This is a genomic window from Bhargavaea massiliensis (genome assembly GCF_018390575.1).
GTDB lineage: Bacteria > Bacillota > Bacilli > Bacillales_A > Planococcaceae > Bhargavaea > Bhargavaea massiliensis.
In genome coordinates this window covers 1-230,686 of sequence record NZ_JAHBCJ010000005.1, presented here as the reverse complement: position 1 = coordinate 230,686, position 230,686 = coordinate 1, and the positions used below count along the sequence as shown (strand labels likewise).

Below are 230,686 nucleotides of genomic sequence, written 5' to 3'. Positions count from 1 at the left end.
CTGAGGCACTACATGGAGCATGCCGTCGAGGCAAGCCCGGAACACCCGGTTCTGATCGACAGATATCTGACGGGCAAGGAGATCGAAGTCGATGCCATCTGCGACGGCGAAAACGTCCTGATCCCGGGCATCATGGAGCACGTCGAGCGCGCAGGCGTCCACTCCGGGGACTCCATTGCGGTCTATCCGCCGCAAAGCCTCACGGACAAGCAGGTCGCCACACTGGCGGACTACACGGAGCGGCTTGCACGCGGACTTAACATCGTCGGCCTCATGAACATTCAGTATGTGATCGCGGACGGCGAAGTCTACGTCATCGAAGTGAACCCGCGCTCGAGCCGTACGGTTCCGTTCCTCAGCAAGATCACGGGTATCCCGATGGCCAACATCGCGACAAAGGCGATTCTAGGGGAATCGATCACCGCTCAGGGCTACCAGACCGGACTGCTGGAGCAAGTCAGCGGCGTTTACGTAAAAGTTCCGGTGTTCAGCTTCGCCAAGCTGGCACGCGTAGACATCACGCTTGGCCCTGAGATGAAATCGACGGGGGAGGTCATGGGCAAGGACGACACGTTCGAAAAAGCGCTCTACAAAGGATTTATCGCTTCCGGCATGGAAATCCGCGACCACGGCACAGTCCTCTTCACGGTCTCCGACAAGGATAAGGAAGAAGCCGCGGGCATCGCGGCCCGATTCGCGGATATCGGCTATCAGCTGCTCGCAACGGAAGGCACGGCGGAAACATTCCGCGAAGCGGGTCTGCCTGTCAGGACGGTCGGCAAGATCGGCGGGGAAGGCAAGACGCTGATCGACGTCATCCAGACCGGAGAAGCCCAGTTCATCATCAACACACTCACCAAAGGCAAGCAGCCTGAACGCGACGGATTCCGCATCCGCCGTGAATCCGTCGAAAACGGAATTCCGTGCATGACATCGATGGATACGGCGAAGGCCGTGCTCCGTGTGATTGAATCGATGACTTTCTCTGCCGAGGCGATGCTTCCGCGTAATGCGAAGTCTGCACAGGAGGTCCATGCATGATCCGAAATGAACGCATGAAGGTGACGGGACAGAGAGAGATTGCCCGGAACATTTATGAACTTATCCTGGAAGGGGAACTGGCCGATGAGGTCGGGGAACCCGGCAGATTTGTCCATGTGCGGGCTGGGGAGACGATGGACCCGCTTCTCCGGCGGCCGATTAGCATTGCCGACTATGGCGATGGAAGGCTCACGCTTATCTACCGTGCAGATGGCTACGGAACGCGCGTGATTTCGGAAAAGGAGCGTCATGGTCAGGCGGACGTTCTCGGTCCGCTCGGGAACGGGTTCCCCGTTGAGGCCGCTGTTCCCGGGACGAAGGCGCTGCTTGTCGGCGGCGGGGTTGGAGTACCGCCACTTTACGGTCTGTCAAGGCGTCTGAAGGAAGCAGGGGTCGAGCCGGTACATGTGCTCGGCTTCCAGTCGGACGATGTGGTCTTCTATGAGGAAGAATTCAGCCGCCTCGGGGAAACCCATATCGCGACGGTTGACGGCTCGCGGGGGAAAAAAGGGTTTGTGACCGATGTCTTGGAATCACTCATTCATGAGTTCAGCGTGTATTACAGTTGCGGTCCGCTCCCGATGCTGAAAGCCGTTGCGGACGGGATGACAGGGACGGAAGGCTATCTGAGTTTTGAAGAACGGATGGGCTGCGGCATCGGTGCGTGCTTCGCCTGTGTCTGCCACACGGATTCAAACGACCGCGGCTATGTAAAGGTCTGTTCGGACGGCCCGGTATTCAAGGCGGGGGTGGTGACGATATGAACCGGCTACAGGTGGAACTGCCCGGACTCACACTGAAAAATCCGATCATGCCGGCAAGCGGCTGTTTCGGATTCGGCAAGGAATATGCACAACTGTATGACCTGTCAAAGCTTGGAGCCATCATGGTGAAAGCGACCACCCTTGAACCGAGGTTCGGAAACCAGACACCCCGTGTCGCCGAAACGCCCGCAGGAATGCTGAATGCAATCGGCCTCCAGAATCCGGGGCTCGAGAAAGTCGTCACGGAAGAACTGCCGTGGCTGGAGCAATACGATGTCCCGATCATCGCAAATGTCGCCGGCTCCGAGACGGAAGATTATGTCGCGGTCGCCGAGCGCATCTCCGAGGCTCCCAATGTCCATGCGCTTGAACTGAACATCTCATGCCCGAACGTGAAATGCGGCGGCATCACATTCGGCACGGATCCCGAGATTGCCGGGGAACTCACCAGGGCCGTAAAGGCGGTCTCGTCTGTGCCCGTTTATGTCAAGCTTTCTCCGAACGTTACCGACGTCACGGAGATTGCCCGGGCAGTTGAGTCAGGCGGCGCAGATGGGCTGACGCTCATCAACACGCTTGTCGGGATGAGATTCGATCCGCGCACAGGAAGACCGGTCATCGCGAATGGGACGGGAGGCCTTTCCGGCCCGGCGGTGAAACCGGTCGCACTGCGCATGGTCTATGAAGTCTCCCGGAGTGTCTCAATCCCGGTGATCGGGATGGGCGGCATATCCGATGTGGATGATGTGGTCAACTTCATGTCGGCCGGTGCCAGTGCGGTCGCAGTCGGGACCGCGAATTTCGTCGACCATTTTGTCTGCCCGAACCTGATTGATGCCCTTCCGGATCGCCTCGACGAACTTGGCATCGAAAACATTACTGAACTCATCGGAAGGAGCCACAGAATATGAAGCGTACGCCGATTATCGCGCTGGATTTTCCGTCGCCGGATGATGCATTTGGATTCCTGGACAGGATGCCGTCCGGCCTGTGGGTGAAAGTCGGCATGGAACTGTATCTCCAGAACGGTCCGGATATCGTGGGCAGGGTGAAGGACAGGGGGCACGAAGTATTCCTTGACCTGAAGCTGCATGATATACCGAACACTGTCGGGCGGGCGATGGAAGGCCTCGCCCGTGTCGGTGCGGACATGGTGAACGTCCATGCAGCCGGAGGAAGCGACATGATGGAGCGTGCACTTGAAGGGCTGGAAGCCGGAACACCGGCCGGCCGGAATCGTCCGGCACTGATCGCGGTCACCCAGCTCACTTCCACGGGGGAAGAGCAGATGAACCTTGAACAGGGAATTCCCGGTTCGCTGATGGATTCGGTGGTCCGCTATGCGCGGCTTGCCGATGATTCCGGGTTGGACGGTGTGGTCTGTTCGGTTCACGAAGCCTCGGCCATTCGCGATGCATGCGGAGAAGACTTCCTGAAAGTGACGCCCGGTATCCGTCTTCCGGATGGAGACATGCATGACCAGAAGCGGATCGCCACACCGGCGGATGCTGCACGGGCGGGTTCGACGCATATTGTCGTCGGCCGTGCCATCACACAGGCGGCCGACCCGAATGCCGCATATGAAACCGTGAAACGGCAATGGAAGGAAGGTTGACATGTCACTAAAACGAGAAACTGCAGAAGCGCTTCTTTCAATCGGAGCCGTACGCTTCAGCCCGGATGAACCGTTCACATGGGCGTCTGGCATTAAATCGCCGATTTATTGCGACAACCGCCTGACGATGTCATATCCCGCAGTGCGAAAGCGCATTGCAGAGGGCCTGGCACAATTGATCCGAACTGAGTATCCGGAAGCGGAAGTGATCGCAGGTACAGCGACCGCGGGCATCCCTCATGCCGCTTGGGTGAGCGACCTGATGGACAAGCCGATGATCTATATCAGGTCTAAGCCGAAAGGCCACGGACGCGGCAATCAGATCGAAGGGGAACTGAAGGAAGGGGCCCGGACGGTTATTATCGAGGACCTGATTTCAACGGGCGGCAGCAGCCTGACTGCGGCAGCCGCGGCAAAGGAAGCGGGAGCGGAAGTCCTTGGAGTCGTATCGATCTTTACATACGGCCTTGAAAAAGCTGAGAAGAATTTCGATAAGGCCGGGCTATCGCACCACAGCCTTACCGACTTTGATGCCCTGGCAAAGTCGGCAGCCGACTCGGGCGCCATTCTTGCCGGTTCACTGCCCGGGCTTCTTGACTGGCACGGCAAGCTGAAAAAAGGCGAGCTCTGATTTTTGTGCCGCAACGGCAAAAACCGATGAACGGATTTCTTCGTTCACCGGTTTTTTCTGATTGTCAGCTTTTCTCACGAGCCCGGCCAGGCATCGTTCATATTAGCTAAACTTCTTTTTACTTCTGGCGTAACGGCATTTCGCGCAGTTGCATGGCCTGTAACCGCCGACTCGGCCTGCTCCGGCCTCTGCCTGTTCAGGTTCAATCAGGGTGTCTGTGGAATCCTCTTGGACTGCCGGTTCCGAACCTTCATCAACCGTGCCTTCAACTGTGGTTCCGGCGTCAGAATCACCGGTGCCTTCAGTCACCTGGCCCGCTGTGTCCTCGGCTGGCACATCCGTTGTTGGGGGTTCTTCCGGTCCTGCAGTGCCGGTTGGCGGCTCGGCGGGAGCGGGATCTTCCGGATGGGCATCTTCGGCGTGCGGCAATTGAACCGGATGGGCGTCTTCGATGATTGTAATCGGACGCATCATATCATGGTCTTCGTGCTCCAGGAAGTGGCAGTGCCAGATGTAATTGCCCACGTGGTCTTTCCAGTGCATCGCAATCGACGTCACCATGTCTACATCGGCTCTTACAACATCCTTCCAGCCGCGCTCGTATTCCCTTGGGGGCTCCGCAGGACCAGTCCACACGATTTTACCTGTTTCTAAGAAGATATTTCTGTCGAACGGACGCCGTTCAAGGATTTTAAACTGGATCAGGTGGAGATGGATCGGGTGCTGGATCGGTGTCGCATTGATGAAGTTCCAGATTTCGATGCTGTCGAGAGACGGCTTTTCGGATGCCGGGTCATGATACATATGGTCATTTAGCATGAGCATCGGACGGCCGTATTCATCGGTCGTCGCTGTCAGAGGCAGGTTTCGGACGATGTGTGCGTGCTCGGTGTGCAGCCCCATATCCGGATAGAGGGTTTCCGGAATCTGGCTGTCGTCCTCACCTTCCAGCGGCAGACAGACGGAGAACTGCATGACGACGCTTGTATGCTCGTTTAGCGGAAACTCCGAATCATTATTTAGCAGAGTGATGGTCTGGCCCTGCATCGTCGAGAAGTCGATGATGATATCTGTCCTCTCTGCCGGCAGCAGATCAAAAGACGCCAGTTCTACCGGCGCTTCGAGAAGGCCTCCGTCTGTTCCGATCTGATGGAAGGTGCCACCGTTCGATAAACTCAGGGAGTAGCCGCGACGGTTGGAAGCATTCAGAATGCGGAACCTGTATTTTCTTGGCTCCACGTTCAGATAAGGCCAGAGCTTTCCGTTGACGGCAATGGTATCTCCGAGAACACCCGGTGTGATGGAAGGATGGACCGTTACAGGGAACGGCGGTGTGTCCGGATAGAAGAGCGATCCGTCTTCGTTGAACGAACGGTCCTGGATCATCATCGGGATTTCATACTTGCCTGAAGGCAGCCTGAGGCGGTCTTCCAGGGCATCGCGTAGCAGGTAGAAGCCTGCAAGGCCGGAATAGACGTTCAGCCGCGTGAGCGACATTGCATGGTCATGATACCAGAGGGTGGCTCCGGGCTGATGGTTTGTATAGGCGTGCACCTGCCGTTTGAACGTCGGACCGGTCATCTCATAGTTTTTCGTGTACCAGGCTTCGGGATGGCCGTCACTTTCCCAGTCCACTTTCGCGCCGTGGAGGTGGACGACGGTCCGGACGTCGGCTGTATCAATGGATGAATGAAGGGTGCGGTCGAGTGGGAGGAAATGTTCATCCGGAAGATTGTTCAGGTATTTCACATAGGTCGTTTTATCTTTTCTGGCTTCGATTGTCGGTCCCGGGATCAGCCCGTCGTACCCCCAGATTTTTGTTTCGGGGAAGTACTTGTGATAGCGGTGCAACCCTTCTTTCATTTCCAGCTCATAATAGGAGCCGTCGGGGTAGTCATCGTGCTGTACCGGCATCGCGACTTGGGGCTTCGGCAGCGGGTCCATAAACTTTGGAATGCTGGCCGGGTCTGAAGGTTTGACGCATTTGCCCATCATATACCCTTTCCTTTCTTTTTTTTTGCATGGACCGTCAGAATCCGGCATGCTATCTCATCGTATGTAAGCAGATAGTCCCAATCATGGACAATCATCCGGGGAAAAGTGATTTAATTGCTGATCCGGAACAACGCAAAAAAGGGCTGCCGCTTAGCGGACAGAGCCCTTTTTTTACGCTCGACGGGGGTCAGGTGTCCCGCCCCTGATTTAAATCATTTTCGGAGTTTTTTTACCAGATCCTCATCTGGGTCTGCGAAGGTTGTCTTCTGTTCAAAATAGATGACGAAGCCCGGCTTGGAGCCGTTCGGCTTTTTCACATGGCGCACTTCCGTATAGTCGACAGGGACAGAAGCCGACTCACGGGCCTTGCTGAAGTAGGCAGCAAGTGAAGCGGCTTCCCGGATCGTTTCGTCGTCCGGCGAATCTGAATGAATGACGACATGGGACCCCGGGATATCCTTGGTATGGAGCCAGATCTCGCTGCGCTTCGCCAGCTTGAATGTCAGGTAGTCGTTTTGCTTGTTGTTTTTGCCGACGGAGATCGGCACACCGGAACTCGAAACGAATGCATCGGGAACCGGACGTGTGTCCTTTTTCTTTTTCTTGAGACGGCGTGCTTTCATGAAGCCCTGTTCGGCAAGTTCATCCCGTATTTCTTCGATATCCGCCGCGGAGCCTTGGATAACTTGCTGGAGGAGGGATTCAAAGTACCCGATATCCTCTTCCGTCTTTATTAGCTGTTCTGCAATTTTTACGAGCGCATGCTTTGCCTTGTTGTACTTGGAGTAATAGCGCTGTGCGTTTTCTGCGGGCGTCAGTCTCGAGTCCAGCGGAATGGTGACCGTGGCGCCGTCCTCGTCATAGTAGTTGGCTGCTTCGAGGGAGCTGTCGCCTTTTTGGATCCGGTACAGGTTGGCGGTGACGAGTTCGCCGAACAGCTGATGCCGGTCGAGCTTGCCGGCCTGGTCCTGTTCATCCTGTAGCTTGATCATTTTATTTTTCAGCTTCTGAATCTCATTCGTCAGCCATCGCTCGAGGTCGCCGGCCTGCTGCTTGACCCGGTCACGCTCCGCCTTTGCATGGAACACTTTGTCGAGGAGTGCGGAAAGGGAAGGGTAATCCCTCGTTTCGCCGCCGAGATGGTGTAGAGGATTCGCGGAGAAGTAAACCTTGCCGCCCGCCTCGCACAATGTCGGCTGTGCGCCTCCTTTCCGGAAATCTTCTATATAAGAGCGGTATGCTGCGAGTTTATCGGCCGGTGCCATGCCCGAAGTCCGGAACAGCAGTTCTTCTGCGTGGAGCGGCGAGAATCCGCCGATCCGCCGGAAAATCGAACCCGCAGTATCCGCGCCTCCGAGGATTTCCTCGATCTCCCCATCACTGGCTTCAACTGGATCAAGCTTGTCCTGTGGCGGCGCGGGGACATAAGGCTGCCCGGGAAGCACAGTCCGGTAGCTGTTTACAGAAGGCGGAAGGTGCTTCAGGCTGTCGAGAATGAGATTCCGTTCAGGATCGGTCAGGATCAGGTTGGAGTGCCGCCCCATCACCTCGACATGAAGCTCCCGCACGGTGTCATCACCGATTTCGTCCCTTCCCCGAACCGTGAGGGTGATGATCCTATCCGAACCTGTCTGGCGGATGCCCGTGATGATGCCGCCTTCCAGATGCTTGCGGAGAAACATGCAGAACGTCGGGGGCTGCGACGGTGTGTCGACCGGTTCATCCGTGAGGTGGATCCGCGAGTAGGACGGGTGGATCGAGATGAGGAGCCGGTGGTTGGTCCTGCCGGCACGTACCGTGAAAAGCAGCTCCTGTGTGTTCGGCTGCTGGATCTTGGAGATCCGGCCGCCGGTGAGCCGCCGGAGTTCTTGTGTCATTGCCATCATGAATAATCCGTCAAAAGCCATTTGATTGCCTCTTTCATTGCGTTTGTTTCCATTTTAGCATTCATGCGGAGGGATATGGTATAATTGCGACATCATCCAAAAACGGTTCCGCCCCTGACCGAAGTGCCGGGAGGCGGAAAAACTGACTGCAGAGGGATCAACGTTTATGAAAAAAGGACGCGGCCTGCTCATCGTCCTTTCGGGGCCATCCGGCGTCGGAAAAGGCACGGTGCGCAAGGAGCTGTTTTCACAGCCGGACACGAACTACGAATATTCCATTTCCATGACCACTCGCAACCCGCGGGAAGGCGAAGTGGACGGGAAGGATTACTTTTTCAAGAAGCGCGAAGAGTTTGAGCAGCTGATCCGGGAAGGAAGGCTGCTGGAGTACGCGGAGTATGTCGGCAACTATTATGGCACTCCGCTGGATTACGTGAACGAGACGCTGGACGCGGGGCGGGACGTATTCCTCGAGATCGAGGTTGTCGGCGCATCGAAAGTCCGGGAAAAGATGCCGGACGGTGTGTTCATTTTCCTGGCCCCGCCTAACTTGTCGGAGCTTGAGCAGCGTCTGATCGGCCGCGGCACGGAGACAGATGAAGTCATCCGGAACCGTATCGGCAAGGCGAAGGAAGAACTGGAAATGATGCATCTCTACGATTATGTCGTCGAGAATGACGAGGTCGGCAGGGCGTGCGACCGGATCAATGCCATCATTACGGCAGAGCACTGCCGCCGCACACGCGTTGAAGAACGATACAAACTGATGCTGGAAGGGAATGATCCGCAATGATGCTTTATCCATCCATCGACTCGCTTAAAAAGCAAATCGACTCCAAATACACCCTGGTGAGCCTCGCCGCCAAGCGCGCACGTGAAATCCAGGCCAAAGACAACCTCCTTCTTGAGAAATACGACGCAGAGAAGTTCGTCGGCATGGCTCTTGAGGAAGTGGCGGAAGGCGTGCTGGAAAAGCAGGCGTCCGATGCAAACATCCAGTACGAAGACGAAATGTAAGATATGCACAATGAAAACTCCCGGAGAATCCATTCCCTGGGAGTTTTCATTCGAAAGGAAGACAAAAGGATGCTGAAAAATAAACATATCCTTCTTTGTGTCACAGGGGGGATTGCAGTATACAAAGCCGTGGCACTTGTCAGCAAGCTGTCTCAGGCGGGAGCCGAGGTCAAAGTGATCATGACGGAATCGGCCACGGAATTCGTGGCACCCCTCACCTTCCAGGTCATGTCCCGCAATGATGTATATACGGATACGTTCGACGAAAAGGATTCATCGGTGATCGCCCATATCGACCTTGCGGACTGGGCGGACCTCATCATCGTTGCCCCGGCGACGGCGAATGTGATTGGCAAGCTCGCAAACGGCATCGCGGACGACATGGTGACGACGACACTGCTGGCCGCTACGGCTGACGTGTGGATCGCACCTGCGATGAATGTCCATATGTACGCCCATCCCGCAGTGATGCGCAACATCGAACGTCTCCACGAGGACGGCTACCGGTTCATCGAGCCATCAGAAGGATTCCTTGCCTGCGGATATGTCGGAAAGGGACGTCTGGAAGAGCCGGAGAGGATCACGGAGCTTGCAGAGCAGCATTTCATGGAAGCAAGCCATTCCGAAGTGCCTATTCTCGCCGGCAAGAAAGTGATCGTCACGGCCGGCCCGACGAGGGAACGGATCGATCCGGTCCGGTATCTGTCGAACTTCTCAAGCGGGAAAATGGGCTACGCGATGGCTGAAGCCGCTTCCAGGTTAGGGGCGGAGACTGTGCTCGTTTCGGGACCGGTCGAGCTCCAAGTCCCGGAAGGGGTCAGGGCGGTTCAGGTGGAAAGTGCCGCGGAAATGCTGGATGCGGTCCTGGCGGAGTACAGAACAGCCGATGTCGTGATCAAGGCGGCGGCCGTTGCCGACTACCGGCCGAAAGCCGTCCACAGCGGCAAGATGAAGAAACAGGAGGGGGACTCCGTCATCGAACTGGAGCGTACCACGGATATCCTGAAGACGCTCGGCGAACAAAAGGACGGGCAGTGCCTGATCGGATTTGCTGCCGAAACGGACAGGGTCGCAGAATATGCCCGGGGCAAGCTCGAACGAAAAAACTTAGATTACATCATTGCCAACGACGTAACCGCTCCGACCGGTGTGTTCGGCAGCGATACAAATGTGGTCACGCTGTTCGGGCGGGACGGCATGGAAGTGCCGTTCCCTGCCATGGAGAAAAAAGCGCTTGCGACGAAGCTCCTCCGCCGGATCTTCGGGGGTGAGCAGGATGATCGCTGAAATCATCACGGATGTTTCGGCACATCCCGTCGACCGGCCATTTGACTACGCCGTACCGGAGGGGATGGCAAAGGTCATCGAACCGGGGGCGCGTGTGAGGGTCCCTTTCGGCAACCGCAAAGTGCTTGGATTCGTCACCGGATTAAAAGAAGAAAGTGACGTGCCGGATTCCCGGCTGAAGCCGATCGACGAACTGCTGGACCCCGAGCCGGTATTAACCGGTGAAATGCTTCATCTCGCAGATTGGATGAAGCAGACAACCCTCTGCTTCGAAATAGATGCACTTCAGGCGATGCTCCCTTCCGCGCTCCGCGCAAAGTACGAAAAAACCGTCCATGTGCTTGAACCGGAAAAACTGACCGGTGAAGTGGCGGATATTGTCCGGAACCGGCGGGTCGTTGCCGTCAAGGAGTTTAACGAACGGCTTCTCCCGGCTCTTAAACGACTGGCTGCCGAAGGGACGGTCTCGATTGAAACTGCGGTCAGGCAGCGTACGAACATAAAAAAAGAAAAGGTTCTCCATATCGGAGAAGCCGACCGGTTATGGGAAATCAGGGAATCCCTTCCGAAGTCGGCGAACCGGCAGGCAGAACTGCTTGAATGGATGGAAGCGCATATTGGCCAATCCCTACCGTCAAAAGATGTGATGGAATCCACCGGCACGACACGTGCGACCGTCAAGGCGCTAATTGAAAGGGGAGCGGCCCGTGAGACGGAGGAGGAAGTATACCGTAAACCGGAGACCGGCCTCATGCCGGAAAGCGGCGGCATGCCCGGGCCGCTTACGGAAGAGCAGGCGATAGCCGTCGGAAAAATCGGCGAGGCGGTCGATGACGGGCGCGAGGAGACATTCCTGCTCCACGGTGTGACAGGAAGCGGCAAAACAGAGGTGTATATGCAGGTCATCCGCCATGTGCTGGACCTGGGTAAGGAAGCGATCGTGCTTGTGCCGGAAATCTCACTGACGCCGCAGATTACATCACGATTCAAAAGGCGCTTTGGCCCCATGGTCGCTGTCATGCACAGCGGGCTGTCAGCAGGTGAAAAATACGATGAATGGCGAAAGATACAGCGTGGCGAAGTGAAGGTCGTCGTCGGCGCGCGTTCCGCTGTTTTTGCGCCCTTCAGAAATCTGGGCGTCATCATCCTGGACGAAGAGCACGAATCAAGCTACAAACAGGAGGACAGTCCGCGCTACCACGCGAGGGATGTAGCGATCAGGCGCTCGGAAGAACATGGCTGCCCGGTCATTCTGGGAAGTGCCACCCCGTCCCTGGAGTCCTATGCACGTGCCCACAAAGGCGTCTACTCACTGCTCACCTTGAGTGAGCGGGCGAAAAAACAGCCGCTTCCTGAAGTTCAGGTCGTCGATATGCGCGAGGAACTCAAAAACGGCAACCGCTCGATGTTCTCGCTCGCGCTTGCAGAAGCCATCCGGGACAGGCTGGAAAAAGGCGAGCAGACTGTGCTGTTCCTGAACCGCAGGGGGTACTCCTCATTTGTCCTCTGCCGGGACTGCGGGACGTCAGTCCAGTGCCCGAACTGTGATATTTCCCTGACTTACCACAGGGCGACGGAGCGGCTCCAGTGCCATTACTGCGGTCACGAGGAGCTGGTTCCGCACAACTGTCCAGAGTGCACGAGCGAACATATCCGCTTTTTCGGGACAGGCACCCAGAAAGTGCAGGAGGAGCTCCACCGGTTGTTCCCGGAAGCGCGCGTACTTCGGATGGACGTGGATACGACACGCCAGAAAGGCGCTCACGAGCGGCTTCTCCGGCAATTTGGCGATGGCGGCGCGGACATCCTTCTCGGAACCCAGATGATTGCGAAAGGGCTTGATTTTCCTAACATTACGCTCGTCGGCGTTTTATCCGCGGATACGATGCTCCGCCTTTCCGACTTCAGGGCGGCCGAGAAGACGTTCCAGCTCCTGACACAAGTGAGCGGCCGCGCAGGCCGTCATGAGAAAGAGGGGGAGGTCATCGTCCAGACGTATGCTCCGGAACATTATGCGGTTGAGCTGGCGAAAGACCAGGCCTACGAGCCGTTTTACGCGATCGAAATGGGGAATCGCAAGCGGTACTCCTACCCGCCGTTTTACTTTGTGACGCTCATCCAATTCTCCCATGAGGACCTGATGAAGGTGTCGGAAACCGCCGGAAACGCAGTCAGATACCTGTCCGGGAAGCTTGGGCGGGATACTGTCATTATTGGCCCGACATCAGCGGAAGTGGCCCGCGTGAACAATAGATATCGCTATCAATGTCTGATAAAATACAAAAAAGAACCGAAGCTGGCCGGGGTCCTGACTGATCTTGTGAAGATCTACAGGAGCAGCTGGATGAAGGAAGGCATTCTCATGTCGATTGACATGAACCCCTCCACCATCAGCTGAACCCTGCAAAGGAAATGGGGAATCATCTATGGCAATTCTTAAGATTGTGCAACATCCGTCCCCGATACTGACGGAATCCTGCAAGCCGGTCACCGATTTCGGTGACGGGCTGCAGGCACTTTTGGACGATATGTACGAGACGATGATCGATGCGGATGGCATCGGCATCGCGGCACCTCAGGTCGGCGAAGCCATCCGCGCGGCCATCGTCGATCTCGGCGAGGGCCAGGATCCGATCTGGCTCATCAACCCGGAAGTGATTGCAACAGGCGGCAAAGAAACCGAAGTGGAAGGCTGCCTCAGCTTTCCCGGCCTCTATGGCGAAGTGGAGCGGCCCTATCATGTAAAGGTGCACGCCCAGGACCGCGACGGCTCGTGGTATGAGCTGGAAGCGGAAGATTATGAAGCGAGAGCGATCCTCCATGAGATCGACCATCTGGACGGCATCCTCTTCGACACGAAAATCATCCGTGTCGTTCCGGAAGAGGAACTGGAAGCGGCTGGAGAGGAGGAAGAGGAATGACGCGAATCGTATTCATGGGGACTCCGGACTTTTCCGTGCCGATCCTCCGCATGCTTCATGAAGAGGGCTACGACCTCCTGGCAGCCGTCACCCAGCCGGACCGGCCCGTCGGACGCAAGCGTGTGCTCACGCCACCTCCTGTCAAAGAAGAAGCGGTCCGGCTCGGGCTTCCGGTCATCCAGCCGGGCAAGCTGAAAGGATCGGAGGAGCTGCATGAGATCCTTTCTCTTAAACCCGACCTCATCATTACTGCCGCTTTCGGCCAGATCCTGCCGAAAGAGCTGCTTGATGCGCCTCCGCTCGGCTGCCTGAATGTACATGCATCGCTGCTGCCCGAGTACAGGGGCGGTGCGCCGATTCATCAGGCAATCATCGACGGCAGGGCAGAAACAGGCGTGACCATCATGTACATGGCCGAAAAACTGGACGCGGGAGACATCATTTCCCAGGTGCACGTGCCGATCGGAGAAAACGATAACACCGGCGTGTTGTTTGACCGGCTTTCGGAAGCCGGGACGATCCTTCTGAAAGAAACACTCCCTTCGGTTATTGCCGGAACGAACAAACGCATCCCCCAGGACCATGAAAAAGCCACATTCGCGGGAAATATCAGACGGGAGCAGGAGCGCATCGATTGGACGAGGCCGGGGAGCGCGGTACACAACCAGATCCGCGGCCTCAGCCCGTGGCCGGTGGCCTACACCGAACTCGACGGGAAGCCCGTGAAAATCTGGCGTGCCGAAAAGGCTGCCGGAAAATCAGGCGCAGCCCCCGGTGAAATCATTTCAACGGATGAAGGAGCCATTATGGTACAGGCCGGCGACGGAACGGCCGTCCGGATCCTTGAGCTGCAGCCATCCGGCAAAAAGCGGATGGAGACCCGGGGGTACCTGAACGGGGCCGGGTCCCACATCAAAGCGGGAGACCGTTTCGAATGAGCCGCAAAAAAGAGAAAAGATGGAACGGGAATGTCCGGGACGCAGCATTAAGCATTTTGCTGGCAGTCGAGCGCGATCAGGCCTACAGCAACCTGCTGCTGAACCGCACAATCGAAACGTATGGCCTGGATGACAAGGACCGATCCCTACTTACCGAACTGACTTATGGGACCCTGCAGCACCGGATGACGCTCGATTACCATCTTGATCCATTGGTGCGAGGCAAGCTTGAGGACTGGGTGCGTGAACTGTTGAGGCTCTCAGTTTACCAGATCGTCTATCTGACAAAGATTCCTCCTCATGCAGCGGTGAATGAAGCAGTGGAGATTGCCAAGCGGCGCGGCCACAAAGGAATCGCGTCGCTGGTTAACGGCATTCTCCGATCTTTTCTCAGGAAAGGACCCAGGGAAATGGACAGCGGCCTGACGTGGGAACAGAGGACAGCGATTGAAACGAGTCATCCCGAGTGGATGATCCGCCGCTGGGCAGATCAGTACGGCAGAGAAACGGCGCGTGATATGGCGCTTGCGAACAACGAGCCTCCGGTGCAGACGCTCAGGGTGAACCGGACAAAGGGCACGCGAGAGGACGTTCTGGACATGCTCGGCGAGGAAGGCTTCAGAGCCGAGCCAAGTCCGGTCGTGCCGGATGCCATCCGGATCCGCGGAGGAAATGCTGCCAGGAGCCGTGCTTTCAGGGAAGGTTTCGTCACCATTCAGGACGAGAGCTCGATGCTTCCCGTCATGGCACTGAATCCGGAACCGGGCATGTCGGTGCTGGATATGTGCGCAGCACCCGGCGGGAAAACGACCCATATTGCTGAGCGGATGGAGAACACCGGCGAAGTCCGGGCATTTGACCTTCATCCGCATAAGGTGAAACTCATCGACCAGAATGCGGCACGTCTCGGGCTGGAAAATATCCATACAGGTTCTGCGGACAGCCGGGAACTCGCGGGAACCCTGGAGTCCGGATCCTTTGATCGAATCCTCGTGGATGCACCGTGCAGCGGGCTCGGTGTCATCCGGAGAAAGCCGGATATCAAATATTCAAAGACGGAAGATGAGATCGGCAAATTGCCTGACATCCAGAAAAGCCTGCTGGAAGAGGCCTATCATCTCCTCAGGCCAGGCGGCCTGCTTGTCTACAGCACCTGTACGGTCGACAGGGAAGAAAACCGCCTGACGGCCGAGGCGTTCCTTGAAGCCCATCCGGATCTTGAACGAGTGGACCTCCGGGAATCCATGCCGGAAAAACTCCGTTACGAGGATGGCATGCTTCAGGTTTTGCCGCAGGATTTCGGCGGTGATGGATTTTTTGTGGCCGCCTTCAGGAAACCGGAATAAGCCGGCGGACGGTAGCGGAATCTTCCGGTCGTCTGCAAAGGGAAACGGGGGAGTCAAAAGTGGAAGTTGCAGTCCGGACACATGTCGGGATGAAAAGGCGCATCAATGAAGACCGGACCGGCCTCTTCACAAGAGAAGGCGGCCGGTTCATGCTGGCTGTCGTCGCAGACGGGATGGGCGGCCATAAAAGCGGAGATACGGCGAGCCGGATGGCCGTCGAAGGATTCGGTGAAGAATTCATAAAGGCTGATATCACCAAGCTCAACACAGGAGACGGCCGGGCCGGCTGGCTTGCCGATGTGACAGATAGACTGAACCGTGGTCTCTTCGAACATGCGCGTTCCAATGAGGAATGCCGGGGCATGGGGACAACGATCGAAGCGGCGGTGATAGCCGGGAAAGAAGTGACTCTCTGCCATATCGGGGACAGCCGGACCTACAAGCTCGGACCTGAAGGGTTTGAGCAGGTGACGAAAGATCATTCCCTCGTCAGCCTGCTTGTTGATTCCGGGGAAATCACCGAAGAGGAAGCGCGCATCCACCCGAAAAGGAACTTCATCATGAAGGCATTGGGTACGGATGACACGGTGGAACCTGACATCATTCCTCTCGGGCTGCCGGAAGGGAGTGCGCTTTTGATCTGTTCCGACGGCCTGAGCAACAAACTTGGGGAAAATGAGATTGCAGAAACTGTGGCCGGAAAAGGTACTGCAACCGAGCGTGCAGATGCACTGGTCAATCTCGCAAACGAACGGGGCGGCGAAGACAATATTTCTGTCATCCTGATTGACAACGGTGTCCGGGAGGCTGATGCCGGATGATCGGAAAACGAATCAGCGGACGTTATGAAATCCTCGGACTGCTGGGCGGAGGCGGCATGTCAACCGTTTACCTGGCGCAGGATATCATTCTGGACCGCCCTGTCGCAATCAAGGTTCTCAGGCAAGATTTCTCGGATGAGGATGAACTGAGGAAACGATTCCAGCGGGAAGCACTGTCGGCCACTTCGCTCGTCCATCCGAACATCGTCAACATCTACGACGTCGGCGAAGACGGTGATCTTCAGTACCTCGTGATGGAATATGTGGAGGGAAAAACCCTCAAGGAATACATCAAGGACCGTGCCCCGCTTGCTCCGGCGGAGGCTGTGGAAATTATGAAGCAATTGTGCTCGGGCATCACCGCGGCTCACATCCATGGCATCATCCACAGGGACGTCAAGCCGCAAAACATCCTCATGGACCATGACGGCCAAGTGAAACTGACCGATTTCGGGATTGCGATGGCCCTGTCCGCAACTGCGCTCACACGGACCAACTCGGTAATGGGAACGGTCCACTACCTGTCACCCGAGCAGGCGCGCGGCGGGATGGCGACAAAGCGGACAGATATCTATTCGCTAGGAATTGTCCTGTTTGAAATGCTGACGGGAAAGTTGCCGTTCTCGGGAGAATCGGCCGTTTCCATCGCCCTGAAACATCTGCAGGAACAGACACCTTCAGTCCGGGCTGTCAGGCCTGAAATTCCGCAGAGTCTGGAAAATGTCATCCTGAAAGCGACCGCCAAAGATCCGGCGGCCCGTTATCCGTCCGCGGATGCGATGCTCAGGGACCTTCATACCGTCCTGTCACCCGAAAGGGCAGACGAAGCCCCGTACGAGCCGCCGCCGATCGATGAGGACGCGACAAAGGCCATCCCTATCATCAGGGAAGAGCCGGAAAATGAGAACACCATCGCTCCAAAGCAGGTCACCCCGCTTCCTGAGAAGCCAGCCAATGACCCGCAGTCACCGCAAAAGAAAAAACGGAGAAAATGGCCTTTTGTATTGTCGGGTCTCGTCCTTCTTGCCCTGATCACAGGGATCGCGCTTTATTCGACAGGAATAATCGGAACGAGACAGGCTGAAATACCCGATGTATCCGGCATGACCGTTGAGGAAGCATCCGCAGAGCTTGAACAGGCCGGATTCCTCACCGGAGAATTGGACGAAGAACATTCACCGGATATCGAGGAAGGATCCGTGATCCGGACGAGCCCGCAAGCCGGCCGTATTCGTGATGAGGGAGAAACCATCGACCTTGTGGTTAGTTTGGGTCCGGAAAAGGTAGAGCTGACCGACTTCACGGGCCGTGACTATGAGACCATCTCCGATGTCATCGAAGATTATGGTTTCCGTAAGGTAGAAGTTAATGAAGTGTTCTCAGATGAAGCACAGGGTACAATCATCAGCCAAGATCCGGAGGCGGGCGAGGAAGTCGCCCCTTCAGAGACCGATCTGAAACTCACGGTCAGCAAAGGCGTCGAAATGATCGGGACCGAAAATCTGTCCGGATATGACGAGCAGCAGCTGAACGAATATGCCAAGCGCTCCGGTTTCAATATCCGGATTGTGGCGGAAGAAGCATCCGGCAACATCGAGGCCGGCCGCGTGATCTCCCAAGAGCCGGAAGCCGGTACGGAGCTTGAGAAAGGCAGCACGATTGAAGTGGTCCTGTCAAAAGGCCCTGAGGCGAAGCCGGTCAAAACCTATATCCAGGCAGTCACGATTCCATATGAGCCTGCTGAAGACGGCGCGGAACAGGCAGTGGAAATCTATATCAGGGACAACTCCAGGACGATGGACAAGCCGGCTGAATCCTTTGCAATCACTGCCGACGAGACGAGGCGGATCCGCATAGAGATCAGCGAAGGGCAGACCGGGGCCTACAAGATCGTCCGTGACGGAGAGACGATCGATGAAGATACAATTCCATACGAGTAACCGCCGCTGAACGCACGCGGCAACCGGAACATTTCGGAAAGGGAAGGTGAAAGTTTGAAACAAGGCCAGATCCGCAAGGCGCTGAGCGGGTTCTACTATTTATATGACGACGGTGAGATGGTGCGCAGCAAAGGCCGCGGAGTCTTCAGGGTGCGCGGTGTCACCCCGCTCGTCGGCGATTTCGTCGAGTATGAGAAAGACGGCGAGAATGATGCTGTCATCGTCAATGTCCATGAGCGCAAAAACGAACTTGTGCGTCCGCCCATCGCCAATGTCGACCAGGCACTCCTCGTCTTTTCTGTCAAAGAGCCGAACTTCTCCCCGAAGCTGCTTGACCGTTTTCTTGCGGTCATCGAATCCTACGGGGTCGAGCCGGTCATCATCCTGACCAAGACCGACCTGCTGGATGAAAAAGCTGCGGCGGAAATCCGGCGGTATACGGATTATTACCGGGGCATCGGCTACACGGTGCTGAAAACGAGTATCGGAGACGGGGCGATTGCCGAGGAGCTCATTCCGATCATCAGGGGAAAAACGACTGTTCTGACCGGACAGTCAGGTGTCGGAAAGTCGACGCTCCTCAATACGCTCATGCCTGAACTCGAGCTGAAAACAGATGAGATCTCTGACTCGCTCGGCCGCGGCCGGCATACGACCCGTCACGTGGAACTGATCGGATACGCCGGCGGCCTGGTAGCCGATACACCGGGCTTCAGCTCGCTCGACTTTGACCATCTTGATAAAGAGGAACTGTCCGGCTGCTTTGCCGAATTTGCGGAACTGTCCGAAGCCTGCAAATTCAGGGGCTGCCTTCATCTGAAGGAGCCGAAATGTGCCGTAAAGGCCGCTGTCGAGACCGGTGAAGCCGAACAGTTCAGGTATGATCATTATGTACAGTTTTTGCAGGAAATCATAGACCGAAAGCCGAGGTATCCATCATGATTAAAATTGCACCATCCATCCTTTCCGCCGATTTTGCAAAGCTCGGAGAAGAAGTCAGGGAAGTGGAACAGGCGGGAGCCGATTACATTCACATCGATGTGATGGACGGGCACTTTGTGCCGAATATCACCCTGGGACCGAATATTGTGAAGGCGCTGCGTCCCGTGACGGACCTGCCGCTTGACGTCCATCTGATGATTTCGGACCCGGACCGCTATATCGCCGACTTCGCTGAAGCCGGGGCGGACATCATCACCGTACATGCGGAGGCATGCAACCATCTTCACAGGACGGTACAGCTGATCCGTTCACACGGTGTGAAGGCGGGCGTTGTCCTGAATCCCCACACACCGCATGAGATCCTCGAATATGTGATCGATGATCTGGATATGGTGCTGCTCATGACGGTTAACCCCGGGTTCGGCGGCCAGTCGTTTATCAAGGAAGTGGTGCCCAAGATTTCCAAAGTGTGCGCGATGATCCGCGAGCGGGGCCTTTCCACTGAAATCGAAGTGGATGGCGGAATTACTGCGGACACGATCGCTGAATGTGCCAAGGCGGGGGCGAATGTGTTCGTGGCAGGGTCGGCGATTTACAATAGAGACGACCGTGCCGCTGCAATTGCCGCAATTCGCGAAGCAGGAGTTTCGGCTCTCCAATGATCCGTGAAGCTGTGGTCGTGGCGGGCGGGCCGGGTGTTGCCGGAATCCGTCCGGACGCCGGAAAGGGCACTGTATTTATCGGTGCCGACCGAGGCGCTCTCCGTCTTGTGCGCTCCGGTATCCGGCCGGTGCTTTCGGTCGGGGACTTCGACTCTGTCACTGAGGAAGAGTTCCGGGAGATTGCTTCGTCTTCACAGCGGGTCGTCCGCGTAGGAGAGGAAAAGGATGAGACCGATACGGAACTGGCACTTGCCGGTGCGGTTCGTCTGCAGCCGGGCACGGTCACGCTCACCGGTGTGAGCGGCGGCCGGCTCGACCATGCCCATTCGGCCATGCATGCGGTTTACCGGCTGCAGGAACAACACCCGGAAACCAGATTCAGGATCCTTGACCCGAACAATGAGCTTTATTTTCTCCATCCTGGCAGGCATATGCTGTTTGACAGCGGGGCATACCGGTACATTTCTTTCTTTTCTTTCAGCGGGCCTGTGACCGGAATGACGCTGAAGGGCTTCAAGTATGAGGCGGAAAATGCGGAGATCCTGCCGGGGACAACTCTCTTCACGAGCAACGAAGCCGGCGGCGGGGAATGTACTATCTCATTCGAGACAGGCATATGTTTGGTTGTAAGAAGCACCGATGCCTGAAAGGAGCGGACGAAATGAGAGTGTACACATTCCAGCTGCCCAAAATGGTGAGCAGCTTTGCGCGCAAGTGCCTGCAGCTTTTCCAGCGTGAAGAACGGAAGCCGGTTGCAAAGAAGAAAAGGAGAAAAAGCAAAATGCCGAGCTGACTCAGGTCAGCTCGGCATTTCTTTTTGCGATATTTAACAGGTCAGACGCGCTGGACTTTACCGGATTTCAAAGCACGTGCGGAAACCCATACGCGTTTCGGCTTGCCGTCAACCATGATGCGCACTTTTTGAAGGTTGGCACCCCAAGTGCGGCGGTTTGAGTTCATTGCGTGGGAACGGCTGTTGCCGGCGCTTGCTTTGCGGCCTGTAATAACACATTTTTTAGGCATGTTTTTCCCTCCTCTTCGGTGAAGATGAAGACGGAATCCCGTCTGTTCGCCATCTCACATACTAAAATAATTTAGCACAAAAAAGCTGGCGATGCAACAAGTTTAAGGAGGCCATCAAGAAAAAACACTTTACAGAGTTCGCAGTAACAGCCCGCGGTGTGTCTTTTCTAATCCCCGACAGTAGTGTACAATGACGTTAGCCAAAATGGACTTCACGGGAGGCGTTACCATGTCGATCGGACTGAAAAATGAATTCGGCACTATTGAAATTTCGAATGACGTGATCGCACAGGTGGCCGGGGGAGCAGCGGTTGAGTGTTATGGAATCGTCGGGATGGCATCTCGCCACCAGATCCGGGACGGACTGACAGACATCCTCAGGAAAGAAAACTTTACCAGGGGTGTGATTGTCCGTTCCATCGGAGAAGATCTCCATATCGACATGTACGTCATCGTCGGCTATGGTGTGAAGATTTCAGAGGTTGCATACCAGGTCCAATCCAAAGTGAAATATACATTAAGCAAACAATTGGGAATGACGGTCAGCTCCGTCAATATTTTTGTCCAGGGAGTCCGCGTGACGAACCTGTAAAAGGAGGAAGCGAACGTTTATGAAAGAATTAGATGGACATCGATTTGCGGAAATGGTGATGATGGGCTCCCATCACCTATCCAATAATGCGGACTTCGTCGATTCGCTTAACGTTTTTCCCGTACCGGACGGCGATACGGGAACGAACATGAATCTGTCCATGACGTCCGGCGCCAAAGAAACAGAACAGGCGGCAACAGACCATATCGGCAGGACGGCGCAGGCTCTATCCAAGGGCCTGCTCATGGGTGCGCGCGGAAATTCAGGCGTCATCCTGTCCCAGCTTTTCCGCGGTTTCGGCAAGGCGATCGAGGACAAGGCAACGCTGGATGCAAAAAGTTTTGCCGGCGCATTTCAGGCCGGCGTGGACACGGCCTACAAGGCAGTCATGAAGCCGGTGGAAGGCACGATTCTCACCGTCGCAAAAGACGCAGCAAAAAAAGCGGTCGAGGCCGCCGAATCGGAAACGGATATTATCCTGGTGATGGAGGCGCTCACGGACGAGGCGAAGGCCTCCCTGAAGCGGACGCCTGACTTGCTTCCGGTGCTTAAAGAAGTGGGCGTCGTGGACAGCGGCGGCCAAGGGCTGGTTTTCGTCTATGAAGGATTCCTATCCGCTCTCAGAGGCGAAGAATTGCCCGAAATCACGAGGCAGACGTCGATGGATGACCTTGTTAGCGCAGAGCACCACAGAAGTATCCAGAGCTTCATGGATACCTCCGAAATCGAGTTCGGCTACTGCACGGAATTCATGGTGCGTTTTGAAGACGACAAAACCGCTGATAATCCCTTTGACGAGTCGAAGTTCCGGGAAGACCTGAGCGCCTACGGAGATTCGCTTCTCGTTATTTCGGATGATGAAATCGCCAAGGTACATATCCACTCGGAGGACCCGGGGGAAGTGCTTTCCTACGGTAAAAAGTATGGCAGCCTGATCAAGATCAAGATCGAGAACATGCGTGAGCAGCACACGGCCATCCTGGACAAGGACGGACCTGCCCATGCGGCGCCCCACGCAACTGCCAAGCACCCTTACGCCATCATTACGGTTTCGATGGGACCGGGGATTGCCGAACTGTTCCGAAGCATCGGCGCCTCTTACGTCATCGAGGGCGGCCAGACAATGAACCCTTCAACGGAAGACATTGTCAAGGCAATCCGGGAAGTGGGCGCTGAGCGCGCACTGATCCTCCCGAACAACAAAAACATCATTATGGCTGCCGAGCAGGCTGCGGAAGTATCAGGCATCGAGGCGGCAGTCGTACCGACGAAAAACGTTCCTCAAGGACTCGCGGCGATTCTCGCCTTTAATCCTGAGGCATCGGTATCCGATAATGCGGCTTCTATGGCAGAAGCATTTTCGCATGTCCGGACAGGTCAAGTGACGACCGCCGTCCGTGATACGACCATCGATGGAGTCGATATCCGGAAAGGCTCATTTATGGGAATGGCCGACGGAAAGATCGTCAACTCCGATGCGTCTCTCAAAAGTGTCACCGAGTCCCTGATCTCAGAGATTGTCGACGAGGAGTCTGAAATCGTGACGATCCTCTTCGGAGAGGGCGCGACGCGTCAGGGAGCTGACGAACTTGCGGCATACATCGAGGCACAGAATCCCGATGTGGAAGTGGAAATCCATGAAGGAAAGCAGCCGCTCTACCCGTATATCATCTCTGCAGAATAAAACCAGGCGCACCGGGTTGCCGGTGCGCTGTTTTATAGAGTTCCGGAAAGCGCTTGCAACGAACGTGTGTTTTGAGAAAAGTCACGAAATCATGTAAAATAGGGGAAACGTCCCTAAGGAGGACTTCAGCTTATGAAATTCAGATCGGTTTTTGATATTATCGGTCCGGTCATGGTCGGGCCCTCTTCTTCGCATACTGCAGGAGCGGCAAGAATCGGCCGTGTGGCCAGAACGCTGTTCGGGCGCCAGCCTGACTGGGCAGAAATCCGCCTGTATGGTTCTTTTGCAGAAACGTACAAAGGCCACGGCACCGATGTCGCAATCATTGGCGGGCTCTTGGATTACGATACGGATGATGAACGGATCCGAACGGCTTTCGAGGAAGCGGAGCAAGTCGGCCTGAAATTCGACTTCATCACGGAAACCGAAGAACCGGATCATCCGAATACAGCAAAAATCAGGATTGGTGATGCGGACGGTGAAATGGAGCTGACAGGCATCTCGATCGGCGGGGGCAAAATGGAAGTGACAGAGCTGAACGGCTTTACACTGAGGCTAACCGGACATTATCCGGCGCTGCTGATTGTCCACCACGACAGGCCTGGCGTCATCGCCAGTGTGGCCAATGCACTTGCGGCCGACGGCATCAACATCGCACACATGGAGTGCGGGCGGAAAGAAAAAGGAGAGATGGCGCTCATGGTCATCGAAGTCGACCAGATTATCACCGACTCCATGATCCGTCTCATCACCGACCTGGACAACGTGACTCAAGTTTCAATTCTTGCAGACTGATAAGGGGGCATTCCCATTGGATATTTTATTTTCATCGGTTAAGGAACTGGTCGGGCTTGCGGAAGAAACCGGGCAGCCGATTTCCGAAATCATGATCGAGCAGGAGATGCGAATTACCAAGCGTTCGCGCGAAGAAGTGATCGGACAGATGGAGCGCAACCTCGAGGTGATGGAAGAGGCGGTCGAAAAGGGACTGGAAGGCGTGAGTTCGACATCAGGCCTGACCGGCGGTGACGCGGTCCTGCTCCAAAACTACATCAAGAGCGGCAAATCGCTTTCAGGAAATCTTCTTCTCGATGCTGTGAGCAAGGCTGTTGCGACCAATGAGGTCAACGCCGCGATGGGCATGATTTGCGCGACCCCTACGGCAGGCGCCGCGGGCATCGTGCCGGGCACGCTGTTTGCCGTAAAGGACAAGCTGAACCCGACGCGCGAGCAGATGATCAACTTCCTGTTCACGTCAGGGGCGTTCGGATTTGTCGTAGCGAACAACGCATCCATTTCCGGTGCCGCGGGCGGCTGTCAGGCGGAGACCGGGTCTGCCGCTTCAATGGCAGCTGCGGCGATCGTGGAGATGGCCGGCGGCACGCCGCAGCAAAGTGCCGAAGCCTTTTCCATCGTCATGAAGAACATGCTCGGACTCGTTTGCGATCCGGTGGCCGGTCTGGTCGAAGTCCCTTGTGTCAAGCGCAATGCGATGGGTGCCGCCAAGGCACTGGTCGGCGCGGATATGGCGCTGGCAGGCGTGACAAGCGTCATCCCGACAGACGAAGTGATCGAAGCCATGCACCGGATCGGCCGGTCAATGCCTTCCGCATTGCGCGAAACGGCAAAAGGCGGCTTGGCCGCGACGCCGACAGGCAAGCGGCTCGAGGCGGAGATCTTCGGAAAGAAGGCGGAAGAAAGTGTGGTTGACTGAACCGGTCACTGCTCTTAAAGGCATCGGCAAGGAAGCCGCCGCAACACTTGAAAATCTGGGTGTCCGCACGGTAGGGGACCTCGTCATGATGTTCCCTTACCGCCACGAAGACAACCGTCTCAAAGACCTGTCGGAAACACCCCACGAAGAACGGGTCACTATTGAAGGAAGGGTCGAAAGCGAGCCTTCCGTTTTCTTTTCCGGAAAAAACAGGTCCAGGCTGCAGATCCGCCTGCTTGCAGGACGGCACCTCGTCAAGGCGGTGTTTTTCAACCAGCATTATCTCAAGAACCGCCTGATGCCGGGCATGACAATCACCGTTACCGGAAAATGGGACCGCGGACGGCAGACCATCAACGTCAGCTCATTCAAGGAAGGACCGAAGCAGGCCGGAGAAGATTTTGAGCCGGTCTACAGCCTCAAGGGCGGCATGCACCAGAAAACCATCCGCCGGTACATCCGGACTGCCCTCGATGCGGTGGCGGGCGACCTGCCGGATCCGATGCCGGCCGAGCTTCTGGAGAAATATAAACTTCCCGGGATTGCGGAAGCGCTCGAAGGCATGCACTTCCCGCGAGATGCAGAACATGTAAAACATGCCCGCCGCCGTTTTGTCTACGAAGAATTCCTCGGCTACCAGCTGAAGATGCAGGCGATCAAGAAAGTCAGAAAAGAAGCCGGCAAGGGGACAGAACACCATTATGACCTGGAGAAGCTGAAGGCATTCATCGATTCCTTGCCATTCGAACTCACCGGCGCACAAAAAAGAGTCGTGAACGAACTTTGCGCGGAGCTAAAAGAACCGGTGCGAATGAACCGGCTCCTTCAGGGTGACGTTGGATCGGGGAAAACCGCCGTTGCGGCAATCGCCCTTTACGCTACAATCACGTCCGGCGCACAGGGTGCGCTCATGGCACCGACTGAGATCCTTGCCGAACAGCATGCCCAGACGCTGGCGGATTGGCTGGAGCCCTTCGGCGTGCGCATGGCCCTGTTATCAGGCTCCACAAAAGCAAAAGCACGCCGGATCATCCTGGAGAAGCTGGCTGACGGGGAGATTGATCTTGTCATCGGTACCCATGCCCTGATTCAGCCGGATGTAGCTTTCAGGAAGCTCGGACTCGTGATCACGGATGAGCAGCACCGGTTCGGAGTGGAACAGCGGCGCATCCTGAAAGAAAAGGGGGAAGACCCGGATGTGCTGTTCATGACGGCGACACCGATTCCCCGGACGCTTGCCATCACGGCTTTTGGCGAGATGGATGTCTCTATCCTCGACGAAATGCCGGCGGGCCGCCATCCGATTGAGACCTATTGGACAAAGCGGGAGGCGCTCCCGGCAGTCCTCAAACGTATGGGAAAAGAGCTCCAGCAGGGCCGCCAGGCATACGTCATCTGCCCCCTCATCGAAGAGTCCGACAAGCTGGACGTACAGAACGCGGTCGATATGTACGAACAGATCCGGCAGTATTTCGGCGGAAGGTTCAATGTCGGCCTGATGCACGGACGCCTCCATCCCGACGACAAGGAAGAGGTCATGCGGGAATTCTCCGAAGGCGAACTTCATGTGCTTGTCTCGACGACGGTCGTCGAAGTCGGCGTAAACGTTCCGAATGCATCGTTTATGGTCATCTCGGATGCCGAGCGCTTCGGCCTCGCACAGTTGCACCAGCTTCGCGGCCGTGTCGGACGGGGGGCACACAAGTCCTATTGCGTGCTTCTTGCAGACCCGAAAACGGAAATCGGCAAAGAACGGATGCAATCCATGACCGAGACGAACGACGGCTTCCGCCTGGCCGAAAAAGACCTGGAGCTTCGCGGGCCCGGAGACTTTTTCGGGAAACGCCAAAGCGGCATGCCGGACTTCAAGGTGGCAGATCCCGTCCATGACTACCGCGCGCTCAATACAGCCAGGATGGACGCGGAACAACTCATCGCAACCGAGGCATTCTGGAACGATCCGGAATATGAAACACTACGGATCACGATCGAACAATCCGGAGCCCTATCCGACGAACGGATCGACTGACCCGAATCCGTTTGTCGGATTTTTGTGTTTCAGAAATTAAGAGGGAGCGGAAAACGAACGTTGACTAATTGGTGTGAGACGTTGACATAGCTCATTGAGACGTTGACATACCGAAGTGAAACGTTGTGCCATGAAACATTGCCATACCGGCTCGGCCACTGCACACCCCCATAACCGCTCCGCCAAAGCAAAGTTTCAGAGCATGGTTGCAATCTGCCCCGCCTGTTTTATATACTCATATTAGTACCAAGTGCTAATCCGGTGGTGAAAACATGAAACTGCAGAAACGAGAGCGTCAGGCCCGCCTGTCTTCACTGCTGGAGGAGAACCCGCTGCTCACGGACGGCGATCTGGCCGAACATTTCGGAGTCAGCGTCCAAACCATCCGGCTGGATCGGATGGAAAAGGGAATTCCCGAATTGCGGGAACGGCTGAAAGATGTGGCTGTCCGCTCTCTGGATGACGTAAAATCACTGCCGATCGACGAAGTGATCGGCGATATCATCGATATAGAGCTGGACAAGCGCGCGGTGTCCGTGTTCGACGTTACGAAGGACCATGTCTTCCAGCGCAACGGCATAGCGAGAGGACATCATCTGTTCGCGCAGGCGAATTCCCTGGCGGTCGCCGTCATCAACGACGAGCTTGCGCTTACAGCGAAATCTTCGCTGAACTTCATCAGGCCGGTGAGGGCGGGAGAGCGGGTCGTCGCCAAAGCGGCGGTGCGGCCGGGGGAACGCCCGCGACGGACCATTGTGGAAGTGATCTCGACGGTGGGCAATGAGCCTGTTTTCATCGGAACTTTTGAAATGTACCGGACCCACGAGAGCGGAAAAGAGGGACAATCATGATCATAGCAGTAGACGGAATGGGGGGCGACCATGCCCCCGATGCGGCAGTGGAAGGGGTGCGCCAAGCACTTGAGGCGTTCCCGGATATCCGGATCCGGCTGTACGGTGATTCCGGCCGGATCGAGCCGATGATCGGGACGCATGAGCGGCTGGAGCTCATTCATTGCACCGAAAAAATCGAAGGGGATGATGAACCGGTCCGCGCTGTCCGGCGGAAAAAGGATTCATCCCTGGTGCGCATGTCGCAGGCTGTCCGCGACGGAGAGGCCGACGCGGGCGTCAGCGCAGGAAACACGGGTGCGCTCATGGCGGCAGGGCTGTTCGTTGTCGGCCGCCTGGATGGAGTCGACCGACCGGCTCTTGCGCCGACACTTCCGACGCTCGACGGAAACGGGTTTGTCATGCTCGACATGGGAGCCAATGCCGACGCGAAGCCGCAGCATCTTGCGCAGTATGCGGTGATGGGCAGCATCTATGCCGAGCAGGTCCGGGGAATTCAAAATCCCCGGGTCGGACTTCTCAATATCGGAACCGAGGAAAATAAAGGGAACGAGCTGACCAAGGAAGCCCATGCCCTCATTGCTGATGCTCCGGTCAACTTCATCGGAAATGTGGAGGCGAGGGATCTGCTTAACGGCATCGCCGATGTTGTCGTGACTGACGGCTTCACCGGCAATATGGTGCTGAAGACAATCGAAGGGACCGCACAGGGTCTCATGTCCATGATCAAGGACGCCTTCATGTCCAGCGCGAAGGGCAAGATTGCCGGTCTTCTCGTCAAGGACGGACTTAAGGACCTGAAAAAGAAAATGGATTACACAGAGTACGGCGGTGCCGGCCTGTTTGGCCTGAAAGCACCGCTGATCAAGGCGCACGGATCCTCCAATGCCAATGCCATCATGAACGCCATCCGCCAAGCCAGGACCATGGCCGGCCACGGCGTGACGGCACGCATCGGAGAGACGATCGGAAGGATGGGGGAACATGAGTAAAATTGCATTTGTCTTCCCTGGCCAAGGTTCTCAGAAAGTCGGCATGGCCTCGGAATTTATCGGAAATGGCGCAGCTTTCAGCAGCTTTGCCGATGAGGCGGACAGTCGCCTCGGCATCGAGCTGAGTAAGCTGATGCAGGATGGCCCGCAGGAAGAACTGACACTTACCTATCACGCGCAGCCTGCGCTTCTGACCGCTGGTGCAGCGATTGATGCTGCTTTGAAGGAAGCGGGCATCCGTCCCGATTATGCCGCCGGACACAGCCTTGGTGAATATTCAGCGCTTGTCTCGGCAGGTGTGTTGTCGTTCGGTGACGCAGCCGAGACCGTCCACCGCAGAGGGCTATACATGAACGAGGCCGTCCCGGCAGGTGAGGGGTCGATGGCTGCCATTCTTGGCCTCGGTGCCGAAGAACTGCAGCGCGTGACGGAAGACGTGACCGGAGAAGGACACCCGGTGCAGCCGGCCAACTTGAATTGCCCGGGGCAGATTGTGATCTCAGGCAGCAAGCGCGGTGTTGAACTGGCATGCGAGGCGGCGAAGGCTGCAGGTGCCAAGCGTGCGATCCCGCTTGATGTAAGCGGGCCATTCCATTCCACTCTCATGAAGCCGGCTGCACAGAAACTGCAGGCACAGCTCGATTCCGTCGGGTTCGGCCAGGCGATATTCCCGGTCGTCGCAAATGTCACCGCGGAACCTGTCCGGGATCCCGAGCAGACCAAACAGCTTCTTGTAGAGCAGCTGTATTCACCGGTGCGCTGGGAAGAATCCGTCCGGAAAATGCTGGATCTCGGCGTGACTCTCTTTATCGAATGCGGACCCGGCGGCGTGTTGTCCGGACTGATCAGGAAAATCGACCGTTCGGCCACTGTCCTCAGGGTGGAAGATATGGAAACATTGAACAAGGCCGTCGAAACGGCGAAAGGATGGTCGTGAATGGGCAAACTTACGGGCAAATCCGCTATTGTGACGGGGGCTTCCCGCGGCATCGGACGAGCCATCGCAATCGCTCTTGCAAAAGAAGGCGCGAAAGTCGCCGTGAACTTCGCAGGAAGTGAAGACAAGGCCGCTGAGACGGTCAGGATGATCGAAGAAGCGGGCGGGGAGGCATTTGCCGTCCGCGCTTCGGTCAGCAGCCAGGAAGACGTCAAGCAGCTTGTCAGCGAGACGATGGAGCGCTTCGGCTCCGTCGACATCCTCGTCAACAACGCAGGTATTACGAAGGATAACCTCCTTATGCGCATGAAGGAGGAAGAATGGGATGACGTGCTGTCGACCAACCTGAAAGGGGTCTTCCTCTGTACAAAGGCGGTCGCGCGGCCAATGATGAAAAAACGGTCCGGCACAATCGTCAATCTGGCATCAGTGGTAGGCGTCGCGGGAAATGCCGGCCAGGCCAACTACGTTGCTGCAAAGGCGGGTGTGATCGGGCTGACAAAGACGGCGGCCAAGGAATTGGCCGCACGGGGAATCCGGGTCAATGCCGTTGCACCCGGGTTTATCACGACGGATATGACGGACAAGCTTCCTGAAGATGTAAAAGAAGGGATGCTGGCACAGATTCCGCTCGGTAAGCTTGGGGATCCGGAACACGTGGCCCGCGCCGTTGTTTTCCTTGCTTCGGATGATTCTGAATACATCACCGGCCAGACTCTTCATGTTGACGGCGGAATGGTGATGTAACCCCTTGTCGCGGGACGGGCTGCCTGTCATACTGATTGGGTGGCCGGAAAAGCGGAAGGCATGCCGCCGAAGCAGCCGGATAAACAGACTCTCCTGTGAGAGGAGGTGAACGTATTGGCAACTGTTCTGGAACGTGTGACAAAGGTGATCGTCGACCGTCTCGGCGTTGATGAGAGCGAAGTGAAGCCTGAAGCATCCTTCCGTGAGGATCTCGGAGCGGACTCCCTTGACGTCGTGGAGCTCGTCATGGAGCTTGAGGACGAATTCGACCTTGAAATCTCCGATGAAGATGCGGAGAAGATCGGGACTGTCGGAGACGCAGTTTCTTACATTGAAGGTAAGACCGCATGATCGGTTTTGAAGAGGCAGGCGAGCAGTCCGGAGACGGGCCGGCGCCAGCCTCTTTTGCCATTTTGCGTTACCCTGCCGAAAGGGGTAAACTTAGCATATATCCACAACGGAAAGGCAGATCTGATGACTATGAACAAAAAAGAGCGCCACAACAAAAAAGGTTCCTACCCGGAATCTGTCCATAAGCGATTTGCCGATTTTGAGGAGAACATCGGCTTCACATTTGGTGACCCGACCCTCCTATACCGTGCATTCACACACTCTTCGTATGTGAACGAGCACAGAAGGAGGATCCATGACGACAACGAGCGTCTTGAATTTCTCGGTGATGCCGTCCTGGAGCTGGCCGTCTCCCGTTTTCTGTTTGAGACTTATCCATCCATGAGCGAAGGCGAACTGACCAAGCTGCGCGCTGCAATCGTCTGCGAACCGTCCCTTGTCCAATTTGCGGATGAGCTGGGTTTCGGCCGTTACGTTCTGCTCGGCAAAGGCGAAGAGCAGACCGGCGGGCGCACGCGTCCGTCTCTCCTGGCCGATGTGTTTGAAGCGTTTGTCGGGGCGCTTTATCTGGATAACGGATTCGACAAGGTTGTCGGATTCCTTGAAAAGATCGTTTTCCCGAAAGTGGAGGTCGGTGCTTTTTCCCATGTGATGGATTACAAGAGCCAGTTGCAGGAAATGGTCCAGCAGTCGTCAAACGGCCAGCTCCATTACGAGATAGTGGACGAAAAGGGCCCTGCCCATGATCGCGTATTTGTCTCGGCCGTCACAATTGGCGGAGATGAACTGGGCCGGGGCGAGGGCAAGTCAAAAAAAGAGGCGGAGCAGCTGGCTGCCCGCCACGCCATCGGCGAACTGCGCAAAATTGAAGGGCAGGCGGAGTGATTTGTATCTGAAGCGACTCGAAATCATCGGGTTCAAGTCGTTCGGTGAACGAATCGGCCTGGACTTTGTGCCGGGAGTCACCGCCGTCGTCGGTCCGAACGGAAGCGGAAAAAGCAACATCACCGATGCCATCCGCTGGGTCCTTGGCGAACAGTCGGCAAAAACCCTCCGAGGAGGCAAGATGGAAGATGTGATCTTCTCCGGAAGTGATTCCAGAAAAGCGTTGAATTTTGCCGAGGTCACTCTGATTCTCGACAACTCGGATGGCCGTGTGCCGCTTGATTTCAGTGAAATCAGTGTCACGCGCAGGGTGTTCCGTTCCGGTGATAGCGAATACCAGATCAACCGGCAGGACTGCCGGCTCCGGGACATCGTCGATCTGTTCATGGATTCTGGGCTCGGCAAAGAGGCATTCTCCGTCATTTCGCAGGGACGTGTCGATGAGATCCTGAACAGCAAGCCGGAAGACCGCCGGGCAATCTTCGAGGAAGCGGCGGGCGTGCTCAAGTATAAGCAGCGCCGCCGCAAAGCCGAGCATAAGCTTTTCGAGACGGAAGACAACCTCAACCGGGTGCTTGATATTCTGCACGAGCTGGACGGCCGCCTCGAACCGCTGGAGATTCAGGCATCAGCTGCGAAAGACTATCTCGCTATGTCCGGAGAGCTGAATAAGATCGGCGCGGCACTCCTTTCTTATGACATCCGTGAAAACGAAAAGCAGTTGGCGGATGTCCGCAGGCAACTGGAAGAAGCAGCCGGACTTGAGCATGCCGCCGCAGAAGAGGCCGGGCGCCATGAAGCAGAGCTGGGCCGGCTACGCGCTGAGGCGGAAAAGCTTGCTGCAAAACTTGACGGCCTGCACAACGCGCTGGCGGAAGCGGGCGCGAACGTTGAAAAATGGGAAGGGCGCAAGCAGGTGCTTGCCGAGCGGAAGACCCATGCCGAGAGGCAGCTCGAGCGGCTGCGGGAAGATTTGGCGGAGACTGAACAAGCTGCCGGCAGGCTCAGACAAAGGAAAGAGCAGGCGGAACGGGAAGCGGCTATCCGGAAAAAGGCACTCCGGGAAGCACGATCCGAGATCCGCCGGTTGCAGGAAGTCATGGACCGCCCGCTTGATGAGACCGCCCGAAGGATCGACGAGCTGAAATCTGCCTATATCGAACTTCTGAACGAAGAAGCAGCCGTAAAAAACGAACTTAAACATCTTGCTCAGCAACTTGAGTACCAGTCTGAATCTGCCGAGAGGAACCGCACGCGTGCAGGAGAGGCCCGGGCAGAGTGGGAAGAAGCTTCCGCAACGCTTGCGGGGGCAGAGCAGGAGCTTGCGGCCGTGAAAAAGCGGCTTTCATCTGTACGGTCAGCTGAATCGGAACTGGCGGCGTCTAGGGAACAAATCGCGGCTGATCTGAACGGTAAACAAGAGCAGCTGTACAAGGCCTACAGCCTGCTTGAAAAGCTGAAGGGCCGGCGGGAGGCCCTTGTTTCAATGGAGGCGGAATTTGCCGGGTTCCATACCGGTGTCCGTGAAGTGCTCCGTGCCGCCGAAAGCAACCGCCTCGACGGTATCGAAGGTGCGGTCGCCTCACTTGTTACCGTGAAAAAAGAGTTTGCCGGTGCTGCGGAAACTGCTCTCGGCGCGGCGGCTCAGAACATCGTCACCATCACGGAAGCCGATGCCCGCCAGGCGATCGGCTATCTGAAAAATAGCAGGAAGGGCCGGGCCACATTCCTGCCGCTGTCCGTGATGAAGCCGCGCCGGGTGGATGCTTCTTCACTTTCCCGCGCTTCATCACACGGAGACTTTATCGGGACAGGGGACACGGTCGTGACGGCGGAAGAAAAGTACTTGCCGATCGTTCAGAACCTGCTCGGCAACGTTCTCATCTCCCGCACCTTGAAAGGGGCCAATGAAATTGCCAAGCTGACCGGACACCGCTACCGCGTCGTGACGCTGGATGGCGATGTCGTCAATGCCGGGGGGTCGATGACCGGCGGCGGAACGGACCGGGGCAACCCGATCTTCATGAGGAAAGCGGAGCTTGAACAGGTGACCGCTGATGCGGACCGGCTCGAGAAGTCAATCGGCAATGCGGAAAAGGCGGTCGCTTCACTAAAGCAGCAGCTGGCGAAAGAATCGGAGAACCTTGATCGGGTGAGGGAAGAACGAGAAGGGCTGACGGAGAAGGAAGTGGGGATCGTCGGCAGAGTCGCAGAACTGAAGGCGGCGGAACGCCGCCTGTCCGACCGCCTGGCCCTGTTCGGAGACGAGGAATCCGGTACGACGGTCCTGACTTCCGGCATCCGCGATCGTATGCGGGAAGCAGAATCACGGCAGGCAGCCCTCAAGGAAGAGCTCGGCCGGGCATCCGGCGAGATCGAAGAGATGACGGGCCTTTATGAAGAAGGCCGTACTGAGCGCGACCGGATGAACAACCGGCTTGGTGAGCTCAAACAGGAATCCGCCGTTCTTGCCGAACAGCTGACACAGGCGGAAGCGGCTTCTGCAGAAGTGGAGGAAGAGTTGGCCGGGCGCCTTGCCAGAGCAGCGCGGCTCCGCGAAGAGATAAAGTGGACGGCCGGCGGAGATACCGAGTCAAGCCCCGAGGAAGCCGAGAACGAACTGAAAGAATGGAAAGAAAAAAAGTCTTCTCACGAAAAAGAATTGTCAGGAGCGCTTAAGAGGCGGGAATCTCTCCAGCAAGCCATCGCTTCGGCGGAAGCGAGATTCCGGCGTGCGGCTGAAAAGAGGGAAGCCCATTCAGCTTCTGTTCGGGACGCCGAGCTTCGCGCCGGCCGGATCACCTATGAGCTTGAATCACTCCGCAGTTCGCTCGAGGATGACTACGGAATCGATGAACTTCCGGAAGAAGGAATCGGATTCCCGGAAAATCTCCTGCCGGAGGAAGCCAGGAAGAAAGTGAGGCTTCTGAAGCAGTCGATTGAAGAGCTGGGCCCTGTCAACACAGCTTCAATCGAAGAGTTCGAATCCGTCTCGGAACGCCATTCATTCCTTGCTGATCAGCGTAAGGATCTGCTCGAAGCCAAGGAAACGCTTGAAAGCGCAATTGATGAAATGGACTCCGAAGTGACGGAGCGGTTCAGCAGTACATTCCACGCGGTCAGCCGACAGTTTGGCATCGTCTTCAAGGAATTGTTCGGCGGCGGAAGGACTGAGCTTGTTCTCACCGATCCGGACGACATGCTGCGGACCGGTATTGATATTGTCGCATGCCCTCCGGGCAAGAAACTGCAGAACCTCAGCCTTCTTTCGGGCGGGGAGCGGGCGTTGACCGCGATCGCCCTCCTTTTCGCCATCCTGAAAGTGAGGCCCGTGCCATTCTGCGTACTGGATGAAGTCGAAGCAGCGCTCGACGAAGCCAATGTGCTCCGATACAGCGATTACCTGAAGAAATTCAGCAGCGAGACGCAGTTCATCGTCATTACCCACAGAAAGGGGACGATGGAAGGCGCCGATGTGCTTTACGGCATCACCATGCAGGAGTCCGGCATTTCGAAACCGGTCTCCGTCAGGCTGACGGAAGGCAGCGAAGTGGAATATGAGGAGCCTGTCCCGTCAGTCGGGGCTGGCCCGAAAGGAGCGGGAATATGAGTTTTTTCAAGAAACTGAAAGAGAAAATGACCGGCAAGCCGGATGAAACGACTGAAAAATATAAAGACGGATTGGAAAAGACGAGAACATCGTTCACATCCAAAGTCAACGACCTCATCGCCCGTTACCGGAAGGTGGATGAAGACTTTTTCGAGGAGCTTGAGGATCTACTGCTTCAGGCGGATGTCGGATTCGAGACGGTCATGGAGCTGATGGATGACCTGCGATTTGAAGTGCAGCGCCGGAACGTCAAGGATACAGAAGGCATCCAGACCGCAATATCCGAGAAGCTGGTCGACATCTACCACAAGGGCGAAGAGGGTGAAGGCAGCCTCAATATGCAGGATGAGGGACCGACAGTCATCCTTCTGGTGGGCGTCAACGGCGTCGGCAAGACGACGACGATCGGCAAACTGGCGCACCGGTTCATCGGTGAAGGAAAATCCGTCATGCTGGCAGCCGGTGATACATTCCGGGCAGGAGCGATCGATCAGCTCCAGGTATGGGGCGACCGTGTCGGTGCGGAAGTGATCCGCCAGGCGGAAAATTCGGACCCGGCCGCTGTTATGTACGATGCGGTAAGGGCGGCGAAAAACCGGAACGTGGACGTCCTGATCTGCGATACCGCAGGGCGTCTCCAAAACAAAGTCAACCTGATGAATGAACTTGAGAAGGTGCACAGGGTGATCGGCCGGGAGTTGCCGGGCGCGCCGCACGAGACATTGCTTGCTCTTGACGCGACAACCGGTCAGAACGCCCTCATCCAGGCGGAGACATTCAAGGAAGCGACGGATGTCACGGGAATTGTCCTGACAAAGCTGGACGGCACCGCAAAAGGCGGCATTGTCCTCGCCATCCGCAACAAGCTCGGCATTCCGGTCAAATTTGTCGGTCTTGGGGAGGGCATGGAAGATCTCCAGCCATTTGATGCGGAGCGATACGTATACGGTCTTTTTGCGGAAGGACTCGAACAGGAAGCGGCCGAAGCCGGTGACCAGGGGGAAGATTGAAAGACAAGGGAATTTACTTGACAGGAGGATTTTCCCTGTATAGAATTCTCTTGACGGAGACGGGAAGGAGGGACTTTCATGCTGCTTGAAAAAACAACCCGGATGAACTTCCTGTTTGACTTCTATCAGGCATTGCTGACCGAGAAGCAACGAAGCTATATGGACCTGTATTATTTGAACGACCTGTCCCTGGGGGAGATTGCGGAGCAATATGAAATTTCCCGGCAGGCGGTCTATGACAATATCCGCCGCACGGAGGCGATGCTTGAAGAGTACGAGCAGAAGCTCCAGCTTTTCAGCAAGTTCCGTCAGCGGCTGGAAGCCGTCGACGCGCTTGTTGCCGATGTGGAACAAGGCGGGACGGATGCCGGCGATCTCGTCCGGCGCTTGCATGAACTGAAAGAATTCGACTGATAGGAGGCGGGCAATCGATGGCATTTGAAGGATTGGGCGAGCGCCTGCAGCAAACGCTTCAGAAAATCAAGGGCAAGGGGAAAGTGACCGAGACCGACGTCAAAGAGATGATGCGCGAAGTCCGTTTCGCGCTGATTGAGGCCGACGTCAACCTGAAGGTCGTCAAGGAATTCGTCAAGAAAGTGAGCGAGCGTGCTGTCGGATCGGACGTGATGGAGAGCCTGACACCGGGACAGCAGGTCGTCAAGATCGTCCGCGATGAACTGGCTGACCTGATGGGCGGCGAAGCAGAATCGATCACATTCGCCAAAAAGCCGCCGACCGTCATCATGATGGTGGGACTGCAGGGTGCAGGGAAGACTACGACAACCGGCAAGCTCGCAAACCTTATCCGAAAGAAATACAACCGGAAACCGCTCCTGGCCGCTGCAGACGTATACCGTCCGGCGGCGATCCAGCAGCTGGAGACGATCGGCAAGCAGCTCGGCATGCCGGTGTTCCAGCTCGGGACCGAGGCGAACCCGGTCGATATCGCCAAACAGGCCATCGCCAAGGCGAAGGAAGACCACCACGATGTCGTCTTCATCGACACGGCGGGCCGGCTTCAGATCGACGAGGACCTGATGCAGGAACTCCGGGATATCCATAGCGCTGTGAATCCGGATGAGGTCTACCTCGTCGTCGATGCGATGACCGGACAGGTTGCTGCAAACGTGGCGGAAACATTTGACCAGCAGGTTGGCGTGACAGGCGTCGTCCTGACAAAACTGGACGGCGACACCCGCGGCGGTGCCGCGCTCTCGATCCGTTCCGTCACCGGCAAGCCGATCAAGTTTGCCGGGATGGGCGAGAAACTCGACGCGCTCGAACCGTTCCATCCGGAGCGGATGGCGTCCCGGATCCTCGGGATGGGTGACGTCATGTCACTGATCGAAAAGGCTCAGTCCAATGTCGACGAACAGAAGGCAAAGGAACTGGAGCAAAAGTTCCGTGACCAGTCGTTCACGTTCGACGACTTCCTTGAGCAACTGGAGCAGGTGAAGAAGATGGGGCCTCTCGATGAGATCCTCAAAATGCTCCCGGGCGCCGGCAAAATCAAAGGTATCGACAACGTGAAGGTGGACGAAAAACAGATGGGCCGTGTGGAGGCCGTCATCAAATCGATGACGACCGAAGAAAAGTCAAAGCCGGAAATCATCAACTCCAGCCGCAAAAAGCGCATCGCGCGCGGTTCCGGCACAACCATCCAGGAAGTAAACCGCCTGCTCAAACAATTCGACGAGATGAAAAAGATGATGAAACAAATGTCGAACATGCAGCAGGGCAAAGGCAAACGGAAAATGAAAATGCCCGGACTTGATTCACTGTTCAAGTAATAAGTTGTGACAGGCGCACTACAGCTGACACATTCATTGGAAACTCACTTTATAGCTGATTGGAGCGGAGGGCGGCGACTCCTGCGGAAAAGGAAGCGAGGAGAGACCCTGAAAGGGGCTCGATACCTTCCCCGCGGAAAGCGTCCGCCCGGAGCGGAAATCAGCCTTAATTAAGGTGTTAAGAAAAAACACTTTACAAACCAAAAATGACTTGGTAATATACTATCTTGTGTGAAACTATTCGGAGGTGCTAACCATGGCAGTTAAAATTCGACTTAAGCGTATGGGCGCAAAAAAGACGCCTTTCTACCGTATTGTAGTAGCAGATTCCCGTTCCCCTCGTGACGGCCGCCAGATTGAAACGATCGGCACATACAACCCGCTCACGAAGCCGGCTGAGCTCAAGATCGACGAAGAGCTTGCACTCAAATGGCTCCAGAACGGCGCGAAGCCTTCTGATACGGTACGCAACCTGCTCGCTACGCAGGGAATCATGGAGAAATTCCATAACGCCAAGACCGCAAAATAATTTGACGGAGGCGACATGATGAAAAAGCTGATTGAAACGATCGTCAAACCGCTCGTTGACCATCCGGATGATGTTCGGATCGGCGTGGAAGAACGGCAGGGCAGGCTCGTCTGCTCACTGTCCGTCCACCCGGAAGACATGGGGAAAGTGATCGGCAAACAGGGCCGGGTGGCATCCGCGATCCGGACTGTCGTAAATTCAGCTGAAGGCGCAGGCCGGAAACGGGTGCGCGTCGACATCATGGATTAAGGAAGGGACGATTTTGGTTCCTTCCTTTTTCATACCCCGGAAAACCGATGAAGGAGGACGACGCATGAACTGGTATAACGTCGGGAAAATCGTCAACACGCACGGCATCCGAGGAGAAGTCCGCGTGATGTCACGGACGGATTTCCCGGAGGAACGCTATGCGAAAGGGGCGCGCCTCGGGCTCTTCATGCCGGGCGCAAAGGAACCAATTATGCTGACCGTGGCATCCCACCGCACCCATAAGAACTTCAATCTCCTTACATTCGAAGACCACACGTCCATTAATGATGTGGAAAAGTATCGCGATGGCATCCTGAAAGTGCCCGATGAGGACCTCGGGGAACTGGAAGAAGGCGAATTCTACTACCATGAAATCATCGGCTGCACCGTCGTCGACCAGGAAGGCCATGAAATCGGCGAGGTGACCGAGGTTCTGGAGACGGGAGCGAATGACGTCTGGGCTGTGAAGCCGCCTGAAGGCAAAATGCATTACATTCCGTATATCGAAGATGTCGTCCTGGAAGTCGACACTGAAAACAAGCGGATCGTCATCGATCCGATCGAAGGGCTGCTGTCCTGATGAAAATTTCAGTCCTATCCATATTTCCGGAAATGTTCGGCGGCGTTTTCAATGCATCCATCCTGAAACGAGCACAGGACAGCGGAGCCGTCGACCTTTCGGTACAGGATTTCCGCGAATTTGCCACGGACAAGCATCACAAGGTCGATGATTATCCATACGGCGGAGGGGCCGGCATGGTATTGAAACCCGAGCCGCTGTTCCGTGCTGTGGAAAGCCTTTCGGAAAGCCGTTCACCGAGAATCATCCTCATGTGCCCGCAGGGGGAACGGTTCACCCAGAAAAAGGCCGAAGAACTGGCGCAGGAGGAAGACCTCATTTTTCTGTGCGGGCACTATGAGGGCTATGACGAACGGATCCGCGAGCACCTCATCACCGACGAAATCTCCATCGGGGACTTTGTCCTAACCGGAGGGGAACTGGCGGCGATGACGGTCATCGACAGCGTGGTCCGGCTCCTGCCGGGAGTGCTCGGAAACGAGGAATCACCGGCACTGGATTCCTTTTCTACCGGGTTCCTGGAACATCCCCACTACACCCGTCCTGCGGATTTCAGGGGGATGAAGGTGCCCGATGTCCTCCTGTCCGGAAATCATGCGGAAATCGAGCGCTGGCGAGAAGAGCAGTCGCTCCGGCGCACATTGGAGCGGAGGCCCGACCTTCTCGATGACGCCGAACTCACCGGCCGCCAGATAGAAGTGCTCCGCCGCCTCGGCTGGCAGAAAGAAGAGTGAGTTCCGGGCTTGCCCGGAGACCTTGCCTGTGGTATGATAAGTCCCGTGCTTCTGTGTGAAGCACTCGATTACGGTGTTCCGCTGCAAAGGCAATTTGTGCATGAGCATCTGTAGTAAGGAGAGGAAAACATGCAAAACATTATTGCAGAAATCACGAAGGAACAACTTCGTTCAGACCTTCCGGCTTTCCGCCCGGGCGACACAGTACGTGTACACGTAAAAGTCGTCGAGGGTACGCGTGAGCGGATCCAGGTATACGAAGGGGTTGTCATCAAGCGTCGCGGCGGCGGCATCAGCGAGACATTCACAGTCCGCAAGATCTCCTACGGTGTAGGGGTTGAGCGTACTTTCCCTGTGCACACGCCGAAAATTGCGAAACTTGAAGTGATTCGCCGCGGTAAAGTTCGCCGTGCGAAGCTGTACTATCTCCGCAACCTTCGCGGAAAAGCTGCCCGCATCAAAGAAATTCGATAAACGACATTCGAAAGGGGCCGGCCTGTCCGGCTCCTTTTCTTTTTGCCTCAGTCTTTCATACACTCTATAATGGAATCAGATTGAACAGGGAGGCCAACGGGATGACAGAAGAGAAACAGAAAAATGAACTGTGGGAATGGACGAAAGTTCTTCTCATCGCGTTCGGGCTGGCTGCCATCATCCGGTATTTCCTCTTTACGCCGATTGTCGTAGACGGGGAGTCCATGATGCCGACGCTCGAGGATGGAGACAAAATGATTGTCAACAAAATCGGCTATTCGATCGGCGGGCCGGAGCGGTTCGATATCGTCGTCTTCCATGCACCGGAACAGAAAGATTACATCAAGCGGGTCATCGGGCTCCCGGGCGATCACATCGAGTACCGGGATGACCAGCTGTTCATCAATGGGGAAGCATACGATGAACCGTATTTGGATGAGTATAAGGAAGCGGTTACGGACGGAACGCTGACTGAGGACTTCACGCTTGAAGAAAAGATCCAGCGGGAGACCGTTCCGGAAGGCCATGTTTTTGTCATGGGCGATAACCGGAGGTTCAGCAAGGACTCCCGCCACATCGGCGTCATCCCGTTCGATGAGATCATCGGCAGCACGAGCCTGATCTTCTGGCCGATGGAAGATATCGGGCTCGTCAAGTAACGGAGGTGTGATTCATGACAATCCAATGGTTCCCGGGACATATGGCGAAGGCCAGGCGGGAAGTCACCGAACAGCTGAAGATGGTCGACATCGTCTTCGAACTGATTGACGCCAGGCTTCCGCAGTCTTCCAGAAACCCGATGATCGATGACATTATCAGCCGGAAACCCCGGCTGGTCATCCTCAATAAAAAAGATATGGCAGACGATGCCGAGACCGCCCGCTGGCTGGAGAAATTCCGGGAAAGCGGAACCGAAGCGGTGGCGATCAACTCGCTCGACGGAAAAGGCCTTCAGCAGGTGACCAAAGCGGCCCAGCAGATCCTCAAGGAGAAATGGGACCGCATGAAGGCAAAGGGCATCCGTCCGAGAGCCATCCGCGCGATGATCGTCGGTATCCCGAACGTCGGGAAGTCGACACTCATCAACCGGCTCGCCAAAAAGAATATCGCCAAGACGGGGAATACGCCGGGCGTCACAAAAGCCCAGCAATGGATCAAAGTCGGCAAGGAGCTGGAACTCCTCGATACGCCGGGCATTCTTTGGCCGAAGTTTGAAGACCCGGAGGCCGGCTATAAACTTGCGCTGACCGGGGCGATCAAGGATGCCATCACCGATCAGCAGGAGCTGGCGGTCTACGCTTTAAAGTTCCTCGAGTCCCATTATCCCGACCGGCTTAAGGACCGCTACGGCTTCCGCTCGCTGGACGGTGACATACCTGGGGCCTATGAGCGGATCGGCGAGCTCCGCAAGGTATATGAAAAAGGCGGCTCCATCGACTATGACAGCGTGTCCGAACTGATTGTCCGTGACATCCGCGACCAGCAGCTCGGCAGACTTACTTTCGACTTTGCAGACGACCAATGAACAGGCACGCCGCCGAAAGGGGGGGCGTGCCATTTTTATTTCCGGTTCGGGATGGACGGGAAAATACATAAGACGGGAAAGGCCTGATCATCAAGTGTCAAAAATGACAATCAATGAAGTGAGGACCTGGCTGGAAACGGCGGAAGAGGGGGACCCGTACTTTCGCGAACTAAAGAACGACAGCCGGGCAGGCGTCATCAAGCTGCTTGCTTCCTATGAGCGAAAACAAGATAAAAAACGACTCCAGCTGGAGAGACACCTTGAAAAGGAACAATTTGACGATGGGTTCCGCCTAAGCGCGGAATCACCCGTGGCAGGCGTGGATGAGGCGGGAAGAGGACCGCTTGCCGGTCCGGTCGTGACTGCGGCTGTTATCCTTCCGCCGTCATGTCCTGAACTGGCGGGATTGGATGATTCAAAGTCGATTTCCCGGGAGGCCCGGGAACGTCTGGCTGCGGTGATCAGGAAGCATGCGGTCGCCTGGTCAGTCCATGTTCAGCCTGCAACGGAAATCGACCGGCTGAACATCTACAGGGCCACCCGTGAATCGATGGAAAAAGCGGTGGCCGGGCTGTCCGTAAAGCCCGACGCGGTCATCGCCGATGCCATGTCGCTGGGCGGGGAAGTCCCATGCCATCCGGTCGTGAAAGCCGATGCGCTCAGCCTGTGTGTGGCGGCGGCGTCGGTTCTGGCAAAGACGGAGCGGGATGCCTATATGGACAGGCTGCATGAACAATACCCCGCATACGGCTTTGACCGGCACTCCGGATATGGAACTGCCGCTCACCTGGAAGCTCTTGAAACGCATGGACCCTGCCCGGAACACCGGAAAACTTTCGCGCCGGTGGCCGGATTTCTTGTCGGAACCAGCGGAAAGCCGGTTCAGTAAAAGACAATTATGGACAAGCTATGGCGGGTTGATTACAATGGGGGATGGCAAGAAACTATTCAGCAGTTCGATTGGAGGATGTAAGATGAATATCCATGAGTACCAAGGGAAACAGATTCTTCGCGACTACGGCGTCGTGGTACCAAACGGAATCGTTGCGTTTTCCCCTGAAGAGGCTGTCAAGGCGGCCAAGGAACTCGACACCAACGTATATGTCGTAAAAGCGCAGATCCACGCAGGTGGACGCGGAAAGGCCGGCGGCGTCAAAATCGCCAAGACGGTCGAGGAAGTACGCGAATATGCGAAAGAACTTCTCGGCAAGGTCCTGGTGACACATCAGACAGGCCCTGAAGGTAAAGAAGTCAAGCGCCTCTACATTGAAGAAGGCTCCGACATCCTCAAAGAATATTACATCAGCCTCGTCGTTGACCGTGCAACGGACCGTGTCGTCCTCATGGGCTCCGAAGAAGGCGGCATGGACATTGAAGAAGTGGCGGAAGAAACACCAGAAAAGATTTTCAAGGAAGTCATCGACCCGATTGTCGGCCTGACTGGATTCCAGGCACGCCGCATGGCATTCAACATGAACATTCCTTCGAAGCTCGTCAACAAGGCAGCGAAGCTTTTCCTGGGCATTTATGAAGCTTTCGTGGCAAAGGATGCATCCATCCTCGAAATCAACCCGCTCGTCGTGACCGGCGATGACCAGGTCGTAGCACTCGACGCAAAGTTCAACTTCGACTCGAACGCGCTTTACCGCCATGCCGACATCGTTGAACTCCGCGATTTCGACGAGGAAGATCCAAAAGAGATCGAAGCGTCAAAATATGACCTCAGCTATGTATCCCTTGACGGCAACATCGGCTGCATGGTCAACGGTGCGGGTCTTGCGATGTCCACGATGGACACGATCAACTTCTACGGCGGCAAGCCGGCCAACTTCCTTGACGTTGGCGGCGGCGCGACTGCAGAAAAAGTTACCGAAGCATTCAAGATCATCCTTTCCGATGAAAACGTCAAAGGGATCTTTGTCAACATCTTCGGCGGCATCATGAAGTGCGACATCATCGCAGAAGGTGTCATCCAGGCAACAAAGCAGCTCGGCCTTGAAGTGCCACTTGTCGTCCGTCTTGAAGGGACGAACGTGGAAGCGGGCAAGAAGCTTCTGAACGAATCCGGACTGAACATCACTGCTGCCGACTCCATGGCGGACGGCGCACAAAAAATTGTCGAACTCGTAGGCTAAGAAAGGCGGGAAAACGATGGGCATTTATGTCGATAAGGATACAAAAGTACTTGTACAGGGAATTACGGGCTCAACGGCCCTCTTCCACACCAAACAGATGTTGGAATACGGCACGAAGATCGTTGCAGGTGTGACTCCAGGAAAAGGCGGAACGGAAGTTGAAGGCGTGCCGGTTTTCAACACAGTCGAAGACGCAGTAAAGGAAACGGGCGCAACCGTCTCCGTCATCTACGTTCCGGCTCCATTCGCGGCTGACGCAATTCTTGAAGCGGTTGACGCAGAGCTGGATCTTGCAATCTGCATCACGGAACATATTCCGGTTCTTGATATGGTCAAAGTTGTCCGCTACATGGAAGGCAAGAAAACCCGCCTCATCGGTCCGAACTGCCCGGGCGTCATCACGGCGGATGAATGCAAGATCGGCATCATGCCGGGTTATATCCATAAAAAGGGCCACGTAGGTGTTGTATCCCGTTCGGGAACTCTGACGTACGAAGCGGTTCACCAGCTGACTGAAGCAGGTGTCGGCCAGACTACAGCGGTAGGCATCGGCGGAGACCCTGTCAATGGCACAAACTTCATCGATGTTCTCAAGGAATTCAACGAAGACCCTGAAACACTCGCTGTTGTCATGATCGGTGAAATCGGCGGAACGGCCGAGGAAGAAGCGGCAGAGTGGGTCAAGGCAAATATGACAAAGCCGGTCACAGGCTTTATCGGCGGCCAGACCGCACCTCCAGGAAAACGCATGGGCCACGCAGGCGCCATCATTTCGGGGGGCAAGGGAACTGCAGCCGAGAAAATCAAAGCGATGGAAGCGGCAGGCATCAAAGTTGCCGAAACACCATCCGTCATTGGTGAAACAATGATTAGCGTCCTGAAGGAAAAAGGTCTGTACGAAAAGTGCAAAACCCACTAAAATGAAAGTGCGGCACATTCAGTGCCGCACTTTTACTATTTCCGGAAACTTTCCGGGACAGGAGGTCGTGATCATCGATCGGTTTGAAGACCGTCTGCTGGCGCTGCACTATGTTTTTCCGGCCCCGATGAACCGGTTTGGCCGGCTGCTTGCTGCCGATCCCGGGCTGGAGGCGCTCCCCGATATGGGAATCGCCGAGCTGGCGTTTTTGCTGGATCTTGACACGGACCGGGCCACGCTTCTCAAGAAGAAGCTCCGCCTGAATGCGGACCCCCCATACACAGAAATGTATGCCGCGAGCTCCATCACCCCCATCCTGTATAGCCACGCCCTCTACCCCCATTCACTCACCCAGCTGATTGACCCGCCCGCTGTTCTATACGCCGCGGGCGACACATCTCTGTTATCCTTGCAGAACAAAGCGGCCATCATCGGCTCGAGAAAAGCGACTGCCTACTCACGACTTGCCATGGAAAAAATCATCCCGCCGCTCGTCCGGCAGCGCTATGCCATCGTGAGCGGCCTAGCGGTGGGTGCCGATGCGATGGCTCATGAGGCGGCCATCCGCCATGGCGGAAAAACGATCGGCGTTCTCGGAACTGGTCTTTCCCACAGATACCCGAAGCAAAACAACGGCCTCTATGAAATGATGCAGGCGGGTCACCTGCTCATCACGGAATACCCGCCTTATGCCGGCCCCAAAAAGTGGCAGTTCCCGATGCGGAACCGGATCATCAGCGGTCTTTCCGATATCGTCATTGTCACGGAAGCGGCCCGCCCGAGCGGCACGATGAGCACGATCGATCATGCGCTTGAGCACGGGAAGGATGTCCATGCCGTTCCGGGCCCGATAGATTCGCCGCTTTCCGCCGGCCCAAACCGGCTGATCCTTGAAGGGGCCGCTCCAGCATTGGACGGCTACACCATTCTTGGCGGGCTGCCCCGTGATCCGCTCTGAATGTGCAGGTGCTTCTTGCCCCGAGAACGGGCGGAGCCGAAAATGGTTGCAATTATATAGAAGATAGTTTACATTTTCCATCAGGACTTTCTTTAGGTAATGTTCACCTCGAATGGAGGCACACCAATGGCACCAGATTATTTGGTCATCGTCGAGTCGCCTGCGAAGGCAAAGACGATTGAGAAATATTTAGGTAAGAAATACAAAGTAAAAGCATCCGTCGGCCATGTGCGGGATCTCCCGCGGAGCCAGACCGGCATCGATGTCGAAAACAACTATGAACCGAAGTACATCACAATCCGGGGAAAAGGCCCGGTACTCCAGGAACTGAAGAGCGCGGCCAAGAAAGCCAAAAAAATCTTTCTTGCCTCTGACCCCGACCGTGAAGGGGAAGCGATCGCCTGGCACCTCGCACATTCCCTCGGCATCGACGAAGATTCCGAATGCCGTGTCGTGTTCAACGAAATCACGAAGGACGCTGTCAAGGAAGCATTCAAGCATCCCCGAGCGATCAACCGGGACCGCGTTGATGCCCAGCAGGCACGCCGCATCCTCGACCGTCTGGTCGGTTATAACATCAGTCCGATCTTGTGGAAAAAAGTGAAGAAAGGACTTTCTGCAGGACGGGTCCAATCCGTTGCTCTCCGCCTGATCATCGACCGGGAAAATGAGATCCGGAACTTCAAGCCGGAAGAGTACTGGTCGATCACCGGGCTGTTCGGCAAAGGAAAAAAAGAGTTCACGGCCACTTTCCACGGTGATGGCAAAAAGAAAATCAAGCTTCCGGACAAACAGTCCGTCGATACGGTCCTTGCCAAACTGAACGGAACTGACTTTGAAGTCGCCGAGCTGGAGAAAAAAGAGCGGAAGCGCAACCCGGCTCCTCCGTTCACGACATCCTCCCTCCAACAGGAAGCAGCACGCAAGCTGAACTTCCGGGCCCGGAAGACGATGATGCTTGCCCAGCAACTTTATGAAGGCATCAACGTCGGAAAGGAAGGAAGCGTTGGTCTCATCACCTACATGCGTACTGACTCGACCAGGATCTCGGACACCGCAAAAAAAGAAGCCGGCGATTTCATCCTTTCCGAATACGGCCAGGAATACATGGCACCGGGCGAGCGGGCATCCAAACAGAAAAATGCCCAGGATGCGCACGAAGCGATCCGGCCAACCTCCGTTCTCAGGACTCCGGCTTCTCTGAAGGCCGTCCTGTCAAATGACCAATTTAAGCTTTATCGCCTCATCTGGGAGCGGTTCATCGCAAGCCGGATGGCACCTGCAATATTGGATACGGTCACCGCCGACCTTCGCCAGGGGGATGTCATGTTCCGCGCGACTGGTTCCCAGGTCAAGTTCCAGGGCTTCATGAAAGTGTATGTTGAAGGCGAGGACGACAAGGAAGATGTGAAGCAGAAGATGCTTCCTCCTCTTGAAAAAGGCGATATCGTCAAAAGCCTTAAGATCGATCCGAAACAGCACTTCACCCAGCCGCCTCCGCGCTACTCGGAAGCCCGTCTCGTCAAGACCATGGAAGAACTCGGCATCGGCCGGCCCTCAACATACGCACCGACGCTTGATACGATCCAAAAGAGGGGCTATGTTTCTCTTGACGCCAAGCGCTTTATCCCGACCGAGCTCGGTGAGATCGTCCACTCCCTCGTCAGTGAGTTTTTCCCCGAAATCATCGATGTCGAGTTCACGGCAGAGATGGAGAAAGACCTCGACAGCATCGAGGATGGGAAAAACGAGTGGGTCAATGTCATCGATTCCTTCTACAAGGATTTCGAGAAGCGGCTGAAAGTCGCCGAGCAGGAGATGGAGAAGGTGGTCATCAAGGATGAACCGGCCGGCGAGGACTGCGAAAAGTGCGGTTCGCCGATGGTCATCAAGATGGGCCGTTACGGCAAGTTCATGGCCTGCTCGAACTTCCCGGACTGCCGGAACACGAAGCCGATCCTGAAGAAAATCGGCGTGACCTGCCCGAAATGCAAAAAGGGAGAGGTCGTCGAACGTAAAAGCAAGACAAAACGCATTTTCTACAGCTGCGACCAGTATCCGGAATGCGACTTCATCTCATGGGACAAGCCGGTTTCCAGGCCATGCCCGAAATGCAGCAGCATGCTGGTAGAGAAGAAGCTGAAAAAAGGCAAACAGATCCAATGCTCGGAATGCGACTATAAAGAACAACCGCAACAGTAAAAGGAGACACGAATCAACATGACACCAGTCGTCAACGTTATCGGAGCCGGCCTTGCAGGCAGCGAGGCTGCCTGGCAGATTGCCAACCGCGGCGTCCGGGTCCGTCTGCACGAAATGCGCCCGGTCCGGCAGACACCGGCACACCATACCGGCAAGTTTGCGGAGCTTGTATGCACAAACTCGCTCCGTGCCAACAACCTCACGAACGCGGTAGGCGTCCTCAAGGAAGAGATGCGGATCCTCGATTCCGTCATCATGGAGGCTGCGGATTCCAGTGCGGTGCCGGCAGGAGGCGCATTGGCAGTCGACCGCCACGACTTTGCCGGCCGCGTCACCGAAACAGTCAAGAACCATCCCCTTGTGGAAGTCGTGAATGCTGAAGTGACAGAAATTCCGGAGGGCATCACAGTCATCGCGACCGGGCCGCTCACTTCTTCCTCCCTCGCCGAACAGATCAGCAGCCTGACGGGCGAGTACGACCTGTACTTTTACGATGCGGCGGCGCCGATCATCGAAAAGGACTCCATCGACATGGATAAGGTCTACCTGAAGTCCCGCTATGACAAAGGGGAGGCTGCTTATCTGAACTGCCCGATGACCGAAGAGGAGTACAATCGCTTTTACGAAGCGCTCATCTCGGCCGAGACGGTCGCCCTCAGAGACTTTGAAGAAGAAAAGTATTTTGAAGGCTGCATGCCGGTTGAGGAAATGGCGCGCCGCGGCAGGGATACGCTCCGGTTCGGCCCGATGAAGCCGGTCGGCCTCGAGGATCCGAAAACCGGCAAGACCCCTTATGCAGTTGTTCAGCTTCGACAGGACAATGCAGCAGCGACCCTCTACAACATCGTCGGCTTCCAGAACCACATGAAGTGGGGACCGCAGAAAGAAGTGATCCGGCTGATTCCGGGCCTTGAGAACGCGGACATCGTTCGCTACGGCGTCATTCACCGGAACATGTTCATCAACTCGCCGCGTGTCCTCGAGCGCACCTACCAGCTCAAGGCCCGCAACGATCTTTTCTTTGCCGGACAGATGACCGGGGTCGAGGGCTATGTGGAGTCGGCGGGCAGCGGCCTCGTGGCAGGCGTCAATGCCGCGCGCCTGGCGCTTGGCGAGGATCCTGTCGCTTTCCCTGCGGAAACGGCACTCGGTAGCCTGGCGCGCTATATCAGTGAAGCGGACCCCGGCAACTTCCAGCCGATGAACGTCAACTTCGGACTTTTCCCTTCTCTGGGCGAGAAAGTCAGGAAAAAAGCGGAGCGTGCGGAAAAGCAAGCTGGAAGAGCGCTGGATACAATTCGAAATTTCAAGAATACAATTGCACATTGATTGAACAAGAGCCTCTAAATGCCTTATACTTTAGAGGCTTTTGTATATTTCCGGAGGTGACGGAATGAATGCCAGGCTAAAGCAGGCTGCAGAGGAGTTCCAGTCCTATATCCGTCTGGAGCGAAACTTCTCTCCGTTGACCGTGGAAGGGTACCGGAAAGACCTTGAAGAGTTTTTCTCCTTTCTGGAATCCGAAGGGATCGGAGAGGAAGAGGAGATCCGCTATCCGGAAGCACGTCTTTATGTGACCCGGCTGTATGAGCGGGAGCTTGAGAGGGCGACCATCTCCAGAAAGATTTCTTCTCTCCGTTCGTTCTTCAAATTTGCCAACACCCGATTCGGCATCGACGATCAGGCATTCCGATCACTGTTTCATCCGAAGAAAGAGGAAAAGCTGCCCAAGTTCTTCTACGAAGAAGAGATGGAGCAGCTTTTCGAAGCGAATGCAGGCAGCTCACCCAAGGAAATCAGGGACATTGCACTTCTTGAGCTGCTCTATGCCACCGGCATGCGGGTGTCTGAGCTGACCGGACTTACCGTGCAGGATGCTGACCTCGAGGTCGAAATCGTCCGGGTCATGGGGAAGGGCCGCCGCGAGCGCTACATACCCTTCGGCCATTTTGCCGCCGACGCGCTCGGCAGGTATCTGGACGAGGCGCGTCCGGCCATCATGAAGGGGAACAAACATGACCGACTGTTCGTCAATATGAGGGGGACTCCGCTGACCGACCGCGGAGTCCGGCACATCCTGGAGGAAATGGTCAAGAAAGCCGCACTCCATGTATCGATCCATCCGCATATGCTCCGCCATACGTTCGCTACGCACCTGCTCAACAATGGTGCGGACATGCGTTCCGTCCAGGAGCTTCTCGGCCATGCCAGCCTGTCATCGACACAGGTCTATACACATGTGACGAAAGAACATCTGAGAAAAACGTACATGAACGCACATCCTAGAGCTTAAGGGGGAGACGCAGTGGACATTCATGCAACCACGATATTCGCGGTCCGGCATAACGGGAAGGCCGCAATGGCAGGAGACGGCCAGGTGACACTCGGAAACCAGGTCGTCATGAAGCATACCGCAAAAAAGGTCCGCCGGTTGTTCGGCGGCAAAGTCGTAGCGGGCTTTGCAGGCTCTGTCGCGGATGCTTTCACGCTGTTTGAGCTGTTCGAAGGAAAGCTTGCCGAGTATGACGGAAACCTCACACGTGCCGCCGTCGAACTTGCAAAGGAATGGCGCGGGGATAAGATGCTCCAGAAACTGGAGGCCATGCTGATCGTCATGGACAAAGACACGATGTTGCTTGTATCCGGCTCCGGAGAAGTGATCGAGCCGGATGACGGGATCCTCGCGATCGGCTCAGGCGGCAACTATGCACTGGCTGCAGGGCGTGCCCTTAAAATGCATGCAGGCGGAGAAATGGATGCCGAGCAGATTGCCAGGGCAGCACTGGAGACAGCTGCCGACATCTGTGTGTTCACGAACCACCAAATCATCCTGGAGGTGATCGGGGAATGAAGATGGATCAGATGACACCGCGCCTGCTGACCGAACAGCTTGACCGCTACATTGTCGGACAGAAAGAAGCGAAACGGGCCGTTGCAGTGGCAATGAGAAACCGTTACCGGCGCAGCCGCCTCCCGGAGGAGGAGCGCAATGAAATCATTCCAAAAAACATTCTCATGATCGGTCCGACCGGTGTCGGCAAAACGGAGATCGCCCGCAGGATCGCCAAACTCGCCGGCGCTCCGTTCCTTAAGGTAGAGGCAACCAAGTTCACGGAAGTCGGCTATGTCGGTCGGGACGTGGAATCGATGGTGCGCGATCTGGTCGAAGCATCCTTTCGCCTCGTCCGCAGCGAGCGGATGGAGGAAGTGGCCGGCCGGGCCGAGGAAATGGCAGAAGAACGGCTTGTGAAGCTGCTTGTCCCTTCCATGAAAAAGGAGAAATCCGGGCAAAACCCATGGGAGATGCTTCTCGGCCAGATGCAGGACCGCTCCGACGAAGAGGAAGAGGATGCCTCGATCCGCCTGAAACGATCCGAAATCCGGGCTGAGCTGAAGGCAGGCCGCCTCGAGGACAGGAAAGTGATGGTCGAGGTGACGGAGAACATGCCGTCACTGTTTGACAGCATGCAGGGTTCGGGAATGGAACAAATGGGAATGAATATGCAAGACGCGCTTTCGAACCTTCTTCCAAAAAAGAAGAAGAAGCGGGAGATGCGTGTGGCGGACGCCCGTAGGGTGCTTGCGATGGAAGAAGCTGAAAAGCTTGTCGACCGCGAAGAAATTTCGCAGGAAGCGATTGAACGGGCTGAGCAGCAAGGAATTATCTTCATCGATGAGATCGACAAAATCGCCTCAAAGCAGGGGAACGCTTCCTCCGCGGATATCTCGCGGGAAGGTGTCCAGCGGGATATCCTTCCGATTGTGGAAGGAACGACCGTAACCACAAAGTATGGTCCTGTCCGGACAGACTTCATGCTCTTCATCGCAGCAGGTGCGTTCCACGTTTCCAAACCGTCGGATATCATCCCCGAGCTGCAGGGCCGCTTCCCGATACGCGTGGAGCTGGATAAGCTGACGAAGGAAGACTTTATCCGGATTCTTAAAGAGCCTGATCATTCCCTCATTCACCAGTACGGGCTGCTCTTGTCGACGGAGGGCGTAGAAATCGACTTTACCGACGAAGCAATCGGACGCATCGCTGAAATTGCCGCCGAAGTCAATACAGAAACGGAGAATATCGGCGCGCGCAGGCTGCATACTGTTCTTGAAAAGCTGCTTGAGGACCTCAGCTTCGAAGCATCTGACATTTCGCCTGCCTCCATTCGGATCACACCGGAATATGTCAATGAAAAGCTGGAGAAAATTGCAACGAACAAAGATTTGTCACAATTTATCCTGTAAGTACACCTTATTGTTTCCAAAAACGATTACAAACCTTTAGAATATTCTTGAATCCATATATCCAGTAGGAGGAATTGTGTTATGTCACTATTGCAAAATACGCGGGAGATCAACTCCATGCTCCAGGCGTCCGCCGGCAAGCCGGTTAATTTCAAGGAAATGTCCGAAACCCTGTCCAAGGTGATCGGAGCCAACGTCTTCATTGTCAGCCGGAAGGGCAAACTGCTCGGCACGGCTGTTCACCAAGAAATTCAGAACGAGCGGATCCAGAACATGCTGGAGGAGCGCCGCTTCCCAGAAGAATATACAAAGAACCTGTTCAACGTGACAGAAACTTCCCCGAACCTCGGCATCAATGACCCGCACACCGTATTTCCGGTCGAGAACAAGGACCTCTTCGAAGAGGGACTCACGACAATCGTACCGATCATCGGTGGCGGAGAGCGCCTCGGCACACTCATCCTTGGACGCGTGAAAGACCAGTTTACAGATGACGATCTCGTCCTTGCCGAATATGGCGCGACAGTGGTCGGCATGGAAATCCTCCGTGAAAAAGCAGAAGAGATCGAAACAGAGGCCCGCTCCAAAGCGGTCGTCCAAATGGCGATCAATTCCCTCTCATACAGCGAACTTGAAGCGATCGAGCATATCTTCGATGAACTGGACGGCACAGAAGGCCTTCTCGTGGCATCCAAGATTGCAGACCGTGTCGGCATCACCCGTTCGGTCATCGTCAACGCACTCCGCAAACTGGAGAGCGCGGGCGTCATCGAATCCCGTTCCCTCGGCATGAAGGGCACATACATCAAAGTCCTGAACGATAAGTTCCTCGTCCAGCTCAGCGAACTCAAATCCAAATAATCCCGCCTGGCAACTTGCAAGGCGGACATGAAGAGCCGGGAGCATGACTTCCGGCTCTTTATTTATCACTCATGTATGCAGATTTTCTTTGCTGCTTCTTGATCAGGACTTGCATTGTTCCGTTGTGCGGATGACGGATTCAGCGGAGGGTCCGCAACGGAAATCTGCTTCTATGCTTTATTTATGCTGTCCTATTTAATATGAAGCAATTGCCGATTGGGCTTCTTCCCATGAGAAAAACCTGAAGAGTGGTTTGTATTGCAAATCGGGTAAACACGTGGTATAGTGACCAATGGTGCGATTACACACGTATCTTGACGGATGGGCCGGTGCCGAAAAGGCTGCCCGCCGGTTGATGGATGCGGAGGACCAAAAACCCAATCGGAGGTAACAAAAATGGCAGTAATCACAATGAAACAGCTTCTTGAAGCAGGTGTCCACTTCGGTCACCAAACACGCCGCTGGAACCCGAAGATGAAGAAATACATCTTTGTTGAGCGTAACGGCATCTACATCATCGACCTTCAAAAGACGGTCAAGAAACTCGAGGAAGCATACGACTTCATGCGCCAGACTGGTGCCGAAGGCGGAAAAGTGCTCTTCGTTGGAACGAAAAAACAGGCTCAGGACGCAATTCGTGAAGAAGCGGAACGCGCTGGCCAATACTACATCAACCAACGCTGGCTCGGCGGCCTTCTGACGAACTTCGGTACGATCCAGAAGCGCGTTGACCGCATGAAAGCAATCGAGCGTATGGAAGAAGAAGGAACATTTGACGTCCTTCCTAAGAAAGAAGTCATCCAGCTCAAGAAAGAACACGAACGCCTCGTCAAGTTCCTCGGCGGTATCCGTGACATGAACGGCCTTCCGGATGTCATGTATGTAGTCGACCCGCGCAAAGAGCGCATTGCCGTTGCAGAAGCACGCAAGCTGAACATCCCAATCGTCGGCATCGTCGACACCAACTGCGATCCGGACGAAATCGACTACGTCATCCCGGCAAACGATGACGCAATCCGCGCAGTACGCCTTCTGACAAGCAAGATGGCAGATGCTCTCGTCGAATCGAAACAAGGCGAAGAAGAAACGGAAGTCGAAGCTCAGGGCGAAGAAGTCGCAGCAGAGTAAGACAGTATGTTCAGGCGATAAGCGGCTCCCCAGTCCTTATCGCCTTTTCTAAACAATTTGAATCGACCGGGAGGAATGACAAATGGCAGCAGTAACAGCACAAATGGTAAAAGAACTTCGCGAAAAAACAGGCGCGGGCATGATGGACTGCAAAAAGGCACTCACGCAAACTGACGGCGACATGGATGCGGCAGTAGACTTCCTTCGCGAGAAAGGCCTCGCGAGCGCAGCGAAGAAAGCAGACCGCATCGCGGCTGAAGGTACGGTATCCGTTGAAACTGACGGCAACAAAGCAGTCATCTTCGAAATTAACGCTGAAACAGACTTCGTTGCAAAAAACGATGCGTTCCAGCAGCTGGTTTCGGAAATCGGCACGCATCTTCTTAAAACAGAGCCGGCATCCCTCGAAGAAGCACTTGCTTCCGAAATGGAAAACGGCCTGACTGTACAGGATCACATCTCCAATGCCGTGGCAAAAATCGGTGAAAAAATCACACTCCGCCGCTTCGAAATCTTCGAAAAAACGGATAACGATACATTCGGCGCTTACCTCCACATGGGCGGCCGCATCGGCGTTCTCCTGCTCATCGAAGGCACTACGAATGAAGAAGCTGCAAAAGATGTTGCAATGCACATTGCGGCAATCAATCCGAAATACGTTTCCCGCGACGAAGTTCCTGAAGAAGAAGTCGAGCGCGAACGCAAAGTCCTCACTGAGCAGGCACTTAACGAAGGCAAGCCGGAAAACATCGTTGCGAAGATGGTTGAAGGCCGCCTCGGCAAGTTCTTTGAAGACGTTGTCGTCCTCGACCAGGCGTTCGTCAAGGATTCCGACCAGAAAGTCCGCGACTTCGTGAAATCGACCGGCGGCACACTTAAGTCGTTCGTCCGCTATGCAGTAGGCGAAGGTATTGAGAAGCGCGAAGACAACTTTGCCGACGAAGTCATGAACCAGGTTAAAGGCAACTGATCCAATACCATATTTGGGAGGGGAACACGAACCAGGTGTTCCCTCTTTTTCGATAAAAAACAGAGATGATGGAGGAGACCTCATGAGCGTACCGAAATATAAAAGAGTCGTCCTGAAGTTAAGCGGGGAGGCACTGGCCGGAGAGCAGGGCTTCGGGCTCTCGCCGGCAATCATCAAATCTGTCGCCGAACAGGTGAAGGATGTTGTCGATCTTGGCGTTGAAGTCGCCGTTGTCGTCGGCGGGGGAAACATCTGGCGAGGCAAAGTCGGAAGCGAAATGGGTATGGACCGCGCTACAGCGGACTACATGGGGATGCTGGCTACAGTCATGAACTCTCTTGCAATGCAGGATGCCCTGGAAAAGCTCGGCATCGAAACACGGGTAGCGACGTCCATCGAAATGCGGCAGGTTGCTGAACCGTACATAAGAAGACGGGCGATCCGCCATCTCGAGAAAAAACGTGTAGTCATTTTTGCAGCCGGTACGGGCAACCCGTACTTCTCGACCGACACGACCGCCGCTCTCCGCGCGGCCGAAATCGAGGCGGATGTCATCCTCATGGCGAAAAACAATGTGGATGGTGTCTATAATGATGATCCGAAGACCAATGCCGATGCAGTAAAGTATGAGACGCTCACTTATCTGGATGTCATCAAGGAAGGACTACAGGTAATGGATTCAACAGCTTCCTCGCTTTGCATGGACAACGACATTCCGCTCATTGTATTCTCGATCATGGAACAGGGGAACATCAAAAAAGCTGTCCTCGGTGAAGAAATCGGAACGATTGTCAGGAGGAATGCATAATGGTGAACAAATTGATTGAAGAAACAAAAGACCGCATGGCCAAGTCCATTCAGTCACTCCGCCGCGAAATGGCTTCGATTCGGGCCGGCCGGGCGAACGCATCACTTCTCGACCGAATCACTGTCGACTATTACGGTGCACCGACACCGGTGAACCAATTGGCCGGGATCTCCGTTCCGGAAGCGCGTCTTCTCGTCATCCAGCCGTATGACAAGTCGATCATCGGCGATATTGAAAAGGCGATTCTTAAGTCGGACCTTGGAATCACACCGGCAAACGATGGCAACGTGATCCGGATTGCCGTCCCGGCACTGACCGAGGAGCGGCGCAAAGAGCTGGTCAAAGTCGTCAAAAAAGAAGCGGAAGAGGGCAAAATCTCAATCCGCAACATTCGGCGTGATGCAAACGACTCCCTCAAAAAGCTGGAAAAGGGCGGCGAGATCACCGAAGACGATCAACGCGGCTACAGCGACGACATTCAGAAGATGACGGATGACCATATTCGCCAGATCGATGAAATCGCTAAAGAAAAAGAAGAAGAAATCATGGAAGTCTAACGAAAGAACCAAAACCCTGCAAGGGCGTCCTAAACTAAAAGGACGCCTTTTTTACTTGCTGAAAAACTGCTATGATAGTAAAAGCATCGATTCCGAATTGCTGTTGAGTGGAGGAAATCTGATTATGTTGGATAAATTGATCCGCAAAAAGGGCGGCGAATCAAAGGCGGGAAATGCGGAGCATCCGGAACTGGACGAGACCATGATACCGCGGCACGTCGCCATCATCATGGACGGAAACGGCCGGTGGGCAAAAAAGAGGTCGCTTCCAAGAATTGCGGGACACCACGAAGGGATGAAGACAGTCCGCAAAATTACCAGGGAAGCGGACCGTCTCGGCATAAAAGTGCTCACCCTTTATGCCTTCTCCACGGAGAATTGGAAACGGCCGAAGCCCGAAGTGGAATTTCTGATGAGGCTGCCGGAAGAGTTTCTCGGGACCTATCTGCCTGAACTTGTGGAGCGCAATGTACGCGTGCGGATGATTGGCGATCACGCCCATCTGCCGATGCACACCCGGCGTGCCATCACGAAGGCGATGGAAGCAACCGCAGAAAACGACGGCCTGATCCTGAACTTCGCGATGAATTACGGAAGCCGTGCCGAAATTACTGAAGCTGTCCGTTCCATTGCAAAAGCGGTGGCTGAAAACCGTATGAGCGCAGAGGACATCGATGAGTCGCTGATCACCGGCGCTTTGATGACTGCCGAACTGCCGGAGCCGGACCTCCTGATCCGTACCAGCGGAGAAGTCCGGCTCAGCAACTTTATGCTCTGGCAGCTTGCTTATACAGAGTTCTGGTTTACGGAAACGCTCTGGCCGGATTTCGATGAAAGCCGGCTGCAGGAAGCAATCGCTGTATACCAGGCGAGGAACCGCCGCTATGGCGGAGTTGACAAGGAGGACACGGATTGAAGACCCGAATAATTACGGGCGTGGTGGCTGCCCTTCTCTTTATCCCTCTCGTCATCATAGGAGGGCTGCCGTTCACGCTGGCGGTCTTCCTGCTTGCGGCGATTGGGATGTATGAATTACTCCGGATGAAGAAAATTTCCATTTTCTCCATACCCGGCCTGCTTGCTGTGCTTGCTTTGTTCAGCTTTTTGCTAAAGCCTGAATGGGCGGCTGCAATCACGGAGTATACCGGTTATACAAAAATTGAAGTGGTTTATATGACCGTCCTTCTCCTTCTGGTGTATACCGTTGTCGTGAAAAACCGATTCACATTCGAGCATGCGGCTTTTACCGTGCTCGCCATGCTTTATCTTGGAATCGGCTTTTACTACCTCATCGTTACCCGTGACGCGGGAATCGAATACATCATCTATGCGCTAATTGTCGTCTGGCTGACAGACACGGGTGCTTATTTCACAGGACGCAGTTTCGGAAAAAGGAAGCTTTGGCCCGAAATCTCACCGAACAAAACGGTTGAAGGCTTTATCGGCGGCATTGCGGTTGCAGTTATTGCAGCTTGCCTGTTCCAACTGTTCATGCCGGTGGCCGGCTCTTATCTGATTCTCATTGCAGTGACGGTTGTCGCTTCGGTGACAGGCCAGATCGGCGATCTCGTAGAATCGGCGCTTAAGCGGCATTATGGGGTGAAGGACTCGGGGAACATCCTGCCCGGCCACGGCGGAATCCTCGACCGGTTCGACAGCCTGTTATTTGTACTGCCAGTGCTGAACCTCCTTCACTTTGTCGGATGAACGGAAAGGAAGTAGCATATCATGGTTAAGAAAATCAGTTTATTGGGCGCCACAGGCTCTATCGGAACACAGACGGTCGACATCGTCCTGTCAGATCCCGGGCGCTTTGAAATAACGGCGCTTGCAGCCGGAAGAAATCTTCCTAAGCTCCGGGAAATCTTGAGCCAACTTAAACCGCAGTTCGTCTCGGTTTCGGACGAGTCGGACGCCAAAACGCTTAGGGCAGAATATCCCGGTATCCGATTCGGCTCCGGAAGGGACGGCTTGCTTGAAGCAGCTGCGGGAACCGACGCGGACATTGTGGTCGGTGCGGTAATCGGCAGTGTCGGGCTCGAGCCGACGCTCGAAGCAATCCGGAGCGGACGGGACATCGCCATTGCAAACAAGGAAACTTTGGTGGCTGCCGGTTCAATCGTGACAGCTGAGGCGGACAAGCATGGCGTCCGCCTGCTTCCTGTCGACAGTGAACATTCAGCTTTGTTCCAGGCGCTTAATGGCGAGGATCCGAAACGGGTGGACCGACTGATTTTGACAGCCTCCGGCGGCAGCTTCCGCGACAAGTCACGGGATGAGCTGGAAGGCGTAACCGTTGAACAAGCGCTCGCCCACCCCAACTGGTCGATGGGAAGCAAGCTGACGATCGATTCTGCCACGATGATGAACAAAGGGCTCGAGGTGATCGAAGCGCATCATCTTTTCGGCATGCCTTATGAACGGATCGATGTCCTACTCCACAGGGAGAGCATCATCCACTCCATGGTCGAGTTCGAGGATACGAGTGTGATGGCGCAGCTCGGGTCGCCGGATATGCGTGTGCCGATCCAGTACGCGCTTACTTATCCGGACAGGCTCCCGAGAAGGGGGACAGAAAGGCTGGATCTGGCCAAAATCGGTCTGCTCCATTTTGAGCAAGTCGACCTGGACCGATTCCCTGCGCTCCGTATCGCCTACCAATCCGGCAGGGCCGGAGGAACGGCGACGACTGTCATGAATGCGGCAAACGAAGTGGCGGTCGCCCTTTTCATGGAAGGGCGCATCACCTTTACCGAGATCGAGCCGCTTGTGGGACAGGCGCTTGGACGGCATGACATCATTCAGGAACCTGACCTTGAGACTGTGATGGCTGTAGATGCAGAGACGAGAAAAGCCGTCCTCGATGTGGTAAAATAGGACGATATGAATTCCGGCAATAAGCCGGATGAAGGTGGGTGCACATGCAGACAATCCTTGCATTTATTGTCGTTTTCGGTTCGCTCGTCTTCTTCCATGAGCTGGGCCACTTCCTGCTTGCCAAGCGGTCCGGCATCATGGTCAGGGAGTTTGCCATTGGCTTCGGGCCAAAACTGCTCGGCATTAACAAAGGCGAGACTCTCTACACGATCCGTTTGCTGCCGCTTGGAGGCTATGTCCGGATGGCTGGTGAAGACTTTGACAAGATTGAGCTGCAGCCGGGCCACCGGATCGGACTCCTTTTGGACAGGGAAGGCCGTGCCGAGCGCATCGTCCTGAACCAGAATGACAGGACACCGGACATGCTCTATATGGAAGTTGAACAGGCCGATCTCGAAAAAGAACTCTATATAGAAGGATACGATGAAGAAGAGCGGAAAGTACGCTATCCGGTATCCCGCAAGGCGATCATTTCCGAAAAGGGATCCGAAACCCTGATCGCGCCGCATGACCGGCAATTCGAGTCGAAATCACTCGGGGCCCGCTCGGCAACCATCATTGCGGGTCCGTTATTCAACTTTATTCTTGCATTTTTCATCTTTGTTGTACTCGGGCTGATTCAGGGTGTTCCGAAAGATGACCCGGTCATAGCGGATGTGACGGATGATGGCCCGGCCATCTCGGCCGGCATCGAGAAAGGGGACAGGATCGTTTCCGTCAATGGGCGGGAGGTTGGTACCTGGAACGCCTTCTCGGCCATTATCCAAGACAGCCCGGGTCAACCGCTTACAATCGGAGTGGAACGGGGCGGCACTGTAGAACAGTTTAATGTCACTCCTGCTTCCATCGATGTGGAAGGGCAGACAATCGGGCAGATCGGTGTCCTGTATGAACCGCAGTACGAGAAAGATGTACTTGGTACTGTGGCCTACGGGGCTGAACAGACATGGTTCTGGTTTAAGCGGATCTTCCAGCTGCTTGGCATGCTTGTGACCGGCCAATTCACAATCGAGGCGCTTTCAGGCCCTGTCGGCATTTACCAGGCGACGGGTGCGGTTGCACAGGCAGGAATCTTTAATCTGATGAACTGGGCGGCCGTGCTTTCGATCAACCTTGGTATCATGAACCTGCTTCCGCTTCCTGCATTGGACGGAGGCAGACTGATGTTCTTCGGCTTTGAGGCTCTCAGGGGCCGGCCGATCGACAAGCAGAAAGAGGGCATGGTCCATTTTGTCGGCATCATGCTGCTCATGGTCCTCATGATCATCGTCACCTGGAACGATATCCAGAGATTTTTCTTCTGATCCATATTATTGAAAATCCGGGGTGCTAAACCGATGAGACAAAGCAAAACGTTCATACCTACATTGCGCGAAACTCCTTCTGACGCGGATCTCAGGTCCCATCAGCTCCTGTTGCGCGCGGGATATATCAGGCAGAATACGAGCGGAGTCTACTCCTACCTGCCACTTGCCAAGAAGATGCTCACGAAGATTGAAACGATCGTCCGTGAGGAGATGGATGCCATCGGCGGTTCCGAAGTGCTGATGCCATCCCTCCAGCAGGCGGAACTCTGGCAGGAAACGGGCCGCTGGTACACTTATGGCCCTGAACTGATGAGACTCCATGACCGCCATGGCCGGGAGTTCGCGCTTGGGCCGACCCACGAAGAAGTGATCACTTCGCTCCTTCGCGATGAGGTCAAATCCTACAAAAAGCTGCCGCTTACCCTATATCAGATCCAGACGAAGTTCCGTGACGAAAAGCGTCCCCGCTTCGGTCTGCTCCGCGGGAGGGAGTTCATCATGAAGGACGCCTATTCCTTCCATGACTCCAAGGAAAGCCTGGATGAAACCTACGAGGACATGAAACAGGCGTACACGAACATCTTCACAAGGCTTGGCCTGAACTTCCGCGCGGTCATCGCCGATTCCGGTGCAATCGGCGGAAAGGATACGCATGAATTCATGGTGCTGTCCGAGGTCGGCGAAGATACAATCGCCTACAGCGACTCTTCCGACTTTGCGGCCAACATCGAAATGGCGGAAGTCAATGTGGCTTATCCGGAACCTGAAGGCGAAGAACTCGCAATCGAGATAGTTGACACACCTGATGTAAAGACGATCGATGACGTTGCGAATTTCATGGGTGTCCGACCGGATGAATGCATGAAGACACTTGTCTTTATCGTCGATGACGAACCGGTCGTTGTCCTTTCCCGAGGAGACCACGAGATCAACGATATCAAGGTGAAGCATGCCCTTGATGCAACGATTGTCGAAATGGCCACGCCGGAACAAGTCAAGGAAGCGACCGGAACGGAAATCGGCTCCCTTGGCCCGGTCAAATTGCCGACTGGCCTGAAGGTGGTCGCGGACCATGCCGTACGCTATATGCGCAATGCGGTGGCCGGCGCCAATGAAGACGGCCGCCACTACCGGAATGTAAATCCGGAGCGGGATTTCTCGGTAGATTCCTATGAAGACCTGCGGTTCATCATGGAAGGCGACCCGTCTCCGGACGGTAAGGGTTCCATCCAATTTGCAAGAGGGATTGAAGTCGGTCATATCTTCAAGCTGGGAACGACCTATTCCGAGCCGATGGAAGGGACGTTCCTGGACAACAATGGCCGCCAGCAGCCGTACATCATGGGATGCTACGGAATCGGGGTATCGCGCATACTGTCCGCTATGGCGGAGCAGTTCAACGATGATGATGGGCTGAAGTGGCCGAAAGACCTTGCACCGGCAGATATCCATCTGATCCCGGTGAACTTGAAGGACGACGCCCAGCGTGAATTGGCAGAAGAAATGTACGGGCTTTTGTCCTCGTACCGCTACCATGTGCTGTTCGATGACCGAGCGGAACGCCCGGGCGTCAAATTCGCGGATGCGGATCTGATCGGGCTCCCGATCCGGCTGACAGTCGGCAAAAAGGCAGCAGAAGGCATAGTGGAAGTGAAGTTCCGGGCAACCGGGGAAACAGCGGAATGGAAAAAAGAAGAGCTCACGGACAAGCTCCGTTCGTTCTTTGGATAATGTACAAAACGGAACCGGAAGAACGGGAAAGCCCTCGGGCTTTTCCCTTCTTTTTTCGGTTCAGGCGGGAAGGAGGAATATTCTGTGGAACAAGACCCGAAAATGCGCTTCAATATACTGCTCCAGCACATCGGAATGACGGAGGATGCAGTTGTCCGCCACTTTGAAGGAGCATCACTTGAACGGCTGGACGTCCATACGAAATCCCGGGTCTGGCGGTTCCGGGTGACCGTTCCGGCCATTCTTCCTGCTGGCATCTTCAGGGAGTTCAGAAAACGGATTGATGCCACATTTTCGCCGATTGCGCGTATTTTGCTCGATATCCGTGCAGAGAAATCGGCATTTGATGAACAAAGTATCCGTGACTATTATGAGCTTGCGGTCGGTGAGATTGCGGACATGTCCCCGCCCGTGCGTGATCGGCTCTCTTCGCAGCTTCCCGCATGGAACGGCCAAATGCTCGTGCTGAAATGCGGGAATGAGCTCGAGCTTCAGACGATGAAGGGCAAGTATGGCAATCTGCTGGCTGAGTCCTATGGCTCCTTCGGATTTGCGGGGCTGTCGGTCGATTTTGTGCTCGGAGAAGAAGACAACGGGGAGGAAGAAGCGCGCCGTGCCTTTTTCGAGCAGCGCCGTCTGGAAGAAGAAGCTCTTGCCAACCGTGCGCTGGAAGACATGAAAAAGCGGGAGAAGGAGAAAAAAGAATCGACCGGGCCGGAGGGGCCGTTTTCAATCGGCTTGCCGATCAAGCCGGATGAACCGATCACGGGCATCCGCCTGATCCAGGACGAAGAACGGAAAATTACGATTGAAGGCGTTGTCTTTGATGTAGAAGTCCGCGAACTCCGGAGCGGCCGTTCTCTTCTGACGGTTAAAGTCACAGACTACACGGATTCGATCCTCGTGAAAATGTTCTCCCGTGACAAGGAAGACGCAGAAATGATGACCGCCCTCAAGAAAGGGGCCTGGGTCCGCGCCCGAGGTTCGATCCAAAATGATACCTTCATACGCGACCTCGTCATGATGGCGAATGACATCATGGAAATCGCTCCGCGGGTGAAAAAGGACGAAGCTCCGGAAGGCCGGAAGCGCATCGAGCTGCATGCCCATTCCAACATGAGTCAGATGGATGCGGTAGTGCCCGCGGGAGAGCTCGTCGCACAGGCGGCCAAATGGGGCCATCCGGCAATTGCAATTACGGACCATTCCAATGTACAGGCTTTCCCGGATGCCTATTCGGCCGGAAAAAAGCACGGCATCAAAGTGATTTTCGGGCTTGAGGCCAACCTCGTTGATGATGGAATACCGATTGCCTACGACGAAGTCGGACGGGATCTTGATGACGCTGAATTTATAGTATTCGACGTGGAGACGACCGGCCTGTCCGCGGTCTACGACAAGATCATCGAGCTTGCTGCGGTCAAGATCAGGGGCGGAGAAATCATCGATACCTTTGAAAGCTTTTCGGACCCCGGCCATCCGCTGTCCGCGACGACAATCGATCTTACCGGAATCACTGACGATATGGTGAGCGGCGCTCCGGCCATTGAGGAAGTGGCCCGGCGGTTCCGTGACTTTGCGGGGGACGGCATCCTGGTCGCCCACAATGCTACCTTCGACATGGGGTTCCTTTACGAAGCCTACAAGCTTGCAGGAGTGGAAGAGCGGGAGCACCCGGTGATCGATACATTGGAGCTCGCAAGGCTCCTCCACCCCGAGCTGAAAAACCACAGGCTGAACACGCTTTGTAAAAAATTCGGCATTGAACTCACGCAGCATCACCGTGCAATCTATGACTGCGAAGCGACCGGCCATCTGCTGATCCATCTCCTCAAAGAAGCAGTTCAGCAGCACGGCATCAGGCGCCACGATGAATTCAACCTGCATATCGGAGGGGGAGATTCGTACAAGCGTGCCCGTCCGTCCCACTGCACAATACTCGTCAAGGATTCGGTCGGACTGAAAAACCTCTTCAAGCTTGTTTCCCACTCTCACACGGAGACTTTTTACAGGGTCCCGCGCATCCCGAGATCGGTTCTCCAGCGCCACAGGGAAGGACTGCTGATCGGCTCCGGCTGTGACAAAGGGGAAGTGTTCGAAGGGCTCATGCAGAAGCCGCTCGATGAAGTCGAGCAAATTGCAAAGTTCTATGATTATCTGGAGGTTCACCCGAAACCGGTCTATCAGCATCTGATCGAACTGGAGCTGGTCAGGGATGAATGGAATCTTGAGGACATCATCCGGAAAATGATGAAGCTCGGCAAGAAGACTGGTATACCCGTCGTCGCAACGGGCAATGTTCATTATATCGATGAGCATCAGGCGGCTTACAGAAAAATCCTCGTAGGATCACAGGGCGGAGCCAATCCGCTGAACCGCCACAGCCTTCCCGATGTCCATTTCCGCACGACAGATGAAATGCTGAAGGAATTTGAATTCCTCGGCGAAGAAAAGGCGGAGCAGATTGTCATCGACAACCCGCAAAAAATCGCTGACCAGATCGGCGAAGTCCAGGTGATCAGAGACGAACTGTATACGCCGGTCATTGAAGGGGCGGACGACGAGGTCCGGAACCTGACGTATACGATGGCCCATTCCATTTATGGCGAGGAACTGCCGGACATCGTTACCGAGCGGATTGAGAAAGAGTTGAAGTCGATTATCGGACACGGCTTCGGAGTCATTTATCTGATCTCGCACAAGTTGGTCAAAAAGTCGCTGGACGACGGCTACCTTGTCGGCTCCCGGGGATCGGTCGGTTCATCGCTTGTCGCCACGATGATGGAAATCACCGAGGTCAATCCGCTTCCACCGCACTATGTGTGTCCGTCATGCAAAAAATCCGAATTCATCACAGATGGTTCCATCGGCTCAGGTTTCGACCTGCCTAGAAAAAAATGCGACAACTGTGGTGATGAAATGACCAAGGACGGCCACGATATTCCGTTCGAAACGTTCCTTGGCTTCAAGGGGGACAAGGTACCGGATATCGATTTGAACTTCAGCGGTGAATATCAGCCGAGGGCTCACAATTATACAAAAGAGCTATTTGGAGAAGACTATGTATATCGCGCGGGTACCATCGGCACGGTTGCGGAAAAGACGGCTTATGGCTACGTGCGCGGATACATGAATGACAACGACCTCACGATCAGGAACGCTGAGATTGATCGGCTTGTCCAGGGATGCAGCGGTGTCAAGCGGAACACCGGACAACACCCGGGAGGAATTATCGTCGTGCCGGACACGATGGATATCTATGATTTCAGCCCGGTGCAATTCCCGGCGGACGACCAGGATGCGTCGTGGAAGACGACCCATTTTGATTTCCATTCGATCCACGACAATTTGCTGAAGCTCGATATCCTCGGCCACGATGATCCGACGGTCATCCGCATGCTCCAAGATCTGTCCGGCCTGGACCCGAAAAAGATCCCGGTTGACGATCCGGAAGTCATGAAGATTTTCAGCTCGCCTGAATCGCTCGGTGTCACCGAAGAGCAGATCGGATGCAAAACCGGTACGCTCGGCATTCCTGAGTTTGGCACCCGCTTCGTCCGCCAGATGCTGGAGGACACGCGGCCGTCCACGTTCTCGGAACTCGTGCAGATTTCCGGGCTGTCCCATGGTACCGACGTTTGGCTCGGCAATGCGCAGGAGCTGATCCACAACAAGATCTGCGTGCTGTCCGAAGTGATTGGCTGCCGGGATGATATTATGGTTTACCTGATGCATAAGGGGCTTGAGCCGTCACTGGCATTCAAGATCATGGAATTTGTCCGGAAAGGCCGCGGACTCACACCCGAATTTGAAGCGGAGATGAAGAAAAATGGCGTACCGGACTGGTACATCGATTCCTGCAAAAAGATCAAGTACATGTTCCCGAAGGCGCACGCCGCAGCTTACGTCCTCATGGCTGTACGGATCGCGTGGTTCAAGGTCCATAAGCCGCTGCTCTACTATGCAGCCTACTTCACCGTCCGTGCATCCGACTTTGATCTGATTGCGATGAGCAAGGGATCAGCGACGATCAGAGCCCGTATTGACGAAATCGAGGCGAAGGGCCTGGAGGCCTCGCCGAAAGAAAAAAGTCTCCTGACTGTTCTGGAGCTTGCGCTTGAAATGTGTGAGCGCGGGTATAAGTTTGGGAAAGTGGATCTTTATAAATCGAAGGCGACTGAGTTCATCATCGATGGAGATACGCTTATTCCGCCGTTTAATGCGGTGCCGGGTCTCGGCAACAACGTGGCACGCGCAATTGTGGAGGCAAGAGAAGATGGAGAGTTCCTCTCCAAGGAAGATCTTCAGCAGCGCGGCCGCGTCTCGAGGGCCATTATTGACTATCTGGATGAGCTTGGATGCCTTGAAGGCATGCCCGAAGCCAACCAGCTCTCGCTTTTCTGATTTGTTGCAACAGCAGTGCGGCTATGGTAAAATGGATTCAACAAGTTCGGATAGTCGCGCACAGAAGAGTGGGGTTCCCCGCTCTTTTCTGTTTGTCGGGAGAATTTTCCTGTAAATAAGGAGGTCCTTATGAGCAAAGTCACACATGAAGTCGAAACATTGGTCGCGCCGATCCTCGAAGAGCAGGATCTGGAACTTGTCGACATCGAATTTGTTAAAGAGGGACGCGACTGGTTCCTCAGGGTATTTATCGATACACCCGGCGGAGGCATCGACATCGAGCAGTGCGCCGCTGTCAGTGAACAGCTGAGCGTCAGGCTTGATGAGGCGGACCCGATCCCACAAAACTACTTCCTGGAAGTCTCTTCTCCGGGTGCCGAGCGTCCGCTCAAAAAAGAGCAGGACATGGAGCGGGCTGTCGGCCAATATGTCCACATCAGAACCTACGAGCCTATTGACGGGCGAAAAGAGTTCGAAGGCTACCTCCTTTCCTACGGCGATGAGGGAGCGGAAATTGAAATGAAAGTGAAAACACGAAAAGTGAAAGTGCTGATTCCGAAGGACAAAATTGCATTTGCACGTTTGGCCATCGATTTTTCGGCATAATGTCCGGATAGGAGTGAAATACAGATGAGCAGCGATCTTCTGGAAGCGCTCAACGCCCTGGAAAAACAAAAGGGCATCTCGAGGGATGTGCTTGTCGAGGCGATTGAAACCGCACTCGTTACCGCATACCGTCGCAATTTCAACCAGGCGCAAAACGTCCGGGTCGACCTGAATATGGATGCGGGCACCATGAAGGTGTTCTCGCGCAAGGATGTTGTCGAGGAGGTCGAGGATGACCGCCTGCAAATATCGCTTGAGGAAGCACGCAAAGTCAATCCGCTGTACGAAATTGGCGACGTGCTCGAAGAAGAAGTGACACCGCGCAACTTTGGCCGGATTGCAGCACAGACTGCGAAACAGGTCGTTACACAACGCGTTCGCGAAGCGGAGCGTGGCATGATTTACGATGAGTATGTGGATCGCCAGGACGACATCGTCAACGGTGTCGTTGAACGTCTTGACCCGCGGAATATCTATGTGAGCCTGGGCAAAGTGGAAGCAGTTCTCCCGCAGAACGAGCAAATTCCTACCGAGACTTACCGCCCGCATGACCGCATTAAGGTATACATCACGAAAGTGGAGCGCGCTGCACGCGGCCCGCAAGTATTCGTTTCACGGACACATCCGGGCTTGCTTCGCCGCCTGTTCGAGATGGAAGTTCCGGAAATTTATGATGGCATCGTTGAGATCAAGTCGATTGCACGCGAGGCCGGCGACCGCTCCAAAATCTCCGTACATGCCCATGATGAGGATGTCGACCCGGTCGGCTCCTGTGTCGGTGCGCGGGGCAATCGCGTTCAGACCATCGTGGATGAGTTATCCGGAGAAAAGATTGATATCGTAGAGTGGTCCGATAATCCGGAAATCTTCGTGGCGAATGCATTGAGCCCTGCCAAAGTGCTGGATGTACTCGTTAATGAAGAAGATAAGTCGACTACGGTCGTTGTCCCGGACTACCAGCTGTCTCTTGCCATCGGTAAGCGCGGGCAAAACGCCCGCCTTGCTGCAAAGCTGACCGGCTGGAAGATTGACATCAAGAGCGAGGCGGATGCCACGGAACTTGGCATCTACCCGCGCACTGTGACGGATGAGCCGGAAGAACAGTGGGAAGACGGCGAGTGGATCGAAGAAAGTGACGGCCTCTATGATGAACAGAGCGCCGCCGATGATCAGGGTCCTGGAGCCATCGACCTGTACGAAGATGTGCCGGCCGATGACGAAATGGATTCGAAAGAAGACTGACTTTTGAAAGGATGGGAGCAATGGGGAACGGCAAGAAAATCCCTCTCCGGAGATGCTCGGCCACCGGCGAAATGTTCCCGAAAAAAGAGATGATCCGAGTTGTCCGGACTAAGGAAGGCGAAGTTTTCGTCGACCCGACAGGCAAGAAGTCCGGCCGCGGAACGTATATCTCCAAATCGGAAGAAGCCGTGGAACTGGCAAAAAAGCGGAAATCGCTGGACAGCCAGCTGGGCGTCAAAGTTCCTGTAGAAATCTATGATGAGGTCCTGCGCCTTATCCTGAGAGAAAAACTGCTATGAATGAAAAGAAGATTTACAGCCTGTTGGGGCTGGCGGCGCGCGCGCGCAAAATCGCTACCGGCGAAGACCTCGCCATCGAAGCGATCCGTTCGGGAAAAGCGAAGCTTGTCATCCTGTCTGCCGATGCTTCGGATAACACCCGGGGCAAAGTAACGGATAAAGGTGCCCATTACGGAATTCCAGTGCATGTGTTCGGGACAAGGTACGAACTGGGCCATGCAATCGGAAAGGAGGCGCGCGTCACACTGGCGATATTGGACAGCGGCTTTGCTAAAAAGCTGTCCGGCCTGCTTGAGGAACCAGAGGAGGACTGACTGAATGACGAAAATGAGAGTTCATGAATATGCGAAAAAGGTTAATAAGTCGAGCCGTGAGGTCATTGACGAGCTGGACAAGATGAAAGTCGACGTCAAGAACCACATGTCGGTACTTGATAGTGATACAACGGCGAAGCTTGACCGTAAATTTGGCCAGGGCGGCAGCCGGCCAAACAACCAGGGCGGAAACCGTCAAGGTGGACAGGGCCGCAGTAACCGTCCAGCAGGTCAAGGCGGCAACCGTCCGGCAGGCCAGGGCAGCAGCAACCGTCCGGCAGGCCAGGGCGGCAGCAACCGTCCGGCAGGCCAGGGCGGCAGCAATCGTCCGGCAGGGCAGGGCGGCGGCAACCGTCCGGCAGGTCAAGGCGGGAGCAACCGTCCGGCAGGCCAGGGCAGCAACCGTCCGGCAGCGCAAAGCGGAGGTAACCGCCAGGGCGGCCAGGGCAGCAGCAACCGTCCAGCAGGCCAAGGCGGCGGAAATCGCCAAGGCGGCAATAGCCGTCCGGGCGGCCAAGGCGGCGGAAATCGTCGGGGAGGCGGCCGCAAGATCCGCGGTACCCACCAGGGCAAGAAGAGAAATTATAGCCAGCAGCAGGTGCCTCGCACACCGAAGCCACTGCCGGAGAAAATCACTTTCTACGAGTCGCTCAGCGTAGCCGAACTCGCGAAAAAACTCGGCCGCGAGCCGTCCGAAATCATTAAAAAGCTCTTTATGCTCGGCGTTATGGCGACGATCAACCAGGAGCTTGATAAAGACGCGATTGAACTGATCTGTGCAGACTACGGTGTGGAAGTGGAAGAAGAAATCCGCATCGACCGGACTGACCTTGAAACTTATTTCGAGGAAGAGGAAGGCGCGGATGATCTCAAAGAAGAACGTCCGCCGGTCGTTACAATTATGGGACACGTTGACCATGGGAAGACCACCCTTCTCGACTCCATCCGCAACACGAAAGTGACCGAGGGAGAAGCAGGCGGAATCACCCAGCATATCGGTGCCTATCAAGTTCAAGCAAACGGCAAGAAAATTACTTTCCTTGATACACCAGGACACGCGGCCTTTACCACAATGCGGGCGCGCGGCGCCAAAATCACCGATCTTACGATTCTTGTCGTCGCAGCGGATGACGGTGTCATGCCGCAGACAATCGAGGCGATCAATCACGCAAAGGCAGCAGAAGTGCCGATCATCGTGGCAGTCAACAAAGTCGACAAGCCGACAGCCAACCCTGACCGGGTCATGCAAGAACTGACCGAACACGGCCTTGTGCCGGAAGACTGGGGCGGAGATACGATCTTCGTACCGGTTTCCGCTCTGAAGGGTGAGGGCATTGATACCCTGCTCGAGATGGTCGTACTCGTGTCCGAGGTGGAAGAGCTGAAAGCCAATCCTAACCAGAATGCCCGCGGAACCGTGATTGAGGCCCAGCTGGACAAGGGCCGGGGCGCCGTGGCAACTCTCCTTGTACAGGAAGGTACGCTCAAAGTCGGTGACCCGATTGTCGTCGGTTCCACATTCGGCCGTGTACGGGCTATGGTCAATGATGTTGGCCGCCGGGTAAAAGAAGCCCTGCCATCGGCGCCTGTGGAAATTACAGGCCTGAGTGACGTACCGTTTGCAGGTGACCGTTTCGTCGTCTTCGAAGATGAGAAAACAGCCCGCCAGGTTGGTGAATCACGGGCGATGGACGATCTCCAGGAACAGCGGGGAGAAAAGAACCGCGTAACCCTTGATAACCTATTCGAGCACATGAAACAGGGCGAGATGAAAGACATCAACCTGATCGTCAAAGCGGACGTTCAAGGTACGGTCGAGGCGCTTGCAGCTTCCCTCATGAAAATCGAAGTTGAAGGAGTCAACGTCAAGATCATCCATACCGGTGTCGGAGCCATCACCGAATCGGACATCACACTGGCGGCTGCGTCCAATGCGATCGTCATCGGATTCAACGTCCGCCCGGATGTCAACGCGAAACGCGCTGCTGAAGCAGAAGGCGTCGATGTCCGGCTCCACCGCATTATCTACAAGGTGATTGAAGAGATTGAATCCGCGATGAAGGGTATGCTGGATCCGGAGTTCGAGGAGAAAATCATCGGCCAGGTGGAAGTTCGCGAAACCTTCAAGGTCTCCAAAGTGGGCACGATCGCCGGCGGATATGTAACCGACGGCAAGATCACAAGAGACTCGGGCGTACGGGTGATCCGCGACGGCGTCGTCATATTCGAAGGCGAGCTGGATACACTCAAACGATTCAAGGATGACGTCAAAGAAGTCGCCCGAGGGTATGAATGCGGCCTGACAATCAAAAACTACAATGACATCAAAGAAGGCGATGTCATCGAAGCGTTTGTAATGGAAGAAGTCGAGCGGAAGTGATTGTCGCCGCCGAATGTGAATTCTTCCTGTATGAAACACATTCGCTAAAGGAAAAGCGGGCGATTTTACAGCGTATGCTCACGAGGGCCCGCCAGCAGTACAACATTTCCATTGCCGAAACGGACTATCAGGACCTTTGGCAGCGTACCGGCCTCACCCTGGCTGCCGTCTCTTCTTCCGGGAAGGTAGCCGAGCGTGAGATCGACCGGGTGCTGAACTTTCTGATGTCCCATTCCGGCTGGGAGATGACAAGCAGCAAGAAGTATCATTTATAGCGGAAGCCGAGGTGTTCGATATGACAATGAGGGCAAACCGCGTGGCGGAACAGATGAAAAAAGAATTGGGAGACATTATCGGCCGAAAACTGAAGGATCCGAGAATCGGGTTCGTCACGGTCACCGATGTCGAAGTGACCGGCGACCTTCAGCAGGCAACAGTGTTTATCTCCGTGCTCGGCGATGACCGCCAGAAGGAAGATACGCTAAAAGGCCTGACAAAAGCCAAAGGATTCATCCGTTCTGAAATCGGGACTCGGATCCGCCTGCGAAAAACGCCGGAACTGCTTTTTGAATTTGATGAGTCCGTCGACTACGGCAACCGGATTGAGTCACTTCTCCGTGAAGTAAACGAGTCAAAGCCGGAAGACTGAGAACAAGCCTGCAGCCGTTCCGGCATGCAGGCTTGTTTTCCGTACATAGGAAAGGAGTAAACGCTATGCTTGAGGGAATCCTGCCGCTATGGAAAGAAAAAGGCATGACTTCACACGACTGTGTTTTCCGGCTAAGGAAAATCCTCGGGATGAAGCGCATCGGCCATACGGGTACACTTGATCCCGATGTCGAGGGCGTGCTTCCGATCTGTCTCGGCCGTGCGACAAAGGCGGCCGAATATGTGACAGATATGGGCAAGACGTACGAGGCCGTCGTCAGCATCGGCCGTTCGACGGAGACCGAGGATGCCTCAGGTGCAACTGTGGAGCAGGACCTGACCGTGAAGCGTTTCACTGACACGGAGATCCGGGAAGTTCTCCGTTCGCTTACCGGTGAGATCACACAGATCCCCCCGATGTATTCGGCGGTGAAGGTGAACGGAAAGCGGCTGTATGAGTATGCCCGTCAAGGGCAACCCGTGGAGCGGCCTTCCCGCAAGGTTCTGATCCGCGAGATCGAGCTGCTGTCCCCCGGGCAGCATTTTGAAGGAAACGAAGTTGAATTCCGCATCAGGGTCGACTGCGGCAAGGGCACCTATATCCGCACGCTTGCCGTGCAGATCGGCGATAAGTTGGGCTATCCCGCCCATATGGCATCCCTTGTCCGTACAGCATCGGGCCCTTTCAAGGCGGAAGACTGCCTGACGCTGTCGGATGTTGAACATCAGCGGGATCAGGGTAATCTGGAAGGAGCCGTGCTTCCTGTGGAACGGGCTCTGTCAGAATTTCCTCCGGTTCATGCAGGAGACCTTCTTCCGAAAATCTTGAACGGCCAAGTGTTGCCTGCGCATCCGTTGCTTGCCGAGCACCCGCGGATTGTTTTTTACGAAGGCAACCGGGCGGTGGCCGTATACCGCCGCCATCCTGAAAAAAACGGGCTGATGAAGCCCGAGAAAATGTTTGGCATGGCTGAAGACAAGAGGTGAACAGATTGAAGATTCATCATATTGAATATCCCGATATTCCGGAGACAGCCGGCCGGGAATACTCGGTGGCAGCCGGATTTTTTGATGGCATCCACAGGGGGCATCAGGAAGTGATCGGCCATGCCATGGAAGTGGCCCGCGAGAAAGGCCTTCTCCCGGCGGTCATGACGTTTGATCCGCATCCGTCTGCCGTACTCGGCAACCGGAAGGAAGTCACATACATCACGCCGTATAAACAAAAGATGCAGCTGCTTGAGGAAATGGGGACAGACACGGTATTCGTGATTCGCTTCACCAAGGATTTTGCCTCAATGAGTCCCGAACAGTTCATCGAATGCTATATCCGGAAGCTGGGCGTCCGCCACATCACTTGCGGTTTCGATTTTTCCTTCGGCAGGTTCGGCAAGGGGAAGCCGGATGACTTGGAAAAGCTGTCCGGAGGAGATTATGGGGTTTCGGTGATCGGGAGAGTTACTGATCAAGAAGAGAAAATCAGCTCGACCCGCATCCGTTCGATGTTAAGCGAGGGGGATGTGTCGGGGGCCGCTCAACTGCTCGGCCGCCCGCTTACGACCGACGGTACGGTTATTGAAGGTGATAAGCGGGGACGACTGATCGGATTTCCGACTGCCAATGTCGATCCGGTGCCCGGTTCATGTCTTCCTGCTCCAGGTGTGTACGCTGCCACGTTTAAAACAGAAGGCACAATCTACGGAGGCGTGCTCAATGCCGGCTATCGCCCCACTTTCAAAGATCCTTCCGACACCTTCCTATCGGTCGAGGTACATCTGCTCGACTTTGACGGCGACCTTTACGGGAAAGATGTGCAGGTCAGATGGATCAGGCGGATCCGGGAAGAGCGAAAATTTAGCGGGATCGAAGAGCTGAAGGCACAGATCGGTCGTGACAAGGAAGAGGCCCGGCGGATCCTTGCCGCGCATCCTGACAGTTGAATCGGCCAGTGGGCTGTGGTATGATACTCATGTGCTGATGCACTCAACCATTGCTTGGCAATCGACTCACCAACGTTTGCTCGGGAATTGGGGATTTTTTAACTAACTGATTTGGAGGTGAACAGGATGGCAATTACACAAGAGCGTAAAAATGAACTCATCCAAGAGTTCCGCACACACGAATCGGACACAGGATCTCCTGATATCCAGATCGCTATCCTCACGGAAGAGATCAATAACCTGAACGAGCACTTGCGCACACACAAGAAAGACCACCACTCCCGCCGCGGCCTTTACAAAATGGTCGGCCGTCGCCGGAATCTGCTCAAGTACCTTCGTGAAAACGACGTTCAGCGTTATCGTGACCTCATCGCGAAGCTTGGCCTTCGCCGATAAGATCGCACATACAAAAGCGGGCTGCGGCCCGTTTTTTTTATTGCACAAAATCCGCTAACGCTAAATGCGTTTCCCCTGCAAATCCTTTCGCATCACTATGCGAATTTTGGTACACTATGGGGAGTGAGTACATACGTTTGACGGCTGTCCCGGCCTGCCGCCGCTCCGATTGGCTGCGCATGCAGACGGACAGGCACCCGGTATAGCGTTATGCACAGAAGAGAGGAGCCCCATGATGAACGAGAATCACAAAACGTACGAATTTGATTGGGCCGGCCGGACGCTGATCGTCGAGACGGGTAAATTCGCGAAGCAGGCGAATGGAGGCGTGCTCATCCGCTACGGCGATACAGCGGTCCTGTCGACGGCAACTGCATCCAAGGAGCCGAAGCCACTGGACTTTTTCCCGCTTACCGTCAACTACGAGGAACGCCTTTACGCTGTCGGTAAAATTCCCGGCGGCTTTATCAAGCGGGAAGGCCGTCCATCCGAAAAAGCCGTGCTGACCAGCCGGCTGATCGACCGTCCGATCCGTCCGCTTTTCCCGGACGGTTTCCGGAATGAAGTGCAAGTCATTTCGATGGTGATGTCGGTCGACCAGAACTGCTCATCCGAGATGGCCGCCATGTTCGGCTCCTCGCTTGCGCTGATGGTGTCTGACATTCCGTTCGGCGGTCCGATCGCAGGTGTGAAGGTCGGCCGAATCGATGGCGAATTCATTATCAACCCGACTGTTGAGCAGGAAGCGAAAAGCGACATCGATCTGATTGTTGCCGGAACCAAAGATGCCATCAATATGGTGGAGGCCGGTGCAGATGAAGTCGAAGAATCCATCATGCTTGAAGCGATCATGTTCGGCCACGAAGAAATCAAGCGCCTTGTCGCCTTCCAGGAAGAGATTGCCCGGGAAGCAGGAAAAGAGAAAAGGGAGATCACTCTCTTCGAACTGGACCGGGAACTGACGGAGGATGTCCGCGAAAAAGCGGAAGCCCCATTGCTTGAAGCCATCCAGACAAAAGAAAAGCACGCACGCGAGGAAGCGATCCAGGCTGTCAAAGCTTCCGTGATCGAAACTTACGCGGATTCCGAAGAGGAAACGGACCTCGGACAGGTTCGGGGCATCCTTGATAAGCTCATCAAAGACGAAGTCCGCCGCCTGATCACCGAAGAAAAAATCCGCCCGGACGGACGGAAGCCGGATGAAATCCGACCGCTGTCCTCAGAAGCCGGAATCCTCAGCAGGACACACGGATCTGCGCTGTTCACACGCGGTCAGACACAGGTGCTCAGCATCTGCACGCTCGGCGCACTCGGGGACGTGCAGATCATCGATGGCCTCGGCCTCGAGGAGTCCAAGCGATTTATGCACCATTACAATTTCCCGCAGTTCAGTGTTGGCGAGACGGGCCCGATCCGCTCCCCGGGACGGAGGGAGATCGGGCACGGCGCACTTGGCGAACGAGCCCTTGAACCGATCGTTCCGTCCGAGGAGGAATTCCCGTACACGATCCGCCTCGTCTCGGAAGTTCTGGAATCCAACGGTTCCTCTTCCCAGGCGTCCATCTGTGCATCCACGATGGCAATGATGGATGCCGGAGTCCCGATTAAGGCACCCGTTGCGGGAATCGCCATGGGCCTCGTCAAAAAGGGTGACAACTACACCGTCCTGTCTGACATCCAAGGGATGGAGGACGCACTCGGTGACATGGACTTCAAGGTTGCGGGAACCGAAAAAGGCATCACCGCCCTGCAGATGGACATCAAGGTCGAGGGCCTTTCCCGTGAGATTCTCGAAGAAGCTCTTGAACAGGCGAAGGCGGGCCGGATGCACATCATGGACAACATGAAGTCCGCGATTTCCGAGCCGCGCAAACAGCTGTCGGACCACGCCCCGAAGATTATCGTCATCCAGATCAAGCCAGAAAAGATCCGTGACGTGATCGGACCTGGCGGCAAGCAGATCAATAAGATCATCGATGAGACCGGTGTCAAAATCGACACCGAGCAGGATGGCACGATCTACATTTCCTCGATCAACCAGGAAATGAACGAAAAGGCCAAATCGATGATTGAAAACATCGTCCGCGAAGCCCAGGTCGGCGAATACTATGACGGTAAGGTAAAGCGCATCGAGAAATTTGGCGCATTCCTAGAAATTTTCCCTGGCAAGGATGGCCTGCTTCACATTTCGGAAATTCAGGAACAGCGGACGAACAAAGTCGAAGACGTCTTGTCGATCGGTGATGTCGTACGGGTAAAGGTCGTTGAAATCGACAACCATAACCGGGTAAACCTGTCCCGCAAAGCAGTCTTGAAAGAAGAAAAAGAAGCTGGCGAAGAGTCAGGCAAAACGGAATAACCATCTCCAGAGGGCGGCCGGTTCGGCCGGCCCTCTTTTTACAAGACGGCTCTTATTGCCGATATGAAAACATAAAAATAACTAAGGGGGGAGAAGAAATGCTCCAGACCAGAAAATGTCCGAATGGCGTTCGGATCGTCACGGAACACATGCCGCATGTCCGCTCGGTGGCGATCGGTGTTTGGGTCAAGGCCGGCGCTAGGAATGAAGCCGCCGGGGAAGCCGGAATGGCCCATTTTATCGAGCACATGCTGTTCAAGGGGACGGCCGCCCGGACAGCCAAGGACATAGCGGAAGCGATCGACCGGACAGGCGGGGAGATCAACGCCTACACATCCATGGAAGAAACTTGCTTCTACGTCCATATACTTGCCGAAGATGCGCCCGCGGCGGTCGATGTGCTGGCGGACATGTTCTTCCACTCGGCGTTCGATGAGCAGGAGATCCGCAAGGAAAAGTCCGTCGTCCTCGAAGAGATTGCCATGGTGGCCGACACGCCGGACGATGATGTCCATGAACAGCTTCAGGCAGCGATGTATCCCGGCCATCCGATGGGCCGTCCGATCCTCGGCTATCCGGAAACGGTCAGCAGCTTTACCAGGGAAGAAACCATCTCTTTTATGAACCGTGAGTACCGGCCGGAACGGATCGTCATCTCCGCGGCAGGCTGTCTGGATGAGGGGCTGATTAACCGCCTGGAAGAAAGCTTCGGGACATTCACGGGAGAAGCCGGTTCCCCGCTTCCTGTGGAACAGCCCGATTTCACGCCCGGCGCAGTCCGCAAGCGCAAGGACACAGAGCAGGCACATTTGTGCATGGGTTATCCGGGGTTGGATGTCCATGATCCCGACATATATGGACTAATTATCCTGAATGCTCTTTTCGGCGGCAGTATGAGCTCAAGACTCTTCCAGCGGATCCGCGAAGAAAGGGGTCTCGCCTATTCCGTCTACTCTTACCATTCTTCCCATACCGATTCAGGGGCGGTCACCATCTATGCCGGCACTTCGCCATCCCGCCTCGAGGAGACACGGACAGTCATCTGCAATGAAGTTTCACGGCTTCTGCAGGATGGAGTATCCGATGCCGAAATCGGGAGCGCAGTCGGCCAGATGAAAGGAAGCCTCCTGCTCGGCCTTGAATCACCTGCATCGAGGATGAGCCGGAATGCGAAAAACGAACTGTTTACCGGTGAACATAAAGATATCGATGAAGTCATGAGTGAATTCCGCAAAGTGGACAACAGACAGATCCTCCGCATAGCAAAAAGGATTTTTTCAGGCCCGCCGGCAGAATCAATCATCATACCGAACTAAAAAACCTGAGGGCAATGGCCTTCAGGTTTTTTGCATGACCCGGCCATTTCCGGTACGGAACATCCGCCCGGGCGGCGCATATAGTTTAGGAAAAGGGGGAGTGGAAAATGCTGCTGTCGACAATGGCCGAAAAAGAACTGATCCAGATGGAGGACGGCGTCCGGTATGGGCTGCTTGCCGACACGGAAATGTTGTTTGACCCGAAGAGCGGCCGGATCCACGGCTTCGAACTAAAACGCCGGACCGGCTGGCTGCAGGGCGGCCGGAAAACATCCGGAGAAGCGGAATACATTCCTTGGGAAGAAATTGTGTTGATAGGAGATGACCGGATTTTGTTCAGGCGGACGCGTCCGATCCATGAGGGGCTGTTTGAATGACGCGGCCGGATTGGCTGATTTTCGGATCCGATGCCCGGTTTTCAAAAGCTGCAGACCAGCTTCGGAAAAAAGGGTACACCGTATTACACGACGGCCGGGACAGGTGGGACGAGAAAACGGATGCACTTCTGTTAAATGAAGCACCGAGCAGAATTGTACTGCCGATCCATCCACCGGAAGGCGTGCCCGCTCCCGGTGTGCTCAAGCAGGCGGACCGCCTGTTTGCGGGAAGCCTTAATGCTGCCTGGGAGCATGCCGCGGAGCTGGCAGGGAAGAAGCCCCGATTTTATTTGAAAGAAGAGCGGTTCATCTGGGAAAATGCCAGCCTGACGGCAGAGGGATTACTTGCATCGTTTTACCGCTCGGGGGGCGGCACAGTAGCGGGCAGGAAATGGATCGTTGCAGGCTACGGGCGGGTAGGTAAAACTACGGCCAGGCTGTTGCGTGCGATGGGCGGGGAAGTTTTTGTTCTAGCCCGATCACCGGCTCAGACTGCGGAGGCTCTGACCGAAGGATTAGGTATCCTGGAGTTTGACGGAGCCGGTCTGCCTGACGGTATTCTTGTCAACACCGTACCGTCACAATGGCTGGATCTTACGGGTCCGTTTCACCCGTCACGCATTTATGACCTGGCTTCCGCGCCCGGGTGCCTAAAGCCCGGAGCCGTCCATGAATACTATAGGTTACTGCCTGCGCTCCCGGGACGGTGTTTTCCGGACGAGGCCGCCCGGATCCTCTCGGAGGCGCTGTGCAGAATGGACAGCTAGCGGAAGGAGAGTCAGGATGCTCGACGGCAAGAGAATCGGTTTCGGCATCACCGCATCCCATTGTACTTATGCGGATGTGATTCCGAAAATCAAGGCGTTCACCGACAGGGGGGCGACGGTCGTACCGGTCATCACCAACTCTGTGCTGACCGCCGCGACCCGTTTCGGGACAGGCGAGGAATGGATGGCGAAAATCCGGGAAGCGGCAGGAGCCGACATTATCACGACCATCGCGGAGGCTGAGCCGTTCGGGCCGAAAACACCGGTCGACTGCATGGTGATTGCACCGATGACGGGAAACTCCATCTCACGTTTCGCAAACGCCATCACGGACTCGCCCGTGCTGATGGCTGCCAAGGCGACACTCAGGAACGGCACGCCGGTTGTGATCGGTGTGTCCACCAACGATGCACTTGGTCTGAACGGGACAAATATCATGAAACTGCTCAATACGAAGAACATCTATTTCATCCCGTTTGGGCAGGATGATCCCGTGAAAAAGCCGAATTCCCTTATCAGTGATTTTACAAAAATGGTCGATACGGTCGAGGCCGCACTGAAGGGTGAACAGCTTCAGCCACTCCTGATCAGGCATGAAAATACTTAATCACGAATATTTCTCCGAAAGTACTTTAAAACATGCTATAATACTGAACATTCGATCATGAAATATGAGGAGTGTTTAACCATGGGATATCGTGTTGCCATTGTCGGAGCTACAGGCGCGGTCGGCCAAGGAATCGCAAAGAAGCTGGAAGAAAGGAAATTCCCTGCGGATGAAATCCTTTTTCTTGCATCTGCCCGATCTGCAGGAAGCAAAGTGGAGTTCGGCGGAAAAGAATTTACTGTTGAAGAAGCGGTGCCTGAACGCTTTGACGGCGTGGACATCGCCTTCTTCAGCGCGGGAGGGAACGTTTCCAAGCAACTTGCGCCCGAAGCAGTCAGCCGGGGAGCGGTCGTCATCGACAATACGAGCGCGTTCCGCATGGACCCCGACACTCCGCTTGTCGTTCCCGAAGTCAATCGTGAGGCGCTCAAGGAGCACCGGGGCCTGATTGCCAACCCGAACTGCTCGACGATCCAGATGGTGGCGGCATTGGAACCGGTTCGCCGGAAGTATGGCCTGAAGAAAGTGATCGTATCAACTTATCAGGCGGTTTCCGGGGCGGGCGCTGCAGCGATCGGCGAGCTTGAAAAGCAGAGTACGGACATGGAGAACAGGGCAGGAGCGGAGGCGGAGCTTCTGCCGGTCAAGGGTGACAAGAAACATTACCCGATCGCTTTTAATGCGGTTCCGCAGATTGATGTCTTCAGTGAGGACGGCTATACCTTCGAAGAGTGGAAGATGATCAATGAGACAAAGAAGATCCTGGGCATGCCGGAACTTTCCGTCGCCGCAACATGTGTCCGTCTCCCGGTTGTAACCGGACACTCCGAATCGGTGTACTTTGAAACGGGCGATCCGTCCGCCGATACGGCCGGCATCCGAGAATCCCTGCACCAGGCGGAAGGCATCACCGTGATGGATGATCCTGAAAACCAGAGCTATCCGATGCCGCTCTTCGCGGAAGGAAAGGACGATGTGTTCGTCGGACGCCTCAGAAGGGATCTCGACACCCCGGGCGCATTCCACTTCTGGGTGGTCGCGGACAATCTCCTGAAGGGAGCTGCCCTCAACTCGATCCAGATCGCGGAAGCACTCATTGCGGACGGGTTGCTGAAAGGGGAAAAAGCCGATGGAGCTCGGCAACATAGCAACGGCGATGGTCACGCCGTTCGGTGATGATGGAAAAGTTGACGAGGGCCGCCTGGATGCCCTCGTCAATTATTTGATACAAAACGGTTCGGATTCCATAGTTGTCTGCGGGACGACAGGCGAATCCCCGACACTCACCGATGACGAAAAAGCAAGGATCATCCGGCTTGCCGTTGAGGCAGCCGGAAAAAAAGTTCCCGTCATAGCGGGAACCGGAAGCAACAACACAGCCGCAACCATTGACATGACAAAAAGGGCCGAGGCAGCCGGAGCCGATGGCATCATGTTGGTGGCCCCGTATTATAACCGTCCCGACCAGCGGGGGATGTATACGCATTTCAAGGAAACCGCAGGCTGCACGAAGCTCCCCGTCATGCTGTATAATGTGCCGGGCAGGACCTCATCCCGGCTGGAGCCGGAAACGGTCATCGCGCTGTCCCGCTTTCCGAATATCAGGGCCGTGAAGGAAGCCGGTGGAGACCTCGGTGCCATGACCCGGATTATTGCCGGGACAGACCGCGGATTCCGCCTTTACAGCGGCGATGACGGACTGACACTTCCGGTGCTCGCAATCGGCGGGGATGGTGTGGTCTCTGTCGCCTCGCATGTGGCCGGTCCGGAGATGCAGCGGATGATTGTTGCCTGCCGAAGCGGTGAGCGGGAAGAGGCTGCCCGTCTTCATGCGGAAATTTGCCGTTTGTCGGAAGCGCTGTTTTCCCGCCCGAGCCCGGCGCCCGTCAAGTATGCACTGAAACTGGCAGGATTCGATGCCGGCATGGTACGTCTTCCGATCATGCCTCTGGATGAGGAAGGGACCCGAATTGTCGGGCAGGCAATGAGTGACTTTCGCGCTGCAACGGGAGCCTGAAAAGCAAAAATACCTGATGTTGACTTCTCCATAGCGAACGGTTGGGCAGTTTTCCCGGCCGTTCGCTTTTTATTATTGCTGCGGCAAAGACCCGAAAGATTATCGGGATCAGCTGAAAAATCAGTAAGCGTCCCCGAATGAGCACCATGTTCCTTCGTAAAAACAGCAATCGAAAAAGATGCGGTCCGCGTCATTCCCGTCTCGGCCGTTGCCGGATAGCCGCAGCGCCATCGGTCAATTCCCGTTTCAAGGAACATCAATTTCAGCACTTTTTTAATTTGTCTAGATTGTACGGCTACCGTATAATGAAGGTTAGCGGATATGGATCGGGTATGATTTAGGAGGAGAAACATTGACCAAGACAAAAAACGAAAACATCAGGGTCATCCCTCTCGGAGGAGTGGGAGAGATCGGAAAGGCGATGTATGTGGTCGAAATCGATGATGAAATGTTCATCGTGGACAGCGGGCTCATGTTCCCTGAAGGGGAAATGCTCGGCATTGACATCGTCATTCCGGATATGACCTACGTCGAAGAAAACAAAGACCGGCTGAAAGGGATTTTTCTCACCCATGGCCATGAAGATGCGATCGGATCGATCGCCTACCTGCTCAGCAAAGTCCAGGCGCCTGTATACGGCTCGAAACTGACTATCGCCCTGGCGAAGGAACATCTGAAGGATAAGCAGGCACCGAAGAATATCAAGTTTTTCGAAGTATCGAACAGGAGCAGGATGAACTTCGGGAGAACCTATGTGACGTTTTTCCATACCACTCACAGCATTCCGGACTCTCTGGGAATCGTATTCCATACGAGCGAGGGCGCCATTGTACACACCGGGGAGTTTAAGTTCGACCAGTCGGCAAAAGGCAAGTACCGGCCGGACATTTCGAAGATGGCAGCGATCGGGGACGAAGGCGTATTCATTCTGATGTCCGATTCATCGGAAGCGGAGCGTCCGGGACATACGACACCGGAGTCCGTCGTCGCTGAACAGCTGTCCAAGACATTCCACAAAGCGCAGGGGCGCATCCTCATTGCCCTTTATGCCTCCAACTTCATCCGCATGCAGCAGGTCTTCGACCGGGCCGCGGAATCAGGACGCAAAGTCGCAGTGATCGGAAAGTCTCTTGAGACCTACTTTGAAGTCGGCATGAAGCTCGGCTACCTGAACGTTGCGGACGGAATCGTCATCCCGGTTAAAGAAATCGGCAAGTACGATGATTCCGAAGTGGCGATCATCGTGACAGGCAACCAGGGCGAACCGCTCCACGCGCTTGAACGCATCGTGAAGCGCCAGCACAAGGACATCCGCATCAAGGAAACTGATACGGTTCTCATCACGTTCACTCCGTCGCCGGGCATGGAAGTCGGAATGTACAATACGATGAACGAACTGGCCAAGGCTGGCGCCGATGTCCTTACTTCGAGCCGTAAGGTCCACGTATCGGGTCACGGCAGCCAGGAAGACCTGAAGCTGATGCTCAACCTGATGAAGCCGAAATTCTTCATCCCGATCCAGGGTGAATATCGGATGCTCATTGCCCATTCAAAGCTGGCCCAGCAAACAGGATTGCCAAAGTCCCGTATTTTCATCGCGGACAAAGGGGATATTGTCGAGTACAAAAACGGCAAGATGCGCATGACCGGCCGGGTAACTGCTGGCAATGTGCTGATTGACGGAAGCGGCGTCGGGGATATCGGCAATATCGTTCTGCGTGACCGGAAACTCCTTTCAGAGGATGGCATCTTTATCGTCGTCATTACGCTCAACCGAAAGAAAAAGACGATTGCAGCAGGTCCGGAAATCCTTTCCCGCGGATTTGTTTATGTGCGTGATTCGCGCGAACTGATTGGCGAGGCCGGAGAACTGGTGAAGAAGATTGTCGGTAAATATTCCAACAAAGAATCGTTCGAATGGACGAGCATCAAGCAGGAAATCCGCGATACACTCAATTCATACCTCTACCAGAAGACGAAGCGCCGCCCGATGATCATCCCGATCATCATGGAATACTGAGCGGGGCAACAGAGATAGAACAAAACGGGATTTCTACGCCGTCTCTGGCGGGAAATCCCGTTTTCATCGATGGGGGTGAACCAGATGGCAACCAAACGCAACAAAAAGAAAAAACGCAGAACATCTGCAAAAAAGAAAAAATCCGGACTCTATCCGCTCGGATATGAGCTGTCTGGCCTTGTCATGACCGGACTTGCCATCATCACATTTTTTGATCTCGGATTTGTGGGGAGGGGACTGGGCAGTGCAGCCAGATTCCTTTTCGGAAACTGGCATCCGGCACTTCCGTTTCTTTTCCTCATATTCGCGCTTCTTTTGATGGTGAAACGTGAAATTCCTGATGTGAGAAACCGGATTGTCGGGGGGCTGCTCCTTATTCTCGGGAGCCTGACACTCTTCAGCCACGTGCTCCTCTTCACGGAGCGGTATGAGAGCGGCCGTTTGCAGACCACTTCGGCACTGAAGGAGACATGGCTCATCCTCGTTACTGACGGAGGCATCATGGATCCTTCCGTTTCGCTCGGTGGAGGAATTGTCGGCGGATTCCTGTTTGCCATGTTCCATGTATTGTTCGATTCTGCAGGCGCGACGATTGCAGGGATCATCATGCTTTCGATGGGGCTGATTTTGCTTACCGGCAAGGCACTCGTTCCTTATTTGGCCGAAAAGATTCCGGAAGTGCTTGATTCGGTACGGGAATGGTTTGCAAGAGAACGCAAGCCCGCCCGGACGAAGCCGGAAAAGACGCAGAAAACAAGAGAGCCGAAAGAGCCGCGGAAATCCCGCCGTGCTGCCGCAGACGAAGAAGCGGCATCCGCCGGGGCCGTCGCATCGGACCCGCAATCCTCTGATGACATCTACGGCGGTCCGGTTGCGGAACCCGAGCCGGTCCGGGTGCAGCCGATTATTTCTTCCTTTACCGAACGGGTCAAGAAAGAGCCGGGTTCAGAAAAAGCGGCTGCCAATCAAATAGAAAAGGAATCGGATACGGATGCGGAAATCAGGGACATCGGTGATGCACAGCCTGTGAACGAGGATTTCGTATTGCCGCCTGTTTCTCTTTTGAATCCGCCTCCTGAAAACGACCAGAGCGGCGAGTACAATATGATACAGCACAATGCCGAAAAACTGGAAAAAACATTCCATAGCTTCGGCGTGAAGGCGAGTGTCACGGAAGTTCATCTCGGCCCGGCAGTCACCAAGTACGAAGTAATGCCGGCCACGGGTGTGAAGGTCAGCCGGATCGTCAGCCTTGCGGACGACATCGCGCTTGCCCTTGCCGCACGCGATATCCGGATCGAAGCACCAATTCCGGGCAAATCTGCAGTCGGCATCGAAGTTCCGAATACGGAAGTGGCGATGGTTTCTCTTCGTGAAGTGCTGGAGTCACGGAACAACAACCGGCCGGATTCCAAGCTCATGGTCGCACTCGGAAGGGACATCTCAGGCGATGCCGTCATGGCCGAGCTAAACAAAATGCCTCATATGCTCGTTGCCGGGGCTACAGGCAGCGGGAAGAGTGTGTGCATCAACGGAATCATCATCAGCATCCTTATGCGAGCAAAACCGCATGAAGTGAAGCTCATGATGATCGACCCGAAAATGGTTGAGCTCAACGTCTATAACGGAGTGCCGCATCTGCTTGCGCCAGTCGTCACCGATCCCCGGAAAGCATCCCAGGCACTTAAAAAAGTGGTTGCTGAAATGGAGAGGCGGTATGACCTCTTCTCACATACAGGGACAAGGAACATCGAGGGATACAACAACCACATTGATGAATGGAATGAGGAAAACGAAGAAAAGCATCCGCGCCTTCCCTATATTGTCGTGATTGTCGATGAGCTCGCGGACCTCATGATGGTGGCTTCAAGCGACGTTGAAGATTCGATCACCCGGATTGCCCAGATGGCCCGGGCAGCCGGCATCCATCTCATTATTGCCACACAGCGCCCGAGCGTTGATGTCATCACGGGCATCATCAAGGCGAACATTCCATCCCGGATCGCGTTTGCCGTCTCGTCGGCTGTGGATTCACGGACGATCCTGGACTCCGGCGGAGCAGAAAAGCTATTGGGCCGCGGGGACATGCTTTACCTTCCGGCGGGGGCATCCAAACCAACCCGGATCCAGGGCGCGTTCTTATCCGACCATGAAGTCGAGGAAGTCGTGGACTTTGTCATCAGCCAGCAGAAAGCACAGTACGAGGAATCGATGATCCCGACAGAGGTGGAAGAGACAGCTCCGGAAGAAGAAACGGATGAACTGTATGATGAAGCGGTCGATCTCGTACGCAGTATGCAGCAGGCATCAGTCTCAATGCTCCAGCGCAGATTCCGGATAGGATACTCCAGAGCCGCCCGCATCGTCGATCAGATGGAAATGCGCGGGGTCGTCGGGCCGCACGAAGGCAGCAAACCGCGACAGGTTCTCATCCAGGACCATCCGGACGAACATTAATCATTCATTTTCACATGCCATTACACATAATGATGGCAGCTCTGAACTGCAGACAAAGCGGGCGCACAGCTCTCTTGTCTGCAGTTTTTTATCTGTTGGAAACCAAATGGCCATTTCACTGTTCATCGTTCTCAGTGCTGTTTTAGTAAAACGGGAGGGCCTTAATCGGAATTAGGGGGACCCTTCCCGAAATGAGTTTGAAATAAAGAAAACGCTTTACAGAAAGAGTAAGCGCTTAATCACGTCGGTTTGTTTACATAGATGGGGCATAAGTATGAATTTGACTTGATATTTAGAAAGAAAGGTATTTCATTAGGGTAGCAAAAATGATATAGTATGTCTGATTAGGAGGAAGGTTTTACATCAGATGTCTGATCTCTTTGATTTGGTGGTGATCTCATGACGGTAAAAACGGACCACCGGCACTTGTATCTTCAGGTTATCGAGCAGCTTAAACGGGACATTGCATCGGGAGTTTTCAAAGAAAAAGAAAAACTCCCTTCCGAGTTTGAGCTCGCAAAGATCATGGGCGTGTCCAGAGCGACTCTCCGCGAGGCGCTCCGCCTGCTGGAGGAAGAGCACTACATTGTCCGAAGGCACGGTGTGGGGACTTTCGTCAATCCGAGGCCGCTGTTTACGGCCGGCATCGAAGAGCTGGCCAGCGTATCGGACATGATTCGCCAAGTGGGCATGACGCCGGGGACAAACTTCATCAGCTCTTCCGAGGAACTTGCAACAGAGGAAGACATGGAGCGCTTCGGATGCAACCCGGATGAGCGGGTCATGACAATCAAGCGCGTCCGGACGGCGGATGGCGAACCGGTTGTCTACTGTATCGATACCTTTCCGTCCCGGTACGTCGGGGAAGAATTCCTGAAACAGGAAGACGAATCCATTTTTGAGGCGATCGAGCGGACAGGAAACCTGAGAATTACACAGGCGGTGGCCCAGATTGAACCGGTCGGATACGACGAGGAGGCATCTCCGATCCTCGAATGCGAACCGGAGACCGCGCTGCTTATGCTGCGGCAGTCCCATTACGCGGAGGGGGAAGAGGTCATTCTCTACTCCCGCAATTACTTTAAGGGCGATAAATTCAACTTCCACGTTTTGCGGAAACGATTGTAAAACAGACAACCTTCCTGCTATCAAACAAACCTATTTACAACAACTTTTAGGGGGTACCACAAATGGCAAAACGCAAGTTTGGTCTTGCGCTGTCGGTTCTTTTGGCTGCGGGCACGCTCCTCGGCGCATGCGGCTCCGACAACGGTGAAGAAGCACAAAACGAAGGAAACAACTCCGGCGGCGAGTCCTCTTCCGAGTTTTCCGTAGCAATGGTCACTGACGTCGGCGGTGTTGACGACAAGTCGTTCAACCAGGCTGCATGGAAAGGGATTCAGGAATTCGGCAAAGACAACGGCCTCGAAAAAGGCGACGGCGGCTTTGACTATCTCCAGTCTGCCGGTGAAGAAGACTACATCCCGAACCTGAACGCATTGGCGCGACGTGATTTCAACCTCGTTTTCGGTGTCGGCTTCATGATGCAGGATGCACTTGATGAGATCGCTGCCCAACAGAAAGACACTGAGTTCGCGATCATCGACGCGGTTGTCGAGCAGCCAAACACGGTCAGCCTCCTTTTCAAAGAGCATGAAGGTTCCTTCCTCGCGGGTGTCGCAGCGGCACTCACGACAGAAAGCAAGAAAGTCGGCTTTGTCGGCGGTATGGAAAACGAAGTCATCCACCGATTCGAGTCCGGTTTCGTACAGGGCGTAGAAGCAGTTGATCCGTCAATCGAAATTGATATTCAGTACACTGGCGCATTCGATAAGGCAGAGCTCGGCAAGACGACTGCCAACCGCATGTACTCCAGCGGCGTTGATGTGATCTTCCACGCGGCAGGCGGCACGGGCAACGGCGTCTTCTCCGAAGCGAAAGAGCGCAAGGCAAACGACCCGGATGCAAACGTATGGGTGATCGGTGTTGACTCCGACCAGTACGACGAAGGTGCGGTCGGCGACACGAACGTCACGCTCACTTCGATGCTGAAGCGTGTTGATGTAGCGGTCAAGGACATCTCCGAAAAAGCGATGAACGGTGAATTCCCTGGCGGAGAAGTGATCACTTACGGTATCGCTGACGAGGGTGTTGCACTTGCGGATTCCCGCGGCGCAATTCCTGAGGATGTCATGGCTCAAATCGATGAGTACAATGAAAAAATCGCTTCCGGCGAAATCGAAGTCAAGGAATACCCGGAAGGAAAAGAACCTAAGTAAGAAATGGAAGTATTGAGCATGGGGGCCGGAACGTCCGGCCTTCATGCTTCCTTATGTAATGAACTTTTTGTAAATGATAGATGAAAGATTTCCTGACAGGAAGTCTTTCCTGTATCAGTTTACAGGCGGTTGGCAGGTTTTAGGATAAAGGAGTGAATCCATTGGAATACGTGATCGAAATGCTCAACATCCGAAAGGAGTTCGGCAATTTCGTTGCTAACGATAACATCACCCTCCAGCTCCGGAAGGGTGAGATCCATGCGCTTCTCGGGGAGAACGGCGCCGGAAAATCCACACTCATGAACGTGCTTTTCGGCCTTTATCAGCCGGACGGGGGAGAAATCCGGGTAAGGGGCAAAAAAGCGGATATCACCGACCCGAATGTTGCGAATAAACTCGGAATCGGAATGGTCCACCAGCATTTTATGCTGGTCGAAAACTTTACCGTGACCGAAAACATCATCCTCGGCAATGAGCCGAAAAAGAACGGCACGGTCAATGTGGCCGGCGCTGCGAAAAAAGTGGCAGAACTGTCCAAACAGTATGGCCTGAATGTTGACCCGAATGCCAAGATCGAAGATATTTCCGTCGGGATGCAGCAGCGAGTCGAAATCTTGAAAACACTATACCGGGGCGCGGAGATCCTGATCTTTGACGAGCCGACAGCCTCCCTGACCCCCCAGGAAATCAGCGAGCTGATCGGAATCATGAAGACGCTGATCGCCGAAGGCAAATCCATTATCCTGATTACCCACAAACTCCAGGAAATCATGGACGTCTCCGACCGGGTCACCGTCATCCGGAAAGGTAAGGGAATCGGAACCGTCGATACAACCGATACGGACCCTGAGCAGCTGGCTTCGATGATGGTCGGCCGCCAGGTCACATTCAAGACGGAAAAAGGCCCGGCGCACCCCAAAGAGGAAGTGCTGAAGATTGACGGTCTCACTGTCGAGGACTCGCGCGGCATCGCCAAGGTCAAGAATCTCGCCCTAAGCATCCGCAAGGGAGAGATTGTCGGCATCGCCGGTATTGACGGCAACGGCCAGTCTGAGCTGATCGAGGCGATTACCGGGCTGCGGAAGGCACAATCGGGCAAAATCCTGGTCAACGGCAAAGACATCACCAACCGCAAGCCACGGGAAATCACAGAAAGCGGAATCGGCCATATTCCGCAGGACCGTCATAAGCATGGCCTGGTCCTGGATTTCCCAATCGGCCACAATATCGGTCTTCAGACATACTATAGGCCGCCTTATTCCAAAGGCGGGATCATGGATTATTCCGCAATCGAAAAAAAAGCGAAAGAAATCATCGCCCAATATGATGTCCGCACACAGGGCCCACATGAACCTGCACGCGCCCTCTCCGGAGGGAATCAGCAAAAAGCGATCATCGGCCGGGAAGTCGAGCGGGACCCGGACCTCCTGATTGCGGCACTGCCGACCCGTGGTCTCGATGTCGGGGCCATCGAATTCATTCACCGCCGGCTGATCGAGCAGCGGGACAGCGGAAAGGCGGTCCTTCTCGTCTCGTTCGAGTTGGATGAAGTGATGAATGTATCCGATCGGATCGCCGTCATCTATGATGGTTCAATCATTGACACGGTGTTCCCGTCGGAAACAGATGAACAGGAACTCGGCCTGCTGATGGCGGGCCATTCAAGACAAGCGGCTGCCAGACAGTCGGAAGAAGGTGTCAACAAACATGTCGAATAGAATGATCAATCTCCTCGTGCCGGCCATCGCCGTCATCCTCGGCCTGCTGGTCGGGGCGATCGTCATGCTGGCGAGCGGCTATGATCCGGTTGCGGGGTATATCGCACTATGGCAGGGGATTTTCGGTGATTCCTATGCCATCGGGGAGACTGTCCGCCAGATTACACCGTATATCCTTGCGGGCCTTGCGGTGGCCTTTGCTTTCCGCACCGGCCTCTTCAACATCGGGGTGGAGGGACAGCTGATTGTCGGCTGGTTTGCCTCCGTCTATGTCGGTGCCGCCTTCGATCTGCCGAAAGTGATCCATCTTCCGCTCTCCATCCTGGCAGGAGCGGCAGCAGGGGCACTCTGGGCGTTTCTGCCGGGTCTGCTGAAAGCGAAAATGAAAATCCACGAAGTCATCGTGACGATCATGATGAATTACATCGCACTGCATGTTGTCAACGCATTGATCAAAACGTGGTCCGGCGGCGGGGACAAGACCGAGCGTATCCTGGAATCTGCATCACTGCGTTCCGAATTTCTGTCTTCCCTCACTGATTATTCAAGGCTGCATTACGGAATCATCGTGGCGCTGCTGATGGTGGCTGTCATGTGGTTCATCCTTGAAAAGACAACAACCGGATTTGAACTGAAGGCCGTCGGATTCAACGAGCATGCATCCGAGTATTCGGGCATGAAAATAGGCAAGAACATTATTTTGTCGATGGTCATTTCAGGTGCATTTGCGGGTCTGGCAGGTGCGATGGAAGGACTCGGTACGTTCGGCAACATGTATACGCGCGGAGGTTTCACCGGTATCGGTTTTGACGGGATTGCGGTTGCGCTCCTCGGAGCCAACACCCCGCTTGGCGTCATTTTCGGAGCGGTCCTGTTCGGCTCGCTGAAATACGGCGCACTCAACATGCCGAATGCCGCGCAAATTCCGGAAGAGGTTGTCCAGATTGTCATCGCGCTCGTCATCTTCTTTGTGGCGTGCGGCTATGCCATCCGTCTCTTCCTGACCAAGATGTCCAAGAAAAAGGGGGCGAAGTGACATGGGCTTCCTCGATATCCTTTACTTTATGGTGCCGGTGTCCATCGCCTATGCAGCACCGCTGATTTTCACCGCGCTTGGCGGCGTCTTTTCTGAACGATCCGGTGTCGTCAACATCGCCCTGGAAGGCCTCATGGTCATGGGCGCATTTATCGGCATCCTGTTCAACCTGTTTTTCTATGATACGTTCGGTTCGTGGACGCCTTGGATCGCCCTGATCGCCGCGATGATCGTCTCGGGTGTGTTTGCCATCCTGCATGCGGTTGCATCCATTTCATTCAGGGCCGACCAGGTCGTTTCGGGCGTCGCCATCAACATGCTCGGGCTGGCCATTGCCCTGTTCCTGACAAAAATGATATTTGACAAGGGCCAGACCGACTTTATCAAAAAAGCGATCCCGAACTTTGATGTGCCGTTCCTTTCGGATATTCCCGTAATCGGGCCGATGTTCTTTAAAGGCGTCTACGGTTCGAGCATTCTCGCAATCGTGGTTGCAATCGTCACCTGGTATGTCATTTATAAAACACCGTTCGGCCTTCGCCTCCGTGCTGTCGGGGAACATCCGATGGCAGCGGATACGATGGGCGTCAATGTCAACAAGATCCGCTACATCGCTGTCATCATTTCCGGCGCACTTGCCGGGATCGGCGGAGCGGTCTATTCACAGACCATGACGCGCGACTTCGGTCATGCAACAATTAACGGCCAGGGCTTCATGGCCCTCGCTGCGATGATTTTCGGGAAATGGCATCCGATCGGTTCCATGGGGGCGGCCATCTTCTTCGGCTTCGCACAAGCGCTGGCAGTTGTCGGGCCGAGCATCCCGATCATCAAAGAAATTCCGACAGGTTATCTTCATGCGCTTCCATACGTTGTCACAATCCTCGCTCTTGCCGGTTTTATCGGAAAAGCGACCGGGCCGAAGGCGAACGGGAAGCCATATATCAAAGGAAGCCGGTAAATCCGGCAGGAGCAGGTCCTTCATGGGCCTGCTCTTTTGATTGCGGCAGACAAAATCCACTCCAAAGTTTGCCATGCCTCCGCCGGGTTGGGTATAGTGGAATTGGTGAATACTTGATACAAATTTGAATGAAAACGAGGTGTCCCATGTTTACGGAAACTCGATTGACACAAGGCGTCCGACTGTACGTACGCCGAACCGAACAATTTAAGACATTGACGTTCTCCATCCGATTTAAGCAGCCGCTGACCGCGGAAGGAGCTTCCGAGCGTGCAGTCCTGGCCAATATTCTGGAAGACAGCACGGAGACCTATCCGAGCCGTTCGGCACTCCGGCAGGCGCTGGAGGGGATGTACGGAACCCTCTACTATACAGATGTCGGCAAACGCGGCGGCTACCATTACCTGTCGGTGAACGCCGAATGTGTGGACGACCGGCTGATCCGTGACGAAGACATTACAGACTGGACGGTCCGGCTCCTGGCCGATGCCGTACTCCGGCCTAACCTTCAGGACGGGGTCTTTAAGCAGCAGGTTTTCGAGCGGGAAAAACAGACCGTCCTTGAGCGAGTCCGCTCCCTCTATGATGATAAAACCCGATATGCGCAACAGCGGTTGCTGACGCTGCTTCGTCCGGAAGGCCCTGAATCCATCAGGGCCACCGGTGAGGAAGCTCACTTGGAGGCATTGACTCCCGAAAAAGTGATGGAAGCCTATCGCAGGATGATCAGTGAAGACGAAATCGAGATCTATGTTGTCGGAGCGGTGAATGAGGAAGCCATCACCGCCTCTCTTAAAGAAGCCTTCCATTTTGAGGGGCGTGTTCCGGCAGTGCTCCCTGAAAAAGCGGAACGCGGAACCGGCAAGGAAGGCCGTGTTTCGGAAAAACAGAACATGAAACAGGGCAAACTCCACATCGGATTCAGCACACCTGTCACATTTGGCACGGATGATTTCCCGAAAATGCAACTGGCAAATGGAATCTTCGGCGGATTTCCGCATTCCAAGCTGTTCATGAACGTCCGGGAAAAGGAGAGCATGGCGTACTATGCGGCCAGCTCCTATCTGTCCCGATACGGGCTCATCACCGTTTCGGCCGGAATCGATGCCGATCTCGCCGATAAGGCGACCAAGCTGATCGACGAACAGCTTGAAGCGATGAGGGCGGGTGAAATCACGGACACCGAGCTGAGCCAGACAAAGGCCATGCTTGCCAACCAGCTTCGAGAAGCGCTTGATTCCTCAAGGGGCCAGATCGAGATTTTTGACCAGTACAAGGACCTGCCGGGCGGCTTCACGCCGGAAGGATGGATTGCAAAGTGGGAACCTGTGACGGCCGACGACATCCGGGAGATGGCCGGGAAGATCGACCGCCAGCTTGTTTACCTGCTTTCAGGAAAGGAGGAATCGGCTGATGAAAAAGCTTGAATATAACCGAGTCAATGAAACGCTTTATCATGAAACCCTTCCGAATGGGCTGCAGGTGTTTATCCTGCCGAAAGCCGGCTTTTCTAAAACCTATGTCTCGTTCACGACCCGGTATGGGTCCATTGACAACACCTTCATCCCCCTCGGCAAGGATGAAATCGTCCGGGTACCGGATGGTATCGCCCACTTCCTGGAGCATAAGATGTTCGAAAAGGAAGACGGGGATGTTTTCCAGAAGTTCGGGATGAACGGGGCGTCCGCTAACGCCTTTACTTCCTTTACACGTACCGCCTATCTGTTTTCTGCGACAGAAAATCTCTATCCGAATACCGAACTCCTTCTTGATTTTGTCCAGGCACCTTATTTCACCGAGGAGACAGTCGAAAAGGAAAAGGGAATCATCGGTCAGGAAATCACCATGTATGATGACCTGCCGGACTGGCGCTCTTATTTCGGAACGATCGAGAATCTGTACAAGGAGCATCCGGTAAAGATTGACATCGCCGGAACGATCGAATCGATTTCGAAAATTACTGCTGACCATCTGTACGAGTGCTATCACACGTTCTATCACCCGTCCAACATGCTTGTGTTTGCGGTAGGAGCGGTTGATCCCGAGGAGATGATGGCGTTCATCCGTGACAACCAGGCGGCAAAGTCATTCGAGAAGCCGGAGCGGATCGTACGGCAGTTCCCGCAGGAAAAGATGGAAGCCGCGGTGAAGGAAGGCAGTCTGGAGATGGATGTCACCAAACCGAAGGTCCATGTAGGCATCAAGTTGCCTGCATTGGCAGAAGAGGGGCTGGAAGGCCTGAAGCAGGAGCTGGCTTACCAGATCATGATCGATCTCCTTTACGGAAAGACATCCAAGTTTTACACGGAAGCTTACGAGGAAGGCCTGATCGACGAATCGTTCTCCACTGACTTTACCGCCGAAGAGGGCTTTGCCTTTTCGGTGATCGGCTCCGACAGTGCCAAACCGGAAGAGCTGACACGGAAAATCCAGGACACCTTGCAGTGGGCTTCCGAGAAATTCCCGTTCGGCCAGGAAGACCTGGACCGCCAGCGGAGAAGAAGGATTGGCTTCTTTATGCGCGCATTGAATTCGGTCGAATACATTGCGAACCAGTTTACCCGCTATGCATTCAACGGCATGAACCTGTTTGACACCGTCAGCGCACTGGAAGCGCTGGAAGTGAAGGATCTCCAGGACGTACTCGTGCCGCTCACAGACGAGCAGGCGCGCACCATCTTCACGGTAAAACCGCCGGCGAATGAAAAATGATTCCGTTCAGGACGGCGGCAGTGCTTGGAGCATCCGGAGGTATCGGAACCGCGGTCGCCGAACGGCTTGCCGCCTCCGGCTGGTCGCTGTATCTTCATTACAATTCCTCCCGTGATTCTGCGGCCGCGCTTGAGAGGCGGCTGGCCGAGGCGTATCCGGACCAAAGGTTCATCGCGGTACAGGCAGATTTTGCTGCTCGGGACGGAGGCGATCGCCTGGCCGCCGTAATCGGCGACCTGCAGGCGGTCGTCTCCTGCACCGGCCAGGGGATGACCAAGTTGCTGTCGGACACGGAAATGGACGACCTCGACGCACTTTGGCGAGTGCATCTCGCCAATCCGATTCGGTTTATCGGCCTGGTTTCGGAAAAGCTTCGCCGCCATCCCGTTTCCCGTGTGGTCATGATCGGCTCGATCTGGGGCGATACGGGAGCCGCGGGAGAAGTGGCATATTCGGCGGTGAAGGGGGCGGTCCACGCGTTCGTCAAGGCCTACGCCAAGGAAGCGGCAGCCTCTAATGTCCTGGTCAATGCCGTCTCGCCCGGCTGGATCGAGACCTCGATGAACAGCCATCTGGATGAGGAAGAGCGCCGGATGGCATTCGGCGAAATACCGCTCATGCGTCCGGGCACTCCTGAAGACGTGGCCGGGACTGTGGACTTCCTGCTCGGTGACCAATCCCGGTACATCACCGGAGAAATCCTCAAAGTCAACGGCGGATGGTATATCTGAACAAACAGCGGACCGGTGCCCACAAGCCCCGGTCCGCCGCTGTTTGGAATGAAAAAAGATGTAACAAAGCTCTATTTTTGGGGGCTGTGAATAGATAGCTGCCTTTCGTATGAATCCTTCGGGTTGCCGCTTTGGGCACAGACGCCGTTATTCGTGACGGCGTCCGCTGTAAGGCAGGACCCGGGGCTAAAGCCCGGAGAGTTCATGTAATTAGAAAACATGATTTTATCCATCGGCATTTAAGGGTCCAAGACTTCTAATATGTCTTAAATCCCTCCGGCTATCTCTTTTCTTCAAATGACAAATCCGATATGATAGAAATACATTGCGCATCCGGCGCCGATGGAGGCGACCCAAATTGAGTGAGTGGTACATGGAGTACGAAATCGAAGTGAACCGGCCGGGGCTTCTGGGGGAAATCTCTTCCCTTCTCGGCCTGCTGCGCGTCAATATCGTCACAATCAACGGTGTTGACCAGGGCCGGAGAGGTATGCTGCTCCGGACAGAGAACGATGATGCCATCGAGCGGTTTGAACTGATTGCGTCGACAATGGATATGATCAATGTCAGGAAACTGAGGCACCCGAAACTCCGGGACATCCTGGCTGTCCGGCACGGCCGGTACATCCAGCGGGATGCAGATGACAAAAAGACGTTCCGGTTCGTGAGGGATGAGCTCGGCATTCTCGTCGATTTCATGGCAGAGATTTTCAAGCAGGAAGGCCACAAGCTGATCGGCATCCGAGGCATGCCCCGAGTCGGCAAAACGGAGTCTGTCGTGGCGGCAAGCGTGAGTGCGAACAAGAAATGGATTTTCCTGTCTTCCACGATGCTCCGCCAGACGGTCCGCAGCCAGCTTGCCGGTGACGAATTTTCACCGAATAATGTCTTTATCCTGGATGGGATCGTGACCAGGAAGGCGAGTGACGAACGGCATATGCAGCTGGTCCGGGAGATCATGCGCCTGCCCGCGATCAAGGTTGTGGAACATCCTGACATGTTCGTGCGTCTTTCTGAGTACACCATGGAAGATTTCGACTATATCATTGAGATCCGCCGTGATAACGATGAAGAAATCACTTACGAGAAGCTGGAAGAAAACGACAGGATGTCGAGCCGGAGCGGGATGGATTTCGGATTCAATATTTGATAGGCAGGTGTTTTGGTTGTCCGAATTGGGCGCTCGGCTAAAACAGGCGAGGATGGAGAAGGGTTACTCGCTTGAAGATTTGCAGGAAATCACAAAAATACAGAAGCGTTATCTTGCCGCTATCGAAGAGGGCAAGTTCGGCATCATGCCCGGGACATTCTATGTCCGGGCGTTTATCAAGCAATACGCGGAAGCGGTCGGCCTGGATGCGGACGAGATGCTGGCCATGTACAAGGCAGAGGCTCCCGAACCGCTCATTACGGGGGACACCACGGGCATGTCAGCCCCGGTGATGAAACGCACGTCCATGAGGCGCGCGGGCAAGGCGGCTGAAATGATGCCGAAGGTCATTCTCGCACTATTCATCGTGCTGGCCATCGGCATCGTCTGGTTCCTGAAGGCAAATCAGGCCTCGGACACTGAGCCGGCTGAAGAAATCAACGAAACGGAGAGCACTGTTCAGGTGGAACAGATCGGACCTGAAGACTCCGAGGGCGCGGCGCCTGCAGAAGACGGGGAAGATGCCGGGGAAGAAAATTCTGATGAAAAATCGGAAGAGCCTGAGGAAACGGAAGAGCCCGCAGAGCCGGAAGCAGCGCTTGCAGTCGACAGGTCTGAAGGAGAAAATACATTCTACAACCTGACTGGCACAGACAAGGCGAGCATTACACTGTCCGGGAAGGGCCGCTCTTGGGTCTCCGTGACCGATAATACCGGGAAACAGTATATCAGCAAGAGCCTCGAAGACGGACAGACAGAGACCATCGAGGCGGAAGGCATCCAATGGCTCCGTTTCCGGATCGGCTATGTGCCGGGCGTGGAAATCAGCGTAAACGGAAATCCGCTTAAATACGCAGTCTCCGGGTCGGAGCGGGTGACCCAGAATATTATTATCCAGTTTGGCACTGCTCAATAGTCATCTCTAGGGATGACTTATTTTTTTTGAAAGGCGGAAGTAATTCATGAATTTACCTAATAAAATCACTGTGGCAAGAGTCTTGCTCATCCCGGTGTTCATCCTCTTCATGCTCGTTGACTTCGGCATGGGCACCATCCGGGCGGGCGGTGTGGAACTTCCGATCGAGCACCTGCTCGGCGGGCTCATCTTTGTAATTGCCGCGCTGACCGACTGGTTCGACGGCCACCTGGCCCGCAAATACAATCTCGTCACCAACATGGGCAAGTTTCTTGACCCTCTGGCCGACAAACTTCTCGTTTCCTCGGCGCTGATCATCCTCGTGGAAATGGGCTTTGCGCCTTCATGGGTCGTCATCATCATCATCAGCCGCGAATTCGCGGTGACCGGACTGCGCCTGATTCTTGCCGGAGGCGGAGAAGTCGTTGCAGCAAACATGCTTGGAAAAATCAAGACGACCACACAGCTTCTTGCCACCATTTTCCTGCTGTTCCACAACATCTTTTTTGAAGCGGCCGGCATTCCGTTCGGTACGATCATGCTGTACATCGCGCTCATCTTCACAGTTTGGTCGGGTATAGATTACTTCTATAAAAACCGGCGTGTTTTGCTGGATTCTATGTAAGGGGGAGTCAACGTGAAAGCCGAAATCATCGCCGTGGGATCCGAACTGCTGCTCGGCCAGATCAATAATACGAATGCCCGCTACATTTCTGCCGGGCTTGCCGAGCTCGGCATCAGCGTCCATTTCCATACCGTGGTCGGCGACAATGCCGGGAGACTCGAAGAAGCGATCCGTATTGCCGAATCCCGGTCTGACCTGCTCATTTTCACGGGCGGTCTCGGGCCGACAAAGGACGACCTGACGAAGGAAACGATCGCCCGCCATGCCGGCACCCGGCTCGTCTATGACGATGAGGCACTCACATCAATCCGGGCCTGGTTTGACCGTATGGGACGAGAAATGACTGACAACAATAAAAAGCAGGCGCTGATCCTTGAGGGGGCCGCGGTGCTGCAGAACCATCATGGGATGGCTCCGGGCATGCTGTTTACAGGGGGCAATCGCCACTATCTTCTCTTGCCTGGGCCTCCGAAGGAAATGGAGCCGATGTTTACTGCTCAGGCAAAACCGCTTCTTGCCCGGCTCGCCGGCTTCACCGGTCCAATCGCCTCTCGGGTCTTCCGCTTCTATGGCATCGGGGAAGCCGAACTGGAGCACCGGATGTCAGATCTCCTGGACAACCAGACGAATCCGACACTTGCTCCTCTCGCTTCCGACGGAGAAGTAACGATCCGAGCGACCGCGAAGGCGGATACCGTAGAGGAGGCGGCTCGGCTGCTGGACGGTGCGGAAGCCGAGATCCGCAGGATTGCCGGCCAGTATTTGTATGGGTACGATGATGAAACCCTGGTTTCAAAGGCCGCTTCGCTCCTGATCGGCAACGGCCTGACCATCTCTGCAGCGGAAAGTCTGACGGCCGGCTTATTTATGTCGGAACTCGCAGAACAACCAGGCATCAGTGCCGCCCTTGCCGGCGGGGTGGTGACCTATACTGCTGACGCAAAACAAAAGCAACTTGGGATCCCGTCTGCACTCCTGGAGGAAAAGGGGGTTGTCAGTGAAGAAACGGCTTCCGCGATGGCGAAGGCTGTCCGGGAAAAGTTTGGCACTGATTACGGTGTCGGACTGACCGGAGCTGCCGGCCCGGATCCGCACGACGGCAAGCCGGGTGGTACTGTCTGGGTTGCCATCGCATCGGGAAAAGAAGTCCGGACACGGGAACTGCTGCTTTCGGGCATGCGGAACACCAACCGGATCAGAGCCGTGAAATCTGCCATGCATATGCTGATCCGAATGATCGGAGCTACATCAGTCCGGCAAGATTAATACCCAGGGGCGCCGCGAATTTCAATTTCGGCGCCTTTCTCATGCCAAAATCCAAAAACGGGCTACTTGGACAGCTCAAGTTTCAAATATAGCCAGTATAAAAATCGAATGGATGTTCGCTTTTTTCTTGTGTTTTTCTCAATAACCGAGTATAGTAGAGACAGATAGAAAACCAGTACACACCCATGAGGAGGAACAAGTTTGAGCGATCGCAAAGCTGCATTGGATATGGCATTGAAACAGATTGAAAAACAATTCGGGAAAGGTTCCGTCATGAAACTCGGCGAACAGACGGACCGGGTGATCTCGACATCTTCGAGCGGTTCACTCACGCTCGACGCTGCGCTTGGCGTAGGCGGATACCCGCGCGGACGGGTAATCGAAATCTACGGCCCTGAGAGTTCAGGCAAGACGACGGTTGCGCTCCATGCCATCGCGGAAGCGCAGGCGGCAGGCGGACAAGCGGCCTTCATCGATGCCGAACACGCTCTTGACCCTGTCTACGCACAAAAGCTTGGCGTCAATATCGATGAGCTCCTCCTTTCCCAGCCGGATACGGGGGAACAGGCGCTTGAGATCGCAGAAGCGCTTGTACGCAGCGGCGCGATCGATATTATCGTCATTGACTCCGTCGCGGCTCTTGTGCCAAAAGCGGAAATCGAAGGCGAAATGGGAGATTCCCATGTCGGTCTCCAGGCCCGCCTCATGTCTCAGGCGCTCCGGAAGCTTTCCGGCGCGATCAATAAATCGAAGACCATCGCAATCTTCATCAACCAGATCCGTGAGAAAGTCGGCGTCATGTTCGGTAACCCGGAAACCACGCCGGGCGGCCGTGCATTGAAATTCTACAGTTCTGTGCGCCTTGAAGTCCGCCGGGCGGAGTCGATCAAGCAGGGCAATGACTTCGTAGGTAACCGCACAAGAATCAAGGTCGTCAAGAACAAGGTGGCCCCTCCGTTCCGCACAGCGGAAGTCGACATCATGTACGGAGAAGGGATTTCCAAGGAAGGCGAGATTATCGACCTTGGCGCAGAAAATGATGTCGTCCAGAAAAGCGGTTCCTGGTACTCGTACAACGGTGAACGCCTTGGCCAGGGCCGTGAGAATGCAAAACAGTTCCTGAAAGAGCACCCGGATATCCGCCAGGAAATCGCAGGGAAAATCCGTGAGGCCTACGGCCTGGACGGCCCTCAAGTCGCGGTCGAGGAACAAGAGGAGTCCGAGGACGAAATCTTCGACCTGCTCATCGACGAAGAAAAGTAAGGTTATGCCCGGTTTTGGACCGGTCCCGGCCGGCAGCGGCGCCCTTTTCTCCCTGGAGAAAAGCGGTGTCGCCGCCGGCCTTTTTCCATTGCGGCAAAAGGAGGGGAATTGTTGGAAAACGTCCTTCTTCCCACCTTGACAGCGCTTTTTGCCGCCGGTACAATTGAAGATGGATAGATTTATCCAATGACCATCATGACAGATTTTATGCAAGAACGGCATGAACAGCATGAATGTCCGGCCTCACGCCGGAATGGTTTAACAGACGAATGAAAGCAGGGGGAGGTGACCTCAATGGTTGAAGTGATCATCTCCGCTTTGCTCGGACTCATCGTCGGTGCAGTTGTTGGCTATTTTGCCTTAAAACAAGTGAACGATTCCAAAGTGACCGGTGCGAAGCAGTCTGCCGAATCCATCGTGGAGGAAGGCAGGCGCGAAGCGGAGGCACTGAAAAAAGAAGCGCTACTTGAAGCGAAAGATGAAACTCACAAACTACGGACAGAAGCCGAATCGGACATCCGGGATCGCCGCGCGGAACTCCAGCGGCAGGAAAGCCGGCTGTTGCAGAAGGAAGAGAATCTTGACCGCAAGGAGGATGCGCTGAACAAACGTGAAGCGGGTCTGGAGCGCAAGGAAGACGCTTTGGCCGAACGACAACAGCATATCGCACAGATGGAGAGCAAGGCGGAACAGCTCATGAACGATCAGAAGACTGAGCTGGAACGCATATCGGCCCTTACACGGGAAGAAGCACGGCAGCTGATCCTTTCGGAAGTGGAAACAGAACTTTCGACGGACATTGCCGTCATGACCAGGGAGGCCGAACTGCGGGCGAAAGAAGACTCAGACAAAAAAGCCCGCGAGATCCTGTCATTGGCGCTGCAGCGGTTCGCTGCCGACCATGTGGCGGAAACGACCGTATCGGTGGTGAATCTGCCAAACGATGAGATGAAGGGCCGGATCATCGGAAGAGAAGGACGGAACATCCGTACTCTGGAGACGCTGACCGGAATCGACCTTATCATCGACGATACACCGGAAGCGGTGATCCTGTCAGGCTTTGATCCGATCCGCCGTGAAATTGCCCGGCTGGCTCTCGAAAAGCTTGTCCAGGACGGCCGGATTCACCCGGCACGTATTGAAGAGATGGTGGAGAAGTCCCGCAAGGAGATCGACGAACAGATCCGTGAGGCGGGCGAGCAGACGACGTTCGATCTCGGGATCCACAATCTCCACCCGGATCTCATTAAGATCATCGGGCGCCTCAAGTATCGGACAAGCTATGGCCAGAATGTCCTGAAGCACTCAAAGGAAGTGGCTTACCTGTCGGGACTTCTGGCGGCCGAGCTCGGATTCAAGGATTCCGACATCGCGCTTGCGCGGCGCGCGGGACTGCTGCATGACATCGGCAAGGCGATTGACCATGAGGTGGAAGGCAGCCACGTCGAAATCGGCGTTGAGCTTGCCACCAAGTACAAAGAGCATCCGGTCGTCATCAACAGCATCGCTTCCCACCACGGAGACACGGAGCCGACATCAGTCATCGCCATTCTTGTGGCAGCCGCCGACGCCCTTTCGGCAGCCCGTCCGGGTGCAAGGAGCGAGACGCTGGAGAACTACATCCGCCGTCTTGAGAAGCTCGAGGAAATCGCCGAAGACTACGATGGTGTCGAGAAGTCCTTTGCCATCCAGGCGGGACGGGAAGTCCGCATCATCGTACGTCCGGATCAGGTGGATGACATCACGGCTCACCGGCTCGCGCGGGATATCCGGAAACGGATCGAAAGCGAACTTGATTATCCGGGCCACATCAAAGTGACCGTCATCCGGGAGACCCGGGCGGTCGAATACGCAAAATAACAGCATGCACAGGCTTCCTGGGAAATGTCCGGGAAGCCTTTTTCATTGCTGAAACAGGACAGGGAGAGGACCAAATGAAAATTCTTTTTATCGGAGATATAGTCGGCGAGCCGGGCATGGAAATGGTACGGCGTACGCTGCCCGGGCTGCGGAGAAAGTATTTGCCGGATGTGGTGATCGCCAATGGTGAAAATGCAGCATCGGGCAAGGGACTGAGACGCCAGGATTATGATGATCTCATCTTCGGAGGGGTGGATGTCATCACGATGGGAAACCACACGTGGGACAAAAAAGAGATCTTCGACTTTATCGACGGGGCCGACGCGCTAATCAGGCCGGCAAACTTCTCGCCGGAAGCGCCGGGGCGCGGCATGACGACCATCTCCAAGGAAGCGGGCCTGCTGACGGTCATCAACCTCCATGGCCGGGCATTCATGCCGCCGCACGATGATCCGTTTGAAGCGGCGGACCAGCTGATCACCCAGGCCAAGGCCGAGTCGCCTCTTGTGTTTGTTGACTTTCATGCGGAAGCGACCAGCGAGAAAATTGCAATGGGCTGGCATCTGGATGGCCGTGCGACAGCCGTGGTCGGTACCCATACGCATGTCCAGACGGCGGATGAGAGGATTTTGCCGGGCGGGACCGCTTATCTGACAGACGCCGGAATGACCGGGCCGTATGACGGGATTCTCGGCATGAGAAAAGAAGAAGTGCTGTACCGATTCCGCACCAACCTTCCGGCCCGCTTTGAAGTGCCGAAAAACGGCCGCACGCAGCTCGGAGGATTTTTCTTGGAAGCGGATGCGGGAACGGGGAAGGCGATCCGCTGCGAACGCATACTGATCAATGACGACCACCCGCTAAAGGCGTAATCCGGCCATCTCGGCCGTGTGTTCATGCGCTATCCGTAGTCCGCATACAATAAAACATGGAAGAGTCCGGTTCCATGAAAGCGGAAAAACAGGAGGGATAGGCATGGACTCATTGAAAGTATCATCACGCTCCAATCCGAATTCTGTTGCAGGAGCACTCGTCGCGGTCATTCGGGAGAAAGGATATGCGGAAATGCAGGCTGTCGGGGCCGGAGCGCTTAACCAGGCCGTCAAGGCCGTCGCCATCGCAAGAGGATTTGTCGCACCAAGCGGCAATGACCTGACCTGCTCGCCGGCCTTTACCGATATCCTGATCGCAGGAGAGGAACGGACTGCGATGAAGCTGCTCGTGGAAAAAAGAAAACGATGAGCTGTCGGCCTCCCTCTGAGGGAGGCCGTTCGGTTTTCGGAAATTGCCGTGAAAGACGCCGAGATGTGTCAATGTGCCGACATTCGGGCGCCCGGCTTGTCTGGCCGCATCCGAGTCTCGTATAATGGGGAAAACATCCCGGTTCCGGCCGGCTAAAATTGTCCGATTGCCGCCCCGGCAAACAGCGGACGGCAGAAAAGGTGGATATGATGGAAAAGACATACACGAAACATGAGATCATCGAAAAGGCGACGGAACTTGCCGATATGATCGCCCGCACCGAGGAAGTGGACTTCTTCAAGCGTGCTGAAGCACAGATTAATGACAATCAGAAGATCCGGGAAAAGATCGCCAGCCTGAAGAGCCTTCAGAAACAGGCTGTCAACTTCCAGCAGTATGGCAAAGAACGCGCACTCGGGCTAGTTGAAAACAAAATCGAACAGATCGAGAAAGAAATCGACGAAGTGCCGATTGTCCAGGAGTTCAAGCAATCCCAGATTGAAGTGAACCAATTACTCCAGCTCGTATCCAATACAATCGCAAACAATGTGACCAACCAAATCATCGAATCCACCGGAGGCGACGTGCTTCGCGGCGAGACCGGCTCCATGGTACGCAACGCTCCCGGCGGCAAAAAATGACCGAAAGTCCAAAGGAAGAAATTCCTTTGGGCTTTTTTCACTTCCTGGGCGTATGTTGCATAGGATGGAAGTGAACCGAAGAAGGAGGGTTGACCCTGAAAAACTTACGGCAAATTGTCACGAAAGCGGTAGTTGCCAAAGGAAAGAAGAGATCGGAGTCGACGGAGGTGCTCCGGCCGCCGAATAAGCCGTCGGGCATCCTGGGTTGCTGGATCATCAACCACACCCATCAGTCCAAGAAGTATGGGAAGTATGTAGAGGTGTACGGCAAGTTTGACATCAACGTCTGGTATTCCCATCATGACCATTCCAAGACGTCAGTTTACACGGAAACGATCAGCTACAAAGACCGTGTCCGCCTCCATTATCGTGATGGTGCGACCGGCGGCCCGGAAGATGTGTACATCAAGGTCATCCAGCAGCCGAACTGCACCGAAGCGATCATTACCAAGTGTGGAGAAAAATTCAGCGTTTCGGTCGAGCGTGAACTCCTTGCCGAGGTAGTCGGGGAGACGAAGGTGTGCGTTCAGGTCCATCCGCACGATTTTGAGGAAGAATGGCGTTTTGATGATGAGAGCTCTTCTTCTTCATCGGGGGGGCATGGGGAAGGCAAAGACTTCAAAAAAGACTTTGACAACAAGAAGGACGATTCAGACAAGGATTCCAGTTCCTATTAAGAGGCCGGGGAGCTTCCCCGGCTTTTTCTGTTGTGCCCGGGGTCTGATATAATTGAAGGAATACTGAGGTTTACGGGAGTTGTGGCAACGATGGCAGTGAAAACATTGACACCAATGATGAGACAGTACTTGGAGATTAAAGAAGATTATAAGGACGCCTTCCTGTTTTTCAGGCTTGGCGATTTTTACGAGATGTTTTTCGAGGATGCGCTCAATGCGTCACAGATTCTTGAAATTACCCTGACAGCCAGGGACGGCGGCCAGAACGGAAAGATTCCGATGTGCGGAGTTCCGTATCATTCATCCGCGGGATACATCGAGACACTCGTCAGAAAAGGATATAAGGTCGCGATTTGCGAGCAGACGGAAGACCCTGCGTTGGCGAAGGGCATTGTCAGGCGGGAGGTCATCCAGCTGATCACACCCGGAACGCTGACCGAGGGCCGCACAATTGGAGAAAAGTCTAACGTCTATATCGGATCTGCAGGCAGGACGGGTGAAGGAGATTACACGCTCGTGCGCATCGACCTGTCGACCGGCGAAGGGACAGCGACCTATGCGGGACAGGATCCAAAATCACTTATCTCTGAAGCGGAAGCTCTCCAGATCCGGGAGATTGTCGTTCCGGACGAGCTGTATCTGGATCTGCATGAACAGGCGCAGGCCCGCTCGATTCTGCTATCCATAGAGAACGAGGAAGCCGACCGGGAGTGGGAGGCATCACTCACCGGTTCTTGTCCGGCACCGATCCGGCCTTCCTCTGCCCGCCTTCTCCGTTATTTGGAGCGCACACAAAAGCGGTCGCTGTCCCACCTGCAGCCCATTGTCTACCGGGAACGGAACTCCGTCCTGCTGATCGATCCCAATTCCAGAAGGAACCTGGAGCTGGTCCAATCGATCCGCGGCGGCGGCGAGAAGGGATCTCTTTTCTGGCTGCTCGATGAAACGGTTACGGCCATGGGCGGCAGGAAACTCAAGCAGTGGATCCATGAACCGCTGGCCGGAAAGGCTGCCATCATGGAACGGTCCGATGCGGTGGAAGAGCTGATCGAGGACTTTTTTGTGCGTGGAGAAGTGCGTGAATTGCTTAAAGGGGTCTACGATATCGAACGGCTTGCAGGAAAGGTGGCACTCGGCAATGCAACAGGACGGGAACTGGCACAGCTGCGCCGATCCCTTTCCCAGGCAGGGCCGATCCGCGGATCACTCGAGGCTTCCGGAGGAGAAAAGCTGAAGCGGATGGCGGAGATGATCGACCCTTGCGACGACGTCCTCGCTATTCTCGAGCGGGCAATCACGGATGATCCGCCGATCAGCAACAAGGAGGGCGGCGTCATCCGGGAAGGGTATCATGCCCGCCTGGATAAGCTTCGGGATGCATCCAGGAACGGCAAAGACTGGATTGCCGCTTTGGAAGCGGAAGAACGCCGCAAAACGGGCATTAAATCGCTTAAGGTCGGATACAACAGGGTATTCGGTTACTATATCGAAGTCACGAAATCGAACGTCCACCTGGTGGATCAGGACCGCTATGAGCGAAAGCAGACACTTGCCAACGCGGAGCGGTACATCACGCCGGAACTTAAGGAAAAGGAAGCAATTATCCTGAATGCCGATGAAGAAGCGCTTATTCTCGAGGCGGAATTGTTCCAGGCAGTGAGGGATGAGGTAAAGCGTCATATTCCGGTAATCCAAGCCTTGGCTGACCGGCTCAGCACGCTGGATGTCCTGACCGCGTTTGCGGAAGTGTCGGAGAAATACCGGTTCGTGAAACCCAAGTTCAATGAAGGACACGAGATGAAAATCATCGGAGGCAGGCATCCGGTTGTTGAAAAGATGTTGGATGACGGCAATTATGTACCGAACGATTGCGTTCTCGATGAAGGGTCGAATATGCTGCTGATCACGGGACCGAACATGTCGGGCAAGAGTACATACATGAGACAGATCGCACTGACCGTTATCATGGCGCAGATTGGCTGTTTTGTGCCGGCAGACCGCGCGGAACTTCCCGTGACCGACCAGATTTTCACGCGCATCGGCGCGGCGGACGATCTGGCCGGCGGACAAAGCACGTTCATGGTTGAAATGATGGAGTCCCGGCTCGCGCTCGCGAACGCCACGCCGGACAGTCTGCTTCTCTTTGACGAGATCGGCAGGGGAACGTCGACCTACGACGGGATGGCGCTCGCACAGGCGATGATGGAACATATCCATGACAACATCGGCGCCAACACGCTGTTCTCCACGCACTACCATGAACTGACCGGCCTATCGGAAACGCTCCGCCGGCTGAAAAACGTCCATGTAGCTGCAGCCGAACAAAATGGCCGCGTCATTTTCCTTCATAAAGTAAAGGATGGGGCGGCGGACAAGAGTTACGGAATCCAGGTGGCAGAACTTGCCGGACTCCCCGAAAGCGTCATCCGCCGGGCGGACGAACTGCTCGGTGAATTCGAGGCGGAGCGTCCCGCAAATGAATCCTCCACGGAACCGGAGGGCCAGCTATCACTGTTTGACGAAGTCGGGGAAGAGACGGGCTCCGCAGGCGGGCGGCAATCCGGCCTCGCCGATGAAATCGAAGGGCTGGATCTTCTCCGTATGACGCCGATGGATGCCTTCCAGTGGCTCCATGGCATGCAGGAACGACTGAAACGGAACGGAAGGTGATCTGATGGGACAAATTGTTCTGATGGATGAACCGCTGTCCAACAAAATTGCAGCCGGCGAAGTGGTGGAACGCCCGGCATCTGTAGTAAAAGAGCTTGTTGAAAATGCGATTGATGCCGGAGGGACCTCCATCGAGGTAAGGCTAGAGGAAGCCGGGCTCTCGTCAATACGCGTGACAGACAACGGCAGGGGAATGGATACGGAAGATGCCCTGCTCTGTTTTTCAAGGCATGCGACGAGCAAAATCGGCAATGAACATGACCTGTTCAGGATCCGGACGCTCGGCTTCCGGGGAGAGGCGCTCGCCAGTATTGCTGCCGTCTCGAAAGTGGACATGCAGACATCCGACGGTGAATCCGGCGGGTGCAGGATCCGAATCGAAGGAACACGCCTTGTTGAACAGGAGCCGGCCGCTTACAGGAAAGGGACGGACATCACCGTTTCCCAGCTGTTTTTCAATACACCGGCCAGGTTAAAGTACATGAAGACGATCCAGACCGAGCTCGGCCATTCTATCGACTACTTGAACCGTGCCGCACTCAGCCATCCGGATATCGCGTTCCGTCTGATCCACAATGGCCAGGAGCATTTGCGGACATCCGGAAGCGGAAATCTCCTTAAGGTCATTTCGGATATTTATGGGCCGGGGACCGCCCGGAAAATGCTCGCATTCAGCGGCGAGTCTGCAGACTATGAAGTGTCCGGCTATTGCGCGCTGCCGGAAATCACCCGCGCCTCGAAAAACTACATGACAGTACTTGTAAACGGACGCTGGGTCAAAAGCTATGCGATCACAAGAGCGGTGATTGACGCCTATCACACTTATCTGCCAATCGGGCGGTATCCGATTGCAGTGATTGACATCAAGGGTGACCCGTATTTGACGGATGTGAATGTGCATCCTGCCAAGCAGCAAATCCGGCTGAGTAAGGAACCGGAGCTTTGCGCGCTGATTCGTGACGCGGTCCGCCGGGCGGTGTCCGGTGCCATCGGCGCGCCTGCTGCCAAACCTCCGAAGGAAGCACGGCCGCAAACAGAGCAGACCTCACTATGGCATCAGCAGGAAAGGGAAAAGCGCATCGTGCCACAAATCGGGGAAACAGTTTATCGGCCGGCTCAGCTTGCTCCGGAAGCCCACACGGCAAACAGGAGCTCTTCCGGCCCGGAAACGGATGCCGGGAGCGGCTTGCCGTTTCCTTCATCGGATGGCGGAGTCATGGACCATTCATTCAGCCGGCAGCCTGCATCCCAGGTCATTGCCGATCCGCCTGCCCCTGAGGACGTATCGGTGGAGGGGGATTCCGCTGACATTCCCCTTGTACAGGAGGAGCGTCCGGAGGCCGTGCATTCCAGTAAAGTGCCGTTCGGAGAGCTGGAGATTGTCGGACAAATTCACGGGACGTATATCGTTGCTCAGAGCACGGACGGTTTTTACCTGGTGGATCAGCATGCCGCCCAGGAACGGATCAAGTACGAGTACTTCCGGGAAAAGGTCAAGCAGGCGGACGGCAATGAACGGCAGGCACTCATCATTCCGCTGACGTTCCACTATCCCCCTGACGACATGGAAAGAATCCGTGAGCTGGTCGACACCCTCGCTTCCGTTGGCGTGGAAATGGAGGAGTTCGGAAGCCGGACGTTTGTCGTCCGTGAACATCCCGCTTGGTTCCCGGCGGGCTCAGAAGAAGAAATTATCGATGCGCTCGTGGAACAGGCGCTGACAGAGAAAAGGACGGATATCGGCAAGCTGCTTGAGGAGACGGCGATTCTCATGAGCTGCAAGCGGTCGATCAAGGCGAACCATTACCTGACAAGGGCAGACATGGAGCGGCTTCTGCATGACCTCGGGCAGGCCGAGAGTCCATATACCTGCCCGCATGGCCGGCCGGTCATTATTCATTTCTCCACATATGAAATCGAGAAGATGTTCAAGCGTGTGATGTAACTCGAAAGGGGAGAGCCAGTTGGACACTTATATTCTGTCGATCGACCAGGGAACCACCAGTTCACGTGCCATCCTGTTTGACCGGGAAGGACGGGTGGTCCATTCAGCTCAGCAGGAATTCAGACAGTATTTCCCAAATCCCGGTTGGGTGGAACATGATGCCAATGAAATCTGGGGGTCGGTCCTTTCCTGCATCGCGGCGGTGTTGACGGAAAGCGGAACAAGCCATGACCAAATCGGGGCGATCGGAATCACGAATCAGCGTGAAACTACCGTCGTCTGGGACCGGAAAACCGGACGTCCGGTCCATCACGCCATCGTCTGGCAGTCTCGCCAGACCCAGCCAATCATCAATCAACTGAAGGAGTCGGGGCACGAAGATCGGTTCAGGAAAAAGACCGGACTGTTGCTGGACCCTTACTTTTCGGGAACGAAAGTCAAGTGGATCCTGGACAAAGTCGAAGGGGCCAGGGAAAAGGCGGAGGCTGGGGACTTGCTGTTCGGCACAATCGACAGCTTTCTGATCTACAAGCTCTCCGGCGGAAAAGTCCACGTGACCGATGTGACGAACGCCTCGAGAACCCTTCTCTTTAATATTCATGACATGAAGTGGGATGAGGAGCTGTGTGACATTCTGGATATCCCGCTAAAGATGCTTCCGGAAGTACGTCCTTCCTCTGAAGTATATGCCCACACTGATCCTTCGGTCTTTTTCGGCGGGAAGGTGCCGGTCGGCGGCGCGGCGGGCGACCAGCAGGCTGCACTGTTCGGTCAGGCTTGCTTTGAAAAAGGCATGGCGAAAAACACATATGGCACAGGATGCTTTATGCTGATCAATACGGGCAACCGGCCGACAGATTCCCGGCACGGCCTCCTGACGACGGTCGCATGGGACATCGGAAAGGGGCCTGTTTACGCACTTGAAGGCAGCGTGTTCGTTGCGGGTTCCGCCATCCAATGGCTCCGTGATGGCTTGCGGATGCTCCGCAAGGCAAAAGACAGCGAGCAGTATGCGTTGAGGATCGGTTCGACGAACGGTGTCTATGTGGTCCCTGCATTTGTCGGGCTCGGGACGCCCTTATTGGGATCCGGATGCGCGCGGTGCGATCTTTGGTCTGACCAGAGGGACGGAGAAAGAGCATTTTATCCGTGCCACGCTGGAATCACTCGCTTACCAGACAAAAGATGTGCTGGATGCCATGGAGAAAGATGCGGGCATTCCGGTCAAACGCCTCCGTGCAGACGGCGGTGTCGTGGATAACGGATTCCTTATGCAGTTCCAGAGTGACATCCTCCAGTCGGAAGTGGAACTGTCGGAATTCAGCGAGACGACCGCCCTGGGTGCCGCTTATCTGGCAGGGCTATCTACCGGCTTCTACAAGGACTGTGATGAAATCGCCTCGATGTGGCGGTCGAGGAAACTGTATTCTCCGGAGATGGACCTGTCAGAGCGGGACCGGCTGTATGCAGGGTGGAAAAAAGCGGTGGAAGCGACGCGTTCGTTTAGAATGTGAAGGGAGTGGCAACCATGTTTTCGACATTGCTCAGACCGAAAATGAAGCAGCGTGCCTCAAGGTTCCGTTTTGATCTTCTCGTCATCGGCGGAGGGATCACCGGTGCCGGGATTGCACTGGATGCCGTCACACGGGGGATGTCTGTCATTCTCGTTGACATGCAAGATTTCGCTGAAGGGACGTCCAGCAGGTCGACTAAACTCATCCACGGAGGGCTCCGCTACCTGAAGCAGATGGAACTGAAGATTGTTGCGGAAACCGGCCGCGAACGGAAGGTCGTGTATGAGAACGCTCCCCATGTGACAGAGCCGGAGAGAATGTTGCTGCCGTTTTATAAGGGCGGTACATTCGGGCCGTTTATGACATCCGCCGGGCTTGCGGTGTATGACAGGCTGGCGGGCGTCGAAAAGGGCGAGCGCAGGACGATGCTGTCACCGGAAGAAACGCTCCGGCTGGAACCGTTGCTTAAGCAGGACGGTCTTCTGGGGGGCGGCCACTATGTGGAATACCGCACGGACGATGCCCGCCTGACCATCGAAATTCTTAAAAAGGCGGCGGAGAAAGGCGCACTCTGCCTAAATCACTGCAGGGCGGAAAAGTTGAATTATGACGCAGAAGGCAATGTCGCCGGCGCTGATATCCGGGACCGGTTGGACGGCAGCCTGATCCGTGTGGATGCTGACCATGTCATTAATGCTGCGGGGCCATGGGTGGATGAGGTAAGAAGCTTGGATTCCTTCAACAACGATAAGCATCTCAAGCTTTCAAAGGGAAGCCATATTGTCATCAGCCAATCACGCTTCCCGTTAAGGCAGGCGGTCTACTTTGACAGTCCCGACGGCAGGATGATTTTTGCCATCCCGAGAGACGGGAAGGCCTATGTCGGCACGACTGATACGTTCTACGACGGAGCACCTGAACATGCCGCCGCAACGGATGCAGATGTGGATTATCTGCTGAATGCGGCAAACGGAATGTTCCCGGGACTCGGCTTGAGCCGGGAGGACGTGGAGTCCACCTGGGCAGGTGTCCGTCCGCTGATCCATGAAGAGGGAAAGGATCCTTCGGAGATTTCGCGGAAGGATGAAATCTGGGAATCCGAATCTGGGCTTCTCACGATGGCCGGCGGCAAGTTGACCGGTTACAGGAAAATGGCAGAAGATGTTGTGGACCGGATTGTCCGTCGCTCGAGAAACCGCACATTCGGACCTTGCGTCACAAAAGCGCTCCGCTTATCGGGCGGTGAGTTTGAAGATCCCGGTGAGCTGGAAACCTTTATCGAAGGCAAGGCAAATGAAGCGGAACTATACGGCCTGACCCGTGAGGAAGGGCGTGAGATTGCTTCTTTCTACGGGACAAATGCCGATGTGGTGTTCCGGTTTGCCCACGCAGCGGGAGATGGAGCCGGACTCTCAGCTGCTGTCAGAGGCAAGGTCCTTTATGCCATACAAGGGGAAATGGCAGCCACTCCGGCCGATTTCCTTGTCAGGAGAACCGGCTGGATGTTTTTCGATCCCGGCAGGGTACGCGAGGAAGGAAAGAAAATTACGGATTACATGGCAGAGCTGCTTTTCCTGACCCCAGAGGAGAAGGCAAGGATGCTTCAAGAACTGGACCATGCCATCAGTCAGGCAGCAGATCTGCAAGGAGGATGACCGATTGGACAGAATAACTATCCACATGACCGATGGCCACATGGTGAGTGCCTTTTTGGCAGAGCCGGATGGACCGCCGAAAGGCCATATTCATTTGCTTCACGGAATGGCAGAGCATATCGGCCGCTATGAAGAGTTTGCCGAAGAGCTCAAAAAGGCCGGATACATTGTAAGCGGACACGATCACAGGGGGCATGGAAGTACCGTCAGATTAAATGGGACCAGGGGGTATTTTGCCGATGAAGACGGATTCGAGCGGGTGGTGCAGGATGTCCATGAAGTGACGACGCTCCTGCGCGATAGCCATCCCTCCCCTTCATTCACGATTTTTGGGCACAGTATGGGCTCCTTTGTGGCAAGACGATATTCCCAGCGCTATGGGCATCTGCTGGACCGGGCCATCTTCATGGGGTCGGGGGACCATCCCGGATCTGCAATCAGGGCGGGCCGTATGATCGCCTCCCGATATGTTGCCGCAGGGATGAAAAAAGAGCCGAATCAGTTGCTGAATTCCCTGACGTTCGGCCGTTACAACCTCCAGTTTCCGGATGCGGTGACGCCGTTTGACTGGCTGAATGAAGACCAAGATGCGGTCAAGAAGTATCTGGATGACGAAGACTCAGGATTCGTCTCGACCACCGGGTTTTTCGCCGACCTGTTCGATGGGCTCGACCTGATCCATGACGACCGTGAAATTCGCAGGACGCCTGCCGATCTTCCGATTCTCATGATTTCCGGCGCATTGGACCCGGTAGGAAAGAACGGAGCGGGAATCTGGAATGTCGCCAGGCAGTACGCGGAAAACAACGTCCGAAATGTCACCGTTTATCTGGTGGAAGAGGGTCGGCACGAAATCCTGCATTCCCCGAAAAAAGGCCGGATCGCCGAGTTCATCACGGAGTGGCTGGAATCATGAGTGAAAAAAACTTCCCGGAAGTAATTGCGATTGTCGGACCGACCGCGTCAGGGAAGACCGACCTGAGTGTCAGCCTTGCCGAAGCAACTGGCGGGGAAGTCATCAATGGCGATGCATTCCAAGTATACCGGGGCCTGGATATCGGTACCGCAAAGATTACGCCGGATGAAATGCGGGGTGTGCCGCACCATCTGTTTAATATCCTCGGGCCGGGGGATGAATTCTCTGTCGCTGACTACCAGCGGCTCGTCCGGGAAAAGATTGCAGAGATCAGCTCCCGGGGCCGGTTGCCGATCATCACAGGAGGCACGGGTCTGTATGTGCAGTCGATCCTGTATGATTATCGTTTTACTGAACAAAAGCAAGATCCGGAACTCAGGCAGAGCCTGGAACGGATGCTGCGGGAAAAGGGGCCGGAACATCTCCATGAATTGCTGAAAAAGAGCGACCCCGGGGCTGCGGCAGAAATCCATCCGAACAATACACGCAGGGTCATCCGTGCACTTGAGATCGGGTCACTGACCGGAAAGACAAAAAAGGAAGCCGAAGGAATGGACAGTGCCGCACCGCTGTACAACCATCTTCTCGTCGGACTGGCCATGGACCGGGACATTCTCTATGAGCGGATCAACCGCAGGGTGGATCTGATGGTGGATGCCGGATGGATTGAAGAAGTCCGCCGCCTGATGGATGCCGGATTCGGGGAAAGCCAGTCCATGAAGGCAATCGGTTACCGGGAGATTGGGACCTATCTGAAAGGCGAGATGGATTTGGAACAGGCGCTGGAGCTGACAAAACGAAACACCAGACGCTATGCAAAGCGGCAATTCACCTATTTCCGGAACAAGCTGGACGTGCACTGGCTGGATGCTCTGGAAGGGACCCGTCGGAATACGCAAAAAATACTTGGATTCATGAAGGATTTTGGGCCGCCGGAACGGAATACATAACACAGGGCCCATGCCAATTACCGCGGCAGCGGCGCCGTGACAACGGCGACTGTGCCCAAAAGCGCAAGCGTTGGGCAATATAAAGAGAGAGCGGAGGAATAGGTGCAATGAAGACGGCAAACATTCAGGATACATTCCTGAACCAGATCCGTAAAAACGGAGTTTATGTAACCGTGTTCCTGACCAATGGTTTCCAGCTGAAGGGGCAAGTGAAGTCGTATGATAATTTCACTGTGCTGCTTGAAACGGACGGAAAGCAGCAACTGATCTACAAGCATGCGATTTCCACGTTTGTCCCCGCACGGCCGGTGAACCTCGCCCCAAAGGAAGAACAGGCAGAAGAAACAGTATAAAAACAGACGGGTTGCCGGGAAGCAGACATTTCATGCTTCCCGGCGCCCGTCTGTTGTTTTGTTGGGTCTGCCGGGCTATCACAGCGCCCGGGATGCAGGATACCGCCATTGCGGTATACTTGTAGATGACTATGCAAGAGAGAGGAAAGAGTCTGATGGCCGACATCATGAATCACACAGAACAGATTGAGATTTGGAGAAAAGAGGCAGAAAACAAAATTGCCCCTTTCCTGAAGCGCATTGACGAAGTGGCCCTCGCCAATCAGGCGAAAGTGCTCGCTGCGTTCAAACAAAACCGGGTATCTGACCATCATATGAACCCGTCGACGGGATATGGATATGATGATGAAGGCAGGGATGTTCTGGAACAGGTGTATGCGACGGCGTTCGGTTCCGAAGCGGCGCTGGTCCGCAACCAGATTATTTCCGGAACCCATGCAATCTCCACGGCACTCTTCGGTGTGCTGCGTCCGGGTGACGAATTGCTTTATATCACCGGTGAACCATACGACACACTCGCATCCATCGTCTCAGGCCCTAAAGGGAAAGACACGGGGGCCCTGAGTGATTTCGGGATTTCTTACCGGCACATCGATCTGAAAGATGACGGCAAGGTCGATTTCGAGGCTGTTCGCGAGGCGGTGACAGAAAAGACGAAGATGATCGGGATTCAGCGATCGAAGGGGTATTCGCTCCGGCCAAGCTTTACCGTCGGGCAGATCGGCGAAATGGTCCGGAAGGTCAGGGAATTGGCGCCTCACGCTGTCATCTTCGTGGACAACTGCTACGGGGAATTCGTCGAAACCATCGAACCGACCGAGGTGGGGGTCGACCTGATGGCGGGTTCCCTTATCAAAAACCCGGGTGGAGGACTCGCCAAAACCGGAGGGTATCTGGCCGGGCGGGCAGACCTGATCGAAAAATGTGCTTACCGGATGACGTCTCCGGGTATAGGAGCAGAGGCGGGAGCTTCTCTCGGAACGCTTCCAGACATGTATCAAGGCTTTTTCCTGGCGCCCCATGTGACGGCCCAAGCCGTGAAAGGTGCGATTTTCACTTCAGCGATGCTTGAGGCTGCGGGCATGATGACTTCACCGCATTATTCCGAGGACCGCACAGACCTGATCCAGTCGGTGTCATTTAATGACGCTGCGCAAATGATCCGGTTCTGCGGGGAGATTCAGGCGAATTCCCCCGTGAACGCACATTTTGCGCCAGAGCCGTCTTATATGCCGGGTTATGAGGATGACGTCATCATGGCTGCCGGAACGTTCGTGCAGGGTTCAAGCATCGAGCTGACGGCAGACGGGCCGATTCGTCCGCCCTATACCGCTTATATCCAAGGCGGTCTTACATACGAACATGTACAGATCGCGATTCTCGGTGCACTTGGTTCGCTGATGCGGGAAGGCCTTCTTAAAAATTGAAAGGATGGTAACGTGGCCAAAATTACGAAGGAAGACATTAAGAACGACATACAAAAGCAGAATGTGAATTTTATCCGGCTGCAATTCACGGATATTCTCGGGACTGTGAAAAACGTCGAGATCCCGGTATCCCAGATTGACAAGGCGCTGGACAACAAAATGATGTTTGACGGATCGTCGATTGAAGGATTTGTCCGGATCGAGGAGTCTGACATGTATCTCGTGCCGGACACGGACACCTGGACGGTTTTCCAGTGGGATACGGGTTCCGGGAAAGTCGCCCGGCTGATCTGCGATGTCCACCGCGCCGACGGCACGCCTTTTGAGGGTGATCCGCGAAGCAACCTGAAGCGGGTGCTCAAAGAAATGGAAGAGCTCGGGTTTACGAAGTTCAATATCGGGCCTGAGCCGGAATTCTTCCTTTTTAAGCTTGATATGAACGGCGAACCGAGCCTTGAGCTAAACGATTACGGCGGTTACTTTGACCTCGCTCCGACCGACCTCGGTGAAAACTGCCGCCGGGACATCGTTCTTGAACTCGAAGCACTCGGCTTTGAAATCGAGGCTTCCCACCATGAAAACGCCCCGGGTCAGCATGAAATCGATTTTAAATACGCTGACGCCATCCGGGCCTGCGACAATATCCAGACATTCAAACTTGTCGTCAAAACGATCGCTCGTAAACATGGCCTTCATGCCACCTTCATGCCAAAGCCGCTTTTCGGAGTGGCCGGATCGGGCATGCACGTCAACATGTCACTTTTCAAGGGGAGCGAGAACGTTTTCGAAGATCCGGACGGAGAAGAGGGCCTGAGCCGCATCGCATACCAGTTCATGGCCGGGCTGCTTCAGCACGCTCACGGATTTACGGCAATCGCCAATCCGACTGTCAACTCCTACAAGCGCCTGGTTCCGGGCTATGAAGCACCGGTCTATGTCGCCTGGTCAGGGACGAACCGCAGTCCGCTGATCCGCATCCCGACATCCCGGGGACTGAGCACACGTGTTGAAGTGCGTTCGGTCGACCCGGCAGCAAACCCATACATGGCGATGGCGGTCCTGCTCGGAGCCGGTCTCGAAGGCGTCCGGAGCGGCATGGAACCGCCGGAATCGGTCGATCAGAATATCTACGAGATGAGCCTCCGTGAACGCCGGAGCATGGGCATTGAGGACTTGCCGGCAAGCCTGAAGGAAGCGCTCGACGCCCTGGCGGGTGACGAGGTGATCCAGCGTAGCCTTGGAAAACACATTTATAAAAACTTCATGGATACGAAAGAAGCGGAGTGGAATATGTTCCGCACGACGGTCCACCCATGGGAACGGGAGCAGTACATGAAAATGTACTGACACCATAACAAAGGGAGCGCAGCAAGCGATGCTGCGCTCCCTTTTTAATTTAAAGATTAGCCAAAGCTTCTCTGACCGGTGTGTCTCCTGATGTGACGTCGAAAGAACGATTGCGGGTGGTTTCCGTACCCAGAGCCTCGTACAGAACACGCGCGATATCTTCGCGCGGCACACCGCCCGGCTCCAAATGTTCAGCGGCCGAGATCCGGCCTGTTCCCGGCTTGTCCAGAAGCAGCCCCGGCCGGACAATCGTATAATCCAGTCCGCTTGCAAGAAGAATGTTATCCGCATGGTGCTTGGCCACGTAATAGGGCTTGATCTGGTCGGACCAGCGTTCTCGGTCATCGGCGCCGATCGCGCTCACCATCAGGAAGCGCCCGACCCCTGTTTGACGGGCGGCTTCAACTGACTTTGCGGCACCGTCCAGATCGATGAGAAGGGTTTTGTCCGGACCGGTATGGCCGCCGCTGCCGGCGGTGAAAACGACCGCGTCCATGCCTTCCATCGCCAAAGCGATTGTTTCAGTCCGGTCTTCCAGGTCCGCCACTACGGTCATAGCGCCCATTATTTCAAAGTCAGGCTTCTGCTTTTCGTCACGGATCATGGCGGTCGCTCTGTGTTCTCCGCTCTCGCTCAACAGCTTCACCAGCTGCTTGCCGATTTTGCCGTTTGCTCCGATTACAAGTACGTTCACTAATCATCTCTCCTTCTCCGGTGATGTTCCTACTATATCCGAATGCTCTATGGGATAAAATAGAAAAGCCTCTTGCCGGAAATCAAAAAACAGCCTGCAGCGATTTTTCGCTGCAGGCCGTGTGCTTAGCCGTTTGTTACTGGACGTGCCGGTAGACACCGACCACTTTTCCAAGGATGGACACCTGGTCGACGATGATCGGGTCCATCGAGGCGTTCTCCGGCTGGAGACGGAAATGTCCGTCCTCTTTGAAGAAGCGCTTGACGGTCGCTTCATCGTCTTCGGTCATGGCGACGACGATTTCACCGTTGTTGGCGGTGCTCTGCTGGCGGACGACCACATAGTCGCCGTTCAGGATGCCGGCTTCTATCATGGATTCACCCATGATTTCCAGCATGAAGAGCTGGTCATCAGAACTGCCGTACTGATCCGGGAGAGGGAAGTACTCCTCGATATTCTCCACAGCCGTAATCGGTTGACCGGCCGTGACCTTGCCGACAATCGGCACCTGGACGACACTTGCTTTCGGAATGGTGTCGCCGGCTTCCAGGATCTCGATCGCACGCGGCTTGGTCGGATCCCTGCGGATGAGCCCCTTGTTTTCCAGGCGTGCCAGGTGGCCGTGGACCGTCGAGCTGGAAGCGAGCCCGACTGCTTCACCGATCTCCCGGACAGATGGCGGATAGCCTTTGGTCCTGACCTCTTCCTTGATGAAAGTGAGGATCGCTTCCTGCCTCTTCGACATTTTCTTCAAACGGATTCACCTCTTCTTTTCACGTTTTCTGATTGGTTCAAGTATATCAGCCGTCTCAATGAAATGCAAACATAGGTTCGAGAAAACGTCTTGACAAAAACATTTGTTCGCCTTAAGATATTGGTAACATGCGAACAGACATTCGAATTCTTGAGGAGGGCCTTACATGAACATCATCCGTAATTATTCCTACGTTGTATTTCTATTCTTGATTGCTGTCGTATCAGTGGCAATGCTGCCCGGACAGGAGGGGGAAACCAAGCCGCTGCATACCGCCGAGATCCAGGTGAACCAAGGAGACACTTTGTTCGCCCTCCATCAGGAAGCCGGCACATCACTGCCGGCCGATCTGTGGATAGATGAAGTAATCAAACTGAATGGCAAAAAAGACTCTACCATCCTGGCAGGGGAGACGCTCCTCATTCCCTCGAAATTGAACTACTCGGATGACATCCAGCTGGCCGGTGATGGAGAGTGAAGCCGGTGCGCACATGTGCCGTCTACTGCCGGGTAAGCACGGAAAAGGAGACTCAGGACATGTCGCTGGAGCGGCAGGAGGAAGAGCTGCGCGCATTCGCCGATGAGCTGGGCCTTTCGGTAACCGGTGTCTTCTCGGACCGCCACAGCGGCTATGACATGGACCGGGACGGCCTGCTGGACCTGATCGACCACATTCGGGAAGGCGAGGCAAAGGTCGTCATCGTCCAGGATGAGACCCGTCTCGGGCGGGGCAACGCCCGCGTTGCAGTCCTCCATCTTCTGCAGAAGGCCGGAGCATCCACCTATACATATACAGACAAGGGGCCTGCGGCCTTGAATGAGATGGACACGATGCTCCTCGACATCCTCGCAATCGTTGAGGAATACCAGAGGAAGATGCACAACGCAAAAATCCGGCGTGGCATGCGCCGTGCAGTTGATAAGGGTTACCGGCCGGAACGGAACCTTAAAAGGCGGGGCAACCCGGAAGGCCGCGAGCGGATCGACGTCCCGATTGCAGAAATTGTCAGCCTCCGGCAGAAAGGGCTGACGTTTGAGGAAATTGCCTCGACATTAAGAGGCCTTGGCCATGACGTCAGCAAAGCGACGGTGCACAGGCGTTACAGAGAATATACAGAAACCCTTGAGACGAGCGAATGAGTTGCGCTCGTCTCTTTTTTTTCTTATCTTTAGGTGAAATGGAAAGGGGAGATTTCATGCTTTCACCCGAAAAGCTCGCCCGCATCAATGAATTGGCGAAAAAAAAGAAAACAATCGGACTGACGATGGAAGAAGCGAAAGAGCAAACTTCACTTCGCAAGGAATACCTGGAGACCTTCCGTTCCAATATGAAGAAGACGATCGAAAACGTCACAGTGATCGATCCGGAAGGCAATGATATCACTCCGGACAAAGTGAAACGGCTCAGATCCAACAAATTCCCGAACTGAGCCCGACCGGGACGTGAATCCGGTTGTAAAGAATGCCGGGCTCGTCTACACTTAAAAAGGTTCAACTATTTGTTCGTGAAAGGATGTCGAAAGATGGCGAATCATGCCGATGCACTTGCAATCACCACGATCCGGACTCTGTCCATCGACGCAATTGAGAAAGCCAACTCCGGCCACCCGGGTCTCCCGATGGGCGCAGCTCCGATGGCTTACACTCTTTGGACAAAACACATGAAGCACAACCCGTCGAATCCTCAGTGGTTCAATAGGGACCGCTTTGTCCTCTCCGCAGGACACGGGTCGATGCTCCTTTATTCCCTACTCCATCTTGGCGGCTACGATCTGCCGATGGATGAGCTTAAAAACTTCCGCCAGTGGGGTTCCAAGACACCAGGCCACCCGGAATACGGCCATACTGACGGCGTGGAAGCGACTACGGGACCGCTTGGCCAGGGAATTGGCATGGCAGTGGGCATGGCGATGGCTGAACGCCATCTTGCTGCAACCTATAACAAGGACGGTCATGAGGTAGTCGACCATTACACGTACGCACTGTGCGGCGATGGCGATCTTATGGAAGGAGTTGCCTCTGAGGCAATCTCCCTCGCCGGCCACCTGAAGCTGGACAAGCTGATCGTCCTGTATGACAGCAATGACATCTCCCTTGACGGGGAACTCGACATGAGCTTTACGGAGGATATCCGGAAGCGCTTCGAATCCTACGGCTGGAACTATCTCCGAGTTGATGACGGAAATGATATCGATGCGGTTTCCCGCGCCATTGAAGAAGCGAAAGGGAATGCAGGCGGCCCGACCCTGATCGAAGTAAAAACGATCATCGGCTACGGTTCGCCGAACAAATCCGGCAAAGCGGACGTTCATGGTGCCCCTCTGGGCGAAGACGAGATGAAGCTCGTCAAAGAGTACTACAACTGGACCTTCGAGGAAGACTTCCACGTGCCGGAAGAAGTGTACGATACATTCCGCAAGGCGGCGGAAGAAAACGGCGAGCAGGCGGAAAAACAATGGAACGAGCGGTTTGCGGCATACGAGGAAGCTTATCCTGAAGAAGCGGCTCAGCTTAAAGCGGCGCTTGAAGGAAAGCTGCCTGAAGGCTTCGCAGAAAACTTGCCGTCCTATGAAACCGGCAAGTCCGTCGCGACCCGCAGTGCGTCCGGCGACATGATCAATGCCCTGGCGGAATCAGTTCCTTCTCTGTTCGGCGGCAGTGCCGACCTTGCAGGGTCGAACAAGACAACGATCAAGGGTGCCGGCGACTTCCTCCCGGACAACTACCGCGGCCGCAACATCTGGTTCGGAGTCCGTGAATTTGCGATGGGCGCCGCGCTCAACGGCATGGCGCTCCACGGCGGACTCCGCGTATTCGGCGGCACGTTCTTCGTCTTCAGCGATTACGTGCGTCCTGCAGTCCGTCTGTCCGCACTGATGGGTGTGCCGGTCACTTACGTGTTCACCCACGATAGCATCGCGGTCGGTGAAGACGGCCCGACTCACGAGCCGGTCGAACATCTGGCTTCCCTCCGCGCAATGCCGGGCCTATCGGTCATCCGCCCGGCTGACGGAAACGAAACGGCTGCTGCCTGGAAGCTGGCAGTTTCATCAGAAAACAAGCCGACGGTCCTCGTGCTTTCACGCCAGAACCTGCCAATCCTCGAACACTCCGCGGAACGTGCGATGGAAGGCGTTGAAAAGGGAGCTTATATCGTCTCCGAGGCGGATGGAGGAAACCCGGACGGAATCCTTCTTGCAACCGGCTCGGAAGTCAGCCTCGCAATCGACGCCCAAAAGCAGCTTCTTGAGGAAGGTGTCCGTGTCCGCGTTGTGTCGATGCCGTCATGGGACCGCTTTGAGGAACAGAATGCGGCGTACAAGGAAGAAGTTCTTCCGAAGGCCGTGACAAAGCGTCTGGCAATCGAAATGGGCGCTTCCCTCGGCTGGCATAAGTACACCGGCTTCGAAGGCGATGTCCTCGCCATTGATACTTTCGGCGCAAGCGCACCGGGCGGTACAGTCATGAAAGAATACGGCTTTACCCCGGAAAATGTGGCAACACGATTTAAGCAACTTTAATGATTGAAAAGGAAGGCACCCGCGGGGTGCCTTCCTTTTTTATACATCAATGCAGAACTGAAGACCCAACTTGCCTCCGGAAAATTCGACAAAACTAGAGGGGTTCTTCTCCGTACTCTGACATCTTTTTTTCTCATCACAGGATATGATGTTGAAAAAGGGGTGGAAGTCATGCGCGAATACATCATTTACGAAGTGAAAAACGACCACCAGCCGTTTATCCTGGGACGGGAGCGGATGCTGGAAGAACTGCTGGCGATGGAGGGAGAGCAAAGCCAGGAAGTGCGGTTTCTCTGCCATCAGGTCGACCCGGACCGGATCATGTTCCAGCTGAAGCGCAGAATGGACAGGCGGTTTCCGGAGGTGGGGCGGGAGGGGGGCTTGCTCCGTCTTCACCATCCTGTGAAGGGCACAATCCGGATCGGTTTCGGTGAATACAGCCTCACTGCCCAATGCGAGGGCACGAGAATGCTTGATCTGGATCTGTTCGCCGGCCTTTCAGGCATCAGCGGGAGCTACTTTGCGGTCCGCGGGGGAAGCGGAGAGTGCGGCTGGCTGAAGCCCGTGAAATTTTGGGAAAACGGAGTCGGGACAAGCCGCCAATTATGCGGAAATAGTAGTATCTGACTTCAGAATGTTGTATACTTCTCCTTGGTGCACATTCCGTGAAACTGATGGCACGAAGGAGGAACCACAATGGCGACCGTTTGGTGGATTATTCTGCTCATCGTCGCGTTGCTCGCCGGGGTGGCTCTCGGCTTTTTCATCGCGCGAAGATATATGATGAATTACCTGAAAGAGAACCCGCCGATCAACGAACAGATGCTGCGTATGCTGATGATGCAGATGGGAATGAAACCTTCCCAGAAGAAAATCAATCAGATGCTGGCACAGATGAACAAAATGAACGACAAATAATGACAGCGTCCTTCCTGCGGAAGGGCGTTTTATTATGGGTATCCCGGGGTAACGCCAATAGGGGCGTCCTGAAAGTCAGCAGATCTGACTTTCTGAGACGCCCCTTTCTGGTGCCTTGAAAGTGCAACTTCATCCCATCTGCATCACTGAACCCGATGCCGTGCAAAAATGCCTCTCAGATCAGCGAAAGATCAATAACGGACCGTGAAAGATCATTAACCCGGAATGGGGCCGAAGAGTGGGGTTTTCGGGGAAGCATGAGATCCATACGCCCTGCTTTTCTCACAATCAGGCAATTCCCGGCCGGTTTTCTGCACTATTGGGAAGCAGCCCGTGTTCGTAGAGGAAAGACCTGACTGTCTGTTCGTATTCCTCGGCGTTTTCGTTATAGGACTGGGCATGTGCCCCCTTTTCGAACAGCCGCATTGATTTCGGTTCAGGCTTCAGCTCATAGAGTTCCTTTGTCATCTCGGGCAAGATAAAGTCGTCTTCCAGGCTGTGGATGAAAAGCACCGGTCTCCGGATGTTGACGACCGACTGCCTCGGGGACACGAGGTCGAGCGTATAGCCGTCCCTCACTTTGAGAAAGACGTTGGCGAGCCGGATTGCAAAACCCGTCCGGAGCGGTGTGGACCGTCTCAAGATATGAAGGACCTGCTCGGTGAAATCCGAAAACGGGCAGTCGGCTATGTAAAAGTCGGCTTCGTCCCCGACACTCCCGGCATACAGGAGAGATGTCGCAGCGCCCATGGATTCACCGTGTACGCCGATGATGGCATGTTCACCGGCGTATCTTCGGAGCTCATCGATGACTGCGCCAAGATCGGTTTTTTCATAATGTCCGAAACTGGTCGTCCGCCCTTCCGAATCTCCGTGCCGGCGGTGGTCATAGATGACGGAGTTAAAGCCGAGCCGCTCAAACATCCGTGCATATTTGACCGAGTTGATTTTGTTTTCCGTGACGCCATGGGAAATGACGACGTAATGGTTCGTATCCAGCGGCTCCAGCAACACGGCTTTTAGCCGATATCCGTTTGGTGAGTCCACCCAGCGATCGGATTTGCCGACAGCATTGTACCATCCTTCATCAAAGCGCTTTGCGGAAATCTCCCGCTGAAGGATCACGTCGTCCTCCTTCTTTTTCATGTACATCAGCCGGTTCGTGGCAAGGAGGCCGATGGCCGATCCGACAGCGGCCGAGATGCCCGTCACGATACCGGTGGCCGTCAGCCAGCGCTTCGTGTGATTTCCCATGAATGGCCTCCTTCCAAGTTAAGATTCGCTCTTATCCTATACGTTGTGCGTTCTTATACAGTGTATACATGCCCGTGGTAATCGGGCGCGAAACGTGAGGCGCCACTACGTCGACCGCGCGGCAAATGCCGTCAACCGAAATGCCTGTTTCAATGTCCATACGCTCCAGCATATTGACCACATCTTCGGTTGCGACATTTCCGGTGGCACCCGGGGCGAACGGGCAGCCGCCGAGACCGCCGGCCGATGTATCCAACCGGTCGATGCCGGCCTGAAGTGACGCGAAGATATTGGCGAGTGCCATTTTGCGCGTGTCGTGGAAGTGTGCCGTCAGCAGAATGTCCGGCAGTTCTTTCTTCAGGCGGCTGAAAAGACGGTAGCTTTCTTCAGGCGTTGCCATTCCGATCGTGTCTGCCACGCTCAGTTCATCCGCGCCCAGTTCGGAGAAGTGTTTACAGAGATTGATCGTACGTTCGGAGTCTACCGGACCTTCAAACGGGCAGTGGAACGCGGTCGAAATGCAGGCGCGCACAAAAAGGCCGTCTTCTTTCATTTTACGGATTTGCGGAGCCAGCTGCTCCATGCTTTCATCTGTTGTCCTATTGATGTTTTTCTTATTAAATGCATCCGTCACACCGACAAACACGGCGATGCTATCTGCCTCCGCAGCTCTTGCATTGGCGATTCCCCGCTCGTTCGGCGCGAGCACAAATTGTCTGCCTGTCCGCTCTGTTCCGGCCATGATGTCTGCCGCATCCCCCATCTGCGGCACCCATTTAGGCGATACGAAAGATGTAAGTTCCATTTCGCCGACACCTGCATCCTGCAGGGCACTGATGAACCGGAGCTTAACCTCCGTCGGCACCTGGTTCTTCTCGTTCTGCAAGCCGTCTCTCGGCCCTACCTCGATAATCGCTACTTTTTTTGGTAGACTTAACATGACAAACCCCCTCCTTGTATTCAATTGTAAGGATGCGGACGGAGCGGGGCAAGGCAATAAGAGGATGAATGTAAAGGGGAGATGGGGAAATGACAAAAGAAGTGGTTATCGCAAGCGCTGTACGTACGGCAATCGGAACATTTCTGGGATCGCTCAAAGACATTCCGGCAACTGAGCTTGGGGGCATCGCTATCCGGGAGGCTCTTTCACGGGCAGGTGTGGACGGGAAGCATGTCGATGAAGTGATTATGGGGAATGTGCTGCAGGCAGGACTCGGCCAAAACCCGGCCCGACAGGCATCCATCAAAGCCGGACTTCCGGAAGCGGTTCCTTCTCTGACAATCAACAAAGTGTGCGGCTCCGGCCTGAAAGCGGTTCATCTGGCTGCACAGGCGATCAAGGCGGGGGAAGCCGACATCGTCGTTGCAGGAGGCATGGAAAATATGAGCCAGGCTCCGCACCTCCTGAAAGGAGCGCGTGACGGCTTCAAGATGGGTGACCAGAAGTTGATTGACAGCATGATTTCGGACGGTCTCTGGTGCGCATTCAACGACTATCATATGGGCATCACCGCTGAGAACTTGTGCGACCGCTATGGCATCAGCCGGGAGGAACAGGATGAGTTTGCGGCACGTTCGCAGGAGCGTGCGGCGGCCGCCATCGAAGCGGGCCGTTTTGGGGAGGAAATTGTCCCGGTGGAAATACCGCAGCGCAAGGGGGATCCGATCATCTTTGATACGGACGAGCACGTGAAAGCGGGCTCCACTGCTGAAAAACTGGCCAAGCTACGGCCGGCATTCAAAAAAGAGGGAAGCGTCACTGCAGGGAATGCTTCCGGCATCAACGACGGTGCAGCAGCATTTGTCGTCATGTCCAGGGAAAAGGCCGATGAGCTCGGCGTCGAGCCGCTCGCGGTCATTGCCGCCAATGGCAATGCCGGCGTGGATCCGGCCGTAATGGGCATCGGCCCGGTCCAGGCAGTGAAAAATGCGCTTGACAAAGCCGGGCTGGAACTGGAGGACATGGACCTCGTCGAAGCGAACGAAGCATTCGCTGCACAGTCGATTGCCGTCGACCGTGAATTGAAATTCGACCATGATAAACTGAACGTGAATGGCGGCGCGATCGCGCTCGGACACCCGATCGGCGCAAGCGGTGCGCGGATCCTCGTCACGCTGCTGCACGAGATGAAGCGGCGTGACGCCAAAACGGGTCTTGCCACGCTGTGCATCGGTGGCGGCCAAGGGGTCGCGACAGTCGTGCGTCGTCCGTAAATGATTGAAAGAAGGTGAGTGTGTGGCCAAAAAGAGACCGCACCAGCGGAAACCGGCCGTCCAGAAACAGGACAGCCGCCCGACACTCGCCGACGGACTCGGCGGGGATACACTGGATAAACTGAAGCAAGCCAAGCAGGCTCTTCTCAAAACCGAAAAGGAAGCAGAGGAAAGACGCCTTGCTCAGAAGTCAAAGGAACGCCGTGAACGGGAAAAAAACATGTCGTTCGAAGAACTTCTCGATAAATACGGCGACAAAGGTTCAAAATACTAAAGGCAAACAGCCAAAAGGAAAGCACCGGGAGATCAGACCCGGTGCTTTTCATATTGCTCTTCTGCCGTCAGGGCAGCGTAGGCCCGCACGGTTTCACTGCCGGGCATGTTGTCATAGGCTCTGAGCGTCTCGTTCAGCTGCTCTTCGCTGCTTGCCCCCGTGATGGCAGACGCCACCGCGCTGCTTTCGAGGACGAAGGCGAGAGCCGCCGAATGGAGTGTGCCCGGCAGCCTGCCGAACTCCCTGATCAGTTCGAGAAGCTCACCGGATGAGTACGATAGGTATCCGTCCATTGCTTCTGTGCGCTTTTCCCCTTCAGCAGTCAAGAGTCCTTTTGCCAACGGCCCGCGTGCGACGACAGATGCACCTGCACCAATTACATCGGTGAACCATTCCTCCGGCCTTCGGTCAAGCAGGCTAAATTGCATCATATTCGATACCGCAGAGCTGTTTTTCAAGAACGGCAAAAAGACATTCGGGCGGATGGATGAAATGCCGTAATGGCGGATCAGTCCTTCCCGCTTCAGATCCTCGAACACGCCGATGACGGCATCAAGGTCATCTTCCGCAGTCCCGCCGTGAAGCTGGTAAACGTCAATATAGTCTGTGCCAAGCCGCTTGAGGCTGTCGCGGACGGATTTGCGGATATGGCCGGGCGACGGGTCCCATTCCCATCCATCCCTGCCATCGGTCCAGTGGTTGCCGACCTTGGTGGCAAGGATGATGTCCTGCCGCCTGTTGCCTAGCGCCTTGCCGAGGAGTTCCTCATTTCTGCCTCGTCCGTACAGGTCGGCAGTGTCGAAATAGTTGATCCCGGCATCCAATGCCGCGTGCACGATACGTTCCGCTTTGCGGGCATCCTCAGGAAGCGACATGCAGCCAAGTCCGATTTCCGATATGTCCGGACCGGTTTTGCCGAGTTTCCGTTTCTTCATCGTATCCCCTCCTGAATCCATAGTATAATGAATGCGCAAGGACGACCAACAGAAAGGGATGGTCCAATGGATAAGTTTGAGGAACGGACAGTACATACGGAGACAATCTACGACGGGAAAATCATCCGTCTTGAAATCGATGACGTGATTTTGCCGGACGGGAAGCCTTCGAAAAGGGAGCTTGTCCGGCATCCGGGCGCTGTGGCACTGATCCCGATCACCGATGACGGCAAGCTGGTGATGGTTGAACAATACCGGAAGGCACTTGGCACGACTCTCCTTGAAGTGCCGGCCGGAAAACTCGAGCCCGGGGAAGCGCCTGAAGTGACGGCACGCAGGGAGCTTGAAGAAGAAACCGGCTACTCATGCGACAAACTGGAACCGGTAACGACTTTTGCCACATCTCCGGGATTTGCAGACGAGACAATCCACCTGTTCGCTGCAACAGGCCTCCGGAAAGTCGACAACCCGGCGGCAGGAGACGAAGACGAGTTCGTCGAGCTGCTGGAAGTCCCCTTGGAAGAAGCGGTCGCGTTGCTGGACGAAGGGAAAATCCGTGACGCGAAAACAGCTTTCTCCATTCTTTGGGCAGAGCGTTCAAAAAGTCGGAAATGACATGTCCGGGAGCGGACAGGCATAGGTTGTACAAATCCTCCGGAGGTGCAGCCCATGCAGCGATCGCTCCCTTTTCTTTATCTGCTTACCTTACTTATTATCGGGTTTACGGGCGGGACCGTCCTGTTCCGGTTCGCGGAGACGGGCATGTCGGAAACAGTCACCCTCTTTCTTGATCCGCGCCTCGACCTCGCGGCTTCGGCAAAGCCATACCGGGCCCTTATTGCTTTTCTTGCGTTCCATGGACTGGCCCTGTTCCTGGCATCACACGCCGCCCTGCGGCATGCGGTCATGTTCATCGCAGGGCTGAGGGTGGTCTTCTTCGGCTTTGCATCGACCTATCTGATCAGCCAGGAAGATGCGCTTACTTTTTATGCCGCATGGTGGTTTCCTGCACAACTTCTGCTCACAATGCTGTTCATATTGTTCTGCATGAATCTCTCCCCTCCATTCATGCTTAATAAATATTTCAGCCGACACAGGAAAGAAGCGGTGATCAGGGTCGCCGCTCTTTCCGCCGCCATATTGGCTGCGGAGATCGGATTGTTCATCTTTCTTGATAATTGAAAATGATTATCATATTGTAATGATTGTCGTTAGTATGCTTGAACTCTTGTAACCATCCGGCCTGGTTGATATAATGAGTACAGTTTGAGGGGGGCGTCTCATGGAAAGCAGGATTGAACGCATAAAAAAGCAGCTCCACAATGCGAAATACAAACTGACGCCCCAGCGCGAAGCCACGGTCTCTGTACTGCTGGAGCATGAGGAAGACCACCTCAGCGCAGAGGATGTCTATCTGCTCGTCAAAGAAAAATCGCCTGAAATCGGGCTTGCAACTGTTTATCGGACACTGGAGCTGCTGACTGAACTGAAGGTCGTCGACAAAATCAATTTTGGAGACGGTGTATCCCGCTTTGATCTGCGGCAGGAAGGAGCCGCCCATTTCCATCACCATCTCGTGTGCATCGAGTGCGGCGCGGTGGATGAGATCCAGGAGGACTTGCTGGGTGACGTCGAACAAATCGTCGAAGACCGCTGGAACTTCCGGATCAAAGACCACAGGCTCACATTCCACGGAATCTGCAGCCGCTGCAGTGAAGGAAATGAAGAAAAAGAATCAGAATAACAGAAACGGACAGGATGGCGAAAGCTGTCCTTTTTTCATATGGATAAGTCCGGAAAGGGGAGAGAACATGAAAGAAGCGGAAGATGCGCTAAACGACTACCTTCATTTTCTTAGAGTCGAGCGCCAGCTGGCGGAAAACACGATCGGGTCATACAAGAGGGATCTTCTCGGCTATATTCGCTATCTGGAAAAGGAAGAGCAGCCGGGAAGCCTGGATGGCGTCACTCGTCCTCACATACTCAGCTACCTTCAAGTTCTGGAACAGGGCGGAAAATCACCCAGGACGATTTCCCGGCATATCTCCTCGATCCGCTCTTTCCATCAGTTCCTGGTGAGGGAGCGGGTCACCACGACCGATCCGACCATCCAGCTGGACCTTCCGAAGCTTGAGATGAAACTGCCGAGGGTGCTGTCTGTCGGGGAAGTCGACTCCCTTATCGCCGCTCCCGACCGTTCAAAACCTGCGGGTGTACGGGATAGGGCGATGCTGGAGATGCTGTACGGGACCGGCATGCGTGTCAGCGAGTGCATCGGGATGAATACCGGAGATGTCCATCTGTCTATGGGATTTGCCCGGGTATTCGGCAAAGGCGGCAAGGAACGGATCGTTCCGCTCGGCAGGAATGCGATCGATTCGGTTACGGCTTATATGGAGCAGGCCAGGCCGCTGATGCTGAAGGGAGACCGGGCGCAGGATGCGCTGTTCGTCAATTCAAGGGGCGGACGCCTGACTCGTCAGGGAGTCTGGAAGTTATTAAACCAGCACGCGAAAAAAGCCGGTATTACGAAAGAGCTCACCCCGCACACCCTGCGGCATTCGTTTGCCACGCATCTTGTGGAGAATGGTGCTGACCTCCGTGCAATCCAGGAAATGCTCGGACATGCCGATATCTCGACAACCCAGATTTATACCCATGTCAGCAAGACCCGATTAAAGGATGTCTATACCAAGTTCCATCCCCGCGCCTGACACGGGTAAAATGTGACGTCAGACCTCTGATTTGTGGTACAGTATTTCTGTAACGGGTATATGTAGTGCCAAGGAGGTTTTGCGACAATGACAGCGCAACCATTTAAACGAATCCATCTGATTGTTCTCGACTCGGTCGGCATCGGAGAAGCGCCGGACGCCGCCGATTTCGGAGATGAGGGAGCAGATACACTCGGCCATATCGCAGAAGCGACAGGCGGGCTCAACATGCCGAACATGGCAGAGCTCGGCCTGGCTAATATCCGCCCGCTAAAAGGGCTTGAGGCAGAGGAAAGATCTGCCGGCTATTACGGGCGAATGCAGGAAGCGTCGGTCGGCAAGGATACGATGACCGGCCACTGGGAACTCATGGGACTGAACATCGACAAACCATTTAAAGTTTACCCGGAAGGCTTTCCCGACGGGCTGATCCGCGAACTCGAGGAGCGGACAGGGCGCCGGGTAATCGGCAATAAGCCTGCCAGCGGAACCGTCATCATTGATGAACTCGGACCGCTCCATATGGAGTCCGGAGACTTGATTGTCTATACATCTGCTGATCCGGTGCTGCAGATTGCCGCTCACGAAGGCGTCATCCCAATAAAAGAACTGTATGAAATCTGCGAAACCGCAAGAGAGATCACCCTGAAGCCGGAATATCTGGTCGGCCGGGTCATCGCCCGCCCGTTCATCGGAGAACCGGGCAACTTCACCCGCACAACCAACCGCCACGATTATGCGCTCAAACCGTTCGGACGCACCGTGATGAACGAACTGGAAGACAGCGGTCATGATGTGATCGCGGTAGGGAAAATTTCCGATATCTTTAACGGGGAAGGCGTGACGGATGCGGTCCGTACCACTTCCAATATGGACGGCGTCGACAAGCTGCTTGAAGTGATGAACCGCGATTTCAAAGGGCTATCGTTCACTAACCTTGTTGACTTTGACGCGCTCTTCGGCCACCGCCGAGATCCGGATGGCTATGGCAACGCCCTTGCAGAGTTCGACGCACGACTGCCGGAGATCTTGAACGCTCTCCGGGAAGACGATCTGCTGATCATTACAGCGGACCACGGCAATGATCCGACGGCGCCGGGGACGGACCATACCCGTGAGTATGTCCCCGTAATCATGGCTTCGCCGAGGTTTGCAGGAGGCGGCGAGTTGCCGCTCCAGAAAACCTTCGCTTCTGTCGGCGCGACCATCGCGGACAACTTCGGCATCGGGATGCCGGAATTCGGCGAAAGCTATCTTCCATTTTTAAAATGAAAGCGGGTTGACAGACATGAGAATGGTTGACATCATCACGAAAAAAAGGGATGGAGACAGACTGTCAGAAGAGGAAATCCGGTTCTTTGTCAATGGAATCACGGATGATTCCGTGCCGGACTACCAGGCAAGTGCGCTTCTGATGGCGATCTACTTCGAAGGAATGGATAAAGATGAGCAGGCGTTGCTGACCGAAGCCATGGTCGACTCTGGTGACCGGATCGACCTGTCCGGCATTGAAGGCACACTCGTGGACAAACACTCCACCGGAGGAGTCGGGGACACGACCACGCTTATCCTCGGACCGATCGTTGCCGCATGCGGCGTGCCGGTTGCCAAGATGAGCGGACGCGGCCTCGGCCACACGGGCGGCACGCTCGATAAGCTGGAGTCAATCGGCGGATTTCATATCGAACTTACGGAAAAGCAGTTTGCCGACCAGGTGAACAGCCTAAAGCTTGCGGTCATCGGCCAGAGCGGAAACCTCACCCCGGCGGATAAAAAGCTGTACGCCCTGCGTGACGTGACAGCAACTGTGGACAGCATCCCGCTGATTGCAAGTTCCATCATGAGCAAGAAAATAGCCGCAGGAGCAGATGCCATTGTTCTTGATGTGAAAACCGGCGAAGGGGCCTTCATGAAGACGGAAGAAGACTCCAGGAAACTCGCTGAAGCCATGGTCGGCATTGGCAACGCCGTCGGGCGCAGGACAATGGCGGTCATCTCCGACATGAGCCAGCCGCTCGGCTATGCAATCGGCAATGCGCTCGAGGTAAAGGAAGCCATCGAGACACTGAGAGGCGAAGGCCCGGAAGACCTCACCCGCCTCTGCATCGAACTTGGCAGCAGGATGGTCGTAGCAGGCGGAAAAGCCGGCAGCATCGAAGAAGCGGAAGGCATGATCCGGACCGTGATCAATGACGGATCCGCCCTTGCCCTGTTCCGCAAGTTTGTCGAGGCCCAGGGCGGCAATCCGGAGATCGTCGATGACCCGTCAAAGCTTCCGTCGGCCAAAGAGACTATCGAATTCAAGGCTGAATCGGACGGCTATGTCCAGTCCATCGGCGCGGACGACATCGGCCTTGCCGCCATGCACCTCGGAGCGGGGCGCTCGACCAAGGACGAGCAGATCGACCTGGGCGTCGGCATCGTGCTGAAAAAGAAAGTCGGCGACCAAGTGGCAAAAGGCGAACCGCTTGCCGAGATCCATACAAACGGCAAAGGCACCGAAATTGCACTCGCCATGCTCCGTGAGCATATCGCCGTCGGCCCAGAAAAAACCGAAGCACCACCGCTCATTCACGGCGACATCCGGTAAATGGGTATTCTTTAGTTAAATATTCGTACTCAACGGACCCAGAAGACATCCATCTGGGTCCGTTTTGTCGTTTTCCTAAATATATCGCGTGTATTGCCCCGGAAAGGCAGAAAAAGTAAGCATCGCCAGCATAGAACTCTATGGCGGATTGAAGCGGAGGGCCCGAGAAACCTGCGGGAAAAGCGTTAGCCGAAGCCGCTGAGGATGTTGGTTAACGCTTCGCGATGCGAACAGGCGCCAGTCTCCGTACTGCCACCGGCTGATCCAACGCCCGCGGACTAGCGGGCGCCGTTACGAAGAACGGCTTCTGTGGCCAAGACATAGCTTTGGTAAGCAATGCCTTTCTGCGACCAAAACGCAGTGTTTTGGTAAGCAATGCCTTTCTGCGATCAAAACGCAGTTTTGGTAAACAAGGGCCCACAGCGGATGTACGGAGGAAAAAACTGCAGACAAAGCAGCAATACACTTGATTTGTCTACAGTCTGAACACTCCCTCTTCGGGAGAGTTTTTTATGAGTGTTAAGAAAAGAGATGCAAGTGTTTAAAAAGCACATCCGTTCTCCGAAACTGGCCATCCTCCATGCCCTTATACGATAACTGTAATTTCCACGTATATTCCGCTCCAATTGAGGGCAGGCTTGGACGGCGAAGGCCGTCATGGCCGAAATTTGCCGGATTTCCACTACTTTCGTCGAGTACAAGGAATCCGGAAAGCGGCCGTTGAATAACGAGCCGAAAGGGGGCCATCCATATGAATCAGATTAAATTGACACCGGGCGGAATCGTGATTGTCCGCCCTGCAGGAGAATTGGATCACCACACGGCGGACAGCATCAAAAGGGAAGTGAGCCGGCTTATCTTCGGCGGGAAAGCCAATGCGATCATCTGGGACCTCGGCAGCCTGCAGTTTATGGACAGTGCCGGCATCGGCCTGATTTTGGGCAGGATGAGAGACCTTGGTGCAGTCGAAGGGGGAACGGTCATTTTGAATCCGTCCCCGACCATGAAGAAGATGTTCGAGCTGTCCGGCCTGGGCAGCCATCTGTTGGAAGGCACGGAAGAGGATGCGATAAAACGGCTGGGAGGGATCCTGCATGGAAAATGAAATGACGTTATCGTTTGCCGCAATCAGTGAAAACGAAGCACTTGCCCGCATGACGCTCACCTTCTTCGTGGCGGCACTCGACCCGACACTTGAGGAAGTTTCGGAGTACAAGACAGTCATTTCCGAAGCTGTGACGAATGCGATCATTCACGGTTACGAGGAGAATCGGTCCGGTGTGGTGACGGTCCATGCAGCCCTGAACGGCCGGGAAGTCACGGTCACGATCAGTGACGAGGGCGGCGGGATTGATAATGTGGAAGAGGCGATGCAGCCGATGTACACATCCAAGCCAGAACGGGAGCGGTCCGGCATGGGATTCACGATCATGGAGAGCTTCACGGATAGCCTATCGGTTGATTCACGCCAGGGCGGCGGGACCACCGTTACGTTCAAGAAGAAATTCTCTCCCGTGCAGGAAACCTGCTCGTCGGTGGGATGACGGATGCAGGAACATGTGGAGCAGCGCAAACCGCCACTTTTGACACAGGAGACGATGAGGGAGCTGATCCGGGAAGCCCAGTCCGGTGACGCCGAAGCCAGGCGGGTCATGGTCGAGGGCAATACCAGACTGGTCTGGTCCATCGTGCAGCGCTTTTCCTCAAGGGGAGTGGAGCTGGATGATCTGTACCAGATCGGCTGCATCGGTCTTCTCAAGGCGGTCGACAAGTTCGACTTAAGCTTTGAGGTGAAGTTCTCAACGTACGCCGTTCCGATGATTATCGGGGAGATCCAGCGCTTTCTTCGGGACGACGGGATGGTGAAAGTGAGCCGGTCGATCAGGGAACTCAATTTCAAGATCCGCCATGCGACCGACGACTTTCTGAAAGATCACGAACGTTCACCGACGATTTCCGAAATCTCGGCCATATTGGATGTGCCGATTTCCGATGTCATCGTTGCTATGGACGCGATGAAAGATCCGGCATCCCTCCAGGAACAGCTATATGAGGGGGAAGGCGACTCAGTCACCCTGATGGATCAGGTCAAAGACGAGCGTTCGGAAAAAGGATTCGAGCATATCCCGCTGAAAGACATAATTTCGAGGCTCGACCCAAGGGACAGGACCATCATCGTCATGAGATTTTACATGGACTGCACACAAAGCGACATCGCGGAAAGACTCGGTATTTCGCAAGTGCAGGTGTCACGGCTTGAAAAGAAGATCCTTGCCAAGATGAAGGCATACATGAGGCCAGACCTTGTGAAGGAGCCGGTGGAGACGAAGGGAGAAGGTTGACGATCGAACGGCTATATGACAACAGAGATGAGGCAAAAGAAGAGCTGGGCAGCTTATTCGGCATAGGAGAGTCCTATGATTTTGTCATGCTGGACATCCATATTCGCCAAGAGCCTGCCACGATTGTCTTCATGAACGGGTTGATCAGTTCGGATGTCACGGCACAGCTGCTGACTTCGATGCAGATGTCGGATATCTGGGATGAGCTGGAGGATAAGATCACCCGGGAAAATTTCCTGACCTATTTCCCTTTCCATGCCGTCGAACCGGCAAAAGACAAAAACGCCATGATCGACTCCATCCTGAGCGGCCAGCTCGTTTTTGTGATGGAGGACGGGTCTGTTTTCCAGGTAGACGTCAGGGAGTATCCGGGCAGACAACCGGAAGAACCGGATAATGAAAAAGTCATCCGCGGATCGAGGGACGGTTTCACGGAAAACATTATCCTGAACACCGCACTGATCAGAAGACGTCTTCGGGACCCGCAACTGCGCTTTGAAATCCAGCGGGTGACGGAACGGGGCCGGACAGATATTGCGATCGGTTATCTGAAAGGGGTCGCAAGCGAACAGCATCTCGATATGCTGAAAAAGCGTCTGGCTGAAATCGATCACGACGGCTTGACGATGTCGGATAAGCAGCTGGAAGAACTGCTGTTCAAGCAAAAGTTTCACCCGGTGCCATTTGTGCGCTTCACGGAAAGGCCGGACATTGCTGCGGCCCACCTGCTGGAAGGCCATATCGCGATCGTCGTAGATACGTCACCGTCGGTACTGCTCATTCCGGTCACCATCTTCCACCACCTGCAGCACGCGGAGGAATTCAGGCAGGCGCCGCTCATCGGAACCGGTGTCCGCGCCATCCGCTTTTCCGGTATGCTGATGGCCGTTTTTCTGCTGCCCTTCTGGTATCTGCTTGTCAAGCATCCGGAATTTGTGCCGAATGCGCTGGATTTCATCGGACCGAAGGAACATGGCGAAATTCCACTTCTGTTTCAAATTATCGCAGCCGACATCGGAGTCGAATTTTTACGTATGGCCGCAATCCATACCCCGACACCGCTGTCCACGGCGCTCGGTCTGATCGCGGCGGTGATCCTCGGGCAAATGGCGGTTGATGTGGGGCTGTTCACTGCGGAAGTGATCCTTTATGTCGCTCTGACTGCGGTCGTGACCTTTGCCATCCCATCCTACGAGCTGAGCATCTCGGCAAAAATTTTCCGGACGCTTCTGCTCATCCTGACGGCACTGGCAGGGCCGGCCGGATTCTTCGCCGGCGGAGCCATCCTATTCTGGTATCTTTGTTCCATCAAGCCGATGGGCGTGCCGTATCTGTGGCCGCTCGCGCCGTTTTTCCCGAAAGCATTTGCCCGCGTGATGGTCCGGTACCCGATGATCGGAAGCGAACTGAGACCTTATATCACGGATTCTCCCAGAAGACAGCGCAGCTAAAGGCAGATTGCACGTTCGCATCCTTCATGGTAAAGTTTTAATAGACTAAGCCGGAAGGATGAGGCACTGTGCATCTATACGGAACACAGAAGATCAACAGCAATGGACATCTGGAAATCGGCGGGGTGGATGCGGAAGAGCTTGCCCGTATCTACGGTACCCCGCTGATTGTCTATGATATCGCGCTCGTCCGGGACCGCGCCCGGTCGTTTCTTAAGGCATTTGAAGAAGAAGGGGTCAGCGGGCAGGTCGCGTATGCGAGCAAGGCGTTCTCTAGCATCGCGATGTTCCGGATCGTCCGGGACGAAGGCCTCTCGCTCGACGTCGTGTCGGGAGGAGAACTTTATACCGCAATCCGCTCCGGCTACCCTGCGGAACGGATCCACTTCCACGGTAACAACAAGAGCGAAGAAGAAATCCGCATGGCATTCCGGGAAGGCGTCGGCTGCATCGTGGTGGACAACTTCCATGAAATCGGCCTGATCAATCGGATTTCAGAAGAGCTGTCGTTGCCGATGGATGTCCTGATCCGTGTCACACCCGGAATCGAAGCACATACGCATGACTTCATTACAACCGGACAGGAAGATTCCAAGTTCGGTTTCGATCTGAACAACGGGCAGGCCGATGAAGCGTTCCGCCTTCTGTCCGGCATCAGCCGGGTGCGGATTCTCGGCCTTCACTGCCACATTGGCTCCCAGATTTTCGATACGGCGGCATTCAATCTTGCAGCCGGCTCGCTCATGCAGAAAGTTGCCGAGTGGAAGGAACAGCACGAATACACATGCCCGGTACTGAACCTTGGTGGCGGCTTCGGAATCCGTTACACGGAAGAAGACCATCCGCTAGAACCGGAAGAATACGTCCGGGCCATGATCCGCACGGTCAAGGAAGCGGCTGAGGAATCGAGCTATCCGGTGCCGGAACTCTGGATCGAACCGGGCCGCTCCCTCGTAGGGGAAGCGGGCACAACCCTTTACACTGCAGGATCCGAGAAGGAAGTTCCCGATGTCCGTAACTACCTGTCTGTTGACGGCGGAATGAGCGACAATATCCGTCCGGCACTGTATGGCGCGGCCTACTCATCCGCCGCGGCACTCCGCATGGACGAGCCGCATACTTCGGCCTATACGATTGCCGGGAAATGCTGCGAATCCGGCGACAAGCTGATTGAGAAAGCCTATCTTCCGGAGGTGGAGCCGGGTGACCTGATTGCAGTTTTCTGCACGGGCGCCTACGGCTATGCCATGGCGAGCAATTACAACCGCATGCCGCGCCCGGCCGTTGTGTTCGTTGAGGACGGGGATCATCGTGCGGCCATCCGCCGCGAGACGTACGATGATCTGATCCGCCTGGAGCTGGAGGCGGCCGGTATCGGAAAGGAAGAGGTACGTTGAGGAAGAGGAACATCATCCTGTTCATCATCATCGTACTCATGGCGCTGGCCTGGGGGGCTGTATACTGGATGTTCATAGCCCCGAATTTCGGGCCTCCGGCAAGCTGACAGCGAGCGGAGAATACGGAAGAGAGGGAGCCGACCATGTTACTGCGCTATAAAAAATCACTTGAAAAAATCGCGATGGGCCTCCTGTCCTTCATGCCCGGCGAAAAAGATGTGAAGAAACTGAAGGAGACGATTACCCGATACGAGACAGACGACCAGAGCCAGCTTTATCTCTGGAAGACCGGAGAAGATTTTATCGGCCTGGTCGGCGTTGAACTCGACGGGGACCGTGTCACCGTCTGCCATCTGTCCGTCAACCCGTCCCACCGCGGAGAGGGTGTCGGAAAAGAGATGGTCGCGAAATTGGCGGCAATCATGCCGGAAAAAACCATTGTACCGACAGAAGCCACCCGCCCGTTTCTGGAAAAATGCCAGGAAATCATCGAAGGAGGAGCAGACCGTCAATGACGACTGCTCCTCCTTTTTTCGTGTTCCGACAGAATATGGCCCCGGTCCCGGAGCATATGTTTATGAATGAGACGGGCCCCGCTGAGGTCCGGAACGGCGCCGATCCGGACCAGTTCCGAGACGGAATCCCGGATTGCGGAGTCGGTCACCCTGATGGAAAATGGTGCAAAAGGCATGCCGCCGTGCAAGGCATCCTCCGCTGCACGGATATCTCTGAGAAAGCCGGGCAAGTCCACGCCATCCGTGAAGGGTGAACCGTCCTCAAGCGCCGCCCGGAGCAGCCGCTCACCTTTCGGAAATAGTTTGGCGGCACCGCGGAAATTCCCCCGCCTCCAGTGGTAAAGAGCGACAGCAGACTGGATATACCCGACCAGCGGATGCGTGCGGTCTTTTGGCGCGATGAGATTCCAGTAATCCTCAAGCACTTCGTGGCACTCAAAATAATCTTGATTCTCATTAAAGTACGCAATAAACTTGATGAAAAGCGGATGACGGAGCGGATCCACGAAATCATTCCCCTTTCCGCAACGAATCGATTGCAGGTGAATCCATGTCTTATTTGGTAAGGTTGGAGGCGTTTGAAGGCCCTCTTGACCTATTATTGCACTTAATCAACCGGATGGAAATCGATATCTACGACATCCCGATGGCAGAACTCAGCCGTCAGTATATCGACCACATCCACACCATGAAGGTACTTGAGCTGAACGAAATGAGCGAGTACCTCGTCATGGCCGCAACTCTCCTTGCCATCAAAAGCAAAATGCTTCTGCCGGTTCATGAGGAGGAAGCTCCGGATATCGAGGATTATGCCGAAGACGGTCCCGATCCGCGGGACGAGCTCGTAGAGAGGCTCATCGAATACCGGCGGTACAAGGAAGCAGCGGCAACTCTGAAGGAGTATGGGGAGCAACGGGGCAGGAGCTTCACAAGGCCTCCTGCGGAACCTGCCGCTACCGGCGTGGTGGCAGCACTACCTGATGAGGGCCTTAACGTCCATGACATGATTGCGGCGTTCCGCAAGATGATGGAGAGGAAAAAATTGAAGGCCCCTCTCAGGACAAGGGTCACCCGCCAGGAAATTTCTATTGCGGAGACGATGGAAAATGTGGTCGGACGCCTAGGGGAATCGGGTGGAAAGGCTATGTTTTCTGACCTCTTTGAAACTGGCGAACGGACGGAACTGGTGGTAACTTTCCTGTCGTTGCTGGAGCTGATGAAGCAGCAGCGGATCACCGTCGAGCAAGAACGGAATTTTGACGACCTGACCGTCGTCCTCAGGAAGGAAGTTTTGTAGTTTTGGAAAATGGAAATCAGCTCGCCGGACAGGTTGAGAGCCTATTGTTCGTAGCGGGCGACGATGGCCTGACGGCAAAACAGCTGGCCGGGCTGACGGGCACCGATAAAGAGGCCGTCGAGCGCGCGCTTGCACAAGTTGCAGAAGCGTGCAGGCATGAGGACAGGGGCCTTCGGGTCGTGGAATTGGCCGGTACGTTCCGGCTGGCGACCAAGCAGGAGCATGCGGATGCGGTCCGCCGCCTTCTTGAAAATCCCACCACACAGGCACTGACGCAAGCATCACTGGAAGTGCTTGCAATCATCGCCTACCGCCAGCCGATCACCCGCGTCGAGGTGGAGGAGATCAGGGGAGTTAAGTCTGAGAGACCGATCCAGACACTCGTGTCGAGGGGGCTGGTAAAGGAAGCAGGACGTGCCGAGGGAACAGGGCGTGCGATCCTGTATGGAACGACAGACACATTCCTCGATCATTTCGGGCTGGCGAGCCTGGATGACCTCCCGCCTCTGAATGATGCAGGTGAGGAAGCGGCAGACGAAGAGATGGATCTGTTCATGTCCAACTTCACAGAAGCATTTGATGAAGAAGGAACCGAAGAATAATCTGACGGAAGGCGGTGGATCTTGAAAAAGCGGATTTCCGCGCTGCTGGCGGTACTTCTGATTGTCTGTTCGTTTCCGGCTGCCGCTTCAGCGGCGCAGGCCTATGCCGTGATCGATGCAGAAACCGGGAGGCTCCTGAAAGGGGCCAATGAGGATGCCCGCTTGCCGATCGCGAGCCTGACAAAAATCTGGACGGCACTTACCTATATTGATGCGGCCGGAACGGATGGCACAGTCATGGTCTCTAAAAATGCTTCAAACCAGGAAGGTTCATCCATTTACCTGCGTGCCGGGGAAGAAGTGCCGGCAGAAAAGCTTCTTTACGGGCTGATGCTGCGCTCCGGTAATGATGCTGCGACGGCCCTTGCCGAAGATGCAGGGGGTTCTGTCGAGGGGTTTGTCGACATGATGAACGAGAAGGCCCGGTTGGCAGGACTCGATAGCACGGAGTTCACCAATCCTTCCGGGCTCCATGACGACCGACATCTGTCGACGGCCTATGATACGGCGCTTATGCTGAAGCACGCCATGGACAACGGCCGGCTGAAGAAAATTTCGTCCACTGCCCTTTACAATTACGGAGATGGCGGCTGGCAGAACAAGCACAGGCTAGTCAGGGCGGAGGGCGACGCGGTAGCCGGCAAGACCGGTTTCACCAAAACTGCAGGGCGGACGCTTGCCACTCTGTTCGAGAAAGATGGCAAGCGGGTGATTGTCGTCACTTTGAATGATGGGGACGATTGGAATACCCACCGCAACCTGTCAGGGGAAGCTTTCAGGACTTATAAGAAAGTGATCGTGGCGGAGGAAGGGATGTATCAGATTCTCCCCGGAATCCGTGGTGAACTGGAACAGCCTCTTGCCGTCCTATTGTCAGAAAAGGAGATGGAGGGCGTTTCCCATGCCGCCATCATTCCACGCGGTGCAGGGGACGGCATCTGGCAGGTCAGGCTGAACGGTGTGCCGATTGCCACCGCCAAACTGAAGATTACACGGAAATGACCGCATCGGTGCCGATGCGGTCTCCTTTTCATTTCACAATGGTTGTGACATAATTTTGTGCAGTAAATGTGATGGGGTGACCTGATGGAAAGACTTCAAAAAGTAATCGCGGCGGCGGGAATTGCATCCCGGCGCAAGGCGGAGCAGCTGATTGCCGCCGGCCGTGTGACAGTGAATGGCAAGACCGTGACGGAGCTTGGAACAAAAGTGGGTGTATCCGACAAAATAGAAGTGAACGGTGTCCGTCTTGAACGGGAGGAAAAGGTTTATTATCTGCTTTATAAGCCCCGCGGCGTATTGTCGGCGGCATCCGATGACAAGGGCCGCAAGACGGTGGTTGACCTGTTTCCTGAAGTGGAGGAGCGGCTGTACCCGGTCGGCCGGCTGGACTACGATACGACGGGAATCCTCCTTCTTACAAATGATGGGGATTTTGCCTATCTGATGACCCACCCGAAGTTCGAAATCGAAAAAACGTACGTCGCACGGACAAAAGGCATCCCGACAAAAGAGCAGCTGAAAAAGCTTGAACGCGGCATTGTACTTGAAGACGGCAAGACCGCTCCGGCGAAAGCCAAGATTCTTAGCATGGACAAAAAAACGGACAAGGGAATTGTGCAGCTGACCATCCATGAAGGAAAGAACCGGCAGGTCAAGCGCATGTTTGAAGCGATCGGGTGCCCGGTACAGAAGCTGAAACGGGAGTCGTTCGGCTTCCTCAACCTCCACGGACTGAACGCCGGAGACCGCAGGGAATTGACCGCCCATGAAGTGAAGCAACTGCGGGTGCTTGCCGAGACAGGGAAGATCCGCTAAGAAGGAACGTTCACAAACCCTTCATATGTAAGGATTTCGACATGTTCTGCCTTTGTTATAATGGATAAGGATCTTTCCAATCCTGTACTTATTGGAATCGAGGTGACATCAGATGACGAAGCAGCAGGAACGGGAAAAAAAGAGAAAGCGGCAGCAGATCATCCGGACTGCCATTCTGGCCGTTCTGGCAATCGCCATTGTGTATACGATCGTAGTCAACGTCACGAAAGATGAAGATATCGTCGAGGTCGGCGACACGGCTCCGGACTTTGAGCTGGTCGATCTGGAAGGGAACACCCACCGGCTATCCGATTACCGGGGTGAAGGCGTGTTCCTGAATTTCTGGGGCACCTGGTGCGGTCCGTGCAAGAAAGAAATGCCGCATATGGAAAAATACTTCAACGAGTTTGAAGGCAAGGGCGTCAATATCCTGGCGGTCAACATTTCCGAATCTGACCTGAAGGTGCAATCCTTTGCAAATACCTATGGCCTGACATTTCCAATCGTCATCGACAAAACGAACAGTGTGCGGGATGCCTACAATGTAAGGCCTTTGCCGACAACTTTCCTTGTGGGACCTGACGGCAAAGTGAAAAAGATCATCCAGCAGGAGATGAGCGAGGAACAGATCAAAGCCTACATGGAAAGCATCATGCCCAGTTAAGGAGTCCTGACAACCATGAGTTCGATCAAATGTGAATGCGGCCACCTCAACCCCGAAGGAACGGACATCTGCCAGAACTGCGGGCGGCCGCTTTCAACCGAAGAAAAATCAAAAAGATTGGCAGACATGCGCTATGATGGTGCCGCCATCCGTTCCATGACCCATAAGCGGACGGTGGTCGACAAGATTTGGAACTTCTTCTCCAGTGTCAAAATTGGAGTCAGCATCATCATCGCCATCCTGGTCGCATCGGCGATCGGGACTATCCTCCCCCAGGTGTTCTACATCCCGGGCGGCGGTGCGAATGAGGCGCAGGCTGCACAGTATTATGAAGACAACTACGGCGTGTTCGGCAAGCTCTATAACGCACTCGGACTAAGTGACCTTTATGGTTCCTGGTGGTTTATGTCACTTGTCGGTATGCTCGGCATTTCACTCGTCGTCGTAAGTCTGGACCGCGGGATTCCGCTCTACAAATCCCTGAAGAACCAGCGGATCGACCGGCACCCGAGCTTCCTGAAGCGTCAGCGCCTTTACGGCGAGGGACGCGTGGATGATCCGGATGCCGTCATGAAGAAAGCTGCCGAAAAGCTCAAGGAACAGCGGTACAACATACGGGAAAAGAACGGAGCCCTTCTGGCTGAGAAGGGGCGCTGGGCGCGCTGGGGACCTTATGTAAATCACCTGGGCCTCATTATTTTCCTGTTCGGAGTCATGCTCCGGGCTATTCCCGGTTTCTATGTCGATGAATCGATGTGGATCCGTGAAGGGGAGACCCTGGCCGTAAAAGGCGCCCCCGGTCTTTATCTCGAGAACAAAGGGTTCACGTTCGATGTGTATACCCAAGAAAACACCGACGAAGTGTTTAGCGAGGCGATCGAACGCGTCGGCACAGTCGCTTCGAATTACCAGACGGATGTCGCGCTTTACGAGACGCCGGAAGGGGCGTTGCCCGGTTCGACCAACGCTGAACTCGTCAAGGAGTATTCCATTGTCGTCAACAAACCGCTCAAGCATGAGGGCTTCCATATCTTCCAGATGGACTTTAAGCAGGACGAGCTCAGTGCGATGACATTTGCGCTTGAACACAAGGAGACCGGTGAATCTCTCGGGGAGTTGACCGTCAACCTGGCCAATCCGGAGAAAGAGTATGATTTAGGAAACGGCTCCAAGGTGGAACTGCTTGACTACTATCCGGACTTTAGCGGATTTGAAGACGGAGAGCCCCAGTCGGCGACTCCTGTGCCCAACAATCCGGCCTTCCTTTTCAAGATGGTGACTCCGGAAACACCGGAGGGCGAAACAAGCTTCGTGGCGATTCGCCAGACCCTCGAGCCCCTGGGAGAAAACACCTATAAGCTTTCCTTCCAGAAGGCCGATACACGGAACGTGTCCGGTCTGACGATCCGAAAGGACAAGACCATTCCGGTCATCGTGCTCGGCGGTGTAATCTTCATGATCGGCGTCGTGCAGGGATCCTACTTTAATCACCGCAGATTCTGGATCAGGAAGTCGGAAGACGGAACAATCCAGGTTGCCGGCCACACAAGCAAGAACTGGGTGGCCCTGCAGCGTGAATTGGATGCAGCAACTGAATATGCCGGACTTCCTGCATACACCGACCAGCGCGACAAAGAAGCACAAACGGATAAACCGGAAGGAGATCCCAAATCATGAACTTAGTAAGCCTTAGCGGAAATCTCCTCTTCGCCGCATTCATTGCGTACCTCGTCGGAACACTTTTGTTCGGCGGCGCGGTGAAAGGTTCGAAGAACGAGGCTTCCGCCTCCAATAAACGCTGGGGCAAGCTCGGCATCACGGTGACCATTCTCGGGTTCCTGGCTCACCTCGGCTACTTCATCACAAGATGGATGGCTTCAGGCCATGCACCGGTCAGCAACATGTTCGAGTTCACTACGGCATTCGGCATGCTGCTTGTCGGAGCGGCGATCCTGTTCTACTTCCTCTACAATTCGCCGATGGTCGGCCTCTTCGCACTGCCGATCGCCATCGTCATTCTTGGCTACGCGGCAATGTTCCCCAGGGACATCCAGCCGCTGATTCCGGCGCTCCAGAGCTACTGGCTGACCATCCACGTCATCACGGCAGCACTCGGCGAGGCGATCCTTGCGATTTCGGCGGTTGTCGGCCTGATCTACCTGCTGAAAAACATTGATCTGACGAAAAAGTCCAAAGAACGGACATGGATTGAATTTATCATGTTTACGCTCGTACTGGTCCTTGGATTCATCGTGATTTCGGTCGGCTTCCGGGCTGCCGGCTATGAAGCGACGTTCGACTATGTCGACAAAAACGGCGCTCCGGCCGAAGTGGTGTACCACAACCCGCCGTTGTTCGGGATGAACGAATATAGCGCCAAGACGGAAGGGACGATGGAACCGCTGGCTGAAATGCCGCCGATCATCAATGCCAAGACGCTGACTACATTCACCTGGTCCGTCATTGGGGGGACCATACTTTACTTCCTGATCCGGCTGATCAGCCGCCGCCGCATCGCGGAACTGGTAAAGCCGCTTGCAGTCAAAGCGAATTCGCAGCTTATGGATGAGATCGGCTACCGGTCTGTCCTGATCGGGTTCCCGGTCTTCACTCTAGGAGCACTTATCTTCGCGATGATCTGGGCGCACGAAGCCTGGTCACGCTTCTGGGGATGGGATCCTAAGGAAGTCTGGGCGCTCATCACCTGGCTGTTCTACGCAGCTTATCTTCACCTCCGCCTCTCGCGCGGATGGGAAGGCCGTAAATCGGCCTGGCTTGCGGTCATCGGGTTTGCCATCATCATGTTTAACCTGGTGGCTGTTAACCTCGTTATCGCTGGCCTCCACTCATATGCCTGAACCAACAAAGCCCTTCCGGAAACCGAATCCGGAGGGGCTTTTCTGTTGTTACTCGCCGGCCAGCCGAGATAATAATCGTTTCAAGCAATGGGAGGTAATCGCTGAGCTTGGACCGGGCCCTCCCGGGGGTTCCGCCAACAGACGATTCGTTTTCAATTTCCCGCTCTGAAAGGTACAATAGAAGGTGAAGAGCAGTGTAGGTGAAAGGGGAAATGGTTTGTGACTGAACAGGTTTCCATCCTCGTCGTCGACGATGAAGAACGCATCCGGCGACTGCTGAAAATGTACCTTGAGCGGGAGGGCTATGAAGTCGATGAAGCTGTTGACGGCGACGAAGCGCTTGAGATGGCGCTTGCGCGCGACTATGATTGCATCCTCCTCGACATCATGATGCCGGGCAAGGACGGCGTGGAAGTGTGCACCGCGCTCCGTGAAGAAAAGATGACACCGGTTATCATGCTGACGGCAAAAGGTGAAGAGGCGAACCGCGTCCAGGGGTTCGAGGCGGGTGCGGATGACTATATCGTCAAGCCGTTCAGCCCGCGCGAGGTCGTACTGCGCGTCAAGGCTGTTCTGAGACGCTCGGCGAACTATGCTTCGGTCGATCCTCAGGCACCGAAAGACCTGGTCGTATTCCCGCATCTCATGATCGACAACGACGCGCACCGTGTCACTGCGGAGGGCAAGGAAGTGAACCTGACGCCGAAGGAATACGAGCTGCTTTACTTCCTCGCAAAAACCCCGGACAAAGTGTTCGACCGGGAACAGTTGCTGAAAGAAGTGTGGCACTATGAGTTCTTCGGTGACCTGCGGACAGTGGACACGCATGTCAAGCGGCTGCGTGAGAAGCTGACCAAAGTCTCTCCCCGTGCTGCAAAGATGATCGTGACGGTATGGGGTGTGGGCTACAAGTTCGAGGCCGGTAATGAATAGGATATGGAACAGCATTGTCGGGAAGCTATGGGCAACCATATTGCTTCTCGTTTCATTTGTCTTGTTTATCGTAAGTGTCCTGCTTCTTGAATTTCTCGGGAACTTCTATGGCCTCCAGGCAGAGAATACGCTGCGCCAGCAGGCAATAACCGTCTCCAAAATCGTCGATCAGCACGAAGATCCGACTACCTCGATCTATGTGATCGACGATCTTCTGGGCGAGGATACGAGTGCGGTCATCGCCGATGTATCGGGAAAGGTGATCGGCGCCTTCCATGAGGAAGACAACGGCGCCAAAATCCGGGCGATCCTCCTTAATGACAAAGAACTTTCAAGTGTGTTCCGCGAGGACTCCCCGGTGGTCAAGGAAATGAACCTTCCGTCTGCCGAGGATGCGAACCGCATGGAGACCTATTCCGTCCTTGCGGCCCCGCTTCATGAAGGGGATGAGCTGAATGGAGCGGTATTTGTCTATCAGAACATGGAGGCCGTCCATGAAAACATCCGACAGACAAACTATATCGTCTTGTTATCCGCATTTATCGCGTTTGTCCTGACGACCTTTTTTGCCTTTTTCCTTTCTTCAAGGATCACGTCTCCGCTCCGCAAGCTGAAGGAAGCGGCGAACAGCCTTGCGGAAGGCCGTTACGATACAGAAGTTCCGACTCCCCAACATGATGAGATCGGTGACCTGGCAGTGGCTTTCAACAAAATGGGACGGCAAGTCAAGCACAACCTGGAAGTGATCGGCCAGGAAAAAGAGCAGCTTCAGAACATCCTTACCTCGATGACGGATGCGGTCATCTCATTTAACCGTGACCGCTCGATTCTGCTGACAAATCCGCCGGCAGACCGTCTGCTGAAAAAATGGAAGGATGCGAGGAAAGACAAAGATGGCGACATCCCGGACGAAATCACCGGCATGCTGAATCATGTGGTCATGTACTCGGAAGAAGTCGAGGATGAACTGGCCCTGGACGGCCAATATTTCGATATCACGATCAGCCCGCTCTACAGCGGAAGTTATATCCGGGGAGCGGTCGCAGTTTTCCGGGACATGACGGAACAGCACAGGCTGGACAAGGTCCGTACCGATTTCCTCGCCAATATCTCACATGAGCTGAGGACGCCGATCTCCATGCTGATCGGTTACTCCGAAGCGCTGAGCGACGGAATTGTCGAAACGGAAGAAGACCGGGAGGAAATGATGAAAATCATCCGTGACGAAGCGATGCGGATGGGCCGACTGGTCAATGACACACTTGATCTGACACGTCTCGAATCCGGTTATATGCGGCTGTACAAGGAACCTACCGCAATACGGCCTATGGTGGAGAGAATAGCGTCCAAGTTCGTCCAGAAGGCGAGGGATGCCGATATCACACTGAACGTAGATGCGACAGGCGCCGGGGAAGCCGTCGTTGACCTGGATGAGGACAGGATCGAACAAGTCATGACCAATCTGATCGACAACGCCATCCGGCACACCCCTTCCGGAGGCACCGTCGACGTCAGATCTTCAGCTGACGAGGGTCTGCTTGAAGTTGCAGTTGCCGATACCGGCTCCGGAATAGCGGAAGAAGACCTGACATACGTGTTTGAACGTTTTTATAAGGCCGACAAGGCCAGGACCAGAGGAAAAGGCGGAACAGGGCTCGGTCTTGCGATCGCGAAGAACATCGTCGAGTCCCACGGTGGATGGATCCGTGCGGAAAGCCGCCTAGGGAAAGGGACGACGATGACATTCAGCATCCCATTTGAAGAGCTATGAAACTTTTCCGCCTTTCGGGCGACCAATTCCAGTGAACGGAGGGCAGCTGATGGATGAATCCGTGTTTCACCGGATCTACGAGGAATACCACCAGGATGTATACCGGTTCCTCATCTACCTGACGAAGGACCGGATGCTCTCCGAAGATCTGCTGCATGAAGTGTACGTGCGTGTTTTAAAATCATACGGAAATTTTCAGGGGAAAAGCAGTGAACGCACCTGGCTGTTCTCCATCGCGAGGAATGTGGCTTTTGATCATTTTCGCCGTTCGTCCGTCAGGAGAAAGCGGACAGACGAGTCATTTGATTGGGATACAGAGCAACCTGCCGACAGGGGACCGACACCGGAAGAAGCGGCCGTCCATGGAGATGAGATGATCGGGCTGTTCAAAGTGCTGGATGATTGCACGGAAGACCAGCGGATGGTGCTGATCATGAGGTTCCTGCAGGAATTATCGATTGCGGAAACGGCAGAAGTGCTCGGCTGGACAGAGGCGAAAGTCAAGACTACCCAGCACCGGGCATTGAAAAAAGCAAGAGAACTTCTGGAAGTATCGGACGGACGGGGAGGTGGCGGACGATGAGCAAAGACAAATGGAATGACGAAGAAATCGGACGCTGGCTAAAGTCCGTGCCAAAACCCGAAGACAAACGCAGCCGCGATGAAGTGCTGGCCCGGCTAAAGGCCGATCCTCGCCTTCGGGCTCAGCGGCCGTCCCGGAGCAGGAAGTGGATTCCGGCCGGAGTGGCCGCAGCCGCCTTTCTTGCGGCAGGAATCCTGATTCCGTCCCTCATGGACGGGGGCGGTGAAATGAGTGTCAGTGACTCTGCATCCGAGCACGCCGATGATGCCGCGCAGACGGCAAGTGAGTCAGCAGCCCCCCAAGGTGAAGATTCCATTGAACAAACTGAAACTGCCTCTGATGAAGAGATTGGCCTGCGCAGCGCTGAATCAGGTGAACAAGCAGGGCTTCTCGGAGCAGCAGTCTACCCTGGGGCGGCAGAAGGATTCGTGACGTTCCGGATTGGTCTCGTCGACGCGGCAACAGTCGTGCCGGTCACTTACCTGATCCCGGAAGCTGTTGTTGCCAAGGATTTTGGAGACGTGTCGCCGGGCGATGCTGAGCTGTATAACCGCTACGCTCCCCAGATTGATGAAGAAGCACTCGGCTTTGATGACTATCACCCATATGAGGGGACAGTTAGCACGGACAGAGATGGTCTGAAGCTGACCTTGTCCGGAAGCCACCCCTATGACCTTGCAAGTGCGGCAATCACCACATTTACGGAGTCGGTCCAGGAAACATTCAGGAATGAAGAAACCGTCCTGTTGCGGGATGAGGGGGGTACTCCTGCAGAATTCGAGCAGGTGGGCGAGTTCCCGGAAATCCCGGTAGAATCGGAGGGGGCAGTCTACTTCGCCTATGAGAAAAGCGACGGGACCACCGTTCTTGCACCGGACCGTCATCTTGAGCCGGCTGATGCCGCAGAGGCCATCGAACTGATGAAGGGCCGGACAACCGGCTTGTTCGAACCGCTCATTCCGGACGAAGCCAATCTCATCGTGGAGCTACCCGCCGATGGCGATGTGATGACAATCCGTTTTGAGGAACCGTTTGATTTCAGCAGGATGGAAGAACAGGAAGCCACCCGGATGATCGACGGAATTGTGCTGACCGCTGCGCAACATCACCTGCGCGTCCGCCTTGAGAACGCCGTCAATCCGCCTGCCGGCTATCAGCTTGAAGAGGCGCTGCCAATACCGGCAGGGCCGAATGGCATCTATTTAAGCATTGCGGGCCAATAGGCTGATTGTGTTGGTCATATTATCTGAACAACTTAGGGCAGAACAGTTTACAAATCAGTTGCTTTTTCGTATTATAGGGTTGTAATAAAAAATAACCACATACTGATTCATCTTCGGGGCTGGGTGAAATTCCCGACCGGCGGTGATGGGGCACATGCCCCTAAGCCCGCGAGCCGCAAGGCAGGATTTGGTGAGATTCCAAAGCCGACAGTAAAGTCTGGATGGGAGAAGGTGAAGGCACGGCCGTTTCCGTCTGCAAATTGCGGACAGGTGACGCCTGTTTTAAGCTTGCCTTTCTCCCCTGGACGGATTCCCGTTCAGGGGTTTTGATTTGGGCAAGGTGTTCAGGGCCGTCGTCCTTCCTTCGTTGAAGAGGATCAACAGAAGGAGAGAAAGTATCATGAAGAAGAAAAACCTGCGCCTGCGGTCCATGATCGCAATAGCCATGCTGAGCAGCATCTCATTTGTACTAATGCTGTTCAACTTCCCGCTGCCGCCATTCCCGGCATTCCTGCAAGTCGACTTTAGTGAAGTGCCGGCCATTATCGCGGCGATTACAATGGGACCGGTTGCCGGTATCCTCGTTGAACTGCTCAAGAACGTCCTCGACTGGCTCTTCTCGGGAAGCCCTACCGGTGTTCCAGTTGGCCATATGGCCAACTTCGCTACGGGGGTCCTATTCATCCTGCCGGTCTGGTGGGTGTATCACCGCCTGTCCACCGCCAAAGGGATGACGACAGGCCTGATTCTCGGCACGCTTTCGATGGCGGTCGGCATGAGCCTGCTCAACTATGTGCTGTTCCTTCCGCTCTATGTGAAGTTCATGAACTTCCCGGTCATGTCGGGTGAGGAACTGTACCAGATGATCGTTCTCGGAATCCTGCCATTCAACTTGCTGAAAGGTATTATTCTGGCAGCCATCATTCTCCTCCTGTTCCGCAGCATGCATCGGTGGATCGAGAAACAGCGGGCCGTCTTCCTGGGGTAATCCCAGGGAACATACAGCATCAATCCAACAAATCCAGGGACCGAACCGGATAACACCGGGTCGGTCCCTTTTTGCAATAACCTAAATGATTTCTTGAATTCGAACAAACGAGAAAAATGGAACGTCGGTTTCCCTGCGAAATCCAAAAGCTCAACGCTTGTGAAATGATACCGCTCCCAACAACACAGGATATCCAAACAAAAAACCGCAGACATAGGAGTATTACACTCGCTTTGTCTGCAGTCCGTCCGTGCAATATGAATCAATCTTCATATTTCAGCGGGTCACCATCAAACGGAGCATCGGCTATCTTGATGGAGTCTGTCGGGCAACCGTCGAGGGCGTCTTCCATGTCCTCGATGAGCAGTTCTGGAACTTCGGCTGTGCCCGTGTTATCATCAAGGATAACAAATGACAGGCCCATATCATCGTAATCATATATATCAGGGGCGGCTGCGCCGCAGGCCCCGCATGCGATGCACGTATCCTGATCGACGATCGTGTACTTCGGCATATTGGGTCTCTCCTTTTAAATGAATCTCGTGTCCTGAATATGACAGAACCGATATTGTTTCAATCCTAATGATAACACTTTATCCAGCGGAGGCGTGCCATGAGCTTTGATGACATTTTATTGAACATCATCAGCCGTATCGACGGTGAACGCTATAAGCACGCCGCCTTCCATCTGATGAACGGGAAGCGGTCGGGCCAGACGCTGCAGGATACGGAGTATTACAGGCTGCATCCGTTTTTCGGGATGCTGCCTTCTTTGCGTGCAAACGATTTTGACCTGGCCTACCGGCGGCTGCTGGCTACCGGTCTGATTGCTGAAAAAGAAGATGGGACTGTCTTTTTGTCCGGTGCCGGCATAAAGAAGGCTTCTTCGCTTGAGCCGGTGCGGCTGAATGGCTGGGTATACCGCGGCATGGAGCGGTTGTTTTTCGCGAGACTCGCACTCGCCATACAGACCGTATCCCATCTGTCTGCAGGGGACCGGGTATTTATGCCGATTACCGCCGATCCCGCTGTCCAGAGGGATGTGAAAAACCTGTTTTCAACGGTACTCAGGGGAAGAAATTCTGAAGATCTTGCCCTGGAAATCCGGAGCAGTCTGGAAGCCACCGGAATGGAAGATGGCCGCCTTTCCCGTCTGGTCGCCCGCCTCACGGGAAAGGGGATGTCCGGCATGACCTGGCACCAGCTTTCCGAGTGGACAGGCATGTCCGAAATGGATCTGAAAGTGGAGTGGGTGGAGTCTCTCCACATTTGGCTGGATGCCATTGAAAAACGGCCGACTCCGATGCTCGCCGCCCTCTCCAAGGGAGTGAGGACTGAAAGTCCGCTGACCGGTTCTGCCAAGAAAACGGCCGAGTTGTACAGGACCGGATTGGGAATGGACCAAATCGCGAAACAGAGAAACCTGAAAATAAGTACGATCGAGGATCACTTTGTTGAAATCGCCATCAACGATCCGGCGTTTCAGCTGCGAAATTTTGCGGCACCCGAGGATATCACTGCTGTCAAAAATGAAGCGTCCCGGCTGGCTACGCGCAAGCTGAGCGTTTTGAAAAAGTCGTTTCCCGGGCTCAGCTATTTTCAGCTGCGTCTGATTCTGGCAAGACTCGGAAAGGAGGATGGGACAGATGGACATGACGATCCCGGTAAACCTGGACAGCCTGCTGAAACAGGTCACAGGATTTGATGAATTCCGTGCAGGCCAGGAAGAGGTCATACGCTCGGTGATCCGCGGCCGTGACACGATTGCCGTATTGCCGACGGGGGCGGGCAAGTCATTGTGCTATCAGCTCCCCGTTCATGCACTCGGCGGAACGGTACTGATCGTTTCTCCGCTTTTGTCGCTGATGGAGGACCAGGTCGCCCAGCTGAAAATGCAGGGTGAAAAGCGGGTAGCGGCCTTGAATTCATTTCTTGCTCCAAAGGAGAGGGCTGAAGTGCTGGCCAACCTCGGAAGCTACCGGTTTCTTTTTACCTCGCCGGAGATGCTTGTCCAGCCCCATATTTCAAAGCGGATCAAGCAGCTTCGGATTGCTTATATCGTGGCAGATGAAGCGCATTGCATCTCGCAATGGGGCTTTGACTTCCGGCCTGATTATCTCAGAATGAGAGATTGGCTCGGAAATATGGAAGACAGGCCTCCTGTCCTCGCACTGACGGCGACCGCCTCGGAAAAAGCGATCCGCGATATCGCTGACTATTTGCTGATGGAGCAGCCGGAGCTGTTCATCCACACGCCTGACCGGCCCAATATCGCAATGGAACTGATCCGTCTTTCCGGCCGTGAGGAAAAAACGGAATGGCTCCTTGATCATCTTTCGCAGTGGAAGGGGCCGGGCATCATCTACGTACAGTCCAGAAAGCGGGCAGAAGAGCTTGCAGGCCTCCTCAGAAGCAGGCAGATCGTGGCGGCGGCTTTTCATGCGGGTATGGAAGGCGAAGACCGGATCCTTGTCCAGCAACAATTTCTGAATGGAGAACTTGAATGGATCTGTGCAACCAATGCTTTCGGGATGGGGATCAACAAGCCTGACATCCGATGGATCGTCCATGACCATCTGCCGTCATCGGCAGCTCAATATATCCAAGAAATCGGCAGGTCCGGGAGAGATGGCCGGCAATCATTGGCCACCCTTCTCTATTCGGAAGGCGATGCTGATACGGCGGCCTTTATCGCCACAGATGACCTTCCGGAGCCGGAAACTGTTCACTTTATCGGGAAATGTGTAGCAGAAGGCATGGACATTAGAGAAGCAGGGGAGCGTGCGGGCCTTTCTGAAACCGCGCTCCGGGTTGTTTCGTATTGGATGGACAGACTCGGAACAGAACAGGCCGCAATCCAGATGGACAGGCTTGCGGACACGAAGAGGGAAGAAATCTTCTCGATGGTCCGTTTTGCAGAAGGGGCAGGTTGTCTCCGTTCAAGGGCGCTTGGCCTTTTCGGATACTCGCCGACTGTCCGGCCGGCCCTTTGCTGTTCGGAATGCGGACTTGACTCCTCCCGAATTTTAATCGGGCGGACAGCCGCAAGAAACTCTTCCGGCCTACTTGGCTGGAGAGAACGGATCAACAGTTTGTTCGTAGTTTCCGGTGAGGAATAACGTTTACTTTTCCGACATCATTCGTCATAATATATTTACGTACCTTTTACTGGAGGGTGACGGCCATGACGAATGACGACTTCAGGCAGAAATTCGAGCAGCACCGCAAGGAAATTGCGGTGACCGATGACAAAGATTCTGCGGACAAGCCGATGACCAGAGCTGAACTGTTCGGCCGAAAGGAACCGTCAGCCAAGAAAAAACAAAAAGCCGGTAAGGCATCCGGAAAAAAGAAACGAACAAAGGGAAGCACGCTGATCAACACGTTGCTGGTTTTGTTCATGCTGATTCCGATTTCGCTATTTATCTATGTTTATAAATTTTACGATCCGATGGAAAGCAGCAATGCTGCCGAACTCGAGCAGAACCTCGGAATCGATACATCGATCGCCGGGGAAAAAGCCGAGCCGCCGGCAAAGGGCGGAGCCGCTGCTGAAGATGAAGAGCAGGAAGCGGAAGAACAGGCAGAAAAGCAACGGCAAGAAGAACAAAAACGTCAGGAAGAACAAAAGAAACTCGAAGAGCAGAAAAAGTTGGAAGAGCAGAAAAAGCTGGAAGAGCAAAAGCGTCTCGAAGAGCAGCAGCGGATCGAGGAGCAGAAACGCAAAGAAGAACAGGCCCGAATCGCGGAGCAGAAAAAGCTGGAAGAGCAGCAGCGCATTGAGCAGCAAAGGCAAGAAAAAGAAAAGGAAAAAGAAAAGCAACAGGCCAATCGCGGATCCCACACCGTGCAGCCTGGAGAAACTATTTACCGCATTTCGGTGAATTATTATGGCTCCGGTGACGGCGTTGAAAAGATCAAGCGTGCAAACGGACTTTCCTCCAACGAAATTTCCGTCGGACAGACGTTGGTCATCCCTTAACCGTCCGGAACAATTGAAGGAATGACCGTTTCTCCTGCCGAATAAAGATATCCAGGTAACAGAAACCAAAAAGATGAGGTGGGACCATGTTTGTACGGAGTGTCATGATTCCAAAAGAGAAATGTGTAACCGTCCAGATCGATGAGCCCCTGGAGAACGTTCTTGAGCTGCTCCGGCAAGAGGATATCGATGCACTTCCGGTACTGGACGGTGATGAGTACAAAGGGATCATCAACCAGTATCTGACGTACGAAGCCTACTTCCACTCCGGCAAGGACCGGCAATCCTATCTTTCTGAAACAAATCTTAACGACATCATCATCAGGAAGGACATCACATTGACGATCAATGACGTATTCGAGAAGTCATTTGTGGAAATCAGTGACTTCCCGATCATCGCTGTCACCGAAGGCCGGCAGTTCCTGGGGATCGTCACGCGCCCTGACATTGTCAACCAGGTGAAAAGCGCGTTCGGGATGAGCCGGAAAGGGGTCCGCATCACATTTACTTCGGTAGAGACGGAAGGACAAATTGCCCGTCTTGGGGAACTGCTCCACAAGTATCACGAATCCGTCATTTCCCTGATCACGTTCGATGAGACCGATAAGCTTATCAGGCGCATTGTCCTTAAGATCGAACAGAGCGACAACCAAGATCAGTTCCTGAAACAGCTTGAGAAAAGCGGTTTCCGTGTTCTCCACATCCACGATGAAGACTGAAACGTTAATTTCATTATCAACGGCAGTGGCCTGCGGTGAGCGACCCGAGCTGCTGCCGTTTGCTTTTAACGGGGATCCCTTTTCGGGTCCCCATTTTCATGAGGCGCGTTCCACTAGGGTGCATACTTTAGGTCAAGACGGGCGTCCTATGAAAATCGGGTATAGGAGTCCCGAAAACGGGAGTTGATGCAATGGAATCGAAAACAATTGCCGCTGTATTGACGGCTGCGGCAGGCAGTGTGCTAGTCGCAATGTATGCAAACGCCAAGCTGGCCGTGCGCAGGGAGCATAAGGCCGTCATTCGTGCAGAGCGGGACGGGAACGGCCCTGATATTTTCTTTATCTCTGATATTCACCGCCGCCGGGTATCAAGGAAACTGATACAGGAGGCGGGCGGTCCGTTTGATGCCGTGGTCATCGGTGGGGATCTTGCGGAAGGGGGCGTCCCGGAATCACGCATCCGCAGGAACATCAGGCGGCTTTCCGCGCTAGGTCCGCTTTACTATGTATGGGGGAATAATGACCGTGAAGTCGGGGAGGGCCTGATCCGTTCTGCCATCGCCGATTCGGGCGGGACCGTGCTCGACAATGAGTCGGCAGAACTGATGGCGGGTCCTGTTCGCTGGATGCTTGTCGGCACGGATGACACCACTTCTTTCAATGTGGATGTCGATCGGGCTTTCCGGAATGTCAGGCAGGGGGACGTGGTCATCTTTGTCTCGCACTCCCCAACTGTATTCGATATGCTGGGCCACAGAGACCCGGAAGTTCGGATGGCGGGGCACACCCACGGCGGCCAGATCCGGCTGGGCCGGTTCGGGATGCTTGAAAAGGGCCGCTTCCGGTCGGATAATGGAAAGGTGGTACTCGTGAGCAACGGCTACGGGACTTCTCTCGTACCGCTCAGGCTCGGAGCCCCGGCTGAATACCATGTGATCAGGCTGAGGGCGCAAAAGAAGCAAAGTAATGGAGAGTTGTAGATATGATTCAGGAAGAAGCAATCATTATCGGGGGAGGACCATGCGGAATCGCTGCGGCCATCGCGTTGCAGGATGAAGGCATCCGTCCGCTCATCATCGAAAAGGGCAACATTGTCAATGCCATTTACAATTACCCGACCCATCAGACATTTTTCAGCTCAAGCGAAAAATTGTCGGTCGGCGATATCCCATTTATTACGGAGCGGCTGAAGCCGAAGCGGAACGAAGCACTCGTCTATTACCGGGAAGTCGTGCGGAGAAAGCAGCTCCGGGTCAATCGTTATGAACAGGTCGAAAGTGTCGATAAAGCGGATGGCGGATTTATCATCAAAACAGATAAAGGCCATTATCGCACGCCCGTCGCGGTCGTCGCGACAGGTTATTACGACAACCCGAACTATTTGGGAATCCCCGGGGAAAGCCTGCAGAAAGTTTTCCATTATTTCAAGGAGGCGCACCCGTTTTTCGATACGGATGTGCTTGTGATCGGCGGGAAAAACTCGGCTGTAGATGCCGCCATTGAGTTGCACAAGGCGGGTGCCCGCGTCACGGTGTCCTACCGGGGTGCAGAGTATTCTCCTAGTGTCAAGCCGTGGGTGCTGCCGGAATTTGATGCCCTTGTCCGGAGTGGAGAGGTCGCCATGCGGTTCGGCACGGTTCCTGTCCGCATTACGGAAGAAACGGTGGAACTTGAGGATATGGATGGCCGCATCAGTGCACTGCCCAACGATTTTGTGTTTGCTATGACCGGTTATCACCCAGACCATACTTTCCTCCGCAAAATGGGAATCGGTGTTGACGAGGAAACGGGGCGTCCGCTGTATGATCCTGAAACGATGGAAACATCGGTGCCTGGCCTGTTCATCGCCGGTGTAATCGCAGCGGGCAACAACGCCAACGAAATCTTTATTGAGAACGGACGCTTCCACGGCTGCCTTATTGCGAAAAAAGCAACAGAATATATGAGTTAAAATAAGCCGGATCTGCAGAGAGACTTCTCTTGGCAGACCCGGCTTTTTTAAAACATAAAATTATTATGTCAACAAGTATTGCTTTTTAAATGAGAAAGCTGTTCAATGCCCCTTGAAGGATTGAGCAATCTGACTTGGATTAATACCGGAAGACAAGGCAAGGAGCAGCTGGATTCTGGCTTTTTGGCCGCTAAGCCCGTGGGCGAAGATGACGCCCTCCTCGAGCAGCATCCTTCCTCCGCCTTCGTAGCCGTATACCGGCTGGGCAATCCCATTGAAACAGCGTGAAACGAGTACGACAGGAATCTCATCATCAAGCAGTCGGCGGACTCCCGGCATGAGCGAAGGGGGGACATTTCCCTGGCCAAGTCCTTCGAGTACGATCCCTTCATAGCCGGCGTCTGCCGCATGAAAGAGGAATTCAGAATCCATTCCGGCATAGACTTTCAGGAGTGCCACTCGCCCGCATAGCTCGTCAACATGAAAACGGGTCCGGAGAAGGGGTGCATGATGATAATGGATGTGGCCGTTTGTGACCAGGCCAATCGGCCCGTACTGTGGGCTCTGGAATGTCGAGACATTAGAGGTATGAGTCTTCGTGACATTCTGAGCCGTATGGATTTCATCGTTGAGCACGACGAGGACCCCTTTGCCCCGAGATTCCTCATCAGAGGCGACCCGTATGGCCGACAGGACATTGTGGACGCCGTCGGATCCGATTTCATCAGCGCTCCTCATGGCTCCTGTCAGGACGACCGGAACTTCCAGATCCAGTGTCAGGTCCAGGAAGTAGGCGGTCTCTTCTAAAGTATCGGTACCATGAGTGATGACTACCCCGTCTGCCGGATGTTCTGTGAGCGAACGGACTATCAATTTCTTCAGATCCAGCATGTGAGCGGGGGTGATGTGAGGCGATGGAAGGTTAAAGGCTTCGGTCTCGATGATTTCGTCTGCAAGCCCGAGGTTATTAATCTCGCCGAGCAGCGGGTTATTCAGGCCCGGCGTGACAGCTCCCCGTTCATCAGTGGTCATGGAAATTGTGCCGCCTGTATGGATCAGAAGCAAGGTTTTTGTCATATTGGTACCTCCCGGTAGATTCTTACATGTTAAAATAGGATGATGGATGTAGTTCGAAGGAGGGGGGAGACGCCCATGTTTATGTTGCTGACGGTGGCGATCGCCCCGGGCCTCGCACTATTCAGTTACTTCTATCTGCGCAAGCAGATTCACAAAGAGCCATCGCGAAGCCTTCTTCATACCTATATTTATGGAATGTTGCTGACATTTCCAATCCTCTTCGTACAATATGTATTTGAGGAGGAAGGCGTTTTTGCGTCCGTCTTTGTCAGTGATGTCCTGTTCACGAGCGGGCTCGAGGAGTTTTTTAAGTGGCTCATCCTGCTTGTTGTCGTATACGGGCATGTGGATTTTGAGGACCCCTATGATGGGATCCTGTTCGGTGCGTCCGTGTCTCTCGGCTTTGCAACCGTCGAGAACATCCTTTTCCTTCTTATATTCGGGATGGATGAGGCCTTGATCCGTGCGCTGTTGCCCGTATCCAGTCACGCGCTGTTCGGCGTCGTGATGGGCTATTATCTGGGTCGTGCCAAATTCGTCGAAGATTCCGGCACAAAGCCGATGCTGTTCCTTTCCTTCTTCACGGCATTTGCGCTCCACTTCGTCTACAATGCTCTCGTGATGGCTGGAAGCATCCGAATGTACCTGTTGATTCCGTTTATGCTATTTCTCTGGTGGTTTGCCCTCAAGAACGTAAAACGGGCGCACCTTTTGAGCGTCGACCAATATATCAAAAAACAACGCATTGTGCGTTAACCCGGCTGATGCCGGGTTTTTTCATGCTTTTTTCGGCAACGATGATAGGGTCTCGGAAGGAAGCCGTATTCAGCAAGCAAACTTTTTAATTGAGCTTTTCCTGTTTATAATCCACCTGTTTTTGCACACGCTATGCAAAAGGCCCTCCCGGAATCTCCGGATTGGGCGTTGGAAATTACAGGAGGGATTCATGTGCAAATGAAATCGGCGCGCCGGAAGCGCAGACCCGTCCTGGCTGTGCTGGTCCTGGTCATGGCTTTGTCCGTCCCGGCCGGCAAGGATGCGTTCACCGCGCAAAACATCGGACGCGGAGCATTCGGTGATGATGTCATCGAGCTGCAGGCACGCCTTCAATGGTCGGGATACTATGATGGGAAGATTGACGGCAAATTTGGTTACGGGACTTACTGGGCACTCCGGAACTTCCAGCAGGCGTACGGACTTCCGATCGATGGTGTGGCCGGTGCAGCGACGAAAGAAAAACTTGTGTCTGTATCAAAGTATCACAAAGACTTTGTCATGAACAATATCGCAGCGGGAAAAGCGTTTACCCATTACGGAGGCACGCCGCTTGATGCCCAAGTTAAGGGCGGTGGTGGTGGTGGTGGTGGTGGAGGCCAGACCGCCAATATCCCTCCGGGCTACAGTGATCAGGATATCCAGCTGATGGCCAATGCGGTGTACGGGGAGGCAAGGGGTGAGCCATATGAAGGGCAGGTCGCCGTTGCCGCTGTCATTCTGAACCGGCTTGAACATGCCGACTTCCCCAACACCGTGAGCGGGGTGATTTTCCAGCCCCTTGCCTTCACTGCAGTGGCGGACGGGCAGATCTGGCTCACCCCGAACGAGCGAGCCAAAGAGGCAGTCATCGATGCCATCAATGGCTGGGACCCTACAGAAAATGCCATTTACTACTTTAACCCGGTCACGGCAACTAGCGAATGGATCTGGTCAAGACCGCAGATCAAAAAAATAGGGCAGCATATCTTCTGCATGTGAGGGATCCCATGAAAAAACTGATGTTTGTACTGGTATATACGGTTGCCGCGCTGGCCATCTTTTCCTGGTCAGCATCAGCCAAAAACGAGAGGCTGACGTTACTGCTGAACGGCCAGTATACCAATAAGCTGACTGAAGCGACCGAGCAAATGAATGAACTGGAACAGGAAGTCAGGAAGGTCCTGCTTTATCAGGATCAGACTGCGGCGGAAGAACCGCTCAACAACATTTGGAGGCTATCTTCGGAAATCCGCAATAACCTCTCTTCGCTGCCGCTTGACCGTGAATTTTCATCGGAGTGGATGAATTATCTCACCCGGCTCGGGGATTACGCAGACCTCGCCTCGACCGGGGCAATCCCTCAGGAAAAGTGGGAAAAGGCCCTCGGCAATGCCGCAGCGAACTTGAATGAATTCTCCACTGAATGGTCATCTGTGACACAGGGAATGTTCGCCGGCGGCACCGGTCCGGACAGCTGGTTTGCCCAGCTGGAAAGCGAAAAGCCGGACAAGCGCTGGGCGGACCTCGGACAGGCAGTCAAAACTTATTCTGAGAGTGATTTTCCGCTGACCGCGAGTGAGCACGATGAACAGAAGAAAAAAGACTTGAAGAATCTGGATGACGAGCCGATCGGTCGAGATGGCGCGCTTAGCCGGTTTAAGGAGCTTTTCCCGTATTATGATGGCGCCACCGTACACGTGAGCCAGAGTGAACCGGATGCGCCGTACCCGTTTTATCACATCCGCTTCCAGGACGGGGCAAGAATCGGATACGCCGACTTTACGGAACGAGGCGGGCACCTTCTGTCCCTTCTTGTTGAGCGGCCGGTAAGCGAGGATGTCATGCCAGAGGCGGATATCCGCGAACGCGCGGAAAAATTCCTGCGTCAGGCAGGCTACAATGACCTTGTCTTCGAAGAATCCAGGGAGAACAGCCATTACTGGCATTTAAGCTTTGTGAGGGTCGATCCGGATACGGGCGGCAAGGTATTTGCCGACGGCGTCCAAGTGAAGTTGGCGAAGGACGATGGTGAAGTGCTCGGTGTCAACACGATGGAATATATCCAGGAAGAGCAGCTCAAGGCCCAGCCGATCAACCCGTTTGATCCCGAAGAATTTTTCACGGACGGGACTGAGGTCCATTCGGAGGAGCTCGGTTATACCGCCAATGAGGAGCTTGTACAGCGGCTCTGCCACCTTCTTGTCGTCACCAAGAAAACAGGGGGCAGGACGGACACCTATAGGCTCATGGTCGACACTGAGACCGGAGAAGTGCTGAAGAGCGAAATCCTTCGCTGAACAGTTGAAAAGTCCCCGCCATCGGGGGCTTTTCGTTTTTTGGTGTGGTACAATGAGGTCGAATTGACTTGAGGAGAGTTGAACGAGATGATGAAAGAAATCCGCATTGCGATAGACGGACCCGCCGCGGCCGGAAAAAGTACGATTGCGAAGTTAGTTGCCGAGAAATTAGGCTATACATATATTGATACGGGCGCCATGTACCGGGCGCTGACGTATAAAGCGATTGGAGCGGGCATAGATTTGGACAAGGCCGCCGGTGTGGAGGCTCTGTTGCCGGGGACCGTCATTGAACTGAAAGCCGGCGACAAAGGGCAGACCGTCTGGCTCGATGGCCATGATGTGACGGATGAAATCCGCACGGATGCCGTGACAAATGGTGTTTCCGCCGTTTCCGCACATCCGGGTGTACGCGCCTACATGGTGGATGCCCAGCGGAAAATGGCAGAGGAGGGCGGCGTCGTCATGGATGGCCGTGATATCGGGACAGCCGTTTTGCCTGATGCCGAGCTGAAGGTCTTTATGACGGCAAGTGTTGAAGAGCGCGCGCGCCGGCGCCATGCTGAAAATCTGAGACGCGGATTTGAATCCTCTCTTGAGCAGCTGGCACAGGAAATCGCACTCCGTGACAAGAAAGACAGCGAGCGCGAAATTTCCCCGCTCACACAAGCAGAAGATGCCGTCCTTCTCGATACGACAACGATGTCAATCAGTGAAGCGGCTGACGCGATCATGGAGCTTGTCAGGGAGAAGGTGGACTGATGGACTTCTATCATTTTGCCAAGTCGGTCGTCTACGGCGTGCTTAAACCGCTGTACCGGCTTGATGTGAGGGGGACCGAACACTTTCCGAAGGAAGGCGGCGTCCTCGTCTGCGCAAACCATATTGCTGATCTGGATCCTCCGGTTGTCGGAATCACAGCTCCCCGCCCAATCAATTTCATGGCAAAGGCAGAACTTTTCGAGGCCCCGATCCTGAAGAACCTGCTTCCGAATCTACACGTGTTCCCGGTAAAACGCGGGCTCAGTGACCGGAATGCCATCCGCACGGCCCTCAGTCTGCTGAAAGACGGGCAGGTTGTCGGAATGTTTCCCGAAGGCACACGGAGCAAGGATGGAACCCTCGGCAAGGGCATGTCCGGAGCTGGCTTTTTCGCATTGAAAGGCGGCGATGCAGTCGTCGTCCCGTGCGCGATCATCGGGCCGTACCGTCCGTTCCGTAAATTGAAGGTCCGATACGGCGAACCGCTCGACATCACGCCTTTCAGGGAACGGAAAGCCGGGGCGGAAGAAGTGACGGAAGCGATCATGAAAGAAATACGCCTGCTGATTGAAAAAGAAAAACCGGCTAAATAAGCTTAATATTTTGTTTTTACAGGCGTTTTCTAATAAAATGGGGTAAGGAACCTTTATGGAGGAGGACTTAGGCATGAGTGAAGAGATGAATAACATGGAGCAACACATGGAAGAAACAGAAATCCGCGATTTCAAAACAGGTGATCGCGTAACGGGGAAAGTTGAAAAGATCGAAGATAAATCGGTGACGGTTACAATCCCCGGTGCACCATTTGACGGTGTCATCCCGATCAGCGAACTGTCGAGCCTCCATATAGAAAAGGCGTCCGATGCAGTCCAGGTTGGCGATACACTGGAACTCATCATCCTCAAAGTAGAAAACGATAATGAGAACTTTGTCCTGTCGAAACGCAAAGTCGATGCGGAAGCTGCTTGGGATAGCCTGAAGGAGAAATTTGACAGCCAGGAAACAATCACTGCCGAAGTGAAGGATGTCGTCAAGGGCGGTCTCGTTGTGGATCTCGGTGTCCGCGGATTTGTTCCGGCTTCCCTCGTTGAGGACCACTACGTCGAGTCGTTCGACGACTACAAAGGCCGCGAAATGACATTCAAGATCGTGGAAATGGACAAGGAGAAAAACCGCCTGATCCTCTCCCACCGCGCTGTGATCGAGGAAGAGAAGGATGCCCAGAAAGGCGAAATCCTGAACAACATCCAGGAAGGCCAAGTCATCGAAGGTACAGTCCAGCGCATCGCTTCGTTCGGCGCATTCGTCGACATCGGCGGCGTGGATGGTCTTGTCCACATCTCCCAAGTCGCGCATGGCCACGTCGAGCAGGTGAGCGATGTCCTGTCCGAAGGCGACAAAGTGAACGTCAAAGTGCTTTCCGTCGACCGCGACAACGAGCGCATCTCGCTTTCCATCAAGGAAACGCTTCCCGGGCCTTGGGAAGACATCGAAGAAAAAGCACCAAAAGGCTCTGTTCTTGATGGTGTCGTCAAGCGCATCGTTTCCTACGGCGCATTCGTCGAAGTGTTCCCTGGCGTGGAAGGGCTGGTCCACATTTCCCAGATGGCCCGCCACCACATCGGCACGCCACATGAAGTGATTGAGGAAGGCCAGACCGTCCAGGTGAAAGTGCTCGACGTCAACAAGCAGGACAAGCGTCTCTCCCTCAGCATCAAGGAGACTCTCCCGCGTGAAGACCGCCGCGAAGCACAGCCTGACGAATACGAGATGCCGGAAGAGTCCAAAGGCTTCTCGATCAGCGATGTCATCGGCGACAAGCTGAAAGGCTTCCAGGACTGAGTTTCATAACAAATAAGCTTAGGTGATGGCAGATTCCTTGCCATCACCTTTTTATTTGGCGGCAGGGCTTGGCGCTGTCGGGATAATAGGCCGCTCCGCGGAGTCGGAGATAATCCCTATCCGATCTGCAGACGATGCAGCACAGCCGTTATGGTTCAATATTTTCTGAAAAACAGTCTGACGTGCCAAGACTTCAGAAAAGCTGTAATATCAAGGTTCTGTGACAGTGAATGTTATCATCTGTTTACTGAAACGTTTTGTTGTATAATGACACAAGAAGAAACCGGAAGGGTGGAACAGATGACCAAACCGATTGTAGCGATCGTGGGGCGGCCGAACGTCGGCAAGTCAACGATCTTCAACCGTATCGTCGGCGAACGGATTTCGATCGTCGAAGATGTCCCCGGCGTGACCAGGGACCGGATATATAGCCCCGCAGAGTGGCTGAACCATGATTTTAACTTGATTGACACAGGAGGCATCGACATCGGAGACGAGCCGTTCCTTGAGCAGATCCGGCATCAGGCCGAGATCGCAATGGATGAAGCCGATGTCATCATCTTCCTGGTGAACGGCCGGGAAGGTGTGACCGCAGCGGATGAGCAGGTAGCCAAAATCCTATACCGCACAAAAAAGCCGGTCGTCCTGGGCGTCAACAAAATTGACAATCCGGACATGCAGAGCATGATCTATGACTTTTATTCGCTCGGTTTCGGTGAGCCGTTCCCGATTTCCGGTTCTCATGGGCTTGGCTTAGGTGACCTGCTGGACGAGGTCGTCCGCAGTTTCCCTGAATCCGATGAGGAAAAAATTGAGGATGACGTCATCCGCTTTTCCCTGATCGGACGGCCAAACGTCGGCAAGTCTTCCCTGACGAACGTTTTCCTCGGAGAAGAACGGGTCATCGTCAGTGATATCGCCGGCACGACGCGTGACGCGATCGACTCGGATTTCGTCCATGACGGACAGAAGTACAAAGTCATCGATACAGCCGGCATGCGCAAAAAGGGTAAAGTGTACGAGTCGACGGAGAAGTACAGTGTCCTCCGTGCACTCCGTGCCATTGAACGATCCGATGTCGTTCTAATCGTCCTGAACGGGGAAGAAGGCATCCGGGAGCAGGACAAGCGGATCGCCGGCTATGCGCATGATGCGGGCCGTGGGGTCATCATTGTCGTAAACAAGTGGGATGCGGTCGAAAAGGACGAGAAGACGATGAACCGGATGACAGAAGACATCCGGAAAAACTTCCAATTCCTTGACTATGCACCGATCGTCTTTGTCTCTGCAAAAACCAAACAGCGCGTACTCGCCATCCTCGAGACCGTCAACATGGTGAGTGAAAACCACGCGCTGCGCATCCAGTCCAGCATCCTGAATGAAGTGATTGAGGATGCGGTGACGAGAAACCCTGCTCCTTCCGATAAGGGACGCAAGCTCCGGATTTACTATATGACCCAGGTTCAGGTGAAGCCGCCGACATTCGTCGTCTTCGTCAACGATCCGGAAATCATGCATTTCTCCTATGAGCGGTTCCTTCAGAACAAGCTCCGTGAGGCCTTCGGGTTCGAGGGAACACCTCTACGACTCATCACTAGAAAACGCAGCTGACGGAAAGGATTTGAACGCAATGACCAAAGTCGCCGTGTTGGGAGCCGGCAGCTGGGGCACCGCCCTTGCAGCCGTCCTCGCATCCAACGGACACGACTGCACTCTCTGGTCCCGCCGGGCTGAGCAGGCGGCAGAGATAACGGAAAAGCATACGAACAAACAATATTTGCCGGAGGCGGAGTTGCCGGAAAACCTCAAGGCAGACCATGACCTTGCCAAAGCGGTGGAAGGGGCATCGGTTATCGTCATGGCCGTACCGACAAAGGGGATCCGTGAAGTCTGCCGGGAACTGAACGATGTGCTGGACAAGCCTGTCTTGTTTTCCCATGTTTCCAAAGGGATTGAACCGGATACCCACAAGCGCATCAGCGAAGTGATGGAAGAAGAGCTGGACCGGGCTGTCTGCGAAGGGATCGTCGTGTTGTCCGGGCCGAGCCATGCCGAAGAGGTGATCCGGAACCAGCCGACTACCGTCACGGCTGCTGCGAAAGACATGGATCACGCCAGAAGAGTGCAGGATCTTTTCATGAACCAGGACTTCCGTGTCTATACAAATGATGACGTGGTCGGCGTGGAAATCGGCGGTGCGCTGAAGAACGTCATTGCACTTGCAGCCGGCGTCACGGACGGGCTCGGCTTTGGAGACAATGCCAAGGCTGCCCTGATCACCCGGGGCCTTGCAGAAATCACCCGCCTGGGTGTCGCGATGGGAGCCAACCCACTCACTTTTTCCGGACTTTCCGGCCTCGGTGACCTGATTGTCACATGCACGAGCGTGCACTCCCGCAACTGGCGGGCAGGCAATATGCTCGGACAGGGCAAAAGCCTGGAAGAAGTGCTTGACAGCATGGGGATGGTCGTGGAAGGCGTCCGGACAACCAAAGCCGCTCATCAGCTTTCGGTTGAATGCGGCGTGCCGATGCCGATTACGGAAGCGCTCTACGCGGTCTTGTTCGAGGGGGAAAAACCGCGCGATATGGTGGACCTTCTCATGGGCCGCACGAAAAAGCATGAAACTGAAGATCTGGCCGGTTGGTCTTGAACCTGACCGGTCCTGAAAGGTGGACCCGTTTTGTCATCCCTGGATAAAATGTGGCTGTCATTCTATGCGATGGGTGCGATGTTCGTCTGTATGCTCCTTATCAATATCAGCCGCAATAAGCTTAATAATAAATTATTGAAATTCGTGTTTAGCCTGACTGCCTGGCTGCTCCTCCTTTTTGCTTTCTTTTCGATGATCTATCTAGTCTTCAGCGGGCCGACGGGAGGGTGACAGCATGAAAAAACTTTGGATGATCCTGCTAACCGCGGCCGTTCTTGTGTTATCGGGATGCATGTACCCGGACAGCGAACGCGCCGGAAGCACCATACCGTATGAAGAACAGCTAAGAGCCGTCCAGTCCGCTGTCGATCAGTACCGTGAGAAAAGCGGAGGCCTGCTGCCTATCAAAACACGCGACCAAGATGTGGACGCCTTCATTAAGTATCCGATCGATTTCTCAAAAATCGTGCCGGCCCATCTTGAAAAGATTCCGTCAAACGCTTACGAAACGGGCGGGATTTATCAGTATGTCATCATGGACGCCGAAGAAAGCCCGACAGTGAAGCTTGTTGACCTGAACGGCCCCGAACGGATCAGGGAACTGAATCTCCGGAAGAGTGTCAACGGTCATGTGCCGATTGAAGAGATGCTGACAAAAGACGTTTTCTTGCCGAACTTCTCCGCAATGGGCCTTAAAGAAGCGCCGACGGTGAAGAGTCCATACAGTGACCGGGAACTTCCGATCATCCTGTATTCGGACGGAAACTTCTACATTGATTACACGGCCGACCTTCATGATGTTGTTGCCGCCGGACAAGCAGATGTTAAACCGGGAGAGGATATCCGGCACATTCTGTATGACAATAACCCGGTCCTGCCTGCATATAGCCTTCCGTATACAGTCGACGGTGAAGGCAATGTCATCTTCATGACAGAGAATTAATCGCGCTTCGTGCTTTAGCATGAAGCGCTTTTTCTGTGCATACAATGAATTGCGCAGAAAAGGAGGGCGAAAGGTTTGAGCGAAGCATTGTACGAAGAATTGGCAAAACGCACTGACGGCGATATTTATATCGGCGTTGTCGGCCCTGTACGGGTCGGGAAGTCGACGTTCGTAAAACGGGTCATGGAAGAAGTCGTCATTCCGAATATGGTTGAGGAAGCGGACAGGACCCGAGCGCAGGATGAACTGCCGCAAAGCTCGCCGGGACCTGTCATTATGACGGCAGAACCAAAGTTCGTCCCGGCACGGGGGACAGGCATCTCGGTCGGCGATGGAGACCTGACATTCCAGATCCGCCTCGCAGACTGTGTCGGTTACGTGATCGACGGAGTCAAGGGCCATATGGATGATGACGGACCGAAATACGTCCATACGCCTTGGCACAATGAGCCTGTGCCGTTTGAAGAGGCCGCTCGAATCGGCACCGACAAGGTCATCCGCGACCACTCAACAATCGGCATCGTCATGACGACAGATGGCACGGTGAACAACATTCCAAGGGCTGCCGCACTAAAGGCCGAAGAAGAGATCGTAGGCAAGCTAAAGGAAATCGGAAAGCCGTTTGTCATCGTTCTGAACAGCCGGATGCCGGCCCATTCTGAGACAGTCGCGCTCCGCGACGAGCTGACGGATAAGTACGGGGTGCCGGTCATCGCCATCAGCGCAGACCAGCTGAATGCCAATGAAATCCAGCTGATCCTGCAGGAAGCGCTGTTCGAATTCCCGATTTCCGAGATCGAGCTGCAAAAGCCAGAGTGGATGGATGTCCTGGCAGATGACCATTATCTGAACACGGCAATCAGGAGCAGGCTCGACGAAGGGCTTTCCGCGGTCTCCAAGATCCGTGACGTCCAGCGCCTTGCCGCTTCCATCCAGGAAGAGGATTTTGTCCGCCGTGCGGAAGTGGTCAGTGTCGATGCCGGACAGGGAAAGGCGAACATCCGGGTCGAAACCGAAGATGGTGTCTTCCACGAAGTGTGCGACGAAATGATGGGCGAGCCCATCAGGACCAAAAAAGACTGGCTTTTGTTTATCCGGGATGCGGTCAAGTCGAAGGAAGCGTTCGGCCAATATGAGGAAGCGATTGAATCCGCCAAGAAAACGGGATATGGGGTCACCCTCCCTGCGATCAACGACTTTGAACCGACGCCTCCGGAACTCATCAAGCAAAACAACTTCTTCGGTGTCCGGATGAAGGCGAAAGCTCCATCACTCCATATCATGAGGATCGACATGGAAGCCGAGTTCTCTCCTCTCATCGGATCGGAATTCCACAGCCTCCAACTGCTCAAGGATCTGAAAGAGGCTTATCTGAACGACCGGGAGGCCCTCTGGTCGACCCAACTGTTCGGCACGCCGCTGCATGAAGTGATGAAAGAAAGCATCCGCTTCAAGACAACAGCCGTCCCTGAACGCGCCCGAAACCGAATCCGCGAAACCATGGAGCAGATGGTCAATGACGGAAACAAAGGCATGGTCACGTTCATCCTATGAACTCATCCCGGCACCCGTGGAGGTGCCTTTTTTGGTTTGCGGAATAAATACAAATAGTAAGTCGGATATCCTTCGAATTTCCGCTCCTACGATTCCTTTTGGGCGATCTGCAGGTTGGTAATATGAGACCATCCTAAGACATTGTGCGATTTACTTCTCGCAACGTACATTAGGTGTGTCAATCACTCTCTGCTACACTTTATATGGCATGAGTCTGAATACGAACCTGTGTATATAGAACTCATGCCGTCTTAAATCTATGTGTGTAACACTGAGGAGACAAGAATATCTAATTCATCACCTTTTTTTTCTGTTCATTTTATGAGTCAGATTCCTTCTGCCTAACATGCTCTATATCGGATTGAAGCGGAGGGCCGAAGACTCCTGCGGGAATAGCGTTAGCTGAAGACCCCGCAGGATGTTGGGGCTGTCCAATAAGTCATTAATACGATAAAAACAGCAAACGGCACGGACTCTGGTTGCTTACCGCGGGCCGGCGCCGAGCCCCGCGTAAAGCGGGTCTCGACAGCCCGGCTTTTCCCGCAGGTGTCTCCCGGCGTCCGTGCCGTTTGCTATATCATGTGCTGAATCCGACTTTTCGGACAGCCCCATAGACGCCAGTCTTCGTACTGGCGCCGGCTGAGGCAACGCCCGCGGAAAGCGAAGGCCCGCAGCGAAAATCCGGAGGGAATTTATGAATAGCTGTATTTAACCGGTTTCCCGCCTGTATTTCCGCTATTTTATGAACGAAAAATGACAATTCGGCAGTTTAGCATCCACCATTCGGGGGAAGCATGAGAAACAGGGCCGCAAATGGCCCGGAAAGCCCGTGAAACCTGTTGCGGTGCGGGTTTGGTTGTGATACAGTTTGAACATGCTTAAGCAAACTTTCTCTTTGAGAGGAGGTGAATGGTATGAACAAAACAGATTTGGTGAACTCCGTAGCGGAAGCAACTGGCCTTTCCCGCAAAGACGCGGTTAATGCTGTTGAATCCGTATTCAACACAATTTCCGACGCACTTGCAAAGGGCGAGAAAGTCCAGCTGATCGGTTTCGGCAACTTTGAAGTACGTGAGCGCGCAGCCCGCAAAGGCCGCAACCCGCAATCGGGTGAGGAAATCGAAATCGCTGCGAGCAAGGTTCCTGCGTTCAAACCAGGAAAGGCTCTCAAAGATGCGGTAAAATGATATCCTGACTACATAGGACGGTCCCACACTTCCGGTTCCGGGAGAGGGGCCGTCCTTTAATGTGTCGTTCATACGCCCAAAAAGAGGGAACAAAGCCACTGTTTCCAAGTGGTACTGGTGAATTGTACCCGGACCCCGGTTGTGCTAACATTTAGGAGTAATGCGGAACAGAAGCCGGACTGGCTTTTGAGCCTTTCTCGGCTAGTGTTTTCCGTATATGGAGGGACGTAAATGGGAAAAGTGGACCATGGCAAGATAGAGGAAGCGGTCCGGCTGATTCTTGAAGCGGTCGGGGAAGATCCGGACCGTGAAGGCCTGCTGGATACACCAAAACGGGTTGCCAAAATGTATGAAGAAGTGTTCGGGGGCATCGGCGATGATCCCCGTGAGTATTTTAAAACCGTATTCCACGAAGACCATGATGAACTGGTCCTCGTTAAAGATATTCATTTTCAATCGATGTGTGAACATCACCTGCTTCCGTTCTACGGTAAGGCACATGTCGCCTATATCCCGCGTAACGGGGAAGTGGCAGGGTTGAGCAAGCTGGCACGTGCCGTCGAAGCCGTTTCCCGCAGGCCGCAGCTTCAGGAGCGAATCACTGCGGAAGTGGCAGATGCGCTGACCGAGATGCTCGATCCGCTGGGGGTCTACATCGTCGTCGAAGCCGAACATATGTGCATGACGATGCGCGGTATCCGGAAGCCGGGCTCGAAAACAGTCACCGCTGCAGCGCGCGGAATTTTCGATCAGGACGACAGCAAGCGTGCTGAGGTCATTTCACTGATCAAAATGTCCTGACTTCCGGCGTTTTGCGGGCCTGTTCCCTACTGTGATATGATAGGAAAGATTATAGATAGGAGAATGAACATGGCACAAAACGATTATGTTGTCATCAAAGCCCGGGAAGACGGTGTCCAAGTCATCGGCCTTACCCGCGGGGCGGACACGAAATTCGGTCATTCGGAAAAGCTGGACAGCGGAGAAATTCTGGTTGCCCAGTTCACCGAGCATGTTTCTGCCATTAAAGTGCGGGGCGATGCGGAAGTGCATACCGCACATGGCGTGGTGAAGGGCGAATCACGGAAATGACAGGCTTCCGTCCGGCTGTCCGGACGGGGCCCGGCAAAACGTCAGATCCGTGCGGAAATGGAGCGGCGGAAGATGAATCCAACAAGTCTACATACAGAAGTTAAACAATTAAACGATGAAATCAGCCGCCTGTTGGCCAACCGGACGCTTCTGAAGCACACCGGCCGGCCGGTCATTCCGGTCCCGGTTCTGGCTTCTCTCTTGCTGCCCAAACTGTTCGGAGAACGGTGGGAGGAGAAAGACCGGCTTTCTGCTGTTGCAGCCGGTGCGCTTTATGCTGCATTCACCGCGCACGATTCGATTGGCCGGGAGGCATCAGAAAGCCGGCAGGGACAGCTGACCGTCCTGGCCGGTGACTATTACAGCGGCGTGCACTACCGCATCCTCGCGGAAATGGAGGATATTCCGCTGATCCGCAGGCTTTCGAAATCGGTCACAGAGATGAGTGAAAGGAAAATCCGGCTTTACGAACACCGTGAGGGAGATTCGCCGGAACAACTTTTGTCTTATGTCGAAACGATTGAGGCCGGAACGGTCTCCGCTTTTCTCATGGAACGGGGGTATGGGCAGTACGAGGCGGCGGCACGCCATGGGCTGACCGCCTGCCGCCTCGGCGCAGAGTCCATAACCCTCCGTGATGGGGGGCGCACGCCGTTTCTGGATGCCTTCCTCCGTTCAGGGGGCATCCACGGTGATACGGCGGTTGCGGCCCGAACGTTGGACCGCTGCCGCCTGTTTCACGCCGGCCGGCTGATTGAAGAAACCGCAACGTTTGGATACCGTACTGGAGATCCGGTTTCGGCAATCGCCGGGATCTACGGGATCACCGAACCGGCTTCCATACAGACGGGAAAAAAGGATTGAGCAATTTGGAGACACCTAAAGAGAGACGGGTCCATGACGTGTTTGAAAAGATTTCGGATAACTACGATACGATGAACTCGGTCATCAGTTTCCAAATGCACAAGGCATGGCGCAGAGAAATGATGAAAAAGATGGATGTCAAAAAAGGAGCATCCGCACTTGACGTCTGTTGCGGCACAGGTGACTGGACCATTGCGCTCGCCGAGGAAGCGGGACCTTCAGGCAAAGTGACCGGCCTCGACTTTTCGGCCAATATGCTGGGTGTGGCCAAAGAAAAGACTAACGGCCATCCGAACATCCGGCTTGTCGAAGGGAATGCAATGGACCTGCCGTTCCCGGACAATAGCTTCGATTATGTCACGGTCGGTTTCGGCCTCCGCAACGTTCCAGATCTCCGAAAGGCGCTTTCCGAGATACACCGCGTACTGAAGCCGGGCGGGATGATCGCCTGCCTGGAAACCTCCCAACCGACATTGCCCGGATACCGCCAGGCTTTCAAGTTCTACTTTAACCATGTCATGCCGCTTTTCGGCAGGCTGTTTGCAAAAAGCTATCAAGAGTACCAATGGCTCCAGGAATCTGCAGACACATTCCCGGACGCACGCACGCTTGCCGGGATCTTTGCGGACACCGGATTCGAAGGCATCCGCTACAAACCGTTCAGCGGCGGGGCGGCTGCGGGGCATATCGGATACAAACGGAGATAACGAGAACAAAAAGCGGGGAAGGTTTTTCTCTTGGAGAAGTTGAAACTCAAGTCCATTTACTCAGAGTTCCGTCCGGATCTCGAATATATAGAGCGGGAGCTGAACCGGTCCGTCCATTCGGAGTCCCCCATGCTGGAAGGCGCCTGCCTGGCACTGATCGGTTCGGGCGGCAAGCGGATCCGTCCGGTCTTCACGCTTCTTGCATCCAAGTTCGGTGATTATAATCCGGCTGTAACCGCTAAGGCTGCCGTTCCGCTTGAGCTGATCCATATGGCCTCCCTCGTCCATGATGATGTCATTGATGATGCCGATCTGCGCCGAGGCGAACGGACGGTCAAGTCAATGTACGGGAACCATGCAGCCATGTATGTCGGTGACTTTCTGCTCGGCCGGTCGCTTGAAATCATTGGAGATCTGGAAGACCCGGAAATCCATCGGGTTCTCTCTCGGACGATGATTGAAATTTGTCTCGGCGAAATCATCCAGATCGAAGACAAGTACGCGACGGAGCAGAATCTGAGGGATTACCTCCGCAGGATCAAGCGGAAGACAGCTTTGCTTATCGCATCCAGCTGTGAGCTGGGCGGTCTCGTTTCGGGGGCGGACCTGCAGACGGTCAGGAAGCTGAAGCGGTTCGGATATTATGTCGGGATGTCTTTCCAGATTACGGACGATCTTCTTGATTTTACGGGAACGGAGAAGCAACTCGGCAAGCCTGCAGGAGGGGACCTCCTTTCAGGCAACATCACCCTTCCTGCAATCATCGGACTCCGGGATCCGGAACTGCGCCCGAAGCTGCTTGATGCTTTAAACGGTCTTCTGAGTACAGAAGAAGTCACACAATTGCTCGGCAGCATGAGGGATTCCGAAGCAATCCGAGAATCCCTGCGCATCAGCGACCGGTATCTGGAGAAAGCACTCCGTGAGGCAGAGTCGCTGCCGGACATTCCTGACCGCGATTCGCTCATCCGGATCGCAAAGTTTATCGGAAAACGGAAATTCTGATTGCACGGGCGCATCTTTTGTTGAAAGAGCGCCCGTTGCAGTGGTACCATTTTGAAGGCGGCATCGCCGCACACCCTCAACTCATAAGGAGTGTACAAGAAAATGGAAAAAACATTTCTCATGGTCAAGCCTGATGGCGTCCAGCGGAACCTGATCGGCGAAATCGTCAGCCGCTTTGAAAAGAAAGGCTTCCAGCTCGCAGGTGCAAAACTGATGCAGATCCCTCAGGAACTGGCAGAGCAGCACTACGGTGAACACAAAGAGCGCCCGTTCTTCGGCGAGCTCGTTGAATTCATCACATCCGGTCCTGTTTTTGCAATGGTCTGGGAAGGCGAAAATGTCATCTCGACGGCACGCCTCATGATGGGTGCAACCAACCCTAAAGAATCTGCACCAGGTACGGTACGCGGCGACTACGCAGTCACAGTCGGCAAAAACATCATCCATGGTTCCGACTCTCCCGAAAGCGCGGAGCGCGAAATCAACCTGTTCTTCAACCAGGAAGAACTCGTTTCCTACGAAAAGCAAATCAACAACTGGGTCAACTGACCTCGGCGCCCGGCGAAAGCCGGGTTTTTTTATTTCCGTAAATCGTTCGGTCCGGTCAAAACTCGAGCGAATCGCGGTGAGTGTTGAGCAAGCCGCCCCCGAGTGTTTAGGAACCAACTTGAACATTAAGGTGACGTCCGTCGGCAAATGAAAGGTCCTGATTTGGAAATAAAGTGCATGCGAAAATCAACTCCCCGCCTCCATTTAAAAAGAGAGCGTTTTCATTTTCGGGAAGGGGTTGAACCCTTATCTTTTCTGCAAAAATCCGAATGATTCGGCGGATGGGATGTGTTATAGTGGTAAGAAAATTAAATGTATTTAGAGCCTGGGGGTAGCAAAATGAGATACTTGACAGCGGGTGAATCCCACGGTCCGCAGCTGACCGCGATTATAGAAGGACTGCCATCCAATCTTGAACTGACGGCGGAGTCCGTCAACCGTGACCTTGCAAGAAGGCAGGGCGGATACGGCCGTGGCCGGCGGATGCAGATAGAGAAAGACACAGTCGAGATCACGGCGGGTGTACGCCATGGCAAGACGATCGGTGCTCCGGTTGCGCTGACCGTGACGAACGATGACTGGAAGCACTGGACGAAGATCATGGGCATCGAGCCACTTCCCGAGGATGTGGACCCGGATGACATCAAGCGCCGCGTGACGCGCCCGCGTCCTGGACATGCCGACCTTGTCGGCGGCATGAAGTATGGCCACCGTGATCTCCGAAATGTGCTTGAGCGCTCGTCCGCCCGTGAAACGACCATGAGGGTTGCAGCAGGTTCCGTTGCCAAGAGCTTTCTCAAGGCACTCGGCATTGAAGTGACTGCCCATGTTGCTGAAATTGGCGGAGTAAAAGCCGACATGACCCTGCGCAACGGCAAGACAGTCAATGAGATTCGCGAAATTGCTTCGGCGGATGATGTCTACTGCATCGATCCGGAAGCATCGGAGAAGATGAAGCAGGCGATCGATGACGCGAAGGCGGCAGGCAACTCGATCGGCGGTGTCGTGGAAGTCATTGTTAATGGCTGCCCTCCGGGGGTCGGCAGTTATGTTCAATACGACCGGAAGCTGGATTCGAAAATCGCGGGCGCGATCGTTTCGATCAATGCGTTCAAGGGCGTCGAATTCGGCCTTGGCTTTGAAATGGCACGGCTGCCGGGCAGTGAGGTCCATGATGAAATTGAATGGTCAGAGGAAGCCGGCTACCGACGCCGCACGAACAATCTCGGCGGTTTCGAAGGCGGCATGACAACCGGCATGCCGATTGTGGTCCGCGGCGTCATGAAGCCGATCCCGACACTTTATAAGCCGCTCGAAAGTGTCGACATCGATACGAAAGAACCGTTCAAGGCGAGCATCGAGCGCTCCGACAGCTGCGCGGTGCCGGCGGCATCGGTCGTCGCAGAACATGTCGTTGCATGGGAAGTGGCGAAAGCCATCTCCGAGACGTTCCATAGTGACACCATCGAAGGGCTCAAAAAGAACATCGGGGAATTCCTCGCTTACGCGCGGGAGTTCTGATGATGGAGACAGTCAGGGTAGACACGCAGGACCGCAGCTACGATGTGGTGGTGGGACCGGGTGCACTCCAACGGCTTCATAGCCACCTTTCCGGTGCCGACCGGGTGGCCGTCATCGCAGATGAGAAAGTGGCCGCGCTTCATGGGGACCGTCTCCGCGAAGCGCTCGGTGAGAATGGCAGAGGAGCGGCGTGGCTGGATGTGCCTGCAGGAGAGTCCTGCAAGACACTCGACTGGTTCGGGCGCACCCAGCAGTTCCTCCTTGAAGAAGGGTGCACAAGGCAATCTGTGCTGATTGCTTTCGGTGGCGGCGCATGCGGCGACCTTGCCGGTTATGCGGCGGCCTCTTACATGCGGGGAATCCGATTTATCCAATGTCCGACGACAATCTTGGCACACGACAGTTCCGTCGGCGGCAAGACTGCAATCAACCTACCCGGCGGCAAGAATATGACAGGCGCCTTTCATCAGCCGGTTGCTGTCCTGTACGACACGGATCTTCTCCGTACACTGCCCCAAGGTGAAGTCCGCTCAGGCATGGCGGAAGCGGTTAAGCATGTGCTGATCTCTTCTAAGGATGATGCACCGGAGATGCTCCACACACTTGAACTAGCCGGGTTGAGCGAAGAGGAGCTGATCCGGCTCATCGTCCGCGGCATCCGTGTAAAGGCGGATATCGTCAGCCGGGATGAGCGGGAGGGGTCCGTCCGCAAATATCTCAACTTTGGCCATACTTACGGCCACGCAGTCGAGGCCGCCTCAGGCTACGGAGGGATCACGCACGGCGAGGCCGTCATGATCGGAATGATCTATGCACTGATCCTTAGCGAGCAGAAAGCGGGGGCGGGCAGGGAGCTCACAGATGCCCTCCAGACATTTGCCGCCAGGAACGGTTATCCGCTAAGACAGATTGCGGACTATCGGTTCGAAGAATTATTAGGCTATATGAAAAAAGACAAAAAGGCTTCCTTTGGCGATCTCCATTTCGTCCTTCTTCCTGAAGCGGGCGCGCCGGAGGTGTGGCGTGTCACAGAAGAGGACTGCAAGGCTGCGGACAGGGAGTTCAGAATACGCGCGGGGGTGAAAGCGGAATGATGGTAAGGGGCATCCGCGGTGCGACATGCATCACGGCAGATGAAGAACAGCAGATTTTGCAGGAGACCGCCGCCCTGGCACGAGAAATGGCGGAGCAGAACGGACTGGAGCCAGAAGAAATCGTCTCGGTGATCATCTCGACCACGACAGACATTTCCTCCGGCTTTCCGGCAAAGGCAGTGAGGACGATGGATGGCTGGGAGTATGTGCCGGTCATGTGCACCCACGAAATGGATGTGCCCGGCTCGCTGCCGCTCTGTATCCGCTTGCTGATGCATGCGAACACCACAAAAACGCAACAGGAAATCAGGCATATCTACAAAAATGAAGCTGTCCGACTGAGGCCGGATCTGGCCGGAGCGGCTGCCGAGAAGGAGGAAGCAAGATGAGATGGAATCCCCGACTGGAAGGCATGCGGGCGTATGAGCCGGGCAAGACGATCGGTGAGGTCCAGAAAGAATTCGGACTGCAGCGAATTGTCAAGCTCGCTTCAAACGAAAACCCGTTCGGCTGTTCCGGGAAAGTCAAACAATTCATCGCGGATTCGGGACTCGAAACCGCACTTTATCCCGATGGCTATGCAACGGAATTACGTGAGGCGCTGTCTTCAAAGCTCGGCGTCAGCCCGCGTCAACTCCTGTTCGGGGGAGGGTCGGATGAGCTGATCGTCATTCTCTCCCGTGCGTTGCTGTCCGAAAACGACAATACGGTCATGCCATGGCCGTCATTTCCCCAGTATCGGCACAACGCCCGGGTCCAGGGCGCTGAAATCAGGGAAGTCCCGCTTCGGGAAGATTTTAGCCATGACCTTGCCGGCATGCTGAAAGCGATCGACAAAAACACTTCAATAGTGTGGCTATGCACGCCCAACAATCCGACCGGAGGCATCATCCCCCACGAGGAGCTAAAAACATTCATACGGAAGGTTCCGGAGCATGTACTTGTCATCGTCGACAATGCTTACCATGAATTTGTCACTGACCGGGCATACGGCGATCCGCTTGACCTGGTCGGAGAATTCCCGAATGTCCTTGTGCTCCGGACGTTCTCGAAGGCGTACGGACTTGCCGCATTCCGTGTCGGCTATGCAATTGGCCGGGAAGAAGTGATTACAAAGCTTGATCCTGTTCGCCCGCCGTTCAACACGAACGTTCTGGGGCAGCAGGCTGCGGCCCTGGCACTCGCCGACGAGGCGTTTATCGCAAGCACCCGCCAGCAAAACGAGTCGGGCAAGGAACAGTACGCCCGTTTCGCGGAGAGGCATGGGCTGACATGCCCCCGTTCGGAAGCAAACTTTGTGCTCATGGAAGTGAAAGGAAGCGCCGACGCTGCAGCGGATGAGCTGCTGAAGCGCGGATATATTGTGCGGAGCGGTGACAAGCTCGGCACACCGGGCTTTGTGCGTATTACCGTGGGGACCCGCGAAGATAATGAGGGCTTGCTTGCCGCGCTTGAAGAAGTGCTTGCACAGAAAGTGACCGAAGCGTAAGCAGTTGATGGGAGTGTTGGGTTTTGTCTGAGTTAAAAGCTGCTATTATCGGCCTCGGCCTGATTGGCGGATCACTGGCCCTGGCGATCCAGCGCCACGGAAATGTTGCAGTTACCGGCTTCGATGCCGATGCGACAACGCTCCGTGAAGCACAGGCGCTCGGCGTGATCCACCATGCGGCCGGATCGGCTGCAGAGGCTGCCGAAGGCTGTGACTACATATTTTTCGCCACGCCCGTCAATGAGACGGTACGGATGCTGAAAGAGGCTGCTGCCGGCTGGAATCTGAAAGAGGGTGCCATTCTCTCAGATACGGGAAGCACGAAAACTTGGATCATGGAAGAAGCCCGCCGGCTTTCAGGGGGCAGTGCTTTCTTTATCGGGGGCCATCCGATGGCCGGCTCGCATAAAAGCGGCGTGCGAGCGGCCCGTGAGCACCTTTTCGAAAACGCCTATTATCTGCTGACGCCTGCCGGCCGGGAGGATGCTCCGGCTGTCAGGAAGCTGGAAGCTTTCCTGTCGGTGACAAAGGCGAAGACGGCGGTCGTGTCCGCCGAAGAGCATGACGCCATGACAGCCGTCGTCAGCCACTTTCCGCATGTTGTCGCGGCCTCCCTTGTCCGCCGGCTCGAACAGGAGACGGAAGATATGCCGTTTACGCGTGAACTGGCTGCAGGCGGGTTCCGCGACATTACTCGGATCGCTTCTTCCGATCCGGTTATGTGGCGCGACATCACGCTGCAGAACAGGGATGAGCTGATCGGCCAGATCGACTTGTGGATGGAAGAGATGAACCTTGTCCGCGATATGATCGAGGCGGGCGACGCCGAATCGATCCATGACTTTTACGGCGGAGCGAAAGCCTGCCGGGATCAACTGCCGGCCAAATCGCAGGGCGCGCTGTATACGACATTCGACCTCAACGTCAACATCCCGGACAGCCCGGGGGCGATTTCCGAAATCGCCGGCTACCTGGCAGAAGCGGGCATCTCGATCACAAACGTGCGGATCGTCGAATCCCGAGCAGACGTCTTCGGAATCATGGTCGTCAGCTTCCAGACGACGGAAGACAGGGAAAAGGGCCGCATATTGCTGAGCGACCGGACAAATTACGATATATACATTACCTAACGGGCAGGAGGGAAACAAATGGATAAGATGACATTGAATTTCCCGCAGGCACCGCTCCGAGGAACAATCGCCGTACCGGGAGACAAGTCCATCTCGCACCGGGCGGTCATGTTCGGCGGAATGGCAAAGGGGCGCACGACGGTTTCCGGTTTCCTGCCGGGCGAGGACTGCCTGCGCACAATCGAATGTTTCCGTCTGCTTGGAGCGGACATTAGCCGCAATGGAACGGAACTGCTGATCGACAGTCCGGGCCTTGACGGATGGCAGGAGCCCGCGGATATTCTTTACACCGGAAACTCAGGAACGACGACACGGCTGATGCTCGGCATCCTGGCCGGGTCGCGCGTCCATTCGGTCATTGCGGGCGATGAGTCGATTGCCCGCCGGCCGATGAAAAGGGTGACGGGCCCGCTCCGGCAGATGGGGGCGGATATCCGAGGACGCGAGGGGGCACAGTTTACGCCGATTTCTGTCCTCGGCGGCCCGCTCAGCCCGATCGACTATGATATGCCTGTCGCAAGTGCCCAGGTGAAGTCGGCCATATTGTTTGCCGCAATGCATGCGGAGGGCACCTCGGTCATCCGCGAGAAAGAAGTATCCCGTGACCATACGGAGAGGATGATGCGCAACTTCGGGATGCAGGTTCAGACGGAGGAGGGCATCATCACACTGCAGGGCGGACAGAAGCTCGTTCCGGTCCATGTGGACGTGCCCGGCGACATCTCATCGGCAGCCTTCTTCCTCGCGGCGGCAGCGATTGTGCCGGACAGTGAAGTGGTGCTCGGGAACGTCGGCTTGAATCCCACGCGTACAGGCATGATTGACGTCCTTGAAGCGATGGGGGCCGATTTCGAGGTGGATATGTCCGACTCGGATGATTCAGAGCTGCGGGGAACCGTCACCATCCGCTCGTCTTCGTTAAAAGCGACCGAGATCGGCGGTGACCTGATCCCGCGCCTGATCGACGAAATCCCCGTCATCGCCCTGCTGGCCACCCAGGCTGAAGGCACGACCGTGATACGGGATGCTGCCGAGCTCCGGGTCAAGGAGACGGACCGCATCGCGGCCGTCGCGGAGGAACTGGGCAAGCTCGGCGCAGACATCACCCCGACAGACGACGGAATGATCATCAACGGCCCGACGAAACTGTCAGGTGCTGTCCTGGACTCAAGGGGGGACCACCGCATTGGCATGATGGCCGCGGTAGCGGCACTTGTCGCGGACGGCCCCGTGGAACTCCAGGGCCCCGGATGCATTGCGATCTCGTACCCGGAATTCTTCGAACACCTGAATAACCTCCGCGGAAACTAAGTTCCCGGAGGCTGCCAATATATGGCTGTTCGAAGCGAAAAGCCCGAGACTCCCCGGAAAATGCTGCGCATCTCCTTCATGCGAAGCGAAATCGGGGAGGCTTTTCTGTCCCGCGAGAGTGGTGTTAGCCTAAGCCCGCATGGGTCATGAAGTACTTCGTACGCTGATACTTACAGAAGAAGATCTTGCTTTTCGACATTGACTCTTTGCCGGAAAATGACCTTACACTGCGCTTCTGCATGGATGTTTGCTGAATGAATCGAATGCCCGAGAGGCAACGCCCGCGGACTAGCAGACGCCGTCAGGAAAACGGCGTCTGTGCTCAAATGCGTTAGCGTTGAGAAGCAACGCCCTTACTGCGACCAAAACAAAGTTTTGGTAAGCAAAGCCCTTACTGCGACCAAAACGCAGTTTTGGTAAGCGAGGGCCTGGAGCCTGCCTTGTTTTTATTTAAGTCCGTCATTGGAGGGGCTTTTTTCTTGTGAAGGAAGCCGTGCATCCAGTAGCATTGAAGTATGAAAAAGGCGGGGACGGGTGAATACTGATGGAGACAATTGAACAGCTTCAACAACATATTTTGGAGGGCGAATTCAAGAAAGCGGAATCGCTCATACTTGAGATCGGAGCATCTCCTGACATGGAGACACGTTATATGGCAGCCGGACTGCTTGCCGAGTATGGGTTCCTCCAGGAAGCGGACACGCTCTATGAAGACATGATTTCGCTGATGCCGGAAGAGGCGCAGCTGAAAATAGACCGGGCACAAGTGCTCATCGAACTCGGTGAGGAAGACGACGCACTCCTATTGCTGACGGCGGTTGGGCCGCAGGATGAAGAATATCCGCAGGCGCTTCTCGTTCTCGCAGACTACTACCAGATGGCCGGCATGGCCGAAGCCGCATTGAGGAAAGTGGAAGAGGCCGAGACGGTCCTTCCCGACGAGCCTGCAGTGAAGTTCGCGAAAGCCGAGCTGCTGCTTGACGGCGGGCGCTACGCGGAAGCGGCAAGGCTCTACAAGGAGGTCCGCCAGGCTACGGAGGAAATGGCGGGTGTCCGGCTTTCCGACCGGATCGCGGAAGCCTATGCAGCAGGAGCTGCATTTGAGGAAGCCCTGCCATACTATGCGCAATCGCTGGAAGATGCGAGGTCGCCCGATATTCTGTTCGGCTACGCATACGCCGCTTATCAGAGCAAGCAGTACGGAGTGGCCATCCAGACACTCGTGGAGCTGAAAACGATGGACCCCGACTACTTTTCCGCCTATGCCCTGCTTGCCCAGGCACAGATGATGGAAGGGGAGGACGAAGCCGCCTACGCGACGCTTCAGGAAGGGCTTGCCCGGGACAAGTACGACAAGGAGCTTTATCTGTCGGCCGGGAAGCTTGCGCTCAAAACCGGCCGTCCTGAAGAGGCCGAAAGCCACTTCAAAGAGGCAATCGCGCTCGACCCCGAGTATATGGACGCACTCCATGCGCTCATGTCGCTGTACGATCATCAGGAGCGGAATGAAGACATTATTGCGATGGCCGGGGAGCTCCGGGAGGAAGGGCGGGACTGGCCGGCCCTTTATCCGTTTGCGGCAGCTGCCCATGAGCGTGAAGAACAATACAAAGAGGCATATGAATTTTACCGGCTTGCATATAATGATTTCAGGGAAGACCCGCAGTTCCTTGAGAAATTTGCCCTTTTCCTGCTGGATGAAGGAAAACGGGAAGAGGCCATCGAATTGATAAAGCAACTCGCCGTCCTCATGCCGGACGATCCGAGATGGTCTTCATTCCTGGAGACGGAAATGTAAGGGAAAGGAGGGGATGGTGTGACAGCGTCAGTCCCGGTCGCCGAGAAAAAGGAGTTTGTCAGGTGGTTTCTGAAAACCTACCATTTGAAACGGCGGGAGTGCGTTTGGATCCTGAATTATCTCCTGAGCCACGATCAGCTGCTTAATCATGTGCGTTTCGTCGATGAGGCGCACTACTGTCCGAGGGCGATGGTCATGTCCACAACCGACTCGGACGGCATCCCATTCCGTTTTTACAAAGGGAATCTGATGACTGCGGACGCGGAAAAGTCGTTCCACGACTTAAGGCTCCATCCGGAAGAGAACATGTACCTTCAGCTTAACTTCCCGAACCGGCATGCTTGTCCTGAGTATGCAGCCGTGCTGGAGGACAATCCGTACGTACCGGAATACATCAAGATCAGTGACAAAGATCGCCGTGAGGCTGAACAGCTTCTCGAGGAAAGTGTCCTTGCCTTCCGGGAGGAGCAGCTTCTCCGACAGATTGACGAAGCCCTTGACCAAAACGACAAAGATAAATTTTTCGCCCTCTCCAAAACGCTGCAATCACTCAAGGAGATCGGCTCCAAGTGACTTCATCTGCCCGGATGAAGTCTTTTTCTTTTGCTTGTGGTAAAGTAAGAAGGCAAGAGTTGTTGGTATGGAAGCTTTTAGGAGGCGTTTTTTCTATGAACTGGACAGCGAATGACCTTGACCTTTATATGCAGCAGCAGGAATATATCGATACCGCCCTCATTCCACTCGTCCATATCGGAAGCGGAGGCGCGATGAAGCAAAGTGCTTCATCGGCGGAGTTTCTCATGAATCTTTCCGCGTTTATCGAGCGGCAGTTCAAGGGACGCATCGTCCTGTTTCCGCCGTTCAGCTACACGGACAGCAACGACAAGGGCCGTCTGGCCGCTGAATGGGAAGCCTCAATCTCGGACATGCCGTTCAAGCATGTATTCTACCTGACGACAGATCCGTCCTGGTCCAGGGAAGGCATCATCGGAGATGCGATCTGGATTCCGTCCATTCCGCTTGAGAGCATGGACAAGAAACTGAAGCAGTCCGTACTGGAAGATCAGGTGCGGCAGATCATCCCTGTTCTCACCGCAAGATGGACAAGCGAATAAAGTCGACAAAAAAAGTTCACAATCTCCATGTACCGCCAAATGCTTTGTTGAATTTCGATTTTGATTGGGCTATCATAGATATGTCCTAGCTAAGCTATTCAGTAAAAGTTTGTCCGATGGACTGAACCTTTAGTAAGAGGGGGGAACATGATGAGCAATACTCGAGTTTCACGGCGCCAATTCCTGAACTACACATTGATGGGCGTCGGCGGATTCATGGCTTCCGGAATGCTCATGCCGATGATCCGTTTCGCAGTGGACCCTGTCCTCGAAGCCGGCGCTGCGGGAGATTACATTCCGACAAGCCAAAAGGTGAGCGAGCTGACAGAAGAGCCTGTCCGCGTTGACTTCACGTACGATCAGGTTGACGGCTGGTACGAGTCCGAAGTAACCGGAACCGCATGGGTTTACAGGGAGGGCGACAAGGTCGTCGCGCTTTCGCCTGTGTGTAAGCACCTTGGCTGCACCGTCAACTGGGCAGGGGATTCGGCACACCCGAATCAGTTCTTCTGCCCATGCCACGCCGGCCGCTACGAGAAGAACGGCCAAAACGTCCCGGGGACGCCGCCGATCGGCCCGCTGGATGAGTTTGATGTAAAAGTCGAAGATGACCTGCTCTATCTCGGAGCCACAAAACCGAATACGTTAGTTTAATCTAGTTAGGGGGTAAGACAACCGTGCTGAACAAGATCTACGATTGGGTGGACGAGCGGTTGGACATCACGCCGATCTGGCGCGATATCGCCGACCATGAAGTACCTGAGCACGTAAACCCTGCGCATCACTTTTCTGCATTCATTTATTGCTTCGGGGGCCTGACCTTCTTCGTCACGGTCATCCAGATTCTGTCCGGGATGTTCCTCACGATGTACTACACACCGGACATCGAAAATGCATGGAGATCCGTTTACTATCTTCAGAACGAAGTGGCATTCGGTGAGATTGTGCGCGGTATGCACCACTGGGGAGCCTCTCTTGTCATTGTCATGATGTTCCTCCACACTCTTCGGGTATTCTTCACAGGCTCCTACAAGAAGCCGCGTGAGCTGAACTGGATGGTCGGTGTCATGATCTTTATCGTCATGCTCGGCCTTGGCTTTACGGGCTACCTTCTCCCTTGGGACATGAAAGCCCTGTTCGCAACGAAAGTCGGCATCGAGATTGCCGCTTCCGTACCGTTCATCGGGGAATGGATCAAGGTCCTCCTTGCCGGGGACTCCACAATCCTTGGTGCGCAGACACTGACACGCTTCTTCGCGATTCATGTCTTCTTCCTGCCGGCTGCCCTGCTCGGACTGCTCGCAGCGCACTTTATCATGATCCGGAGACAAGGTATTTCCGGTCCGCTGTAAAAATTGGCGGACACTAAGATCCTTATAGAGGAGGGGACACTATGCATCGCGGTAAAGGGATGAAATTTGTCGGGGATTCCCGTATCCGTTCTTATGAGAAGAACCGGATCCCTAAAGACTACTCAGAGTATCCTGGCAAGACGGAGGCTTTCTGGCCGAACTTCCTTCTGAAAGAATGGATCATCGGTGCCATCTTCCTTGTCGGATACCTGATTCTTACGGTCGCGCACCCGTCGCCGCTTGAGCGGCAGGCCGACCCAACAGACACCGGGTACATCCCGCTGCCTGACTGGTACTTCCTCCAGATGTACCAGCTTCTGAAATATGAATTTGCTTCCGGACCGTACAACGTTATCGGTGCCATCATTATTCCGGGCCTCGCAATCGGCGCGCTTCTGCTCGTACCATTCATGGACACGTCCAAAGAGCGCCGTCCGTTCAAGCGCCCGCTGCCTACCGCTTTCATGCTTCTCGCACTGTTTGCGATGATTTACCTTACATGGGAATCCGTCGTCAACCATGACTGGGATGCTGCTAAAGCACAGGGTGAAATCGTCGAGGAAGCTGAGTTCGACACATCCGATCCGGGCTATGAAGTCTACATGGGCCAATCGTGTGTGACTTGCCACGGCGAGAACTTCGAGGGGACTCCAGCAGGGGTTCCGCTCACAGGTACAGGCCACACTCCTGAAGAAATTGCGGACATCGCCGTGAACGGCGTTGTCAAAGACGGCGAGCAGACTATGCCGGCTGACGCATTCGCAGGCAGTGAAGAAGAGCTTCAGCAGCTCGCTGAGTTCCTCTCGACTGTTACCCAACAATAATTCCGAAAGAAAGAGCCAGGGAACTGGCTCTTTTTTCTTACCCGGAGGTAAGCCATGCAATCCGTGATCCCATACATCCGCGCGGTCCTGGAAGACCGGCGTTTCCTGATACTGTTATTCTTCATCAATCTTGGCGGTACGATTTACGGGTATATCTGGTATGAGTCCCAGCTGAGGGTGACCCGACCGATCTTCCTCCTGTTTGTACCGGACAGCCCGACAGCCAGCCTGTTTTTCACTCTGGCCATCGCCGCCTGGATCTGGGGGAGGCACTGGAAGCTGATTGAGGCGCTGGCACTGATTACGCTTGTCAAATATGGATTGTGGGCTGTCGTCATGAATATCTGGACGCTGGTCGAGGTCGGTACGATCGGCTTCACCGGCTGGATGCTTGTCGCATCACACTTTCTGATGGCTGTACAGGCAGTTCTTTACTTGCCGAAGTATGCGTTTGGTATCTGGCATATTACCCTAGCTGCTGTCTGGACACTCCATAATGATGTCATCGACTATGTTTTTGGGCAGATGCCGGTCTACGGACGGATCATGGAGCATATCCGCATCATCGGCTACTTCACCTTCTGGCTGTCAATCGCCTGCATTGCCCTGGCAGTCTATGCCTGGCACCGCCGGAACGTATCAGTTGCGGCAAAAGCACCTGAGCCGGTAAAATAATGAGAGAGACAAAAGGGAGGAAGACGAATGTTCCTGATCTATCTGATCATCATCATTGCACTGCCCCTCTATTCGCAGTTCAAAGTTAAAAACACGTACAACAAGTATGCCCGCGTCCGCTCCACATCCGGCATGACCGGTGCGGAAGTGGCACGGATGATCCTTGATCGCAATGGCCTTGATAATGTCAAAGTCGTCGAAACACAGGGTGTCCTGTCCGATCACTACAACCCGCTGACCAAGACGGTCGCGCTTTCTTCGGACAACTACCACAACGCGTCTGTCGCGGGTACTGCGGTCGCGGCCCACGAAGTCGGCCACGCAATTCAGGATGCCCAGGATTACGCGTTCCTGCGCTTCCGCCACCGGCTGGCACCGGTTGCGAACATCACTTCGAACGCGTCCTGGATCTTCATCATGGCCGGCCTGTTCTTCTCCAGCATGAACAATCTGCTTGGAATCGGAATCGTGCTCATGGCAGTCGGTGTCCTGTTCCAGCTCGTGACGCTGCCGGTCGAGTTCAACGCATCGAGCCGTGCGATGAACCAGATTGTCGAACTGGGTATTATCCGGAACGAAGAGGAGCCCCATGCCAAGAAGGTGCTCAGCGCAGCCGCACTTACTTATGTGGCAGCCGCAGCTGTCGCCGTCCTTGAACTCCTCCGACTTGTTCTGATTTTCCAGAACCGCGAATAACGCATGCAAAACACCCCGGCATTCCGTAAAAGGAACGCCGGGGTGTTTGCGTCTGTCTTCATTTTGATGCAGTTTGCTGCCGGGCTTCAGTCCAGCGGCTTTTTTTCCTCATCGAGCGTAAAGCCTTCGCCCATGACGTCATGTACATCGGTGACGGAGACAAATGCAGACGGATCTACGCTGTTAATGATATTCTTGAGCCTGACGATCTCGTTTTTGCCGACCACGCAATACAGCACTTCACGTTCCTGCTTCGTATAGTGGCCGCGGCCCCTCAACACGGTGACGCCCCGGTCCATCTCCAGCGTAATTTTGTCCGCGATCTCATCCTGCCATTCGGAGATGATCCAGGCGCCGCGTCCCGAATATGCGCCTTCCTGCACGAAGTCGATGACCCTGGCGCCAACATAGACCGCGACCAGCGTGTACATCATTTTCGGCATCGTCAGATAGGTCGCCCAGGACAGCAGGATGACACCCGCATCGAATATGAACATGGTGCGGCCCATGCTCCATCCATAGTACTTGTTCGCCAGCCGGGCGATGATATCGACGCCTCCGGTCGTTCCGCCGAAACGGAAGATGATCCCCAGCCCGATGCCGATAAAGACCCCGGCAAACAGGGAAACGAGCAGGAGGTCGTCTTCCATGTGGACGCTATATTGATACGTCGTGAAGAGCCGGAGAAAGACCGACACGGCAACCGTCCCGACAACCGTATAGACGAACGTTTTCCGGCCGAGCAGTTTCCATCCGATAAAGAACATCGGCACGTTAAGGATCAGGTTCATGATCGCCGGATCCAGATCAAAGACGAACAGCAGGATCAGTGTCAGGCCGGTAAAGCCGCCTTCCGCAAGCTCATGCTGGATATTGAAATGGACAAGGCCAAAGCTGAAAATGGCCGCACCCAACAAGATCATGATCAGGTTTTTAATTTTTATTCCCCGGAACAAATGCATCACCCCTCCGAACAAGACTGAACCCCAAATCAAGTATCCTGTATTCAATTAGTTTTGACAATAGAGCAGAGGTTTATATACGATTGACGAAGGAGTGATCGAAATGAGTGAACCTCGCACAATGATGGACATGCAACAAGAAGTGGACCGTTACATATCCCAGTTTAAGGAGGGGTATTTCCCGCCTATGGAGATGCTTGCCAGGCTGACGGAAGAGCTGGGTGAACTGTCGAGGGAAGTGCAGCATGTGTACGGCACGAAAAAGAAAAAAACCGGGGAAGCGGAGAAATCTCTCGAGGAGGAGACGGGTGATCTGTTCTTCGTCCTCGTTTGTTTTGCCAATGCGAACGGAATCGACCTTGACCGGGCGCTGGCCGGAGTCATGGAAAAGTTCAACCGCCGTGACAGCGGACGGTGGACCAAAATTGGGGAGGAATGACGATGATCCGTGTTGCAGTAGCAGGTCCCCGCGGGCGCATGGGCGCACTCGCGGTCGAGACGATGATCACTGGAAGGGAATTTTTGCTGGTCGGTGTTCTGGACAGGAAAATGGCGGAAAGAGCGAATACGCTGGCAGGGTCCGTACCGATCTATACGGATATCCTGACGCTTGCAGAAGAAGCGAAACCGGATGTGCTGGTCGAATTGACCAACCATGAATCCGTTTACCCGAATACGCGTGATGCCATCCTGCACGGGATCCGCCCGGTAGTCGGGACCAGCGGGCTGACGGAGGAGCAGATCGGGAAACTTGCCGAACTTTCCGGGAAGCACGGAGTCGGCTGCATCCTTGCCCCCAATTTCTCGGTCGGCGCCGCCCTCCTCATGAAGTTTGCCGCGATGGCGGTCAAATATATGCCTGATGCGGAAATCATCGAGCTTCATCATGACGGCAAGAAAGACTACCCGTCGGGCACGGCAGCTCTGACCGCCAGAATGATGGCGGAAGCGGGCGGAGATGGTGGAGAAGGAGAAAATAGTGATGGCCGGGGCACGGACGTTTCCGGAATACCGGTCCACAGCGTCCGGCTGCCAGGTCTGCTTTCCCATCAGGAAGTGCTGTTCGGCGGCGAGGGGCAGCTGCTCACTCTCCGGCACGATTCATTCAGCAGGCAGTCTTACATGTCAGGAATGGTGCTTGCCGTAAAAGAAGTCATGAACAGAGATTGTCTCATAGACGGGCTGGATAAGATTATCGGATAACAGGAGGGGTCGCATGAATATTGCACTGATCGCACACGACAGAAAGAAAGATGACCTGATCCAATTTGTCATCGCATATCTGCCCATATTCAAGGAACACGCTTTATTTGCGACCGGCACGACGGGCAAGCTGGTTGCGGAGGCGACAGGGCTGGATGTTCATCGGTTCAAGTCAGGGCCGCTCGGAGGCGACCAGCAGATCGGGGCGATGGTGGCGGAAAACCGCCTCGACCTGGTTGTTTTCTTCCGCGATCCGCTTACCGCGCAGCCCCATGAGCCGGATGTGTCGGCGCTCCTCCGCTTGTCGGATGTGTACAAGGTGCCGCTGGCCACAAATATGGGCACGGCAGAAGTGCTTCTGCGCGGCCTGTCGGAGGACCATCTCGACTGGCGGCTCAACAAGAACCCGGAAAGCGGTGACAAAGCATGAGAAAACTCAGGATCGGCATTACCTGTTACCCGTCCCTCGGCGGTTCGGGGGTTGTCGCAACCGAGCTTGGCATCCTTCTGGCGGAGCGGGGCCACGACGTCCATTTCATCACGTCGGGCCGCCCGTTCCGCCTTTATATGGATCAGCCGAACATCACGGTGCACGAAGTGGAGGTCGGCTCTTATGCCGTCTTTAAGTTCACGCCATATGATATCGCCCTTGCCAATAAAATATCGGAAGTCATCGTCGATGAGGAACTGGACGTCCTGCACGCCCACTATGCAGTCCCGCATGCCATCTGCGCCGCGCTGGGGCGCGATATGGCAGGGATCAACATTCCGATCATCACAACACTTCACGGGACGGACGTGACTATCCTCGGCCATGATCGGACGCTTTCCGGCACAGTCAAATACGGAATCAATAAATCCGACATGACGACCGCAGTCTCCCATTCTCTCAAGGAAGAGACATACGAGCTGATCCGTCCGAATAAGGAGATCCGGACCATCTACAACTTTATCGACGATCGGCATTATCGTCCCGTGAACGCACACCACATGAAGGCGGGCCTTGGCATCACCGAATCGGACAAAATTGTCATCCACGTATCGAATTTCCGGAAAGTGAAGCGGATTGAGGATGTCGTCAGGAGCTTTGCCCTGATCAACAGGGAAGTGCCGTCCAAGCTGCTCCTGGTCGGAGACGGACCGGAAGTCGAGACGATCCATACGCTTGTCTCGGAGGAAGGGCTCGGGACGGAAGTACTTTTCCTCGGCAAGCGTGACGATCTGCCAGACCTGTTTTCAATCAGCGACCTGAACATGCTCGTATCCGAAAAAGAGGCTTTCGGTCTCGTGCTGATTGAAGCAATGGCATGCGGAGTTCCATGTGTCGGCTCTGACATCGGCGGGATTCCGGAAGTGATCGCGGACGGGGAAAACGGTTTTATCCGGCCGCTTGGGGATATCGAGGGATATGCTCAGGCAGCGATCCGCATCCTGAAAGAGCCTGATCTTGCTTTGAGGTTCTCCCGAGACGCCATCCGCTCGGTGCGGGAGCGGTTCAGTTCGGAACGGATCGTCTTGGAATACGAGTCGGCCTATTACGAGTTGCTGGAGCGGATGGAATCTTGACGGACAAGCACTGGCAGTCAGCATTTAAAATCGTGGAGCGCCTCAGGGAAGCCGGCTTTGAAGCTGTCATTGTCGGGGGTGCAGTCCGCGACCGGCTGATGGGACTGCCGGCTCATGATGTGGATGTCGCAACGGCGGCACTGCCTGAAGAGGTCAAGTCGATCTTCCCGAAAACGGCGGATGTCGGAATCGCACACGGCACGGTGATGGTACTCGATCCAGCGCCGCCGGTCGAAGTGACCACCTACCGGACGGAAGGCACCTATACCGACCACCGCCGACCCGATCACGTTGAATATGTCACTTCACTCAAAGAGGACCTTCGCCGCAGGGACTTTACGATGAATGCCATCGCAATCCGCGGGGACGATACCCTCTACGACCCGTTCGGCGGAGTAGAGGACATCCGGCGCGGCATTATCCGCGCGGTCGGCAATCCCGACGAACGATTTGGAGAAGATGCGCTCAGGATGCTGCGGGCGGTGAGATTTGCTGCGAAAACAGGGTTTGAAATCGCCCCCGCAACAAAAGCGGCTATCGCGAGGCATGCCGAAAGCATCTGCCATGTGTCCGTGGAGCGCGTCAAAATGGAAATGGACAAAATCTGGACAAGCGGCCGGGCGGGCCTGGCAGCACAGCTGATGGCAGAGACGGGTCTTGCACGGCACCTTCCGCTCATGGGTCAGGCATTTTCAAGCGAAAACCTCGGCATCTGGCAACTATTCGGTGAGCCGATGCAACCGGTTGAAGGCTGGGCGCTGCTTTACCGCCTTGCCGGGGAGCCGGACGGGAATCCATACAAACTGTCGAACGCCGAAAAGCGGTCGGTAAGAGATATTCTTGACGCCTGCCGGATCAGCCTTGAGCGTCCGTACAGCCGTATGGATGCTTACCGCCATCCGGAAACCGCGCTTATTGCAGGCGCCCGATTGGCCAATCTGACGGGAAAGGCAGCAGAGCAAGATGATCCAGGGGCAATCAGCAGGATGAAAAAGAGCCTTCCGATTTCTTCCCTGAGGGACCTGGCCATCACCGGCAACGACCTGATCAAGTGGTCAGGCAAAAAGGGTGGTCCATGGGTGAAAGAGTGGCTTGCAAACATCGAGGAAGCGGTCGTCATCGGGGATCTGAATAATACCCGGGAAGATATTAAAGGATGGTTTTTAAATGGAGACGAAAGTGAAGGACAAAGATAGTTTGCTCAGGCGGCTCATGGAAGCCGGCGGAGAACCGGTTTCCGGACAAATGCTGGCGGATGAGGCCGGTGTTTCCCGTACGGCCGTCTGGAAGTGGGTGCGCGAACTGGAGGAGGAAGGCTATACCGTCCGGTCCGTCAGGAAAAAGGGGTATGTGCTGGAGGCATCACCGGACCTGCTGACACCCGCGCTGATCCGGAAGTATCTGAAGGATGACCCATTTGTCAGCAACATCATCCATTTTGAGTCAGTCGGTTCAACAATGCCGATCGCCCACAGGGAAGCCCATGATGGTGCAACCGACGGAACGGTGATCGTTGCGGAGGAGCAGACGGAAGGACGGGGACGGCTCGCCCGGCCGTGGTCATCCACTGCCGGAAAGGGCATCTGGATGAGCGTCATCCTGAAACCCGACATTCCGCCACACCGGGCGCCCCAATTCACACTTATTGCCGCAGTGTCCATCTGCCGGGCGATCCGGGAAACGGCCGAAGTGGAAGCACGCATCAAGTGGCCCAACGATCTGCTGATCGGCGGCCGGAAAGTGACCGGCATCCTGACCGAACTTCAGGCCGACCCCGACCGTGTCCAGGCAATCATCATCGGCATCGGCATCAACGTAAACCAGGAGCCGGAAGACTTCCCTGATGAGCTGGCCGATATCGCGACGTCGGTCCGGATCCAGTCCGGCCAGCGGGTTGACCGTGCGGCATTAGCTGCAGCTGTGCTGCGGAATATCGGCTTTTATTCGAGGATTTATCTTGAAGAGGGGTTTGCGCCCATCAAAATGCTGTGGGAGGAAAACTCCGACACGATCGGCCGGAAAGTGAACGCGGTCATGATGCGGGAGACGGTCACCGGAACGGCCGTCGGCATCACGGAGGAAGGCGTGCTGGAAATCCGCACGGAAGACGGCAGCATTCGCGGCATTTATTCGGCGGACATCGAGCCGGCAGAATAACCTCTTGCGCCCCGAAACCGCTTTCTGCTATATTGAAGGCGGAGAAGGGCGGTATCTTAACTGAACTGCACCTGAAACAAAGCTGAACGACCGGAAAAAGCGAACCCACTCCCAAACGGGATAGGTCGCCATTACACTTGGTCCGCCTTGATCCGAAAAGACAGGGACGGAGAAGACCGGAATGACTATTCAGCCCTTCTGCCATTTTTTGGCGGGAGGGTTTTTGGTCTTCTCCAGGAAAGGAGAAGAACAGATGACAACCACTGCAGACTTCATAAAGAAAAAGAAGAACGGTGAGAAAATCGTGATGATGACGGCTTATGATTTTCCGACGGCGAAAATGGCAGCCGAAAGCGGAATTGATGTTCTGCTTGTCGGCGATTCACTCGGGATGGTCGTTCTCGGCTATGAATCGACCGTGCCGGTGACGGTGGAAGACATGATCCATCACGGCAAGGCGGTGCGCCGGGGGGCAGGACAGGCATTCACGGTAGTGGACATGCCGTTCGGCAGTTACCACGGGAGCATCGACCGGACGCTCGAAACGGCCGTCCGCATGTTCCGCGAAACCGGAGCGGATGCTCTGAAGCTGGAGGGCGCCGGAATCGTCACAGACGCCATCAAGACACTCGTATCGACGGGAATCCCGGTCGTGGCTCACCTCGGGCTCCTGCCGCAGTCTGCAGGAGTGACAGGCGGGTATAAAGTACAGGGCAAAACGGCGGAAGATGCCCTCCGGCTGATCCGGGAGGCAAAGGAAGTGCAGGAGGCCGGTGCCTGCATGCTCGTCCTTGAATGCATCCCGCACCAGCTGGCTGGCCGGATCACCGAAGAGCTGTCCATCCCCGTCATCGGGATCGGGGCCGGTTCGGAAACAGACGGCCAGGTGCTCGTCTTCCATGACCTGATCGGCTACGGCAGCCACCATGTGCCGAAGTTCGTCCGCCAGTTTGCGGATGCAGGGAAGCCGATCCGCGACGGAATTGCAGGATACGCAGCGGCGGTCAGGGACGGGTCCTTCCCGGCAGAAGCGCACCGCTTCACGATGAAAGAGGAAGAGGCGGGCAAATTGTATGGAGGGGATCCTGTTGAAGCGCATTGAGAAAGTCGGGGAAATGGATTCAGAGGCACGGCGGCTGGTGGCGGACGGGAAAAGCATCGGCTTTGTCCCGACGATGGGCTTTCTTCATGAAGGCCATCTGGCGCTGGCCGGGGAAGCAAGAAAAGAAAATGACGTTGTCGTCATGAGCATTTTTGTGAACCCTGCACAGTTCGGGCCGGGTGAAGATTTCGAGAGCTATCCGAGGAATCTGGAGAGGGATGCTGCGCTGGCGGAAAAAGCCGGTGTCGACATCCTGTTTCATCCTTCTCCTGAAGACATGTATCCCGAAAACAGCAGCATCCGCATTCTGCCCGGCAGGCAGGCGGACGTATTATGCGGCGCAAGCCGCCCGGGCCATTTTGACGGCGTCCTGAAGGTACTCACCAAGCTGTTCCACCTGACACGTCCGGAGCGGGCTTATTTCGGCCAGAAGGACGCACAGCAGCTGGCCATCATCGAGACGTTTGTCAGAGACTACAACTTCCCGCTGGAAATCCGGCGCATTCCGACTGTCCGTGAAAAAGACGGCCTGGCGAAAAGCTCTCGGAATGTGCGGCTGACTGCCCAAGAGAGAAAGGACGCGCCCGCCATCTATGCATCTCTCCGGGAAGGCGCCAGGGTGCTCCGGGAAACGGGCGATACGGAGCTGGCGCTTGGCACAGTCCGCGGCAGCCTCGGAAGCATTCCGGGAGCAGAGACCGACTATGCGGAAATCCTTGAATACCCGTCGTTGCGCCCGCTCTCCGCGGAATCGAGGGAAGCCATCATCGCCGCGGCGGTCCGTTTTTCCGGGGTGCGCCTGATCGACAACATCCTGGTCCCGCTGGAGAGGAAGACATCATGCTGAGAACCATGCTGAACGGCAAGATTCACCAAGCCACCGTCACCGAAGCGAACTTGAACTATGTCGGCAGCATCACAATCGACAGCCACATCCTGGACGCGGCCGGCATGCTGCCGAATGAAAAGGTCCAGGTCGTGAACAACAACAATGGCGCACGTTTTGAAACGTATATCATCGGGGGCAGCCGGGGAAGCGGGGTCATTTGTGTTAACGGAGCCGCAGCCCGTCTTGTCCAGCCCGGTGACATCGTCATCATCCTGAGCTACGTGCAGGTTGACGCGGAAGAAGTGGAAAATCATTTGCCGAACATCGTCCTGATGGGTGAAAACAACCGGATCGAGGCTGTGATCGGCCACGAGCCGGAAGCAACTGTTTACTGAGACGAGGGGTGCAGAAATTGCACGGACGCAGGAGGACTCTCCAGAATCGGATTTGCGTGTTGTTCGCGCGAAGCCGATTCCGGGGTGTTTTTTTGTGCAGGGATACGGGGTAACCACTCGGGATCAGGAAAGACATCCCCGTTTGCGACCGCACGGCATCAGTTCGCGACCGCAGCCTGGCGGTTAGCGACCGTGTCCAATGAGTTCGCGTCCGCACCTTCCGGGGGACGATTCTAAGTGCGGGGATGTGGTACAATTTCCGTAAGACACCGACGGACAGCGAGATGATATAGATGGATGGAAAACGATATGCGGTCGTGGATCTTGAGACGACCGGACATTCACCGAAAAGTGGAGACAGGATGATCGAAATTGGAATGGCCCTCGTGGAAAACGGGGCTGTGACAAAAACGTACTCCACTTTCCTGAATCCCGGCCGGAAAATTCCCGCTTTCATCAGCAGCCTGACCGGCATCCGTGATCACGACGTGGCGGATGCCCCCATGTTCGAGGACAGGGCCGCCGAGATTAGGGATTGGCTGGAGGGCTGTGTGTTCGTCGCCCATAATGTTTCGTTTGACCTGCCGTTCCTGCAGCATGAATTCCGGCGGGCGGGACTGCCGAAATGGAGCGGGGAAACAGTCGATACCGTTGAACTCGCAAAAATCATCCGTCCGTCCGCACCAAGCTTCAAGCTGCAGGATATTGCGGCGGAATTCGGCATCGGACTGGAAAACGCCCACCGCGCCATTGAGGATGCCAAAGCGACCGCGGAACTTCTGATCCGGCTCCAGGAAGAAACCGGACGGCTTCCGGAGCCGACGCTTTCCATTCTTCATAAGCGGTCATTCCGCCTGAAATCAGACTTGAGCTCGCTGTTCTACGGCGCGCTCAGGAATAAGCGCAGGCATGCTGCAGCGGAAGTCGGCTACCTGATTTGGAAAGGCATGGCCATAAAAGAGCCTCCTCATCAGAAAAAACGAATAACTGCCGATATCGATTATCCCGGAAATCCGCCGGAGAAGGAATCGCTATTGAGGCATGCGTTTGATCAGTATGAGGAGCGGCCGGCACAATCTGCGATGATGGATGCCGTACACAGCACCCTCGAGTCAAAGTCCGAACTCGCGGCAGAAGCGGCGACCGGCATCGGCAAAACTTTCGCATACCTTCTTCCGGCGGCAATCCACGCTATCCGTGAAGGAAAACCGGCTGTCATCAGCACTTACACCAACCACCTGACCGAACAGATTATCGGACGGGACCTGGAAAAGGCGGAGCGTGCCATCGGCGTGCCACTGCGCGCTGCGCTCCTGAAGGGGGTCGGCCATTACATCGATCTGGAGCGGTTTGCCGGCATCCTGGCGGCGACTGATGAATCTTATGACGAGACCCTTGCGATCCTGCAGGTGGTGGTCTGGCTGGCGGGCACAGAGACCGGCGACCTTGAGGAGCTCAATGTGTCCGGCGGCGGCCGGCTGTTCCTGGACAAAATCCGCAAATACCGGGCAGCCGTCCGTGACCGGGAACTGGAGAAAATCGACTTTTATCTCCGGTCGCTGGCTTTTGCGCGGAACTCGGATCTGATCGTGACAAACCATGCGATGCTCCTTTCAGCGCAGGACCGCGGCCAGTCACCCTTCCCTCTTTTGTCGGGAATGATCATTGATGAGGCACATCAGTTCATCACGGCGGCAAGGTCCCATGCGGAAACGCTCTTTTCCTACACGGACTTTAAATATACGCTCGGCCAGATGGGCAGGTCCGGCGAAGGGCTCCTTCAGGACAGGTTTGTTTCACTGGCCCGCAAAAACGGCATGCCCGGCGAGCGCGCAGCCGTACGGGCAGCAGATCAGTATGACCGGGCGATGGATGCATTCGATGACGCGTTTGAGGGCATTCAGCTGCTTATTCAGACATTGAGTGAAGATCGCCCGCATGAGCAAAAACGGACCTATGCGCTTGCGGATCTCGAACCGCTTGTCCCGGTATGCAGGGAGGCGGGCGAGCAGCTGTACGCGTACTTGGACAAAGTCACTGAACTCACCGCGCCGTTCGTTGCTTCCTGGCACCATGAGCCCGAAATAGCCAGATTCCTGTCGGAGTGGCAGCATTGGATACGAGAAATCCGCCTGCAGGCGGCCGGCTGGATGGAACTGTTCGGCCCGGCCGGTATGGATGACGCTGCCGCCTGGGTCGAGGCGGACCTGAGAAGCATTCCGGGCAGCCTTAAAATCGTCAGGCAGCCGTCCGACGTTTCCGGCATGATCCGTAAAGCGGTGAACCCGGACGGGCGGTTTGGCGTAGTCTGGACATCAGGGACGCTATCTCTCCCGGGAAGGGAGAGATTCATCGCCGACCAGATCGGGCTTCCCGGGACGATTGAGATTCAAAAGTTCACCGCACCGCCGGAATTTTACCGGGGGGCGAAAATGTTCATCGTCAGCGATATGCCGGACATCCTGAACGTGGCTCAGCAGGAATACATCGAATCCGTCGCCGATGCGGTCGTCCAGGCTGTGATCGCAACTGGCGGCAGGTGCTTCGTGCTATTCACCTCCCATGACATGCTGCGCAAAACCTACGAGCTGATTGTGGACAGCGAACTGCTCGCAGAGTACATGCTGATCGCTCAGGGAATTACGCCCGGAAGCCGGATGCGGCTGCTCAAGTCCTTCCAGCGGTTCAGCCATTCCGTCCTGTTTGGCACGGACAGTTTCTGGGAAGGGGTGGATGCGCCGGGTGATGCCCTGGCTGCCGTCATCGTCGTCCGGCTTCCATTCAGTTCCCCGGAGAACCCGCTGTTCAAGGCGCGGGCGGCAAAAATCGCCGCCTCGGGGAAAAATCCGTTCCAGGAGCTTTCCCTCCCAGAGGCCATCATCAAGTTCCGCCAGGGCTTCGGCAGGCTGATCCGCTCGACATCCGACCGCGGCGCCTATATCGTGCTGGACCGCCGGATCGAGAAGAAATCATACGGCAAGGACTTTATCCGGGCATTGCCGCCAGTTCCGGTCGAGAATGTCGGCCTCGGTGATATGGTGATTGAATTGGAAAGTTGGTATAATGACGAAGTATGAAGACAGAAGGCAGGTCTAATATGGAAAGCAGAATTGAAATTGTGAACACAGTCAAGGTCAAGTATCAGCCGGACCTTTACAAAATCGTTGATGCGCTTAACCGGACTTTGAAGGAAGACGACCTGATGTTCGGCCTTGCACTCGACCCTGAAGATCAGGAAACGGCTGTTTTCACGATCTACAGGACGTGACGGCGTGATGAAAAATTGGATCAGATTCATTGTCATCTTCTCGCTTGCCCTTTTCACACTGATCGGAGTCATCGCCTTTTATCAGGCACAAAAGCCGATCGGAAAAGCGGAAGAAAAAGCTGAGTCGCGTGCGCTCGAGGAAGGCCATCTTGTAGAAATCACCAGAGCTTATCCGGTTAACGGGGCCGAGCCGTCGATTACGGTGCTCGGCAAAGACAAGGAAGGCCGCCCGAAGGCCGTATTTGTCCCGGACGGAAAAAAAGGAGACATACGGGGCGTTCTGCTATCGGACGGCATCAGCACAAAAGAAGCGCTCTCCTCCGTCCGTGAGGAAATGGAGGTATCGGAAATTCTCCACGTCCATCTCGGTACAGACGGTTCCGGTCCGTACTGGGAAGTCGCCTTTATCGGTCAGGATGATAAGCTGAACTATGTCTACATGAACTTTAAGGACGGCAGCACACGCAAGAAAATATTGAACTTATAGGAAGGGGTTCCCGGCATGGACCGCAGACTTGCAAAACGGACTGAAACGCTTACACCATCTTCAACGCTTGCGATCACGGCCAAGGCGAAGCAGATGAAAAAAGAGGGGATCGATGTCATCGGACTCGGAGCAGGGGAGCCGGATTACAATACGCCGGACCACATCATCGAAGCCGCCTATGCCTCGATGAAGGAAGGCAAGACGAAGTACACGCCTGCGGGCGGTCTTCCGGAGCTCAAGGATGCCATCATCCGGAAAATGTCGGAGGACCACGGACTTACATACAAGCCATCTGAAGTGCTCGTCGGCATCGGGGCGAAGCATGTTCTCTATACGCTTTTCCAGGTTATCCTGGACCCGGGCGACGAAGTCATTGTTCCGATTCCTTACTGGGTCAGCTACCCCGAGCAAGTGAAACTTGCAGGAGGAGTACCGGTATACGTAGAAGGTTCTGTTGATTCCGGATTCAAGATTACAGCGGAGCAATTAAAAGACGCGGTATCAGAAAAGACGAAAGCGTTCATCCTGAACTCACCGAGCAACCCGTCGGGCATGATCTATACGGAGGAGGAGTTGCGCGATCTCCTGGAAGTATGCAGGGAAAGTGACATCCGGATCATCTCTGATGAGATCTATGAAAAGCTGATCTACGGTGATGCCGAGCACGTGTCCATCGCATCGCTGTCGGATGATGCGAAAGAACGCACAATCGTCATCAACGGCGTCTCGAAGTCCCACTCCATGACAGGCTGGAGGATCGGCTACGCTTGCGGCGACGAAGCGGTCATCAAGGCGATGACTGATCTCGCGAGCCACTCCACGTCGAACCCGGTCACGACGTCGCAATATGCGGCAATTGAGGCCTACGACGGACCACAGGATGCGGTTGAGACGATGCGCAAGGACTTCGGAAAGCGCCTGGATGCCGTGTATCCGCTCCTTTCAGATATCCCGGGCTTCAACGTATTGAAGCCTCAGGGAGCGTTCTACCTGCTTCCTGATGTGTCAGAGGCTGTCCGGAAAACCGGATTCGAGGATTCGGACGCCTTTGCGCGCGCGCTCCTCGAAGAAGCGAAAGTCGCGGTGATCCCGGGCAGCGGCTTCGGGGCACCGGATACGATCCGGCTCAGCTACGCCACCGAGCTCTCGCAGTTCAAAGAAGCCGTCCGCCGAATCCGTGAATTCGTGGAGGCCCGCTGGCAAGACTGAAATGATAATCGGAGGTTTACTTTTATGGATAAAATCATGATCAAAGAAATGCCTCAGCATGTCGGAAAAACAGTCCGCATCGGCTGCTGGCTCGCGAACAAGCGCTCGAGCGGGAAGATCGCCTTTCTTCAGCTGCGCGACGGTTCCGGATTCGTACAGGGCGTCGTCGTCAAAGCGGATGTTCCGGAAGACGTGTTCGCCACTGCAAAATCGATCCATCAGGAAACGTCGATGTACGTGACAGGCTCCGTCGTCGAAGATGAGCGGTCCGCATTCGGCTATGAGCTCCAGGTTTCCGGCATTGACGTGATCGGAGAGGCGGAAGACTACCCGATCACCCCGAAAGAGCACGGAACCGAATTCCTGATGGACAACCGCCACTTCTGGCTCCGTTCCAAGAAGCAGCATGCCATCATGAAAATCCGGAACGAAATCATCCGCGCAACATACGAATTCTTCAATGACCGAGGTTTCGTAAAAATCGATCCGCCGATTCTGACCGGTTCTTCGCCGGAAGGCACATCTGAACTCTTCCATACAAAATACTTTGAAGAGGATGCGTTCCTGTCCCAGTCCGGCCAGCTCCATCTGGAAGCAGCCGCGATGGCACTGGGCAAGGTGTTCTCGTTCGGACCGACATTCCGCGCTGAAAAGTCCAAAACCCGCCGCCACCTGATCGAGTTCTGGATGATGGAGCCTGAAATGGCGTTCACGGAACACGAGGAAAGCCTCGAGGTCCAGGAGCAGTATATCGAGCACATTGTCCAATCCGTTCTGAAAAACTGCAAGCTCGAACTCGGCGTGCTCGGCCGCGACACATCCAAACTCGAAAAGGTGCAGGCGCCGTTCCCGCGCATCACCTACGATGACGCGATCGAATTCCTTCACGAGAAGGGCTTCGACGACATCCAGTGGGGAGACGACTTCGGCGCACCTCACGAGACGGCCATCGCCGAACACTATGACAAACCTGTATTCATCGTAAATTACCCGACAGCAATCAAGCCGTTTTACATGCAGCCGCATCCTGACCGCGACGATGTTGTATTATGCGCAGACCTGATCGCGCCGGAAGGCTACGGCGAAATCATCGGCGGTTCCGAGCGGATCCATGACTATGACCTTCTGAAGCAGCGGATCGAAGAGCATCAGCTTGATCCTGAAGCGTACGCATGGTACCTCGAACTCCGCAAGCAGGGCTCCGTGCCGCACTCCGGCTTCGGTCTCGGACTTGAGCGGACAGTTGCATGGATCTCCGGTGCGGAACACGTGCGCGAAGCGATTCCGTTCCCGCGTCTGCTGAACAGGCTCTACCCATGAAGAAGATGAAGGAGGTTGATTCGGTGAACAGTCAGGATCGGCTCCGCATCTGGATTGAGCAGGGGAATGTCTCCATTTCCCAGCTCTTTTTTAGCTCTTATAAGCAGCTTGGCATCCGGGACCTCGATGCACTGCTTGTCCTGCAGCTGATGTCATTTGCCGAAGGCGGACAGGGTCTTCCCGGACCCTCGGATATTTCAGCCAGGATGTCACTGTCCGATGAGGAGATCGGCCACGGGCTCCAGCGCCTGATGCAATCGGGATTCCTGACGATTGAGCGGACGATGGACGAAAACGGCGTGCTGAATGAAAACTACAGCCTGCAGCCGCTCTGGACTCGCCTGGTCGATGCCCAGGTGCTCGGCTGTTCAGGACAGGAGGAAGAAAACCGGCAAGCGGAAGAAGGGGAGATTTTCGCCCTGTTCGAGCAAGAGTTTGGCCGGCTTCTTTCCCCGATGGAATGCGAGACGATCTCCATGTGGTTTGACCAGGACGGCCATTCATCCGACCTCATCAAGGCGGCGCTCCGCGAAGCGGTGATTGCACGGAAAGTGAGCCTCCGCTACATTGACCGGATCCTGTTCGAGTGGAAAAAGAAAAATATCCGGACCGTCCAGGAGGCGGAAGGAGAGGCGCGGAACTTCCGCGGCCATTCCCAGCCGCCCCGGCACGCATCCGGCAACGAAACCAAAAGGAAAGTCCCGTTCTACAACTGGCTGGAAGAACGGGACTGACCGGCAAGCCAACAACCGGATGGCCGGCTCCCTCTAATGGGGAGCCGGCCATTTCAGAAAGGACAAGGACATGCTGACGAAAGCCCAATGGAATGTATGCCGTGAAGAAATCGCCGACATGTATCCGGATGCGCACTGCGAACTCGTCCACGACAATCCGTTCGAGCTGCTGGTGGCAACGATGCTGTCGGCCCAGTGCACCGACGCACTGGTCAACCGGGTGACAAAAGACCTTTTCCAAAAATATAAACGCCCGGAAGACTACCTGGGTGTGCCGCTGGAGGAACTTCAAAACGACATCCGCTCAATCGGCCTGTTCCGCAACAAAGCCAAGAACATCCGGGCGATGAGCGAAATCCTGCTCGAGAAGTACGGCGGCATCGTCCCGGACGACCGGGACACCCTCACGACGCTGCCCGGAGTCGGCCGCAAGACCGCAAACGTCGTCGTCTCCGTCGCGTACGGCGTACCTGCATTTGCCGTCGACACGCACGTGGAACGGGTCTCCAAGCGGCTCGGTTTAAATCGCTGGAAAGACAGCCCGCTTGAAGTGGAGCAGAAACTGATGCGCTGGACACCGGAAGACGAATGGTCCCAGACCCACCACCAGCTGATCTTCTTCGGGCGCTACTTCTGCAAAGCGAAAGGACCCGAATGCGGCATCTGCCCGATCCTCAACATGTGCCGCGAAGGCCGCAAGCGCATGGGGCTCAACAAAAAAGAGGAAGACGCCGAATAAATGAAGAAACCCGGAATTGCCGATGACAAGGCAATTCCGGGTTTTTCGTTTGGAAGCTGGATGGCATGGAAAGTGGAGCGGCTTGGAAGTTCTCGTATGAAAAAAGGGGGGCAGGTTTGCATACGAAATCAAGAAGTTCGCGTATGAAAAGAGGCGCACTCACGGATTTGCTTACGAATCCAAGAAGTTCGCGTACGAAAAGTGAAACGGTTCCTACTCCATACGAAAAAACGGGGCTGTCCAATAAGTTATTAATACGATAAAAACAGCAAACGGCACGGACTCTGGTCGCTTACCGCGGGCCGGCGCCGAGCCCCGCGTAAAGCGGGTCTCGACAGCCCGGCTTTTCCCGCAGGTGTCTCCCGGCGTCCGTGCCGTTTGCTATATCATGTGCTGAATCCGACTTTTCGGACGGCCCCGCCTTGATTAAGGATTCTGGTCTTCGCCGTCCCCGTCTCCGTTTTGGTCATCGTTGCCATTGCCGTTTCCGGGGTTGGTCTGACCGCCCTGTCCGCCAGGGTTCTGCTGCTGTCCGCCGCCTTGGTTGCCTGAGCCGTCCTGTCCGCCCTGGCCGCCTTGGCCGTTGTTCGGGTTGCCTTGGTTGCCGGAACCGTCACCCTGGCCTTGGCCCGGATTTTGGTTTCCGGGGTTTTCAGCGTTGCCGCCGTCGCCCTGTTCCTCTTCATCCGGTTCCTGTTCGTTTTCGCCAGGCTCCTGCTCGTTTTCATCCGGTTCCTGTTCATTTTCTTCAGGTTCTTCCGGTTGTTCTTCTTCAGGGGCGCCTCCGATCTGGATGGAGACGGTGGCAGGGGCGCTGGTGGCGTCTCCGGATTTAGCCACAACCGAGAACGTATACGTCTTGCCCGGTTCGACTCCGGTGGCTGCCGCGGCCTTTTCCGTGGTGGTGGTCAGGTTTTTGGCACTGCCGCCGTCGACATTGTAGGTCACCGCGAATTCGACATCTTCTCCGCCTTCGTGGTTCCAGCTGAGGCGGACGAGATTTTGTGCTTCGTCATAGTCTGCGCTCAGACCGGTTGGCGCCGGGAGTGTTTCTTTTTCCTCTTCCTTTGGCTCGTACTTTTTGGACACCCGTTCAGGGACTGTGCCCCGGACAAATAGTTCCGTGCTCTTCCGGTCGGACGGTGTCCAGTCGCTTGCAAGCCGGAGAGGATCTGTGCCGATTTCGATCGTCGCTTCCACGACGGATTTCGGTTTCTTGAACGACGTGTGTTCACCGCGCTGGGCGAGGTCGCCTAGAATTTCAGAAAAGGCTCTTTGAGGGAACCAACGCTCTTCCCACTCGGTTAGCGGTGTGTAGTAGTCCTCATGTCCCGTCCAGACGGCAATGGAGTATTCCGGCGTATAGCCGACAAACCAGCTGTCCGGAACCGCCATTTTCTGGCCGCTGAATCGTTCCTCGAATGTTTTCGTGTCATAGTTGGTCGTACCGGTCTTGCCGGCCACGTCCAGGCCGTGTGACTTCACGTTGCTGTAAGCCGTGCCCTGCGGATTCTTCACCACATCCCGAAGAACGTCCGTAATCATGTAGGCGGTAGAGTCCTTCATGGCACTGACCGGTTTCGGGTTGAGATCGCGTTCCGTCTTTCCGTCACGCAGGACGACCTTTGTGATCGTGTATGGTTCGGTATACATTCCGCCGTTGCCGAATGCCGCATAGGCGCTGGCCATCTGGAGCGGGGAAGCTCCTACGCCGCCGCCCAAAGCGGAAGATGGATTGGGGCTTTCAACATCGATTCCGACTTTCTTTGCAAAATCGGCCGCTTTCTCAGCACCGACTTCCTCGAAGGTCGATATAGCCGGTACGTTCTGGGACAGATAAAGCGCTTTGCGCATGGTCATTTTGCCAAGGTAGCGGCCGTTCGCATTTCGGATCACCTGGTCGCTGCCTTTATACGTTCTGCGCGTGTCATCTACCGTCTGGCCGGTTGACCAGTCGAGGTACTCGATGGCAGGGCCGTAATCCAGGATCGGCTTGATTGTTGAACCTACGGAACGGCTCGTCACCAATGCAAGGTTTTTATCGCGTGGTTTATAATCGGGCCGTCCGGCAACCGCCTTGACGCCGCCGGTCTTTGTATCGATCACCACTGCACTGGAGGACGCTTCGCCCGGAATCTTTTCATGGGTGATGGTGGATTCGACCGTTTCCTGTGCTGACGGATCCAGGGTGGTGTAAATCTTCAGTCCGTCGGCAATGGAAAGGTCATGTTCTTCAAGCTCTTCTCTCACCATATCGACAAACGCTGCATATTTGTTGCTGCCGTGATGTTTCTGCTCCTCAGGAGGGATCAGCCCTTCTGTGACCGGCACCTCTTTTGCCGCATCCGCCTGTTCCTGGGAAATCTTTCCGTGCTGGACCATCAGGCCAAGGACGATGTTCCGGCGCTTTTCGGCGCGCTCGGGATGACGGTACGGGTTATAGCGGTTCGGACTTTGTGGCATTCCCGCCAGTAGGGCCGCTTCGTGCAGCTTGAGTTCTTCCGGCTCCTTGCCGTAGAACTGTTCGGCCGCCGTACCGAAGCCGTAAATGTTATCTGTCATAAGAACTTTGTTGAAGTACATCTCGAAAATTTCTTCTTTTTCGTATTTCCGCTCGAGCTGGAAGGCGAGCCAAGCTTCCTGGGCTTTCCGCTTCAGCGTTTTTTCGTTCTGGAGAAAAGAGTTCTTTACCACTTGCTGGGAAATTGTGCTCGCGCCCTGTGCGCCGAAGCCGTCCCGGAAGTTGGCAAGCACCGCTCCGCCAAGCCGCCACAGGTCCATGCCGTGGTGCTTGTAGAAACGGACATCCTCGGTGGCGAGAATGGCGTCTTCCATGATTTGGGGAATGTGCTCGTATTCCACGTACTCCCGATTTTCAGGCCCAAGTGTAAGGAGCGGTTCATCCGAGCCTTCCACATAAAGCTCCGAGGCTAGCGGGTCCTTCAGCGACTCTTCGTCCAGGTCGGGAGCGGTCGCTGCGTAGTAGGTGAACAGACCGGCCCCGAATACGAATCCGATGACCGCCACGAGGACGGCAATTTTCAGGATTGTTTTCAAGGTGGGCTTTTTCTTTTTGTTCCCGGTTTTTTTGGTGCTTTTGCGGTCCGTCTTGCGGGCCTGCTCCTGCTGCTTCCGCCTCTCGGAGCGTGATTGAAACTGGTCACTCATAGGTTTTCCTCTCTTTCTATTGCGTCAAGAAATGCCTAATTTCGCGATGGCGCCCAGATAGTCGAGCCTCGGCCGGAATCCGGCATTGAACTCGACGGCCTCATCCTCCAGTTCGGCGACCGGAATCGATTTCCGGCCTCCGTCCTTCATCCGCTTCCATGCACGGTCGACCAGATTGAACGGGACGATAAAATAACGTTCGGTTTCTGTGAACTTGACGATCAGGAAAGCAAAACCTCCCTGGTCCGTTACGCTCCTCATATGTTCAATCTGGTGCTCGTGAATGTTCTTCAGCGGAAAAGAGGAGCTGACTCCGGTCTCCTTCGCGTCAAAATCAATATGATGGCCGTGGTAGATCCCGTTATAGTCGGTCGTCGAGGGTGTCTTGAAGTATGCTTCGCGGATAACCGCTGCACTTCGTGACGGATAGTCGACCTTCACAATCTGGACGGGTACGGGTTTTTTGTGGATGACCGCGATGCCGTTTGCGAGATAGTAGGCATTGGACTCGTCCAATTCGTCCTCCAATGTCTTACCCCTATTGCTGAACGAGTAGTCTTTTTTCGCAGACTTCACCGCGGGCTTTTCGGCCGGAGTATACTTTCTTCCGCCGGGATAGCGAATTGCCATCTTTCTCACCTCGCATTCCACCTATCATACCACATTCATAGGACGGCTTATGGCAGTCCGGGGTTGCGGCCGCCGGGATGGATGTTTTTTACAAGTGCTGTCCGAGGAATGTCTGTTCCCCTCTTGGTGGTCACTTCCTATCATATTTGGTAGGATGAAGAAAACCAACTAAAAAGGAAGACCTATATATGAAACTTGATGAACTGACTTTAAAGCTGCTGGATGAATGCGGCAAATGCCGGCCACGCCATGCCCGCATGAGGGAAGAGGAGCGGGAGCCGGACTTTTTCGCTGAGGTCAAGCCATACGCGGACCAAGTCCACGAACGGATTGCAGAGTGGCAGAACCGATCAAAGGAATGGATCCGGCAAGATCGTCCGAAACATGTGCGGGAAGCGCAGATTGAAAACGCGGCAGACATGATGACACAGTTTGTTGTCCAGTCGTTTTATCCGAAAACCGGAAAAAAGCGTTTTTACGATTCAATCCAGTCTGTGGAGTATTTGCTGAAAACAATGATGACGGCGATGAAGGAGGGGGCGGATGGTGCTAAACAAGCAAAAGACCATCAGTGAACTGGTCGGTGATTGGCTGGCGGATCCGGAAATGCGCGAGTCGATCCGGCATCATCGCGTGATCGAAGGGAAGGAGGCGCGCTACGCGCCGTTTCCGGAGAGGCTCCATCCGTCAATCCGGAAAGCGCTCGAGTCGCGGGGAATCAGCCGGCTCTATACACATCAGCGGGAAGCATTCGACCTGGCTTTTTCGGGGAGCTCGTTTACTGCCGTAACACCGACCGCTTCGGGTAAGTCCCTCTGCTACCATCTGCCCGTCCTGCAGTCGGTGCTGGAAGACCGTTCGTCCCGCGCGCTTTATCTGTTCCCGACAAAAGCCCTCGCACAGGACCAGATGGCGGACCTTCACAGGCTGATCGAGGAAAGCGGGGAGGAAATCCTCAGCCACACGTACGACGGCGACACGAGCCCGGGCATCCGGCAGAAAGTCCGGAAGTCGGGCCATATCATCATGACAAATCCGGACATGCTCCACTCCGGCATCTTGCCCCATCATACAAAATGGGTATCGCTCTTTGAAAATCTGAAGTATATCGTAATCGACGAGCTTCATACGTATAAAGGGGTCTTCGGCAGCCATGTTTCTCATGTGCTACGCAGGCTGATTCGGATTGCGCGCTATTACGGCAGTGACCCGGTTGTCATCTGCACGTCCGCCACGATTGCAAACCCGAGGGAGCTCGCGAAATCGCTCGCAAACCGGGAGATGGCACTGATCGCGGACAACGGGGCGCCGGCGGGGAAAAAGCATTTCATCTTTTACAATCCCCCTGTCGTGCATCCGACATTCGGTATCCGGAGGTCTGCTGTGCTTGAAGTGCGCGACCTTGCCCGCAGGCTTTACCAGGAGAACATCCAGACCATTGTATTCGCCAAAAGCCGGGTGCGTGTCGAGATGCTGGTGACTTATATGAAAGAGATGACGAAAAAGAAGCTGTCGGACACGACGATCCGCGGCTACCGGGGCGGCTATCTGCCGTCGGAGCGGCGGGAGATCGAGAAGGGCCTCCGGAACGGCGACATCAAGACAGTCGTCTCGACGAACGCACTCGAGCTCGGGGTCGACATCGGCCAGCTTCAGGCGTGCATCATGACCGGCTATCCGGGCAACATCGCGAGTGCCTGGCAGCAGGCGGGACGTGCCGGCCGCCGGCAGGACGAGGCGCTGATCATCTACGTCGCCCAGTCGCTGCCGCTTGACCAGTATGTGATCGACCATCCGGAGTACTTGTTCGGCCAATCGCCGGAAGAGGCGCGCATTCATCCGGACAACATCCTCATCCTCATGGACCACCTGAAGTGTGCGTCGTTCGAACTGCCGTTCACGCTTGACGAACAGTACGGCGAGTTTGACGTGCAGGAGCTGCTTGCTTTCCTCGCGTCAGAGGGCATACTCGTCCAGGCCGGAGACAAGTGGCATTGGATGAGCGAGCGCTTCCCGGCAAGCGAGATCAGCCTGCGGTCCGCTTCGCAGGAAAACGTCATCATCATCGACAAGTCGGTCCCGCGCGACACGACGGTCATCGGTGAGATGGACCGCTACAGCGCGATGACACTCCTTCACGAAGAAGCGATTTACATCCACCAGGGGACCCAATACCAGGTCGAAGAACTCGACTGGGAAGAAAAGAAGGCTTATGTTCGGGAAGTCGATGTGGACTACTTTACCGATGCCAACCTGGCCGTCGAGCTTAAGGTCATCGCGGAAGATGAATTCGAAGAGCGGGACGGCCACACGGAATCGTTTGGAGACATCGCGGTGCTGGCCATGCCGACCATCTTTAAAAAGATCCGTTTCGACACCCATGACAATATCGGTTCCGGGCCGATCACGCTTCCGGCAGAAGAAATGCACACGTCTTCCGCCTGGCTGTCGTTCGAGCGGCCGGTGGACTGGACGGAATCCGACCTGACCGACACGATGACAGGAGCGGCATATGCAATGCATTCATTCATCCCACTGTTTGTCAGTTGCGACCGCTCCGACATCCATGTCGTCCCTCAGGTAAAAGCGGTCCATACGAAGCGGCCGACGTTCTTCGTCTATGACAGCTATCCGGGCGGCATCGGGCTCAGTAAGCGGATCCACCGCATGTGGCCGGACCTGCTCGAGCAGACGGCGGGCCATGTAGAACATTGCCCGTGCGAATCCGGTTGCCCGGTCTGCATCGGCGCCCAGGAATCCGGCGGGAACATTAAGCGCCGTGTCGCGGAGCTTCTCAGAAAGCTTGCGGGGTGAGTGGCATGTCTTATGAAAACCGACTGATACAGATGAAGAAGATGCTGAAAAAGGCACCTGCGGAAAAAGTAAAGGCGGCAGCTTTTAAAAAGCCGCCCGTACCGGAATACGCAGAAGGATGGGAAGCGGCCGGACTGAAGCGCATCGACAACCAGTTCGGCACGGTTTTCCTGAAACGGACGCACTACCCGGCGGATACCGTGCACGGCGGGCTGGCGCTTGGTTTGCTTGAAGAAGCGGCGTCTGTCTGGTCCGGCTCGGACGGCGTCCATCCGTTTTCGGAAGGGGACGAGAAAAAGCTTTTGTTTTTCGATACGGAAACAACCGGCCTCAAGGGCACAGGCTCGCTCATTTTCATGGCCGGCCTGCTCTCGACGGACGGAGAGGAGTTCACCCTCGACCAATATGTGCTGGCTGATCCGGCTCATGAGACGGCATTTCTGTTCGAGACGGGCCTATGGAAGCCGGGCCGCACCCTCGTCACTTATAATGGAAAAAGTTTTGACTGGCCCCAACTGCAGACCCGCTGGACAATGAACCGCGAACACCTACCGAAACTTCCCGATCCTGCGCATATCGATCTTCTTCAGGGCACTCGGCGCGTATGGAGAGGAAGCATCGACAGCTTTTCACTGAAATCAGTCGAGGAAGAAGTGCTCGGCTTTTACCGGGAAGATGATGTCCCGGGATTTCTCGCGCCGATTATCTATACCGATGCTGTCCGGAGCGGGAACCCCGACCTCCTGCTCCGCGTCCTTCGTCATAATGAGTGGGACCTGCTGTCGCTTGTCACGCTGTTCACTAAGCTGACCTCACTGCTCATGAAAGAGAATGAAGAAGAAACCCCGCTTCCCCATACGAACATCGGCAAATGGTTCGGTGATCTGAAGGCGTACGAGAAAAGCCGGGAAGTGCTTGAGGAAGTGACGAACGTCTTTTTCGACGAAACCGACGAAGCGTATTATTACCTCGGCTTTCTCCTGAAAAAAGAAAAGCGCTATGAAGATGCAGAATCCGCTTTTCTGCAGGCCTACAAGGGCGGTCTGGACGAGAGGAAAACCCTCCAGGCACTCGAAGAGCTGGCGAAGCTGCAGGAACACCGTCTGGGCAAGCTGCCTGAAGCGGAGATGAACTGCCTCCGCGCGGCAGGGCTCCTGAAAAACATGACGGCGCTGAAACCCTCCCGCAAAGAGCGGTGGCAGGAGCGCTTCGAAATCCGCCTTGCAAGAGTCCGGAGGAAACAGGGGAAATAACAAAATCGGAGCGGGGAAATATTCCACTGTAGTGTCCGGGTATTTCCCGGGCAAGCGCAGATTCCGACATGCAGGCCCATTCTTTCCGACAGGGATAAACACCCGCGGGCAAAATATGCTATAATTTAAGGAAGCTAGCAAAGACGGAAGGACGAGAGTCATGGAGACTAAACTGACCGCCAAGGAAATCCTCGAACACGAGTTCAAAACTGGAGTCCGGGGATACAAGCCGGACGAAGTCGATCATTTTCTCGATGAAATCATCCAAGACTATGAAGCATTCAACAAGAAAATTGCCGCACTCACTGAAGAAAACAAGCGGCTAACCGAGGAAATCGAAGAGCTGAAAAGCCGTTCATCCGCACCGGCGCCTCAGCAGACAGGCACGACGAATTTCGACATCCTGAAGCGATTGTCGAACCTCGAACGCCACGTATTCGGAAATAAACTGAACGACTGAATTTCAGGACGCGCCCCGGTATGGAGGAAGGTGGAAGTCTGCCTCCGGTTGATTCCGGGGCGCGTTTATGGTATGATGAACGTTGCCAAAGTCGCCATTCAGGTAATCGCTGCAACTTCGGGTTGTAGAGGAAAGTCCATGCTCGCACGGTTCTGAGATGACCGTAGTGTTCGTGCCCGGCGAAGTCATAAGCCGGGGCAGATCCATCCGGGTCTGACGGCGGGAATAATGCCTAAGTCCTTCGGGATACGGCAGAGATTCCCTGAAAAGTGCCACAGTGACGTAGTCGCATCGGAAACGGTGCGGGTGGAACGGGTAAACCCCTCGAGCGAGAAACCCAAATTTTGGTAGGGGCGTCCTTCCGAAGGAACTGAACGGAGGAAGGGACAGGCAGCTGCCTGTAGATAGATGATTACCGCCGGAGTACGAGGCGCAAGCCGTCTGAGTACAAAGGAACAAAACATGGCTTATCGAATGGCGACGGTATATTTGCATGTAATGAAACGCTCTCCCATGACAGGAGGGCGTTTCTTTTGTACGATACATACAGCAGACTCGCCGGGAAAATGTACCGGCGGTGAGGAGTGGTACGATACGATGACGACATTCAATTTGGTGGCGACCGCCGCGATGGGCCTGGAGAAGCCCGTCGCCGACGAGGTCCGCGCGCTCGGCTACGAGCCGACCGTCGAAAACGGGAAGATCTACTTTGAAGGGGACGAAACCGCCATCGCGCGCACAAACCTGTGGCTCCGCGTGGCAGACCGGGTCAAAATCGTCGCCGGCGAGTTCAAGGCGTACACATTTGACGATCTGTTCGAAGGCGTGAAGTCGATCCCGTGGGAGGAACTTCTTCCTGCAGACGCCGAGTTCCCGGTCAGCGGGAAATCCGTTAAATCCCAGCTAGGCAGCGTCCGCGACTGCCAGGCCATCACCAAGAAAGCCATTGTCGAGCGGCTGAACGGTGCCTATGGCCGGCGGGGCATCCTGCCCGAGACGGGTGCGCTATTCAAAATCGAAGTATCCATGCTGAAAGATGTGGCGACGCTCACGATCGATACGAGCGGAGCAGGCCTTCACAAACGGGGCTACCGGGTGGGACAGGGCGACGCGCCGCTCAAAGAAACACTCGCCGCGGCACTTGTCCAGCTGACCCGCTGGAGCCCGGACCGACCGTTTCATGACCCTTTCTGCGGTTCCGGTACACTTGCGATCGAAGCCGCGATGATCGGCCAGAACCTTGCGCCCGGTTACAACCGTGAATTCGTGAGCGAACAATGGCCATGGATGAGCGCTTCCGTATGGGAAGACGTCCGCGCCCATGCGGACAGCGTTGCCGACTACGACGTCGAACTCGACATCACCGGCACCGATATTGATCACCGCATGATCCAGATTGCCGAAGCCAACGCAGCGGAAGCCGGATTTGCCGACCTGATCCGCTTCAAACAGATGCAGGCCGCCGATTTCACCTCTGACAAAGACAACGGTGTCATGGCCTCCAACCCGCCATACGGTGAGCGGATCGGAGAAGTCGAAGAAGTCGAACAAGTCATCCGCGGACTCGGCAAAGTGATGAAGCAGTACCCGACCTGGTCCGTCTACATGCTCTCGTCTATGGAAAACTTTGAGGAGCTATACGGACGCCAGGCGACGAAGAAGCGTAAACTCTTCAACGGCTTTATCCGAACGGACTATTACCAGTTCTGGGGACAGCGGAAAAGAGATTGATACGAGTGATGAGAGGAAACCGGGCGGACGCCCGGTTTTTATTATTGTGTTGCGGCCGCGAACTTCGGAGTTGCGGTCGCGAACTTCAGTGCGGCCGCGAAATTATGAGTTACAGTCGCGAAATCTCGCGGTGCGGTCGTGAAATCAGGTATTGCGGTCGCTAACCTACACACTGCTGCCGCGAATTCACTTGCAATATAACGCCTTCATCAAATCAGCTTGCCATCCGTGCTGGCGTACTTTCCAACTCGAGCATTCCGTGAATATTCTTCACTTCCAAAAGCAAAATTTTAGAGTTAGTGACGATGACCGTATCCAACTGTACGGCACCTAAAGCGGGATGATGCAAGGTGAGATCGGTGATCACCCGTTATGTATCAATTCCCGACCTTGCTACAAACTGATCGACCCGACGTTCTCCCAGCCAGCCGAAAGTCATGGCACGTTCTTCCTCACCTAAATCTCGATAGCCAACGGAGAGATCATCCAACCTCCTTGGCATCCTCCTGATCGCATATAGCTCTAACGGAAATTTTCTCATTGATGCACCTCCGGTTAATCCATTACACCCAATCGGTTAGGTATCTGGCAAATCCCCATTTTTCGATTTCCCCCTGCAAAATCGCCCCAAAAACACATTTCACCACTTCTCAATTTCGAACAAATCCCATCCGGCCTCGCTACTCCCAAAAACAAATTCAAATTTTGTCAATTTCCCTTGAACTTTTCCGCACTCCGCCTGTCTAATAAATACAGAGACACAGGAAGCGGGGGTAGGCCATGGAAGAAAGAGAGCTGGCTGAGCGTTCAATAAGAGGAGATGCCGAGGCGTTCGTCAGTCTGATGGAGCTGTATAAAGCGTCGCTTTACCGCACGGCGTATGCCTTCCTGAAAAGCGAGCACTCTGCGGTCGAGGCCGTTCAGGAAGTGACAGCGCGGGCGTTCCGGAATATCCGCCGGCTGAAAGAGCCGGCATATGCCAAAACGTGGGTGACGCGGATCATGATCAATTACTGCCAGGATGAACTGAAAAAATCGAGGCGCGAGCCGGTGAGCGGCCGGGTGCCGGAAGACATCACGCGACAACCCGGCGATGATTTCCTCATACTCGAAGAAGCGCTCCTCACCCTGCCGGATCCGTCGCGCCGCCTGATCCATTTAAAGTATTTTGAGGAGATGAAGATTAAAGAAATCGCTGAAATCGAAAAGCTTCCGGAGGGAACGGTGAAGTCCCGGCTCCACAAGTCGCTGCGGACTCTGCGGGATTTCATCAACGGGAAGGGAGGGCATTCAGATGACTGAACGTGAAGAGGAGCGGCTGCGGCATATGAAAGAACGGCTGGATGATCTCCCGGTACCTGAAGAGGCCTTGTCCGCCGCGATACAAGCCGGCATGCAGAAGGGAGTGCGTGATCGATCTAGGAGGAAGCGGCAAGTCCGGAAAATGCTTTGGTCGGTTGCTGCGGTTGCGGTGCTGCTGGTAGTGTTCATTACATCAGTTCGCGTGTCACCGGTATTTGCCAAAGCCGTCTCCAGCCTTCCGGGCATGTCGGTGATCGTTAAACTGATTCAATTTGATAAAGGGATGCAGGCAATCATCGACAACGAGTATTATGAGGAAATCCATGTGACCGGCTCGGATGGAGCAGTCACCATTACACTAACTGGCGTCATCGTCGATCAGTCAGGCATGGTCGTCATGTACACAATCGATTCCACGACGGGTCTGAAGGATCCGGCAATCGGGATTACGGAGCTGTACACGGATGGAAAGCTGATCGAGCCACAGGGAATCGTATTTGGTAATCCTGCTGATGACGGGAAGTTGAGCAATGAGCAATACATTAATTTTAACTTCGCTGACCCGCTGCCGCCGGATACGAGGGAATTTGAGCTCAAGCTCAGTATCCGCGATACAGAAAATCACGTGTTCCAGCTTCCCTTCACCATTCAAAAACCGATTGCCGAAGGGGAATTGTATGACCTGAACCGGGTCGTCACGTTCGAAGGCCAAAAGGTGGTCATTGAATCCGTCACCGTCCACCCGCTCAAAGTGGCAGTGAGGATCAAGGAAGATCCCGACAACACGATGGATATCCTTCAATATGAAGATCTCAGAATCGAGAACAGCAAAGGCGAGATTTGGAGCAAGACCACAAATGGCATGTCAGGGACATGGGATGAAGACGGCACGAAAATCCTATTTCTCCAAAGCAGTTTCTTCGAACAGCCCGACCGAATGATCTTTCGGATGAACCGGATGCAGGCGATTGATAAAAAGGAGAAGCTCGTGGTCGACACCTTATCCGGTGAAGTGATTGAAGTCCCGTCCGACGGAAAACTGGAGGTGAGGAAGCTGACTCCGACGCTGGTGGAGACCAAGATGAAGACAGGGCCCCGATTTGGTTACGGTTATCTTAAGGAAGCCGTCGATGCAGAAGGGAAAGTCATCGATCTTTCATCCAGCGGATATCATGAAGAGGGGGATTACAGTTATAGCGACCTCAGTTTTAAGAGTGGAGACTATAAAAACCCGATCACCATCCATTTCTTCGCCTACCCAAATTACATTGAAGGAGATGTCACCGTCCATCTTGAATGAAACGGACAACGGGTGGGAAGCATAGACTTAAATGCTTCCCACTTTTTTCATGGCGTGCTATACTCATAAAATCGTGCATTTTTCCGACTGAATGGAAAAATGCTTTCATTACGTTTACAGGGGGCTTACGATTGAAACAGGCGATTCCGTTTGCATTGGACCGGGAGCGGTCGTTTTTTGAGTCACTCGACGACTGGATCGGTGATGTGCTGTACGACGAGCTGACCGAGAAAGGTTTTGACCTGCGCGATGAGCAAGTGTTCATGTCGTTCCAGATCGGCCAGGCGCTCAAGGACAAATCGGTATTGTTCGCGGAGGCGGGTGTCGGCACGGGCAAGACGATCGCCTATCTGCTGCCGGCGGTCGCGTATGCGCGGTATACCGGGAAGCCTGCGATTATCGCATGTGCTGACGAGACGCTCATCGACCAGCTGGTCAAGGAAACCGGGGACATCGGAAAGTTGGAGCGGGCGCTCGGCCTGACGGTTGACGTTCGTCTTGCAAAATCACGTGAGCAGTATCTGTGCCTGAAACGGCTGGATGAATCAAAAGGCGTGACAGATGTTGCTGACGCCATCGATGCGAGCCTTCCGGACTTTGTCCGCGGCCACGGCTCGATGATGCGGCTTGATCCTTACGGTGCACGATCCGATTATCCGGATCTGTCCGACGAGGATTGGAACTCAGTCAATTATCATCCGCTTTTTCAGTGCGGTTCATGCGAACTCCGGAACCGATGCGGCCAGACACTCCACAGGAACCACTACCGGGCGTCGACCGACCTGATCATCTGCTCTCAGGATTTCTATATGGAACATCTTTGGACAAAAGAGTCGCGCAGCCGCCAGGGGCAGCTGCCGCTCCTGCCGGAATCCTCCGTTGTTGTCTTCGACGAAGGCCACCTGCTGGAATATGCTGCGCAAAAAGCGTTCACGTACCGCGTCCAGGAACGCACGATTGACACGGTGCTGTCCCGTATCATGGTCGACGGTGTCCGTGAAAAAACACTCGTCCTTATGGAGGCACTGATCGATCATCACGCAGAACTGTTCCGCCTGCTGCATGAGTCGGCGGAAGGGGAGGGTGACCGACGTGCCATCGTCCGCTCCAAGGCGATCGGCGACCGAGCGGCAGCCGTCGTCAAGCTCGCCATCGATATTCTGGAGGAACTCGTATTTGACGCGGATCTTTATGTGATTCCGGAATACGATCTGAAGATCGCCGAAGAATATCTCGAGCAATACATCCACTCCATGAAATTATTCGCGGAAAACGGTGAAGCAATCGACTGGCTGGAAGATGAGAACGGCGATGAGACTCTGGTCATCATGCCACGGCTCGTGACCGACATGTTGGAAGAGCTGCTGTTTTCGAAAAAGGTGCCGGTCATCTTCTCCTCCGCCACCATGTCTGTGAACGGAGACTTCTCGTTCCTCGCCGGCTCTCTCGGCATCCGGAATTACAAGTCCTTCTCCGTCGAATCGCCGTTTGACTATGAAGAAGTGATGAAAATCCGGGTGAGCCGTGCTGCCGATAAATCGGCCGAGGTCACGAGACTCACAGATGATGGCCGGCAGTCGCTCATCCTCTTCCGGTCGAAAGCTTCGATGGATGCCTTCCGGAAAGCGGCGGGTAAAGACCCGCGCTATCTTTTCGAAGGGGACCGCGCGCTGTCGGCAATGGTCCGCGACTTCCAGGAGGGCCAGGCGCAAGTGCTCTGCTCCTGGCATCTGTGGGAAGGTCTCGACATTCCGGGTGAGGCGCTCACACGTGTCATCATCCATGACCTTCCGTACCCTCCGGACGATCCGCTTTTTGAAGCAAAGCGCCGCTTTGCCGATGATCCGCACCGTGAAATCGACATGCCGTATATGCTCTTGCGCCTCCGCCAGGGCATCGGCCGCCTGATCCGTACATCCGAGGACCATGGCGACATTCAACTGCTGCTTGATGAAAAAGAAATAAAGGCTGAAGAGGACATCCTAAAGGTACTTCCCGTCCAGCCGGACAGTATGCCTTCCGTGTAATGCGGAAGGTTTTTTTGTTTTAGAGGAGCGGATGATTGGTGTGCCATAGAGTGCCATTTGGCAGAATCCCGTCCGCCGGCGATTTCAGCATTCGCCGCTCCAGTTTCGTCATTCACGGGGATAGTGTCGTCATTCGACCCTTTTCCGGAGGCGAATGATGAAACTGGCGAGTGGAATGACGAAACCGGAAGAAGGAATGACGAAATTAAGCAGGCTATTCTCAAATTTACTCACGACAGTCACGCGCCGCTATTTTTCAAATCAGCTGCTCCGGTTTCAGTCGTCATTCATCCCATTTCCGAAGCCAAATGACGAAACTATTCGGCCCAATGACGAAACGAGCTGGATAAATGACGAAACCGACTGGACGAATGACGAAACCAACCCAGGCTATTATCAAACTAATCCCGACGATGCCGTCCCATCCCTTGCTCAATCCCACCCGCCCTGCCACGCTTCACCAAAAAAATGATATGATAGCACAAGAAAACAGACGTAGAGGAGATTTGTAGCCAATGGCGCAATTTGAACAGCATCATGAACCACTGATCCGGCAGGCTGCACAGCTGGCGGTTTTGTTCCGCAAGAACGGGGACCGGGAGCGCGCCGAGAAGGCGGAACGTTTTGCAAGAAAACTGATGAGAAATGATTATATTGTCGGGTTCGCGGGCCATTTTTCCGCGGGAAAGTCCAGCATGATCAACGCGCTGACCGGTGTTGACATCCTGGCAACGGGGCCGATTCCGACAAGTGCCAATATCGTAAACGTACATAAAGCAGATGATGATTTCGCGATTATCCACCGGACGGACGGGCCGCCGATCCGGTTCTCGGGGGATGTCGATGTCCAATATGTAAAGGAGTTCTCGAAAGACGGCCAGGCGGTCTCAGAAATCGAAGTCGGTCACAAAGATTCCGCACTTCCGGAGGGCGTGACGGTGATGGACACGCCAGGTGTCGATTCGACTGATGATGCCCACCGGCTGTCGACGGAGTCGTCCCTGCATGTGGCGGACCTCGTGTTCTATGTGATGGACTATAACCATGTCCAATCGGGACTCAATTTCACATTCACCAAGAACCTCATGACTTACAATGAAAATGTGTACCTGATCGTCAACCAGATTGATAAACACCGAGAAGCGGAGCTGAGTTTTGAAGACTTCAAGAATTCCGTGCGTGAATCTTTCGCTTCCTGGGGCGTCCATCCGAAGGGCATCTTTTTCACCTCCCTCCGCGAGCCGGATCTTCCAAACAATGACTTCGAGAAGGTGAAGTCTCTGGTCGCGACGTCCATCGATAACCGGGAAGCATCCCTCCAGGCATCGGCAGAAGGAACCCTGCGGAAGCTGGCCGATGAGCACATCCGGTTCCTCGAAGATGAGCGCGAAGAGCGGAAGGCGACTTATGCGGATGTCCTGTCCGAAGAGGAATGGGCGCGCCGTGCGGAAATCAAAGAAGAAGCAGCCGATGCCTCGAGGCGGGTCGAGCTGCTGTCGCCCGAACGTTGGCAGGGCGACTTTGAATCAAAGCGGAAAGATCTGTTGGAAAACGCAGGGCTCATGCCGTTTGAAGTCCGCGATCTCATGAAAGACTATCTGGAAGCGCAGTCCAAGTCGTTCAAGGTCGGTTTCCTGTTCAGCGGGAAAAAGACCGGGGAAGAGCGGCAACGGCGCGCTGATGCGGTTCTTGCCACTTACCGTAAAACGGTAGATGCCCAAGTATCTGTCCACCTCCGAGGCCTGATGAAGACGTCGCTCAGGGAAGCGGGACTCCTGACGGACGAGGAAGCGCTCCGAATTGATGGCATGGAATTTGATGTGCCTCTCTCCGTCATCGAAAGCCAAGTGCCGCAAGGGGCGCTCGTTACCGGGGATACTGTGCTGAACTTCACGGAGTCTGTCCGTCAGTCTACAATTCGCTGGTTTATCCGCGAAACCGACGGATGGAAAAACGAGCAGACGGCCCGGATCGCCGATGCCGCCAATGAGCGGACAGATTCCGAGCTCCAGCAGTCATCCGTCCTCGGCAGAAAAGCGGACGCTATCCGCGCGATCGAGGAGGCGGATAACGAAATTGCAGGCTTCCGCAAATCACTGGATGCACCTGCTCCGGTACTGACGAAGGAAGCGGGCGTGCTCGCCGAACACTGGGAAGCCACTGAGCGCACGGCGATGGAGTCGGTGATTGAATTCGATCCGTCGATGGCGCCCGACAAGGAAGAGGAACAGGCCGGGACAGAAGATGAGCTCGTCCGTGAAGTAACCGGCCATGTCGATACGGAAGGCGCCATACGCCAGGCAAACATGATTGCTGAAAAAGTCGGGCGAATTCCGGGCTTCCAGGAAACCGCGGATTATCTGATGCGTAAAGCCGACCGGCTCGGCAAGCAAGACTTCACCATCGCCCTATTCGGGGCTTTCAGTGCCGGCAAGTCGTCGTTCTCGAACGCCCTGATCGGGGAATCGGTGCTTCCGGTATCCCCGAACCCGACGACTGCAGCGATCAACCGCATCCGTCCGGCAGACGAGCGCCACACAAGCGGCACCGCGGATATCCATCTGAAGTCAACGGACGCCATGACGGAAGACGTCACTCGTGCGTTTGCCCAGCTTGGCATGACCGTGCGCTCGCTCGACGAAGCATTCAAACAGGCCGACGAGGCGATCGGCAAGGAAGACATCGAAGACGGCAAGCAGCTGCACCGCTCGTTTATCCGTGCATTCCGCGACGGGTATCCGGAGCGCGGTATGCTGCTCGGCCAGACGGTCAATGTGGAAGAAGACGAGTTCCGTAAGTATGTGGCCGAGGAAAGCCGGAGCTGCTTTGTGGAATCGATCGACTTCTATTATGATTGCGAACTGACACGCCGCGGCATCACGCTCGTCGACACGCCGGGGGCGGACTCGATCAACGCCCGCCATACCGATGTCGCATTTGAATACATCCGCAATGCGGACGCGATTCTGTTCGTGACCTATTACAATCACGCGTTCGCAGCAGCGGACAGGGAATTCCTCATCCAACTCGGCCGGGTTAAAGACGCGTTCGAGATGGACAAGATGTTTTTCCTTGTCAACGCAATCGATCTCGCTGCGAACGACGAGGAAGCGGATATGGTCAAGCAGTATGTCGGCGGCGAACTCCAGCGCTTCGGCATCCGCAATCCGCGGCTCTACGGCATCTCGAGTTTGCTCGCTCTGAAAGAAAAGCAGGAACAGGCGGATTATCACTCCGGCATGCCGGTATTCGAGGAGGCCTTCCACCATTTCCTTGGAGACGAACTGAGCGGACTCGCGGTCCAGGCGCTTAACGAGGAAAGCCGAAAAACCGCGGAGCGGCTCGGCGAACTGATCGAGCGCACCGAGCGGAACCGGTCCAGGAAAGCGGAGAGGATGGAAGAGCTCCGCCGCTTCGAGCAGGAACTGAGGAAGCGTTACGCACAGTCGGCTGCGCCGGTCATTCTGAATGATTCCAAGGCCGAGCTGGACGAGCTGCTGTACTACGTGATCCAGCGCGTATTCTTCCGGTTCAATGAATTCTTCGGCGAAGCCTATAACCCGGCGACATTTGCATCAAAGCCTTCCAGAGAAGCCCTCGCGACCGCACTGAGTGAAGCGCTTGATGCCGTCGGATTTGACATCGTCCAGGAAATGAAGGTCACGGACTTCCGGCTCATGAACTTCACGATCCGGAAGCTCGGCATGCGGTTCACGGAGGAACAGCGGAAGCTCCGCGACATGGACCCGATGTTCTCTCTGACGCCGTATGAGCCAAAGGACAAGGAAAGCCTCACATTCCCGGCGGTTTATCCGGATCCGGAAAAGCACGCATCGGTCAATCGGCTGTTTAAAAACGACAAAGACTTCTTCGAAGGTGGCGGGCGTGACAAATTGCGGGATGCCCTTGAAGCAACTGCGAAGAAGGATGCGGAGGCCTACGTGGAGAATGAGAAGAAGCGGATGATCGAAGACTTTACCCAGTGGACGGAGCTGGAAGCGGAAGGTCTTCGCCAGCATCTGCTGCACGGTGCACTTGCCCGCATCGCTTCCGAGCGGGAAGTGCTTGAGAAGACAGTGAATCTGCAGGAATGGAAAGAGGTTTATGAAGCCATCTGTGAATTGGAGGGATCCAGGTGACAGACGTATTCAAGTCGGTGGACGATTTGTCGGAAGGCTACTACAAGCTGATTGATGCCAGGTTTACGCTCGGTGACCCGGAAGCGGGCAGGCAAGCGTATGAGGAAGGCCATATAGCAGGTGCGGTTTACTGGGACCTTGAAAAAGACATGTCGGACATGGCATCGGAGAACGGACGTCACCCGATGCCTTCCCGAGAACACCTTACAGAGCTGTACCGGCGGAGCGGTCTGTCCCTGGATGACCGGATTCTCATATATGACGGGGGCGGCGAGCCGTTTGCTGCACGCGCTTATTTCCTGCTGCGGTATGGAGGATTCACACAAGCCCTCATCCTGAAGGAAGGGTTCGGCGGCTTGCGGATGGCCGGCTATCCGGTTGATGCGGAGCCGTGCCGCCCGCAAATTTCCAATGTGACACCGGACTGGCAGGAACATCTTCTGGCGTCCAGAGAAGATGTGAAGAAGATTTCGGAAGGTCATGAAGAGGGCGTCCTGCTCGATGCTCGTGCCGCCGAGCGATTCCGCGGGGAATATGAGCCGCTGGATCCGGTCGCCGGACATATTCCGGGCGCCCGTAACTACGACTGGACGCGACTGAAAAAGGGAAAATACTTCGATTCAGGAGAAATAGTGGAACAAGAACTCAGGGAAGCCGTAGCAAATGATGAACCGGTAACCGTATATTGCGGAAGCGGTGTGACGGCTGCTCCGCTTTACGCCATGCTGGACCATATCGGAAAGAAGAATCTCCGCCTTTATGTCGGCAGCTACAGCGACTGGGTAAGCGATCCCGACAACCCGGTAGAGAAAGACCGTGAATGAAGCGGTACTCTTTGCCAGATTCAGATAGGTAGGAACAGGGTATCTACCGTGATGATGAAAGAATTATTGTCACGGAGGGATTGCTTTGGACTATTTGGTGATAGTAGGGAAGCTGGCTATCGGAATCACTTTCCTGCTTCTTATCATCCGTCTCCTGGGGCGGAAAGAACTTGCGGAGATGACACCGTTCGATATCGTCTATCTCCTGATTTTCGGAGGGATTCTGGAAGAATCCGTCTACGACGATAAAGTTTCCATCTGGAAACTCGTCTTTACTTTGGTTTTGTTCGGACTAATCGTATTCATCATCGAAAAGATTGCGGAAAAGTCGGACAAGGCAAGGGTTGCACTCATGGGAACACCCGACTATATCATCAAGGATGGAAAGTTGAACACGAAGAAGATGGACCGCAACATGCTGGAAATGGAACAGCTCCGGATCATGCTGCGCCAACAGGGCATCTTCTCGCTTCGCGAGGTCAAAGACCTGATCATCGAGCCGGGCGGTTCCGTCTCGATCAATACGTTTGCCAAGTACAAGCCGGCTACTGTCGGAGACCTGAAGATTGAGAAGCCGGAAGAAGATCCGTCCGTCTTGCTGATTGATGGAGGGTTCGTCAAAGAGGACATGCTGAAATTGGTCGGAAAGACCAAGCAGTGGCTCCGTGACCAACTCTCTGAAATGGGCTATCGCGATACCGACAAGATCCTATACTGTGAGTGGTCTGAGACAGAAGGATTTTATATCAGATCTTTTGACGATACGATTGATGCCGGGGGTAGAGAATGAAGTACGCGTTATTGGGAGACATCCATTCATCCGTAGAGGACTTGAAAGATGTGTTGAATGATATCAAAAAACAAGCGCCGGATGCCGAGCTGATCGGCACGGGTGATCTGTTTGAGTGCATCATCAGCAAGAAGCGGGCGCCCTTTGAGCGATTCAACAAGCTGGAAGACGTCATGCTAACGACTGATGAGCTGATCGACATGCTGACCTTCCCGTCGGTACGGGGCAATCAGGAGGAGCGGATTGTACAGATTACCGACTCCGACGAACCGCTCCTGCGGAGAATCCGCAGAATGGAAGAGCGGATCCTCATCGGAGATTCAGCCATGGTCATTCATGGCCACCAGTGGGAGTGGGGAGGGGATCCGTGGATGCCCGTTTTCCCCGAAACCGGGCCGGATCTCATCTTCTACGGCCACAGCCATGATTCCGGACTGACCATTAACAGACAAATGGAAGAAGTCGGTTTCGGCGTTCCATATAGCGTCACGAAAGGACGGACATTCGTGAACGTCGGCGCAGTCGTAGGAGACCGTACCTGGGTCCTGTACGAAGCAGATGCGGGAACAGTTACATTTATGAAAGTGATCGACTAACAGAAAAAAACGGAAGCCCGCCCAGTGCCGGCTTCCGTTTTTAAATTCTGTTCTACGGCGAATTTACCCGGTTTGCCGGGCCATACTAACTATCACTTCCTCCGGATTGCGGCTCTTGCAAGCGCATCTGCGGCACGGTTCTGGCTGTCAGGGATCCACTTGATGAAAAAGAAATCGAATCCTTCAGCGATTTGGAGGGCTCGATCAAGCATATCCATATGTACAGGGTTTTTCGCATAACGTTTTTCGACCGCGCCGACGACTGCCTTGGAATCCGACCGGACCGATACCATTCCGGAAGTTAATTTCGAGGCTTCTTGAACGCCTCTGACAAGCGCCCGGAATTCCGCTGTATGATTATCGAGATCTTCGGTGGGCTCCGATACTTTGACCTCATGTCCTTCGCCTCGGATAAACACCCCGATGCCGGCAGGGCCCGGGTTTCCCGCAGCAGCGCCGTCTATATATACCTCAAGCACCCAAGCACCTCCTTTTCACAGCCGGACAACCTGCCTGCTTGAAAAGGAAGCGGGAAGCCGGTACAATGTGGGAATCAGAAAACTGGAGTGAACGCTGTTGAACAAAATGGACCTGATCCAGGATATCGATGAACTGCTGGACCGATACTGCGACGGCTGTTTCCTGAAAAAACAGCTTCGGACGGAAAAGGGGAAGGCGACCGCTCACCGCTTCTGCATCAAGCAATGTACTGTAGGGGAGCAGCTTCGTTTCCTCGGTTCAGAACTGAATAAGCTCGGCCAATGAAAATCCCGCTCTGCGTCTGTGCAAAGCGGGCTTTGTGCCTATCATTGTGCGTCTAATCTTACGACATTTGCCGCTTGGGGACCGCGGTTGCCTTCCACCACTTCGAACGAAACAATTTCGCCTTCGTCAAGTGTCCTGAATCCCTCACCGGTGATGCCGGTATGGTGTACGAAGACGTCCTCGCCATTATCGAGTTCGATAAAGCCGTAGCCCTTTTCGTTGCTGAACCATTTCACCTTGCCCTGGTACATGCCCATCCCTCCAAAGCGCAAATGTCTTTGTCCAGCATGGCCGGAACTACCCTTCAATATACATGAACCGACAAAGAGCGTCAACGGACGTATGAATTCTCTGATGAATCAGGGTGTTTTTTCTAGTTTAGGAGGCTTACTGATCAGGGAAGAAAATGTTATACCTACCCAAAATGAAAGTTGAGTTGACACATATGAAACCGATTATCGGCATCACCGCACAGCAACAGGAGAATTTATATGACTATAAAATGCAGCCTGTGTACCCGGAGGTTGTCATCCAGGAAGGCGGGATTCCGATCATCATTCCGATTGTTCCTTCCGAACACCTGGACGATGTGCTGGACCTGGTCGATGGCGTCATCATGACCGGCGGCTGGGATATTGACCCGGACCTTTACGGGGAAGAAACGATGCCGGAAACTGGTCAGATCAATTTTGAAATGGACGAATTTGATTCGTCCGTCATCAAAAACGTACTGGCTCGGGACATGCCCTTTTTCGGGACATGCCGCGGCGCCCAGATGCTCAATGTCATGACCGGCGGCACGCTCTACCAGTGCATCGAAAAACAGCTGGATGAGCCGCTCAAGCACTTGCAGGAGCATGGCCGGGAACATCCTGTCCACCATGTGGAAATCAAAGTCGGCGAGATTCTCCCGCCACTGTTCCCGGGCGGCCGGACACGGGTGAACTCATCCCATAGACAGGGAATCAAGACGGTCGGTGAAGGTGTGGAAATTGCGGCTCAGTCTCCCGATGGCTTGGCGGAAGCAATTGAAATGCCGGATAAGCGCTTTGTCCTTGGCACGCAGTGGCACCCGGAGAACTTCGCACTTAAAGGTCATGAACCATCACAATCTATTATTGAAGGGTTTATCAAAGCCGCTGCAGAGTATAAGAAAAGCAAATCGTGAGAAATTGTGCGCCGGGCAACCGGTGCTTTTTTATTTCTACTGCACCCGGCGCGTCATCCTGTGCTATACTCTCATTAGCACCAGATGCTAATGACTGGTATTAAGGTCCGGGAGGTTTTTTGAATGGGAGATTTGCTGAAACTTGAAGGTAAAAATATTGTCATCATGGGCGTGGCGAATGAGCGCAGCCTTGCCTGGGGTGTTGCCAAGCAACTTTATGAAACCGGGGCAAACCTGATCTTTACAAACCGACAGGAGCGTTCGCGCGCAAAACTGGAGCGGGCACTGGACAAAGAAGGTTATGAAGCCCGCCTGATTGTCCAGTGTGACGTGAACGACGACGAGAGCGTCAAAGAAGCGTTCCGCACAATCGGTGAAGAAGTGGGAACGATCCACGGTATCGTCCACTCGGTCGCCTTTGCAAAAGGGGAAGACCTCAAGGGTGACTTTGTTGACACATCCCGTGACGGCTATGCATTCGCACAGGACACAAGTGCCTATTCCCTGGTGGCAGTCGCACGGGAAGCGAAACCTTATATGACAGAAGGCGGCGCAATCGTGACCATGACCTACCTTGGAGCGGAGCGCGTATTGGACGGCTACAACGTCATGGGCGTCGCAAAGGCGGCACTGGAAGCGTCGGTTCGCTACCTGGCCAACGACCTTGGAAAAGACGGCATCCGCGTCAACGCGATTTCCGCAGGCGCCATCCGTACGCTTGCAGCGAAAGGGGTCCCGTCTTTCAACACGATCCTGCATCAGATCGAGGAAACTGCTCCGCTTAAGCGCAATGTCGATCAGCGTGAAGTCGGCGACATGACCGTGGCACTACTTTCAAACATGGGAACAGGCGTAACTGGCGAAGTCATCTATGTCGACGGCGGCTATCACATCATGGGTTAAGCCCAATAGACCTTTAACCGGAAAGCATCCATGCTTTCCGGTTCAGACTGTAGACAAAACGGACCCAAAAGAAATCTTTTTGGGTCCGTTTTGTCATTTTCGTGGATATTTCGCATATTTTTCCCCATACCCCCCTTGGAATGACCGGCCGTCAGGCCGGTTCCAATGACTCCCAAGTCTTTCTCAGATATCCTTTTTTACCACGCGGCCTGGTGTAAGGCAGACAAGGGCGGATTCCATCATTGATCATGACCTTGGCGATATGAGGTGTTTTGTATCCGGCATCATCAGCAACGGCAAGCGGCTTACCGACTTTCTCTTTGACGACATTCAGCAATGGTTCGAAAATATGGCTGTCATGAACATTACCGGGTGTCACGATGGAAGCGAGGAAGAAGCGGTTCTGGTCAGTGGCTGCGTGACAGGAATAGGCGAATTTCTTTTCCCGCTCGTCTTTTAAGTAATAACCGCTTTCAGGATCGGTTGTGCTTTCCTTGATTTCCTTCTCCTCTTCACGGTCCCACTTGTCCGGAGGGAACGGTTTCTTTCCGTTCTCCTCACGATCCGCGTTGATCTCTTCTTCCAGCAAGGACTGGTAGGCGCGTGTTTCCTTGCGGACCACTTTCTTCGTGAACTTCAGTTTGTTGGCGCTGGCCTTGACATGGGCAGAGTCGATAAACACGTACTCCGCCCGGAGCAGCCCACGTTCTGCAACCTGTTTTAGAATCCGGTAGAAGATCTGTTCAAATAGATCCGTGTCCTTGAAACGCCGTTCGTAGT

226 protein-coding genes, 1 other RNA gene, 2 pseudogenes and 1 riboswitch (1 of these 230 cut by a window edge) are annotated in these 230,686 nt (G+C 54.9%); of the genes and pseudogenes, 210 read left to right on the top strand and 19 right to left on the bottom strand.

Annotated features, from left to right (window positions below; translation table 11 throughout):
• The 5 genes in view from carB to pyrE are tightly spaced (at most 1 nt apart) and all read left to right on the top strand, a layout consistent with a single transcriptional unit that may run on beyond the window.
• Window positions 1-1,041 carry the 3' portion of a carbamoyl-phosphate synthase large subunit gene (carB, locus tag KHA84_RS09735; protein WP_213423327.1) on the top strand. 2,175 nt of this gene lie to the left of the window's left edge, so 1,041 of the gene's 3,216 nt are visible here — the last part of the coding sequence; its start codon lies beyond the left edge, outside the window; it ends in the stop codon at window positions 1,039-1,041.
• Window positions 1,038-1,805: a dihydroorotate dehydrogenase electron transfer subunit gene (locus tag KHA84_RS09730; RefSeq protein WP_213423326.1), complete on the top strand. Its 768-nt coding sequence runs from the start codon at window positions 1,038-1,040 to the stop codon at window positions 1,803-1,805. Before carB ends, KHA84_RS09730 begins: the two co-directional genes overlap by 4 nt.
• A complete protein-coding gene (locus KHA84_RS09725) occupies window positions 1,802-2,716 on the top strand; it encodes a dihydroorotate dehydrogenase (protein ID WP_213423325.1) in 915 nt (304 codons plus the stop codon). The genes KHA84_RS09730 and KHA84_RS09725 overlap by 4 nt, the downstream gene beginning before the upstream one ends.
• On the top strand, window positions 2,713-3,420 hold the full coding sequence (gene pyrF, locus KHA84_RS09720) for an orotidine-5'-phosphate decarboxylase (protein ID WP_213423324.1): 708 nt from the start codon (window positions 2,713-2,715) through the stop codon (window positions 3,418-3,420). Before KHA84_RS09725 ends, pyrF begins: the two co-directional genes overlap by 4 nt.
• Before the next feature lies 1 nt (window position 3,421).
• Entirely contained in the window at window positions 3,422-4,051 is a 630-nt protein-coding gene (gene pyrE / locus KHA84_RS09715) for an orotate phosphoribosyltransferase (protein ID WP_213423323.1), read from the top strand.
• Window positions 4,052-4,153: 102 nt separating this feature from the next.
• Here the strand turns inward: pyrE and KHA84_RS09710 are convergent, their stop codons facing one another.
• Window positions 4,154-6,043, bottom strand: coding sequence for a multicopper oxidase family protein (locus KHA84_RS09710; RefSeq protein ID WP_213423322.1), 1,890 nt, complete (start codon window positions 6,041-6,043; stop codon window positions 4,154-4,156).
• Between the two features lie 215 nt (window positions 6,044-6,258).
• Window positions 6,259-7,953 carry an Rqc2 family fibronectin-binding protein gene (locus KHA84_RS09705; RefSeq protein WP_213423321.1) on the bottom strand — a complete coding sequence of 565 codons (1,695 nt, stop codon included), beginning with the start codon at window positions 7,951-7,953 and terminating at the stop codon, window positions 6,259-6,261.
• Window positions 7,954-8,098: 145 nt separating this feature from the next.
• On the opposite strand from KHA84_RS09705, the gene gmk reads away from it, so the two are divergent.
• From gmk to spoVM, 13 genes are all read left to right on the top strand, one after another.
• Window positions 8,099-8,725 carry a guanylate kinase gene (gene gmk / locus KHA84_RS09700; RefSeq protein ID WP_213423320.1) on the top strand — a complete coding sequence of 209 codons (627 nt, stop codon included), beginning with the start codon at window positions 8,099-8,101 and terminating at the stop codon, window positions 8,723-8,725.
• Window positions 8,725-8,949: a DNA-directed RNA polymerase subunit omega gene (gene rpoZ / locus KHA84_RS09695; protein ID WP_035001300.1), complete on the top strand. Its 225-nt coding sequence runs from the start codon at window positions 8,725-8,727 to the stop codon at window positions 8,947-8,949. The genes gmk and rpoZ overlap by 1 nt, the downstream gene beginning before the upstream one ends.
• Before the next feature lie 69 nt (window positions 8,950-9,018).
• Window positions 9,019-10,236, top strand: coding sequence for a bifunctional phosphopantothenoylcysteine decarboxylase/phosphopantothenate--cysteine ligase CoaBC (gene coaBC, locus KHA84_RS09690; RefSeq protein ID WP_213423319.1), 1,218 nt, complete (start codon window positions 9,019-9,021; stop codon window positions 10,234-10,236).
• Window positions 10,226-12,634, top strand: a complete 2,409-nt coding sequence (gene priA / locus KHA84_RS09685) for a primosomal protein N' (RefSeq protein ID WP_213423318.1) — start codon at window positions 10,226-10,228, stop codon at window positions 12,632-12,634. Before coaBC ends, priA begins: the two co-directional genes overlap by 11 nt.
• Window positions 12,635-12,662: 28 nt before the next feature.
• Entirely contained in the window at window positions 12,663-13,157 is a 495-nt protein-coding gene (gene def, locus KHA84_RS09680) for a peptide deformylase (RefSeq protein WP_213423317.1), read from the top strand.
• Window positions 13,154-14,095: a methionyl-tRNA formyltransferase gene (fmt, locus tag KHA84_RS09675; RefSeq protein WP_213423316.1), complete on the top strand. Its 942-nt coding sequence runs from the start codon at window positions 13,154-13,156 to the stop codon at window positions 14,093-14,095. The genes def and fmt overlap by 4 nt, the downstream gene beginning before the upstream one ends.
• Window positions 14,092-15,441, top strand: coding sequence for a 16S rRNA (cytosine(967)-C(5))-methyltransferase RsmB (gene rsmB, locus KHA84_RS09670; RefSeq protein ID WP_213423315.1), 1,350 nt, complete (start codon window positions 14,092-14,094; stop codon window positions 15,439-15,441). The genes fmt and rsmB overlap by 4 nt, the downstream gene beginning before the upstream one ends.
• A 59-nt stretch (window positions 15,442-15,500) precedes the next feature.
• Window positions 15,501-16,262: a Stp1/IreP family PP2C-type Ser/Thr phosphatase gene (locus tag KHA84_RS09665; protein WP_213423314.1), complete on the top strand. Its 762-nt coding sequence runs from the start codon at window positions 15,501-15,503 to the stop codon at window positions 16,260-16,262.
• Window positions 16,259-18,202, top strand: a complete 1,944-nt coding sequence (gene pknB, locus KHA84_RS09660) for a Stk1 family PASTA domain-containing Ser/Thr kinase (RefSeq protein ID WP_213423313.1) — start codon at window positions 16,259-16,261, stop codon at window positions 18,200-18,202. Before KHA84_RS09665 ends, pknB begins: the two co-directional genes overlap by 4 nt.
• Window positions 18,203-18,256: 54 nt before the next feature.
• On the top strand, window positions 18,257-19,144 hold the full coding sequence (rsgA, locus tag KHA84_RS09655; RefSeq protein WP_213423312.1) for a ribosome small subunit-dependent GTPase A: 888 nt from the start codon (window positions 18,257-18,259) through the stop codon (window positions 19,142-19,144).
• Entirely contained in the window at window positions 19,141-19,806 is a 666-nt protein-coding gene (gene rpe, locus KHA84_RS09650) for a ribulose-phosphate 3-epimerase (protein WP_213423311.1), read from the top strand. Before rsgA ends, rpe begins: the two co-directional genes overlap by 4 nt.
• Entirely contained in the window at window positions 19,803-20,453 is a 651-nt protein-coding gene (locus KHA84_RS09645) for a thiamine diphosphokinase (RefSeq protein ID WP_213423310.1), read from the top strand. The genes rpe and KHA84_RS09645 overlap by 4 nt, the downstream gene beginning before the upstream one ends.
• A gap of 14 nt (window positions 20,454-20,467) precedes the next feature.
• Window positions 20,468-20,599: a stage V sporulation protein SpoVM gene (gene spoVM, locus KHA84_RS09640; RefSeq protein ID WP_092096428.1), complete on the top strand. Its 132-nt coding sequence runs from the start codon at window positions 20,468-20,470 to the stop codon at window positions 20,597-20,599.
• 41 nt (window positions 20,600-20,640) lie between these two features.
• Here spoVM and rpmB read toward each other — a convergent pair whose 3' ends face one another.
• Entirely contained in the window at window positions 20,641-20,829 is a 189-nt protein-coding gene (gene rpmB, locus KHA84_RS09635; RefSeq protein WP_213423309.1) for a 50S ribosomal protein L28, read from the bottom strand.
• A gap of 229 nt (window positions 20,830-21,058) precedes the next feature.
• Between rpmB and KHA84_RS09630 the strand changes: the two genes are divergently transcribed.
• The 89 genes and pseudogenes from KHA84_RS09630 to glnA all read left to right on the top strand — a co-directional run bounded on the left by KHA84_RS09630 (window position 21,059) and on the right by glnA (window position 118,810).
• A complete protein-coding gene (locus KHA84_RS09630; RefSeq protein WP_213423308.1) occupies window positions 21,059-21,421 on the top strand; it encodes an Asp23/Gls24 family envelope stress response protein in 363 nt (120 codons plus the stop codon).
• Between the two features lie 19 nt (window positions 21,422-21,440).
• Window positions 21,441-23,105, top strand: coding sequence for a DAK2 domain-containing protein (locus KHA84_RS09625; RefSeq protein WP_213423307.1), 1,665 nt, complete (start codon window positions 21,441-21,443; stop codon window positions 23,103-23,105).
• A gap of 132 nt (window positions 23,106-23,237) precedes the next feature.
• On the top strand, window positions 23,238-23,900 hold the full coding sequence (gene sdaAB / locus KHA84_RS09620; protein WP_213423306.1) for an L-serine ammonia-lyase, iron-sulfur-dependent subunit beta: 663 nt from the start codon (window positions 23,238-23,240) through the stop codon (window positions 23,898-23,900).
• Window positions 23,901-23,916: 16 nt separating this feature from the next.
• Entirely contained in the window at window positions 23,917-24,819 is a 903-nt protein-coding gene (gene sdaAA / locus KHA84_RS09615) for an L-serine ammonia-lyase, iron-sulfur-dependent, subunit alpha (protein ID WP_213423305.1), read from the top strand.
• Window positions 24,812-26,848 (top strand): ATP-dependent DNA helicase RecG, encoded by a 2,037-nt coding sequence (gene recG, locus KHA84_RS09610; RefSeq protein WP_213423381.1) that lies wholly within the window; start codon window positions 24,812-24,814, stop codon window positions 26,846-26,848. The genes sdaAA and recG overlap by 8 nt, the downstream gene beginning before the upstream one ends.
• 272 nt (window positions 26,849-27,120) lie before the next feature.
• Window positions 27,121-27,699: a transcription factor FapR gene (fapR, locus tag KHA84_RS09605; protein ID WP_213423304.1), complete on the top strand. Its 579-nt coding sequence runs from the start codon at window positions 27,121-27,123 to the stop codon at window positions 27,697-27,699.
• Complete coding sequence (gene plsX, locus KHA84_RS09600; protein ID WP_213423303.1) at window positions 27,696-28,691, top strand: phosphate acyltransferase PlsX; 996 nt, start codon at window positions 27,696-27,698, stop codon at window positions 28,689-28,691. The genes fapR and plsX overlap by 4 nt, the downstream gene beginning before the upstream one ends.
• Window positions 28,684-29,628 (top strand): ACP S-malonyltransferase, encoded by a 945-nt coding sequence (fabD, locus tag KHA84_RS09595; RefSeq protein WP_213423302.1) that lies wholly within the window; start codon window positions 28,684-28,686, stop codon window positions 29,626-29,628. Before plsX ends, fabD begins: the two co-directional genes overlap by 8 nt.
• Window positions 29,629-30,375 carry a 3-oxoacyl-[acyl-carrier-protein] reductase gene (gene fabG / locus KHA84_RS09590; RefSeq protein ID WP_213423301.1) on the top strand — a complete coding sequence of 249 codons (747 nt, stop codon included), beginning with the start codon at window positions 29,629-29,631 and terminating at the stop codon, window positions 30,373-30,375.
• 114 nt (window positions 30,376-30,489) lie between these two features.
• Complete coding sequence (gene acpP, locus KHA84_RS09585) at window positions 30,490-30,726, top strand: acyl carrier protein (RefSeq protein WP_213423300.1); 237 nt, start codon at window positions 30,490-30,492, stop codon at window positions 30,724-30,726.
• 123 nt (window positions 30,727-30,849) lie between these two features.
• Window positions 30,850-31,611 carry a ribonuclease III gene (rnc, locus tag KHA84_RS09580; protein ID WP_272875279.1) on the top strand — a complete coding sequence of 254 codons (762 nt, stop codon included), beginning with the start codon at window positions 30,850-30,852 and terminating at the stop codon, window positions 31,609-31,611.
• Between the two features lies 1 nt (window position 31,612).
• Window positions 31,613-35,221, top strand: a complete 3,609-nt coding sequence (gene smc / locus KHA84_RS09575) for a chromosome segregation protein SMC (RefSeq protein WP_213423299.1) — start codon at window positions 31,613-31,615, stop codon at window positions 35,219-35,221.
• Window positions 35,218-36,231 carry a signal recognition particle-docking protein FtsY gene (gene ftsY / locus KHA84_RS09570; protein WP_213423298.1) on the top strand — a complete coding sequence of 338 codons (1,014 nt, stop codon included), beginning with the start codon at window positions 35,218-35,220 and terminating at the stop codon, window positions 36,229-36,231. The genes smc and ftsY overlap by 4 nt, the downstream gene beginning before the upstream one ends.
• A gap of 78 nt (window positions 36,232-36,309) precedes the next feature.
• On the top strand, window positions 36,310-36,645 hold the full coding sequence (locus tag KHA84_RS09565; protein ID WP_213423297.1) for a putative DNA-binding protein: 336 nt from the start codon (window positions 36,310-36,312) through the stop codon (window positions 36,643-36,645).
• 17 nt (window positions 36,646-36,662) lie between these two features.
• The gene (gene ffh, locus KHA84_RS09560) at window positions 36,663-38,021 is read left to right on the top strand and encodes a signal recognition particle protein (RefSeq protein WP_213423296.1); all 1,359 of its coding nucleotides are present in this window, start codon (window positions 36,663-36,665) and stop codon (window positions 38,019-38,021) included.
• A 256-nt stretch (window positions 38,022-38,277) separates the two neighbouring features.
• Window positions 38,278-38,550, top strand: coding sequence for a 30S ribosomal protein S16 (gene rpsP / locus KHA84_RS09555; RefSeq protein WP_213423295.1), 273 nt, complete (start codon window positions 38,278-38,280; stop codon window positions 38,548-38,550).
• Window positions 38,551-38,568: 18 nt separating this feature from the next.
• Window positions 38,569-38,799 (top strand): KH domain-containing protein, encoded by a 231-nt coding sequence (locus tag KHA84_RS09550; RefSeq protein WP_008297223.1) that lies wholly within the window; start codon window positions 38,569-38,571, stop codon window positions 38,797-38,799.
• Between the two features lie 64 nt (window positions 38,800-38,863).
• On the top strand, window positions 38,864-39,379 hold the full coding sequence (gene rimM / locus KHA84_RS09545; protein ID WP_213423294.1) for a ribosome maturation factor RimM: 516 nt from the start codon (window positions 38,864-38,866) through the stop codon (window positions 39,377-39,379).
• The gene (trmD, locus tag KHA84_RS09540; protein ID WP_213423293.1) at window positions 39,379-40,113 is read left to right on the top strand and encodes a tRNA (guanosine(37)-N1)-methyltransferase TrmD; all 735 of its coding nucleotides are present in this window, start codon (window positions 39,379-39,381) and stop codon (window positions 40,111-40,113) included. Before rimM ends, trmD begins: the two co-directional genes overlap by 1 nt.
• Before the next feature lie 129 nt (window positions 40,114-40,242).
• Window positions 40,243-40,587 (top strand): 50S ribosomal protein L19, encoded by a 345-nt coding sequence (gene rplS / locus KHA84_RS09535; RefSeq protein ID WP_157296435.1) that lies wholly within the window; start codon window positions 40,243-40,245, stop codon window positions 40,585-40,587.
• A gap of 101 nt (window positions 40,588-40,688) precedes the next feature.
• On the top strand, window positions 40,689-41,246 hold the full coding sequence (gene lepB, locus KHA84_RS09530; RefSeq protein WP_213423292.1) for a signal peptidase I: 558 nt from the start codon (window positions 40,689-40,691) through the stop codon (window positions 41,244-41,246).
• A 14-nt stretch (window positions 41,247-41,260) separates the two neighbouring features.
• Window positions 41,261-42,112 carry a ribosome biogenesis GTPase YlqF gene (ylqF, locus tag KHA84_RS09525; RefSeq protein ID WP_213423291.1) on the top strand — a complete coding sequence of 284 codons (852 nt, stop codon included), beginning with the start codon at window positions 41,261-41,263 and terminating at the stop codon, window positions 42,110-42,112.
• 103 nt (window positions 42,113-42,215) lie between these two features.
• Window positions 42,216-43,001, top strand: a complete 786-nt coding sequence (locus KHA84_RS09520) for a ribonuclease HII (RefSeq protein WP_213423379.1) — start codon at window positions 42,216-42,218, stop codon at window positions 42,999-43,001.
• An 85-nt stretch (window positions 43,002-43,086) separates the two neighbouring features.
• Window positions 43,087-44,247 (top strand): ADP-forming succinate--CoA ligase subunit beta, encoded by a 1,161-nt coding sequence (gene sucC / locus KHA84_RS09515; RefSeq protein WP_213423290.1) that lies wholly within the window; start codon window positions 43,087-43,089, stop codon window positions 44,245-44,247.
• On the top strand, window positions 44,175-44,381 hold the full coding sequence (locus tag KHA84_RS15605; RefSeq protein ID WP_419465596.1) for a KxYKxGKxW signal peptide domain-containing protein: 207 nt from the start codon (window positions 44,175-44,177) through the stop codon (window positions 44,379-44,381). The genes sucC and KHA84_RS15605 overlap by 73 nt, the downstream gene beginning before the upstream one ends.
• Window positions 44,309-45,166 (top strand): succinate--CoA ligase subunit alpha, encoded by an 858-nt coding sequence (gene sucD, locus KHA84_RS09510; protein ID WP_419465595.1) that lies wholly within the window; start codon window positions 44,309-44,311, stop codon window positions 45,164-45,166. The genes KHA84_RS15605 and sucD overlap by 73 nt, the downstream gene beginning before the upstream one ends.
• 67 nt (window positions 45,167-45,233) lie before the next feature.
• On the top strand, window positions 45,234-46,124 hold the full coding sequence (gene dprA / locus KHA84_RS09505) for a DNA-processing protein DprA (protein WP_336511129.1): 891 nt from the start codon (window positions 45,234-45,236) through the stop codon (window positions 46,122-46,124).
• A 126-nt stretch (window positions 46,125-46,250) separates the two neighbouring features.
• Window positions 46,251-48,326, top strand: coding sequence for a type I DNA topoisomerase (gene topA, locus KHA84_RS09500; RefSeq protein ID WP_213423289.1), 2,076 nt, complete (start codon window positions 46,251-46,253; stop codon window positions 48,324-48,326).
• A gap of 18 nt (window positions 48,327-48,344) precedes the next feature.
• Complete coding sequence (gene trmFO / locus KHA84_RS09495) at window positions 48,345-49,655, top strand: FADH(2)-oxidizing methylenetetrahydrofolate--tRNA-(uracil(54)-C(5))-methyltransferase TrmFO (RefSeq protein ID WP_213423288.1); 1,311 nt, start codon at window positions 48,345-48,347, stop codon at window positions 49,653-49,655.
• A gap of 64 nt (window positions 49,656-49,719) precedes the next feature.
• Window positions 49,720-50,619 carry a tyrosine recombinase XerC gene (xerC, locus tag KHA84_RS09490; RefSeq protein ID WP_213423287.1) on the top strand — a complete coding sequence of 300 codons (900 nt, stop codon included), beginning with the start codon at window positions 49,720-49,722 and terminating at the stop codon, window positions 50,617-50,619.
• 12 nt (window positions 50,620-50,631) lie between these two features.
• Window positions 50,632-51,177: an ATP-dependent protease subunit HslV gene (gene hslV, locus KHA84_RS09485; RefSeq protein ID WP_213423286.1), complete on the top strand. Its 546-nt coding sequence runs from the start codon at window positions 50,632-50,634 to the stop codon at window positions 51,175-51,177.
• Window positions 51,174-52,568 (top strand): ATP-dependent protease ATPase subunit HslU, encoded by a 1,395-nt coding sequence (gene hslU / locus KHA84_RS09480; protein ID WP_213423285.1) that lies wholly within the window; start codon window positions 51,174-51,176, stop codon window positions 52,566-52,568. Before hslV ends, hslU begins: the two co-directional genes overlap by 4 nt.
• A gap of 81 nt (window positions 52,569-52,649) precedes the next feature.
• The gene (codY, locus tag KHA84_RS09475; RefSeq protein WP_213423284.1) at window positions 52,650-53,429 is read left to right on the top strand and encodes a GTP-sensing pleiotropic transcriptional regulator CodY; all 780 of its coding nucleotides are present in this window, start codon (window positions 52,650-52,652) and stop codon (window positions 53,427-53,429) included.
• 396 nt (window positions 53,430-53,825) lie between these two features.
• The gene (gene rpsB / locus KHA84_RS09470; RefSeq protein ID WP_092096506.1) at window positions 53,826-54,557 is read left to right on the top strand and encodes a 30S ribosomal protein S2; all 732 of its coding nucleotides are present in this window, start codon (window positions 53,826-53,828) and stop codon (window positions 54,555-54,557) included.
• A gap of 82 nt (window positions 54,558-54,639) precedes the next feature.
• A complete protein-coding gene (tsf, locus tag KHA84_RS09465; RefSeq protein WP_213423283.1) occupies window positions 54,640-55,527 on the top strand; it encodes a translation elongation factor Ts in 888 nt (295 codons plus the stop codon).
• Between the two features lie 82 nt (window positions 55,528-55,609).
• Entirely contained in the window at window positions 55,610-56,335 is a 726-nt protein-coding gene (pyrH, locus tag KHA84_RS09460; protein WP_213423282.1) for a UMP kinase, read from the top strand.
• Window positions 56,335-56,892 carry a ribosome recycling factor gene (gene frr / locus KHA84_RS09455; protein WP_213423281.1) on the top strand — a complete coding sequence of 186 codons (558 nt, stop codon included), beginning with the start codon at window positions 56,335-56,337 and terminating at the stop codon, window positions 56,890-56,892. The genes pyrH and frr overlap by 1 nt, the downstream gene beginning before the upstream one ends.
• Window positions 56,893-57,016: 124 nt before the next feature.
• Complete coding sequence (locus tag KHA84_RS09450) at window positions 57,017-57,808, top strand: isoprenyl transferase (RefSeq protein ID WP_213423280.1); 792 nt, start codon at window positions 57,017-57,019, stop codon at window positions 57,806-57,808.
• Window positions 57,805-58,599 (top strand): phosphatidate cytidylyltransferase, encoded by a 795-nt coding sequence (locus KHA84_RS09445; protein ID WP_213423279.1) that lies wholly within the window; start codon window positions 57,805-57,807, stop codon window positions 58,597-58,599. Before KHA84_RS09450 ends, KHA84_RS09445 begins: the two co-directional genes overlap by 4 nt.
• A gap of 21 nt (window positions 58,600-58,620) precedes the next feature.
• Window positions 58,621-59,769: a 1-deoxy-D-xylulose-5-phosphate reductoisomerase gene (locus KHA84_RS09440; protein ID WP_213423278.1), complete on the top strand. Its 1,149-nt coding sequence runs from the start codon at window positions 58,621-58,623 to the stop codon at window positions 59,767-59,769.
• A gap of 44 nt (window positions 59,770-59,813) precedes the next feature.
• The gene (rseP, locus tag KHA84_RS09435) at window positions 59,814-61,073 is read left to right on the top strand and encodes an RIP metalloprotease RseP (RefSeq protein WP_213423277.1); all 1,260 of its coding nucleotides are present in this window, start codon (window positions 59,814-59,816) and stop codon (window positions 61,071-61,073) included.
• A 33-nt stretch (window positions 61,074-61,106) separates the two neighbouring features.
• Window positions 61,107-62,807 (top strand): proline--tRNA ligase, encoded by a 1,701-nt coding sequence (locus KHA84_RS09430; protein WP_213423276.1) that lies wholly within the window; start codon window positions 61,107-61,109, stop codon window positions 62,805-62,807.
• Between the two features lie 102 nt (window positions 62,808-62,909).
• Window positions 62,910-67,211: a PolC-type DNA polymerase III gene (locus tag KHA84_RS09425; RefSeq protein WP_213423377.1), complete on the top strand. Its 4,302-nt coding sequence runs from the start codon at window positions 62,910-62,912 to the stop codon at window positions 67,209-67,211.
• A gap of 129 nt (window positions 67,212-67,340) precedes the next feature.
• A complete protein-coding gene (gene rimP, locus KHA84_RS09420) occupies window positions 67,341-67,817 on the top strand; it encodes a ribosome maturation factor RimP (RefSeq protein ID WP_213423275.1) in 477 nt (158 codons plus the stop codon).
• A 24-nt stretch (window positions 67,818-67,841) separates the two neighbouring features.
• Window positions 67,842-69,059 carry a transcription termination factor NusA gene (nusA, locus tag KHA84_RS09415; protein WP_213423274.1) on the top strand — a complete coding sequence of 406 codons (1,218 nt, stop codon included), beginning with the start codon at window positions 67,842-67,844 and terminating at the stop codon, window positions 69,057-69,059.
• 20 nt (window positions 69,060-69,079) lie between these two features.
• On the top strand, window positions 69,080-69,358 hold the full coding sequence (rnpM, locus tag KHA84_RS09410; protein ID WP_213423273.1) for an RNase P modulator RnpM: 279 nt from the start codon (window positions 69,080-69,082) through the stop codon (window positions 69,356-69,358).
• On the top strand, window positions 69,355-69,672 hold the full coding sequence (locus KHA84_RS09405) for a YlxQ family RNA-binding protein (protein ID WP_213423272.1): 318 nt from the start codon (window positions 69,355-69,357) through the stop codon (window positions 69,670-69,672). The genes rnpM and KHA84_RS09405 overlap by 4 nt, the downstream gene beginning before the upstream one ends.
• Window positions 69,673-69,676: 4 nt before the next feature.
• Complete coding sequence (infB, locus tag KHA84_RS09400; RefSeq protein ID WP_213423271.1) at window positions 69,677-72,052, top strand: translation initiation factor IF-2; 2,376 nt, start codon at window positions 69,677-69,679, stop codon at window positions 72,050-72,052.
• The gene (locus tag KHA84_RS09395) at window positions 72,049-72,327 is read left to right on the top strand and encodes a DUF503 domain-containing protein (protein ID WP_213423270.1); all 279 of its coding nucleotides are present in this window, start codon (window positions 72,049-72,051) and stop codon (window positions 72,325-72,327) included. Before infB ends, KHA84_RS09395 begins: the two co-directional genes overlap by 4 nt.
• 20 nt (window positions 72,328-72,347) lie before the next feature.
• Window positions 72,348-72,701: a 30S ribosome-binding factor RbfA gene (rbfA, locus tag KHA84_RS09390; protein WP_213423269.1), complete on the top strand. Its 354-nt coding sequence runs from the start codon at window positions 72,348-72,350 to the stop codon at window positions 72,699-72,701.
• A gap of 65 nt (window positions 72,702-72,766) precedes the next feature.
• On the top strand, window positions 72,767-73,687 hold the full coding sequence (gene truB / locus KHA84_RS09385) for a tRNA pseudouridine(55) synthase TruB (protein ID WP_213423268.1): 921 nt from the start codon (window positions 72,767-72,769) through the stop codon (window positions 73,685-73,687).
• A 5-nt stretch (window positions 73,688-73,692) separates the two neighbouring features.
• Window positions 73,693-74,640: a bifunctional riboflavin kinase/FAD synthetase gene (locus KHA84_RS09380; RefSeq protein WP_213423267.1), complete on the top strand. Its 948-nt coding sequence runs from the start codon at window positions 73,693-73,695 to the stop codon at window positions 74,638-74,640.
• 126 nt (window positions 74,641-74,766) lie between these two features.
• Complete coding sequence (rpsO, locus tag KHA84_RS09375) at window positions 74,767-75,036, top strand: 30S ribosomal protein S15 (RefSeq protein WP_213423266.1); 270 nt, start codon at window positions 74,767-74,769, stop codon at window positions 75,034-75,036.
• 235 nt (window positions 75,037-75,271) lie between these two features.
• Window positions 75,272-77,395 (top strand): polyribonucleotide nucleotidyltransferase, encoded by a 2,124-nt coding sequence (gene pnp, locus KHA84_RS09370; protein WP_213423265.1) that lies wholly within the window; start codon window positions 75,272-75,274, stop codon window positions 77,393-77,395.
• A 98-nt stretch (window positions 77,396-77,493) separates the two neighbouring features.
• Window positions 77,494-78,711, top strand: a complete 1,218-nt coding sequence (locus KHA84_RS09365; RefSeq protein ID WP_213423264.1) for a M16 family metallopeptidase — start codon at window positions 77,494-77,496, stop codon at window positions 78,709-78,711.
• 107 nt (window positions 78,712-78,818) lie between these two features.
• Window positions 78,819-79,088 (top strand): YlmC/YmxH family sporulation protein, encoded by a 270-nt coding sequence (locus KHA84_RS09360; RefSeq protein WP_213423263.1) that lies wholly within the window; start codon window positions 78,819-78,821, stop codon window positions 79,086-79,088.
• On the top strand, window positions 79,085-79,855 hold the full coding sequence (locus KHA84_RS09355) for a hypothetical protein (RefSeq protein WP_213423262.1): 771 nt from the start codon (window positions 79,085-79,087) through the stop codon (window positions 79,853-79,855). The genes KHA84_RS09360 and KHA84_RS09355 overlap by 4 nt, the downstream gene beginning before the upstream one ends.
• Before the next feature lie 16 nt (window positions 79,856-79,871).
• A complete protein-coding gene (locus KHA84_RS09350) occupies window positions 79,872-80,462 on the top strand; it encodes a dipicolinate synthase subunit B (protein ID WP_213423261.1) in 591 nt (196 codons plus the stop codon).
• Between the two features lie 81 nt (window positions 80,463-80,543).
• Window positions 80,544-81,638, top strand: a complete 1,095-nt coding sequence (gene asd, locus KHA84_RS09345; protein WP_213423260.1) for an aspartate-semialdehyde dehydrogenase — start codon at window positions 80,544-80,546, stop codon at window positions 81,636-81,638.
• Entirely contained in the window at window positions 81,592-82,479 is an 888-nt protein-coding gene (gene dapA / locus KHA84_RS09340; RefSeq protein ID WP_213423259.1) for a 4-hydroxy-tetrahydrodipicolinate synthase, read from the top strand. Before asd ends, dapA begins: the two co-directional genes overlap by 47 nt.
• A gap of 352 nt (window positions 82,480-82,831) precedes the next feature.
• Window positions 82,832-84,499, top strand: coding sequence for a ribonuclease J (locus KHA84_RS09335; protein WP_213423258.1), 1,668 nt, complete (start codon window positions 82,832-82,834; stop codon window positions 84,497-84,499).
• 84 nt (window positions 84,500-84,583) lie between these two features.
• Window positions 84,584-86,956, top strand: a complete 2,373-nt coding sequence (locus tag KHA84_RS09330) for a DNA translocase FtsK (protein WP_213423257.1) — start codon at window positions 84,584-84,586, stop codon at window positions 86,954-86,956.
• A 399-nt stretch (window positions 86,957-87,355) separates the two neighbouring features.
• Window positions 87,356-88,084, top strand: a complete 729-nt coding sequence (locus KHA84_RS09325) for a GntR family transcriptional regulator (protein WP_213423256.1) — start codon at window positions 87,356-87,358, stop codon at window positions 88,082-88,084.
• Window positions 88,085-88,146: 62 nt separating this feature from the next.
• A complete protein-coding gene (locus KHA84_RS09320) occupies window positions 88,147-89,235 on the top strand; it encodes a BMP family lipoprotein (protein WP_213423255.1) in 1,089 nt (362 codons plus the stop codon).
• 161 nt (window positions 89,236-89,396) lie between these two features.
• Window positions 89,397-90,953 (top strand): ABC transporter ATP-binding protein, encoded by a 1,557-nt coding sequence (locus KHA84_RS09315; protein ID WP_213423254.1) that lies wholly within the window; start codon window positions 89,397-89,399, stop codon window positions 90,951-90,953.
• Entirely contained in the window at window positions 90,943-91,989 is a 1,047-nt protein-coding gene (locus KHA84_RS09310; protein WP_213423253.1) for an ABC transporter permease, read from the top strand. Before KHA84_RS09315 ends, KHA84_RS09310 begins: the two co-directional genes overlap by 11 nt.
• A 1-nt stretch (window position 91,990) precedes the next feature.
• Window positions 91,991-92,950, top strand: coding sequence for an ABC transporter permease (locus KHA84_RS09305; protein WP_213423252.1), 960 nt, complete (start codon window positions 91,991-91,993; stop codon window positions 92,948-92,950).
• Between the two features lie 146 nt (window positions 92,951-93,096).
• A complete protein-coding gene (yfmF, locus tag KHA84_RS09300; RefSeq protein ID WP_213423251.1) occupies window positions 93,097-94,377 on the top strand; it encodes an EF-P 5-aminopentanol modification-associated protein YfmF in 1,281 nt (426 codons plus the stop codon).
• The gene (gene yfmH / locus KHA84_RS09295) at window positions 94,364-95,662 is read left to right on the top strand and encodes an EF-P 5-aminopentanol modification-associated protein YfmH (protein WP_213423250.1); all 1,299 of its coding nucleotides are present in this window, start codon (window positions 94,364-94,366) and stop codon (window positions 95,660-95,662) included. Before yfmF ends, yfmH begins: the two co-directional genes overlap by 14 nt.
• Window positions 95,659-96,393, top strand: coding sequence for an elongation factor P 5-aminopentanone reductase (gene ymfI / locus KHA84_RS09290; protein ID WP_213423249.1), 735 nt, complete (start codon window positions 95,659-95,661; stop codon window positions 96,391-96,393). Before yfmH ends, ymfI begins: the two co-directional genes overlap by 4 nt.
• A gap of 358 nt (window positions 96,394-96,751) precedes the next feature.
• On the top strand, window positions 96,752-97,543 hold the full coding sequence (locus tag KHA84_RS09285; protein ID WP_213423248.1) for a DUF3388 domain-containing protein: 792 nt from the start codon (window positions 96,752-96,754) through the stop codon (window positions 97,541-97,543).
• A 16-nt stretch (window positions 97,544-97,559) separates the two neighbouring features.
• Window positions 97,560-98,459 (top strand): helix-turn-helix domain-containing protein, encoded by a 900-nt coding sequence (locus KHA84_RS09280; RefSeq protein WP_213423247.1) that lies wholly within the window; start codon window positions 97,560-97,562, stop codon window positions 98,457-98,459.
• Window positions 98,460-98,505: 46 nt separating this feature from the next.
• Complete coding sequence (gene pgsA / locus KHA84_RS09275) at window positions 98,506-99,084, top strand: CDP-diacylglycerol--glycerol-3-phosphate 3-phosphatidyltransferase (protein WP_213423246.1); 579 nt, start codon at window positions 98,506-98,508, stop codon at window positions 99,082-99,084.
• Window positions 99,085-99,096: 12 nt separating this feature from the next.
• The gene (locus KHA84_RS09270; protein ID WP_213423245.1) at window positions 99,097-100,350 is read left to right on the top strand and encodes a competence/damage-inducible protein A; all 1,254 of its coding nucleotides are present in this window, start codon (window positions 99,097-99,099) and stop codon (window positions 100,348-100,350) included.
• A 201-nt stretch (window positions 100,351-100,551) separates the two neighbouring features.
• Window positions 100,552-101,613, top strand: coding sequence for a recombinase RecA (gene recA, locus KHA84_RS09265; RefSeq protein ID WP_213423244.1), 1,062 nt, complete (start codon window positions 100,552-100,554; stop codon window positions 101,611-101,613).
• A gap of 294 nt (window positions 101,614-101,907) precedes the next feature.
• On the top strand, window positions 101,908-103,473 hold the full coding sequence (gene rny, locus KHA84_RS09260; RefSeq protein WP_213423243.1) for a ribonuclease Y: 1,566 nt from the start codon (window positions 101,908-101,910) through the stop codon (window positions 103,471-103,473).
• 74 nt (window positions 103,474-103,547) lie between these two features.
• Entirely contained in the window at window positions 103,548-104,345 is a 798-nt protein-coding gene (locus KHA84_RS09255; RefSeq protein ID WP_213423242.1) for a TIGR00282 family metallophosphoesterase, read from the top strand.
• Window positions 104,346-104,448: 103 nt separating this feature from the next.
• The gene (locus tag KHA84_RS09250) at window positions 104,449-104,715 is read left to right on the top strand and encodes a stage V sporulation protein S (protein ID WP_008297102.1); all 267 of its coding nucleotides are present in this window, start codon (window positions 104,449-104,451) and stop codon (window positions 104,713-104,715) included.
• Window positions 104,716-104,924: 209 nt separating this feature from the next.
• The gene (locus KHA84_RS09245; protein WP_213423241.1) at window positions 104,925-105,356 is read left to right on the top strand and encodes a YlbF/YmcA family competence regulator; all 432 of its coding nucleotides are present in this window, start codon (window positions 104,925-104,927) and stop codon (window positions 105,354-105,356) included.
• A gap of 95 nt (window positions 105,357-105,451) precedes the next feature.
• On the top strand, window positions 105,452-106,033 hold the full coding sequence (gene cotE, locus KHA84_RS09240) for an outer spore coat protein CotE (RefSeq protein ID WP_213423376.1): 582 nt from the start codon (window positions 105,452-105,454) through the stop codon (window positions 106,031-106,033).
• A gap of 90 nt (window positions 106,034-106,123) precedes the next feature.
• The gene (gene mutS / locus KHA84_RS09235; protein WP_236823220.1) at window positions 106,124-108,703 is read left to right on the top strand and encodes a DNA mismatch repair protein MutS; all 2,580 of its coding nucleotides are present in this window, start codon (window positions 106,124-106,126) and stop codon (window positions 108,701-108,703) included.
• A 4-nt stretch (window positions 108,704-108,707) separates the two neighbouring features.
• The gene (gene mutL / locus KHA84_RS09230; RefSeq protein ID WP_213423240.1) at window positions 108,708-110,648 is read left to right on the top strand and encodes a DNA mismatch repair endonuclease MutL; all 1,941 of its coding nucleotides are present in this window, start codon (window positions 108,708-108,710) and stop codon (window positions 110,646-110,648) included.
• Window positions 110,649-110,667: 19 nt separating this feature from the next.
• Window positions 110,668-112,162 (top strand): annotated as a pseudogene (gene glpK / locus KHA84_RS09225) (glycerol kinase GlpK).
• A 14-nt stretch (window positions 112,163-112,176) separates the two neighbouring features.
• Window positions 112,177-113,817 (top strand): glycerol-3-phosphate dehydrogenase/oxidase, encoded by a 1,641-nt coding sequence (locus tag KHA84_RS09220; protein WP_213423239.1) that lies wholly within the window; start codon window positions 112,177-112,179, stop codon window positions 113,815-113,817.
• Between the two features lie 4 nt (window positions 113,818-113,821).
• On the top strand, window positions 113,822-114,733 hold the full coding sequence (locus tag KHA84_RS09215) for an alpha/beta fold hydrolase (protein WP_213423238.1): 912 nt from the start codon (window positions 113,822-113,824) through the stop codon (window positions 114,731-114,733).
• A complete protein-coding gene (gene miaA, locus KHA84_RS09210; RefSeq protein WP_213423237.1) occupies window positions 114,730-115,683 on the top strand; it encodes a tRNA (adenosine(37)-N6)-dimethylallyltransferase MiaA in 954 nt (317 codons plus the stop codon). Before KHA84_RS09215 ends, miaA begins: the two co-directional genes overlap by 4 nt.
• A 107-nt stretch (window positions 115,684-115,790) precedes the next feature.
• Window positions 115,791-116,036 (top strand): RNA chaperone Hfq, encoded by a 246-nt coding sequence (gene hfq, locus KHA84_RS09205; RefSeq protein WP_092095308.1) that lies wholly within the window; start codon window positions 115,791-115,793, stop codon window positions 116,034-116,036.
• 155 nt (window positions 116,037-116,191) lie between these two features.
• A complete protein-coding gene (locus KHA84_RS09200) occupies window positions 116,192-117,463 on the top strand; it encodes a methionine gamma-lyase family protein (RefSeq protein WP_213423236.1) in 1,272 nt (423 codons plus the stop codon).
• Window positions 117,464-117,475: 12 nt separating this feature from the next.
• On the top strand, window positions 117,476-118,810 hold the full coding sequence (glnA, locus tag KHA84_RS09195) for a type I glutamate--ammonia ligase (protein WP_213423235.1): 1,335 nt from the start codon (window positions 117,476-117,478) through the stop codon (window positions 118,808-118,810).
• 49 nt (window positions 118,811-118,859) lie between these two features.
• Here the strand turns inward: glnA and KHA84_RS09190 are convergent, their stop codons facing one another.
• Window positions 118,860-119,504 carry an SDR family oxidoreductase gene (locus KHA84_RS09190; RefSeq protein ID WP_213423234.1) on the bottom strand — a complete coding sequence of 215 codons (645 nt, stop codon included), beginning with the start codon at window positions 119,502-119,504 and terminating at the stop codon, window positions 118,860-118,862.
• Window positions 119,505-119,640: 136 nt separating this feature from the next.
• On the bottom strand, window positions 119,641-120,258 hold the full coding sequence (lexA, locus tag KHA84_RS09185) for a transcriptional repressor LexA (RefSeq protein ID WP_213423233.1): 618 nt from the start codon (window positions 120,256-120,258) through the stop codon (window positions 119,641-119,643).
• A 166-nt stretch (window positions 120,259-120,424) separates the two neighbouring features.
• On the opposite strand from lexA, the gene KHA84_RS09180 reads away from it, so the two are divergent.
• The 6 genes from KHA84_RS09180 (at window position 120,425) to KHA84_RS09155 (ending at window position 124,697) form a co-directional block, all read left to right on the top strand.
• Window positions 120,425-120,736 carry a LysM peptidoglycan-binding domain-containing protein gene (locus KHA84_RS09180; RefSeq protein ID WP_213423232.1) on the top strand — a complete coding sequence of 104 codons (312 nt, stop codon included), beginning with the start codon at window positions 120,425-120,427 and terminating at the stop codon, window positions 120,734-120,736.
• Window positions 120,737-120,741: 5 nt separating this feature from the next.
• Window positions 120,742-121,398, top strand: a complete 657-nt coding sequence (locus tag KHA84_RS09175) for a YneB family resolvase-like protein (RefSeq protein ID WP_336511125.1) — start codon at window positions 120,742-120,744, stop codon at window positions 121,396-121,398.
• Window positions 121,399-121,454: 56 nt separating this feature from the next.
• Window positions 121,455-121,688 carry a DUF896 domain-containing protein gene (locus KHA84_RS09170; RefSeq protein ID WP_213423230.1) on the top strand — a complete coding sequence of 78 codons (234 nt, stop codon included), beginning with the start codon at window positions 121,455-121,457 and terminating at the stop codon, window positions 121,686-121,688.
• A gap of 93 nt (window positions 121,689-121,781) precedes the next feature.
• Complete coding sequence (gene tkt / locus KHA84_RS09165) at window positions 121,782-123,779, top strand: transketolase (RefSeq protein ID WP_213423229.1); 1,998 nt, start codon at window positions 121,782-121,784, stop codon at window positions 123,777-123,779.
• Window positions 123,780-123,950: 171 nt separating this feature from the next.
• Window positions 123,951-124,406 carry a sporulation inhibitor of replication protein SirA gene (locus KHA84_RS09160; protein WP_213423228.1) on the top strand — a complete coding sequence of 152 codons (456 nt, stop codon included), beginning with the start codon at window positions 123,951-123,953 and terminating at the stop codon, window positions 124,404-124,406.
• A gap of 69 nt (window positions 124,407-124,475) precedes the next feature.
• Window positions 124,476-124,697, top strand: a complete 222-nt coding sequence (locus KHA84_RS09155; RefSeq protein ID WP_008297072.1) for a YneF family protein — start codon at window positions 124,476-124,478, stop codon at window positions 124,695-124,697.
• 288 nt (window positions 124,698-124,985) lie between these two features.
• Here the strand turns inward: KHA84_RS09155 and KHA84_RS09150 are convergent, their stop codons facing one another.
• Window positions 124,986-125,951: an alpha/beta hydrolase gene (locus tag KHA84_RS09150; protein ID WP_213423227.1), complete on the bottom strand. Its 966-nt coding sequence runs from the start codon at window positions 125,949-125,951 to the stop codon at window positions 124,986-124,988.
• Between the two features lie 31 nt (window positions 125,952-125,982).
• The gene (locus KHA84_RS09145) at window positions 125,983-126,891 is read right to left on the bottom strand and encodes a hydroxymethylglutaryl-CoA lyase (RefSeq protein ID WP_213423226.1); all 909 of its coding nucleotides are present in this window, start codon (window positions 126,889-126,891) and stop codon (window positions 125,983-125,985) included.
• A gap of 89 nt (window positions 126,892-126,980) precedes the next feature.
• On the opposite strand from KHA84_RS09145, the gene KHA84_RS09140 reads away from it, so the two are divergent.
• Window positions 126,981-128,165 (top strand): acetyl-CoA C-acetyltransferase, encoded by a 1,185-nt coding sequence (locus KHA84_RS09140; RefSeq protein ID WP_213423225.1) that lies wholly within the window; start codon window positions 126,981-126,983, stop codon window positions 128,163-128,165.
• A gap of 22 nt (window positions 128,166-128,187) precedes the next feature.
• Window positions 128,188-128,439 carry a YqkE family protein gene (locus tag KHA84_RS09135; protein ID WP_213423224.1) on the top strand — a complete coding sequence of 84 codons (252 nt, stop codon included), beginning with the start codon at window positions 128,188-128,190 and terminating at the stop codon, window positions 128,437-128,439.
• 32 nt (window positions 128,440-128,471) lie between these two features.
• Here the strand turns inward: KHA84_RS09135 and KHA84_RS09130 are convergent, their stop codons facing one another.
• On the bottom strand, window positions 128,472-129,374 hold the full coding sequence (locus KHA84_RS09130; RefSeq protein WP_213423223.1) for an aldo/keto reductase: 903 nt from the start codon (window positions 129,372-129,374) through the stop codon (window positions 128,472-128,474).
• A gap of 66 nt (window positions 129,375-129,440) precedes the next feature.
• Between KHA84_RS09130 and KHA84_RS09125 the strand changes: the two genes are divergently transcribed.
• The 12 genes from KHA84_RS09125 to KHA84_RS09070 all read left to right on the top strand — a co-directional run bounded on the left by KHA84_RS09125 (window position 129,441) and on the right by KHA84_RS09070 (window position 140,383).
• Window positions 129,441-129,989 (top strand): NUDIX hydrolase, encoded by a 549-nt coding sequence (locus tag KHA84_RS09125; RefSeq protein WP_213423222.1) that lies wholly within the window; start codon window positions 129,441-129,443, stop codon window positions 129,987-129,989.
• A 54-nt stretch (window positions 129,990-130,043) separates the two neighbouring features.
• Complete coding sequence (locus KHA84_RS09120) at window positions 130,044-130,556, top strand: hypothetical protein (protein WP_213423221.1); 513 nt, start codon at window positions 130,044-130,046, stop codon at window positions 130,554-130,556.
• Window positions 130,557-130,656: 100 nt separating this feature from the next.
• Window positions 130,657-131,118, top strand: a complete 462-nt coding sequence (gene fur / locus KHA84_RS09115; protein WP_213423220.1) for a ferric iron uptake transcriptional regulator — start codon at window positions 130,657-130,659, stop codon at window positions 131,116-131,118.
• Window positions 131,119-131,185: 67 nt separating this feature from the next.
• Window positions 131,186-132,088, top strand: a complete 903-nt coding sequence (xerD, locus tag KHA84_RS09110; RefSeq protein ID WP_213423219.1) for a site-specific tyrosine recombinase XerD — start codon at window positions 131,186-131,188, stop codon at window positions 132,086-132,088.
• Window positions 132,089-132,175: 87 nt separating this feature from the next.
• Window positions 132,176-133,360 (top strand): phosphopentomutase, encoded by a 1,185-nt coding sequence (gene deoB, locus KHA84_RS09105; RefSeq protein WP_213423218.1) that lies wholly within the window; start codon window positions 132,176-132,178, stop codon window positions 133,358-133,360.
• 16 nt (window positions 133,361-133,376) lie between these two features.
• Window positions 133,377-134,678: a pyrimidine-nucleoside phosphorylase gene (locus tag KHA84_RS09100; protein WP_213423217.1), complete on the top strand. Its 1,302-nt coding sequence runs from the start codon at window positions 133,377-133,379 to the stop codon at window positions 134,676-134,678.
• A gap of 751 nt (window positions 134,679-135,429) precedes the next feature.
• The gene (locus KHA84_RS09095) at window positions 135,430-135,783 is read left to right on the top strand and encodes an STAS domain-containing protein (protein WP_213423216.1); all 354 of its coding nucleotides are present in this window, start codon (window positions 135,430-135,432) and stop codon (window positions 135,781-135,783) included.
• Window positions 135,773-136,222: an anti-sigma F factor gene (gene spoIIAB, locus KHA84_RS09090; RefSeq protein WP_213423215.1), complete on the top strand. Its 450-nt coding sequence runs from the start codon at window positions 135,773-135,775 to the stop codon at window positions 136,220-136,222. The genes KHA84_RS09095 and spoIIAB overlap by 11 nt, the downstream gene beginning before the upstream one ends.
• A gap of 3 nt (window positions 136,223-136,225) precedes the next feature.
• The gene (locus KHA84_RS09085; protein WP_213423214.1) at window positions 136,226-137,020 is read left to right on the top strand and encodes a SigF/SigG family RNA polymerase sporulation sigma factor; all 795 of its coding nucleotides are present in this window, start codon (window positions 136,226-136,228) and stop codon (window positions 137,018-137,020) included.
• Entirely contained in the window at window positions 137,017-138,471 is a 1,455-nt protein-coding gene (locus KHA84_RS09080; RefSeq protein WP_213423213.1) for a spore germination protein, read from the top strand. The genes KHA84_RS09085 and KHA84_RS09080 overlap by 4 nt, the downstream gene beginning before the upstream one ends.
• A gap of 68 nt (window positions 138,472-138,539) precedes the next feature.
• Complete coding sequence (lysA, locus tag KHA84_RS09075) at window positions 138,540-139,868, top strand: diaminopimelate decarboxylase (protein ID WP_213423212.1); 1,329 nt, start codon at window positions 138,540-138,542, stop codon at window positions 139,866-139,868.
• Between the two features lie 143 nt (window positions 139,869-140,011).
• A complete protein-coding gene (locus KHA84_RS09070; protein WP_213423211.1) occupies window positions 140,012-140,383 on the top strand; it encodes a GNAT family N-acetyltransferase in 372 nt (123 codons plus the stop codon).
• On the opposite strand, the gene KHA84_RS09065 is transcribed toward KHA84_RS09070, so the two are convergent.
• On the bottom strand, window positions 140,377-140,889 hold the full coding sequence (locus KHA84_RS09065; RefSeq protein ID WP_213423210.1) for a DUF309 domain-containing protein: 513 nt from the start codon (window positions 140,887-140,889) through the stop codon (window positions 140,377-140,379). The two genes, KHA84_RS09070 and KHA84_RS09065, sit on opposite strands and share 7 nt — an antisense overlap.
• 44 nt (window positions 140,890-140,933) lie before the next feature.
• Between KHA84_RS09065 and KHA84_RS09060 the strand changes: the two genes are divergently transcribed.
• The 12 genes from KHA84_RS09060 (at window position 140,934) to KHA84_RS09005 (ending at window position 153,120) form a co-directional block, all read left to right on the top strand.
• Window positions 140,934-141,680, top strand: a complete 747-nt coding sequence (locus tag KHA84_RS09060; RefSeq protein ID WP_213423209.1) for a segregation/condensation protein A — start codon at window positions 140,934-140,936, stop codon at window positions 141,678-141,680.
• A gap of 2 nt (window positions 141,681-141,682) precedes the next feature.
• Window positions 141,683-142,282 carry an SMC-Scp complex subunit ScpB gene (gene scpB / locus KHA84_RS09055; protein ID WP_213423208.1) on the top strand — a complete coding sequence of 200 codons (600 nt, stop codon included), beginning with the start codon at window positions 141,683-141,685 and terminating at the stop codon, window positions 142,280-142,282.
• Between the two features lie 21 nt (window positions 142,283-142,303).
• Complete coding sequence (locus tag KHA84_RS09050) at window positions 142,304-143,284, top strand: D-alanyl-D-alanine carboxypeptidase family protein (protein WP_213423207.1); 981 nt, start codon at window positions 142,304-142,306, stop codon at window positions 143,282-143,284.
• A gap of 84 nt (window positions 143,285-143,368) precedes the next feature.
• The gene (locus tag KHA84_RS09045; RefSeq protein WP_213423206.1) at window positions 143,369-144,100 is read left to right on the top strand and encodes a pseudouridine synthase; all 732 of its coding nucleotides are present in this window, start codon (window positions 143,369-143,371) and stop codon (window positions 144,098-144,100) included.
• Window positions 144,101-144,212: 112 nt separating this feature from the next.
• The gene (gene resA, locus KHA84_RS09040; RefSeq protein ID WP_213423205.1) at window positions 144,213-144,764 is read left to right on the top strand and encodes a thiol-disulfide oxidoreductase ResA; all 552 of its coding nucleotides are present in this window, start codon (window positions 144,213-144,215) and stop codon (window positions 144,762-144,764) included.
• Between the two features lie 15 nt (window positions 144,765-144,779).
• Complete coding sequence (gene resB / locus KHA84_RS09035; RefSeq protein ID WP_213423204.1) at window positions 144,780-146,441, top strand: cytochrome c biogenesis protein ResB; 1,662 nt, start codon at window positions 144,780-144,782, stop codon at window positions 146,439-146,441.
• Window positions 146,438-147,622, top strand: coding sequence for a c-type cytochrome biogenesis protein CcsB (gene ccsB, locus KHA84_RS09030; protein ID WP_213423203.1), 1,185 nt, complete (start codon window positions 146,438-146,440; stop codon window positions 147,620-147,622). Before resB ends, ccsB begins: the two co-directional genes overlap by 4 nt.
• Before the next feature lie 219 nt (window positions 147,623-147,841).
• Window positions 147,842-148,555 (top strand): response regulator transcription factor, encoded by a 714-nt coding sequence (locus KHA84_RS09025; protein WP_213423202.1) that lies wholly within the window; start codon window positions 147,842-147,844, stop codon window positions 148,553-148,555.
• On the top strand, window positions 148,548-150,326 hold the full coding sequence (locus tag KHA84_RS09020; RefSeq protein WP_213423201.1) for an ATP-binding protein: 1,779 nt from the start codon (window positions 148,548-148,550) through the stop codon (window positions 150,324-150,326). The genes KHA84_RS09025 and KHA84_RS09020 overlap by 8 nt, the downstream gene beginning before the upstream one ends.
• 49 nt (window positions 150,327-150,375) lie before the next feature.
• A complete protein-coding gene (locus KHA84_RS09015) occupies window positions 150,376-150,909 on the top strand; it encodes an RNA polymerase sigma factor SigX (protein WP_213423200.1) in 534 nt (177 codons plus the stop codon).
• Window positions 150,906-152,132, top strand: coding sequence for an Ish1 domain-containing protein (locus tag KHA84_RS09010; RefSeq protein WP_213423199.1), 1,227 nt, complete (start codon window positions 150,906-150,908; stop codon window positions 152,130-152,132). Before KHA84_RS09015 ends, KHA84_RS09010 begins: the two co-directional genes overlap by 4 nt.
• Before the next feature lie 105 nt (window positions 152,133-152,237).
• Window positions 152,238-152,369: riboswitch (FMN riboswitch) on the top strand.
• Between the two features lie 163 nt (window positions 152,370-152,532).
• On the top strand, window positions 152,533-153,120 hold the full coding sequence (locus KHA84_RS09005) for an ECF transporter S component (protein ID WP_272875276.1): 588 nt from the start codon (window positions 152,533-152,535) through the stop codon (window positions 153,118-153,120).
• Between the two features lie 262 nt (window positions 153,121-153,382).
• On the opposite strand, the gene KHA84_RS09000 is transcribed toward KHA84_RS09005, so the two are convergent.
• The gene (locus KHA84_RS09000; RefSeq protein WP_063179240.1) at window positions 153,383-153,634 is read right to left on the bottom strand and encodes a ferredoxin; all 252 of its coding nucleotides are present in this window, start codon (window positions 153,632-153,634) and stop codon (window positions 153,383-153,385) included.
• A 99-nt stretch (window positions 153,635-153,733) separates the two neighbouring features.
• On the opposite strand from KHA84_RS09000, the gene KHA84_RS08995 reads away from it, so the two are divergent.
• From KHA84_RS08995 to KHA84_RS08970, 6 genes are all read left to right on the top strand, one after another.
• On the top strand, window positions 153,734-154,825 hold the full coding sequence (locus KHA84_RS08995) for a YpbB family protein (protein ID WP_213423198.1): 1,092 nt from the start codon (window positions 153,734-153,736) through the stop codon (window positions 154,823-154,825).
• The gene (locus KHA84_RS08990) at window positions 154,767-156,239 is read left to right on the top strand and encodes a RecQ family ATP-dependent DNA helicase (protein ID WP_213423197.1); all 1,473 of its coding nucleotides are present in this window, start codon (window positions 154,767-154,769) and stop codon (window positions 156,237-156,239) included. Before KHA84_RS08995 ends, KHA84_RS08990 begins: the two co-directional genes overlap by 59 nt.
• Before the next feature lie 65 nt (window positions 156,240-156,304).
• Complete coding sequence (locus KHA84_RS08985; RefSeq protein WP_213423196.1) at window positions 156,305-157,102, top strand: LysM peptidoglycan-binding domain-containing protein; 798 nt, start codon at window positions 156,305-156,307, stop codon at window positions 157,100-157,102.
• Window positions 157,103-157,188: 86 nt separating this feature from the next.
• Window positions 157,189-157,821, top strand: coding sequence for a CBS domain-containing protein (locus KHA84_RS08980; RefSeq protein WP_213423195.1), 633 nt, complete (start codon window positions 157,189-157,191; stop codon window positions 157,819-157,821).
• A 191-nt stretch (window positions 157,822-158,012) separates the two neighbouring features.
• Entirely contained in the window at window positions 158,013-158,801 is a 789-nt protein-coding gene (locus KHA84_RS08975; protein ID WP_213423194.1) for a metallophosphoesterase, read from the top strand.
• A 2-nt stretch (window positions 158,802-158,803) separates the two neighbouring features.
• On the top strand, window positions 158,804-159,772 hold the full coding sequence (locus tag KHA84_RS08970) for a YpdA family putative bacillithiol disulfide reductase (protein ID WP_213423193.1): 969 nt from the start codon (window positions 158,804-158,806) through the stop codon (window positions 159,770-159,772).
• A 102-nt stretch (window positions 159,773-159,874) separates the two neighbouring features.
• Here KHA84_RS08970 and KHA84_RS08965 read toward each other — a convergent pair whose 3' ends face one another.
• A complete protein-coding gene (locus KHA84_RS08965; protein WP_213423192.1) occupies window positions 159,875-160,849 on the bottom strand; it encodes an asparaginase in 975 nt (324 codons plus the stop codon).
• 75 nt (window positions 160,850-160,924) lie between these two features.
• Here KHA84_RS08965 and prsW point away from each other — a divergent pair, with 75 nt between their 5' ends.
• From prsW to KHA84_RS08805, 32 genes are all read left to right on the top strand, one after another.
• The gene (gene prsW / locus KHA84_RS08960) at window positions 160,925-161,605 is read left to right on the top strand and encodes a glutamic-type intramembrane protease PrsW (protein WP_213423191.1); all 681 of its coding nucleotides are present in this window, start codon (window positions 160,925-160,927) and stop codon (window positions 161,603-161,605) included.
• A 198-nt stretch (window positions 161,606-161,803) separates the two neighbouring features.
• Window positions 161,804-162,604, top strand: coding sequence for a spore cortex-lytic enzyme (sleB, locus tag KHA84_RS08955; protein ID WP_419465593.1), 801 nt, complete (start codon window positions 161,804-161,806; stop codon window positions 162,602-162,604).
• A gap of 8 nt (window positions 162,605-162,612) precedes the next feature.
• Entirely contained in the window at window positions 162,613-163,902 is a 1,290-nt protein-coding gene (locus KHA84_RS08950) for a PepSY1/2 domain-containing protein (RefSeq protein WP_213423190.1), read from the top strand.
• A gap of 87 nt (window positions 163,903-163,989) precedes the next feature.
• Window positions 163,990-164,664: a (d)CMP kinase gene (cmk, locus tag KHA84_RS08945; protein WP_213423189.1), complete on the top strand. Its 675-nt coding sequence runs from the start codon at window positions 163,990-163,992 to the stop codon at window positions 164,662-164,664.
• Complete coding sequence (locus tag KHA84_RS08940; RefSeq protein WP_213423188.1) at window positions 164,664-165,257, top strand: lysophospholipid acyltransferase family protein; 594 nt, start codon at window positions 164,664-164,666, stop codon at window positions 165,255-165,257. The genes cmk and KHA84_RS08940 overlap by 1 nt, the downstream gene beginning before the upstream one ends.
• 73 nt (window positions 165,258-165,330) lie before the next feature.
• A complete protein-coding gene (gene rpsA, locus KHA84_RS08935; protein ID WP_213423187.1) occupies window positions 165,331-166,506 on the top strand; it encodes a 30S ribosomal protein S1 in 1,176 nt (391 codons plus the stop codon).
• 300 nt (window positions 166,507-166,806) lie between these two features.
• Window positions 166,807-168,117: a ribosome biogenesis GTPase Der gene (gene der / locus KHA84_RS08930; RefSeq protein ID WP_213423186.1), complete on the top strand. Its 1,311-nt coding sequence runs from the start codon at window positions 166,807-166,809 to the stop codon at window positions 168,115-168,117.
• 19 nt (window positions 168,118-168,136) lie between these two features.
• Window positions 168,137-169,159, top strand: a complete 1,023-nt coding sequence (locus tag KHA84_RS08925) for an NAD(P)H-dependent glycerol-3-phosphate dehydrogenase (RefSeq protein WP_213423185.1) — start codon at window positions 168,137-168,139, stop codon at window positions 169,157-169,159.
• Between the two features lie 48 nt (window positions 169,160-169,207).
• Complete coding sequence (locus KHA84_RS08920) at window positions 169,208-169,390, top strand: DUF2768 domain-containing protein (protein ID WP_272875282.1); 183 nt, start codon at window positions 169,208-169,210, stop codon at window positions 169,388-169,390.
• 4 nt (window positions 169,391-169,394) lie between these two features.
• The gene (locus tag KHA84_RS08915) at window positions 169,395-170,102 is read left to right on the top strand and encodes a hypothetical protein (RefSeq protein ID WP_213423183.1); all 708 of its coding nucleotides are present in this window, start codon (window positions 169,395-169,397) and stop codon (window positions 170,100-170,102) included.
• A gap of 75 nt (window positions 170,103-170,177) precedes the next feature.
• Window positions 170,178-171,656 carry a stage IV sporulation protein A gene (gene spoIVA / locus KHA84_RS08910; protein WP_213423182.1) on the top strand — a complete coding sequence of 493 codons (1,479 nt, stop codon included), beginning with the start codon at window positions 170,178-170,180 and terminating at the stop codon, window positions 171,654-171,656.
• A 914-nt stretch (window positions 171,657-172,570) separates the two neighbouring features.
• The gene (locus tag KHA84_RS08905) at window positions 172,571-172,843 is read left to right on the top strand and encodes an HU family DNA-binding protein (protein WP_213423181.1); all 273 of its coding nucleotides are present in this window, start codon (window positions 172,571-172,573) and stop codon (window positions 172,841-172,843) included.
• 231 nt (window positions 172,844-173,074) lie between these two features.
• Complete coding sequence (folE, locus tag KHA84_RS08900) at window positions 173,075-173,644, top strand: GTP cyclohydrolase I FolE (protein ID WP_213423180.1); 570 nt, start codon at window positions 173,075-173,077, stop codon at window positions 173,642-173,644.
• Between the two features lie 69 nt (window positions 173,645-173,713).
• A complete protein-coding gene (mtrB, locus tag KHA84_RS08895) occupies window positions 173,714-173,935 on the top strand; it encodes a trp RNA-binding attenuation protein MtrB (protein WP_213423179.1) in 222 nt (73 codons plus the stop codon).
• 72 nt (window positions 173,936-174,007) lie between these two features.
• Window positions 174,008-174,799: a heptaprenyl diphosphate synthase component 1 gene (locus KHA84_RS08890; RefSeq protein WP_213423178.1), complete on the top strand. Its 792-nt coding sequence runs from the start codon at window positions 174,008-174,010 to the stop codon at window positions 174,797-174,799.
• A gap of 5 nt (window positions 174,800-174,804) precedes the next feature.
• Window positions 174,805-175,506 carry a demethylmenaquinone methyltransferase gene (locus KHA84_RS08885; RefSeq protein ID WP_213423177.1) on the top strand — a complete coding sequence of 234 codons (702 nt, stop codon included), beginning with the start codon at window positions 174,805-174,807 and terminating at the stop codon, window positions 175,504-175,506.
• Between the two features lie 30 nt (window positions 175,507-175,536).
• Window positions 175,537-176,511, top strand: a complete 975-nt coding sequence (locus KHA84_RS08880) for a polyprenyl synthetase family protein (RefSeq protein WP_213423176.1) — start codon at window positions 175,537-175,539, stop codon at window positions 176,509-176,511.
• 102 nt (window positions 176,512-176,613) lie between these two features.
• Window positions 176,614-177,060 (top strand): nucleoside-diphosphate kinase, encoded by a 447-nt coding sequence (gene ndk, locus KHA84_RS08875; RefSeq protein ID WP_092095142.1) that lies wholly within the window; start codon window positions 176,614-176,616, stop codon window positions 177,058-177,060.
• Window positions 177,061-177,399: 339 nt separating this feature from the next.
• Window positions 177,400-178,581 (top strand): chorismate synthase, encoded by a 1,182-nt coding sequence (aroC, locus tag KHA84_RS08870; RefSeq protein WP_213423175.1) that lies wholly within the window; start codon window positions 177,400-177,402, stop codon window positions 178,579-178,581.
• A gap of 2 nt (window positions 178,582-178,583) precedes the next feature.
• The gene (gene aroB, locus KHA84_RS08865) at window positions 178,584-179,675 is read left to right on the top strand and encodes a 3-dehydroquinate synthase (protein ID WP_213423174.1); all 1,092 of its coding nucleotides are present in this window, start codon (window positions 178,584-178,586) and stop codon (window positions 179,673-179,675) included.
• The gene (aroH, locus tag KHA84_RS08860; protein ID WP_213423372.1) at window positions 179,675-180,064 is read left to right on the top strand and encodes a chorismate mutase; all 390 of its coding nucleotides are present in this window, start codon (window positions 179,675-179,677) and stop codon (window positions 180,062-180,064) included. Before aroB ends, aroH begins: the two co-directional genes overlap by 1 nt.
• Entirely contained in the window at window positions 180,061-181,164 is a 1,104-nt protein-coding gene (gene hisC / locus KHA84_RS08855) for a histidinol-phosphate transaminase (RefSeq protein ID WP_213423173.1), read from the top strand. Before aroH ends, hisC begins: the two co-directional genes overlap by 4 nt.
• Window positions 181,165-181,187: 23 nt before the next feature.
• The gene (locus KHA84_RS08850) at window positions 181,188-182,294 is read left to right on the top strand and encodes a prephenate dehydrogenase (RefSeq protein WP_213423172.1); all 1,107 of its coding nucleotides are present in this window, start codon (window positions 181,188-181,190) and stop codon (window positions 182,292-182,294) included.
• Between the two features lie 18 nt (window positions 182,295-182,312).
• On the top strand, window positions 182,313-183,605 hold the full coding sequence (gene aroA, locus KHA84_RS08845) for a 3-phosphoshikimate 1-carboxyvinyltransferase (protein WP_213423171.1): 1,293 nt from the start codon (window positions 182,313-182,315) through the stop codon (window positions 183,603-183,605).
• Between the two features lie 544 nt (window positions 183,606-184,149).
• Window positions 184,150-185,403, top strand: coding sequence for a tetratricopeptide repeat protein (locus KHA84_RS08840; protein WP_213423170.1), 1,254 nt, complete (start codon window positions 184,150-184,152; stop codon window positions 185,401-185,403).
• Window positions 185,404-185,421: 18 nt separating this feature from the next.
• On the top strand, window positions 185,422-185,976 hold the full coding sequence (locus KHA84_RS08835) for a ReoY family proteolytic degradation factor (RefSeq protein WP_213423169.1): 555 nt from the start codon (window positions 185,422-185,424) through the stop codon (window positions 185,974-185,976).
• Window positions 185,977-186,071: 95 nt separating this feature from the next.
• Complete coding sequence (locus tag KHA84_RS08830; RefSeq protein WP_213423168.1) at window positions 186,072-186,518, top strand: YpiF family protein; 447 nt, start codon at window positions 186,072-186,074, stop codon at window positions 186,516-186,518.
• Window positions 186,519-186,668: 150 nt separating this feature from the next.
• Window positions 186,669-187,172, top strand: coding sequence for a QcrA and Rieske domain-containing protein (locus tag KHA84_RS08825; RefSeq protein ID WP_213423167.1), 504 nt, complete (start codon window positions 186,669-186,671; stop codon window positions 187,170-187,172).
• Window positions 187,173-187,195: 23 nt separating this feature from the next.
• On the top strand, window positions 187,196-187,870 hold the full coding sequence (gene qcrB / locus KHA84_RS08820) for a menaquinol-cytochrome c reductase cytochrome b subunit (RefSeq protein WP_213423166.1): 675 nt from the start codon (window positions 187,196-187,198) through the stop codon (window positions 187,868-187,870).
• Between the two features lie 41 nt (window positions 187,871-187,911).
• Entirely contained in the window at window positions 187,912-188,694 is a 783-nt protein-coding gene (locus tag KHA84_RS08815) for a menaquinol-cytochrome c reductase cytochrome b/c subunit (RefSeq protein ID WP_213423165.1), read from the top strand.
• Between the two features lie 54 nt (window positions 188,695-188,748).
• Window positions 188,749-189,369, top strand: a complete 621-nt coding sequence (lhaT, locus tag KHA84_RS08810; protein WP_213423164.1) for a lipoprotein heptaprenylglyceryl N-acetyltransferase LhaT — start codon at window positions 188,749-188,751, stop codon at window positions 189,367-189,369.
• A gap of 27 nt (window positions 189,370-189,396) precedes the next feature.
• A complete protein-coding gene (locus tag KHA84_RS08805; protein ID WP_008296970.1) occupies window positions 189,397-190,065 on the top strand; it encodes a zinc metallopeptidase in 669 nt (222 codons plus the stop codon).
• Between the two features lie 86 nt (window positions 190,066-190,151).
• Here KHA84_RS08805 and KHA84_RS08800 read toward each other — a convergent pair whose 3' ends face one another.
• Window positions 190,152-191,021, bottom strand: a complete 870-nt coding sequence (locus tag KHA84_RS08800) for a YitT family protein (protein ID WP_213423163.1) — start codon at window positions 191,019-191,021, stop codon at window positions 190,152-190,154.
• A 109-nt stretch (window positions 191,022-191,130) separates the two neighbouring features.
• Here KHA84_RS08800 and KHA84_RS08795 point away from each other — a divergent pair, with 109 nt between their 5' ends.
• From KHA84_RS08795 to nth, 16 genes are all read left to right on the top strand, one after another.
• Entirely contained in the window at window positions 191,131-191,466 is a 336-nt protein-coding gene (locus KHA84_RS08795) for a nucleotide pyrophosphohydrolase (RefSeq protein ID WP_213423162.1), read from the top strand.
• A complete protein-coding gene (gene dapB, locus KHA84_RS08790) occupies window positions 191,463-192,230 on the top strand; it encodes a 4-hydroxy-tetrahydrodipicolinate reductase (protein WP_213423161.1) in 768 nt (255 codons plus the stop codon). Before KHA84_RS08795 ends, dapB begins: the two co-directional genes overlap by 4 nt.
• 13 nt (window positions 192,231-192,243) lie before the next feature.
• Window positions 192,244-192,660 (top strand): methylglyoxal synthase, encoded by a 417-nt coding sequence (mgsA, locus tag KHA84_RS08785; protein WP_213423160.1) that lies wholly within the window; start codon window positions 192,244-192,246, stop codon window positions 192,658-192,660.
• Entirely contained in the window at window positions 192,657-193,796 is a 1,140-nt protein-coding gene (gene bshA / locus KHA84_RS08780; RefSeq protein ID WP_213423159.1) for an N-acetyl-alpha-D-glucosaminyl L-malate synthase BshA, read from the top strand. The genes mgsA and bshA overlap by 4 nt, the downstream gene beginning before the upstream one ends.
• Window positions 193,793-194,992 (top strand): CCA tRNA nucleotidyltransferase, encoded by a 1,200-nt coding sequence (locus tag KHA84_RS08775; protein ID WP_236823218.1) that lies wholly within the window; start codon window positions 193,793-193,795, stop codon window positions 194,990-194,992. Before bshA ends, KHA84_RS08775 begins: the two co-directional genes overlap by 4 nt.
• Window positions 194,964-195,953, top strand: a complete 990-nt coding sequence (locus tag KHA84_RS08770) for a biotin--[acetyl-CoA-carboxylase] ligase (protein WP_213423158.1) — start codon at window positions 194,964-194,966, stop codon at window positions 195,951-195,953. Before KHA84_RS08775 ends, KHA84_RS08770 begins: the two co-directional genes overlap by 29 nt.
• A 253-nt stretch (window positions 195,954-196,206) precedes the next feature.
• Window positions 196,207-197,055: a 3-methyl-2-oxobutanoate hydroxymethyltransferase gene (panB, locus tag KHA84_RS08765; RefSeq protein ID WP_213423157.1), complete on the top strand. Its 849-nt coding sequence runs from the start codon at window positions 196,207-196,209 to the stop codon at window positions 197,053-197,055.
• Window positions 197,042-197,902, top strand: coding sequence for a pantoate--beta-alanine ligase (gene panC / locus KHA84_RS08760; protein ID WP_236823217.1), 861 nt, complete (start codon window positions 197,042-197,044; stop codon window positions 197,900-197,902). Before panB ends, panC begins: the two co-directional genes overlap by 14 nt.
• On the top strand, window positions 197,896-198,279 hold the full coding sequence (gene panD, locus KHA84_RS08755) for an aspartate 1-decarboxylase (protein WP_213423155.1): 384 nt from the start codon (window positions 197,896-197,898) through the stop codon (window positions 198,277-198,279). The genes panC and panD overlap by 7 nt, the downstream gene beginning before the upstream one ends.
• Window positions 198,280-198,572: 293 nt before the next feature.
• Window positions 198,573-201,356: an ATP-dependent DNA helicase DinG gene (gene dinG / locus KHA84_RS08750; protein ID WP_213423154.1), complete on the top strand. Its 2,784-nt coding sequence runs from the start codon at window positions 198,573-198,575 to the stop codon at window positions 201,354-201,356.
• 20 nt (window positions 201,357-201,376) lie between these two features.
• Window positions 201,377-201,547: a YpmA family protein gene (locus KHA84_RS08745; RefSeq protein WP_092095094.1), complete on the top strand. Its 171-nt coding sequence runs from the start codon at window positions 201,377-201,379 to the stop codon at window positions 201,545-201,547.
• Between the two features lie 7 nt (window positions 201,548-201,554).
• Window positions 201,555-202,034 carry a cell wall elongation regulator TseB-like domain-containing protein gene (locus KHA84_RS08740; RefSeq protein ID WP_236823226.1) on the top strand — a complete coding sequence of 160 codons (480 nt, stop codon included), beginning with the start codon at window positions 201,555-201,557 and terminating at the stop codon, window positions 202,032-202,034.
• A 15-nt stretch (window positions 202,035-202,049) separates the two neighbouring features.
• Window positions 202,050-203,243 (top strand): pyridoxal phosphate-dependent aminotransferase, encoded by a 1,194-nt coding sequence (locus KHA84_RS08735; RefSeq protein WP_213423152.1) that lies wholly within the window; start codon window positions 202,050-202,052, stop codon window positions 203,241-203,243.
• 24 nt (window positions 203,244-203,267) lie between these two features.
• Window positions 203,268-204,563, top strand: coding sequence for an asparagine--tRNA ligase (gene asnS / locus KHA84_RS08730; RefSeq protein ID WP_213423151.1), 1,296 nt, complete (start codon window positions 203,268-203,270; stop codon window positions 204,561-204,563).
• Window positions 204,564-204,586: 23 nt separating this feature from the next.
• Window positions 204,587-205,297, top strand: a complete 711-nt coding sequence (locus tag KHA84_RS08725; RefSeq protein ID WP_213423150.1) for a DnaD domain-containing protein — start codon at window positions 204,587-204,589, stop codon at window positions 205,295-205,297.
• A 70-nt stretch (window positions 205,298-205,367) separates the two neighbouring features.
• Window positions 205,368-206,036, top strand: a complete 669-nt coding sequence (nth, locus tag KHA84_RS08720) for an endonuclease III (protein WP_213423149.1) — start codon at window positions 205,368-205,370, stop codon at window positions 206,034-206,036.
• Window positions 206,037-206,462: 426 nt separating this feature from the next.
• On the opposite strand, the gene KHA84_RS08715 is transcribed toward nth, so the two are convergent.
• Window positions 206,463-209,204: a transglycosylase domain-containing protein gene (locus tag KHA84_RS08715; RefSeq protein WP_213423148.1), complete on the bottom strand. Its 2,742-nt coding sequence runs from the start codon at window positions 209,202-209,204 to the stop codon at window positions 206,463-206,465.
• A gap of 24 nt (window positions 209,205-209,228) precedes the next feature.
• Entirely contained in the window at window positions 209,229-209,834 is a 606-nt protein-coding gene (recU, locus tag KHA84_RS08710; RefSeq protein WP_213423370.1) for a Holliday junction resolvase RecU, read from the bottom strand.
• A gap of 188 nt (window positions 209,835-210,022) precedes the next feature.
• On the opposite strand from recU, the gene KHA84_RS08705 reads away from it, so the two are divergent.
• From KHA84_RS08705 to KHA84_RS08680, 6 genes are all read left to right on the top strand, one after another.
• The gene (locus KHA84_RS08705) at window positions 210,023-210,409 is read left to right on the top strand and encodes a YppE family protein (RefSeq protein ID WP_213423147.1); all 387 of its coding nucleotides are present in this window, start codon (window positions 210,023-210,025) and stop codon (window positions 210,407-210,409) included.
• Window positions 210,381-212,648, top strand: coding sequence for a DEAD/DEAH box helicase (locus tag KHA84_RS08700; protein ID WP_336511131.1), 2,268 nt, complete (start codon window positions 210,381-210,383; stop codon window positions 212,646-212,648). Before KHA84_RS08705 ends, KHA84_RS08700 begins: the two co-directional genes overlap by 29 nt.
• 5 nt (window positions 212,649-212,653) lie before the next feature.
• Window positions 212,654-213,901: a ribonuclease H-like domain-containing protein gene (locus KHA84_RS08695; protein ID WP_213423145.1), complete on the top strand. Its 1,248-nt coding sequence runs from the start codon at window positions 212,654-212,656 to the stop codon at window positions 213,899-213,901.
• A gap of 160 nt (window positions 213,902-214,061) precedes the next feature.
• Complete coding sequence (gene gpsB / locus KHA84_RS08690) at window positions 214,062-214,361, top strand: cell division regulator GpsB (protein WP_213423144.1); 300 nt, start codon at window positions 214,062-214,064, stop codon at window positions 214,359-214,361.
• Window positions 214,362-214,455: 94 nt separating this feature from the next.
• Window positions 214,456-214,836, top strand: an RNA gene (gene rnpB, locus KHA84_RS08685) — RNase P RNA component class B.
• Window positions 214,837-214,958: 122 nt separating this feature from the next.
• Window positions 214,959-216,092, top strand: coding sequence for a THUMP domain-containing class I SAM-dependent RNA methyltransferase (locus KHA84_RS08680; protein WP_213423143.1), 1,134 nt, complete (start codon window positions 214,959-214,961; stop codon window positions 216,090-216,092).
• A 214-nt stretch (window positions 216,093-216,306) separates the two neighbouring features.
• On the opposite strand, the gene KHA84_RS15600 is transcribed toward KHA84_RS08680, so the two are convergent.
• Together KHA84_RS15600 and KHA84_RS08670 are read right to left on the bottom strand one after the other, a co-directional pair.
• Window positions 216,307-216,459 carry a nuclease-related domain-containing protein gene (locus tag KHA84_RS15600; protein ID WP_213423142.1) on the bottom strand — a complete coding sequence of 51 codons (153 nt, stop codon included), beginning with the start codon at window positions 216,457-216,459 and terminating at the stop codon, window positions 216,307-216,309.
• 3 nt (window positions 216,460-216,462) lie between these two features.
• Window positions 216,463-216,633, bottom strand: coding sequence for a hypothetical protein (locus KHA84_RS08670; protein ID WP_213423141.1), 171 nt, complete (start codon window positions 216,631-216,633; stop codon window positions 216,463-216,465).
• A 239-nt stretch (window positions 216,634-216,872) separates the two neighbouring features.
• Here KHA84_RS08670 and KHA84_RS08665 point away from each other — a divergent pair, with 239 nt between their 5' ends.
• From KHA84_RS08665 to KHA84_RS08630, 8 genes are all read left to right on the top strand, one after another.
• Window positions 216,873-217,394, top strand: coding sequence for a sigma-70 family RNA polymerase sigma factor (locus KHA84_RS08665; protein WP_213423140.1), 522 nt, complete (start codon window positions 216,873-216,875; stop codon window positions 217,392-217,394).
• Window positions 217,387-218,694 carry a DUF4179 domain-containing protein gene (locus KHA84_RS08660; protein ID WP_213423139.1) on the top strand — a complete coding sequence of 436 codons (1,308 nt, stop codon included), beginning with the start codon at window positions 217,387-217,389 and terminating at the stop codon, window positions 218,692-218,694. The genes KHA84_RS08665 and KHA84_RS08660 overlap by 8 nt, the downstream gene beginning before the upstream one ends.
• Window positions 218,695-218,825: 131 nt before the next feature.
• The gene (locus tag KHA84_RS08655) at window positions 218,826-220,721 is read left to right on the top strand and encodes an ATP-dependent DNA helicase (RefSeq protein WP_213423138.1); all 1,896 of its coding nucleotides are present in this window, start codon (window positions 218,826-218,828) and stop codon (window positions 220,719-220,721) included.
• Window positions 220,722-220,878: 157 nt separating this feature from the next.
• Window positions 220,879-221,193, top strand: coding sequence for a hypothetical protein (locus KHA84_RS08650; RefSeq protein ID WP_213423137.1), 315 nt, complete (start codon window positions 220,879-220,881; stop codon window positions 221,191-221,193).
• A gap of 43 nt (window positions 221,194-221,236) precedes the next feature.
• Window positions 221,237-224,860 (top strand): dynamin family protein, encoded by a 3,624-nt coding sequence (locus KHA84_RS08645; protein ID WP_213423136.1) that lies wholly within the window; start codon window positions 221,237-221,239, stop codon window positions 224,858-224,860.
• Window positions 224,857-225,684, top strand: coding sequence for a sulfurtransferase (locus KHA84_RS08640; RefSeq protein WP_213423135.1), 828 nt, complete (start codon window positions 224,857-224,859; stop codon window positions 225,682-225,684). Before KHA84_RS08645 ends, KHA84_RS08640 begins: the two co-directional genes overlap by 4 nt.
• Before the next feature lie 85 nt (window positions 225,685-225,769).
• Window positions 225,770-226,474: a DUF421 domain-containing protein gene (locus KHA84_RS08635; RefSeq protein WP_213423134.1), complete on the top strand. Its 705-nt coding sequence runs from the start codon at window positions 225,770-225,772 to the stop codon at window positions 226,472-226,474.
• The gene (locus KHA84_RS08630) at window positions 226,471-227,070 is read left to right on the top strand and encodes a metallophosphoesterase family protein (RefSeq protein WP_213423133.1); all 600 of its coding nucleotides are present in this window, start codon (window positions 226,471-226,473) and stop codon (window positions 227,068-227,070) included. Before KHA84_RS08635 ends, KHA84_RS08630 begins: the two co-directional genes overlap by 4 nt.
• A gap of 92 nt (window positions 227,071-227,162) precedes the next feature.
• On the opposite strand, the gene KHA84_RS08625 is transcribed toward KHA84_RS08630, so the two are convergent.
• Window positions 227,163-227,549 (bottom strand): reverse transcriptase-like protein, encoded by a 387-nt coding sequence (locus KHA84_RS08625; protein ID WP_213423132.1) that lies wholly within the window; start codon window positions 227,547-227,549, stop codon window positions 227,163-227,165.
• A 97-nt stretch (window positions 227,550-227,646) separates the two neighbouring features.
• Here KHA84_RS08625 and KHA84_RS08620 point away from each other — a divergent pair, with 97 nt between their 5' ends.
• Window positions 227,647-227,835 carry a zinc-finger domain-containing protein gene (locus KHA84_RS08620; protein ID WP_213423131.1) on the top strand — a complete coding sequence of 63 codons (189 nt, stop codon included), beginning with the start codon at window positions 227,647-227,649 and terminating at the stop codon, window positions 227,833-227,835.
• Between the two features lie 41 nt (window positions 227,836-227,876).
• On the opposite strand, the gene KHA84_RS08615 is transcribed toward KHA84_RS08620, so the two are convergent.
• A complete protein-coding gene (locus tag KHA84_RS08615) occupies window positions 227,877-228,086 on the bottom strand; it encodes a cold-shock protein (protein ID WP_213423130.1) in 210 nt (69 codons plus the stop codon).
• A gap of 194 nt (window positions 228,087-228,280) precedes the next feature.
• Between KHA84_RS08615 and KHA84_RS08610 the strand changes: the two genes are divergently transcribed.
• Both KHA84_RS08610 and fabI read left to right on the top strand, forming a co-directional pair.
• Complete coding sequence (locus KHA84_RS08610; RefSeq protein ID WP_213423129.1) at window positions 228,281-229,003, top strand: gamma-glutamyl-gamma-aminobutyrate hydrolase family protein; 723 nt, start codon at window positions 228,281-228,283, stop codon at window positions 229,001-229,003.
• Window positions 229,004-229,126: 123 nt separating this feature from the next.
• Window positions 229,127-229,906 (top strand): enoyl-ACP reductase FabI, encoded by a 780-nt coding sequence (fabI, locus tag KHA84_RS08605; RefSeq protein WP_272875273.1) that lies wholly within the window; start codon window positions 229,127-229,129, stop codon window positions 229,904-229,906.
• A gap of 178 nt (window positions 229,907-230,084) precedes the next feature.
• Here fabI and KHA84_RS08600 read toward each other — a convergent pair.
• Window positions 230,085-230,686: pseudogene (locus KHA84_RS08600) on the bottom strand (transposase); the annotation flags it as partial.

What these genes read in the sequence shown, in the direction of transcription:
- pgsA (WP_213423246.1), top strand. Translation starts at nt 98,506, where the DNA reads ATGAATTTACCTAATAAAATCACTGTGGCAAGAGTCTTGCTCATCCCG.
- KHA84_RS09145 (WP_213423226.1), bottom strand. Translation starts at nt 126,891, where the DNA reads ATGTTAAGTCTACCAAAAAAAGTAGCGATTATCGAGGTAGGGCCGAGA.
- ylqF (WP_213423291.1), top strand. Translation starts at nt 41,261, where the DNA reads ATGACAATCCAATGGTTCCCGGGACATATGGCGAAGGCCAGGCGGGAA.
- KHA84_RS09100 (WP_213423217.1), top strand. Translation starts at nt 133,377, where the DNA reads ATGAGAATGGTTGACATCATCACGAAAAAAAGGGATGGAGACAGACTG.
- KHA84_RS09155 (WP_008297072.1), top strand. Translation starts at nt 124,476, where the DNA reads ATGGCGACCGTTTGGTGGATTATTCTGCTCATCGTCGCGTTGCTCGCC.
- mgsA (WP_213423160.1), top strand. Translation starts at nt 192,244, where the DNA reads ATGAATATTGCACTGATCGCACACGACAGAAAGAAAGATGACCTGATC.
- KHA84_RS08985 (WP_213423196.1), top strand. Translation starts at nt 156,305, where the DNA reads ATGACGAATGACGACTTCAGGCAGAAATTCGAGCAGCACCGCAAGGAA.
- asd (WP_213423260.1), top strand. Translation starts at nt 80,544, where the DNA reads ATGGGATATCGTGTTGCCATTGTCGGAGCTACAGGCGCGGTCGGCCAA.
- KHA84_RS09450 (WP_213423280.1), top strand. Translation starts at nt 57,017, where the DNA reads ATGTTGGATAAATTGATCCGCAAAAAGGGCGGCGAATCAAAGGCGGGA.
- gpsB (WP_213423144.1), top strand. Translation starts at nt 214,062, where the DNA reads ATGGAGACTAAACTGACCGCCAAGGAAATCCTCGAACACGAGTTCAAA.
- mutS (WP_236823220.1), top strand. Translation starts at nt 106,124, where the DNA reads ATGGCAGTGAAAACATTGACACCAATGATGAGACAGTACTTGGAGATT.
- KHA84_RS09330 (WP_213423257.1), top strand. Translation starts at nt 84,584, where the DNA reads ATGGCAACCAAACGCAACAAAAAGAAAAAACGCAGAACATCTGCAAAA.
- KHA84_RS09130 (WP_213423223.1), bottom strand. Translation starts at nt 129,374, where the DNA reads ATGAAGAAACGGAAACTCGGCAAAACCGGTCCGGACATATCGGAAATC.
- KHA84_RS09430 (WP_213423276.1), top strand. Translation starts at nt 61,107, where the DNA reads ATGAGACAAAGCAAAACGTTCATACCTACATTGCGCGAAACTCCTTCT.
- KHA84_RS08740 (WP_236823226.1), top strand. Translation starts at nt 201,555, where the DNA reads ATGAAAAATTGGATCAGATTCATTGTCATCTTCTCGCTTGCCCTTTTC.
- codY (WP_213423284.1), top strand. Translation starts at nt 52,650, where the DNA reads ATGTCACTATTGCAAAATACGCGGGAGATCAACTCCATGCTCCAGGCG.
- KHA84_RS09350 (WP_213423261.1), top strand. Translation starts at nt 79,872, where the DNA reads ATGCTCGACGGCAAGAGAATCGGTTTCGGCATCACCGCATCCCATTGT.
- aroC (WP_213423175.1), top strand. Translation starts at nt 177,400, where the DNA reads ATGAGATACTTGACAGCGGGTGAATCCCACGGTCCGCAGCTGACCGCG.
- KHA84_RS08615 (WP_213423130.1), bottom strand. Translation starts at nt 228,086, where the DNA reads ATGTACCAGGGCAAGGTGAAATGGTTCAGCAACGAAAAGGGCTACGGC.
- dinG (WP_213423154.1), top strand. Translation starts at nt 198,573, where the DNA reads ATGGATGGAAAACGATATGCGGTCGTGGATCTTGAGACGACCGGACAT.
- rpsA (WP_213423187.1), top strand. Translation starts at nt 165,331, where the DNA reads ATGAGTGAAGAGATGAATAACATGGAGCAACACATGGAAGAAACAGAA.
- KHA84_RS09045 (WP_213423206.1), top strand. Translation starts at nt 143,369, where the DNA reads ATGGAAAGACTTCAAAAAGTAATCGCGGCGGCGGGAATTGCATCCCGG.
- resA (WP_213423205.1), top strand. Translation starts at nt 144,213, where the DNA reads ATGACGAAGCAGCAGGAACGGGAAAAAAAGAGAAAGCGGCAGCAGATC.
- KHA84_RS09730 (WP_213423326.1), top strand. Translation starts at nt 1,038, where the DNA reads ATGATCCGAAATGAACGCATGAAGGTGACGGGACAGAGAGAGATTGCC.
- tsf (WP_213423283.1), top strand. Translation starts at nt 54,640, where the DNA reads ATGGCAGCAGTAACAGCACAAATGGTAAAAGAACTTCGCGAAAAAACA.
- lepB (WP_213423292.1), top strand. Translation starts at nt 40,689, where the DNA reads ATGACAGAAGAGAAACAGAAAAATGAACTGTGGGAATGGACGAAAGTT.
- ccsB (WP_213423203.1), top strand. Translation starts at nt 146,438, where the DNA reads ATGAACTTAGTAAGCCTTAGCGGAAATCTCCTCTTCGCCGCATTCATT.
- KHA84_RS09705 (WP_213423321.1), bottom strand. Translation starts at nt 7,953, where the DNA reads ATGGCTTTTGACGGATTATTCATGATGGCAATGACACAAGAACTCCGG.
- nusA (WP_213423274.1), top strand. Translation starts at nt 67,842, where the DNA reads ATGAGCAGCGATCTTCTGGAAGCGCTCAACGCCCTGGAAAAACAAAAG.
- rpsP (WP_213423295.1), top strand. Translation starts at nt 38,278, where the DNA reads ATGGCAGTTAAAATTCGACTTAAGCGTATGGGCGCAAAAAAGACGCCT.
- KHA84_RS08950 (WP_213423190.1), top strand. Translation starts at nt 162,613, where the DNA reads ATGAAAAAACTGATGTTTGTACTGGTATATACGGTTGCCGCGCTGGCC.
- panB (WP_213423157.1), top strand. Translation starts at nt 196,207, where the DNA reads ATGACAACCACTGCAGACTTCATAAAGAAAAAGAAGAACGGTGAGAAA.
- KHA84_RS09060 (WP_213423209.1), top strand. Translation starts at nt 140,934, where the DNA reads ATGTCTTATTTGGTAAGGTTGGAGGCGTTTGAAGGCCCTCTTGACCTA.
- hisC (WP_213423173.1), top strand. Translation starts at nt 180,061, where the DNA reads ATGAGATGGAATCCCCGACTGGAAGGCATGCGGGCGTATGAGCCGGGC.
- rplS (WP_157296435.1), top strand. Translation starts at nt 40,243, where the DNA reads ATGCAAAACATTATTGCAGAAATCACGAAGGAACAACTTCGTTCAGAC.
- rimP (WP_213423275.1), top strand. Translation starts at nt 67,341, where the DNA reads ATGAGCAAAGTCACACATGAAGTCGAAACATTGGTCGCGCCGATCCTC.
- truB (WP_213423268.1), top strand. Translation starts at nt 72,767, where the DNA reads ATGCTTGAGGGAATCCTGCCGCTATGGAAAGAAAAAGGCATGACTTCA.
- ftsY (WP_213423298.1), top strand. Translation starts at nt 35,218, where the DNA reads ATGAGTTTTTTCAAGAAACTGAAAGAGAAAATGACCGGCAAGCCGGAT.
- KHA84_RS08995 (WP_213423198.1), top strand. Translation starts at nt 153,734, where the DNA reads ATGAGCTTTGATGACATTTTATTGAACATCATCAGCCGTATCGACGGT.
- KHA84_RS09140 (WP_213423225.1), top strand. Translation starts at nt 126,981, where the DNA reads ATGACAAAAGAAGTGGTTATCGCAAGCGCTGTACGTACGGCAATCGGA.
- KHA84_RS09625 (WP_213423307.1), top strand. Translation starts at nt 21,441, where the DNA reads ATGAAAGAATTAGATGGACATCGATTTGCGGAAATGGTGATGATGGGC.
- KHA84_RS08890 (WP_213423178.1), top strand. Translation starts at nt 174,008, where the DNA reads ATGAATCCAACAAGTCTACATACAGAAGTTAAACAATTAAACGATGAA.
- spoIIAB (WP_213423215.1), top strand. Translation starts at nt 135,773, where the DNA reads ATGGAAAATGAAATGACGTTATCGTTTGCCGCAATCAGTGAAAACGAA.
- rnpM (WP_213423273.1), top strand. Translation starts at nt 69,080, where the DNA reads ATGGGGAACGGCAAGAAAATCCCTCTCCGGAGATGCTCGGCCACCGGC.
- KHA84_RS09180 (WP_213423232.1), top strand. Translation starts at nt 120,425, where the DNA reads ATGAACATCATCCGTAATTATTCCTACGTTGTATTTCTATTCTTGATT.
- coaBC (WP_213423319.1), top strand. Translation starts at nt 9,019, where the DNA reads ATGCTGAAAAATAAACATATCCTTCTTTGTGTCACAGGGGGGATTGCA.
- lhaT (WP_213423164.1), top strand. Translation starts at nt 188,749, where the DNA reads ATGCAATCCGTGATCCCATACATCCGCGCGGTCCTGGAAGACCGGCGT.
- KHA84_RS09405 (WP_213423272.1), top strand. Translation starts at nt 69,355, where the DNA reads ATGAATGAAAAGAAGATTTACAGCCTGTTGGGGCTGGCGGCGCGCGCG.
- infB (WP_213423271.1), top strand. Translation starts at nt 69,677, where the DNA reads ATGACGAAAATGAGAGTTCATGAATATGCGAAAAAGGTTAATAAGTCG.
- aroH (WP_213423372.1), top strand. Translation starts at nt 179,675, where the DNA reads ATGGTAAGGGGCATCCGCGGTGCGACATGCATCACGGCAGATGAAGAA.
- KHA84_RS09710 (WP_213423322.1), bottom strand. Translation starts at nt 6,043, where the DNA reads ATGGGCAAATGCGTCAAACCTTCAGACCCGGCCAGCATTCCAAAGTTT.
- KHA84_RS08610 (WP_213423129.1), top strand. Translation starts at nt 228,281, where the DNA reads ATGAAACCGATTATCGGCATCACCGCACAGCAACAGGAGAATTTATAT.
- KHA84_RS08965 (WP_213423192.1), bottom strand. Translation starts at nt 160,849, where the DNA reads ATGACAAAAACCTTGCTTCTGATCCATACAGGCGGCACAATTTCCATG.
- nth (WP_213423149.1), top strand. Translation starts at nt 205,368, where the DNA reads ATGCTGACGAAAGCCCAATGGAATGTATGCCGTGAAGAAATCGCCGAC.
- KHA84_RS09160 (WP_213423228.1), top strand. Translation starts at nt 123,951, where the DNA reads ATGCGCGAATACATCATTTACGAAGTGAAAAACGACCACCAGCCGTTT.
- KHA84_RS09120 (WP_213423221.1), top strand. Translation starts at nt 130,044, where the DNA reads ATGCAGCGATCGCTCCCTTTTCTTTATCTGCTTACCTTACTTATTATC.
- fapR (WP_213423304.1), top strand. Translation starts at nt 27,121, where the DNA reads ATGAAACTGCAGAAACGAGAGCGTCAGGCCCGCCTGTCTTCACTGCTG.
- KHA84_RS09440 (WP_213423278.1), top strand. Translation starts at nt 58,621, where the DNA reads ATGGTTAAGAAAATCAGTTTATTGGGCGCCACAGGCTCTATCGGAACA.
- KHA84_RS09005 (WP_272875276.1), top strand. Translation starts at nt 152,533, where the DNA reads ATGAAGAAGAAAAACCTGCGCCTGCGGTCCATGATCGCAATAGCCATG.
- KHA84_RS09630 (WP_213423308.1), top strand. Translation starts at nt 21,059, where the DNA reads ATGTCGATCGGACTGAAAAATGAATTCGGCACTATTGAAATTTCGAAT.
- KHA84_RS08715 (WP_213423148.1), bottom strand. Translation starts at nt 209,204, where the DNA reads ATGAGTGACCAGTTTCAATCACGCTCCGAGAGGCGGAAGCAGCAGGAG.
- KHA84_RS08940 (WP_213423188.1), top strand. Translation starts at nt 164,664, where the DNA reads ATGGACTTCTATCATTTTGCCAAGTCGGTCGTCTACGGCGTGCTTAAA.
- KHA84_RS08680 (WP_213423143.1), top strand. Translation starts at nt 214,959, where the DNA reads ATGACGACATTCAATTTGGTGGCGACCGCCGCGATGGGCCTGGAGAAG.
- rbfA (WP_213423269.1), top strand. Translation starts at nt 72,348, where the DNA reads ATGACAATGAGGGCAAACCGCGTGGCGGAACAGATGAAAAAAGAATTG.
- KHA84_RS09360 (WP_213423263.1), top strand. Translation starts at nt 78,819, where the DNA reads ATGCTGCTGTCGACAATGGCCGAAAAAGAACTGATCCAGATGGAGGAC.
- KHA84_RS09725 (WP_213423325.1), top strand. Translation starts at nt 1,802, where the DNA reads ATGAACCGGCTACAGGTGGAACTGCCCGGACTCACACTGAAAAATCCG.
- KHA84_RS09320 (WP_213423255.1), top strand. Translation starts at nt 88,147, where the DNA reads ATGGCAAAACGCAAGTTTGGTCTTGCGCTGTCGGTTCTTTTGGCTGCG.
- panD (WP_213423155.1), top strand. Translation starts at nt 197,896, where the DNA reads ATGCTGAGAACCATGCTGAACGGCAAGATTCACCAAGCCACCGTCACC.
- KHA84_RS08840 (WP_213423170.1), top strand. Translation starts at nt 184,150, where the DNA reads ATGGAGACAATTGAACAGCTTCAACAACATATTTTGGAGGGCGAATTC.
- KHA84_RS08795 (WP_213423162.1), top strand. Translation starts at nt 191,131, where the DNA reads ATGAGTGAACCTCGCACAATGATGGACATGCAACAAGAAGTGGACCGT.
- aroA (WP_213423171.1), top strand. Translation starts at nt 182,313, where the DNA reads ATGGATAAGATGACATTGAATTTCCCGCAGGCACCGCTCCGAGGAACA.
- def (WP_213423317.1), top strand. Translation starts at nt 12,663, where the DNA reads ATGGCAATTCTTAAGATTGTGCAACATCCGTCCCCGATACTGACGGAA.
- ffh (WP_213423296.1), top strand. Translation starts at nt 36,663, where the DNA reads ATGGCATTTGAAGGATTGGGCGAGCGCCTGCAGCAAACGCTTCAGAAA.
- dapA (WP_213423259.1), top strand. Translation starts at nt 81,592, where the DNA reads ATGGAGCTCGGCAACATAGCAACGGCGATGGTCACGCCGTTCGGTGAT.
- gmk (WP_213423320.1), top strand. Translation starts at nt 8,099, where the DNA reads ATGAAAAAAGGACGCGGCCTGCTCATCGTCCTTTCGGGGCCATCCGGC.
- prsW (WP_213423191.1), top strand. Translation starts at nt 160,925, where the DNA reads ATGTTTATGTTGCTGACGGTGGCGATCGCCCCGGGCCTCGCACTATTC.
- fur (WP_213423220.1), top strand. Translation starts at nt 130,657, where the DNA reads ATGGAAAGCAGGATTGAACGCATAAAAAAGCAGCTCCACAATGCGAAA.
- rimM (WP_213423294.1), top strand. Translation starts at nt 38,864, where the DNA reads ATGAACTGGTATAACGTCGGGAAAATCGTCAACACGCACGGCATCCGA.
- KHA84_RS09220 (WP_213423239.1), top strand. Translation starts at nt 112,177, where the DNA reads ATGTTTTCGACATTGCTCAGACCGAAAATGAAGCAGCGTGCCTCAAGG.
- dapB (WP_213423161.1), top strand. Translation starts at nt 191,463, where the DNA reads ATGACGATGATCCGTGTTGCAGTAGCAGGTCCCCGCGGGCGCATGGGC.
- KHA84_RS08695 (WP_213423145.1), top strand. Translation starts at nt 212,654, where the DNA reads ATGTCTTATGAAAACCGACTGATACAGATGAAGAAGATGCTGAAAAAG.
- KHA84_RS08665 (WP_213423140.1), top strand. Translation starts at nt 216,873, where the DNA reads ATGGAAGAAAGAGAGCTGGCTGAGCGTTCAATAAGAGGAGATGCCGAG.
- KHA84_RS09425 (WP_213423377.1), top strand. Translation starts at nt 62,910, where the DNA reads ATGCGCTTCAATATACTGCTCCAGCACATCGGAATGACGGAGGATGCA.
- pyrF (WP_213423324.1), top strand. Translation starts at nt 2,713, where the DNA reads ATGAAGCGTACGCCGATTATCGCGCTGGATTTTCCGTCGCCGGATGAT.
- KHA84_RS09095 (WP_213423216.1), top strand. Translation starts at nt 135,430, where the DNA reads ATGAATCAGATTAAATTGACACCGGGCGGAATCGTGATTGTCCGCCCT.
- KHA84_RS09520 (WP_213423379.1), top strand. Translation starts at nt 42,216, where the DNA reads ATGACAATCAATGAAGTGAGGACCTGGCTGGAAACGGCGGAAGAGGGG.
- fabG (WP_213423301.1), top strand. Translation starts at nt 29,629, where the DNA reads ATGGGCAAACTTACGGGCAAATCCGCTATTGTGACGGGGGCTTCCCGC.
- KHA84_RS08815 (WP_213423165.1), top strand. Translation starts at nt 187,912, where the DNA reads ATGCATCGCGGTAAAGGGATGAAATTTGTCGGGGATTCCCGTATCCGT.
- KHA84_RS08805 (WP_008296970.1), top strand. Translation starts at nt 189,397, where the DNA reads ATGTTCCTGATCTATCTGATCATCATCATTGCACTGCCCCTCTATTCG.
- miaA (WP_213423237.1), top strand. Translation starts at nt 114,730, where the DNA reads ATGAGTGAAAAAAACTTCCCGGAAGTAATTGCGATTGTCGGACCGACC.
- rnc (WP_272875279.1), top strand. Translation starts at nt 30,850, where the DNA reads ATGACTATGAACAAAAAAGAGCGCCACAACAAAAAAGGTTCCTACCCG.
- asnS (WP_213423151.1), top strand. Translation starts at nt 203,268, where the DNA reads ATGGATAAAATCATGATCAAAGAAATGCCTCAGCATGTCGGAAAAACA.
- KHA84_RS08745 (WP_092095094.1), top strand. Translation starts at nt 201,377, where the DNA reads ATGGAAAGCAGAATTGAAATTGTGAACACAGTCAAGGTCAAGTATCAG.
- rsmB (WP_213423315.1), top strand. Translation starts at nt 14,092, where the DNA reads ATGAGCCGCAAAAAAGAGAAAAGATGGAACGGGAATGTCCGGGACGCA.
- KHA84_RS08825 (WP_213423167.1), top strand. Translation starts at nt 186,669, where the DNA reads ATGAGCAATACTCGAGTTTCACGGCGCCAATTCCTGAACTACACATTG.
- spoVM (WP_092096428.1), top strand. Translation starts at nt 20,468, where the DNA reads ATGAGAGTGTACACATTCCAGCTGCCCAAAATGGTGAGCAGCTTTGCG.
- KHA84_RS09255 (WP_213423242.1), top strand. Translation starts at nt 103,548, where the DNA reads ATGAAAATTCTTTTTATCGGAGATATAGTCGGCGAGCCGGGCATGGAA.
- pnp (WP_213423265.1), top strand. Translation starts at nt 75,272, where the DNA reads ATGAACGAGAATCACAAAACGTACGAATTTGATTGGGCCGGCCGGACG.
- deoB (WP_213423218.1), top strand. Translation starts at nt 132,176, where the DNA reads ATGACAGCGCAACCATTTAAACGAATCCATCTGATTGTTCTCGACTCG.
- trmD (WP_213423293.1), top strand. Translation starts at nt 39,379, where the DNA reads ATGAAAATTTCAGTCCTATCCATATTTCCGGAAATGTTCGGCGGCGTT.
- KHA84_RS09000 (WP_063179240.1), bottom strand. Translation starts at nt 153,634, where the DNA reads ATGCCGAAGTACACGATCGTCGATCAGGATACGTGCATCGCATGCGGG.
- rpe (WP_213423311.1), top strand. Translation starts at nt 19,141, where the DNA reads ATGATTAAAATTGCACCATCCATCCTTTCCGCCGATTTTGCAAAGCTC.
- KHA84_RS09310 (WP_213423253.1), top strand. Translation starts at nt 90,943, where the DNA reads ATGTCGAATAGAATGATCAATCTCCTCGTGCCGGCCATCGCCGTCATC.
- resB (WP_213423204.1), top strand. Translation starts at nt 144,780, where the DNA reads ATGAGTTCGATCAAATGTGAATGCGGCCACCTCAACCCCGAAGGAACG.
- KHA84_RS08770 (WP_213423158.1), top strand. Translation starts at nt 194,964, where the DNA reads ATGGAGACGAAAGTGAAGGACAAAGATAGTTTGCTCAGGCGGCTCATG.
- KHA84_RS09550 (WP_008297223.1), top strand. Translation starts at nt 38,569, where the DNA reads ATGAAAAAGCTGATTGAAACGATCGTCAAACCGCTCGTTGACCATCCG.
- yfmF (WP_213423251.1), top strand. Translation starts at nt 93,097, where the DNA reads ATGTTTACGGAAACTCGATTGACACAAGGCGTCCGACTGTACGTACGC.
- KHA84_RS08925 (WP_213423185.1), top strand. Translation starts at nt 168,137, where the DNA reads ATGACCAAAGTCGCCGTGTTGGGAGCCGGCAGCTGGGGCACCGCCCTT.
- yfmH (WP_213423250.1), top strand. Translation starts at nt 94,364, where the DNA reads ATGAAAAAGCTTGAATATAACCGAGTCAATGAAACGCTTTATCATGAA.
- KHA84_RS09125 (WP_213423222.1), top strand. Translation starts at nt 129,441, where the DNA reads ATGGATAAGTTTGAGGAACGGACAGTACATACGGAGACAATCTACGAC.
- KHA84_RS09010 (WP_213423199.1), top strand. Translation starts at nt 150,906, where the DNA reads ATGAGCAAAGACAAATGGAATGACGAAGAAATCGGACGCTGGCTAAAG.
- mutL (WP_213423240.1), top strand. Translation starts at nt 108,708, where the DNA reads ATGGGACAAATTGTTCTGATGGATGAACCGCTGTCCAACAAAATTGCA.
- KHA84_RS09645 (WP_213423310.1), top strand. Translation starts at nt 19,803, where the DNA reads ATGATCCGTGAAGCTGTGGTCGTGGCGGGCGGGCCGGGTGTTGCCGGA.
- xerD (WP_213423219.1), top strand. Translation starts at nt 131,186, where the DNA reads ATGAAAGAAGCGGAAGATGCGCTAAACGACTACCTTCATTTTCTTAGA.
- sleB (WP_419465593.1), top strand. Translation starts at nt 161,804, where the DNA reads ATGAAATCGGCGCGCCGGAAGCGCAGACCCGTCCTGGCTGTGCTGGTC.
- KHA84_RS08990 (WP_213423197.1), top strand. Translation starts at nt 154,767, where the DNA reads ATGGACATGACGATCCCGGTAAACCTGGACAGCCTGCTGAAACAGGTC.
- KHA84_RS08660 (WP_213423139.1), top strand. Translation starts at nt 217,387, where the DNA reads ATGACTGAACGTGAAGAGGAGCGGCTGCGGCATATGAAAGAACGGCTG.
- KHA84_RS08970 (WP_213423193.1), top strand. Translation starts at nt 158,804, where the DNA reads ATGATTCAGGAAGAAGCAATCATTATCGGGGGAGGACCATGCGGAATC.
- KHA84_RS08915 (WP_213423183.1), top strand. Translation starts at nt 169,395, where the DNA reads ATGAAAAAACTTTGGATGATCCTGCTAACCGCGGCCGTTCTTGTGTTA.
- rseP (WP_213423277.1), top strand. Translation starts at nt 59,814, where the DNA reads ATGCAGACAATCCTTGCATTTATTGTCGTTTTCGGTTCGCTCGTCTTC.
- KHA84_RS08630 (WP_213423133.1), top strand. Translation starts at nt 226,471, where the DNA reads ATGAAGTACGCGTTATTGGGAGACATCCATTCATCCGTAGAGGACTTG.
- rpsO (WP_213423266.1), top strand. Translation starts at nt 74,767, where the DNA reads ATGGCAATTACACAAGAGCGTAAAAATGAACTCATCCAAGAGTTCCGC.
- bshA (WP_213423159.1), top strand. Translation starts at nt 192,657, where the DNA reads ATGAGAAAACTCAGGATCGGCATTACCTGTTACCCGTCCCTCGGCGGT.
- KHA84_RS09325 (WP_213423256.1), top strand. Translation starts at nt 87,356, where the DNA reads ATGACGGTAAAAACGGACCACCGGCACTTGTATCTTCAGGTTATCGAG.
- KHA84_RS09355 (WP_213423262.1), top strand. Translation starts at nt 79,085, where the DNA reads ATGACGCGGCCGGATTGGCTGATTTTCGGATCCGATGCCCGGTTTTCA.
- KHA84_RS08705 (WP_213423147.1), top strand. Translation starts at nt 210,023, where the DNA reads ATGAAACTTGATGAACTGACTTTAAAGCTGCTGGATGAATGCGGCAAA.
- fabD (WP_213423302.1), top strand. Translation starts at nt 28,684, where the DNA reads ATGAGTAAAATTGCATTTGTCTTCCCTGGCCAAGGTTCTCAGAAAGTC.
- trmFO (WP_213423288.1), top strand. Translation starts at nt 48,345, where the DNA reads ATGACACCAGTCGTCAACGTTATCGGAGCCGGCCTTGCAGGCAGCGAG.
- priA (WP_213423318.1), top strand. Translation starts at nt 10,226, where the DNA reads ATGATCGCTGAAATCATCACGGATGTTTCGGCACATCCCGTCGACCGG.
- KHA84_RS09305 (WP_213423252.1), top strand. Translation starts at nt 91,991, where the DNA reads ATGGGCTTCCTCGATATCCTTTACTTTATGGTGCCGGTGTCCATCGCC.
- recU (WP_213423370.1), bottom strand. Translation starts at nt 209,834, where the DNA reads ATGGCAATTCGCTATCCCGGCGGAAGAAAGTATACTCCGGCCGAAAAG.
- rpsB (WP_092096506.1), top strand. Translation starts at nt 53,826, where the DNA reads ATGGCAGTAATCACAATGAAACAGCTTCTTGAAGCAGGTGTCCACTTC.
- KHA84_RS08650 (WP_213423137.1), top strand. Translation starts at nt 220,879, where the DNA reads ATGAAACTGGCGAGTGGAATGACGAAACCGGAAGAAGGAATGACGAAA.
- xerC (WP_213423287.1), top strand. Translation starts at nt 49,720, where the DNA reads ATGAATGCCAGGCTAAAGCAGGCTGCAGAGGAGTTCCAGTCCTATATC.
- ymfI (WP_213423249.1), top strand. Translation starts at nt 95,659, where the DNA reads ATGATTCCGTTCAGGACGGCGGCAGTGCTTGGAGCATCCGGAGGTATC.
- KHA84_RS08645 (WP_213423136.1), top strand. Translation starts at nt 221,237, where the DNA reads ATGGCGCAATTTGAACAGCATCATGAACCACTGATCCGGCAGGCTGCA.
- pyrE (WP_213423323.1), top strand. Translation starts at nt 3,422, where the DNA reads ATGTCACTAAAACGAGAAACTGCAGAAGCGCTTCTTTCAATCGGAGCC.
- KHA84_RS09020 (WP_213423201.1), top strand. Translation starts at nt 148,548, where the DNA reads ATGAATAGGATATGGAACAGCATTGTCGGGAAGCTATGGGCAACCATA.
- hslU (WP_213423285.1), top strand. Translation starts at nt 51,174, where the DNA reads ATGAAGATGGATCAGATGACACCGCGCCTGCTGACCGAACAGCTTGAC.
- KHA84_RS08830 (WP_213423168.1), top strand. Translation starts at nt 186,072, where the DNA reads ATGAACTGGACAGCGAATGACCTTGACCTTTATATGCAGCAGCAGGAA.
- KHA84_RS08980 (WP_213423195.1), top strand. Translation starts at nt 157,189, where the DNA reads ATGTTTGTACGGAGTGTCATGATTCCAAAAGAGAAATGTGTAACCGTC.
- KHA84_RS09170 (WP_213423230.1), top strand. Translation starts at nt 121,455, where the DNA reads ATGCTTTCACCCGAAAAGCTCGCCCGCATCAATGAATTGGCGAAAAAA.
- sucC (WP_213423290.1), top strand. Translation starts at nt 43,087, where the DNA reads ATGAATATCCATGAGTACCAAGGGAAACAGATTCTTCGCGACTACGGC.
- sdaAB (WP_213423306.1), top strand. Translation starts at nt 23,238, where the DNA reads ATGAAATTCAGATCGGTTTTTGATATTATCGGTCCGGTCATGGTCGGG.
- folE (WP_213423180.1), top strand. Translation starts at nt 173,075, where the DNA reads ATGGGAAAAGTGGACCATGGCAAGATAGAGGAAGCGGTCCGGCTGATT.
- rpoZ (WP_035001300.1), top strand. Translation starts at nt 8,725, where the DNA reads ATGCTTTATCCATCCATCGACTCGCTTAAAAAGCAAATCGACTCCAAA.
- hfq (WP_092095308.1), top strand. Translation starts at nt 115,791, where the DNA reads ATGAAGACGGCAAACATTCAGGATACATTCCTGAACCAGATCCGTAAA.
- KHA84_RS09365 (WP_213423264.1), top strand. Translation starts at nt 77,494, where the DNA reads ATGCTCCAGACCAGAAAATGTCCGAATGGCGTTCGGATCGTCACGGAA.
- KHA84_RS09250 (WP_008297102.1), top strand. Translation starts at nt 104,449, where the DNA reads ATGGACTCATTGAAAGTATCATCACGCTCCAATCCGAATTCTGTTGCA.
- KHA84_RS09245 (WP_213423241.1), top strand. Translation starts at nt 104,925, where the DNA reads ATGGAAAAGACATACACGAAACATGAGATCATCGAAAAGGCGACGGAA.
- KHA84_RS08905 (WP_213423181.1), top strand. Translation starts at nt 172,571, where the DNA reads ATGAACAAAACAGATTTGGTGAACTCCGTAGCGGAAGCAACTGGCCTT.
- fabI (WP_272875273.1), top strand. Translation starts at nt 229,127, where the DNA reads ATGGGAGATTTGCTGAAACTTGAAGGTAAAAATATTGTCATCATGGGC.
- KHA84_RS08975 (WP_213423194.1), top strand. Translation starts at nt 158,013, where the DNA reads ATGGAATCGAAAACAATTGCCGCTGTATTGACGGCTGCGGCAGGCAGT.
- mtrB (WP_213423179.1), top strand. Translation starts at nt 173,714, where the DNA reads ATGGCACAAAACGATTATGTTGTCATCAAAGCCCGGGAAGACGGTGTC.
- fmt (WP_213423316.1), top strand. Translation starts at nt 13,154, where the DNA reads ATGACGCGAATCGTATTCATGGGGACTCCGGACTTTTCCGTGCCGATC.
- KHA84_RS09200 (WP_213423236.1), top strand. Translation starts at nt 116,192, where the DNA reads ATGGCCGACATCATGAATCACACAGAACAGATTGAGATTTGGAGAAAA.
- KHA84_RS08920 (WP_272875282.1), top strand. Translation starts at nt 169,208, where the DNA reads ATGTGGCTGTCATTCTATGCGATGGGTGCGATGTTCGTCTGTATGCTC.
- frr (WP_213423281.1), top strand. Translation starts at nt 56,335, where the DNA reads ATGGTGAACAAATTGATTGAAGAAACAAAAGACCGCATGGCCAAGTCC.
- KHA84_RS09150 (WP_213423227.1), bottom strand. Translation starts at nt 125,951, where the DNA reads ATGGGAAATCACACGAAGCGCTGGCTGACGGCCACCGGTATCGTGACG.
- ndk (WP_092095142.1), top strand. Translation starts at nt 176,614, where the DNA reads ATGGAAAAAACATTTCTCATGGTCAAGCCTGATGGCGTCCAGCGGAAC.
- KHA84_RS08670 (WP_213423141.1), bottom strand. Translation starts at nt 216,633, where the DNA reads ATGAGAAAATTTCCGTTAGAGCTATATGCGATCAGGAGGATGCCAAGG.
- der (WP_213423186.1), top strand. Translation starts at nt 166,807, where the DNA reads ATGACCAAACCGATTGTAGCGATCGTGGGGCGGCCGAACGTCGGCAAG.
- rpmB (WP_213423309.1), bottom strand. Translation starts at nt 20,829, where the DNA reads ATGCCTAAAAAATGTGTTATTACAGGCCGCAAAGCAAGCGCCGGCAAC.
- KHA84_RS08735 (WP_213423152.1), top strand. Translation starts at nt 202,050, where the DNA reads ATGGACCGCAGACTTGCAAAACGGACTGAAACGCTTACACCATCTTCA.
- plsX (WP_213423303.1), top strand. Translation starts at nt 27,696, where the DNA reads ATGATCATAGCAGTAGACGGAATGGGGGGCGACCATGCCCCCGATGCG.
- KHA84_RS09565 (WP_213423297.1), top strand. Translation starts at nt 36,310, where the DNA reads ATGCTGCTTGAAAAAACAACCCGGATGAACTTCCTGTTTGACTTCTAT.
- aroB (WP_213423174.1), top strand. Translation starts at nt 178,584, where the DNA reads ATGGAGACAGTCAGGGTAGACACGCAGGACCGCAGCTACGATGTGGTG.
- KHA84_RS09015 (WP_213423200.1), top strand. Translation starts at nt 150,376, where the DNA reads ATGGATGAATCCGTGTTTCACCGGATCTACGAGGAATACCACCAGGAT.
- KHA84_RS09070 (WP_213423211.1), top strand. Translation starts at nt 140,012, where the DNA reads ATGTTACTGCGCTATAAAAAATCACTTGAAAAAATCGCGATGGGCCTC.
- cmk (WP_213423189.1), top strand. Translation starts at nt 163,990, where the DNA reads ATGATGAAAGAAATCCGCATTGCGATAGACGGACCCGCCGCGGCCGGA.
- tkt (WP_213423229.1), top strand. Translation starts at nt 121,782, where the DNA reads ATGGCGAATCATGCCGATGCACTTGCAATCACCACGATCCGGACTCTG.
- KHA84_RS09085 (WP_213423214.1), top strand. Translation starts at nt 136,226, where the DNA reads ATGCAGGAACATGTGGAGCAGCGCAAACCGCCACTTTTGACACAGGAG.
- topA (WP_213423289.1), top strand. Translation starts at nt 46,251, where the DNA reads ATGGCACCAGATTATTTGGTCATCGTCGAGTCGCCTGCGAAGGCAAAG.
- rny (WP_213423243.1), top strand. Translation starts at nt 101,908, where the DNA reads ATGGTTGAAGTGATCATCTCCGCTTTGCTCGGACTCATCGTCGGTGCA.
- pknB (WP_213423313.1), top strand. Translation starts at nt 16,259, where the DNA reads ATGATCGGAAAACGAATCAGCGGACGTTATGAAATCCTCGGACTGCTG.
- pyrH (WP_213423282.1), top strand. Translation starts at nt 55,610, where the DNA reads ATGAGCGTACCGAAATATAAAAGAGTCGTCCTGAAGTTAAGCGGGGAG.